Source organism: Quatrionicoccus australiensis, from assembly GCF_020510425.1.
GTDB classification, from domain to species: Bacteria; Pseudomonadota; Gammaproteobacteria; order Burkholderiales; family Rhodocyclaceae; genus Azonexus; species Azonexus australiensis_A.
The window spans coordinates 672800-898519 of record NZ_JAHBAH010000001.1 but is presented as its reverse complement, the minus strand read 5'-3'; the positions used below and the strand labels follow the sequence as shown (position 1 = coordinate 898519).

At 62.1% G+C, this 225720-nt stretch carries 210 protein-coding genes and 8 tRNA genes (2 of these 218 only partly in view); 132 read left to right on the top strand and 86 right to left on the bottom strand.

The genetic code is table 11. The annotated features are described in order from the left end of the window. The 11 genes from KIG99_RS04445 to KIG99_RS04395 all read right to left on the bottom strand — a co-directional run. Positions 1–704, bottom strand: the 5' portion of a protein-coding gene (locus KIG99_RS04445; RefSeq protein WP_226459042.1) for a diguanylate cyclase domain-containing protein. It extends 394 nt beyond the left edge of the window; 704 of the gene's 1098 nt are visible here — the first part of the coding sequence; it begins with the start codon at positions 702–704; its stop codon lies off the left edge, out of view. A 157-nt stretch (positions 705–861) separates the two neighbouring features. Beyond that, on the bottom strand, positions 862–2721 hold the full coding sequence (locus KIG99_RS04440) for a potassium transporter Kup (RefSeq protein WP_226459041.1): 1860 nt from the start codon (positions 2719–2721) through the stop codon (positions 862–864). 131 nt (positions 2722–2852) lie between these two features. Beyond that, a complete protein-coding gene (locus KIG99_RS04435) occupies positions 2853–3305 on the bottom strand; it encodes a MaoC family dehydratase (RefSeq protein ID WP_226459040.1) in 453 nt (150 codons plus the stop codon). 35 nt (positions 3306–3340) lie between these two features. Further along, complete coding sequence (locus KIG99_RS04430; RefSeq protein ID WP_226459039.1) at positions 3341–5617, bottom strand: PAS domain-containing sensor histidine kinase; 2277 nt, start codon at positions 5615–5617, stop codon at positions 3341–3343. Continuing rightward, a complete protein-coding gene (locus tag KIG99_RS04425; RefSeq protein WP_226459038.1) occupies positions 5614–6657 on the bottom strand; it encodes a substrate-binding domain-containing protein in 1044 nt (347 codons plus the stop codon). Before KIG99_RS04425 ends, KIG99_RS04430 begins: the two co-directional genes overlap by 4 nt. Before the next feature lie 673 nt (positions 6658–7330). Then, complete coding sequence (locus tag KIG99_RS04420) at positions 7331–8299, bottom strand: CapA family protein (protein ID WP_226459037.1); 969 nt, start codon at positions 8297–8299, stop codon at positions 7331–7333. After that, a complete protein-coding gene (locus KIG99_RS04415) occupies positions 8296–8709 on the bottom strand; it encodes a hypothetical protein (RefSeq protein WP_226459036.1) in 414 nt (137 codons plus the stop codon). The genes KIG99_RS04420 and KIG99_RS04415 overlap by 4 nt, the downstream gene beginning before the upstream one ends. Continuing rightward, the gene (locus KIG99_RS04410; protein WP_226459035.1) at positions 8693–9370 is read right to left on the bottom strand and encodes a YbaY family lipoprotein; all 678 of its coding nucleotides are present in this window, start codon (positions 9368–9370) and stop codon (positions 8693–8695) included. Before KIG99_RS04410 ends, KIG99_RS04415 begins: the two co-directional genes overlap by 17 nt. Continuing rightward, on the bottom strand, positions 9367–10113 hold the full coding sequence (locus KIG99_RS04405) for an arginyltransferase (RefSeq protein ID WP_226459034.1): 747 nt from the start codon (positions 10111–10113) through the stop codon (positions 9367–9369). The genes KIG99_RS04410 and KIG99_RS04405 overlap by 4 nt, the downstream gene beginning before the upstream one ends. 3 nt (positions 10114–10116) lie before the next feature. After that, positions 10117–10821, bottom strand: a complete 705-nt coding sequence (gene aat / locus KIG99_RS04400; protein ID WP_226459033.1) for a leucyl/phenylalanyl-tRNA--protein transferase — start codon at positions 10819–10821, stop codon at positions 10117–10119. A 13-nt stretch (positions 10822–10834) separates the two neighbouring features. Beyond that, the gene (locus KIG99_RS04395) at positions 10835–11989 is read right to left on the bottom strand and encodes an ABC transporter ATP-binding protein (protein WP_226459032.1); all 1155 of its coding nucleotides are present in this window, start codon (positions 11987–11989) and stop codon (positions 10835–10837) included. Positions 11990–12019: 30 nt separating this feature from the next. Here KIG99_RS04395 and KIG99_RS04390 point away from each other — a divergent pair, with 30 nt between their 5' ends. After that, positions 12020–13678 carry an ABC transporter permease gene (locus KIG99_RS04390; protein ID WP_226459031.1) on the top strand — a complete coding sequence of 553 codons (1659 nt, stop codon included), beginning with the start codon at positions 12020–12022 and terminating at the stop codon, positions 13676–13678. On the opposite strand, the gene KIG99_RS04385 is transcribed toward KIG99_RS04390, so the two are convergent. From KIG99_RS04385 to KIG99_RS04375, 3 genes are all read right to left on the bottom strand, one after another. After that, entirely contained in the window at positions 13671–14522 is an 852-nt protein-coding gene (locus KIG99_RS04385) for an ankyrin repeat domain-containing protein (protein WP_226459030.1), read from the bottom strand. The genes KIG99_RS04390 and KIG99_RS04385 overlap by 8 nt on opposite strands. An 87-nt stretch (positions 14523–14609) precedes the next feature. Continuing rightward, entirely contained in the window at positions 14610–15614 is a 1005-nt protein-coding gene (locus tag KIG99_RS04380; RefSeq protein WP_226459029.1) for a Fe(3+) ABC transporter substrate-binding protein, read from the bottom strand. A 128-nt stretch (positions 15615–15742) separates the two neighbouring features. Beyond that, positions 15743–16246, bottom strand: a complete 504-nt coding sequence (locus KIG99_RS04375) for a C40 family peptidase (protein ID WP_226459028.1) — start codon at positions 16244–16246, stop codon at positions 15743–15745. Between the two features lie 120 nt (positions 16247–16366). Here KIG99_RS04375 and KIG99_RS04370 point away from each other — a divergent pair, with 120 nt between their 5' ends. The 8 genes from KIG99_RS04370 to KIG99_RS04335 all read left to right on the top strand — a co-directional run bounded on the left by KIG99_RS04370 (position 16367) and on the right by KIG99_RS04335 (position 25455). Next, complete coding sequence (locus KIG99_RS04370) at positions 16367–17362, top strand: oxidoreductase (protein WP_226459027.1); 996 nt, start codon at positions 16367–16369, stop codon at positions 17360–17362. Between the two features lies 1 nt (position 17363). Then, positions 17364–18476: a GGDEF domain-containing response regulator gene (locus KIG99_RS04365; protein WP_226459026.1), complete on the top strand. Its 1113-nt coding sequence runs from the start codon at positions 17364–17366 to the stop codon at positions 18474–18476. 23 nt (positions 18477–18499) lie between these two features. After that, entirely contained in the window at positions 18500–20422 is a 1923-nt protein-coding gene (locus KIG99_RS04360; protein WP_226459025.1) for a propionate--CoA ligase, read from the top strand. 132 nt (positions 20423–20554) lie between these two features. Beyond that, positions 20555–22057 carry an exopolyphosphatase gene (gene ppx, locus KIG99_RS04355; protein WP_226459024.1) on the top strand — a complete coding sequence of 501 codons (1503 nt, stop codon included), beginning with the start codon at positions 20555–20557 and terminating at the stop codon, positions 22055–22057. Then, positions 22054–23160 carry an ABC transporter permease gene (locus tag KIG99_RS04350; protein WP_226459023.1) on the top strand — a complete coding sequence of 369 codons (1107 nt, stop codon included), beginning with the start codon at positions 22054–22056 and terminating at the stop codon, positions 23158–23160. The genes ppx and KIG99_RS04350 overlap by 4 nt, the downstream gene beginning before the upstream one ends. Then, positions 23157–23912 carry an ABC transporter ATP-binding protein gene (locus KIG99_RS04345; protein ID WP_226459022.1) on the top strand — a complete coding sequence of 252 codons (756 nt, stop codon included), beginning with the start codon at positions 23157–23159 and terminating at the stop codon, positions 23910–23912. The genes KIG99_RS04350 and KIG99_RS04345 overlap by 4 nt, the downstream gene beginning before the upstream one ends. A 9-nt stretch (positions 23913–23921) precedes the next feature. Next, positions 23922–24848 (top strand): MlaD family protein, encoded by a 927-nt coding sequence (locus KIG99_RS04340; protein ID WP_226459021.1) that lies wholly within the window; start codon positions 23922–23924, stop codon positions 24846–24848. Position 24849: 1 nt separating this feature from the next. After that, entirely contained in the window at positions 24850–25455 is a 606-nt protein-coding gene (locus tag KIG99_RS04335; protein WP_226459020.1) for an ABC-type transport auxiliary lipoprotein family protein, read from the top strand. On the opposite strand, the gene KIG99_RS04330 is transcribed toward KIG99_RS04335, so the two are convergent. Further along, complete coding sequence (locus KIG99_RS04330) at positions 25452–26063, bottom strand: TetR/AcrR family transcriptional regulator (protein WP_226459019.1); 612 nt, start codon at positions 26061–26063, stop codon at positions 25452–25454. The genes KIG99_RS04335 and KIG99_RS04330 overlap by 4 nt on opposite strands. Positions 26064–26189: 126 nt before the next feature. On the opposite strand from KIG99_RS04330, the gene KIG99_RS04325 reads away from it, so the two are divergent. From KIG99_RS04325 to dnaB, 10 genes are all read left to right on the top strand, one after another. After that, positions 26190–26942: an electron transfer flavoprotein subunit beta/FixA family protein gene (locus KIG99_RS04325; protein ID WP_226459018.1), complete on the top strand. Its 753-nt coding sequence runs from the start codon at positions 26190–26192 to the stop codon at positions 26940–26942. A 2-nt stretch (positions 26943–26944) separates the two neighbouring features. Further along, positions 26945–27877 (top strand): electron transfer flavoprotein subunit alpha/FixB family protein, encoded by a 933-nt coding sequence (locus KIG99_RS04320; protein ID WP_226459017.1) that lies wholly within the window; start codon positions 26945–26947, stop codon positions 27875–27877. Between the two features lie 36 nt (positions 27878–27913). Beyond that, positions 27914–28579, top strand: coding sequence for an energy-coupling factor ABC transporter permease (locus tag KIG99_RS04315; protein ID WP_226459016.1), 666 nt, complete (start codon positions 27914–27916; stop codon positions 28577–28579). Between the two features lie 43 nt (positions 28580–28622). Continuing rightward, positions 28623–30416, top strand: a complete 1794-nt coding sequence (locus KIG99_RS04310; protein ID WP_226459015.1) for a type IV pilus assembly protein FimV — start codon at positions 28623–28625, stop codon at positions 30414–30416. Beyond that, positions 30413–32194, top strand: coding sequence for an acyl-CoA dehydrogenase (locus KIG99_RS04305; protein WP_226459014.1), 1782 nt, complete (start codon positions 30413–30415; stop codon positions 32192–32194). Before KIG99_RS04310 ends, KIG99_RS04305 begins: the two co-directional genes overlap by 4 nt. 110 nt (positions 32195–32304) lie before the next feature. Next, a complete protein-coding gene (gene rpsF / locus KIG99_RS04300; protein ID WP_226440754.1) occupies positions 32305–32691 on the top strand; it encodes a 30S ribosomal protein S6 in 387 nt (128 codons plus the stop codon). A 3-nt stretch (positions 32692–32694) separates the two neighbouring features. After that, positions 32695–33045, top strand: coding sequence for a primosomal replication protein N (gene priB, locus KIG99_RS04295; RefSeq protein ID WP_319002419.1), 351 nt, complete (start codon positions 32695–32697; stop codon positions 33043–33045). Next, complete coding sequence (gene rpsR / locus KIG99_RS04290; RefSeq protein WP_226440753.1) at positions 33017–33292, top strand: 30S ribosomal protein S18; 276 nt, start codon at positions 33017–33019, stop codon at positions 33290–33292. Before priB ends, rpsR begins: the two co-directional genes overlap by 29 nt. Before the next feature lie 18 nt (positions 33293–33310). Further along, complete coding sequence (rplI, locus tag KIG99_RS04285; RefSeq protein WP_226459013.1) at positions 33311–33757, top strand: 50S ribosomal protein L9; 447 nt, start codon at positions 33311–33313, stop codon at positions 33755–33757. Positions 33758–33823: 66 nt separating this feature from the next. Next, positions 33824–35233 carry a replicative DNA helicase gene (gene dnaB / locus KIG99_RS04280; RefSeq protein ID WP_226440751.1) on the top strand — a complete coding sequence of 470 codons (1410 nt, stop codon included), beginning with the start codon at positions 33824–33826 and terminating at the stop codon, positions 35231–35233. A 15-nt stretch (positions 35234–35248) separates the two neighbouring features. Here the strand turns inward: dnaB and KIG99_RS04275 are convergent, their stop codons facing one another. The 3 genes from KIG99_RS04275 to KIG99_RS04265 form a co-directional block, all read right to left on the bottom strand. After that, a complete protein-coding gene (locus KIG99_RS04275) occupies positions 35249–36520 on the bottom strand; it encodes a transglutaminase-like domain-containing protein (RefSeq protein WP_226459012.1) in 1272 nt (423 codons plus the stop codon). An 83-nt stretch (positions 36521–36603) separates the two neighbouring features. Then, a complete protein-coding gene (locus tag KIG99_RS04270) occupies positions 36604–38028 on the bottom strand; it encodes a PhoH family protein (protein WP_226459011.1) in 1425 nt (474 codons plus the stop codon). A gap of 30 nt (positions 38029–38058) precedes the next feature. Further along, positions 38059–38514: a peroxiredoxin gene (locus tag KIG99_RS04265; RefSeq protein WP_226459010.1), complete on the bottom strand. Its 456-nt coding sequence runs from the start codon at positions 38512–38514 to the stop codon at positions 38059–38061. Positions 38515–38599: 85 nt separating this feature from the next. Here KIG99_RS04265 and KIG99_RS04260 point away from each other — a divergent pair, with 85 nt between their 5' ends. Together KIG99_RS04260 and KIG99_RS04255 are read left to right on the top strand one after the other, a co-directional pair. Continuing rightward, a complete protein-coding gene (locus KIG99_RS04260; RefSeq protein ID WP_226459009.1) occupies positions 38600–40744 on the top strand; it encodes an ABC transporter substrate-binding protein in 2145 nt (714 codons plus the stop codon). Next, positions 40741–41916, top strand: coding sequence for a methyltransferase (locus KIG99_RS04255; RefSeq protein WP_226459008.1), 1176 nt, complete (start codon positions 40741–40743; stop codon positions 41914–41916). Before KIG99_RS04260 ends, KIG99_RS04255 begins: the two co-directional genes overlap by 4 nt. Here KIG99_RS04255 and KIG99_RS04250 read toward each other — a convergent pair. The 4 genes from KIG99_RS04250 to KIG99_RS04235 all read right to left on the bottom strand — a co-directional run bounded on the left by KIG99_RS04250 (position 41891) and on the right by KIG99_RS04235 (position 45376). Beyond that, on the bottom strand, positions 41891–42559 hold the full coding sequence (locus KIG99_RS04250; protein ID WP_226459007.1) for an HAD family hydrolase: 669 nt from the start codon (positions 42557–42559) through the stop codon (positions 41891–41893). The genes KIG99_RS04255 and KIG99_RS04250 overlap by 26 nt on opposite strands. Then, entirely contained in the window at positions 42552–43250 is a 699-nt protein-coding gene (ubiG, locus tag KIG99_RS04245) for a bifunctional 2-polyprenyl-6-hydroxyphenol methylase/3-demethylubiquinol 3-O-methyltransferase UbiG (protein ID WP_226459006.1), read from the bottom strand. Before ubiG ends, KIG99_RS04250 begins: the two co-directional genes overlap by 8 nt. Before the next feature lie 70 nt (positions 43251–43320). After that, complete coding sequence (locus KIG99_RS04240) at positions 43321–43983, bottom strand: OmpA family protein (protein ID WP_226459005.1); 663 nt, start codon at positions 43981–43983, stop codon at positions 43321–43323. Between the two features lie 67 nt (positions 43984–44050). Then, the gene (locus KIG99_RS04235; RefSeq protein ID WP_226459004.1) at positions 44051–45376 is read right to left on the bottom strand and encodes a TRZ/ATZ family hydrolase; all 1326 of its coding nucleotides are present in this window, start codon (positions 45374–45376) and stop codon (positions 44051–44053) included. A 98-nt stretch (positions 45377–45474) separates the two neighbouring features. On the opposite strand from KIG99_RS04235, the gene gyrA reads away from it, so the two are divergent. From gyrA to KIG99_RS04125, 22 genes are all read left to right on the top strand, one after another. Further along, entirely contained in the window at positions 45475–48132 is a 2658-nt protein-coding gene (gyrA, locus tag KIG99_RS04230; protein WP_226459003.1) for a DNA gyrase subunit A, read from the top strand. Next, positions 48132–49217 carry a 3-phosphoserine/phosphohydroxythreonine transaminase gene (gene serC / locus KIG99_RS04225; protein WP_226459002.1) on the top strand — a complete coding sequence of 362 codons (1086 nt, stop codon included), beginning with the start codon at positions 48132–48134 and terminating at the stop codon, positions 49215–49217. Before gyrA ends, serC begins: the two co-directional genes overlap by 1 nt. A gap of 6 nt (positions 49218–49223) precedes the next feature. Then, entirely contained in the window at positions 49224–50315 is a 1092-nt protein-coding gene (pheA, locus tag KIG99_RS04220) for a prephenate dehydratase (protein ID WP_226459001.1), read from the top strand. 10 nt (positions 50316–50325) lie between these two features. After that, positions 50326–51414, top strand: coding sequence for a histidinol-phosphate transaminase (hisC, locus tag KIG99_RS04215; protein ID WP_226459000.1), 1089 nt, complete (start codon positions 50326–50328; stop codon positions 51412–51414). Positions 51415–51426: 12 nt separating this feature from the next. Then, positions 51427–52296 (top strand): prephenate dehydrogenase, encoded by an 870-nt coding sequence (locus KIG99_RS04210; protein ID WP_226461783.1) that lies wholly within the window; start codon positions 51427–51429, stop codon positions 52294–52296. Beyond that, positions 52296–53129: a DNA ligase gene (locus KIG99_RS04205; RefSeq protein ID WP_226458999.1), complete on the top strand. Its 834-nt coding sequence runs from the start codon at positions 52296–52298 to the stop codon at positions 53127–53129. Before KIG99_RS04210 ends, KIG99_RS04205 begins: the two co-directional genes overlap by 1 nt. Positions 53130–53178: 49 nt before the next feature. After that, positions 53179–54243: a dTDP-glucose 4,6-dehydratase gene (gene rfbB / locus KIG99_RS04200; RefSeq protein ID WP_226458998.1), complete on the top strand. Its 1065-nt coding sequence runs from the start codon at positions 53179–53181 to the stop codon at positions 54241–54243. Continuing rightward, positions 54240–55124 (top strand): glucose-1-phosphate thymidylyltransferase RfbA, encoded by an 885-nt coding sequence (rfbA, locus tag KIG99_RS04195; RefSeq protein ID WP_226458997.1) that lies wholly within the window; start codon positions 54240–54242, stop codon positions 55122–55124. The genes rfbB and rfbA overlap by 4 nt, the downstream gene beginning before the upstream one ends. Beyond that, positions 55124–55672 (top strand): dTDP-4-dehydrorhamnose 3,5-epimerase, encoded by a 549-nt coding sequence (gene rfbC, locus KIG99_RS04190; protein WP_226458996.1) that lies wholly within the window; start codon positions 55124–55126, stop codon positions 55670–55672. The genes rfbA and rfbC overlap by 1 nt, the downstream gene beginning before the upstream one ends. An 80-nt stretch (positions 55673–55752) precedes the next feature. Beyond that, positions 55753–57687, top strand: coding sequence for a bifunctional 3-phosphoshikimate 1-carboxyvinyltransferase/cytidylate kinase (locus KIG99_RS04185; RefSeq protein ID WP_226458995.1), 1935 nt, complete (start codon positions 55753–55755; stop codon positions 57685–57687). 93 nt (positions 57688–57780) lie between these two features. Then, a complete protein-coding gene (gene rpsA / locus KIG99_RS04180) occupies positions 57781–59460 on the top strand; it encodes a 30S ribosomal protein S1 (protein WP_226458994.1) in 1680 nt (559 codons plus the stop codon). A 12-nt stretch (positions 59461–59472) separates the two neighbouring features. Beyond that, a complete protein-coding gene (locus tag KIG99_RS04175; protein ID WP_226440713.1) occupies positions 59473–59757 on the top strand; it encodes an integration host factor subunit beta in 285 nt (94 codons plus the stop codon). Between the two features lie 69 nt (positions 59758–59826). Further along, the gene (locus KIG99_RS04170) at positions 59827–60111 is read left to right on the top strand and encodes a LapA family protein (RefSeq protein ID WP_226458993.1); all 285 of its coding nucleotides are present in this window, start codon (positions 59827–59829) and stop codon (positions 60109–60111) included. After that, a complete protein-coding gene (gene lapB / locus KIG99_RS04165; protein WP_226458992.1) occupies positions 60108–61280 on the top strand; it encodes a lipopolysaccharide assembly protein LapB in 1173 nt (390 codons plus the stop codon). The genes KIG99_RS04170 and lapB overlap by 4 nt, the downstream gene beginning before the upstream one ends. 9 nt (positions 61281–61289) lie before the next feature. Then, the gene (locus KIG99_RS04160) at positions 61290–62609 is read left to right on the top strand and encodes a UDP-glucose dehydrogenase family protein (RefSeq protein WP_226458991.1); all 1320 of its coding nucleotides are present in this window, start codon (positions 61290–61292) and stop codon (positions 62607–62609) included. Between the two features lie 4 nt (positions 62610–62613). Beyond that, a complete protein-coding gene (gene rfaE1, locus KIG99_RS04155; RefSeq protein ID WP_226458990.1) occupies positions 62614–63540 on the top strand; it encodes a D-glycero-beta-D-manno-heptose-7-phosphate kinase in 927 nt (308 codons plus the stop codon). Positions 63541–63549: 9 nt separating this feature from the next. Beyond that, positions 63550–64548, top strand: coding sequence for an ADP-glyceromanno-heptose 6-epimerase (rfaD, locus tag KIG99_RS04150; protein ID WP_226458989.1), 999 nt, complete (start codon positions 63550–63552; stop codon positions 64546–64548). After that, entirely contained in the window at positions 64541–65440 is a 900-nt protein-coding gene (gene cysM, locus KIG99_RS04145; protein WP_226458988.1) for a cysteine synthase CysM, read from the top strand. Before rfaD ends, cysM begins: the two co-directional genes overlap by 8 nt. Beyond that, the gene (locus tag KIG99_RS04140) at positions 65437–66222 is read left to right on the top strand and encodes a 3'-5' exonuclease (protein ID WP_226458987.1); all 786 of its coding nucleotides are present in this window, start codon (positions 65437–65439) and stop codon (positions 66220–66222) included. The genes cysM and KIG99_RS04140 overlap by 4 nt, the downstream gene beginning before the upstream one ends. A 59-nt stretch (positions 66223–66281) precedes the next feature. After that, a complete protein-coding gene (ppa, locus tag KIG99_RS04135) occupies positions 66282–66830 on the top strand; it encodes an inorganic diphosphatase (protein ID WP_226458986.1) in 549 nt (182 codons plus the stop codon). Between the two features lies 1 nt (position 66831). Further along, complete coding sequence (locus KIG99_RS04130; RefSeq protein WP_226458985.1) at positions 66832–68448, top strand: NAD+ synthase; 1617 nt, start codon at positions 66832–66834, stop codon at positions 68446–68448. Positions 68449–68473: 25 nt separating this feature from the next. Next, entirely contained in the window at positions 68474–68812 is a 339-nt protein-coding gene (locus tag KIG99_RS04125) for a P-II family nitrogen regulator (RefSeq protein WP_226440703.1), read from the top strand. A gap of 47 nt (positions 68813–68859) precedes the next feature. Here KIG99_RS04125 and KIG99_RS04120 read toward each other — a convergent pair whose 3' ends face one another. Both KIG99_RS04120 and trxB read right to left on the bottom strand, forming a co-directional pair. Next, positions 68860–69765 (bottom strand): Smr/MutS family protein, encoded by a 906-nt coding sequence (locus tag KIG99_RS04120; RefSeq protein WP_226458984.1) that lies wholly within the window; start codon positions 69763–69765, stop codon positions 68860–68862. Beyond that, on the bottom strand, positions 69749–70714 hold the full coding sequence (trxB, locus tag KIG99_RS04115) for a thioredoxin-disulfide reductase (protein WP_226458983.1): 966 nt from the start codon (positions 70712–70714) through the stop codon (positions 69749–69751). The genes KIG99_RS04120 and trxB overlap by 17 nt, the downstream gene beginning before the upstream one ends. Before the next feature lie 225 nt (positions 70715–70939). Between trxB and KIG99_RS04110 the strand changes: the two genes are divergently transcribed. Both KIG99_RS04110 and lolA read left to right on the top strand, forming a co-directional pair. Further along, positions 70940–73246 (top strand): DNA translocase FtsK, encoded by a 2307-nt coding sequence (locus tag KIG99_RS04110; protein WP_226458982.1) that lies wholly within the window; start codon positions 70940–70942, stop codon positions 73244–73246. Beyond that, a complete protein-coding gene (gene lolA, locus KIG99_RS04105) occupies positions 73243–73863 on the top strand; it encodes an outer membrane lipoprotein chaperone LolA (protein ID WP_226458981.1) in 621 nt (206 codons plus the stop codon). The genes KIG99_RS04110 and lolA overlap by 4 nt, the downstream gene beginning before the upstream one ends. A 43-nt stretch (positions 73864–73906) precedes the next feature. Here the strand turns inward: lolA and KIG99_RS04100 are convergent, their stop codons facing one another. The 3 genes from KIG99_RS04100 to KIG99_RS04090 all read right to left on the bottom strand — a co-directional run bounded on the left by KIG99_RS04100 (position 73907) and on the right by KIG99_RS04090 (position 77296). Next, complete coding sequence (locus tag KIG99_RS04100) at positions 73907–76633, bottom strand: M16 family metallopeptidase (protein ID WP_226458980.1); 2727 nt, start codon at positions 76631–76633, stop codon at positions 73907–73909. 115 nt (positions 76634–76748) lie between these two features. Further along, positions 76749–76919, bottom strand: a complete 171-nt coding sequence (locus KIG99_RS04095; RefSeq protein ID WP_226458979.1) for a hypothetical protein — start codon at positions 76917–76919, stop codon at positions 76749–76751. A gap of 89 nt (positions 76920–77008) precedes the next feature. Continuing rightward, positions 77009–77296 (bottom strand): hypothetical protein, encoded by a 288-nt coding sequence (locus KIG99_RS04090; protein WP_226458978.1) that lies wholly within the window; start codon positions 77294–77296, stop codon positions 77009–77011. A 218-nt stretch (positions 77297–77514) separates the two neighbouring features. On the opposite strand from KIG99_RS04090, the gene KIG99_RS04085 reads away from it, so the two are divergent. Genes KIG99_RS04085 through KIG99_RS04075 form a run of 3 tightly spaced genes read left to right on the top strand, consistent with a single transcriptional unit; the run spans position 77515 to position 78240 of the window. Further along, the gene (locus KIG99_RS04085) at positions 77515–77883 is read left to right on the top strand and encodes a hypothetical protein (protein ID WP_226461864.1); all 369 of its coding nucleotides are present in this window, start codon (positions 77515–77517) and stop codon (positions 77881–77883) included. Then, entirely contained in the window at positions 77789–78067 is a 279-nt protein-coding gene (locus KIG99_RS20850; RefSeq protein ID WP_226458977.1) for a transposase, read from the top strand. Before KIG99_RS04085 ends, KIG99_RS20850 begins: the two co-directional genes overlap by 95 nt. Then, positions 78004–78240 carry a hypothetical protein gene (locus KIG99_RS04075; protein WP_226461863.1) on the top strand — a complete coding sequence of 79 codons (237 nt, stop codon included), beginning with the start codon at positions 78004–78006 and terminating at the stop codon, positions 78238–78240. The genes KIG99_RS20850 and KIG99_RS04075 overlap by 64 nt, the downstream gene beginning before the upstream one ends. 676 nt (positions 78241–78916) lie before the next feature. On the opposite strand, the gene KIG99_RS04070 is transcribed toward KIG99_RS04075, so the two are convergent. The 4 genes from KIG99_RS04070 to KIG99_RS04055 all read right to left on the bottom strand — a co-directional run bounded on the left by KIG99_RS04070 (position 78917) and on the right by KIG99_RS04055 (position 80710). Further along, positions 78917–79438: a hypothetical protein gene (locus KIG99_RS04070; RefSeq protein ID WP_226458976.1), complete on the bottom strand. Its 522-nt coding sequence runs from the start codon at positions 79436–79438 to the stop codon at positions 78917–78919. Between the two features lie 94 nt (positions 79439–79532). Then, positions 79533–79760 carry a hypothetical protein gene (locus KIG99_RS04065; RefSeq protein WP_226458975.1) on the bottom strand — a complete coding sequence of 76 codons (228 nt, stop codon included), beginning with the start codon at positions 79758–79760 and terminating at the stop codon, positions 79533–79535. Between the two features lie 43 nt (positions 79761–79803). Then, a complete protein-coding gene (locus tag KIG99_RS04060; RefSeq protein WP_226458974.1) occupies positions 79804–80034 on the bottom strand; it encodes a hypothetical protein in 231 nt (76 codons plus the stop codon). 91 nt (positions 80035–80125) lie between these two features. Then, entirely contained in the window at positions 80126–80710 is a 585-nt protein-coding gene (locus KIG99_RS04055; RefSeq protein WP_226458973.1) for a DUF4240 domain-containing protein, read from the bottom strand. A 117-nt stretch (positions 80711–80827) separates the two neighbouring features. On the opposite strand from KIG99_RS04055, the gene KIG99_RS04050 reads away from it, so the two are divergent. After that, the gene (locus KIG99_RS04050) at positions 80828–81853 is read left to right on the top strand and encodes an IS110 family RNA-guided transposase (protein WP_226458972.1); all 1026 of its coding nucleotides are present in this window, start codon (positions 80828–80830) and stop codon (positions 81851–81853) included. A 366-nt stretch (positions 81854–82219) separates the two neighbouring features. Here the strand turns inward: KIG99_RS04050 and KIG99_RS04045 are convergent, their stop codons facing one another. Then, complete coding sequence (locus KIG99_RS04045) at positions 82220–82834, bottom strand: hypothetical protein (protein WP_226458971.1); 615 nt, start codon at positions 82832–82834, stop codon at positions 82220–82222. Positions 82835–82963: 129 nt separating this feature from the next. Here KIG99_RS04045 and KIG99_RS04040 point away from each other — a divergent pair, with 129 nt between their 5' ends. Further along, positions 82964–83989: an IS110 family RNA-guided transposase gene (locus KIG99_RS04040; protein ID WP_226458970.1), complete on the top strand. Its 1026-nt coding sequence runs from the start codon at positions 82964–82966 to the stop codon at positions 83987–83989. Positions 83990–84412: 423 nt separating this feature from the next. Here KIG99_RS04040 and KIG99_RS04035 read toward each other — a convergent pair whose 3' ends face one another. Together KIG99_RS04035 and KIG99_RS20845 are read right to left on the bottom strand one after the other, a co-directional pair. Then, positions 84413–84682 (bottom strand): hypothetical protein, encoded by a 270-nt coding sequence (locus KIG99_RS04035; RefSeq protein ID WP_226458969.1) that lies wholly within the window; start codon positions 84680–84682, stop codon positions 84413–84415. A gap of 67 nt (positions 84683–84749) precedes the next feature. Then, positions 84750–85289: an RDD family protein gene (locus tag KIG99_RS20845; RefSeq protein WP_226458968.1), complete on the bottom strand. Its 540-nt coding sequence runs from the start codon at positions 85287–85289 to the stop codon at positions 84750–84752. A gap of 1029 nt (positions 85290–86318) precedes the next feature. On the opposite strand from KIG99_RS20845, the gene KIG99_RS04025 reads away from it, so the two are divergent. From KIG99_RS04025 to KIG99_RS04010, 4 genes are read left to right on the top strand one after another with little or no spacing between them, the layout of a single operon-like run. Further along, positions 86319–87293, top strand: coding sequence for an integron integrase (locus KIG99_RS04025; RefSeq protein WP_226458967.1), 975 nt, complete (start codon positions 86319–86321; stop codon positions 87291–87293). 49 nt (positions 87294–87342) lie between these two features. Continuing rightward, the gene (locus KIG99_RS04020) at positions 87343–87594 is read left to right on the top strand and encodes a type II toxin-antitoxin system CcdA family antitoxin (RefSeq protein ID WP_226458966.1); all 252 of its coding nucleotides are present in this window, start codon (positions 87343–87345) and stop codon (positions 87592–87594) included. Continuing rightward, entirely contained in the window at positions 87591–87920 is a 330-nt protein-coding gene (locus KIG99_RS04015; RefSeq protein ID WP_226458965.1) for a CcdB family protein, read from the top strand. The genes KIG99_RS04020 and KIG99_RS04015 overlap by 4 nt, the downstream gene beginning before the upstream one ends. Before the next feature lie 4 nt (positions 87921–87924). After that, the gene (locus KIG99_RS04010; RefSeq protein WP_226458964.1) at positions 87925–89298 is read left to right on the top strand and encodes a replication-associated recombination protein A; all 1374 of its coding nucleotides are present in this window, start codon (positions 87925–87927) and stop codon (positions 89296–89298) included. A 4-nt stretch (positions 89299–89302) separates the two neighbouring features. On the opposite strand, the gene KIG99_RS04005 is transcribed toward KIG99_RS04010, so the two are convergent. Continuing rightward, positions 89303–90358, bottom strand: coding sequence for a M14 family murein peptide amidase A (locus KIG99_RS04005; protein ID WP_226458963.1), 1056 nt, complete (start codon positions 90356–90358; stop codon positions 89303–89305). A gap of 136 nt (positions 90359–90494) precedes the next feature. Here KIG99_RS04005 and serS point away from each other — a divergent pair, with 136 nt between their 5' ends. Continuing rightward, positions 90495–91781: a serine--tRNA ligase gene (gene serS / locus KIG99_RS04000; protein WP_226458962.1), complete on the top strand. Its 1287-nt coding sequence runs from the start codon at positions 90495–90497 to the stop codon at positions 91779–91781. Between the two features lie 48 nt (positions 91782–91829). Here serS and mltF read toward each other — a convergent pair whose 3' ends face one another. Then, entirely contained in the window at positions 91830–93176 is a 1347-nt protein-coding gene (gene mltF, locus KIG99_RS03995; protein ID WP_226458961.1) for a membrane-bound lytic murein transglycosylase MltF, read from the bottom strand. Between the two features lie 106 nt (positions 93177–93282). Here mltF and KIG99_RS03990 point away from each other — a divergent pair. The 4 genes from KIG99_RS03990 (at position 93283) to KIG99_RS03975 (ending at position 97984) form a co-directional block, all read left to right on the top strand. Next, positions 93283–93370: transfer RNA gene (locus KIG99_RS03990), tRNA-Ser, on the top strand. Between the two features lie 263 nt (positions 93371–93633). Beyond that, on the top strand, positions 93634–94611 hold the full coding sequence (locus KIG99_RS03985) for an ABC transporter permease (RefSeq protein WP_226458960.1): 978 nt from the start codon (positions 93634–93636) through the stop codon (positions 94609–94611). Beyond that, on the top strand, positions 94611–96011 hold the full coding sequence (locus KIG99_RS03980) for an ABC transporter permease (protein WP_226461782.1): 1401 nt from the start codon (positions 94611–94613) through the stop codon (positions 96009–96011). The genes KIG99_RS03985 and KIG99_RS03980 overlap by 1 nt, the downstream gene beginning before the upstream one ends. Beyond that, positions 96008–97984 (top strand): ABC transporter ATP-binding protein, encoded by a 1977-nt coding sequence (locus tag KIG99_RS03975; protein ID WP_226458959.1) that lies wholly within the window; start codon positions 96008–96010, stop codon positions 97982–97984. The genes KIG99_RS03980 and KIG99_RS03975 overlap by 4 nt, the downstream gene beginning before the upstream one ends. Positions 97985–98066: 82 nt before the next feature. Here KIG99_RS03975 and KIG99_RS03970 read toward each other — a convergent pair whose 3' ends face one another. Then, positions 98067–99593 carry a transglycosylase SLT domain-containing protein gene (locus tag KIG99_RS03970; protein WP_226458958.1) on the bottom strand — a complete coding sequence of 509 codons (1527 nt, stop codon included), beginning with the start codon at positions 99591–99593 and terminating at the stop codon, positions 98067–98069. 253 nt (positions 99594–99846) lie between these two features. Here KIG99_RS03970 and KIG99_RS03965 point away from each other — a divergent pair, with 253 nt between their 5' ends. Next, positions 99847–101055, top strand: coding sequence for an MFS transporter (locus KIG99_RS03965; RefSeq protein WP_226458957.1), 1209 nt, complete (start codon positions 99847–99849; stop codon positions 101053–101055). Between the two features lie 8 nt (positions 101056–101063). On the opposite strand, the gene KIG99_RS03960 is transcribed toward KIG99_RS03965, so the two are convergent. Further along, complete coding sequence (locus tag KIG99_RS03960) at positions 101064–101984, bottom strand: LysR family transcriptional regulator (RefSeq protein WP_226458956.1); 921 nt, start codon at positions 101982–101984, stop codon at positions 101064–101066. A 100-nt stretch (positions 101985–102084) separates the two neighbouring features. On the opposite strand from KIG99_RS03960, the gene KIG99_RS03955 reads away from it, so the two are divergent. Beyond that, positions 102085–102861: a ferredoxin--NADP reductase gene (locus KIG99_RS03955; protein WP_226458955.1), complete on the top strand. Its 777-nt coding sequence runs from the start codon at positions 102085–102087 to the stop codon at positions 102859–102861. 86 nt (positions 102862–102947) lie between these two features. Here the strand turns inward: KIG99_RS03955 and KIG99_RS03950 are convergent. From KIG99_RS03950 to gltX, 7 genes are all read right to left on the bottom strand, one after another. Beyond that, positions 102948–103024, bottom strand: a tRNA-Asp gene (locus tag KIG99_RS03950). A 30-nt stretch (positions 103025–103054) separates the two neighbouring features. Further along, positions 103055–103130: transfer RNA gene (locus KIG99_RS03945), tRNA-Glu, on the bottom strand. A gap of 35 nt (positions 103131–103165) precedes the next feature. Then, positions 103166–103241 (bottom strand) — tRNA-Ala (locus KIG99_RS03940). A 100-nt stretch (positions 103242–103341) separates the two neighbouring features. Further along, positions 103342–103418: transfer RNA gene (locus tag KIG99_RS03935), tRNA-Asp, on the bottom strand. A 31-nt stretch (positions 103419–103449) separates the two neighbouring features. Continuing rightward, positions 103450–103525 (bottom strand) — tRNA-Glu (locus KIG99_RS03930). Positions 103526–103549: 24 nt separating this feature from the next. Next, positions 103550–103625, bottom strand: a tRNA-Ala gene (locus KIG99_RS03925). A gap of 64 nt (positions 103626–103689) precedes the next feature. After that, a complete protein-coding gene (gene gltX / locus KIG99_RS03920) occupies positions 103690–105084 on the bottom strand; it encodes a glutamate--tRNA ligase (RefSeq protein WP_226458954.1) in 1395 nt (464 codons plus the stop codon). A 95-nt stretch (positions 105085–105179) separates the two neighbouring features. On the opposite strand from gltX, the gene KIG99_RS03915 reads away from it, so the two are divergent. Further along, positions 105180–105254, top strand: a tRNA-Val gene (locus KIG99_RS03915). A gap of 199 nt (positions 105255–105453) precedes the next feature. Here the strand turns inward: KIG99_RS03915 and KIG99_RS03910 are convergent. Both KIG99_RS03910 and KIG99_RS03905 read right to left on the bottom strand, forming a co-directional pair. Beyond that, entirely contained in the window at positions 105454–106290 is an 837-nt protein-coding gene (locus KIG99_RS03910) for an EAL domain-containing protein (RefSeq protein ID WP_226458953.1), read from the bottom strand. Between the two features lie 178 nt (positions 106291–106468). Beyond that, positions 106469–107029: a phasin family protein gene (locus KIG99_RS03905; protein WP_226458952.1), complete on the bottom strand. Its 561-nt coding sequence runs from the start codon at positions 107027–107029 to the stop codon at positions 106469–106471. A gap of 310 nt (positions 107030–107339) precedes the next feature. Between KIG99_RS03905 and KIG99_RS03900 the strand changes: the two genes are divergently transcribed. The 9 genes from KIG99_RS03900 (at position 107340) to KIG99_RS03860 (ending at position 116150) form a co-directional block, all read left to right on the top strand. Next, positions 107340–108344, top strand: a complete 1005-nt coding sequence (locus KIG99_RS03900) for a sulfate ABC transporter substrate-binding protein (protein ID WP_226458951.1) — start codon at positions 107340–107342, stop codon at positions 108342–108344. A 301-nt stretch (positions 108345–108645) separates the two neighbouring features. Further along, positions 108646–109473 carry a sulfate ABC transporter permease subunit CysT gene (gene cysT / locus KIG99_RS03895; protein ID WP_226458950.1) on the top strand — a complete coding sequence of 276 codons (828 nt, stop codon included), beginning with the start codon at positions 108646–108648 and terminating at the stop codon, positions 109471–109473. A 1-nt stretch (position 109474) separates the two neighbouring features. Continuing rightward, positions 109475–110374: a sulfate ABC transporter permease subunit CysW gene (gene cysW / locus KIG99_RS03890; RefSeq protein WP_226458949.1), complete on the top strand. Its 900-nt coding sequence runs from the start codon at positions 109475–109477 to the stop codon at positions 110372–110374. 448 nt (positions 110375–110822) lie between these two features. Beyond that, positions 110823–111830 carry an SMP-30/gluconolactonase/LRE family protein gene (locus KIG99_RS03885; RefSeq protein WP_226458948.1) on the top strand — a complete coding sequence of 336 codons (1008 nt, stop codon included), beginning with the start codon at positions 110823–110825 and terminating at the stop codon, positions 111828–111830. A gap of 27 nt (positions 111831–111857) precedes the next feature. Continuing rightward, entirely contained in the window at positions 111858–112748 is an 891-nt protein-coding gene (locus KIG99_RS03880; protein WP_226458947.1) for a dienelactone hydrolase family protein, read from the top strand. 12 nt (positions 112749–112760) lie between these two features. Further along, positions 112761–113465, top strand: coding sequence for a cytochrome b/b6 domain-containing protein (locus KIG99_RS03875; protein WP_226458946.1), 705 nt, complete (start codon positions 112761–112763; stop codon positions 113463–113465). Between the two features lie 59 nt (positions 113466–113524). After that, positions 113525–113992, top strand: coding sequence for a c-type cytochrome (locus KIG99_RS03870; protein WP_226458945.1), 468 nt, complete (start codon positions 113525–113527; stop codon positions 113990–113992). A gap of 112 nt (positions 113993–114104) precedes the next feature. Continuing rightward, a complete protein-coding gene (locus tag KIG99_RS03865) occupies positions 114105–115727 on the top strand; it encodes a PepSY-associated TM helix domain-containing protein (protein ID WP_226458944.1) in 1623 nt (540 codons plus the stop codon). Between the two features lie 78 nt (positions 115728–115805). Then, complete coding sequence (locus tag KIG99_RS03860) at positions 115806–116150, top strand: hypothetical protein (RefSeq protein WP_226458943.1); 345 nt, start codon at positions 115806–115808, stop codon at positions 116148–116150. 38 nt (positions 116151–116188) lie between these two features. On the opposite strand, the gene KIG99_RS03855 is transcribed toward KIG99_RS03860, so the two are convergent. The 3 genes from KIG99_RS03855 to KIG99_RS03845 all read right to left on the bottom strand — a co-directional run bounded on the left by KIG99_RS03855 (position 116189) and on the right by KIG99_RS03845 (position 123657). Further along, positions 116189–118327: a tetratricopeptide repeat protein gene (locus KIG99_RS03855; protein WP_226458942.1), complete on the bottom strand. Its 2139-nt coding sequence runs from the start codon at positions 118325–118327 to the stop codon at positions 116189–116191. Positions 118328–118332: 5 nt separating this feature from the next. After that, on the bottom strand, positions 118333–120663 hold the full coding sequence (locus KIG99_RS03850; RefSeq protein ID WP_226458941.1) for an arylsulfatase: 2331 nt from the start codon (positions 120661–120663) through the stop codon (positions 118333–118335). Positions 120664–120771: 108 nt separating this feature from the next. Then, positions 120772–123657: a TonB-dependent receptor gene (locus tag KIG99_RS03845; protein WP_226458940.1), complete on the bottom strand. Its 2886-nt coding sequence runs from the start codon at positions 123655–123657 to the stop codon at positions 120772–120774. A 603-nt stretch (positions 123658–124260) separates the two neighbouring features. Here KIG99_RS03845 and KIG99_RS03840 point away from each other — a divergent pair. From KIG99_RS03840 to KIG99_RS03810, 7 genes are all read left to right on the top strand, one after another. Then, positions 124261–126591 (top strand): DUF1549 and DUF1553 domain-containing protein, encoded by a 2331-nt coding sequence (locus KIG99_RS03840; protein WP_226458939.1) that lies wholly within the window; start codon positions 124261–124263, stop codon positions 126589–126591. A gap of 35 nt (positions 126592–126626) precedes the next feature. Next, positions 126627–128078, top strand: coding sequence for a DUF1501 domain-containing protein (locus KIG99_RS03835; protein WP_226458938.1), 1452 nt, complete (start codon positions 126627–126629; stop codon positions 128076–128078). Positions 128079–128105: 27 nt separating this feature from the next. Then, the gene (locus KIG99_RS03830; protein ID WP_226458937.1) at positions 128106–128579 is read left to right on the top strand and encodes a hypothetical protein; all 474 of its coding nucleotides are present in this window, start codon (positions 128106–128108) and stop codon (positions 128577–128579) included. Next, a complete protein-coding gene (locus KIG99_RS03825) occupies positions 128579–129280 on the top strand; it encodes a c-type cytochrome (RefSeq protein WP_226458936.1) in 702 nt (233 codons plus the stop codon). The genes KIG99_RS03830 and KIG99_RS03825 overlap by 1 nt, the downstream gene beginning before the upstream one ends. Before the next feature lie 28 nt (positions 129281–129308). Beyond that, on the top strand, positions 129309–129887 hold the full coding sequence (locus tag KIG99_RS03820) for a peroxiredoxin (RefSeq protein ID WP_226458935.1): 579 nt from the start codon (positions 129309–129311) through the stop codon (positions 129885–129887). A 94-nt stretch (positions 129888–129981) separates the two neighbouring features. After that, positions 129982–130467: a c-type cytochrome gene (locus KIG99_RS03815; protein WP_226458934.1), complete on the top strand. Its 486-nt coding sequence runs from the start codon at positions 129982–129984 to the stop codon at positions 130465–130467. A 141-nt stretch (positions 130468–130608) separates the two neighbouring features. After that, positions 130609–131094, top strand: a complete 486-nt coding sequence (locus KIG99_RS03810) for a nuclear transport factor 2 family protein (protein ID WP_226458933.1) — start codon at positions 130609–130611, stop codon at positions 131092–131094. Positions 131095–131184: 90 nt separating this feature from the next. Here the strand turns inward: KIG99_RS03810 and KIG99_RS03805 are convergent, their stop codons facing one another. From KIG99_RS03805 to KIG99_RS03770, 8 genes are all read right to left on the bottom strand, one after another. After that, positions 131185–132633 carry an MBL fold metallo-hydrolase gene (locus KIG99_RS03805; protein WP_226458932.1) on the bottom strand — a complete coding sequence of 483 codons (1449 nt, stop codon included), beginning with the start codon at positions 132631–132633 and terminating at the stop codon, positions 131185–131187. 246 nt (positions 132634–132879) lie between these two features. After that, entirely contained in the window at positions 132880–135006 is a 2127-nt protein-coding gene (locus KIG99_RS03800; protein ID WP_226458931.1) for a carboxy terminal-processing peptidase, read from the bottom strand. A 37-nt stretch (positions 135007–135043) separates the two neighbouring features. Further along, complete coding sequence (locus KIG99_RS03795) at positions 135044–136474, bottom strand: glycosyltransferase family 2 protein (protein WP_226458930.1); 1431 nt, start codon at positions 136472–136474, stop codon at positions 135044–135046. A gap of 98 nt (positions 136475–136572) precedes the next feature. Further along, on the bottom strand, positions 136573–137016 hold the full coding sequence (locus KIG99_RS03790; protein ID WP_226458929.1) for a rhodanese-like domain-containing protein: 444 nt from the start codon (positions 137014–137016) through the stop codon (positions 136573–136575). A gap of 224 nt (positions 137017–137240) precedes the next feature. Further along, positions 137241–137915 carry a nucleotidyltransferase family protein gene (locus KIG99_RS03785; RefSeq protein WP_226458928.1) on the bottom strand — a complete coding sequence of 225 codons (675 nt, stop codon included), beginning with the start codon at positions 137913–137915 and terminating at the stop codon, positions 137241–137243. A gap of 3 nt (positions 137916–137918) precedes the next feature. After that, complete coding sequence (locus KIG99_RS03780; protein WP_226458927.1) at positions 137919–138923, bottom strand: XdhC family protein; 1005 nt, start codon at positions 138921–138923, stop codon at positions 137919–137921. 4 nt (positions 138924–138927) lie between these two features. Beyond that, positions 138928–141144, bottom strand: a complete 2217-nt coding sequence (locus tag KIG99_RS03775) for a xanthine dehydrogenase family protein molybdopterin-binding subunit (RefSeq protein WP_226458926.1) — start codon at positions 141142–141144, stop codon at positions 138928–138930. Continuing rightward, positions 141141–141617, bottom strand: a complete 477-nt coding sequence (locus tag KIG99_RS03770; protein ID WP_226458925.1) for a (2Fe-2S)-binding protein — start codon at positions 141615–141617, stop codon at positions 141141–141143. Before KIG99_RS03770 ends, KIG99_RS03775 begins: the two co-directional genes overlap by 4 nt. Before the next feature lie 341 nt (positions 141618–141958). Here KIG99_RS03770 and KIG99_RS03765 point away from each other — a divergent pair, with 341 nt between their 5' ends. Together KIG99_RS03765 and KIG99_RS03760 are read left to right on the top strand one after the other, a co-directional pair. Beyond that, positions 141959–142636 carry a lectin gene (locus KIG99_RS03765; protein ID WP_226458924.1) on the top strand — a complete coding sequence of 226 codons (678 nt, stop codon included), beginning with the start codon at positions 141959–141961 and terminating at the stop codon, positions 142634–142636. An 87-nt stretch (positions 142637–142723) separates the two neighbouring features. Next, positions 142724–143092, top strand: coding sequence for a DUF6491 family protein (locus KIG99_RS03760; protein WP_226458923.1), 369 nt, complete (start codon positions 142724–142726; stop codon positions 143090–143092). A gap of 23 nt (positions 143093–143115) precedes the next feature. On the opposite strand, the gene KIG99_RS03755 is transcribed toward KIG99_RS03760, so the two are convergent. The 9 genes from KIG99_RS03755 to KIG99_RS03715 form a co-directional block, all read right to left on the bottom strand. Then, a complete protein-coding gene (locus KIG99_RS03755) occupies positions 143116–143520 on the bottom strand; it encodes a hypothetical protein (RefSeq protein WP_226458922.1) in 405 nt (134 codons plus the stop codon). 1 nt (position 143521) lies between these two features. Continuing rightward, positions 143522–144931: an efflux transporter outer membrane subunit gene (locus KIG99_RS03750; protein WP_226458921.1), complete on the bottom strand. Its 1410-nt coding sequence runs from the start codon at positions 144929–144931 to the stop codon at positions 143522–143524. A 17-nt stretch (positions 144932–144948) separates the two neighbouring features. Next, positions 144949–148062: a multidrug efflux RND transporter permease subunit gene (locus tag KIG99_RS03745; RefSeq protein WP_226458920.1), complete on the bottom strand. Its 3114-nt coding sequence runs from the start codon at positions 148060–148062 to the stop codon at positions 144949–144951. Between the two features lie 7 nt (positions 148063–148069). Next, complete coding sequence (locus KIG99_RS03740; protein ID WP_226458919.1) at positions 148070–151165, bottom strand: MdtB/MuxB family multidrug efflux RND transporter permease subunit; 3096 nt, start codon at positions 151163–151165, stop codon at positions 148070–148072. Then, positions 151162–152613, bottom strand: coding sequence for an MdtA/MuxA family multidrug efflux RND transporter periplasmic adaptor subunit (locus tag KIG99_RS03735; RefSeq protein ID WP_226458918.1), 1452 nt, complete (start codon positions 152611–152613; stop codon positions 151162–151164). The genes KIG99_RS03740 and KIG99_RS03735 overlap by 4 nt, the downstream gene beginning before the upstream one ends. Before the next feature lie 165 nt (positions 152614–152778). Next, positions 152779–153207 carry an ExbD/TolR family protein gene (locus KIG99_RS03730; protein ID WP_226458917.1) on the bottom strand — a complete coding sequence of 143 codons (429 nt, stop codon included), beginning with the start codon at positions 153205–153207 and terminating at the stop codon, positions 152779–152781. Between the two features lie 22 nt (positions 153208–153229). After that, on the bottom strand, positions 153230–153652 hold the full coding sequence (locus tag KIG99_RS03725) for an ExbD/TolR family protein (protein ID WP_226458916.1): 423 nt from the start codon (positions 153650–153652) through the stop codon (positions 153230–153232). A gap of 6 nt (positions 153653–153658) precedes the next feature. Continuing rightward, positions 153659–154516: a MotA/TolQ/ExbB proton channel family protein gene (locus KIG99_RS03720; protein ID WP_226458915.1), complete on the bottom strand. Its 858-nt coding sequence runs from the start codon at positions 154514–154516 to the stop codon at positions 153659–153661. Between the two features lie 59 nt (positions 154517–154575). After that, a complete protein-coding gene (locus KIG99_RS03715; protein ID WP_226458914.1) occupies positions 154576–155214 on the bottom strand; it encodes an energy transducer TonB in 639 nt (212 codons plus the stop codon). A gap of 466 nt (positions 155215–155680) precedes the next feature. Here KIG99_RS03715 and KIG99_RS03710 point away from each other — a divergent pair, with 466 nt between their 5' ends. The 3 genes from KIG99_RS03710 (at position 155681) to KIG99_RS03700 (ending at position 157883) form a co-directional block, all read left to right on the top strand. Next, entirely contained in the window at positions 155681–155896 is a 216-nt protein-coding gene (locus KIG99_RS03710; protein ID WP_226458913.1) for a TOBE domain-containing protein, read from the top strand. A gap of 169 nt (positions 155897–156065) precedes the next feature. Then, the gene (locus KIG99_RS03705) at positions 156066–157205 is read left to right on the top strand and encodes a sigma-54 interaction domain-containing protein (RefSeq protein ID WP_226458912.1); all 1140 of its coding nucleotides are present in this window, start codon (positions 156066–156068) and stop codon (positions 157203–157205) included. Between the two features lie 396 nt (positions 157206–157601). Then, positions 157602–157883, top strand: a complete 282-nt coding sequence (locus KIG99_RS03700) for a DUF2325 domain-containing protein (protein ID WP_226458911.1) — start codon at positions 157602–157604, stop codon at positions 157881–157883. 65 nt (positions 157884–157948) lie between these two features. On the opposite strand, the gene KIG99_RS03695 is transcribed toward KIG99_RS03700, so the two are convergent. Then, on the bottom strand, positions 157949–158128 hold the full coding sequence (locus tag KIG99_RS03695; RefSeq protein ID WP_226458910.1) for a hypothetical protein: 180 nt from the start codon (positions 158126–158128) through the stop codon (positions 157949–157951). A 399-nt stretch (positions 158129–158527) separates the two neighbouring features. On the opposite strand from KIG99_RS03695, the gene KIG99_RS03690 reads away from it, so the two are divergent. The 6 genes from KIG99_RS03690 (at position 158528) to KIG99_RS03665 (ending at position 164122) form a co-directional block, all read left to right on the top strand. Next, positions 158528–159046: a rhodanese-like domain-containing protein gene (locus tag KIG99_RS03690; protein ID WP_226458909.1), complete on the top strand. Its 519-nt coding sequence runs from the start codon at positions 158528–158530 to the stop codon at positions 159044–159046. A gap of 24 nt (positions 159047–159070) precedes the next feature. After that, positions 159071–160045 (top strand): cysteine synthase A, encoded by a 975-nt coding sequence (gene cysK, locus KIG99_RS03685; protein ID WP_226458908.1) that lies wholly within the window; start codon positions 159071–159073, stop codon positions 160043–160045. Next, positions 160042–161007 carry a serine O-acetyltransferase EpsC gene (epsC, locus tag KIG99_RS03680; protein ID WP_226458907.1) on the top strand — a complete coding sequence of 322 codons (966 nt, stop codon included), beginning with the start codon at positions 160042–160044 and terminating at the stop codon, positions 161005–161007. The genes cysK and epsC overlap by 4 nt, the downstream gene beginning before the upstream one ends. Further along, positions 161004–161231: a helix-turn-helix domain-containing protein gene (locus KIG99_RS03675; protein WP_226458906.1), complete on the top strand. Its 228-nt coding sequence runs from the start codon at positions 161004–161006 to the stop codon at positions 161229–161231. The genes epsC and KIG99_RS03675 overlap by 4 nt, the downstream gene beginning before the upstream one ends. A 106-nt stretch (positions 161232–161337) precedes the next feature. Next, complete coding sequence (locus KIG99_RS03670) at positions 161338–162264, top strand: family 2A encapsulin nanocompartment shell protein (protein ID WP_226458905.1); 927 nt, start codon at positions 161338–161340, stop codon at positions 162262–162264. Continuing rightward, entirely contained in the window at positions 162239–164122 is a 1884-nt protein-coding gene (locus tag KIG99_RS03665; protein ID WP_226458904.1) for a family 2A encapsulin nanocompartment cargo protein cysteine desulfurase, read from the top strand. Before KIG99_RS03670 ends, KIG99_RS03665 begins: the two co-directional genes overlap by 26 nt. Before the next feature lie 82 nt (positions 164123–164204). Here KIG99_RS03665 and KIG99_RS03660 read toward each other — a convergent pair whose 3' ends face one another. Further along, positions 164205–164837, bottom strand: coding sequence for a trimeric intracellular cation channel family protein (locus tag KIG99_RS03660; RefSeq protein ID WP_226458903.1), 633 nt, complete (start codon positions 164835–164837; stop codon positions 164205–164207). 193 nt (positions 164838–165030) lie between these two features. On the opposite strand from KIG99_RS03660, the gene KIG99_RS03655 reads away from it, so the two are divergent. The 6 genes from KIG99_RS03655 (at position 165031) to KIG99_RS03630 (ending at position 172809) form a co-directional block, all read left to right on the top strand. After that, entirely contained in the window at positions 165031–166320 is a 1290-nt protein-coding gene (locus KIG99_RS03655; RefSeq protein ID WP_226458902.1) for an O-acetylhomoserine aminocarboxypropyltransferase, read from the top strand. Between the two features lie 2 nt (positions 166321–166322). After that, complete coding sequence (locus KIG99_RS03650) at positions 166323–167132, top strand: alpha/beta fold hydrolase (protein ID WP_226458901.1); 810 nt, start codon at positions 166323–166325, stop codon at positions 167130–167132. 12 nt (positions 167133–167144) lie between these two features. Then, the gene (locus KIG99_RS03645) at positions 167145–167642 is read left to right on the top strand and encodes a GNAT family N-acetyltransferase (protein WP_226458900.1); all 498 of its coding nucleotides are present in this window, start codon (positions 167145–167147) and stop codon (positions 167640–167642) included. A gap of 174 nt (positions 167643–167816) precedes the next feature. Continuing rightward, complete coding sequence (locus tag KIG99_RS03640) at positions 167817–168653, top strand: phosphate/phosphite/phosphonate ABC transporter substrate-binding protein (RefSeq protein ID WP_226458899.1); 837 nt, start codon at positions 167817–167819, stop codon at positions 168651–168653. 172 nt (positions 168654–168825) lie between these two features. Continuing rightward, complete coding sequence (locus tag KIG99_RS03635; protein WP_226458898.1) at positions 168826–170805, top strand: ATP-binding protein; 1980 nt, start codon at positions 168826–168828, stop codon at positions 170803–170805. Positions 170806–170808: 3 nt separating this feature from the next. Continuing rightward, a complete protein-coding gene (locus tag KIG99_RS03630) occupies positions 170809–172809 on the top strand; it encodes an ATP-binding protein (protein WP_226458897.1) in 2001 nt (666 codons plus the stop codon). Positions 172810–172847: 38 nt separating this feature from the next. Here the strand turns inward: KIG99_RS03630 and KIG99_RS03625 are convergent, their stop codons facing one another. After that, positions 172848–173027, bottom strand: coding sequence for a hypothetical protein (locus tag KIG99_RS03625; RefSeq protein ID WP_226461862.1), 180 nt, complete (start codon positions 173025–173027; stop codon positions 172848–172850). Here KIG99_RS03625 and KIG99_RS03620 point away from each other — a divergent pair, their 5' ends adjacent. Next, positions 173028–173231, top strand: coding sequence for a response regulator (locus KIG99_RS03620; protein ID WP_264180388.1), 204 nt, complete (start codon positions 173028–173030; stop codon positions 173229–173231). A gap of 117 nt (positions 173232–173348) precedes the next feature. Here the strand turns inward: KIG99_RS03620 and KIG99_RS03615 are convergent, their stop codons facing one another. The 3 genes from KIG99_RS03615 to KIG99_RS03605 form a co-directional block, all read right to left on the bottom strand. Beyond that, positions 173349–174695, bottom strand: coding sequence for a phenylacetate--CoA ligase family protein (locus KIG99_RS03615; protein WP_226458895.1), 1347 nt, complete (start codon positions 174693–174695; stop codon positions 173349–173351). Positions 174696–174912: 217 nt separating this feature from the next. Then, positions 174913–175236, bottom strand: coding sequence for an ArsR/SmtB family transcription factor (locus KIG99_RS03610; protein ID WP_226458894.1), 324 nt, complete (start codon positions 175234–175236; stop codon positions 174913–174915). Between the two features lie 194 nt (positions 175237–175430). Next, entirely contained in the window at positions 175431–175946 is a 516-nt protein-coding gene (locus tag KIG99_RS03605) for an RBBP9/YdeN family alpha/beta hydrolase (protein WP_226458893.1), read from the bottom strand. Positions 175947–176158: 212 nt separating this feature from the next. Between KIG99_RS03605 and KIG99_RS03600 the strand changes: the two genes are divergently transcribed. The 3 genes from KIG99_RS03600 (at position 176159) to KIG99_RS03590 (ending at position 178864) form a co-directional block, all read left to right on the top strand. Beyond that, the gene (locus KIG99_RS03600; protein ID WP_226458892.1) at positions 176159–177052 is read left to right on the top strand and encodes a MetQ/NlpA family ABC transporter substrate-binding protein; all 894 of its coding nucleotides are present in this window, start codon (positions 176159–176161) and stop codon (positions 177050–177052) included. Between the two features lie 73 nt (positions 177053–177125). Beyond that, entirely contained in the window at positions 177126–178160 is a 1035-nt protein-coding gene (locus KIG99_RS03595) for a methionine ABC transporter ATP-binding protein (RefSeq protein ID WP_226458891.1), read from the top strand. Next, positions 178157–178864, top strand: coding sequence for a methionine ABC transporter permease (locus KIG99_RS03590; protein ID WP_226458890.1), 708 nt, complete (start codon positions 178157–178159; stop codon positions 178862–178864). The genes KIG99_RS03595 and KIG99_RS03590 overlap by 4 nt, the downstream gene beginning before the upstream one ends. Before the next feature lie 243 nt (positions 178865–179107). On the opposite strand, the gene KIG99_RS03585 is transcribed toward KIG99_RS03590, so the two are convergent. The 10 genes from KIG99_RS03585 to KIG99_RS03540 all read right to left on the bottom strand — a co-directional run bounded on the left by KIG99_RS03585 (position 179108) and on the right by KIG99_RS03540 (position 188709). Beyond that, the gene (locus KIG99_RS03585) at positions 179108–180391 is read right to left on the bottom strand and encodes a hypothetical protein (protein ID WP_226458889.1); all 1284 of its coding nucleotides are present in this window, start codon (positions 180389–180391) and stop codon (positions 179108–179110) included. 155 nt (positions 180392–180546) lie between these two features. Then, complete coding sequence (locus KIG99_RS03580; protein WP_226458888.1) at positions 180547–181668, bottom strand: acyl-CoA dehydrogenase family protein; 1122 nt, start codon at positions 181666–181668, stop codon at positions 180547–180549. Between the two features lie 22 nt (positions 181669–181690). After that, entirely contained in the window at positions 181691–182425 is a 735-nt protein-coding gene (locus KIG99_RS03575; RefSeq protein WP_226458887.1) for an ABC transporter permease, read from the bottom strand. Positions 182426–182632: 207 nt separating this feature from the next. Beyond that, positions 182633–183835, bottom strand: coding sequence for an ABC transporter substrate-binding protein (locus KIG99_RS03570; RefSeq protein ID WP_226458886.1), 1203 nt, complete (start codon positions 183833–183835; stop codon positions 182633–182635). Between the two features lie 8 nt (positions 183836–183843). Then, positions 183844–184662 carry an ABC transporter ATP-binding protein gene (locus KIG99_RS03565; RefSeq protein WP_226458885.1) on the bottom strand — a complete coding sequence of 273 codons (819 nt, stop codon included), beginning with the start codon at positions 184660–184662 and terminating at the stop codon, positions 183844–183846. Between the two features lie 2 nt (positions 184663–184664). Beyond that, positions 184665–185219 carry a carboxymuconolactone decarboxylase family protein gene (locus KIG99_RS03560; RefSeq protein ID WP_226458884.1) on the bottom strand — a complete coding sequence of 185 codons (555 nt, stop codon included), beginning with the start codon at positions 185217–185219 and terminating at the stop codon, positions 184665–184667. 108 nt (positions 185220–185327) lie between these two features. Beyond that, positions 185328–186257, bottom strand: coding sequence for an AraC family transcriptional regulator (locus KIG99_RS03555; protein WP_226458883.1), 930 nt, complete (start codon positions 186255–186257; stop codon positions 185328–185330). Positions 186258–186457: 200 nt separating this feature from the next. Continuing rightward, positions 186458–187018, bottom strand: coding sequence for a hypothetical protein (locus KIG99_RS03550; RefSeq protein WP_226458882.1), 561 nt, complete (start codon positions 187016–187018; stop codon positions 186458–186460). Positions 187019–187092: 74 nt separating this feature from the next. Continuing rightward, a complete protein-coding gene (locus KIG99_RS03545) occupies positions 187093–188391 on the bottom strand; it encodes an NAD(P)/FAD-dependent oxidoreductase (RefSeq protein ID WP_226458881.1) in 1299 nt (432 codons plus the stop codon). Positions 188392–188406: 15 nt separating this feature from the next. Further along, positions 188407–188709, bottom strand: a complete 303-nt coding sequence (locus tag KIG99_RS03540; RefSeq protein ID WP_226458880.1) for a c-type cytochrome — start codon at positions 188707–188709, stop codon at positions 188407–188409. Between the two features lie 236 nt (positions 188710–188945). On the opposite strand from KIG99_RS03540, the gene KIG99_RS03535 reads away from it, so the two are divergent. The 5 genes from KIG99_RS03535 (at position 188946) to KIG99_RS03515 (ending at position 192562) form a co-directional block, all read left to right on the top strand. Then, positions 188946–189314 carry a hypothetical protein gene (locus KIG99_RS03535; RefSeq protein ID WP_226458879.1) on the top strand — a complete coding sequence of 123 codons (369 nt, stop codon included), beginning with the start codon at positions 188946–188948 and terminating at the stop codon, positions 189312–189314. A 142-nt stretch (positions 189315–189456) separates the two neighbouring features. Next, entirely contained in the window at positions 189457–190524 is a 1068-nt protein-coding gene (locus KIG99_RS03530) for a sulfate/molybdate ABC transporter ATP-binding protein (RefSeq protein ID WP_226458878.1), read from the top strand. A gap of 23 nt (positions 190525–190547) precedes the next feature. Beyond that, positions 190548–191483 (top strand): CysB family HTH-type transcriptional regulator, encoded by a 936-nt coding sequence (locus tag KIG99_RS03525; RefSeq protein ID WP_226458877.1) that lies wholly within the window; start codon positions 190548–190550, stop codon positions 191481–191483. A gap of 167 nt (positions 191484–191650) precedes the next feature. Next, positions 191651–191833, top strand: a complete 183-nt coding sequence (locus KIG99_RS03520; protein ID WP_226458876.1) for a hypothetical protein — start codon at positions 191651–191653, stop codon at positions 191831–191833. A gap of 93 nt (positions 191834–191926) precedes the next feature. Beyond that, complete coding sequence (locus tag KIG99_RS03515; protein ID WP_226458875.1) at positions 191927–192562, top strand: SOS response-associated peptidase family protein; 636 nt, start codon at positions 191927–191929, stop codon at positions 192560–192562. 81 nt (positions 192563–192643) lie between these two features. Here KIG99_RS03515 and hpaR read toward each other — a convergent pair whose 3' ends face one another. After that, positions 192644–193129 carry a homoprotocatechuate degradation operon regulator HpaR gene (gene hpaR, locus KIG99_RS03510; protein WP_226440662.1) on the bottom strand — a complete coding sequence of 162 codons (486 nt, stop codon included), beginning with the start codon at positions 193127–193129 and terminating at the stop codon, positions 192644–192646. Between the two features lie 152 nt (positions 193130–193281). Between hpaR and hpaA the strand changes: the two genes are divergently transcribed. The 7 genes from hpaA (at position 193282) to KIG99_RS03475 (ending at position 199025) form a co-directional block, all read left to right on the top strand. Further along, positions 193282–194196 (top strand): 4-hydroxyphenylacetate catabolism regulatory protein HpaA, encoded by a 915-nt coding sequence (gene hpaA / locus KIG99_RS03505; RefSeq protein ID WP_226458874.1) that lies wholly within the window; start codon positions 193282–193284, stop codon positions 194194–194196. Between the two features lie 130 nt (positions 194197–194326). After that, positions 194327–194593 carry a phenol hydroxylase subunit gene (locus KIG99_RS03500; RefSeq protein ID WP_226458873.1) on the top strand — a complete coding sequence of 89 codons (267 nt, stop codon included), beginning with the start codon at positions 194327–194329 and terminating at the stop codon, positions 194591–194593. Positions 194594–194653: 60 nt separating this feature from the next. Then, entirely contained in the window at positions 194654–195646 is a 993-nt protein-coding gene (locus KIG99_RS03495) for a ferritin family protein (RefSeq protein ID WP_226458872.1), read from the top strand. Positions 195647–195656: 10 nt separating this feature from the next. Beyond that, positions 195657–195926, top strand: a complete 270-nt coding sequence (locus tag KIG99_RS03490; protein ID WP_226440658.1) for an MmoB/DmpM family protein — start codon at positions 195657–195659, stop codon at positions 195924–195926. Between the two features lie 25 nt (positions 195927–195951). After that, positions 195952–197496: a YHS domain-containing protein gene (locus KIG99_RS03485; protein WP_203468263.1), complete on the top strand. Its 1545-nt coding sequence runs from the start codon at positions 195952–195954 to the stop codon at positions 197494–197496. Positions 197497–197517: 21 nt separating this feature from the next. After that, the gene (locus tag KIG99_RS03480) at positions 197518–197880 is read left to right on the top strand and encodes a phenol hydroxylase subunit P4 (RefSeq protein ID WP_226458871.1); all 363 of its coding nucleotides are present in this window, start codon (positions 197518–197520) and stop codon (positions 197878–197880) included. Positions 197881–197969: 89 nt separating this feature from the next. Continuing rightward, complete coding sequence (locus KIG99_RS03475) at positions 197970–199025, top strand: NADH:ubiquinone reductase (Na(+)-transporting) subunit F (RefSeq protein ID WP_226458870.1); 1056 nt, start codon at positions 197970–197972, stop codon at positions 199023–199025. 129 nt (positions 199026–199154) lie between these two features. On the opposite strand, the gene KIG99_RS03470 is transcribed toward KIG99_RS03475, so the two are convergent. Both KIG99_RS03470 and KIG99_RS03465 read right to left on the bottom strand, forming a co-directional pair. Next, complete coding sequence (locus KIG99_RS03470; protein WP_226458869.1) at positions 199155–199940, bottom strand: SDR family NAD(P)-dependent oxidoreductase; 786 nt, start codon at positions 199938–199940, stop codon at positions 199155–199157. A 5-nt stretch (positions 199941–199945) separates the two neighbouring features. Continuing rightward, on the bottom strand, positions 199946–201424 hold the full coding sequence (locus tag KIG99_RS03465; protein ID WP_226458868.1) for an efflux transporter outer membrane subunit: 1479 nt from the start codon (positions 201422–201424) through the stop codon (positions 199946–199948). 92 nt (positions 201425–201516) lie between these two features. Here KIG99_RS03465 and KIG99_RS03460 point away from each other — a divergent pair, with 92 nt between their 5' ends. From KIG99_RS03460 to KIG99_RS03360, 21 genes are all read left to right on the top strand, one after another. Continuing rightward, on the top strand, positions 201517–202134 hold the full coding sequence (locus tag KIG99_RS03460; RefSeq protein ID WP_226458867.1) for a TetR/AcrR family transcriptional regulator: 618 nt from the start codon (positions 201517–201519) through the stop codon (positions 202132–202134). A gap of 83 nt (positions 202135–202217) precedes the next feature. Further along, the gene (locus KIG99_RS03455) at positions 202218–203354 is read left to right on the top strand and encodes an efflux RND transporter periplasmic adaptor subunit (RefSeq protein WP_226458866.1); all 1137 of its coding nucleotides are present in this window, start codon (positions 202218–202220) and stop codon (positions 203352–203354) included. Then, positions 203351–206404: an efflux RND transporter permease subunit gene (locus tag KIG99_RS03450; RefSeq protein ID WP_226458865.1), complete on the top strand. Its 3054-nt coding sequence runs from the start codon at positions 203351–203353 to the stop codon at positions 206402–206404. The genes KIG99_RS03455 and KIG99_RS03450 overlap by 4 nt, the downstream gene beginning before the upstream one ends. A gap of 530 nt (positions 206405–206934) precedes the next feature. Continuing rightward, positions 206935–207933 carry a helix-turn-helix domain-containing protein gene (locus KIG99_RS03445; RefSeq protein ID WP_226458864.1) on the top strand — a complete coding sequence of 333 codons (999 nt, stop codon included), beginning with the start codon at positions 206935–206937 and terminating at the stop codon, positions 207931–207933. A gap of 94 nt (positions 207934–208027) precedes the next feature. Beyond that, complete coding sequence (locus KIG99_RS03440; protein WP_226458863.1) at positions 208028–209197, top strand: amine dehydrogenase large subunit; 1170 nt, start codon at positions 208028–208030, stop codon at positions 209195–209197. Position 209198: 1 nt separating this feature from the next. After that, positions 209199–209744, top strand: coding sequence for a MauE/DoxX family redox-associated membrane protein (locus tag KIG99_RS03435; RefSeq protein ID WP_226458862.1), 546 nt, complete (start codon positions 209199–209201; stop codon positions 209742–209744). Next, on the top strand, positions 209741–210358 hold the full coding sequence (gene mauD / locus KIG99_RS03430) for a methylamine dehydrogenase accessory protein MauD (RefSeq protein WP_226458861.1): 618 nt from the start codon (positions 209741–209743) through the stop codon (positions 210356–210358). The genes KIG99_RS03435 and mauD overlap by 4 nt, the downstream gene beginning before the upstream one ends. A 3-nt stretch (positions 210359–210361) precedes the next feature. Continuing rightward, positions 210362–210904, top strand: coding sequence for a methylamine dehydrogenase light chain (locus KIG99_RS03425; protein WP_226440648.1), 543 nt, complete (start codon positions 210362–210364; stop codon positions 210902–210904). Next, the gene (locus tag KIG99_RS03420; RefSeq protein ID WP_226458860.1) at positions 210901–211350 is read left to right on the top strand and encodes a c-type cytochrome; all 450 of its coding nucleotides are present in this window, start codon (positions 210901–210903) and stop codon (positions 211348–211350) included. The genes KIG99_RS03425 and KIG99_RS03420 overlap by 4 nt, the downstream gene beginning before the upstream one ends. A 10-nt stretch (positions 211351–211360) precedes the next feature. Continuing rightward, positions 211361–211801 (top strand): c-type cytochrome, encoded by a 441-nt coding sequence (locus KIG99_RS03415; RefSeq protein WP_226458859.1) that lies wholly within the window; start codon positions 211361–211363, stop codon positions 211799–211801. Positions 211802–211928: 127 nt separating this feature from the next. Continuing rightward, positions 211929–213008 (top strand): hypothetical protein, encoded by a 1080-nt coding sequence (locus tag KIG99_RS03410; protein ID WP_226458858.1) that lies wholly within the window; start codon positions 211929–211931, stop codon positions 213006–213008. 191 nt (positions 213009–213199) lie between these two features. Continuing rightward, the gene (locus tag KIG99_RS03405; RefSeq protein WP_226458857.1) at positions 213200–214819 is read left to right on the top strand and encodes a methyl-accepting chemotaxis protein; all 1620 of its coding nucleotides are present in this window, start codon (positions 213200–213202) and stop codon (positions 214817–214819) included. Between the two features lie 172 nt (positions 214820–214991). Next, entirely contained in the window at positions 214992–216371 is a 1380-nt protein-coding gene (locus KIG99_RS03400; protein WP_226458856.1) for a DUF1329 domain-containing protein, read from the top strand. Between the two features lie 32 nt (positions 216372–216403). Further along, positions 216404–218032, top strand: coding sequence for a DUF1302 domain-containing protein (locus KIG99_RS03395; RefSeq protein ID WP_226458855.1), 1629 nt, complete (start codon positions 216404–216406; stop codon positions 218030–218032). 80 nt (positions 218033–218112) lie between these two features. Continuing rightward, positions 218113–220506, top strand: a complete 2394-nt coding sequence (locus KIG99_RS03390; RefSeq protein ID WP_226458854.1) for an efflux RND transporter permease subunit — start codon at positions 218113–218115, stop codon at positions 220504–220506. A 12-nt stretch (positions 220507–220518) separates the two neighbouring features. Then, entirely contained in the window at positions 220519–221511 is a 993-nt protein-coding gene (locus tag KIG99_RS03385; RefSeq protein WP_226458853.1) for a WD40/YVTN/BNR-like repeat-containing protein, read from the top strand. A 76-nt stretch (positions 221512–221587) separates the two neighbouring features. Continuing rightward, positions 221588–223018, top strand: coding sequence for an aldehyde dehydrogenase family protein (locus tag KIG99_RS03380; protein ID WP_226458852.1), 1431 nt, complete (start codon positions 221588–221590; stop codon positions 223016–223018). 96 nt (positions 223019–223114) lie between these two features. Continuing rightward, positions 223115–223651 carry a GNAT family N-acetyltransferase gene (locus KIG99_RS03375; protein WP_226458851.1) on the top strand — a complete coding sequence of 179 codons (537 nt, stop codon included), beginning with the start codon at positions 223115–223117 and terminating at the stop codon, positions 223649–223651. A 126-nt stretch (positions 223652–223777) separates the two neighbouring features. Beyond that, entirely contained in the window at positions 223778–224797 is a 1020-nt protein-coding gene (locus tag KIG99_RS03370; RefSeq protein WP_226458850.1) for a TRAP transporter substrate-binding protein, read from the top strand. A 28-nt stretch (positions 224798–224825) separates the two neighbouring features. Further along, complete coding sequence (locus KIG99_RS03365) at positions 224826–225368, top strand: TRAP transporter small permease (RefSeq protein ID WP_226458849.1); 543 nt, start codon at positions 224826–224828, stop codon at positions 225366–225368. Then, on the top strand, positions 225365–225720 hold the beginning of the coding sequence (locus tag KIG99_RS03360) for a TRAP transporter large permease (RefSeq protein WP_226458848.1). Its footprint extends 973 nt past the window's final position; the window shows 356 of its 1329 coding nt (coding positions 1–356); its start codon is at positions 225365–225367; the stop codon falls past the right edge of the window. Before KIG99_RS03365 ends, KIG99_RS03360 begins: the two co-directional genes overlap by 4 nt.

The following is a 225720-nucleotide window of genomic DNA, read 5'->3' as shown; positions in this document are numbered from 1 at the left end:
GGCTGATCCGAGGTCGAACGCTCCTCCAGGGCGGCTTCCAGTTCGTGGTACAGGCCACTCCGGTTAAGGAGGCCGGTGAGCGCATCGGTTCTCGATGCGGTTTCGGCCAGCAAGCGGGCGCGATGCATTCCCCTGAGGATAAATATGAAATTGGCCAGGGAAAGAATGAAAGCCACGCTCTGAGCGAGGCGCAAGCGCGATACTGCGGCGATCGACTCATGTTCAAGCTCATTGGTGAGCTGGTTCATGACGTCGAGAATTTCTCCATTGCGTTCGCCCATGTAGCGGGAAAAATTTTCCATATCCACGGGCTCGCTTGGTACCTTTGGCCAATCGGCGAGCCAACCGGATGCTTCACCGACCAGCAGCGCGGCCTTGCCCTGGACTCTTTCAAGCTGGACCGGCCGACCATCGCCTCCGCTTGTTTCACCTCCCTCGGCAAAGGCCGACAAGGTACGACGAAAAGTGAGGTAGGCCTGGGCAAGCTCGCTGGCGGACTCCGCTCGCTGCATTTCGCTGCGGCTCGGGTTGCTCGCAAGCAGTGCTGCCTTGGTGATGCGCTGCGACAGCATCCGTTGCCGTCCCGCCAGGTTGATTGCTACGGCATCCTTTTCGACTTGCCGGGCAATGCTGTAGCTGAAGGCAAGTGTGCCGAAATCAAGTACGACAAAGGTCGCGACTGCCAGGGCAAGATGATTTTTCATTGAAGCCTCGCCAGGACTATTTACTGCCAGTGTAATGCAAAGAGCTCCTGTGCATGTTCGGCGTGGCATGCACCGGTGTGGTCCGCGCGATCGTAGCGGTCGACCATGAAAAAAGCCGGGAATTCCCCGGCTTTTTGATTTGCAGCGAACTCCTCGTTCAGATCACCAGCTGCGTCCCCAGTTCCACCACCCGATTGCTCGGAATATGGAAGAAGTCGCTGGCGCTGGTGGCGTTTTTCGACATCACGGCAAACAGGCGGCCGCGCAGTGGGCTGAATTTGCGGGCGAGCGAGGGGACGATGGTTTCGCGCGACAGGTAGAAGGTCGTTTCCATCAGGTCGAAACGTTCGCCGAAGCGCTTGCACTGCTCCAGCGCACCCGGCACGTCCGGGCTTTCCATGAAGCCGTAGCGGATGATCAGGCGCTTGAAGCCCTTGTGCATCTCGTGCAGGTAGATGCGGTCCATGTCGTTGACGTGCGGCGTGGCCATGGTTTGCACGGTGACCAGCACGACGCGTTCATGCAGGACCTGGTTGTGCTTGAGATTGTGCAGCAGGGCGGGCGGCACGCCGTCCTTGGCACTGGTCATGAACACGGCCGTACCCTGGATGCGATGCACGTCGTCGATGGAGTGCAGGAAGTCTTCCATCGGGATGCTCTGCTTGGCCATTTCTTCCGACACCAGCTTGCGGCCGCGCCGCCAGGTGGTCAGCACGGTGAAGGAGACGAGGCCCATGGCGAGCGGGAACCAGCCGCCTTCGGGGATCTTGATCGCGTTGGCGGCGAAGAAGGCGATATCGACGGCAAGCAGCGAGCCGGCGACGAGAACGATCACTATCTTGTTCCATTTCCACATCAGCAGCATCACGAAGGCGACCAGGATGGTGTCGATCAGCATCGTGCCGGTAACGGCAATGCCGTAGGCCGCAGCCAGATTGGAGGAATTCTTGAAACCGATGACCAGCGCGACCACGGCCAGATACAGCGACCAGTTGGTGAAGGGCACATAGATTTGGCCTTCTTCCATGCCCGAGGTATGGATGATCTGCATGCGCGGCAGCAGCCCCATCTGGATCGACTGGCGAGCCACCGAGAAGGCGCCCGAGATGACCGCCTGCGAAGCGATCACGGTGGCCATGGTGGCGAGGAAGACCATCGGCACGATGGCCCAGTCCGGTGCCAGATGGAAGAACGGACTTTCGATCGCTTCCGGCTCGACCAGCAGCAGTGCGCCCTGGCCGAAGTAATTGAGGACCAGCGCCGGCATCACGAAACCGAACCAGGCTAGGCGGATAGGAAAGCGGCCGAAGTGCCCCATGTCGGTATAGAGCGCCTCACCGCCGGTCACCGCGAGCACGACCGAACCGAGGGCGAGGAAGGCAAGGCCGGTATGAGTGACGATGAAATAGATCGCGAAAATCGGGTTGAGGGCTTCGAGAACGTGCGGGTTCTGCGCGATCTGCATGATGCCGAGCGCGCCGAGAATGCCGAACCAGGCGACCATGACCGGGCCGAAGAACATGCCGACGGTGCCGGTGCCGCGCTTCTGGATGGCGAACAGGCCGGTCAGGATGGCGAGGGTGATCGGGATGACGTAGGGCTTCAGGGTCGGCGTGATGATTTCCATGCCTTCGACTGCGGAAAGCACCGAAATGGCCGGCGTGATCATGCTGTCGCCGTAGAACAGCGCCGCCGCGAAAATGCCAAGCAGGGTGACGATCCACGACAGGCGGGGATTCTTGGCGCGTTCGGTGACCAGTGCGAGCAAGGCGAGCGAGCCGCCTTCGCCGCGGTTGTCGGCACGCATGATGATCGCCACGTACTTGATGGTGACGAGCACGATGATCGACCAGAAAACCATCGACAGCACCCCGAGAATGTTTTCCGGGGTGACCGGAATCGGGTGATGGCCGTTGAAAATTTCCTTGAGGGCGTAGAGCGGGCTGGTACCGATGTCGCCGAAGACGACCCCGATGGCGGCGACGGTCAGAGCCGGCAGCGCTTGGCGTTGATGCATGATTTCCCCTGAGGCGCCTATGGCGCTTGAATATTATGGTATCGGCCGTCGCTGCGGCATTTGCGGGCGGAGCCGAAGCCGTCAATCTAGCACTTTGCCGCGGGCTTGGGCGCAGCTCCGGGGCGGTTTGCCTAGGCGATGGTGCGCCGCCGCAACAGGTGGTTCACGATGAAGCTCAAAACCACCTCCGGATGCTGGTTGACCGCCGTGTAACGCAGGCGGGCAATGCCGCGCTCCGGTTTCGAGCTGGATGGCCGCACCTCCAATACCTCGACCTCGCAATGCAGCGTATCGCCCGGCCGCACCGGCGCCAGCCAGCGCAATTCGTCGATGCCCGGCGAACCGAGGCTGGATTCGGCCAGGATGCCGCTCTGGATGAACAACCGGAAGCAGATGGCGAGGCTCTGGAAACCGCTGGCGATCAGTCCGCCATAGGGCGAATTGGCCGCCGCGTTGGCATCGAGATGAAAGGCCTGCGGATCGTAGCGCCAGGCAAAGTCGATGATTTCGGCTTCAGTCAGCGTCACGCCCGGCGTGGTGAATTGCTCGCCGGGGGCAAGGTCGTCGAGGTAGCGGGTATCCATGTTGTTTTCTCCTGGGCGACTGGGCGCGGCGCTCTCTATGGTTCATGCCGGCTCAGCCACTTTGCCGTGATCTCGTAGAGTTTTTCGGGGTTGAAGGGCTTGGCCAGGTAATCGTTCATGCCGGCCTCGAAACAGCGTTGCCGATCTTCGGCAAAGGCGTTGGCGGTCATCGCGATGATCGGCAGATGCCGGGTTGCCGGCAACTGGCGGAGTTGCCTTGTTGCTTCCAGACCGTCCAGGTGGGGCATCTGCATGTCCATCAGGACCAGCGCGTAAGGGGTTTTCTGTACCCTAGCGATGGCTTCGATGCCATCTGCGGCTGTTTCCACCGTCAATCCGACATCTTCCAGAAGCATCTGGGCAACTTCCTGATTGATCGGTTCGTCATCGACGATCAGTATTCTGGCGCTGGCGTGGCGTTCGCGCAGCAGGGTTTCGGCATTGCCGGGCAGCATGCCCTCTGGTGCCGCATCCGTCCCGCCTTTCTTCAGCCGGGCGGTAAGCCAGAAGGTGCTGCCGACGCCGGGGGTACTTTCGACCCCGGCTTCGCCGCCCATTATCTGCGCCAGGCGCTTGGTGATTGCCAGGCCCAGTCCGCTGCCGCCGTAATTGCGCGAGATCGTGTTGTCCGCCTGCTCGAATGACGTGAACAGGCGGGGCAGGGTTTCCGGCGCAATGCCGATACCGGTATCCTCGACCTCGAAGCGGAGCAGGACGCTATCGGCCGCATCTTCGACAACCCGTGTGCGTAGTGTGACGCTTCCCTTGTCGGTGAATTTCACCGCGTTGGTTGCGTAATTGAGCAGTGCTTGCTGCAGGCGGGCGCTGTCGCCCCGCAGTCCGGTCGGCAGCGCTTCGTTGTCGATGATCAGGGACAGCCCCTTTTCGCTGGCCCGCTCGTTGAGTATCGAGGCAACGTTGGCGCTGACAGAGCTGATGCTGACGTTGCTTTCCTCGATTGAGAACTTGCCGGCCTCGATCTTGGAGAGGTCGAGGATGGCGTTGATCAGTTCGAGCAGATGATGGCTGGCGGTGTCGATCTTTTCCAGGCGCTTGCCCTGTTCCGGCGCGACGCCCGCTCGCCGCATCAGATTGACCATGCCGATGATTGCGTTGAGCGGCGTACGGATTTCGTGGCTCATGTTGGCGAGGAAGCTGCTCTTCGCAATATTGGCCGCCTCGGCAGCCGCCTTGGTCTTTTCCAGTTGCCCGGTGCGCGTCGCAACGATTTCCTCGAGATGGTCGCGGTGTCTTTCAAGCTCGGCCTGGGTCTGTTTGAACGAAGAGACATCGGTTATCAGCACGTAAAACCCGTCGACCGTCTCGCCATGGCGGTCCGGAATGTAATTGATCAATGCATCGAAGCTGCGTCCGCTGTCCGGTATCGTGATCGAGTGCTCGAAGGTTTGCGGTTCGCCACGCAGCGCCGCCTCACAGCGGGGCCGGTTGAGTTGATAAAACGCCTCTCCGGTCACCTCGCTGATATGTTTGCCCGCCATTTGCGCCGACTCGACGCCGAAGCGTTTGGCGTAGATGGAATTGGCAAAGCGGTTGTGCAGGCTCTTGTCCCAATAGCCGATCATTGCCGGCATATTGTTCAGGATCGACTCCAGGTCGCGCTCGCCCCGTTTGCGATCGCTGACGAAGCGGTTGATCGCGTCAACCAGGATGTCGATTTCATCTGGCGCTTTGCCTGTGGCCTTGCGGTCGATGACCAGCCTGGGAACATCCTTGCTATTTCCCTGGCGGGTCAGCACCTCCGCGAGTTGATGCAGATGCCGGGTGATCATCCGGTAAACGATGGTGAAGAGCAGCAGACTGACCCCGATGATCTTGAGGATGTCCATGAGCACCAGGGTTTTCAGCGTATCGACAAGTTGGGCGTTAACCTGTGCGTAGGATTCCGAAATGTGCAGGAAGCCGATGGTTTGGTCGCTGCTCGGGGCCAGGATCGGCAGGCTCCATTCCTTGTCGGACGGGGCGGTGAAATCCGCCTGGCTGATCTCGACGACCGTTTTTTCGAGATCCCGCACCTCGGCCCGGGCCAGCGAGCCGGAGCGGACCATGCCGGAAAGCTGCGCGTTCAGGCCGGCAATGTCGTATTGCCAGAGCGCGATGGAAATTGCCGGGAGGCTTTGCGCCGCCGCCGTGTGGGCATTGGCGTGGGCGGTCTCCAAGGCCTTGCCGCGCTCATGTACCACGCTGAACAAGGTGGCGACGGAGAACACGGCAAAACTGGTCAACATCACCCGCAGCAGGATCTTGATGGCGAGAACCGAGCCGCGCAGGGAGCCTTTGCCGCGGATTTTCATTTTTTATCCCAAATGCCGCTGTAGGCGGCCTCGACCGCCTGTGTGGCTTCAAACTTGCCGTAAGTCGTTTGCAGCAATTCGGTGGTGACCAGGATCGGCTTGGACTGGAAGCCGCTCGGCGGAAATCCGGCAAAGGCCCGATTCAGTTCGTCGGCCAACTGATAACCGTGCAGTTTCAGCGGTTCGGCCACCGTCGCCGCCTGCTGGCCGATGCCCGAGGCGATCCGGCCGAGTGCCTTGAGGGAGCCGTCGCCGGCCGAGACATTGACGATGTCGGTGCGGCGTGACGCGATCAGCGGATAGTTGATTTCGTCGAAATAGGTATCGTTGATCGCCAGGCTATAGGTCCATGCCGCGCCATGCTTGCCGGCCAGTCGGGCAACAACGGCGGGGATTGCTGCAGCTGCGGCCGAGATGGCGACGTTTTCGACCGCGAGGACCTGGCAGGCGCTGTAGCCCGGGCAATTCTCGAGGGCCTTTTTCATTGCCGCCGTCTTGGCATTGGCCACCGCATACTGCGGATCGTTGAAGATGACCACGCCGACCGGGCGCTGTCTGGCCCTGGCGTCACGAATCACGTAATCGGCGGCGATTTGCGCCACATCGAGCGGCTGGGTCGAAATATTGGTGAATAGATCGGGGGTCGGGCCGGGCTCTTTCGCCGCATGCCAGCCGACCAGAACGATCCGGCCTTGTTTGGCGCTGGCGACTTCGGCGCGAAACTCGCCCGGGTCGAAGCCACCAATGACGATCCCGTCCGGACGCGCCGCAATTGCTTGCCGCAGCAGGCTGGCCTGGGTGCTCTTGCTGTCGTTGCCATTTTTGAGCTGAACCTGCCAGCCAAGTTTTTTGGCGGCTTCCTCAAATCCCCGGTAGGTCCCCATCACACCGCCATTCCGGTAATCGGAAGCAATGAATACGAGCTTTTTCCCGACCTGGGCGGCCGGGCCGGGCGGGGGCTGTTGCCGCGATTCCTGGGCAGTCGCGGCAGCGCAACTTAAAGCCAACCAGAGGAGGAAAACGCAAGATGCTTTTTTCACGGCAAATCCATGTCAAGCCATTTCCCGAATGTACGCTACAGCAAGGTCTGCTTTCAAGGCAGATGGCGTGCTTTTCGACAATCCGGCTGGTTTGCTGCGAACAAAATATGTGCCACGCAAAAGGATCTTGGCGATTTGGGAACAAATGCGGGCGCCGGGGCGCAGTCTGACGTCACCACGAGCAGACTATAACGGTGCAGGATGCGCCAGGCCAGTTGCCGTTTGTCCCGTGCTCGGCAAGTGCCTCATGCCGACTAAGCAGGCGTTGCGCAAGTGTTTGGGCATGGTGGGAAAATCGTGCTTTGGAGGAGGTTGACCGCTGCCCTCGATTTATTGCCGCGCATGCAACCCCTGATGAAACAACTAAGCAACCGACTAAGCCGCCAAACTACGGCGGCTAAGTCTCTGCTTATCCCCGGCCCTCCCCTTGTCCCCCAAGGGGACTTCCTGCGGGCGTCAGGGGAGGGAGATGGACGGCGCGATTGGGGGCTCCTCCCCTGAAAAGGGGAGGTTGGGAGGGGTTTGGGGCCAGGTGAAGCGATGCTGATGCCCGAACATATGACCATTCAAAGAGCGTGAACAGCCTCTAAGTCGTTTCATCAGGGGTTTTACAGACGTATCAAGTAAAGCCGCAGCCTGATTTCGTGATTTTCGGAAGAGCGTGCACAGCCGCTTACGGATTCTGGCATTCCTGGATGGTGTCGTCGTGGCCGCGGCCGCAGGGGGTGAAGGCGCCGGTCAGCGGGTGCGGCGTGCCGACGTCGTCCATTTGCGCGGCCAGGGTTTCCCAGAAAATGACGCCGGAGCGGTCGAGTTTGACGCGCAGCAGCCAGCCGCGCTGCGCCTCCGGGTAGTCGAAGCCGTCGAAGACGAAATTGCCCAGGCTGTAGATGATCGGCCGGCCCTGGTAGCTTTCGGCGCCTTGCGTGACGTGTGGGTGGCCGCCGACGACGAGTGCGGCGCCGGCGTCGATCATCTTGCGCGCCAGTTGGCGTTGGCGTTCGACCGGCTTGCCTTCGCGTTCCCAGCCCCAGTGCATGAAGGGGATGACGAGGTCGGCACCGGCCGCCTGCGCGGCGCGGATGTCGGCGATCACCTGGTCGTCCTCGCTCCAGGCGACGCCGGGCCAGTCGGGGCCGGCTTCGAAGCTGCGCGGCTTGAATTCGTTGTAGGCGAGGACGGCGATTTTCAGGTCGTTCTTGTTGATCCACAGCGGCTGGTGCGCTTCGGTCAGATTGAGGCCGCCGCCGAAGCGGGCGATGCCGGCCTGGTCGAGGTGGTTCAGGGTTTCGCGGAAGGCGTCGCGGCCGTAGTCGCCGGAGTGGTTGTTGGCGAGCGCCACGGCGTCGAAGCGCCCGGCCAGCACGCGCAGCGCCTCCGGTTTGGCGCGGAAGCTGTAGATCTTGTTGGCGTAGGGCTCGCCGCTTTCGCCGACCGGGCATTCGAGATTGGCTATGCGGTAGTCGGCGGTCTTGAGGATGTCGGCAAAGGGGGCGAGCGGGTCGCCGCCGGCGGCGATCAGGCGGCCGGGGCCGTCGTCGAGCATGATGTCGCCGGCGAAGATCAGGGTGAGCGGTTCGGCATGCAGGCTGGCGGCGCAAAACAGGGCGGCCGCAGCGGTCAACCGTTGAAAAAGCCTCATTTTGCTGCTCCCGGCTGGAACTCGCACCAGTATTGCAGCTCGCCGTCGCGCAGCGGTTCGTAGACGTAGTTCAGGCCGCTGAAGCCGTAGGCCGGCAGGTTGACCGGCGGGTAGGCGTGGCTGGCCTGGTGGATCAGGCTCGGGCCGCTGTCGAGGTCGGCGTAGGTGTAGAGCTTGATGCCGGCGAGTTCGACCGGTTCGTCGCGGACGACGATGCGAAAGCGGAAGAATGAGCCGATCTGCGTTGCCGGCTCGGCGTAGGGTGCGGCGCTTGGCTGCGCGCTGAGGGTCTGCGTCGTGCCGCCGTAGGTGACATGGCAGAGCACGCTCGCCGCCGAGGCCGGCAGGGCGAGCAGCAGGCCGGCGAAAAGTGCGGCGCGGCGCACCGCGAACTCAGCGCGGCCGGGCATGGGTGACGGGCTGCAACTGGATGTCGAGCGGCTGTTCGGTGAGCGGTGCCGGATGCGGGCGGGCATTGGCGAAGAGCAGGCGGCCGGCCTGTTCGATGCGGGCAATGACGCTGACGCGTGATTTCTTGCCGAGCAGGTCGCGGTCGATGCTGGTCTGGAAGCCGATCGGCACCTGCTGGCCGGCGAGGTCGATGCGCTGTTCGGCGAGTATGCGCTTCCCGTCCTGGACGCGGATGATGAGCACCGCGTTGGGCGGCAGGGCGCTGCGCTGGCGGTAAGTGACCTGGCCGGCGATGTCGATGAAGCTGCTCACGGCAGCCGGGGCGCTGCTTGCTGCCGGCCGGGCCGGGGCGAGGTCGCCGCGGCTGCAGCGGCGGCGGTTGCCCTTGCTGTCTTCGACGACGGCCGTGTCGTCGCGCAGGTGCAGCAGGATGATCTCGTTGCGGTAGAGCGCGCCGGAAGCAGCCGGCACCTGCGGCAGGGTGATCGCCTCGTCGGCAAAATGCAGCACGGCGAGCGGTCGACCGTCGGCGGCGGTCGAAAATGCGATTTCGATGCGGCTGTCGTTGTCGCAGGTATAGGCAGTGCGTTCGCCGCTCTGGGCGAGGGCGGCAAAGGGCAGGCAGAGCAGGGCAAGCAGGGGGGCGAAGCGCAGGTTCATGGGGCAGTCTGGTCGGGGGTGAAGGTTTGCCACTGGCCGTCGATCAGGCCTTCAATGGGCGAGAAGCCGGATTTGTAGGCCATTTTGCGACTTTCGGCAATCCAGTAGCCGAGATAGAGGTAGGGTAGGCCGAGGGTGATGCATTGCGCCGCCTGCCACAGAATGTTGTAGGTGCCGAAACTGGCGCCTGGCAAATCCGGGTCAAAAAAGGTGTAGACCGAAGAGAGGCCGTCGTCGAGCACGTCGATCAGGCTGACCATGCGGACGACGCCGTTTTCGGTGAATTCGATCAGGCGCGTGTCGACGCGGCTTTGCAGCAGGAACTGGGCGTACTGGTCGTGGCTGTCGTCGTCCATGCCGCCGCCGGCATGGCGGGTCTGCTGGTAGCGCTGGTAGAGCGCGTAATGCTCGTCGATAGCGATCAGCGGCAATTCGCGCGCGACCAGGCCGGCGTGCTTCTTGAGGGCGCGGCGCTGGCTGCGGTTGGGTTGCAGCTCGGCCACCGGCAGGCGGACCGGAATGCACGCCTTGCAGCCGTCGCAATGCGGCCGGTAGGTGAAGATGCCGCTGCGCCGGAAACCCTTGCGGACCAGCGTGCTGTAGATCTCGCTGTCGATCAGGTGGGCCGGCGTCGCGACCTGCGAACGCGCCTCGCGGTCCTCGAGATAGCTGCACGGGTAGGGCGAGGTGGCGTAGAACTGGAGCAGCGAGAAGGGCAGTTCGGCGTCGTCGGGCTGGGCCATGGTTTACCAGTCAAAAACGGCGTCGACCGCCGACCAGCTCTGGCGCGGCGTGGCAACAGCAGTCAGGGTGCTGACCCCGGCCAGGAAGTCGGCGCGCGGAATCTCGCGCCCGCCGAGCGAGGCGAGGTGCTCGGTGCGCATCTGGCAGTCGATCATGCCGAATTCTCCCCTTCGCAATTGGCGGATCAGGTGGGCGAAGGCGACCTTGGAAGCATCGGTGCGGTGCGCGAACATCGACTCGCCGTAGAACATGCGGCCGATCGCCAGACCGTAGAGACCGCCGACCAGTTCGCCTTCTGCCCAAGTTTCGACCGAATGCGCCCAGCCGAGTTCATGCAGCCTGATGTAGGCCTCCATCATTTCTTCGGTGATCCAGGTGCCGTCCTGACCGGGGCGCGGCGTACTGGCGCAGCCCGCCATGACGCCGGCGAAATCATGGTCGAAGCGGACCTCGAACTTGCCGCTGCGCAGCGTTTTCTGCAGCGAGCGGTGCAGGCGGAACTCGGCGGGAAACAGCACCATGCGCGGGTCCGGGCTGTACCAGATCGGTTCGCCTTCGACCGTGCCCCACGGAAAGATGCCGCGGCGATAGGCGTCGAGCAGACGATCCGGGCGCAGATCGGCACCGACCGCGAGCAGGCCGCCCATGTCTTCGCGGGCCTGGGCGACCGGGGGAAAAGGGTCGTGCGGGCCGAGGAAGGGGATCATCGCGAGCGGGCGTTCAAGCGGCGTTGCGCGGCGCCGGGTCCTGCCGGGTGAGCGGGCGTACCTGTTGTTCGAGACGGATCTCGCAGGCCGGATCGCTACATTCCTCGTGCTTCTTGAAGGCGATCACGTGGTCGGCGTCGAGCCGGATGCCGATCTTTTCGCCGAGCGCGTGGTTATGGTGCGAGGGAACCAGCGACAGCACCTCGCTGCCGCTCGCCAGGCGCAGCGTGTAGAGAATGTCGGCGCCGCGAAAGGCCTTGTGCAGGACTTCGGCCTGTACCGGGCTGGCATCGTCGTGAACGATGTCGTCCGGGCGTAGCAGGATATCGACGCGGCAGCCGCGATCGCAGGCCGAACAGGATTCGTTGCATTCGACCGGCGTGTCGGACACCAGGCTGCCCAGTTCCATGTGCACGCTGTTGTTATCGCCGACCGTGCCGGCGAGCAGGACACCCTGGCCGATGAAATCGGCGACGAAGCGGTTGGCCGGCCGGTGGTAGAGGTTGTAGGGCACGTCCCATTGCTGGATGCGGCCTTCCGACATGATGCCGATCTCGTCGGCGATGGCGAAGGCCTCGTGCTGGTCGTGGGTCACCATCACGGCGGTCGACCCCTCGCGTTTGAGGATTTCGCGGACTTCGACCGAAAGCCGCTCGCGCAGGCCGACGTCGAGGTTGGAGAAGGGCTCGTCGAGCAGGATCAGTTCGGGCCGCGGCGCCAGGGCGCGGGCCAGGGCGACGCGCTGCTGCTGGCCGCCGGAGAGTTCGTGCGGGTACTTGTCGCCCTGGCCGGACAGGCCGACCGTGGCGAGCAACTGGCGAACGCGCAGTTGCACGTCTTCGGAGGGCTTGCGCCCGAGCCCGAAGGCGACGTTCTGGGCGATGCTGAGGTGGGGAAACAGCGCGTAATCCTGGAAGACCATGCCGATCCTGCGCTTTTCCGGCGCCAGGCGCTGGCCGGCCCGGCTGACCACCTCGCCATGCAGGCGGATCTCGCCGCCGGCGATTTCCTCGAAACCGGCGATGCAGCGCAGCAAGGTGGTCTTGCCGCAGCCGGAAGGTCCTAGCAGGCAGGCGATCTGGCCGGCCTCGAGGCGAAAGTCCACACCATCGACGACGGTCTGCCGACCGTAGCGTTGCACGACGCCATTTAGTTCAAGTTGAGCCATAGCGGCCGATTATAATTGCCATTCACAGCCATGCGTACAGCCCATTCCTCCCCCCTGCTCCTGATCGGTCTCGTCGTTGCCTTGCTCGCCGGCTTGCCGGTGGCCAGCGTCGGCCTCAATCTTTTGCTCGGCGGTACGTCGGAGACCTGGCTGCATCTGGTGCATACGGTGCTGCCGGATTACATCCTCAATTCGCTGTGGCTGTGCCTCGGCGTTGGTTGTGGTGTCGGTCTGGTCGGCGTCGCGACGGCCTGGCTGACCGCGATGCACGATTTTCCCGGGCGGCGCTTCTTCGAATGGGCGATGGTCCTGCCGCTGGCCATGCCGGCGTATGTCATGGCCTATGTCTATACCGATTTCCTGCAGTTCGTCGGGCCGGTGCAGACCGCCTTGCGCGAGAGTTTCGGCTGGGCGCACGGCGACTACTGGTTCCCGGATATCCGGACGCTGCCGGGGGCGGTGCTGATGTTCGTCTGTGTGCTTTATCCCTACGTCTATCTGCTCGCCCGCACCGCCTTCATCGAACGCGCCAGCGGCATGCTGGAAGCCGCCCGCACACTGGGCATGGGGCCGTGGCGCGCCTTCTTTGCGGTGTCGCTGCCGCTCGCGCGGCCCGCCATCGTCGCCGGCATCGCGCTCGCGTTGATGGAAACCCTGGCCGATTACGGCACGGTGGCCTATTTTGCGGTCAACACCTTTACAACCGGCATTTACCGCGCCTGGTTCTCGCTCGGCGACCGCGTCGCCGCCGCCCAGTTGGCCGCGATGCTGCTCGGTTTCGTCCTCTTCCTGCTGATGGCCGAGCGCACCTCGCGCGGCCGTGCCCGCTATCACAACACCACCGGCCGCAACCGGCCGCTCGCCGGTGCCCGGCTCGGCGGCTGGCCGGCCCTGTTCGCCATTCTTGCCTGCAGCCTGCCGCTGCTGCTCGGCTTCGTGCTGCCGGCGGTTTTGCTGCTCAAAATGGCGTTGACCGAGGGCGATGCCCAGTTCGGCGAACGCTTTCTGATCCTGGCGCGCAACAGCTTCGTGCTGGCCGGCGCGACCGCCCTGATCGGCGTGCTGATCGCGCTGCTGCTCGCCTATGGTGCCCGCTTGTCGAAATCGGCATTGGCCGCCGGCCTCAATCGCCTGGTTGGCCTCGGCTATGCGGTGCCCGGCGCGGTCATCGCGGTCGGCGTGCTGATCCCGGTGACGCGCCTCGACAACTGGCTGGCCGGGCAGTGGACGAGCTGGTTCGGTTATAACCCCGGCCTGTTGCTGACCGGCGGCATCGCCGCCCTGATCTACGCCTACCTGGTGCGCTTTCTCGCGGTGGCGCTGCATACCGTCGAATCGAGCCTAGCCAAGATCACGCCAAGCATGGACGACGCGGCGCGCAGCCTCGGTCTCGGCCAGGGCGAGACGCTACGCCGCGTGCATGCGCCGCTGCTGCGCGGCAGCCTGTTTACGGCCGGCCTGCTGGTCTTTGTCGATGTGATGAAGGAGTTGCCGGCGACGCTGGTGATGCGCCCGTTCAATTTCGATACGCTGGCGACGCAGGCCTACACGCTGGCTTCCGACGAGCGCCTGGCAGAAGCCTCGACGGCGTCACTGGCCATCGTTGCGGTCGGTTTGCTGCCGCTGATCGCCTTGTCGCGCCAGATTTCCGCTTCGCGCCGGGGCGCTTCGGGCAGCGCTGCTACCTGATATTGCGGCCGCTTTTCCAGAAGCTGCTCTTGCCGGCTTCCGGTTGGGCGGCAGGGGCCGCAGCTGCCGCGGCAGCCTGTTCCTGCTCTTCGTTGTAACGCAGCATATCCATGGTCAGCAGATTGGTGTCGGTACCATAGCTGCGTCCGATGTCGATGTTTTCGATGATGTCGAAGTCGGCCGGGTCGATCGGTGCCGGGGTTCTTGCCGGGGGGCTCATCTCCAGCGGCGGCAGTTCCGGATTTTCCAGTTGCAGATCGGGGGCGGCCAGTTCGGGCTCTGCCGGTGCGGAGATGCTGGCCGGGGATGAAGTCGCGGAACTGGTCAGCTCGAGGGGCGGCAACTCGTAGGTCGTGGGTGCTGCTTCCGCGATGGCTGGCGGTTCCGGCTTCTCCATCGGCGTCATTTCGAGCGGCGGCAAATCGGGTTTGGGCGGGGCGGGCGGCTTGGCGGCCTGCACTGCCGGTTTTTCCGCAACCGGCATTTCCAGTGCTGGCAATTCCTGTGTTTTGCCGCTGGCAAGAAATTCGTGGCTGATCTCCAGGCCGTCCGGGATGCGTGCACCGTGCTCGAGCAGCAATGTGATGATCGCCCGCTGCCGGGTGCGCACGGCCAGTCGCAGGGGCTGGCTGGGACCGTCGCCGCCGCGGGCATTGATATCGGCGCCGCGTCGGATCAGTTCGGCGACAATTTCCGGCTTGCCGGCAAAGCAGGCGGTGCGCAAGGGCAGCCCGGAGTGGCCGTGAATGTCGCTTTCCTCGATATTGGCGCCGGCATCCAGTGCATTGATGACGGCACTCAGGCTGCCGCTGCGGATGGCGGCAACCAGTTCACTCGTAGTCAAAGTTTTGCCTGACATTTCCCGTTACCGTTGTTGCTCAGAGGGGAAAGTCTATGCGATTGCGCTGTCTTTGGCGAGTTGTGGGCGCGCTCAGCGGAAGCCGGCCCGATCGTAGATGATCTGTGCCTTGGCCTGGTACATCGCCAGATTCTTGATCGGCAACTTGTCAGCCTTGAACTTGCCGAGCGAGTCGAGGGCGGAATTGGCGATTTTTACGTTGTTGACCGCTGGCCACTCGTTATTGCCATCGGCGAAATAGGCCTGCGCCTCATCGGAGGCCAGATATTCGAGAAAGCGTACGGCTGCCGCCTTGTTGGGGGCGGTCTTCAGCATGCCGCCACCGGAAACGTTGATGTGGGTGCCGCTGGTTTTCTGGTTCGGCCAGACGATGCCGATCTTTTCCATGGTCTTGACGTCTTCCGGCTTGGTTGAGCGCAACAGGCGGGCGACGTAGTAGGTGTTGGAGACGGCCACGCCGCATTCGCCGGCCGAAACCGCCTTGATCTGGTCGGTATCGCCGCCCTTGGGGGCGCGGGCAAAGTTTGCCACCATGCCTTTGGCCCATTCCTCGGCCTTGGCTTCGCCCTGGTTGGCAATCACCGAAGCCATCAGCGACAGGTTGTAGGGGTGGGAGCCGGAGCGCGAGCAGAACTTGCCCTTCAGCTTCGGATCGGCAAGGTCGTCGTAATTCTGGATATCTTCAGCCTTGACCGTGGCCTTGTTGTACACGATGACGCGCGCCCGGGTCGAGAAGGAGAACCAGTCTTCGGTACGCAGGTGGGCCGGAATGCGCGACTCCAGTATTTTCGAGCTGACCGGCGCAAACAGGCCGAGTTCGTGCGCCTTGGCCAGGCGGGCGGCATCGACGGTGAGGAAGATGTCGGCCGGGCTGTTGCTGCCTTCGTTGCGGATGCGTTCCAGCAACTCGTCTTCCTTGCCTTCGATGCGGTTGATCTTGATGCCGGTCTGCTTGGTGAAGTTGCTGTAGAGCGCTTCGTCGGTCTGGTAATGGCGGGCCGAGTACAGGTTCAGTTCGGCGGCCTGGGTGGTGCTGGCAAGCAAGGCCAGGGCGGCGAAGGATAGGGGCAACTTCATGCGGCAATCTCCTGTGATGGCAAAACGATCCGGTAAGACTCGCAGTCTATGCGAATGAGAATGGTTCTTGCAAGCAGGCGTAAAAAAAGCGGCTTGGCCGCTCATGTTTTCTTGGTTGTCGCTACGACTCAGTTGTCGATGATGCGACGCGCACCGTTGTAGCGCTGCATCCAGTAGCTGTTTTCCATGTTCTCGACGCGGACTTCGGCGCCGGTGCGCGGTGCGTGCAGGAAATGGTTGTCGCCGAGGTAAATGCCGACATGCGAGAAAGTGCGGCGCATGGTGTTGAAGAACACCAGATCGCCCGGCTTGAGCTGGCTGGAGTCGATGCGCTGACCGACTTCGCTCATCTCCTTGGCGGTACGCGGCAGGGAAGCGCCAACGCTGTCCTTGAATACAAGGCGGACAAAGCCGCTGCAATCCAGGCCGCTATCCTCGTCGTTGCCACCCCAGCGGTAGCGTACGCCAACCAGTTTGAGTCCCTGCAGGATGACATCCTGAGCGACGTTGGTGTAACGTTCGAAGAAGGACTGCTGCTCTTCCTTGCGAATCTGCTCGGCCGCGCAGGCCGAGGTGATTCCGCCGGTGAACAGTGCGGAAGCAAGGAAAAGGGTAGCTAAAACTTTTTGCATAGCGGCGAAATGTATTTGAAAAACAGTCTGCTGTAAAGATGCGGTAAAAACGACGGCTGCAACTATGTTCATAATCCGTAATTATGAATACAATTTATTTCCCGAAAACCGAGGAGCACCATGGATTCCTTCAAGGCACTGCTGATTGAAGAACGCGACGGCAAAGTCACTAGCGATTTTGTCCGGATGGACGAGAGTCGGCTTGACGCCGGCGAAGTCACCATCCGGGTTGCCTACTCCAGCGTCAACTTCAAGGATGCGCTGGCGGCGACGGGATCCGGCAAGATCATCCGGCGCTTTCCCTGCGTCGGCGGCATTGATCTTTCGGGAACGGTGATCAGCAGCAGCGACGCACGTTTCAAGCCGGGTGACCCGGTCATTGCGACCAGTTTCGATATCGGCGTCGCGCATCATGGCGGTTACGCCGAGATTGCCCGCGTGCCCGCGGCCTGGGTTGTGCCGCTGCCGGCCGGTCTGTCGCTGTTCGAGGCGATGGCGCTGGGTACGGCCGGCTTTACTGCGGCGCTCGGTATCGTGCGCATGGAAGAAAACGGCCTGCGCCCCGAGAAAGGTCCGGTCATCGTCACCGGAGCAACCGGCGGTGTCGGCAGTCTGGCGGTCGATATGCTGGCCAAGATCGGTTATCACGTTGTCGCGCTGACCGGCAAGGAAAGCGAAGCCGATTACCTGCGTAGTCTCGGCGCGGCCGAGGTGATGCTGCGCCAGAGTCTAGACCTGACCAAGATTCGCCCGCTCGACCGCGGCCGCTGGGCCGGTGCGGTCGACAATCTGGGCGGTGATGTTCTGGCCTGGATCGCCAGCACCATGGAGCAGGGCGGCACGATTGCCAGCATTGGTCTGGCCGCCAGCATGTCGCTCAATACGACGGTGGCGCCGTTCATTCTGCGCGGCGTTTCGCTGCTCGGCATCGATTCGGGCTATATCCGCGAGCCTTATCGCAGCGGCGTCTGGCAGCGCCTGGCAAGCGACCTGCGGCCGCCGCACCTGGCCTCGATGGCGCGGCGCATTGCCTTCGCAGAGCTGCCGGCCACTTTCGTTGAATTCATGGCCGGCCAGGCCAAGGGTCGCGTCGTCGTCGAACTGGCCGGTAGCTGAGATGGCAGGTTTGCCGCACATCCTGATCGTTGACGATTCGCGCGTTGTGCGTGCGACCCTGATGCAGCACCTGAAGGGCTCCTACGAGATGCGCGAGGAGGCTGATGGCGACGCAGCCTGGCAGACGCTGGTGCTGGATCACTCGATCCAGGCGGTGATCTCCGATCTGCACATGCCGAAGCTGAACGGTCTGGAATTGGTCGAGCGTATCCGCGCGTCGAAGTTGCGGCGCTTGCAGGAATTGCCCTTCATTCTGGTTTCCGGCGAGGAAACCGAAGAGGATCGTCAGCGGGCAACGGATGCCGGAGTTTCCGATTTTGTGACCAAGGGCGTGGGCAGTGCGGAGATCCTGCTGCGCCTGAAACATCTGCTGGCCTTGTCGGAGGCGCGCGAGGATCTCGACGCCGGCCGCGAGCGCATGGTGCAGGATCCGTTGAGTGGCCTGTTTACCCGCAAGTTTCTCGAGCTGCAGACGGCGCAGGCGCTGTCGCATTCGGCGCGGCACGGTGGCGACAGCAGCTTGCTGGTCTTTGGTTTCGATGGCTATCAGGGCATGTGCGAGCGCTTGGGGAATGACACGGCGGCCGAGGTCGGCCACCGTTTTGCCCGCATGCTGGCCGGCAAGATTCGCCAGGAAGACAGTCTTGGCCATTTCGGTGCCGGTCAGTACGCCATCGTTTCGCCGGGTACCGCGCTGGCGTATTGCGCGACCTTTGCCGAGCGGGTACGGCAGGCGGTTGAGGTATCGCGCCTTTCCGTGCAGGGGCAGCCGCTCTCGGTCACGGTCAGTATCGGTCTGGCCGGTGTGCCGGCCGATCATGTCACTTCGGCGGGTGCCTTGCTTGATCTGGCCGGGCATCGCATGCAGGAGGCGATGCAAGGCGGCGGTAACCGCATTGTTTCCGGTGGCGTCGCCCCGGCAACGCGGACGATATCGATTCACCACGCGCTGGAGTTGCTGGCCAGCAACCGGGCCGATGCTGTCAAGCCGCATCTGGTGGCCCTGGCGAAGCAGCTTGGCCCCTTGCTGCAGTTGCTGGACAAGGAATTGGGTTTGGCTCTGCCGCTGGCAGAGATCGAACGCCGTTTGAACGAGCGGACAGGGCAAAAATAAATAGTCCGCCCGATTATTTTGTAGTGCAGGAAAACCTAGCTAGAGGGAGTTTTATGGCGACGTACAAGGAGTTTCACCAGTATTCCATCGAAAAGCCGAACGAGTTCTGGACCGAGCAGGCCCAGCTTGTCGACTGGAAGGAACCATTCACCCAGGTTTGCGATTTTTCGCGCCCGCCCTTTGCCAAGTGGTTTGTCGGCGGCAAGACAAATCTTTGTTACAACGCGGTTGACCGCCACGCTGCCAAGCGTCCGGATGCCAATGCGCTGATTTTCGTGTCGACCGAAACCGACGAAGAGAAGGTTTATTCCTTTGCCGAACTGCAGCGCGAAATCGAGCGCATGGCAGCGATCTACCAGAGCCTCGGCGTCAAGAAGGGCGACCGCGTCCTGATCTACATGCCGATGATTGCCCAGGCAACCTTCGCCATTCTTGCTGCAACCCGTATTGGCGCCATTCACTCGGTGGTGTTCGGTGGCTTCGCTTCCGGTTCGCTGGCAACCCGTATCGACGATGCCAAGCCGGTGCTGATCGTTTCCGCCGATGCCGGCATGCGCGGTGGCAAGGCCGTGCCCTACAAGCATCTGCTCGATGAAGCGATCGAACTGGCTGAACACAAGCCGGCCAAGGTGCTGATGGTCGACCGTGGTCTGGACAAGGAATTCAACAAGGTTGCCGGTCGCGATGTCGACTACGCCACTGAGCGTGCCAAGTTCATGGATGCCCAGGTGCCTTGCGAATGGCTGGAATCCTCCGAGCCGTCCTACATCCTCTACACCTCGGGCACGACCGGCAAGCCGAAGGGCGTGCAGCGCGACACCGGCGGTTACGCCGTGGCGCTGGCTTCGTCGATGAAGCACATCTACTGCGGTGGCGAGGGCGAAACCTTCTTCTCCACCTCCGACATCGGCTGGGTGGTTGGTCACTCCTACATCATCTACGGCCCGCTGATCGCCGGCATGGCCACCGTGATGTACGAAGGCACGCCGCTGCGTCCGGACGCCGGCATCTGGTGGCAGATCGTCGAGAAGTACAAGGTCAGCGTGATGTTCTCGGCACCGACCGCCGCCCGCGTGCTGAAGAAGCAGGACCCGGCCTTCATGCACAAGTACGACCTGTCGTCCCTGAAGCACGTTTTCATGGCCGGCGAGCCGCTTGATCAGCCGACCCACGAATGGTTCATGACCGAGCTGCAAAAGCCGGTCATCGACAACTACTGGCAGACCGAAACCGGCTGGCCGATGCTGGCCGCTTTGCCGGGCGTCGAAAACACGCCGATCAAGTACGGTTCGCCATCCTTCCCGGTCTACGGCTACAACCTGCAGATTTTCCGCGAAGACGGTTCGGTCTGCGATGCCAACGAAAAGGGTATCGCCGCGGTCATCCCGCCGCTGCCGCCGGGCTGTTTGTCCACCGTCTGGGGTCAGGACGACCGTTTTGTGTCGACCTACTTCACGCTGTTCAAGGAGCCGCTGGTTTACTCGTCGTATGACTGGGCGATCAAGGACGACGATGGTTACTTCACCATCCTTGGCCGTACCGATGACGTGATCAACGTTGCCGGCCACCGTCTGGGCACCCGCGAAATCGAGGAAGCCATCCAGAATCACCCGGCGATTGCCGAAGTGGCTGTGGTTGGCGTCGAAGACAAGCTCAAGGGCCAGGTGCCGATGGCGTTTGCCGTCGTCAAGGACGCTTCCAAGGTGGCAACGCCCGAGCTGGTCAAGGCGCTGGAGAAGGAAGTGTTCGCTACGGTTGACGGCATTCTCGGTGCCATCGGTCGCCCGGCTCGCGTGCACTTCGTGACCGGTCTGCCGAAAACCCGTTCCGGCAAGATGCTGCGCCGCTCGCTGCAGGCACTCGCCGAAGGCCGCGATCCGGGCGATCTGACCACGATCGACGATCCGTCGACGCTGGAGCAGATCAAGAACGCCCTGGCCAGCTAAACGCCTGCGCCTTCGCGCAAAAACCCGTCGGTGCAAGCCGGCGGGTTTTTTTACGCCGGTCTTGTAAGAATCCGGCGCGGGGGTGGGTGTTAGAATCGCCGTCTATCCTACCTTTCGGGTTGTTTCACGCTGATGATTTACGAAACCGTTGCCGCTGTCGATCTGGGTTCCAACAGCTTTCGCCTGCAGGTCGGGCGGGTCGTGGATAACCAGATCTATACGCTGGACTCGATGAAGGAGCCGGTGCGCCTGGCTTCCGGACTGACCCCCGAGAAAAATCTTGATCTGAGTTCGCAGATGCGCGCGCTGGACGGTCTGCGCCGCTTCGGTGAGCGCCTGCGCGGTCTTGATCAGGGCGCGGTGCGGGCAGTGGCGACCAACACCCTGCGCGTTGCCAAGAATGCGATGGATTTCCTGCCGCTGGCGGAAGAGGCGCTCGGCTTTCCGATCGAAATCATCGCCGGCCGTGAAGAAGCCCGCCTGATCTACATCGGCGCTTCGCACTCGCTGCCTTCTGTGGCGCACAAGCGGCTGGTTGTCGATATCGGTGGTGGTTCGACCGAGTTCATCATCGGCAAGCGGCATGAGCCGCAACTGATGGAGTCGCTGTACATGGGCTGCGTCAGCTATACGCTGCGCTTTTTTCCCGATGGCAAGATCGACAAGAAGCGCCTGCGCGATGCGCAGGTGGCGGCGGCCAAGGAAATCGAGCTGATTGCCGCCGATTACCAGCGTCTGGGCTGGAAGGAGGCGGTTGGCTCGTCGGGTACGGCGCGCGCAATTGCCGACATTCTCGAACTCAATGGTCTGAACCCGAACGGCGAGAGCGGCATTACCCGCGAAGGCCTAGACAAGCTCTGTCTGCTGCTGGTCAAGGCGGGCTCGGCCGATGCGCTTGATCTGCCCGGCGTCAAGGGCGACCGTCTGCCGGTGTTGCCGGGTGGCATCGCCATCATGTCGGCGATTTTCGAGGAGCTGGAGATCGAGCGCATGACCTATGCCGATGGTGCCTTGCGCCTCGGCGTGCTCTACGATCTGCTCGGGCGTTTCCATCATCACGACATGCGCGATTCGACGGTGGCGCAGTTCCGCCGGCGTTATCAGGTCGAGGCCGATCAGGCGGAGCGCGTCACGGCGACGGCGCTTTCGGCGCTGACCCAGTTGGCGGAAGGCTCGCCGGAAGAGGCCGACATCCAGTTCCTGAGTTGGGCGACGCGCCTGCATGAAATCGGCATTTCGGTGGCGCACAATGCCTATCACAAGCACGGCGCCTACATTCTGACCTACGCCGACATGCCCGGTTTCTCGAAGAAGGATCAGGCGCGCCTGGCCATGCTGGTGCTTGGCCATCGTGGCAAGCTGGAAAAGCTCAGTGCCATCCCGGCGGTCGACAGTGCCTGGCTGCTTGTTTTCTGTCTGCGCCTGGCGGTTCTGCTGCACCGCACGCGTGACGACCGGGCTTTGCCGGCGTGGTCGGTTCGGCTCAATGGCAATGGCTTCCTGCTTGAGCTACCGGCTGAATGGCTTGCCGAAAATCCCTGGACGGCTGCCGCACTCGGCGAGGAAGCCGCAATCTGGAAACAGGTTGGGCGCGATTACCAGGTGAAGTCGCGGACGGTGAGGAAGCTCGCGTGAACGACATCCCCCGCTTGCAGGTCGAGCCGGGGAAAATCGTGCTGTCCGGACAATGGACGCTGGCTGCCATGCTGCCGCATCTGGCCGAGTTGCAGGCTGATCTGGCGACCTTGAAGCAGACCAGCCGGCACTGGGATCTGTCGGCGCTGAGCCGCCTGGATAGCGCCGCGGCCGTTCTGCTCTGGCGTGTCTGGCAGCAGGCCTGGCCACCAGGCCTGGATGTTCAGCCCCTGCACCGCCAGGTGATCGAGCGGGTCGCCGTGTTGCCCGATGAAATCGAGGTGCCGGCGCCGCCGTCCTTCCGCCTGATTGAAGTGCTCGGCCGTCTGTTGTTGAAGGCTGTCGTCAATCTGCGCGGCATGCTGACCTTGTTCGGACAACTGCTCTTCGACCTGGCTTATTTGTTCCGCCATCCGGTCGACGTGCCGTGGCGCGAGTTTACTGCCAACATTTACAAGGCGGGCGCACAGGCGCTGCCGGTGACGGCGCTGGTCGGCTTCCTGATCGGCGTGACGATCAGCTATCTGTCGGCGCTGCAGCTCAAGGGTTTTGGTGCCGATCTTTTCATCGTCAATATTCTCGGGATTTCAATCATCCGCGAACTCGGGCCGGTGCTGGTCGCCGTGCTGGTCGCCGGGCGTTCCGGCTCGGCGATGACGGCACAGATCGGCGTCATGCGGGTCACCGAGGAAATCGATGCCTTGTCCACGATGGGCATTTCGCGCACGCTGCGCATCGTTTTGCCCAAAATTCTCGGGTTGACCGCTGCGATGCCCTTGTTGGTGTTGTGGACCTCGTTTGTCGCGCTGTTCGGCGGCATGCTGGCGGCGCTGCTGCAACTCGACTTGTCGCTCTATTATTTCTTTGAAAACCTGCCGCGCGCCGTGCCGATGGCCAACCTGCTGATCGGTCTGGGCAAGGGTGTGCTGTTCGGCTTCGTTATTGCGCTGGTCGCCTGCCATTTCGGTTTGCGCGTCAAACCGAATACCGAAAGCCTGTCGGCCAACACGACCAGCGCGGTGGTCACGGCGATCACCGCGGTCATCCTGGTCGATGCCGTGTTCGCCGTCCTGACCCGCCAGATCGGCATGCCGCAACTATGAATACGCCAGCGGTCGTCGAACTGTGCGGCATCGATACGGTGTTTTCCGGCCAGTACGTGCATCGCCAGCTCGACCTGCGGGTCGAGGCCGGCCAGATTCTTGGTCTGCTCGGCGGTTCGGGCAGTGGCAAGACAACCTTGTTGCGCGAAATGCTCGGCCTGTTGCGTCCGAATGCCGGTAGTGTTCGCCTGTTCGGCTTCGATCTCGATGATCCGGACATCATTGCCCAGCGCGCCATCCGGCGTCGTCTCGGCATGTTGTTCCAGCATGGCGCGCTGTTTTCCGCACTTTCGGTGTTCGACAACATCGCCTTCCCGCTGCGCGAACTGAAATGCCTCGACGAAGACTGGATTCGTCGCTTGGTGCATCTCAAGCTGGCCATGGTCGAAATGGAAGCGGCGCATGGCCGGCTGATGCCGGCTGAGCTGTCTGGCGGCATGGTCAAGCGTGTTGCACTCGCCCGGGCGCTGGCGCTCGAGCCCGAGCTGTTGCTGCTCGACGAGCCGACGGCCGGCCTCGACCCGGACCGCAGCCAGAATTTTGTCGACCTGCTCGGTTCGCTGCAGCAGGCCCTCGGCCTGACCATCATCATGGTGACGCACGACCTCAATACGCTGGCCGGACTGGCGACACATGTCGCGGTGCTCGCCGATCAGCGCATCGTCGCCTGCGGTCCGAAGGCGGAAGTGATGACCGTCGATCACCCCTTTGTCACCGGCTTTTTTGGCGCAGACCGCCGGAAGCTGCTTTAATTGACGCTCATGGAAAACAAATCACACGCCTTCGTCGCCGGACTCTTTGCCCTTCTGCTCGGTCTGGCGGCCTTGCTGGCGCTCTACTGGCTGGGCGGGGCGCGCGAGGAGACGCACGATTACGTGGTGGTCACCAAGCAGAACATTGGCGGCCTCAATCCGCAGGCCCAGGTGCGCTACCGCGGCATCCGCGTCGGCAAGGTCAGCGACATCCGGCTTGATCCGGATGATTACGCCAATATCCTGGTCACCATTTCGGTCAATGAGGATGTGCCGCTGACGCATGGAACGGTTGCCAAGCTGAATTACCAGGGGGTCACCGGACTGGCTCACATCCTGTTGCTGGAAACCGGCAAGAACGGCGAGCCGCTGGCGCCGGACGACGAGAAACCGCCCCGGATCACGATGATTCCTTCGCTGTTTGACGAGTTGGGCGAAACCGGTGCCGCGACCCTGCGCCAGGCCAAACAGTTGATGGTCAGCGCCAACGCCATGCTCAGCGAAGAGAATGCCCGGCACCTGACGGCGACGCTGGCCAATCTCGAGGCCGCATCGGTCAATATTAAGCCGACCCTGGAAAACCTCAACGGCACGCTGCAGCAGATGCGCAAATTGCTCGATGACCGCAATCTGAAAAATCTCGCGCAGGCGACCGGCGAGGTCGGTCCTCTGCTGGCCGATACACGTGCATTGGTCGGCAAGATGCAGGCGGCTACCGACAAGTTCGATATTGCCATCGGCGACGCGTCGACCGGTGGCGCTTCCGGCCTGATGCCACGCCTGAACGAACTGGCGAGTGATTTTTCGCAGACGTCGCGCCAGTTGAGCCGGGTCTTGCGCATCCTCGAAGACACGCCGCAGGGCCTGGTCTTCGGTGCGCCGGCGCTGCAGCCCGGGCCGGGCGAGGCGGGATTTGCTGCGGATGGAGGCAAATAGCATGCGTCTGCTTTCTGCGTTCCTGCTGGTGCTGGTGCTGATGCTGGCTGGTTGCTTCACTGCCGGCAAGCGCGGCGACTCGGCGCTGGCTATCTACGATCTGGGCCCTGCTGTGGAAAGTGCCGCGGCGCCTTCTGTCCTGTCGCTCGCGCTCGAAGTGCGGGCCCCCTTGTGGTTTGATTCGCTCGGTATCAATTACCGGCTGCTCTATGCCGAACCGGCACGTTTGCGCGAATACGCCCGCGCCCGCTGGGCCGGGGCGCCGGCCAGTCTGATCCAGCAGCGGTTGACGCGCGAATTGGGGCTGATTTCAAGTGGCCAGGGGCGGGCCGCCTGTCTGCTCCGCATCGATATTGCCGAGTTTGCTCAGGTGTTTGATGCTCCGGTCGTCAGTCGTGGTGTGCTGAGCGGGCGTGCGCAATGGCTGGATCGCAGTCGCGGCCAACTCGCCGAGCGGGAGATCAGGATAGCGATCGCGGCCGGAGAGAGTAATTCCCGGGCGGGAGTGGCGGCATTGACGGCTACGGTTGGACAACTGACGGCGATGCTGCGTCGCTGGGAAGGCGAACTGCTGGCCGGCGGCCAGCTTGCCGTCTGCCGTCGCTAATCGGCGATGATGCGTTCGGCAATGCGCTGCTTGAGATCGCCCGGATTGTCGTCGAACGGACTGTAATGCATCAGGGAGAGACCGAATACGCAGGCATAGAGCAGCAGGCTGCGGCTTTTTGCCTCGGCGTCCGACATGCCGGCCGCAACAAACAGTTTGCGCGTGCATTCCAGTCGATACAGGTCGACCGATTCGACGACGGCAGCAGCTGGCGCATCGTGACGCGCCCAGTCGCGTACCGCCAGTTCGATAGCCATGCCCTTGCGATTGCGGCTGGCGCCGTATACTTCAATGGCGTAATGCAACTGGTCGCGCTCTTGTCCCGGCGCGACCGAGGTGGTTTTCTCGATGTCGCGGATGCGGCCTTCCTTCCAGCGTTCAAGAACGGCGTCGAGCAGGGCGCGCCGGTCCTTGAAGTGCCAGTAGAAGCTGCCCTTGGTGACGCCGCACAGCTTGGCCAGGACTTCGACGCGCAGGCCGGCCACACCCTCGCGGGCGAGGACGTCAGTCGCCGTCTCGATCCATTGTTCCGGATCAAGCTGCGTGCGCGGCACGACCGACTTCTTGCGCGCCGGTTTGGGAGAGGACTTGACAGAGGTGTTTTCCATACGCTACCGTATGCATTCCATACGACACAGTATGGTCATTGTGCGTAATGACTCAGGCTATGTCAAACAGGCGTCAGGATGTAGTACAAAGACGCTGCCGATATTCATGACCGAAAAGGAGAGACTATGAAAATTCTCGTCCCCGTAAAGCGGGTGGTTGATTACAACGTGAAGGTCCGCGTCAAGGCGGATGGTTCGGGCGTCGACCTGGCCAACGTCAAGATGAGCATGAACCCGTTTGACGAAATCGCGGTTGAAGAAGCGGTGCGTCTGAAGGAAGCCGGCATTGCGACGGAAGTGATCGCGGTGTCGTGTGGTGTGGCTGCCTGCCAGGAAACCCTGCGCACGGCGATGGCGATCGGTGCCGATCGCGGCATCCTGGTTGATTGCGGTGATGTCGACCTGCAGCCGCTGGCCGTGGCCAAGCTGTTGAAGGCACTGTGCGACAAGGAAGCGCCGGGCCTGGTCATCTGCGGCAAGCAGGCGATCGACGACGACGCCAACCAGACTGGCCAGATGCTCGCCGCACTCGCCGGCTGGCCGCAAGCCACCTTCGCCTCCAAGGTTGTCATTGCCGACGGCAAAGCCACGGTTACCCGTGAAATCGACGGCGGCCTGGAAACCCTGGCCATTTCCTTGCCTGCGGTGGTGTCGACCGATCTGCGCCTGAACGAGCCGCGCTACGCGACCCTGCCCAACATCATGAAAGCCAAGAAGAAGCCGCTCGACACCGTTAAGCCGGCCGACCTCGGTGTCGATGTCGCACCGCGCCTGACGACGCTGAAAGTCGCCGAGCCGGCCAAGCGCAGCGCCGGCGTGATGGTCGCCGATGTCGCCGAACTGGTGAACAAACTCAAGAACGAAGCCAAGGTGATCTGATCATGACTATCCTCGTTATCGCTGAACACGATCACGCCAGCCTCAAGGCGGCGACCCTGAACACCGTCGCTGCTGCCGCCAAGATCGGTGGCGACATCCATGTGCTGGTCGCCGGCAGCAACTGTGCCGCCGCCGCACAGCAAGCCACCAGCCTGCAAGGCGTCGCCAAGGTCAAGGTCGCCGATGCTGCGCAATACGCCAGCCAGACGGCCGAGAACCTGACCGCGCTGGTCATCGCCAACGCCGCCGGTTACAGCCACATCCTGGCGCCGGCCACGACCTTCGGCAAGAACCTGCTGCCGCGCGTCGCCGCCTTGCTCGACGTTGCCCAGATCTCGGAAATCACCGGCGTTGAAGCCGCTGACACCTTCGTGCGCCCGATCTACGCCGGTAATGCGCTGGCCACGGTGAAGAGCGCCGATGCAGTCAAGGTGATCACCGTGCGGACGACCGCCTTCGATGCGGTCAACGCCGGAAACAATGCCGAAATCGAAGCCATCGCTGCTGCCGCCGACACCAACCAGACGCAACTGACTAACCGCGAACTGACCAAGTCGGAACGCCCGGAACTCGGTGCCGCCAAGATCATCGTCTCCGGCGGGCGTGGCCTGGGTAGCGGTGAAAACTATCATCAACTGCTCGAGCCGCTTGCCGACAAGCTCGGTGCCGCCCTGGGCGCCAGCCGCGCCGCGGTCGATGCCGGCTTCGTGCCGAACGACTACCAGGTCGGCCAGACCGGAAAGATCGTCGCGCCGCAGCTCTACATCGCGGTCGGCATCTCGGGAGCGATCCAGCACCTGGCCGGCATGAAGGATTCGAGGGTGATCGTCGCGATCAACAAGGATCCGGATGCCCCGATCTTCCAGGTCGCCGATTACGGCCTGGTCGGTGACCTGTTCGAAGTGGTTCCCCAGCTGGGCGCTGCACTCGGCTGATAGCAAAAAAGCAAGAGCCAGTACTAGAATAGCCGGGTGAATCTACCGGACAATCTGCTGGGCGAAACGTGGTACTGGATGGCTTGGGTCATCTGGCTTCCACTTTTCGCCCGCAGTCTTTTCCGGGCGCCGTGGGGGCGGCTGAAGTCCCCTGATTTGCTGAATGTTTGGCTGGGCATGGTGGTCTTGCTGACCCTGATCTGGAGCCTGAAAGCCGGGGTCAAACCCGGGCTCGGCTTTCATTTGCTTGGTGCCACGGTCTTTGCCCTGAGTTTTGGGCCACATCTGGCCTTTGTCGGTCTTTGCTTGGTGCTTGCCGGCATTACCCTGAATGGCGCAGCCGGCCAATTTGCTTACGCGGCCAACGCGTTATTGCTGGCCGGTGGTGGTGTCGTGTTTGCGCAGCTTTGTCACCGCGCGATTGTTCGACTCCTGCCGCCACATTTTTTCGTCTTTATTTTCGTCAATGCTTTTCTTGGGGCGGCCCTGACAATTATTGCCGTTGGTTTTTCCATTACTGTTTTTCTGTTTTTTTCCGGTGTTTACACTTGGGAGTACTTAATTGCTGAGTATTTCCCATATTTCATGCTTTTGGGATTCTCTGAGGCGTGGCTTTCGGGGATGTTAATGACGCTATTTGTCGTTTATCGGCCAGATTGGGTTATTACTTTTGATGATTCCCGTTATCTTGCGGATAAATAACGATTACAATTAAGGAGAATTCTTGTTTCCAAGGAGTCCCTCGTTGAATCGTTTGGCTTTTCGGTATTCGTTGCCCGTTTTGCTTTTTGCCTTGTCGGGCGCAGCTTATGCGCTCGGCTTGGGAGAGTTGCGCGGTCAACCTAGCCTGGGAGAGCGTTTTCGGCTGGAGGTTGAGATCCTTGGTGATGGCAAGGCGGCACTGGATCCTTCCTGCTTTCGTCTGATACCACCTGCAAGTGGCGGCGATCTGCCCTGGCTGAAAAAAGCTTCGCTCAGTATTCGCAAGGGTTCTCCTTCCATTCTCGAGATCAGTTCCGAGACGCCTCTGCGCGATCCGGTGACTGTGCTTGCGTTGCAAGTGGCCTGCGGGCATGAAGTTGGGCGTGAGTATGTAATATTCGCTTCGCCGCCCAAGGCTGCCCAGCCGGATTTGCCGGCGCGCCAGGAGGTTGTTCCCTCGGCAAACCTCGGGACATCTGCCAAAAAACCGGCGCCGCTTGTCCGGCCAAGAAGTCTGGCGCCGCGTCAGTCCGATGTGCCGGAGCGGTTGAAGCCGCACGTTGCAGAAAGGCGGCTGGCGCCCAATCCGGTGCCGGATCGCCTGTTGTTGTCCAATGGTGAAGATGTCGGGGAGCCGTCGCTGCGTCTGGCGACCGATCTTTTTTCGCTGACTCCCGGGGCGAAGACGGCGGAGGCGACAGAGGCTCAGCGTGAAATTCTGCGCCTTGAGTTCCGCATGTTGCTGTCGATGAATGAGCAGGCGACGAGTCAGCTGGCAACGGCTGAAAAGTTGCGCAACATGGAAAGCACGCTGGGGGATTTGCAGCAGCGCGCTGCCGAGTTTTCCCAGCGGGTCGAAAAAGGGGCGCCGGCGGAAGTTCCGGCAGCGAAATCCGATGCGGCGCCGGTTGCTGTGCCGCCAGTGGCGGTCGGGGGGGCGGAGGATGATTCCTCCGGCATTTCCGACTGGAGCTTCTACGGTGTCATTCTTGGCGTCGTGCTGGGTCTTGGCGGCTGGTTTGGCTGGCGGAAATACCAGGAGCGACGGCTGGATGAGACTGATCCCGGTTACCGGGTTGCTGCTCCTGATCTGAGGGTCGATCCAAGGCGCGAAGATGAGCGTGAAGAGTCCGGCGTGGTTGACCTTGCGGTCGAGCCGAATGTTTCCGCTGCGCCGATGGCTGTCGATCTTGAGCTGGACGGGGGCGAGGCGCCTGCAGTTTCTCCCGTGGCGGCTGCATCGTCAGCTTCCGAGTCGATGGACTCGGTGCTTTCCATTTCGGCAACGACGCTGGATGAGCATTTTGAGGCCAATCCGGTAATGGAACTGGCCGACATCATGCTGTCCTTCGGACGGGTCAAGGGCGCAGCCCAGGCCCTCCAGGAGTATATCGACAATAATCCGCAGGAAGCCTTGCAACCCTGGATTCGCCTGATGGATGTCTATCGCATGGCGGGTATGCGTAACGAGTTCGAGGCGGTCTCGCGCAACCTGAACCAGAATTTCAATGTCGAAGTTCAGCAGTGGAGTGGAGTCAACGCAGCGGCCGGTTCGCATACGCTGGATCTGGTGCTCGATGATGTCGCCGAGCCGGCGGCCGCCGCGGCACCGTTGGCGCCAAAGCCGGAGTGTCTGGAGGACATGCCGCGCTTGATGGGGATGGTTTCCGATCTGTGGAGTGCGGGCGACGTGGTCGGTTACCTCTATCAACTCCTGCGTGACAACCGGGGTGGTCAACGTGTCGGCTTTGCGCTTCCTGTTGTTGAGGAAATTCTTTTCCTCATTGAACTGAAGGAAACGGCTCATCGTATGGAAAAGGAAACTGTTGCGTCATGAGTGAATACATCGCACCGCTCAAGGATATTCGTTTTGTCATGCAGGATCTCGCCGGCTTGGCGCAGGTCGTCGCCTTGCCTGGATATGAAGAGGCTACGCCGGATGTGGTGGATGCCATTCTCGAAGAGGCTGCCCGCTTCTCCGGAGAAGTCTTGTCGCCACTGAATCGCGTGGGTGACCGCGACGGGGCCAAGTGGAAAGATACGGTGGTCACGACCTCTCCCGGGTTCAAGGAGGCTTATCGGCAATTCGTCGATAACGGCTGGAATGGCCTGGGGTGTGATCCGGAGTTCGGTGGCCAGGGTTTGCCCAAGCTGCTGTCCACTGCGGTCAGTGAAATGTGGAAAGCCGCCAACCATGCCTTCTCGCTGTGTCCAATGCTGACGCAAGGTGCCATCGAGGCGCTGATGATTGCCGGCACCGATGCGCAGAAGGCGGCTTACCTGCCGAATCTGGTTTCCGGCGAATGGACCGGTACCATGAACCTGACTGAGCCTTCCGCCGGGTCGGACCTTGCTGCGGTGCGCAGTCGCGCCGAGCCGGTGGGTGATGGCAGTTACAGGATTTTCGGGCAGAAGATATTCATCACCTATGGTGAGCACGACATGACGGATAACATCGTCCATCTCGTGTTGGCCCGCACCCCGGGGGCGCCTGAAGGCGTCAAGGGGATTTCCCTGTTTGTGGTGCCCAAGTTTCTGCTCAAGGCGGATGGAACGCCGGGTGAGCGCAATGATGTCTATTGTGTCTCGATTGAACACAAGCTGGGTATTCACGGCAGTCCGACGGCGGTGCTGGCATTCGGTGATCACGGTGGTGCGATCGGTACGCTGGTTGGCGAGGAGAATCGCGGCCTTGAGTACATGTTCATCATGATGAATGCCGCCCGCTTCAATGTCGGCCTCGAAGGTCTGGGCGATGCCGAGCGTGCCTATCAGCGCGCCGTTGTCTATGCGAAAGAACGGGTGCAGGGAACCGAGGTTGGTGTGCGTGGTGGTCCGAAGGTGCCGATCATCAAGCATCCGGACGTGCGGCGCATGTTGATGTCGATGCGGGCGCGCATTGAAGCGATGCGGGTGCTGGCTTACGTTACTGCTGCCGCGCAGGACAATGCCCACAATCATCCCGATGAAGCCGGGCGCAAGGCCGGGCAGGCATTTGCCGATCTGATGATTCCGGTCGTCAAGGGCTGGAGTACCGAAAGCGCAATCGATATTGCCTCGCTGGGCGTGCAGGTGCATGGCGGCATGGGCTATATCGAGGAAACCGGTGCTGCCCAGCATCTGCGTGATGCGCGCATCACCGCGATTTACGAAGGTACAACGGCGATTCAGGCGAATGACCTGATCGGCCGCAAGATTGCGCGTGAAAAGGGTGTCACGATCGCGGCTGTGATTGCCGAGATGCGTGCTGCGTTGCGGTCCCTGGATGGCGATTTACAGGCTATCGGAGCGCGTCAGTCCGTAGCGGTCGACGCCTTGGAAAAGGCGGTTTCCTGGATTGTTGCCAATTTTGCCGGTGACCCCAAGGCAGCTCATGCCGGCGCGGTTCCTTTCCTGTATCTGCTGGGGATTGTGGCCGGTGGCTGGCAGATGGGGCGAGCGGCCGTCATCGCGCGTGCCCGGATCGCTGCCGGAGAGAATGACCCCTTCTGGGCCGCCAAGCTGGCAACGGCCCGCTTCTATGCCGATCATTTCCTGACCCAGGCGGCTGGTCTGGCTGAGTCCGTGATCTCCGGCGCGGCCGGTGCACTTGAGATAGCTGACGACAGCTTCTGATTCCCTCTTTGTTTTGCCCGCAAGCCCGCGATTTCTGTTATAGTCGCGGGCTTTTCCACCTTGCCCCACCGCGAACGCATGACGGGGGGTATTTGCCAAAAGGAGTTTGCATGCGCCATTACGAAATCGTCTTTATCGTCCACCCGGACCAAAGCGAACAAGTGCCCGGCATGGTTGAACGTTACCGTGCCATCGTCACCGCCAAGAACGGTACGATTCACCGTCTGGAAGACTGGGGTCGCCGTCAACTGGCTTACCCGATCCAGAAGATCCACAAGGCCCACTACGTCATGATGAATATCGAGTGCGACGGCGAAACGCTGAACGAACTCGAACATTCCTTCAAGTTCAATGACGCCGTGCTGCGCCACCTCACCGTCAAGATGAAGGCTGCCGTGACGACTCCTTCCCCGATGATGAAGGAAGAAAAGTCCAAGTCCCTGCTTGGTGGTGAAGTTGCTGCTGCTCCGGCTGCTGCCGAAGCCCCGGCTGCCTAACGGATATTTGTACGGGAATTACGGCTGAACTGCATCGAACTCTCCGGCAATCTGGTCGAGCGCAAAGCACTGCGCTACACGCCAGCCGGGATTCCAGTAAGCGAAGGGTGGCTGCAACACAGCGCCCCGCAAACTGAAAACGGTGCGGAACGACAGGTAGAACTGGAAATTGCTGTGCTGGCCCTGGGCGAAGCTGCCCGCTGGCTGCAGGCAGCCCCCCTGGGGGGAGCGGTAAAAATTACCGGATTTCTGGCTGCAAAAAGTCGTACCAGCAAGCTGCCCGTACTGCATGTGAATTCAATAGAATTTTTGGAAGGAAACGAAAATGGCTCGATTCTTCAAGAAGAAGGATGACGACAAGAAAAAGAAACGCGGTGGTGGTCTCTTCAAGCGCCGCAAGTTCTGCCGCTTCACGGCAGAAAAGGTCGAACAGATCGACTACAAGGATGTTGACGTCCTGAAGGAATACATCCAGGAAAACGCCAAGATCATGCCGGCTCGTCTGACCGGTACCAAGGCCGGCTATCAGCGCCAGCTGGGCACCGCCATCAAGCGCGCCCGCTTCCTGGCCCTGCTGCCTTTTACCGATAACCATCAATAATTTTCGGGGAGACGAAACATGCAAATCATTCTGCTCGAAAAGGTTGTTAACCTCGGTAACCTCGGTGAAGTCGTCAAGGTCAAGGATGGTTACGCCCGTAACTTCCTGATCCCGAAGCGCATGGCCAAGCGTGCTACGCCGGCTGCCATGGCTGAGTTCGAAGCCCGTCGCGCCGAACTGGAAAAGCTGGCTGCTGAAAAGCTCGCCGCTGCCCAGGGCGTTGCCGAAAAGATGGCTGGTCTGTCCGTTTCCGTCGCCCGCAAGGCCGGTATGGATGGTCGCCTGTTCGGTTCCGTCGGCAACGCCGATATCGCCGAAGCCCTCAAGGCTGCCGGTTTTGTTGTCGACAAGTCGTCCGTCCGCATGCCGGAAGGTCCGCTCAAGGCAATTGGCGAGTTCCCGCTTGACGTTGCCCTGCACACCGATGTGCTGGCCAACATCACCGTGGTTGTGGTTGCCGCTTAATACCGGTTGCTGCCCACTCAAAAAGGCTCCGCGAAGGCGGGGCCTTTTTAATTTAAACTGTCCGCCATGAATCAACGCCCGCAAAAACCCAAAGCTATCGATCCTTCGCTCGCCCATCTGCGCGTGCCGCCGCATTCCATTGAAGCCGAACAATCGGTGCTGGGTGGTCTGTTGCTGGATAACCAGGCCTGGGACCGGATCGGCGATTTGTTGACCGACAGTGACTTTTATCGCGATGAACATAGGCGGATTTTTCGCCAGATCCGCAACCTGCTGGAGCGTGCCAAACCGGCCGACGTCGTTACCGTCGCCGAAGCGCTCGATGCGGCAGGGGAAGGCGAACAGACCGGCGGCCTCGCCTATCTCGGCGAACTGGCAGCAAATACCCCTTCGGCGGCCAATATCAAGCGCTATGCCGAAATCGTGCGCGAGCGTGCTGTGCTGCGCCAGCTGGTTGCTACGGCGGATGAAATTGCTGCGGACGCGCTCAATCCACTTGGTCGTGATGCCGAGACCCTGCTCGATGAAGCAGAGTCGAAAATTTTCAAGATTGCCGAAGCCGGGGCCGGTCACAACGAAGGTTTCGTGCACATCAATCCGCTGCTGACGCAGGTCGTCGAGCGTATCCAGGAGTTGCATGATCGCGACAATCCGTCCGACATCACCGGTGTGCCGACCGGCTTCATCGACCTCGATCAGAAGACTTCGGGTTTCCAGCCAGGGGATCTGATCATTGTTGCCGGTCGTCCTTCGATGGGCAAGACGGCATTCGCGCTGAACATTGCCGAAAATGTGGCCGTTGAAAGTGGTTTACCGGTCGGCGTGTTCTCGATGGAAATGGGCGGCGCCCAACTGGCGATGCGGATGCTCGCCTCGATTGGCCGCCTGAATTCGCAGAGCCTGCGTACCGGGCGCATGAACGACGAAGAGTGGTCCAAGCTGTCCTTTGCGCTTGGCAAGCTGCACGAGGCACCACTCTATATCGATGAGACCGGCGGTCTGAGTCCGGCCAACCTGCGCGCCCGCGCCCGACGCCTGGCGCGTCAATATGGCGGCAAGCTTGGTCTGCTGGTTATCGACTACATCCAGCTGATGAGCGGCAACAAGCAGGGCGAGAACCGGGCGACCGAAGTTTCCGAAATTTCCCGCTCGATCAAGTCGCTGGCCAAGGAGTTGCAGGTGCCCATCGTGGCGCTGTCTCAGCTCTCGCGTAAGGTCGAAGAGCGTACCGACAAGCGCCCGATGATGTCCGACTTGCGCGAATCCGGCGCTATCGAGCAGGATGCCGACGTGATCCTGATGATGTACCGCGACGAGTACTACAACAAGGAAAGCCAGGATAACAAGGGCTTGGCCGAAGTGATTATCGGCAAGCAGCGTAATGGTCCGACCGGTACGGTCCGCCTGAATTTCGTCGGCGAATTCACCCGCTTCCAGAATCTGGCGAGCGGCGGTTTCGTCGATTCACAGAACTGACGAAACCGGCCTGCTTCAGAGTTCGACCCGGCGTGCGCTGATGGTGTACGGGAAGGCTTGTGGGGCCCCCTGGTCGCGGTAGAGGCTTTCACGCGACTCCATCTGCGGTTGCAGCAGGAAAGGCTGGTTGTAGTTCTTGCCGGGTAGTGTGATATCGCTGCCGACGTTGTAGGCGATCCAGTTCATTTCCCAGACGCCGAACAGGATCTTTTTCAGCGAAGACAGCTTGCTGTCGCGATCCGAAAGGACTTCCATGGAGATGGCGCGGCGCACATCGCTGGGGTCTACCGGAATCCAGCCGTAACCCGGAATGTAGAATTCGGCACGGACATGCTGGCCACGCGTTGCATCGTCGCTGGTCAATCCGAGGCTGCGGAACAGTCGTGACGGACCGACCCGCAAGCCATAGACGCAGCGTGCCGGGATGCCGATGGCGCGGCAAATGCCGACGAACAGCCCATTGATGTCGGCCGAGCGACCGCCATACTGACCTCGTACCAGTTGCTGCCGGACATCGCCGGTGCCGCAGCCGGGCAGGGAGGGGTCATAGATCGAGTTGTCCACCACCCAGTCGTAGATTGCCTTGGCCTGGGCAACCGGGTCCTTGATACGACCGAGGATGCGTTCGCCGAGTTGATAGGCCAGACCATCGTTGGGAATCAGGCGCGAGGCCTGCAGGTTGCGGCGCAGGATGTCTTCGCGTTCCGGTGCAACCGTGCGGCGGGTGACGTCGAAGTGGCGGTCAGCGGTGGTGACCAGGGTTTTCAGCTGCAACTTGCCTTCGCTGCTGTCCCGCCATTCGCAATGGAAGACCTCGAGGTCGCCATCGGGCAGGCGGCGCATGCCGGCATTGTTCTCATTGCCTTCCCAGGAGTGGCCCAGTGTGCGCTGGAACAGGGTGTCCTGGTTGAGCGGCAGGGGGAGCCATATTTTGCTGCTGCCGCTCCCTTTGAGATTGACCGTCGTCGTGATCTCGTAGGTGCGCCATTCGCTGGGCGGCTCGGCCGCTTTGACCGGCGGCAGTCGGCTGGCTGTCGTGCCGGGCGGTGGGCTCTCGATGACCGGGTCGTCGGCCGTATGCGCAACCGGCGCCGAAATCGGTGCATAGCGCTGCGCTGATCGACTCGACGGTTTGCGACTGGGCTTGGCGCTGCGTCCGGATTTGGCTTTCGCGGTTCCGGGTTTGGCGGTCGACGCCTTGGCCGGGCTTGATTTCTTGGCAGCCCAGGCATCGGAAATGATGGCGGAGAGGGCGGCGGCTGATGCGAGAAAAGTGCGACGTTTCAAAAATTTCCTCCGGCAAAGACAGCCCGTGGCTGAAACGAAAGGGCCGTGTCACTGACACGGCCCCTTTGTTTGATTGCGGACGATTATAGCACTTCAGCAGCGTGGTCAGCCAAGCGGGAACGCTCGCCACGTTGTAACGTGATGTGACCGGAATGCGCCCAGCCCTTGAAGCGGTCGACCACGTAAGTTAGGCCGGAACTGCCTTCGGTCAGGTAGGGCGTGTCGATCTGCGCGATGTTGCCGAGGCAGACCACCTTGGTGCCTGGGCCGGCGCGCGTGACCAGCGTCTTCATCTGTTTTGGCGTCAGGTTCTGCGCCTCGTCGATGATCAGGTACTTTTTGAGGAAGGTGCGGCCGCGCATGAAGTTCATCGACTTGACCTTGATCCGCGAGCGGATGATGTCATTGGTCGCCGCCTTGCCCCAGTCGCCGCCGTAGGCGCCGCTGCTCGCTTCGTCGGTATGGGTGAGGACGTCAAGGTTGTCTTCGAGTGCCCCCATCCACGGCGCCATTTTCTCTTCCTCGGTGCCGGGCAGGAAGCCGATATCCTCGCCGACCGGCACGGTGGCGCGGGTCATGATGATTTCAGCGAACTGCTTGCTTTCCAGGACCTGGGTCAGGCCGGCGGCCAGCGTCAGCAGGGTCTTGCCGGTGCCGGCCTGGCCGAGCAGGGTAACGAAGTCGATATCCGGGTTCATCAGCAGGTTCATCGCAAAATTCTGTTCGCGATTGCGCGCCGTGATGCCCCACACGGCATTTTTCGGGTGCGTGTAATCGACCAGGGTTTCCAGCACCGCGCTCTTGCCGGCGGTTTCCTTGACGATGGCCGAGAAGCCGTCCTTTTCCAGCCAGACGAACTCGTTGACCAGCATCTGCGGACAGAGCGGGCCATTCACCTTGTAATAGGTCTTGGCCTCCTTCTTCCACGACTCCATGCCCTTGCCGTGTTTGTCCCAGAAGTTCTCGGGCAGGGCGCGGGTGCCGGTGTACAGGATGTCGGTGTCTTCGAGAACCTTGTCGTTGAAGTAATCCTCGGCGAGCAGGTTCAGCGCGCGCGACTTGATGCGCATGTTGATGTCTTTCGACACCAGGATGACCGGGCGCTTGGGGAATTTCTTCTGCAGGTGGATGACCACCGAGAGGATCTGGTTGTCGACCTTGGAGGTCGGCAGGCCTTGCGGCAGTTCGCTGCTGATCGCCTCGGTCTGCAGGAAGAGGCGGCCGCTGGCCAGCTTGTTCGACGGCGGGTAGAGATCGATGCCTTCATCGATGTCGTCGCCGGCGGCCAGCAACTCGTCGAGCATGCGCGAGGTCTGGCGGGCGTTGCGGGCAATTTCGGACATGCCCTTCTTGTTGTTGTCGAGTTCTTCCAGCGTCATGATGGGCAGGAAGACATCATGTTCCTCGAAGCGGAAAAGGCTGCTTGGGTCGTGCATCAGCACGTTGGTGTCGAGGACGAAAAGTTTGGTAACGGCGGGCTTCTTGACGGCTGCGGGTTTGCGCGGCATGAAATGGGCCTTTGGTTGGGGTTGGGAGGTTTAAAGGGTTTTGACGAAATCCAGTACTTCCTGAACGTGACCGGGCACCTTGAGACCGCGCCATTCACGGCGCAAAACGCCACTGCGGTCGATGACGAAGGTGCTGCGTTCGACGCCACGTACCTGTTTGCCGTACATGTTTTTCATTTTCATGACAGCGAACAGGTTGCAGACGGCTTCATCGGCATCCGAGCCGAGTTCGAAGGGGAATTCCTGCTTGGCCTTGAAGTTTTCGTGCGACTTCAGGCTGTCGCGGGAAATGCCGAGAATGACGGCGTCGACCGCCGAGAACTCGGCGTAGAGGTCGCGGAAGTTCTGGCCCTCGGTGGTGCAACCCGGCGTGCTGTCCTTGGGGTAGAAATAGATCACCACGATCTTGCCGGCCTGGGCCGACAGCGTGAAGGTCTGGCCGCTGGTGGCGGGCAGTGAGAAGTCGGGGATTTTCGTATCGAGCATGTGCCTGCCTTTTATCGTTTGAGTTGCTTCATTGTCGGCAAATCCCGGCAGAACGGTCAACCGGTCATTTGCTAAACTCCTGCCCATGCGAAAAATTTGCGCCAGTCTCGTTCTCCTTGCTTGCCTGTCCGCTTGTGGCCAGTCCTGGAATGATCCCTATCCGGCGGCCGATGCCGGGAAAAGCATTCTCTACACGGCGTTTACCGAGCGGCCCAAGCATCTTGATCCGGCCCAGTCCTACAGCGAGGACGAGCTGGTCTTCACTGGCCAGATCTACGAGCCGCCGCTGCAGTATCACTACCTGAAGCGCCCCTATGCGCTGGAGCCAGCGACTGTCGAGCAGGTTCCCATGCCGCGCTACTACGATGCGGCGGGCCGCCCGCTGGCGGCCGATGCGCCGGCCGAGCGCATCGCCGAAAGCGTCTATGAACTGAAGTTGCAGGCCGGTGTGCGCTTCCAGCCGCATCCGGCATTTGCGCTGGCGCCAGACGGTCGACCGCTGTATTTGGGCAAAAATGCCGCCGAGGGGCGCCAGACCCTGGCCGATTTTCCGCAAATGGCCAGCCGCGAAGTGACGGCTGACGACTACATTTACCAGATCAAGCGCCTGGCACATCCGCGCCTGCATTCGCCGATTTTCGGCATGATGGCCGACAAGATCGTGGGTCTGAAGGAGCTTGGTGCCAGCCTGGGGCAGGCGGCCAAAAAGGTGCCGGCCGGCGAGTGGCTGGATCTCGACCAATATCCGCTGGCCGGCGTCGAGAAGGTCGATCAGCGCACCTGGCGCATCCGCATCAAGGGCAAGTATCCGCAATTTCTGTATTGGCTGGCGATGCCCTTCTTTGCGCCGGTGCCGCGCGAAGCCGACCGTTTCTATGCCCAGCCCGGCATGGCCGAAAAGAACCTGACGCTCGACTGGTGGCCGGTCGGCAGCGGCCCGTACATGTTGAGCGAGAACGATCCGAACCGGCGCATGGTGCTCAGCCGCAATCCGAATTTCCACGCCCAGCATTATCCCTGCGACGGTGAGGCCGCTGACCGCGCCGCCGGCCTGCTCGCGGATTGTGGCAAGGCGTTGCCGTTCATCGAGCAGGCGGTGTTTACCCGCGAGAAGGAAGCGATTCCCTACTGGAACAAATTCCTGCAAGGCTACTACGACGCCTCGGGGATTTCCTCCGACAGCTTCGATCAGGCGGTGCGTGTCAATGTTGGTGGCGACGCGGCGCTCAGCGATGCGATGCAGGCGCGCGGCATCCGTCTGCTGACCACGGTCAAGGCATCGATCTTCTACATGGGCTTCAACATGCTCGACCCGGTGGTGGGCGGCTTGTCCGAGCGGTCGACCCGGATTCGGCAGGCAATTTCAATCGCCATCGATCAGGAAGAATACATTTCGATTTTCGCCAATGGCCGCGGTATTGCTGCGCAAGGTGCGCTACCGCCCGGCATCTTCGGCTACGAAAACGGCGAGGCGGGGATCAATCGCGTCGTGTACGACTGGATCGATGGCAAACCAAAACGCAAGCCGCTCGAAGCGGCAAAGAAGCTGCTTGCGGAGGCCGGTTACCCGAATGGGCGCGACGCCCGTACTGGCGAGCCGCTGGTCGTCTATCTCGACAGCACGGGCGGCAGCGGTGGCGACAAGTCTTACCTTGACTGGCTGACCCGGCAACTGGCTGGCATCGACATCCAGCTCGTCGTGCGTGCGACCGATTACAACCGTTTCCAGGACAAGCTGCGCAAGGGCAATGTCCAGCTCTATTCCCTGGGCTGGAATGCCGATTACCCCGATCCCGAGAATTTCTTCTTCCTGCTCGATGGCAACGAAGGCAAGGTGGCGCACGGTGGCGAGAATGCCTCGAACTATGCCAATCCCGAGTTTGACCGTCTCTTCCTGCGCATGAAGAACATGGACAACACGCCGGAGCGGCTGGCCATCGTCCGCCAGATGAATGGCATCCTGCAGCACGACGCGCCCTGGGTCTTCGGGCTGCATCCGAAGAGCTATACGCTGACCCATCGCTGGCTGAAGAATCGCAAGCCGAGCGAGGTCGGCAACAACATCCTCAAATATCAGCGCATTGATGCGGTCGACCGCATGGCGGCCCGGAGTGCCTGGAATGCGCCGGTGGTCTGGCCCTTCGTTGCCGGTCTGGTGCTGCTTCTTTCAGCCTTGCTGCCCGCCCTGATCGCTTATCGCCGGCGTGAGCGGCGGGCGGGCCTGAAGTGAGGTCGGGCGAACGGCAGCGGCAGCTCGAAGATCTCCTGCGGCACTATCGCGATTGCTGGCATCCGCAACCCTTTCGCGAATTGCAGCCGGACTGGTGTCTCGCCTATCCCGCCTTGAGTGCGGATTTGCTGGCGCTCGACCAGGCGCAGTTCGATGCCCTGAGTGCCGACAACGATGCTGCGCTCGTCTGGCTGGCATCGTACCTGCCGGAGATCGATGCGTTGCGCTCGCTGATTCGCGTTGCGCCGGCCGCTGCCGTGCCGCCGTCGCCGGTGGGTGAGCGCTGGGCCTGGGAAATTCCCGGACGCAAGCGGGCGCAGATCGAGGCTTTTGCAGGCAGTGCCCGCTGCAGCGGACAGCCGGTCATCGACTGGTGCGGTGGCAAGGGGCATCTCGGACGCCTGCTCGCCGGGCAGTGGGAGCAACCCGTGCATACGCTGGAAATCGATGCCGTACTCTGCGCCGAAGGCGAGCGTCTGTCTTTGCGCCAAAGAGCCGAACAGCACTTCATCGTCGCCGATGCCCTGGCGACGATGGACTGGCCTCAGCGCGGGCAGCATGCAGTGGCCTTGCATGCCTGTGGCGAATTGCATCGGCGCCTGCTGCGGCAGGGGGCGGCGCAGGGCGTGCGGCGTTTCGACGTCGCGCCGTGCTGCTATCACCGTGGTGTTGGCGATTTTTATCAACCCTTGTCGAGCGGCTCCGCTCTGGCACTGACGCGCGATGACGTGCGTCTGGCCGTGACCGAAACGGTGACCGCCTCGCCACGCCTGGCCCGGCGTCGTGATCGGGAAATGGCTTGGAAGCTGGGCTTCGATGCCTATCGTCGGGCTTCGTCCGATGCGGGTTACCGGACCTTCAGGTCGGTGCCGGCGGCCTGGTTTGCTGATGACTTTTCGGGATTCCTGCAGCAGATGGCGGTGCGCGAAGGCTTGCCGGCTCCGCTGGCGGCAAATTGCGCGCAATGGGAGGTGGCCGGCTGGCGACGCCAGCACGAGGTGATGCGCCTTTCATTGCCGCGCCAGGCCTTCCGGCGGGCGCTGGAAATCTGGCTGGTGCTTGACCTGGCGGTCTATCTCGAGGAACTGGGCTATGCGGTCAACTTGCAGAGCTTTTGCGCGCAGCGGTTGACGCCGCGCAATCTGCTTATTTCGGCCGAACGCGCTGACTGAGGTAGGCGGCCAGCTCGGCTGGCTGCTCGATAATCAGGTCGGCATTCCACGCTGCCGGCGGCTCGCCGGTGCCGAGGTAGCCGTAGGTGGCTGCCACGGTCATGCAGCCGGCGGCACGGCCGGCGATGATGTCGCGCTGGTCGTCGCCGACGTAGATTGCTTTCTCCGGGGCGCAGCCGAGCAGGGCGCAGGCATGCAGGATGGGCAGCGGCGAGGGCTTGGCTTCAGCCGTCGTGTCGCCGCTGACGACGCAACGGGTGCGTGGTGAAAGCTGCAGCAGTTCGACCAGCGGATCGGTGAAGCGCATGCGCTTGTTGGTAACGATGCCCCAGTCCAGATTCAGGTTTTCAATCTGGTCGAGCAGTTCGGGAATGCCGGCAAACAGCCGGCTTTCATCGCACAGGCGGGCGGCGTAGATCTCGAGAAAGGCAGCGGCCAGGCGTTCGTAATCCGGGTGCGTGTTGTCGATGCCGAAACCGGCGCGCAGCATGCCGCGTACTCCTTGCGAAGTGTGCGGGCGCAGGGCTGCGAGCGGCTGTTCCGGTCGACCTTCCTGAAGCAGCAAAATGTTGGCCGCACCGCCGAGGTCGGGAGCGGTGTCGGCCAGGGTTCCGTCAAGGTCGAAAAGAACCGCCTCAAACATTCCGGATCGTACGCAGCAGATAATTGACGCTGCTGTCGCGGCCGAGCGAATACTGCTGCGTCAGCGGGTTGTAGCTCATGCCGATCAGTTCTTCCGGTTCCAGGCCGGCCAGCTTGGCCCAGCGCGACAGCTCGGACGGCTTGATGAACTTGGCGTAGTCATGCGTGCCCTTGGGCAGCATGTTGAGGATGTACTCGGCACCGATCACCGCGAACAAGTAGGACTTCGGGTTGCGGTTCAGGGTCGAGAAGAAGACCTGGCCACCGGGTTTGACCAGGCGGGAGCAGGCGCTGACGATGCTCGACGGGTTCGGTACGTGCTCGAGCATTTCGAGGCAGGTCACCGCGTCAAAGGCGCCGGGCATCTCTTCGGCCAACTGTTCGACGGCGATCTTGCGATAGTCGACCTTCTGCCCGGTTTCGAGCAGGTGCAACTTGGCGACGCCGAGCGGCTTTTCGGAAAGGTCGATGCCGGTCACTTCGGCGCCACGTGCTGCCATGCCCTCGGAAAGCAGGCCGCCACCGCAGCCGACGTCGAGGATGCGTTTGCCGGCCAGGCCGATGTTCTGGTCGATCCAGTCGAGACGCAGCGGATTGATCTCGTGCAGCGGTTTGAATTCGCTGTTCGGGTCCCACCAGCGGTGGGCGAGTTCACCAAATTTGTCCAGTTCGGCAGGGTCGGCGTTGAGCATGGGATTCACAAAAAAATGGTTGAAAAGAAAAAGCCCCGCACTGCGGGGCTTTTGTTGAAGCGTCGGCAGCTTACTTGGTGCCGATGACTTCGATGTCAACGCGACGATCCGGCTGCAGGCAGTCGATCAGAGCCTTGGTCTTGGCATTGCCCTTGCACTTGTCGCCGGTGACCGGTTGCTTTTCGCCCTTGCCTTCGGTGTAAACACGGTTGGCTTCGATACCCTTGGCAACCAGGTATTCCTTGACGGCAGCAGCGCGCTTTTCCGACAGCTTCTGGTTGTAGGCGTCACCACCGATACGGTCGGTGTGGCCAACGGCCAGGATCACTTCGAGCTTGATGGCCTTGGACTTGGCAACGACGTCGTCGAGCTTGGCCTTGCCTTCGGGGCGCAGGACAGCCTTGTTGAAGTCGAACAGGGCGTCGGCGGCGACGGTGATCTTTTCACCGGACGGCTTCACGCCGGCAACGGCCGGAGCGGCAGCGGCGCCCTTGGCGGCCGGGGCGGCACAGGCTTCAGCCGGCAGCAGGTCCTTGTCGCATTCGCAACCGGCCTTGTCCTTGGCGGCAGCAGCCGGGGTCCAGTAGCCATCACGCCAGCACAGGCCGAAACCGCTCTTGACGACGGTGTCGCGTTGGTCGATGGCGTAAACACGTTCCTGGGCAACAGCAGAGAAGCCGATGCCGGCCAGCAGTGCGACAACCAGTGATTTCTTGGCGATGTTCTTGATCATTGTTTTCCCTCGTTGAAGAAAATTTGAAAATCTCTTTGACCCGCGAATTGACCTGAAAACAGGGCGCCTAGCGGACTTCCAACCTATTTTGCCATAGGGCAATCGCTGATTCCAAGTCATTTTGGCCGTTCGCGAGTAAAGTTTTGTGCTCTACGCAACACTTTCCGGCCACCCAGGCATGCGTGACGCATTCTCGCCCTGCAACATGTACGAGATGTGACACCGGGTCGAAGCAGGGTTGGGTTTCAAGGGCGCCAAGGCTGATCGCGCAAAGATCGGCGGCCTTGCCTGGGGTAATGGAGCCGATTTCATGGCCGAGTCCCAGTGCGATGGCGCCGTTCAGGGTGGCCATGCGCAATGCGGCATGGGCTGGCAGGGCGCTGGCGTCGCCGGTGCTGCCCTTGGCGAGCAGGGCGGCGAGGCGCATTTCACCGAACAGGTCGAGGCGGTTGTTGCTCGCCGCGCCGTCCGTGCCGAGTCCGATATTGATGTCCAGTTGTCTCATTCTTGCCACAGGGGCAATGCCGCTCGCCAGTTTCAGGTTGGAAGTCGGGCAGTGCGCGATGCTGCAACCGGTTTTGGCGAGCAGTTGCAGTTCGTCCTCGGTGAGATGTACGGCATGTACACCAATGAAGCCGGGGCCGAGCAGGCCGAGTTTGTGCAGGCGGGCGAGCGGGCCTTGCTGGTGCTGGCGATGGCTTTCCTCGACTTCGTGCCGGGTTTCGTGAATGTGGCAGTGGATGGGCAGATTCATTTGCGCCGAGAGCGTCTGGAGGCGCTCGAAGGTCGCATCCGACACTGTGTACGGTGCGTGCGGTGCCAGGCAGAAACTGATCTGCGGGTTGTCCAGCCATTTTTCGCGGACTGCCAGTCCCTTGTTGATGTAATCGTCGGCATCGCTGGCGTATGGCGTCGGGAATTCGAGCGTCGTGATGCCGAGGGCGGCGCGCATGCCGAATTCGCTGGCGGCTGTCGCGGCGGCATCGGGGAAGAAATACATGTCGTTGAAGCAGGTGATGCCGCCCTTGAGCATTTCCGCGCAGGCCAGACGCGTGCCGTCGAGTACGAACTGCGGTGACATGTGGGCGGCTTCGGTCGGCCAGATATGCTTCTGCAACCAGTCCATCAGCGGCAGATCGTCGGCGATGCCGCGCATCAGCGACATCGCGGCGTGGGTGTGCAGGTTGATCAGGCCGGGAATCAGGATGTGGTCGTCGAGCTGGACGCGTTGTTTTGCCTGGTAGCGCAGGCGAGCTTCACCGCTTGGCAGGATGGCCAGAATGCGGCCGTTATGCACGGCGACGGCATGGTTTTTGAGCACAACATCAGGGTCGACCGCTGCGACCCAGCGGGATTCGATCAGGAGGTCGATGGATTCAGGTGTTGTTGTCATGGAAAACGGCGTCTGCTCATTGGTTGGGGCGTGGTAAAATAGCAAATTACGCTCAATTCAACCAATAAGGCATCGCGCAAGCGGTGCGATTGTGAGACATGGACCAATTCGCCAAAGAAACTCTGCCGATCAGCCTCGAAGACGAGATGCGGCGTTCCTATCTCGATTACGCGATGAGCGTGATCGTCGGCCGGGCGCTGCCAGATGCGCGCGACGGCCTGAAACCGGTGCATCGCCGCGTACTGTTCGCGATGCACGAGCTGAACAACGACTGGAACAAGGCCTACAAGAAATCGGCGCGTATCGTCGGTGACGTGATCGGTAAGTATCACCCGCACGGCGACTCCGCAGTCTATGAAACCATTGTTCGCATGGCGCAGGATTTTTCGCTGCGTTACATGCTGGTCGATGGTCAGGGCAACTTCGGTTCGGTCGACGGCGACAGCGCGGCGGCAATGCGTTACACCGAAGTGCGCATGGCCAAGATCGGGCATCAGTTGCTGGAAGACCTCGACAAGGAAACCGTCGATTTCGGACCGAACTACGACGGTTCGGAAAACGAGCCGCTGGTCATGCCGGCGCGTATCCCCAACCTGCTGATCAACGGTTCGTCCGGGATTGCCGTGGGTATGGCGACCAACATCCCGCCGCACAACCTCAACGAAGTCATTGCTGGTTGCCTGGCGCTGCTCGAGAATCCGGCGATTTCGATCGACGACCTGATCGAGTACATCCCTGCGCCGGACTTCCCGACTGCTGCGCTGATCTATGGCGTGATGGGGGTGCGCGAAGGTTACAAGACCGGGCGTGGTCGCGTCATCATGCGTGCCCGCACCCACTTCGAAGACATGGACAAGGGCAACGGCCGGCAGGCGCTGATTGTCGACGAGATTCCCTACCAGGTTAACAAGAAGTCGCTGATCGAGAAGATCGCCGAACTGGTCAACGAGAAGAAGATCGAAGGCATCTCGGATATTCGCGACGAGTCGGACAAGTCCGGCATGCGCGTCGTCATCGAACTGAAGCGTGGCGAAGTCGGCGAGGTCATCCTCAACAACCTGTACAAGCAGACGCAGTTGCAGGACACCTTCGGCATGAACATGGTGGCGCTGGTCGATGGCCAGCCGCGCCTGCTCAATCTCAAGCAACTGCTCGAGTGCTTCCTGTCGCACCGCCGCGAAGTCGTCACCCGGCGTACCGTGTTCGAATTGCGCAAGGCGCGCGAACGCGGTCACATCCTCGAAGGTCTGGCGGTCGCGCTGTCCAATGTCGATGAAATCATCGCCCTGATCAAGGCCGCGCCGACGCCGCCGGACGCCAAGCGCGGCCTGATGGAGCGCCAGTGGCGCAGCCCGGTGGTCGAGGAAATGCTGGTGCGGGCTTCGTCGGACGCCTCGCGTCCGGACGGTCTGGCGCCCGAGTTCGGTTTGTCGGAGCAGGGCTATCGCCTGTCCGATGCTCAGGCCCAGGCCATTCTCGAACTGCGTCTGCAACGCCTGACCGGTCTCGAGCAGGACAAGATCGTCAGCGAGTACAAGGACGTCATGGCCAAGATCCTTGATCTGCTCGACATCCTGGCCAAGCCGCAACGCATCACCGAAATCATCGTGACCGAACTGACCGCGATCCGCGAGCAGTTCGGCGACGAGCGTCGCTCCGAAATCGTGCTGCACACGCAGGAACTCGGCATCGAAGACTTCATCACGCCGATGGACATGGTGGTTACCCTGTCGCACGGTGGCTACATCAAGGCCCAGCCGCTCGCCGATTACCGCGCCCAGAAGCGCGGCGGACGCGGCAAGCAGGCGGCAGCGATCAAGGATGAGGATTTCGTCGATCACCTGTTCGTCGCCAATACGCACGACTACATCCTGTGCTTCTCGAATCGCGGCCGCTGCTACTGGCTCAAGGTCTACGAAGCGCCGCAGGGCAGCCGGACCAGTCGCGGCAAGCCGATCGTCAATCTCTTCCCGCTCGAGGAAGGCGAACGCATCAATGCCGTGCTGCCGGTCAAGGAATTCTCCGACGACCAGTACATCTTCATGGCGACCGTGATGGGTACGGTCAAGAAGACGCCACTGTCCGACTTCTCCAATCCGCGCAAGGCCGGCATCATCGCCGTGGCACTGGACGAGGGCGACATCCTGGTCGGCGTCGAGCTGACCACCGGCCAGAGCGACATCGTGCTGGTGTCGGATGCCGGCAAGGCGGTCTGGTTCGACGAAGAAGATGTCCGTCCGATGGGCCGTGGCGCCCGTGGTGTGCGCGGCATGAAGCTGCAGGAAGGCCAGTCGGTCATCTCGCTGCTGGTTGCCGAGAGCGACCAGGCGACCGTGCTGGTGGCGACCGAGAACGGCTACGGTAAACGTACCGTTTTGGCCGATTTCCGCCACTCTGGCCGCGGTACCCAGGGCGTGCGCGCCATTGCCGACAGCGAGCGCAACGGTAACGTGGTTGGTGCCAAGCTGGTGGGTGATGACGACGAAATCATGCTGATCACCACCGGTGGTGTGCTGATTCGCACCCGCGTCGCGGAAATCCGCGGCATGGGTCGGGCCACGCAGGGCGTGACGCTGATCTCGCTTGATGAAGGCGAAAAGCTGGCCGGCCTCGAAAAGGTTGCCGAATCGGTTGCCGAGGTTGATGCCGAAGCCGAAGCTGAAGTTGTTGCCGAGGCAGCTGCTGAAACGCCGGCCCCTGCTGGTGATGAAGCGGCAGCAAGCGAAGGTGAGAGCAACGAAGGTGGAGAGGTCTGATGACTCGAATCTGGAATTTCAGCGCCGGCCCGGCTGCGCTTCCTGAAGAAGTTCTCAAGCAGGCGCAGGAAGAGCTGCTCAACTGGCATGGCGCCGGTTGCAGCGTCATGGAAATGAGCCATCGCGGCAAGGAGTTCACGTCCATTCTCGAGCAGGCCGAAGCCGATCTGCGCGAGTTGATGGGCATCCCTGCCAATTACAAGGTGCTGTTCCTGCAGGGCGGTGCGACGCAGCAGTTCGCGCAGATCCCGATGAACCTGCTGGCCGGACGTTCGGCCGACTACATCGTGACCGGCTCATGGTCGAAGAAGGCCTACAAGGAAGCGCAGCGCATCGGTACGGTACGTTGTGCCGCGACGACCGAGGAGAGCGGTTTCACCCGTCTGCCGACGGCTGAGGAAATCAAGCTCGACCCGTTTGCCGCCTATCTGCACGTCTGTACCAACGAGACCATCCACGGTGTCGAGATTCCCGCGCAGCGTATTGCCGATACTGGTGTGCCGCTGGTGGTCGACATGTCGTCGCACATCCTGTCGCGCCCGGTCAATGTCGAGAAATTCGGCCTGATCTATGCCGGCGCGCAGAAGAACATCGGCCCGTCCGGCCTGACCCTGGTCATCATCCGTGAAGACCTGCTCGGCATGGCGCCGCTGAATATTCCGACGGTCATGGACTATGCGGTGATGGCCGAGAACGGCTCGATGCTCAACACGCCACCGACCTACGGCATCTACATCGCCGGCCTGGTTTTTCAGTGGCTGAAGAAGCAGGGCGGTCTGGCCGGCATCGATGCGGTCAACGCCGAAAAAGCACGCATTTTGTACGACGCCATCGACCAGTCGGGCGGCTTCTACAGCAACCCGGTCGATCCCGATTGCCGTTCGCGCATGAATGTGCCTTTCGTGCTCGCCAATTCCGAGCTCGATGCTGCCTTCCTGGCCGAGTCGAAAGCGGCCGGCCTGGCTTCGCTGAAGGGCCACAAGTCGGTTGGCGGCATGCGCGCCTCGATCTACAACGCCGTGTCGCTGGAAGCCGTGCAGGCGCTGGTGGCCTTCATGAACGATTTCGCCCAACGCAAGGCTTGACCCCGCATGAGTGACGCTCTTACCCAGGCCCTGGCCGGCGTCCGCGCCGAAATCGACGGCATCGATGCCGAGTTGCTGCGCCTGCTGAATGCCCGTGCCCGCTGCGCCCAGAAGGTCGGCGAAATCAAGGCCGAGCATGGCGCAGCCGGCCACATCTACCGGCCGGAGCGCGAAGCCCAGGTGCTGCGTCGCTTGCAGGACGCCAACCCCGGCCCGCTGCCGGGCGAGAACATCACCTTCTTCTTCCGTGAAGTGATGTCGGCCTGCCTGTCGCTCGAAGAGCCGCTCGGTATCTCCTTCCTCGGGCCGCTCGGTTCCTTTACCGGCAGCGCCGCGACCAAGCATTTCGGGCACGCCGCCCGCCTGCTGCCGCAGGCCTCGATCGACGACGTCTTCCGTGAAGTTGAATCCGGGCATGCGCATTACGCCGTGGTGCCGGTCGAGAATTCGACCGAAGGCGCGGTCGGTCGCACCATGGATCTGCTGCTCGGCACGCAACTCAAGATTTGCGGCGAAGTGGTGCTGCGCATCCACCAGAACCTGCTCTCGAACGAGACGGATCTCGGCAAAATCACCAAGATTTATTCGCACGCCCAGTCGCTGGCGCAGTGTCACGAATGGCTGAATCACCATCTGCCGGGCGTGCCGCGTATTTCAGTGGCGAGCAACTCGCTGGCAGCGCAGATGGCGGCCGAAGAGTCTGGTGTTGCCGCGATTGCCGGTGAAGCGGCGGCGGAGCGTTTCAAGCTGCCCAAGCTGGTCGAGAACATCGAGGACGAGCCGAACAACACGACGCGCTTCCTTGTGCTCGGCAAGCACGATGCCGGTCCGTCCGGGCGCGACAAGACCTCGCTGATCATGTCGGCACCGAACCGTACCGGCTCCCTGCATGAACTGCTGCTGCCCTTTTCGACCAGCGGCGTCTCGATGTCGCGCCTCGAGTCGCGGCCGGCGCGCAATGCGCTTTGGGAATACGTTTTCTACGTCGATGTCGAAGGGCATCGCGACGAGCCGGCCGTTAAGGCGGCGCTCGACGGGCTGGCCAAGAATGCCGCCTATCTGAAAATTCTCGGGTCCTACCCGCTCGCCGTTTACTGAGGAATACCGCATGAGTCTTGTCGAACAGGCGCTGCCCTACGTGCGCGCCATTTCCGCCTACCAGCCGGGCAAGCCGATCACCGAACTGGCCCGCGAAATGGGCATTCCGGTTGAAAGCATCGTCAAGCTGGCTTCCAACGAGAATCCGCTCGGCATGAGCCCGAAGGCCAAGCTGGCCGTGGCTGCCGCGATTGACGGCATCGAGCGCTATCCCGATCAGTTCGACCTGATCAAGGCGGTGGCGACCCGGGCTGGCGTGGCGCAAAGCCAGGTCGTGCTCGGCAACGGTTCGAACGACGTGCTCGACCTGATCGCCCGCGTCTTCCTGGCGCCTGGTCGCTCGGCGATCTTTGCCCAACACGCTTTCGCGGTTTACCCGCTGGCGACGCTGTCGACCGGTGCGGAACTGATCGCCGTACCGGCCAAGGATTACGGTCACGACCTCGCCGCGATGCGTGCCGCGATCCGCCCCGATACGCGCCTGATCTGGATTGCCAATCCGAACAACCCGACCGGCAACTTCCTGCCCTATCCGGAAGTGCGTGCCTTCCTCGAAAGCGTGCCCAGGGATGTCGTCGTCGTGCTCGACGAGGCCTACAACGAATACCTGCCACCGGCTGACCGCGTCGATGTCGCCGGCTGGATCAAGGATTTTCCCAATCTCGTGGTTTGCCGCACGCTGTCCAAGATCTACGGCCTGGCCGGTCTGCGCATCGGTTACGGGCTGGCTTCGCCGGAGGTGGCGGACCTGATGAATCGCGTCCGTCAGCCGTTCAACGTCAATAACCTGGCGCTGGCCGGGGCGATTGCGGCGCTTGGCGACGACGAATTCCTGCGGGCGAGTTACGAGCTGAACCGCAGCGGCATGGCGCAGATCGTTGCCGGTCTGGAAAAGCTCGGTCTCGAGTACATCAAGCCGCACGGCAATTTCGTCACCTTCAAGGCGGGCGACGCGGCGGCGGTCAACCAGAAGCTGCTGCAGCAGGGCGTCATCGTCCGGCCGATTGCCGGTTACGGCCTGCCCGAATGGCTGCGCGTGACGATCGGTACGGCGGCCGAGAACTCCAGGTTCCTGGAGGCCCTGGAAAAGGCCCTCTGAATGTCGGCCGGCATGCCCGAGTTCGGCAAGGTCATCATCTTCGGGACCGGCCTGATCGGCGGTTCCTTCGCGCTGGCCTTGAAAGAAGCCGGGGCGGTCGAGGAGGTGGTCGGTTTCGGCCGCACGCCGGCGACCTTGCGGGCGGCGCAGCAGCTGGGTGTGATCGACCGCGCCGGGATCAACCCGACGCATGAAATCGAGGAAGCCGACATCGTGCTGGTCGCGACGCCGGTCGCCCAGATGCCGGAAATCTTCGCCAAGATCGCGCCCTATCTCGGGCCGAACACCATCGTCACCGACGGCGGTTCGACCAAGGGCGACGTGGTCGCCGCAGCGCGCGCCGGGCTCGGCGACAAGATCAGCCAGTTCGTGCCGGCACACCCGATTGCCGGTGCCGAAAACAGCGGTCCGGCGGCGGCGCGCTGGGATCTCTATCAGGGCAGGAAGGTCGTTGTCACGCCCCTGCCGGAAAACAGCGATGACACGCTAGACCGCATCAAGCGCGCCTGGTCGCTGTGCGGCGCCGACATCTACGAACTGACGCCGGAAGCGCACGACCGCGTCTTCGCCGCGGTCAGCCACCTGCCGCATCTGCTCTCCTTCGCGCTGGTGCATGATCTCGCGGTGCGCGAGGATGCCGACATCTTCTTCACCTTCGCCGCCTCCGGTTTTCGCGATTTCACGCGCATTGCCGCCAGTCACCCGGAAATGTGGCGTGACATCTGTCTCGCCAATCGTGCGGCATTGCTCGGCGAACTCGATTCCTACCGGGCGCAGCTCGATGAATTGCGCACGGCCCTGGCGCGCAACGACGGGGCGCGTCTCGAAGAAATCTTCGGCATCGCCCGCCAGGCGCGCCGCGACTGGGCCGGCGAGGACTGATGCGCAGCCTGCTGAGCGCCTTGCTGCTCGGCGTGACGCTGCTGCCGGCGTTCGCGGCAGGCGAGGTGCCGGTCATCCTGCTCGCCGAAATCTATCGCGGCCAGGTCGATGTTTCCCGCTATCTGGTCAGCGAAAAACTCGATGGCGTGCGTGCGATCTGGGATGGCGAAGTCCTGCGTTTTCGCAGCGGCAATGTGGTGCCGGCACCGGCCTGGTTCATCGCCGCCTTGCCGAAAACGCCGCTCGACGGCGAGTTGTGGCTGGGGCGCGGCCAGTTCGAGCGCCTGTCCGGCATGGTCCGGCGCGAACAGCCGGACGACGCCGAATGGCGGGCAGTGCGCTACATGATCTTCGAACTGCCCGGTGCGCCCGGCAGTTTCAGCGAACGGGCCGTGGCGATCCGGCAACTGGTGGCGCAGGCCAGCGTGCCCTGGCTGGCTGAAATCGGGCAGTTTCCGGTGGTCGACCGGTCGGAACTCGAAAAACGTTTCAAGACCGTCGTTGCGGCCGGCGGCGAAGGCTTGATGCTGCATCTGGCGGACGCACCCTATGTCACCGGGCGCAGTGACGTGCTGCTCAAGATGAAGCCCTGGGCCGATGCCGAGGCAGCGGTCATCGCGCATCTGCCGGGCAAGGGCAAGTATCTCGGTCAGCTCGGCGCCTTGCGCGTGCGCACGCCGGACGGGCGCGAGTTTGCGCTGGGCAGCGGCTTGAGCGATGCGCAGCGGCGCGACCCGCCGCCGCTCGGCGTGACGGTGACTTATCGCTACCGTGATCTGACTGCCAAGGGGCTGCCGCGTTTTGCCAGCTTCCTGCGGATACGTCAGGAATGAGGGCGGGGCGCGTTAAAATTCGGGATTACTTCAGGGTGGACTGTTTCTCATGATCCTCGTGACTGGCGGTGCCGGCTTCATCGGCAGCAATTTCGTCCTCGACTGGCTGGCCGGCAGTGCCGAGCCGGTCGTCAATCTCGACGCGCTGACCTATGCCGGCAATCTCGAGAACCTGGCCAGTCTCAAGGATGATCCGCGTCACATCTTCGTCCATGGCAGCATCGGCGACACCGCGCTGCTCGGCCGCCTGCTCGCCGAACACCAGCCGCGCGCCATCGTCAATTTTGCCGCCGAATCGCATGTCGACCGCAGCATCCACGGCCCGGAAGATTTCATCCAGACCAATATCGTCGGCAGCTTTCACCTGCTCGAAGCCGTGCGTGCCTACTGGAACGGGCTGGCAGCGGTCGACCAGGCGAATTTCCGCTTTTTGCATGTGTCGACCGATGAGGTTTACGGTTCGCTCGGCAAGGACGATCCGGCCTTTGCCGAAAGCAACCGCTACGAGCCGAACAGCCCGTATTCGGCGAGCAAGGCGGCGAGCGACCACCTGGTGCGCGCCTACCATCACACCTACGGCCTGCCGGTGCTGACCACCAATTGCTCGAACAACTACGGTCCCTATCATTTTCCGGAAAAGCTGATTCCGCTGGTCATCCTCAACGCGCTCGCCGGCAAGGCCCTGCCCATCTACGGCGACGGCCAGCAGGTCCGCGACTGGCTGTACGTCAAGGATCACTGCAGCGCCATCCGCCGCGTGCTCGAAGCCGGCCGGGTCGGCGAGACCTACAATGTCGGCGGCTGGAACGAGAAGCCCAATCTCGACGTCGTGCATACGCTGTGTGCCATTCTCGACGAACTGCAGCCGCGCGCCGACGGCCAGCCCTACAAAACGCAGATTACCTACGTTACCGACCGCCCCGGGCACGACCGCCGTTACGCGATCGATGCTTCCAAGCTTGAGCGCGAGCTGGGCTGGAAACCGGCTGAAACCTTCGAAACCGGCATCCGCAAGACGGTGCAGTGGTATCTCGCCAACCAGGCCTGGGTGAATAACGTCACCAGCGGCAGCTATCGCCAGTGGCTGGATAAAAATTACGGAGCACGCGCATGAGCAAACGCAAGGGCATCATCCTCGCCGGCGGTTCCGGCACCCGGCTCTATCCGGCGACGCTGGCGGTCTCCAAGCAGCTGCTGCCGATTTACGACAAGCCGATGATCTACTACCCGCTGACCGCGCTGATGCTGGCCGGTATGCGTGACATCCTGATCATCTCGACGCCGCAGGACACGCCGCGCTTCGCGCAACTGCTCGGCGACGGCAGCCAGTGGGGCATCAACCTGAGCTACGCCGTGCAACCCAGTCCGGACGGCCTGGCGCAGGCCTTCATCATCGGCGAGGACTTCATCGCCGGCGACAATGCCGCGCTGGTGCTGGGCGACAACATTTTCTACGGCCACGAGTTCTACAAGCTGCTCGCCAATGCCAGCGAGCAGGAGCAGGGCGCGACGGTTTTTGCCTACCACGTCACCGATCCCGAGCGTTATGGCGTGGTTGCCTTCGATGCCGCCGGGCGCGCCACCAGCCTGGAAGAAAAGCCGCTGCAGCCGAAGTCGAATTACGCGGTCACCGGTCTGTATTTTTACGACAGCCAGGTGGTCGACGTTGCCAAGAGCATCCGGCCTTCGGCGCGTGGTGAACTCGAGATTACCGATGTAAACCGGATCTACCTCGAGCAAGGCAAGCTCAATGTCGAGATCATGGGGCGCGGCTACGCCTGGCTTGATACCGGTACGCACGAGTCGATGCTTGAAGCCAGCCAGTTCATCGCCACCATCGAAAAACGCCAGGGTCTGAAAGTGGCCTGTCCGGAAGAAGTGGCTTTCCGGATGAAGTGGATCGATGCCGGACATCTGGAAAAACTGGCGGCGCCGCTGGCCAAGAATGGCTACGGGCAGTATCTGCTCGCCCTGTTGCAGGATCGGCCGTTCTGATGCGAGTCAGTCCGACGGCCCTTGACGGTGTGCTGCTGATCGAGCCGAAAGTCTTCGGCGACGAGCGCGGCTTTTTCTTCGAAAGCTTCAATGCGCGCGAGTTTGCGCAGGCCACCGGTATCGACTGCCAGTTCGTCCAGGACAACCACTCGAAATCGGCGCAGAACGTGCTGCGCGGTCTGCATTACCAGGTCGGCAAGCCGCAAGGTAAGCTGGTTCGGGTCGTACAAGGTGAGGTTTTCGACGTAGCGGTCGACCTCCGGAAAAGCTCGAAAACCTTCGGGCAATGGGCCGGGGTCAGGCTCAGCGCGGAAAACAAGAAGCAGCTGTGGATTCCTGAAGGCTTCGCGCACGGCTTCCTGGTACTCAGCGAAACGGCGGAGTTTCTCTACAAGACCACCGACTATTACGATCCGGCCAGCGAGCGCTGTCTGCGCTGGGACGATCCGGCAGTCGGTGTCGCCTGGCCACTGCCGGCCGGTGGCCCGCTGCTCTCGGCGAAGGACCGGCAGGGGCTCGATCTCGCGGCCTGCGAAAAATTTTCCTGAAACGGCCGGCCTTGCGGCCCGGCCGGTAACGAATCAGGCGGGCGCCCGGTGCGGCGTCGCCATTGCAAACGGAGTTGTCCTTGAGTACTGAATTTCTCGATCTTCCCCAGTTGATCTCGGCCGGCGGCACGGTGCGCCTGCCCGGTTCGAAGAGCATTTCCAATCGCGTGCTGCTGCTCGCGGCGCTTGCCGAGGGGACAACCGAGGTGCGCGACCTGCTTGCCTCCGACGATACCGAGCGCATGCTCGATGCCCTGCAGACGCTCGGCGTCGGCGTTGCCTCGCTGGGTGGTGAAAGCTGGACGATCACCGGCTGCGGCGGGCATTTCCCGGTGCGCCAGGCTGAGCTTTTCCTGGGTAATGCCGGCACGGCCTTCCGGCCGCTGACCGCGGCGCTGGCGCTGGCCGGCGGCGATTACGTCTTGAAGGGCGTCGCCCGCATGCACGAGCGGCCGATCGGCGATCTGGTCGACGGTCTGCGTCAGCTCGGCGCCGACATCAGCTATCTCGGCAACGAAGGCTTCCCGCCGCTGCAGCTCAAGCCGGCCGCGATCCAGCCGGGCGGCGTGGTCAAGGTGCGCGGCGATGTCTCCAGCCAGTTCCTGACCGGCCTGCTGATGGCCTTGCCGCTGACCGGCGAAACGGTAGCGGTCGACGTCGTCGGCGAGCTGATTTCCAAGCCCTACATCGAGATCACGCTGGCGATCATGGCGCGCTTCGGCGTCGTCGTCGAGCGCGACGGCTGGCAGCGTTTCACCGTCAAGGCCGGCAGTCGCTACGTCTCGCCGGGTACCATTTACGTCGAGGGCGATGCTTCCTCGGCTTCCTACTTCCTGGCGCTCGGCGCCATCGGCGGCGGGCCGGTGCGCGTCGAAGGCGTCGGCAGCGAATCGATCCAGGGCGACGTCAAATTTGCCGAAGCGCTGGCACAGATGGGCGCGGTCATCACGACCGGCCCGAACTGGATGGAAGCGCGCGCGCCGCAAGGCGGCCTCGTCGCGGTCGATCTCGATTGCAACCACATTCCCGACGCGGCAATGACGCTGGCCACCGCCGCGCTGTTCGCCAGGGGGGCGACGACGCTGCGCAACATCGCCAGCTGGCGCGTCAAGGAAACCGACCGCATCGCCGCGATGGCGACCGAACTGCGCAAACTCGGTGCCGACGTCGAGGAGGGCGCCGACTACATCCGCGTCACCCCGGCCAGCCTGCAGCCGGCCGCGATCGACACCTACGACGATCACCGCATGGCGATGTGCTTCTCGCTGGCGGCCTTCGGCACACCCTTGCGCATCAACGATCCGAAATGCGTCGGCAAGACCTTCCCCGATTATTTCGCCTGCTTCGCCGGGGTGAGCAAGGCGGCGCCGGTGATCGCCATCGACGGCCCGTCGGCTTCCGGCAAGGGCACGGTAGCGGCGCGCGTCGCGGCAGCCTTGGGCTATGACTATCTGGATTCCGGGGCGCTTTACCGGTTGACCGCGCTGGCGGCCCAAAAATCCGGCGTCGACTGGGCGGACGAAAGCGGTGTCGCCGCCATCGCGACGCGGCTTGATGTCGAATTCACGGCCGGCGATATCCGTCTCAACGGCGAGCTGGTCGGCGATTCGATCCGGACCGAGGAAATCTCGGCCGGCGCCTCGAAAGTCGCTGCCCTGCCGGCGGTGCGCGACGCCCTGCTGTTCCGTCAGCGCACCTTCAATCGCGCACCGGGCCTGATCGGCGACGGGCGCGACATGGGCTCGGTGGTTTTCCCGCAAGCGCCGCTCAAGGTCTTCCTCACGGCCAGTGCCGAGGCGCGCGCCGAACGCCGTTATAAGCAGTTGATCGAAAAAGGATTCTCTGCTAATCTCGCGGACCTTCTGTTAGACCTGCAGCAACGTGACGAACGGGATTCCCAACGTAGCGTGGCGCCGCTCAGGCAGGAGGCAGATGCCAAGTTGCTTGATACGACAGGCCTCACCATCGAACAGGCGGTGAACCAGGTGCTGGCGTGGAGCAAGGAAGCGATGTAGCAAGGTGTTGCCGGCCGACGGGCCGGCGATATGTTTTTCAACTCTAACCCGCTGTGGATTTAGCGATTCGCGGCATGAAAGCTCTCTCCGTCAATGGAATCTTTTGCTCAACTATTTGAAGAATCCCTGGCTCGCCAGGAAATGCGTCAAGGCGAAGTCATCACTGCAGAAGTGGTGCTCATCGATCACAACTTCGTTGTGGTCAATGCCGGCCTGAAATCGGAATCCTATGTTCCGCTCGAAGAATTCCTGAATGATCAGGGCGAACTGGAAGTTGCCGTTGGCGATTTCGTCCAGGTCGCTATCGAAATGCTGGAAGACGGCTACGGCGCAACGCGCCTGTCGCGTGATCGCGCCAAGCGCATCGCCGCCTGGAACTTCCTGGAAGAAGCCCTGAACAACAACTCGCTGGTCACCGGTACGATTACCGGCAAGGTCAAGGGCGGTCTCACCGTCATGTCCAACGGCGTCCGTGCCTTCCTGCCGGGCTCGCTGGTCGACATGCGTCCGGTCAAGGACACCACCCCGTACGAAGGCAAGACCCTTGAATTCAAGGTGATCAAGCTCGATCGCAAGCGCAACAACGTCGTGATGTCCCGCCGTGCCGTGCTCGAAGCCACCGCTGACAAAGATCGCGAAAAGCTTCTAGAGAACCTCAAGGAAGGTACCGTCGTCAAGGGTATCGTCAAGAACATCACCGACTACGGCGCATTCGTCGACCTCGGCGGTATCGATGGCCTGCTGCACATCACCGACCTGGCCTGGCGCCGCGTCCGTCACCCGAGCGAAGTGCTCAACGTTGGTGACGAAGTTACCGCCAAGATCCTCAAGTTCGACGCCGAGAAGAACCGCGTCTCCCTGGGTATGAAGCAACTGGGCGACGATCCGTGGGTTGGTATTGCCCGCCGTTACCCGGCCGGTACCCGCCTGTTCGGCAAGGTCACCAACCTGACCGACTACGGTTCATTCGTTGAAATCGAACAAGGCATCGAAGGCCTGGTTCACGTTTCCGAAATGGACTGGACCAACAAGAACGTTCATCCGTCCAAGGTTGTTTCCCTGGGTGATGAAGTTGAAGTCATGATCCTGGAAATCGACGAAGAGCGTCGCCGCATTTCGCTCGGCATGAAGCAATGTGCCCCGAATCCTTGGGATGACTTCGCGATGAACCAGAAGAAGGGTGACAAGGTCAAGGGCGCCATCAAGTCGATCACCGACTTCGGCATCTTCATCGGTCTGCCTGGCGGTATCGATGGTCTGGTTCACCTGTCCGACCTGTCCTGGTCGGCCACCGGCGAAGAAGCTATCCGCAACTTCAAGAAGGGTGACGAAGTTGAAGCCGTCGTCCTCGGCATTGATGTTGAAAAGGAACGTATTTCCCTGGGCATCAAGCAGCTCGAAGGCGATCCGTACACCAACTTCATCGCTACCCACGAAAAGAACAGCATCGTTAACTGCACCGTCAAGACTGTTGACGCCAAGGGTGCCGTGCTGACGCTGGACGGTGAAAACGAAGGCTACCTGCGTGCTTCCGAGTTCTCGCGTGATCGTATCGACGACCTGTCGCAACACCTCAAGGTGGGCGATACCGTTGAAGCCATGATCATCAACGTGGATCGCAAGACCCGTGGTATCAACCTGTCCATCAAGGCCAAGGATCAAGCCGAACAGCACGAAGCCCTGCAGAAGTTCTCTGCCGAGTCGAACTCCGCTGCTTCCGGTACGACCAATCTGGGTGCCCTGCTCAAGGCCAAGCTCAACCAGCAAGGCTGATAGGCAAAAAGCATGACCAAATCCGAGCTCATCGCCCGGCTGGCGGAGCGATTTCCGCAGTTGGTGGCGAAGGATGCTGATTTCGCGGTCAAGATGATGCTCGATGCGATGTCCGACGCCTTGGTGCGTGGGGATCGTATCGAGATCCGCGGCTTCGGCAGCTTTGCGCTCAACTACCGGCCGCCGCGCACCGGTCGTAACCCCAAATCGGGGGACAAGGTCAGCGTACCTGCCAAGTGGGTTCCCCACTTCAAGGCAGGCAAGGAACTGCGTGAGCGGGTCGATCAGTCGATCTGACGTCGCGCAGGCGCAATGTGGTAGATTCGGGGCAGTGAGTCATTTCACTGCCCCTTTTTATTTGAATCCATGACTGCAATCACCTGGGCCGTACGGCTCATCATCTTTTCGTTTCTGCTGCTCTTTGCCCTGCAGAATACCGATCCGGTCAATCTGAATTTCGTTCTCGGCCAGATCTGGCAGGCGCCGCTGGTCATTGTTCTGCTCGCTTTTTTTGCCGGTGGTGCACTCCTCGGTGTTCTTTCGCTGCTCGGGGTGATTTATCGCCAGCGCCGCGAAATATCGCGCCTCAAGCGTGTGGCGAGTGAAACCAAGGCTGCCGCCGTCGTTGTTCCTGAGCCACCTGCCGTATGAACGATCTGTTCGAATACTGGCAACTGCTGCTGATCCCGGTTTTTTTTGCGCTGGGTTGGGCGGCGGCACGGGTGGATATGCGCCAGGTGGTGCATGAGTCGCGCGCCTTGCCGCGCTCCTATTTTCAGGGCTTGAATTTCCTGCTCAACGAAGAGCCGGACAAGGCCATCGATTCTTTTCTCGAGGTTGCCAAGGTCGATTCGCAGACCGTCGAGCTGCATTTTGCGCTCGGCAACCTGTTTCGCCGCCGCGGTGAAACCGAGCGGGCGATCCGCATGCACCAGAACCTGATCGATCGGGAAGATCTCGATGAGAAGGTTCGCCTGCATGCCCTCTCAGAACTGGCTCAGGATTACCTCAAGGCCGGCTTGCTCGACCGTGCCGAGGAGATGTTCAACAAACTGCTCGGCACCTCGTTCGATGCCGAAGCCAAGCGCAACCTGCTCGAGATCTACCAGGTCGAGAAGGAGTGGCTGAAGGCGGTCGAGATTGCCCGCGAGCTGCCGGAAATCGCTTCGCAGCGCGATGTCGCCGAGTATTACTGCGAACTGGCTGCCAACGAAATCATGCGTTCGCGCCCCGAGTCGGCGCGCGAATACCTTGAGCAGGCGATGCAGCAAAACCGCAAGTGCGTGCGTGCCAGCCTGCTGCAGGGCGACTTGCTGCTGCAGGAGGGCAAGCTCCTCGAAGCCATCGAGGCCTGGCAGCGCATCGAGCAGCAGGATCCGGCCTACCTGGCCTTGGTGGCCCAGCGCCTGCTCGAAACCTATCGCAAGCTGGAGCGGCGCGACGAAGGGGCTGCGCTGCTGCGTGCCTATCTCGAACGCTATCCCTCGCTCGATCTGCTCGACGTCGTCTATCAGTTGATTCTCGAAGGCGAGGGTACCGAGTCGGCTTACCGTCTGGTGCGCGACGAGTTGCAGCGCAATCCGACCCTGCTTGGCCTGGAAAAGCTGATGAGCGCGCGTCTGCCTCTGGTTTCGCCCGAAGTCCGGGTCGATGTCGAGTTGGCCAAGACCATCATCCAGGGCTACACCAAGCGCCTGTCGCGTTATCGGTGCGATAATTGCGGCTTCAAGGCCCGCCAGTTCTACTGGCGCTGTCCCGCCTGCGGTGGCTGGGAAACCTATCCGCCCCGGCGTAGTGAAGAATTCGATCAAACATTGTAGGAAACATCCATGAAAATTACCGTTGTCGGCACCGGCTATGTCGGTCTGGTCAGTGGCACCTGTCTTGCTGAAGTGGGTAACGACGTTCTCTGTCTGGACGTCGATCCGGAAAAGATCCGCATCCTCGAAGAGGGCGGTATTCCCATTTACGAACCGGGTCTGCAGGAAATGGTCCGGCGCAACGTTGCCGCCGGTCGACTGCATTTCACGACCGATATTGAAAAAGCCGTGCAGCACGGCACCATCCAGTTCATCGCGGTCGGTACGCCGCCGGATGAAGACGGCTCGGCCGACCTGCAGTACGTGCTCGGCGCGGCGCGCAACATCGGCCGCCTGATGACCGACTACAAGGTCGTTGTCGACAAGAGCACGGTGCCGGTCGGAACCGGCGCCAAGGTCAAGGCAGCGATTGCCGACGAACTGGCCAAGCGTGCGGTCGACATCCCCTACAGCGTCGTTTCCAACCCGGAATTCCTCAAGGAAGGTGCGGCTGTTGAAGACTTCATGCGGCCGGATCGCATCGTCGTCGGCGCCGAGGAAGAACAGGCCATCCACCTGATGCGTGCGCTCTACGCACCCTTCCAGCGCAATCACGAACGCCTGATCATCACCGATGTGAAGAGCGCCGAGCTGACCAAGTACGCCGCCAACGCCATGCTGGCGACGCGCATCAGCTTCATGAACGAACTCGCCAACCTGGCCGAAGTACTCGGTGCCGACATCGAAATGGTCCGCCAGGGCATCGGTTCCGATCCGCGTATCGGTTACCACTTCCTGTATCCCGGTTGCGGCTACGGCGGTTCCTGTTTCCCGAAGGACGTCAAGGCACTGATCGCCACCGCCCAGGACGATGCCGGTATCACCCTCAAGGTGTTGACCGCCGTCGAGGAAGCCAACGACGAACAAAAACACATCCTGACCAGGAAGCTCAAGGCGCGCTTCGGCGACCTCAAGGGCATGCATTTCGCACTCTGGGGTCTGTCCTTCAAGCCGAATACCGACGACATGCGCGAAGCGCCGAGCCGCGAGCTGATCGCCGACCTGTTTGCTGCCGGTGCCACGGTCTCCGCCTACGATCCGGTCGCCATGCACGAAACGCAGCGCATCTTCGGCGACGACAGCCGTCTGCACTATGCCGAGAATCCGATGGGCGCGCTCGACAAGGCCGATGCCCTGCTTATCGTCACCGAGTGGAAGGAATTCCGCAGCCCGGATTTCGATGCCATCAAAGAGGCTCTGAAGCACCCGGTTATTTTTGACGGTCGCAATCTTTACGATCCGAAGTTCGTGCGCGAGCAGGGGATCGAATACTTCGCGATCGGACGGTAACTGCATGCTGGACAAAGTCTTGCAGGTGCGCCTGTTGGTCGTTGGCGATGTCATGCTCGACCGCTACTGGTTCGGCGAGGTCAATCGCATTTCGCCGGAAGCGCCGGTGCCGGTGGTCAAGGTCGAGCGCAGTGAGGAGCGCCTGGGCGGCGCCGCCAACGTCGCGCGCAACGCGGCGGCGGTCGGCGCCCGGACTGCCTTGCTCTCGGTGGTCGGTGACGACGATGCCGGGCGCACTCTGGCACGCCTGCTTGCCGAGGGGCAAATCGATGCCGGTTTGCACGTCGACCGGGCGATCGATACCACGGTCAAGTTGCGCGTCATCGGCCGGCAGCAGCAACTGCTGCGCATCGATTTCGAAACGACGCCGTCGCATGAAATTCTCGACGCCAAGCTTGCCGAGTTCGAGCGCCGGGTCGCCGAGTGCGACGCGGTGATTCTCTCCGATTACGGCAAGGGCGGTCTGACGCACATTGCCGAAATGATCCGTCTGGCGCGTGCCGCCGGCAAACCGGTGCTGGTCGACCCGAAGGGCGACGATTACGCCAAGTACACCGGCGCCACGGTGATCACGCCGAATCGCTCGGAATTGCGCGAAGTCGTCGGGCGCTGGGCCTCGGACGAAGAACTATTCGCCAAGTCGCAGAAGCTGCGCACCGAACTGGGCCTCGAAGCCTTGCTTGTGACGCGCAGTGAAGAAGGCATGACGCTGTTTGCCGCCGACGAGATCCACCACCAGCCGGCGCAGGCGCGTGAGGTGTTCGATGTCTCCGGTGCCGGCGATACCGTGATTGCCACGCTCGCCGTCATGCTCGCCGCCGGTGCCGACTGGGCGGAAGCCATCCGCGCCGCCAATGTCGCCGCCGGCATCGTTGTCGGCAAGTTGGGGACGGCCGTCGTCACCCGTGAAGAACTCGCCGCTGCCCTGTAAGGAATAGCCATGTACATAGTCGTTACCGGCGCTGCCGGTTTTATCGGTTCCAACATCGTCAAGGCGCTCAACGAGCGCGGCGTGACCAAGATCATCGCGGTCGACAACCTGGCCAAGGCCGAAAAGTTCAAGAACCTGATCGATTGCGAGATCAGTGACTACATCGACAAGAACGATTTCATTGCGCGCATCCAGGCCGGCCACTACGACGGCGAGATCGACGCGATCTTCCATGAAGGCGCCTGTTCCGACACCATGGAAACCGACGGTCGCTACATGATGGAGAACAACTACCGTTACTCCTGCATCCTGCTTGACTGGTGCCTGGACCAGGATGTCCAGTTCCTCTACGCGTCGAGTGCAGCGACCTACGGTGCGTCCAGCGTCTTCAAGGAAGAGCGCGAGTTCGAAGGGCCGCTCAACGTTTACGGTTACTCGAAGTTCCTGTTCGACCAGATCGTGCGCCAGCGCCTCGCTGAAAATCCGTCGTCGCAGATCGTCGGCTTCCGCTACTTCAATGTTTATGGCCCGCGCGAACTGCACAAGGGGCGCATGGCCTCGGTGGCGTTTCACAACTTCAACCAGTTCCGCGCCGACGGCAAGGTCAAGCTGTTCGAAGGCTCGCACGGTTATGAAAACGGCGGCCAGATGCGCGATTTCGTCTATGTCGGCGACGTCGCCAAGGTCAATCTGTTCTTCCTCGATCATCCGGAAAAATCCGGCATCTTCAATCTCGGTTCCGGCCGCGCCCAGAGCTTCAACGATGTGGCTGTCGCAGCGGTCAACGGCTGCCGCAAGGCAAAAAGCGAGGCACCGCTCGATCTCGCCCAGTTGCGGGCACAAGGCTTGCTCGAATACACCGCCTTCCCCGAGGCGCTGAAGGGCAAGTACCAGGCGTACACGCAGGCCGATCTGGCCAAGTTGCGCGCTGCTGGCTACGTTGCTCCGATGGCCACGGTTGAGGAAGGCGTCTCCCAATACATCGAGTGGCTGAACAAGCATGTATAAAACCCTGCAGGATTTTGTCGGAAACACGCCGCTGGTACGTTTGCAGCGCATCCCCGGCGCCGACAACGACAGGCGTGGCAACGTCATTCTCGCCAAGCTTGAAGGCAACAACCCGGCGGGTTCGGTCAAGGATCGGCCGGCGCTGTCGATGATCGTGCATGCCGAAGCGCGTGGCGAGATCAAGGCGGGCGATACGCTGATCGAAGCGACTTCCGGCAATACCGGTATTGCTCTGGCCATGGCGGCGGCGATCAAGGGTTACAGGATGATCCTGGTCATGCCCGAAAACCAGAGCATCGAGCGCCGCCAGAGCATGCGTGCATACGGCGCCGAGCTGGTGCTGACGCCCAAGGATGGCGGCATGGAACTGTGTCGCGACATCGCTGAAAAGATGCGCAACGAAGGCAAGGGCATCATCCTTGACCAGTTCGGCAATCCCGACAATCCGCTGGCGCATTTCGAAGGCACCGGCCCGGAAATTTGGCGCGACACCGACGGCCGGATCACGCATTTCGTTTCAAGCATGGGCACCACCGGTACCATCATGGGCACCTCCGCCTTCCTCAAGTCGGTCAAGCCGGCGATCCAGATCGTCGGTTGCCAGCCGGAAGACGGCAGCCAGATCCCGGGTATCCGCAAATGGCCGGAAGCCTACCTGCCGAAGATTTACGATAAAACCAACGTCGACCGTATCGAATATGTCAGCCAGGGCGATGCCGAAGCGATGACGCGCCGCCTGGCAACCGAGGAAGGCATCTTTGCCGGCATTTCCTCGGGCGGTGCGCTGGCCGTGGCGCTGCGCCTGGCGCAGACGCTGGAAAATGCGACGATCGTTTCCATCGTCTGCGATCGCGGTGACCGTTACCTGTCGACCGGCGTCTTCCCGGCATGAAGCCGGTTCTCGTTTTTGACATCGAGACGATTCCCGATGTCGCCGGCCTGCGCCGTCTGAATGATCTGCCGGCCGGCCTTTCCGACGACGAAGTCGCCGAGCTTGCCTTTCAGCAACGGCGGGCGCGGACCGGCAACGATTTCCTGCAACTCCATCTGCAGCGCGTCGTCACCATCTCCTGCGTACTGCGCACCGGTGAAGGTCTCAAGGTCTGGTCGCTGTCCGAACCTGACCTGGACGAAGGCGCGATCATCCAGCGCTTCTTCGACGGCATCGAGAAATTCACGCCGCAGATCGTCTCGTGGAACGGCAGCGGTTTCGACCTGCCGGTCCTGCATTACCGCGGCATGCTGCACGGCGTTGCCGCGCCGCGTTACTGGGACATGGGCGAGGGCGATTACGCCGATTCGCGCGAATTCAAGTGGAACAACTACATCAGCCGCTACCACACGCGGCATCTCGACCTGATGGACCTGCTGGCGCTCTACAACGCCCGTGCCAACGCTCCGCTCGACGATCTGGCCAAGCTTTACGGCTTTCCCGGCAAGCTCGGCATGGACGGCAGCAAGGTCTGGGAGGCCTGGCAGGCCGGCAAGGGCGGCGAGATTCGCGATTACTGCGAAACCGACGTCATCAATACCTACCTGGTGTACAACCGCTTCCGCCGCTTGCGCGGTGAACTCAGTGCCGCCGAAGAAAAGGCCGAATGCGATTTCGTCAAGGCGCAACTCGGCAAGATCGGTGCGCCGCACTGGCAGCAGTTTCTCGCCGCCTGGGGCTGAAGAAGCGTAGTGCAGCGGTATAATGTCCGGATTTCAACCCAAAGCGCAGAGAGATAAAAATGGCTCTTAACAACGTTCCTTCCGGCAAGTCCCTTCCCGATGATTTCAATGTCATCATCGAAATCACTGCCCATTCCGATCCCGTCAAGTACGAAGTCGACAAGGAAAGTGGCGCCATTTTCGTTGATCGCTTCATGTCTACCGCGATGCACTATCCGTGCAACTACGGCTACATTCCGCACACTATCGCCGGTGACGGTGACCCGGTCGACGTGCTGGTGATCAGCCCCTTCCCGCTGCCGCCGGGTGTGGTCGTGCGCTGCCGTCCGCTTGGTCAGCTGTCGATGACCGATGAAGGCGGTGAGGATGCCAAGCTGCTGGCCGTGCCGGTCGACAAGCTGACCCCGCTCTACAAGGACGTCAAGACCTTCGAAGACACGCCGGAACTGCTGCGCAAGCAGATTTCGCACTTCTTCGAGCACTACAAGGATCTCGAGCCGGGCAAGTGGGTCAAGGTCAATGGCTGGGAAGGCATTGAAGCCGCCCGCAGCGAAGTGATGACCGGCGTCCAGCGTTTCAACGACGCGAAAGACAAGCCGAACTACTAAGATGCTGCGTATCGCCGTTGCCCAGTTCAACGCCACCGTCGGTGACCTGACGGGCAACGTCGAACGTATCGTTGCCTGTGCTGCCGAGGCGAAAGCCCGCGGCGCGCAGGTGCTGCTGACGCCGGAACTGGCGCTCTGCGGCTACCCGCCGGAAGACCTGCTGCTGCGCCCGGATTTCTACCGCGCCTGCAGCCGGGCACTGGCCGATCTGGCGACCCGCGTCGACGGCATTGCTATCGTCGTCGGCCATCCGGAAGAACACGAAGGTCGTTGCTACAACGCGGCGACGGTCATTGAAAATGGCCAGCAAAAGGCGGTCTACCGCAAGATTCGCCTGCCCAATTACGAAGTTTTCGACGAAGTCCGCTATTTCGAGTCCGGCAGCGAGCCGCTGGTCGTCGACATTGCCGGTGTGCGTTGCGGCATCAACATCTGTGCCGACATCTGGGAAGCCGGTGCCGCCGAACTGGCGCATGGCGCCGGTGCCGAACTGCTGCTCGTGCTCAATGCCTCACCCTGCCACCTGGAAAAGCACGCGGAGCGCGTCGAGGTTCTCGGCGAACGCGTCGCCGCGACCGGCATGGCCGCGATCTACTGCAACCTGGTTGGCGGTCAGGACGAACTGGTCTTCGATGGCGCCTCCTTCGCGCTCGATGCCAAAGGCGTCTGTCGCATGCGCCTGCCGGCTTTCGAGGAAGCACTCGGTATCGTCGATTACGAGCATGGTCACTTGCGGTCGGCAGACATGGCCGAGGAATTGTCGATCGAAGCCGAAGCCTACAAGGCGCTGGTCCTTGGCGTGCGCGACTACATCGGCAAGAGCGGTTTCAAGGGCGCGCTGATCGGCCTCTCCGGTGGCATCGATTCGGCTCTGACGCTGTGCGTCGCGGTCGATGCGCTGGGTGCCGACAAGGTGCACGCGGTGATGATGCCGTCGCCCTATACGGCGCAGATGAGTCTCGACGACTCGCGCGAAATGATCCGCCAACTCGGCTGCTCGTATGACGAAATCGCCATCGCCCCGGCCATGGTCACCTACGAGACCATGCTGGCGCCGCTCTTTGCCGGCATGCCGGCCGATACCACCGAAGAGAACATCCAGGCGCGCATCCGCGGCAACATCCTGATGGCGCTCTCCAACAAGACCGGCAAGCTGGTTCTGACCACCGGCAACAAGTCGGAAATGGCGGTCGGCTACTGCACGCTGTACGGCGACATGGCCGGTGGTTTTGCCGTGATCAAGGATGTCTACAAGACCCTGGTCTATCGCCTGTCGCGCTACCGCAATACGCTGTGCAGCGGCGCGCCGGTGATCCCGGAGAACATCATCGTACGGCCGCCCTCGGCCGAGTTGAAGCCGGACCAGAAGGACCAGGATTCGCTGCCCGAATACGAAGTGCTGGACGCCATCGTGCGTGCCTACATGGAAGAAGACCGCAGCCCGCGCGAGATCATTGCCGCCGGCCTGCCCGAGGCCGATGTGCGCCGTGTCGTCCGCCTGTTGCGCATCGCCGAGTACAAGCGGCGCCAGTCGCCGGTCGGCATCCGCATCACGCCGCGTGGTTTTGGCAAGGATTGGCGGTATCCTATTACCAACCGTTATCAAGACGAATTTTAAGAAACTGAATAGAGAGGAACAGACGATGAAGAAAATTGAAGCCGTCATCAAACCCTTCAAGCTCGACGAAGTACGCGAAGCCCTGTCGGAAATCGGCATCGCCGGTCTGACCGTCACCGAGGTCAAGGGTTTTGGTCGCCAGAAGGGCCATACCGAGCTTTATCGTGGTGCCGAGTACGTGGTCGATTTCCTGCCCAAGATCAAGATCGAGATCGTTGTCGCTTCCGACAATGTCGAGCCGGCGATTGACGCGATCATCAAGGCAGCCCGTACTGGCAAGATCGGTGACGGCAAGATCTTCGTCACCTCGGTCGAACAAATTGTGCGCATCCGCACCGGCGAAACCAACGAAGCCGCGATTTAAGCGCTTTTTACCGGTCGACCGCTACGGCGGTGGCAAAAAGGGACAGCTCAGGCTGTCCCTTGTTTTTTGGCCGAACGCAACAGGACGAGCAGGGCGCCTTCGCCGCCGTCCTGCGGCTTGGCCTGGCAGTAAGCGAGCACTTCCTGGCGCTGGGCCAGCCAGCCGCGCACCAGTTGGCGCAGGATGGAGAGTTTCTGTGGTGAGCCGTGTCCCTTGCCGTGAATGACGCGTACGCAGCGCCGGCCGTGCTGCAGGCAGTCGGCCAGGAAGCCGGCGAGCAGATGACGCGCTTCGTCGCGGTTCAGACCATGCAGATCGACTTCATCCTGGGTCACCCAGCGGCCACGCCGCAGGTCGCGCAAAACCGTATTGGCCAGGCCGTCACGCAGGTAATTCGGCTCGTCGCCGCCTTCCAGGCGGTCCTGCAGGCCAATCGGGCCGTGCAGGCTCTCGTGCAGTGCAGCCCGTTCATCGGCGACGAATTGTTGCGGCCGGGGCGGCGGCAGTGGTTTGCCGAGTACGACGCGATTGACCTCGGGCAGGGGCGCAACACCAGCCATCGCCTGCACGAAGGCGGCGGCATCCGGATCGCTCGGCAATTGCCGGCGCGGGACGGTGCCTTCACTGTGCCAGGAGGCGGGCAGTTCGCTCTCGTCGCGGCGTTGGCTGGTGGCGCTTGCTTGCTCGGTATTGCGGAGCGGACGTGGCGGTATGCGTCGTACCGGTGCTTTCACCAGTTGTACGCGATTGTCGGCCGGTAAGGGTGCCACGCCGGCAACGGCCGCCAGGAAAGCGGCACTGTCGTCGGCGGGGGCGGGCGAGGCCGGAGTGGCCGTGCTTGTCGGCGCCTCCTTGCGTGGCGCTGCCGGTGCGGCCTGGACAGCATTGCGGGCAGTCTTCCAGACTGCCCGCAAACCGTCCTTGAGCGGGTTGTGCTTAGCCCTGGTGGCCAAGATTGTCGAGGTAGCGCTCGGCGTCGAGTGCCGCCATGCAACCGCTGGCTGCCGAGGTGCAGGCCTGCTTGTAGATCTGGTCCTGCACGTCGCCGGCTGCAAAGACGCCTGCGATGCTGGTTTGCGTGGCATTGCCGTTGCGCCCGGCCTGGGTGATCAGGTAACCGTGATCCATCTCGAGCTGGCCGGCAAAGATGTCGGTATTCGGCTTGTGGCCGATGGCGATGAACACGCCATGCACATCGACGTTCTGCGTGCTGCCATCCTTGGTGCTCTTGACGCGCAGGCCGGTGACGCCGGAGTCGTCGCCGAGTACTTCGTCGAGGGTGCTGTTCCACAGGATGGTGACCTTGCCGGCCTTTTTCTTCTCGAACAGCTTGTCCTGCATGATCTTCTCGGCCTTGAACTTCTCGCGGCGGTGAATAACCGTTACATGGCTGGCAATGTTGGCAAGGTAAAGTGCTTCCTCGACCGCGGTATTGCCGCCGCCGACCACGGCGACCGGCTTGTTGCGGTAGAAGAAGCCGTCGCAGGTGGCGCAGGCCGAGACGCCCTTGCCGGCGAAGGCTTCTTCGGAAGGCAGGCCGAGGTACATGGCGGAAGCGCCGGTGGCGATGATCAGCGCGTCGCAGGTGTAGGTGCCGGCATCGCCGGTCAGCGTGAACGGGCGTTCGGTGAGCTTGGTGGTGTGGATGTGGTCGAACAGGATTTCGGTTTCGAAGCGGCGGGCATGCGCCTCGAAGCGGGCCATCAGTTCCGGACCCTGCACGCCGTCGGTGTCAGCCGGCCAGTTATCGACTTCGGTCGTCGTCATCAGTTGACCGCCCTGGGCCATGCCGGTGATCAGCAGGGGCTTGAGGTTGGCACGGGCAGCATAGACAGCGGCGGTGTAACCGGCCGGGCCGGAGCCGAGAATGATGAGGGGGCTGTGACGGGTGGTTTGGGACATGACGATCCTCTTTAAGTGGCTGATCGGAAAATTATAGCCTTCTCAGAGGCGGGCTTTTCCGCCAAGTTCCCATGTTGTTTGGGAAAGCAGTTTATAATCATCGCGTAACTGTATGACTGGAAAGTGATTTGTGTCTTCAGGATTTTTTGGCTGCAGCCTGTTTTCCGGGCGCGCCGCTTCTATTGTTGGCAAGGATGATCGGCCGATCATCGCCGGAGTTTGAACATGGCTAGACGCAATATCGAGCGCAACACGGCAAGTCCCTTGCCGGAAAAAATCGGCACTCTGCTGCAGGAGTCGCGCTGGCTCGCCGTCGGCGCCGTCGCCCTGTTCCTGTCGATGGCCCTGTGGGGCTTCAGCCGCGAAGATCCGGGCTGGTCGCACGCCATCGTCGGGCAGGGCATGCATAACCCGGCCGGGCGCGCCGGCGCCTGGATTTCCGACCTGATGCTCTACATGTTCGGTTTTTCCGCCTGGTGGTGGATCGTGCTGCTCGGCATGTTCGTCTGGTGGGGCTTTCACAAGCTCAATACGCAGGATGCCGCACAAAGCCGGCCGCTCTACTTGGCGCTGATCGGTTTTGTCTTCCTGCTGGTCGCCAGTTCGACGCTGGAAGCCCTGCGCTTCTACTCCCTGAAGCTCGAATTGCCGCTCAGTCCGGGCGGCATGCTCGGTATCGAGGTCAGCCGCGTCCTCGCCCATCAGATCGGCTATACCGGCTCGACGCTGCTCCTGCTCGCCGTGATGGCGGCCGGCTGGAGCGTGTTCTCCGGCATGTCCTGGCTGTGGGCCTTCGAGAAGCTCGGTGCCGGGCTGGAGAATTTCGTTGGCTTCTTCTACGGCCGTGTCGATGCCTGGCGCGATCGCCAGATCGGCAAGGAAGTCGCGCAGCAGCGCGAAGTCGTCGTCGAAGAAGAGAAACGTCGCGTCGAATTGCACGAACCTATCATCATCGAAACGCCGGCCCCGGTCGAAGTGCCGGTCTCGAAAAAGGCCGAGGCCCGCGTCGAGCGCGAAAAGCAGGCGGTGCTCTTCCCCGAGGCCGTGTTTGGCGGCCAGTTGCCGCCGCTGCACCTGCTCGACCCGGCGCCGCCGGTCACCGAGACGGTCAGTGCCGAAACGCTGGAATACACGTCGCGTCTGATCGAGCGCAAGCTCGCCGACTTCGGCGTCCAGGTCAAGGTGCTGGCGGCCTTGCCCGGCCCGGTCATCACCCGTTATGAAATCGAGCCGGCAGTCGGCGTCAAGGGCGCCCAGATCGTCAATCTGGCGCGCGACCTGGCGCGCGCGCTGGCCATGGTCTCGATCCGCGTTGTCGAAACGGTGCCCGGCAAGTCGTGCATGGCGCTCGAACTGCCCAACCCGAAGCGGCAGATGGTCAAGCTCTCCGAGATCATCTCGAGCCGGCCCTACAACGACATGAGCAGCCCGCTCACCGTCTGCCTCGGCAAGGACATCGGCGGTCTGCCGGTGGTTGCCGACCTGGCCAAGACGCCGCACCTGCTGGTTGCCGGTACGACCGGTTCCGGCAAGTCGGTCGGCGTCAATGCGATGATTTTGTCCATGCTCTACAAGGCCGAGCCGGACCAGGTGCGCCTGATCATGGTCGACCCGAAGATGCTCGAACTGTCCATCTACGAAGGCATTCCGCACCTGCTGGCGCCGGTCGTCACCGACATGAAGCAGGCGGCCAACGCGCTGCACTGGTGCGTCACCGAGATGGAAAAGCGCTACAAGCTGATGGCGGCGATGGGCGTGCGCAACATCGCCGGCCTCAACACCAAGATCCGCGATGCCGAGAAGCGCGGCGAGCACATCCCGAACCCGCTCAGCCTGACGCCGGAAACGCCCGAGCCGCTGAAAACCATGCCCTTCATCGTCGTCATCATCGACGAGCTGGCCGACCTGATGATGGTGGTCGGCAAGAAGGTCGAAGAGCAGATCGCCCGCCTGGCGCAGAAGGCGCGTGCCTCGGGCATCCACCTCGTGCTGGCGACGCAGCGTCCGTCGGTGGACGTGATCACCGGCCTGATCAAGGCCAACATCCCGACCCGCCTGTCCTTCCAGGTCTCAAGCAAGATCGACTCGCGCACCATCCTCGACCAGATGGGCGCCGAAGCGCTGCTTGGCCAGGGCGACATGCTTTATCTGGCGCCCGGCACTGGCTACCCGACCCGCGTGCATGGCGCTTTCGTCTCCGATGACGAAGTGCACCGCGTCGTCGAACACCTCAAGGCAACCGGCGCGCCGGAATACATCGAGGACATCCTCAATGGTGGTGGCGGCGATGATGAAGAGGGCGGTGGCGAAGGCGGCGAAAGCGGCGATGCCGAGGCCGATCCGCTTTACGACCAGGCGGTCGACATCGTTTTGAAGAACAAAAGGGCCTCGATCTCGCTGGTCCAGCGCCATCTGCGTATCGGTTACAACCGCTCGGCGCGTCTCATCGAAGCCATGGAAAAGGCCGGCCTGGTTTCTTCCATGGACGGCCGTGGCGGCCGCGAAGTTCTCGCCCGCAAGGAAGCTGAATGAAATTTGCCCGTAAAACCCTGTTGACCGTTGCGACGGCTATCTTCCCGCTGCTCGCCGAAGCCGGCGCGATCGACCAGTTGCACCAGTTCCTGCAGAGCACGCGCACGCTCAAGGCCGATTTTGCGCAACTGGTGGTCGCCAAGGGCGGCCGCAAGCCGCAGCAATCGTCCGGCGTCGTCGCCATTTCGCGGCCCGGCAAGCTGCGCTGGGAAATCCGCAAGCCCTCGCCGCAACTGATCGTCGGCGACGGCGAGAAGATCTGGATCTACGACACCGAACTGCAGCAGGTTACGGTGCGTCCGGTCGGCAAGGCGATCGGCGGCTCGCCGGCGGCGCTGCTCGCCGGCAAGAACGACCTGGAAAAGAATTTCACGCTGGCCGAAGCCGGCAGCGCCGAAGGCCTGAACTGGGTCGAGGCGACGCCGAAGGGCGGCGACAGCGGTTTCGAGAAAGTGCGTCTCGGCTTTGCCGCAGCCGATTTGAAGGCCATGGAGTTGTATGACAGCTTCGGCCAGACGACGCTGATCACCTTCTCGGCGCTGGAGCGCAACCCGGCCCTGCCGGCGAATGCCTTCAAATTCACGCCGCCGGTCGGCGTTGATGTGATCGGCGAGTAATTTTGCCTTTTCCGGGCGGTCGACCGCCCGGAAATGCCGATTTTCAGTTGCCGCGTCCGATCGCCCAGACGATGGGCGCATCCTGCAGGTATTTACGCAGCGCGGCGTTCACTTCGGCTGTACTGAGTTGGGCGATCTTTGCGTCGTACTGCGCCACCCAGGCGTAATCGTGGCCGGTGTACAAGCCCTGCGCCAGCGTGCCGGCGAAGGACTTTTCGGCGCGCAGCATGTTCTTGCGCTCCTCCGCCCAGGCCTTCTTGGCGCGGCTCACTTCCTGCTCCGAGAAGCCGTCCTTGAGCGCCCGTACCAGTTCTTCCTGCAGGGCGGCGAGGGCGGCTTCCGACTTGTCGCTGGCGGCACTTGCCTGCAGCGTCACCCGGCTGCGCGGCTCGAAGGAGCTGCCAGCCAGGGAAACGCCGGCGCCGTAGGCGAGGCCGTCGGTTTCGCGCAGGCGCTTCCAGACGCGGCTGTCGGCGTCGCCACCAAGAATCTTGATGGCAATGCGCAGGGCCGGGAAGTCGGGCGACTCGTCGGTCATCGCCAGCAGGGCAGCGCCGCTGATGCTGGCATTCGGTTTCTCCGGCATGGAAATGCGGATCGGCGTGGTGTCGACCGCTGCCGGAACGGCCACATCCCTGACCCGGGCGTAGGGAATCCGGGCAGCAGGCAGCTTGGCGATCTTGCTCCAGGTGGCGCTGACGTCCTGCGGCGTGAAGGCGCCAACCATGGCCAGGCGAACATGGCCGATGCCGGCAAAGTCATTGACGCAGGCGGTGGCGTCGGCCAGCGTCACGGCGCGGCTTTCGGCCAGCTGCTGTTCGAGCGGGCGTGGTTGCAAGGGGTGGCCGGCCGGGTAGTTGTCAAAGCGCAGGCCGCTTTGCGTGGCGGCAACGTTGCCGGGGTTTTTCAGGGCCGCTTCGAGGCTGGCAATGCTCGCCGATTTGATGCGTTCAAACTCGTTGACCGGTAGCGCCGGTGCGGCCCAGGCGGCGAGCAGGATGTCGAGTGCGGCGTCGATGTTCTGGCGCGGCGCTTCGAGCACGATGCCGCCCAGACCGAGCGACCATTCGGCCTGCAGGGCTTCGAGTTTTGCGCTGAGCTGGTCGCGGCTGAGGCCGGCGCCACCGTAGGCGAGCAGGTTGTTGCCCATCGCGCAGGCAGCGCGGCGGCCGCTCAGCGTCGCTTCGTTGCCGTAATCATTGGCCAGAACTACCCATGCCAGATTGCCCTGGGTGCGGCGCGAGATCAGCGCGGCGCGGGCCTTGTCGCCATCAAGGGCGATTTTCTGCGTGGCGCGTGCCAGTTCGCCGACCGACGTCGGGATCGGATCGGCGCTCTTGGCGACCGGCGCCCAGGTCTTGCCCCGGACCAGCCCGGCGGCCGGCGTTGCCTTGCCGATTTCCGGCGCACTGACGCCGTCGGCGTGGCGCAGCAGTACGTCGCTGCGATTGACTGCCACCAGCCATTTCTTCAGTGCCGCATTGGCCTCGTCCAGCGTCACCACCTTGACCATGTCGCGCTGCCAGAAGAACAGGCGCCAGTCGCCGCCCAGCTCGGCCTGCGAGAGCAGCGGCGCCAGGGTTTCGTGGTCGCTTTCCAGGCGCTCCCAGGCGGTCAACTCGTTTTGCCGGGCTCTTTCCAGTTGTTCGGCGCTGATCCCGTTCGCTGCGGCTTTTTCCAGATGGCTGCGCAGGGCGGCGGAAAGCGCTTCGGCATCGGCGTCCTTGCCGGCCGCGGCGGAGGCGATCAGCAGGCTGTAGTCGCTCTGGATCTGCGTGCCGCAATAGGCCGAGACGGCCAGCTTGCGTTCGAGCACCAGCTCCTTGCGCAGGCTGCCCCAGTCCTCGGCGCAGATCGCGCTGCTTGCGAGGTCGAGGGCGTAGGTTTCGCGCTCGGTCATGCCGGGCAGCTTCCAGGCGCTGGCGGCGATGGTCTTGCCGGCAGGCAGGGTCAGTTCGCTGCGGTTGGTCGTGGCGCGGGCTTCTTCGCGCGTCCAGCTGGCGATCTTCGGGTTGGCCGGGTTGCGCGCTTCGGCAAACAGCTTGCCGGCCAGCGCCAGCACGCGTGCCGCGTCGAAATTGCCGGAAACGATCAGGGCGGCGTTGTCCGGGCGGTAGTGTTTCTTGTGAAAGGCCTGCAGCGCGCTGAACGGCGCATCCTCGATATCGCTGCGCGCGCCGATCGTCGGGCGCGAATAGCCGTGCCAGAAATAGCTCTGCCGTTGCAGGGCGCGCATGACCAGGCTGCCGGCGTCGCTGTCGTTGCGCTCCAGCTCGTTGCGCACCACGGTCATTTCGCTGGCCAGATGCTCCTTGGTGAAACTGGCGCGGATGAAACGGTCGGCCTCAAGGCGGATCGCCGCATCCACCTTGTCTGGCTCGGCCGCCACCGTCTCGAAATAGTTGGTGCGCTCGGCGTTGGTCGTGCCGTTCCAGTTGGCGCCCAGCGCCGTCAGGTCGCTCTTGATGTCCTTGCGCGGGCCGGCGCTCTTGAACAGCATGTGCTCAAGCAGATGCGCCATGCCCGTTTCGCCATAACCTTCCAGCTTCGAGCCGGTCTTGACCAGCAGCTCGACCCGCACATTGGCCGCCGCCGGGAAGGGCGCCAGGATGATCCGGAAACCGTTCGGCAACACGTAGGACGAAAAGCCGCCCGCCTGCGCCTCCAGCGTGGCGGGCGCCGCAGCCTTGCCGGGCGCAGCGAGCAGCGGTCCGCTGCCGAGTAGGAAGAGGGCGGAAATGGCGAGGACGGAACGCTTGAGATGCATCATGACGAGAGGGCCTTGCGGGAGTGGATACGACGGGGGCCTATCTTAAAGGCTGCCCCGAAAAAAAGCTGTACGGTATAGCCAGCGGTCGACCGGCAAAAAACAGTAAAAATGCCGCTCAGGCCTGGCGCTTGCGCAGGAAAGACAGCACCAGGATGGTCGCGCCCATCGTCATGAAGGCAATGCCGAAATAGGGTAGACGGCGGATCAGGCGGGGGGAGGATTGGTCATGATCAAGCGCCTCCAGTGAAACCTTGCCGGCCGGTTGGTTGGTGCGCCTGCTGCTCACTGCGCTTGCCCAAGGCGGTCTACGTGTCTTGCTGTGCAGGTCTGGCTGACTGCGGGGCTTGTCTTCATGCGCTGCCGTGACTTCGCCGATTACGCCTTCATGCGCACGACGAGGATGCAGACAATTGGAAATATGAAGGCTGCGGCAGTTAGCCAGACGGCAACTCTTCGGGCTTGTCCGGAGACTTTTCCAACTCTCCATAGGGCTACGGCTCCTGCCACGATGGATGTTGGTACTGAATAGATTACAAAGGCGACCATGTTCCAGCCGCGACCCCAACCTTCGCCGCTCGGGCGGAGCAGCAGCAGGACGAAGTAAAGGACTGCAGTTGCAAGCAGCGCCACAGTGAGCCAGCGGTCTTTGACGACTTCGGTCACCGGAGGATTTTCGTGCGTCTCGCCAGTGGGTGGGTATTCCGGATGTGATGACATGAGATCGAATTTGCGACGCCTACGCGGAAGCTTTGCGGTTGAGCATGACAGAAACGCTCTGACCTCTAACGACGCTGTAGAAAAATAGTATTCATGCCCGCATCCTGCCGCAAACCATATGGAATAACAAGGTTCCAGCCTGAAGACGAGTTCAGGAGACGGCGATGGCCCGCTACAAAGCAATCGATACCAGCCCGAGGTTTCTGGCGGTGGATATGGAGAAGCAACTGCTGCCAGGCAGTTTCGAGCATGCCGTGCATCACCTGATTGAGCACGAATTCGACCTTTCCCTCTTCGATACCCGTTACCGTAACGACCAGAGCGGCGCCTGCGCCTACCCGCCATGGATGCTGCTCAAGGTCATTTTCTGCGCCTGTACCCAGGGTGTGGTGAGCAGCCGGGGCATCGAGCGGCTGTGCCGCGAACACGTCATCAGAGATGAGCCAAGTCCGGCAGGTCGCCCTCTTCCGCGGCAAGGCCGATACAACGGAAGAAAGCCACACCGACCGGATGAAGCGGGCCATCGACAGTGAAGAAGGCAAAGCCCGTTACGGAAGGAGATTTGCCACGGTCGAACCGGTGTTTGGCAACCTGAGGCACAACAAGCGCTTGGATCGGTTTACGCTACGTGGGCAGCAGATGGTTGATACGCAGTGGAAACTGTATTGCCTGGTGCACAACATCGAGAAGCTGGCACATCACGGGTTCGGGCAGTAGGCAAAGAAGGGGGAATTTCCCCGCCAGATGGTCGCCGCCATCAACGACAGCAGGACGCAGCGGTTGACCAGTTCAGATGCATGAATGAAAAAGCAAAATGGCGCAGAGAAAACCTGCGCCATTTTTTGCTGAAAATCGGGCTGGAAAAGGGTTTTTCTACAGCGTCAACGTGAAGGTAACCGGCCTGCACGGCTTTTCGCGTAGGTCCGGTTGTCCACCATGTTAGGGCGCATTTGATTCGTCATCGCTAATCTGCGCAAACTCGCTCACGTTCTGCGTTCTTCCAGACCTTTTCGCCGACGGAGCGCACTCTCACTTCGTTGTCACACCTCATCCTCATATACCGTAGGGCTCTTGAATCCAAACCGACTTGATATTCCTTGCCATCTTGGGGTGTGAACGTAACTCCGTCTTGGCAATTTTCAATAGGCCCCTTCCCTATTACGGGCTCCGGTCGGAGGCGAAAGTAGCTGAGCTTGATTGTGACTGGTACCCCTACACGAAGCTTCAGTTCCTTTGTTTCGCCTGCCGCAACCGGTCCTATGTGCTGTAAATTTTCGCAAGAAGACGGATCCGCGATATTTACGGCGATGTTGTTTCGTCCGCCCGGCACTTGACCACCATTGCCGATTAGAAAAACGGAAGCGCTTCTCACGCCATCAGGTGGCGGCTCATATCGAGTTGCGCATGACGCCACCGAAAGTGAGAGAACGATTGCGATTGCGGGAATTTGGGTGTTCATCGTCGGCGAGTGAAGGAAAGAAGTAGGTTGATGCCCAACGTTGTAAATCACTGGACGCAGGCAAGCGCAGCTTGCCGGAGGTCCGGTGGATTGTGATGTTGGGCGTTTCAGTCAATCCAGCGCTCCCACAGGATTTTTGCAATACGACCGCTGGAAAAGCAGAAGCCCACCGAACTCTGAGAAATTTCGTTGAAGTATTGAATGCAGTTGCCGGCTTCGGTTGTTGGGAGGCCAAGTACATCGACAACCCTGTTTTGAAGCTGACCAACTTGGAGTCCGTGGTCGACGGGCCACTTGGAACTGGATATCTCGACTTTCCCCACTAGGTAGCGATGTCGGTTCATTACTGGAATGGTTAGCGCAATTTCGAGACCGTCAAAGGTGATGATTCGAGTAAGCCTCTTTTCGTCGTTGCTTTCTCCTGGGAGATTCTCGTTACCAAGGAGCTTGGCGTCACCGCAGCGAGGTTTAGGAAGGGCGCACTTCCTTAGCGTTGGTTCCGCCCCCTTCACAATGAAATTTTGTGCCGCGGTCGTAAGACTGCGTTCCTCTCTTGCGAAGGCAGCGAAGGAGACCACTGACAGAGCGAAAGTGGCAAAGAGAGCCTGAGCGACGAAGATAGTGCGCATACTCAAGACGCCCAACGTTGAAAATCACCGGACGGAGGCAAGCGCAGCTTGCCGGAGGTCCGGTGGATTGTGATGTTAGAAAGCAACGCGTTATTCATGTGCGTTTTTTTGGGGATGAGGCTGCGTTGGACTTTGTGCGGCGGCTCAACCGAGCGAACACCCCAAGGGCGAAAGCACCAAGCACACCACCTAAGAGGAAGTTGCCGAACGCCATGACAACAGCCGCCCCGGATAACAAGCCGAAACCAACAGCGCCATCAAGGAGATTTAAGCCCCCTTCTATGACCTTGCCAGTGCGAGATTTTGAAAAAAACCAACTCATGATTGGCTTTGGTTAGATGCGGGCCTGAAAGCCACGGTAAAGTTTATGACTTCCATTGAACAACCCAGCCCGATTCTGCAAAGAACTGCTCAAGCGCGGAAATGCTTTCCACCCAACTATCAAAGGCTCCGCTTGGGTTGGGGCCATCAGAACCCGCCCATGATTCAAAGATGAGGAATCCGCCCGTATTGCCGGTGTCGTCTTGCACCACGACAACATGCGAATGGTGTTCGCTGTTTGATATGCGGCCTTCGATTCCGATGGGAATTGCCATTGCGTTCTAACGTCGAAATTCACCGGACTTGCGCGGCTTTACGCGCAAGGTCCGGTGATATGTGGGGTTGGCCGTCATTTCGGCGGGCCACCTACAGGTACTTCGCTGCCAACTTTGGAAATAGCTTAGGAAGATCATCTTCCCTCCACTCTACCCCCGTTGGACTTGCAATCTCTAAGCTGAAATCACGCTCCAGTTCCCCGGCGCCAGCTTGCGCAAAGGCATGCAGCGCAGAGTATCCATAAAGCTCAAGCTCAAAGAAATCTCTCTTTGCGAAAGAAGCCAATGAGTCCGGATCTGCAATGGCGCTCTCGTAAACATCCTGCCCTTCTGAGATCAGCCAGTCTCGGAAGTATTTAAATCCATCGTCTGAGCAGCCGCCATTCATGAGATACGCAGCACCCCAAAGACTCCAACGGTTTGCATTCAGCAAGAAACTCTCATAGGTACGCTGGAATGCCTGAATGTGCGACGTTGGGAGGGCGCTCAGTTTTTGTTCCAATACTCTTGGGCGAGACTCAAGATCACTTCCCGCTGATTTTTTTACTGCGCCAACTATTTCCCAGAACTTCTTCGGCTCCATTGATTCTCCTTTCGCGCTTGCAGAAGAGGCGACACCGGCAAGCAACACGCTGAAACTGAGCATTTTCAGAAAGTGGCGGCGATAGACTCTCATGACGGCCAACGAATGAAAGGGACTTCCCCGTCCCGAACTAGCGGCGGAAGCCGCCGGCAGCAGTTGCTGCCATGATTAAGTTTCCAGACCAAATCATTCGTTCGAAAGGGGAAGTCCATGAATATTGTCACCGTAGGCATCGATCTCGCCAAGAATGTATTCGCTTTGCATGGTATTGACCAGAGCGGCAAGGCGGTTTTCATCAAGCCCAAGGTGGTTCGCGGCCAATTGCTCGAAATGGTCGCCCTGTTGCCGCCGTGCCTGATCGGCATGGAAGCCTGCTCCGGCGCACACTACTGGGCAAGAGAGTTCAGCCGCTTCGGCCACACCGTCAAGCTGATGGCACCGAAGTTCGTGGCGCCGTACCGGATGAGCGGCAAGCGTGGCAAGAACGACGCCGCCGATGCCGCCGCCATCTGCGAAGCCGTCACCCGGCCGAACATGCGCTTCGTCCCGGTCAAGGATGTCGATCAACAAGCCATCCTCTGCCTGCACCGCACCCGGCAAGGCTTCATTGAAGAACGCACGGCGCTCTATAACCGCCTGCGTGGCCTAATCAGCGAGTTCGGCATTGTTCTACCGCAGAAAGTCGAACGCCTGCGCCGGGAAATCGGTGCCCACCTTGAAGCACTCCCCGGCTGGGCCAACCGCTGCGTCGGCGATCTGCTCGTACACGCCGACCGCCTTAATGAACGCATCGACGAGTACGACAAAGCCATTGCCCAAGCTGCCAAACAAGACCAGCGCAGCCGGCGCCTGATGCAACTCCCTGGCATCGGCCCGACCACAGCCAGCGCCCTGGTTGCCAGCCTGGGTGGTGGTCATGATTTCAAGAACGGTCGGCAACTCGCCGCTTGGGCCGGACTCGTTCCCGGCCAATACAGCAGTGGCGGCAAAGCCCGGCTGGGGCGGATCACTAAGGCCGGTGATGCCTACCTGCGCAGCCTGCTCGTCATGGGTGCCCGCGCCGTTCTCGCCGGCCTCGGAGAGAAGCAGGACCGGTTCAGTCGCTGGGCGAGAAGTCTGGTCGAACGACGGGGTTACTGGAAAGCGGCGGTCGCCATCGCCGCCAAGAACCTGCGACTGGCCTGGGCGGTCATGCACTACGGAGATGATTTCCGACTCATCGACGAGACCGCGTGAACAGCAAAAAGCGTCTATAGGAAAAAAGAAAGGAATCACCGGCTGGTCGCTGGCGGCCCAAGCCCAGCGAAGCACTGCAGCGTTGATGTGAAGCGGGTTGGACCCGCGCGGGGAGAGCCTGATTACCTCCAGGGGAGGCAAGTGACTCCCGGCTAACGAATGAGGCCCCCGCGCGCGTCTTTCATCAGGGTCCGGGCAAAAGCCCAAGATGACCGGTTGTAGTACCGCAGTCCTTCACCTTCTCGCACCGGCACGACAGTGAATCGATGAACAGCAGGAAAACGGGATCAGGAATGAAACGATAAAACTTCAGAACGCTTGCAAAGAATGGGGAAGCCCTTGTAGTTGAAAGTAACAGGCGCGGCTTTATAGCGCAGCGTCCGGTTGACTGTTGGGTTGGGCACTCGGCTGCCTGGATATGCAGAGGTTCGGTTTCTCTTTTTTCATTTTTGAGAACAGATCCGGTCCTATCTGTGACTCAATGTACGTTAGCTGTTTCGTTAGCTCGTTGTAGGGTAGTTCGCCCTCTGCGTATTGGCTCCGAGCACGGTCAATGTAGTACCACGCCAAGCCGGCTCTTTGAAGATGAAGGTAAGCATCTGCCAGCATGATGGCAGCTTTTGTCGACGACGCGCGTGCATTGAAATAGCCCGATGGACCCACCACCAATTCGTTCCCTCGCTCCCAAAGCGATTTGCTCTCAAAACAGGCAGCCTTACTAAGCCACTCAATTGCCTCCAGCGCGTCTTTTGACGACCGGTTGGGGCAACTCTTGTCGATAAGCAGGGCTCCCATACGGAATTGAGCCCAAGGCTCACCTCTGAGTGCGGCCGGTTCCGCAAGCTTCCTGGCACTCAGGCAATCGCCGCTTGCGAATGCAAGGTCGGTTGTTCTCATTCCGACATTCGGATTGGGGTTCACCGCCGCGCAACCAGCGACTAACAGAATAGAGGCGATAGACATTAAGTACGAATGGCGCATTTTCTCTCCTGATGTGCCTAACGAATGAAAGGGACTTCCCCGTCCCGAACTAGCGGCGGAAGCCGCCGGCAGCAGTTGCTGCCATGATTAAGTTTCCAGACCAAATCATTCGTTCGAAAGGGGAAGTCCATGAATATTGTCACCGTAGGCATCGATCTCGCCAAGAATGTATTCGCTTTGCATGGTATTGACCAGAGCGGCAAGGCGGTTTTCATCAAGCCCAAGGTGGTTCGCGGCCAATTGCTCGAAATGGTCGCCCAGTTGCCACCCTGCCTGATCGGCATGGAAGCCTGCTCCGGCGCACACTACTGGGCAAGAGAGTTCAGCCGCTTCGGCCACACCGTCAAGCTGATGGCACCGAAGTTCGTGGCGCCGTACCGGATGAGCGGCAAGCGCGGCAAGAACGACGCCGCCGATGCCGCCGCCATCTGCGAAGCCGTCACCCGGCCGAACATGCGCTTCGTCCCGGTCAAGGATGTCGATCAACAAGCCATCCTCTGCCTGCACCGCACCCGGCAAGGCTTCATTGAAGAACGCACGGCGCTCTATAACCGCCTGCGTGGCCTAATCAGCGAGTTCGGCATTGTTCTACCGCAGAAAGTCGAACGCCTGCGCCGGGAAATCGGTGCCCACCTTGAAGCACTCCCCGGCTGGGCCAACCGCTGCGTCGGCGATCTGCTCGTACACGCCGACCGCCTTAATGAACGCATCGACGAGTACGACAAGGCCATCGCCCAAGCTGCCAAACAAGACCAACGCAGCCGGCAGCTCATGCAACTCCCCGGCATCGGCCCGACCACAGCCAGCGCCCTGGTTGCCAGCCTGGGCGGCGGTCATGATTTCAAGAACGGTCGGCAACTCGCCGCCTGGGCTGGCCTTGTTCCCGGCCAATACAGCAGTGGCGGCAAAGCGCGGTTGGGCCGAATCACCAAGGCCGGTGATGCCTACCTGCGCAGCCTGCTCGTCATGGGTGCCCGCGCCGTTCTCGCCGGCCTCGGAGAGAAGCAGGACCGGTTCAGTCGCTGGGCGAGAAGTCTGGTCGAACGACGGGGTTACTGGAAAGCGGCGGTCGCCATCGCCGCCAAGAACCTGCGACTGGCCTGGGCGGTCATGCACTACGGAGATGATTTCCGACTCATCGACGAGACCGCCTGAACAGCAAAAGCGTCTATAGGAAAAAGAAAGGAATCACTGGCTGATCGCTGGCGGCCCAAGCCCAGCGAAGCACTGCAGCGTTGATGTGAAGCGGGTTGGACCCGCGCGGGGAGAGCCTGATTAGCTCCAGGGGAGGCAAGTGACTCCCGGCTAACGAATGAGGCCCCCGCGCGCGTCTTTCATCAGGGTCCGGGCAAAAGCCCAAGATGACCGGTTGTAGTACCGCAGTCCTTTACCTTCTCGCACCGGCACGACAGTGAATCGATGAACAGCAGGAAAACGGGATCAGGAATGAAACGATAAAACTTCAGAACGCTTGCAAAGAATGGGGAAGCCCTTGTAGTTGAGCTAACGGGCGCTGCGCGGCCTTATCGCGCAGCGTCCAGCGACCGAAGGGAGCGGCGTTGAGCGCAATGTTAGGGGTCATTGCTTTAGCCAAAGCATGGCGAGGAAGAAAAGCGCGACAACAACAGCGAGCCAACGAGCCCGGCGTGGGTTGGTCGGGGAAATCCCATACAAATTGTTGAGGCGTAGCTTTTCAGCGAACGACATTTTTGTAGGAAATGGCCCGACTAAATCTTCGAGGGCTTTAACTTGCTGATGCGGGTTATTGCCGAGCACATCGTTCGCGCGAAGGAGTGAAAAAACGATGGCAATCAAAGCGCCAACAAGGAGCAGATCGAATAGCGACATGTGACCTCTAACGTTTGAATTCACCGGACCTGCGCGGCTTTTCGCGCAGGTCCGGTGGAATGATGGGTTAGCCGCGCCATTTTGGTGGATTTCCGAATTCGGCGTCGGTGCGGCTGAACATTGGACCCGCAGGGGCACGATGAGGCTGAACCTCAGGAGCTCTCACTACTAATGTACCGGCCAACACATCGGCAATGGACTGGCGCCATGGGTTTAAAACGATTAGCGCCACTTCGAGTGTGCAAGGCATAGCAATGATCCAGGGCTGGTGACTGAGAAATGCTCCTGCGAAGCCCAGGGCCACGAGAATTGCCCGAGCGACTGAACGGACAAACGCTTGAGTATGCGTCAGTGCATCCCCCCGAATTGATACGACGGAGACCCCTGCAACCACGCGACCAAAGGCAAAGCGTTGATTTAGCAGTGCGCCAACGTGGTAGCCAAAGTAGAGGATAGGGAGTGCCCCTATCAGTAGCATTGGCCCTTGCCCCAACGCATCGAGCACACCGTAAATGACCAATGCGGCGAGAAGCAGAAGTGCCGAGTCCAACGCAAACGCCAGTAGTCGCTTTTCGACCGGTGCGAGGAAGGGGCGAGCGGCTGCCATTAGTGGCTAACGTTGAAAATCACCGGACGAAGGCAAGCGCAGCTTGCCGAAGGTCCGGTGGATTGTGATGTTGGGCATCATTGTTGCCAAAGCAGAAACCCGGTGAATGCAAACGCGCCTGCCATGGCAAGCCAAGTAAGGCGACGAATAACTCGGTCTCGCTTCGCGCACCTAGGACAAACGCAGGCCTTGGTCGATGCCAAAGGGCCACCTGCAACAGGGACTTCGCTCGACTGCATTGGCGCCAATTGAGTGCCGCACCTAAAACACTGAAATGCACCCTGAATGGACTGTGTCTTTTTGAAGCGCAACCGGTCAGCCACGTAGAACGGCAGCAGGGCTAAGAATATGAGCAACAAAGGGAACCATGGATCGTTCATTGAGATGCCCAACGTTTTAGGTAAGGGGCGGCCCGCTTGCGGGACGTCCCAGCGGCCAAAGGCCGCGCCTTGACCGGGATGTTAGAGGGCTGGGACATACTCGACCCACACACTTTCATTGGGGTGGTGCTCTTTAACGGTATAGGCAGCGTCTGAAACCTCTTGAGTGTCTGACGGCGAAATGGAGTAAATGAAATCAGTGAGCGCGATGCCGGAAGACCGAAGAGAACTAAGTTCGGTTTTGGTGAGGACGTCCTTATTGACCCATAGCGGTGATGGCACGCATTGAAACTGCCCAATGAGTTCCTCGTAGCCATTGCGTGTGAGTACCAGATAGACCATGAGCCCTCTAACGTGAAGTGGACGGCGTCACCGCCGTATATTCCAGGGGGCTGCCGCCTATTCTGGAAAGGTCAGTGTTGGCTGTGGCCTGATTTGGTCTGGTTTTGCGCTGAATGGCATGCTGTCCGGGCAGCGTATACGGCGTTAAAACGCGGCGTTTGGCCAGAATGGGCGGCAAAAATGCCGTATATGCTGGCGCCTTGCCGTTCATTCGGAGCGGAATGCTTGCGCAAGAGGCTGCTTGCCAGATGGTTTGCGGTGATCTACTGTATTTATTCACAGTTGTTTTGCGTGGGGTAAATACGTCATGGAATCCAGCCAGCCCTTGACCCTCATCGGGCGTGTCCGCGAGGTCATTCGTTACAAGCACTACAGCATACGGACGGAGTGTTCTTATGTCGAGTGGGTCAGGCGTTTTGTCGCATTCCATGGGCGAAAACACCCGCGCGAGATGGGCGCGGCTGAGGTCAGGGCTTTTCTTTCCCATCTGGCGGCGGACTTGAATGTGGCTGCTTCAACGCACCAGCAGGCGTTGTCGGCGCTGCTCTTTCTCTATCGCGAAGTGTTGGGGCTTGAGTTGCCCTGGCTGAATGATCTTGACCGGCCGAAAAAGCCGAAAAGGGTGCCGGTGGTCTTGTCTCGAGCCGAGGTTGAGCGCTTGCTGGCGGTACTGCAGGGTACGCATGCCTTGATGGCCCGGCTGCTGTATGGCACTGGAATGCGCTTGATGGAGTGTGTGCGCTTGCGGGTCAAGGATGTCGATTTCGAGCGGCACGAATTGACGGTGCGCGATGGCAAAGGGGGGAAGGACAGGCGGACGATGTTGCCACTGTCGCTGGTGGTCGAATTGCAGGCCCATCTGGGGCGGGTGCGTGCTTTGTGGGAGGCCGATCGGGTGGCCGGGCGGGCCGGCGTGCAGATGCCGGAAGCGCTGGCGCGCAAATATCCCGCTGCTCCGGCTTCCTGGGGATGGTTCTGGGCTTTCCCGGCGCGCAGTCTTTCGGTCGATCCGCGTAGCGGCATTGAGCGTCGTCACCACACGCATGAGCAGGCCCTGCAACGGGCGATCAAGCAGGGGCTGCCGGGGGCGGGTATCGCCAAGCCGGCGTCGACGCACACCCTGCGCCATTCTTTCGCCACGCATCTGCTGGAATCGGGCTACGACATTCGCACTGTGCAGGAACTGCTCGGCCATTCCGATGTGTCGACGACGATGATCTACACCCATGTGCTCAATCGCGGCGGGCGCGGCGTGGTTTCGCCGCTCGATGCGGTGCGCTGACTGGCTTTTTCAAGTGGCTGCGCATACCATGCGCACAGGAGGCCTTGCCATGAAACCCGTTTCCCCATCCTTGCCGGCCAAGCGCCCGGTGAATTTGTTGCTCAATGAAAGCACGGTACAGCAGGCGCGGGTTTTTACCCGTAATTTGTCGTCGACCGTCGATGGCCTGCTCGCCGAGTTCGTGGCGCGCGAGCAGCAATTGCGCCAGGATCAGCAGCAGCGCTATGCCGACGTTTCCGGGGCCTGGAATCGTTTTGAAGAGGCTCATGGTTCCTTTGCCGACGAGCATTCGACGCTATGAGTCAGTTCGACGTGCATCGCAATATCGGGCGGCAGGCGGCGCAGGTGCCCTATGTCGTGGTCGTGCAGTCGGCGGCGTTCGACGCGCGGCGCCGGCGTGTGGTCGTGCCGCTGGTGGCCGGCGATCTGCTGGCCGGTGCGGTCGATTTGCCGGCTTCGCCGGTCAATCCGGCATTCGTGGTCGAGGGGCGGCGGGTTGTGCTCAATCCGCTCGATATCGTTTCGCTGTCGCTCGATGCGCTCGGGCCGCTGGTGGCCTCGCTGGCAGAAGAGGGCGATAGCGTGGTGGCAGCGCTCGACGAAGTGTTCTCGCGGGCTTGGGGGTGATGCAATGAGTGATTTGTTCTCGCAAAACGCGGTCGACCGTACGCCGCAGGACGCTGCCGCGGCGGCCAATGCGCCGCTCGCCGAGCAATTGCGCCCGCAAACGCCGGACGAGGTGATCGGCCAGCAGCATCTGCTTGGCCCGGGCAAGCCGCTGCGCCTGGCGTTTGCATCGGGCCAGCCGCATTCGATGATCCTGTGGGGGCCGCCCGGTGTCGGCAAGACGACGCTGGCGCGGATGATGGCGACGCAGTTCCAGTGCGAGTTCATCGCGTTGTCGGCGGTTTTTTCCGGCATTAAGGAAGTGCGCGAGGCGGTGGTGCAGGCCGAGATGTGGCGGGCGCAGGGCAAGCGCACCATCCTGTTCGTCGATGAAATCCACCGTTTCAACAAAGCGCAGCAGGACGGCTTTTTGCCGTTTGTCGAATCCGGCTTGTTCACCTTCATCGGTGCGACCACCGAAAACCCGTCGTTCGAGGTCAATTCGGCGCTGTTGTCGCGGGCCTCGGTCTATGTGCTGAAGTCGCTCGACGAGGCCGAGATGGGCTCCTTGTTCGACCGCGCCCGCGAGCGTTCGCTGGCCGATCTCGAGTTCGACGCGACGGCGCGCGAACGTCTGGTCGGGTTGGCCGACGGCGATGCGCGGCGTTTGCTCAATCTGCTCGAACAGGTGCGCACGGCGGCGCGAACCGCCCAGCGCCAGACGGTCGACGGCGAATTTATCGAAGAAACGCTGGCGCAGAGCCTGCGCCGTTTCGACAAGGGCGGCGATGCCTTCTATGACCAGATTTCGGCGCTGCACAAGTCGGTGCGCGGCTCCAGCCCGGACGGCGCACTGTACTGGCTGACCCGCATGCTCGACGGCGGTGCCGACCCGCGCTACCTGGCCCGGCGCATCATCCGCATGGCCTGGGAAGACATCGGCCTGGCCGATCCGCGCGCCATGCAGATCGCCAACGACGCGGCCGCCACCTACGAGCGTCTCGGTTCGCCGGAAGGCGAGCTGGCGCTGGGGCAGGCGGTGATCTATCTGGCCGTCGCCGCCAAGTCGAACGCCGGCTACATGGCCTACAACCAGGCACGCGCATTCGTCAGCAAGGCGGGTTCGGCGCCGGTGCCGGTGCATCTGCGCAATGCGCCTACCAAGCTGATGAAGGAACTCGGCTACGGCCACGCCTATCGCTACGCACACGACGAGCCGGAAGCCTACGCGGCCGGCGAAAGCTATCTGCCGGACGGCATGCCGGAGCCGGGCTGGTACCAGCCGACGCCGCGCGGCCTGGAAGGCAAGATCGGCGAAAAACTCGGGCATTTGCGCGCCCTCGACCAGCAGGCGCGCCGCCGTACGCGCCAGAACGGCAACGAAGGCGGCGAGCAGTAAGGCGTCAGGAGGTCGTCTTGCCGGCGATGTTGCGGCGCAGCCAGGTCAGCATGTCTTCCCAGATTTCGCGCTGCTCCTTGGCCGGTGGCATGCTGGTCGCGTTGGGCAATTCGATGGTGATGACCGGCATGTTCTTGTGCACGCCGCCGTAGTTGCCGAGCGAGCCGGGGTAGATACCGAGGCGGTTCAGGTCGAGATGGCCGAAGCGGCGCGGCTGGTGCGCCGGGCCGTCGTAGTCGAGGATGCCGTAGGGGGCATGCACGCTGACCACGACATCGGGCTGGAATTTCTCGATTTCATCGTGCAGCCAGCGCGTTTCCGGCTCCGACATCGGTTTCTGGCCGGGGAAGCGGCGCGGGTCGCGGCCGGTTTTCTTGGCCCAGTAGGCCTGCGCATCGCTTTCCCAGTCCGGCGTCGGGAAATTGCGGTTGAGGTCCACGCCGTGGCTGTTGACGCGCTGCGGCGGGTTGGCGAGCAGGCCGTCCGGGTTGGCGACCGGGATGACGCGCCAGTGGTACTGGCGGGCCTCGCTGTCGGCTTCGTCGAGCCATTGCAGCCAGCGGAAGACGATCGAGGCGGAGGTCAGTTCATCGCCGTGAATGCCGCCGATCAGCAGGATCCGCCGGGCGCGGACGGAGGGCTTGCCGGCCTGGGCGATCTTGCGGGTGGGCGGAGCGATGTCGCGCGACATCAGCGCGTGGCCATTTCCGGAAACAACTGCCGCCGCTTCCAGCCCGAGTTTGTTGCAGAGCGGCGGTGGCACGCTGCCCAGGCGCTTGCCGATGGCGGCGCACCAGTCTTCGCTTGTCGGTATCTGCGCAGGGACGCTTGCAGGTGGTTTGGGGGCGGCCGCTGTCACGGTGCTCGGTGTGGCCGCTGCCGGACGTGCGGTGTGGCCGGGGGCGGCTTTTTTTGCTGCCCTGGCTTTGCCCGTGCCGTGTGCCGGTTTTGCCTTGGCTGCCGCGGTTTTGGCTGCTCTGGCGGGTTCCTTGGCCGGGGTGGCGCAAGAGAAGGTCGGCAACAGCAGGCTGACCAGGAGTACGTAGGCAAAGCGGGACATGGAGCAATCTGGCGGAAATAACTATGTCCTAATGATAATCGGCGCCGGGGCATTTGTCCGCAGCGCAGGCGGTTTGGTGCCTCGCGTATAATGGCCGCTTTCCGGAGCTGCGGCTCCGCCCGTTACAGGTCAAATCATGCTCGACATCCAACAACTCCGCTCCAATCTCGACGCCGTGGCCGAAGGCCTCGCCAAGCGCGGCAAGCCGATCGACTTTGCCGAATTCAAGACGCTCGAAGCCGAACGCAAGACGCTGCAGTCCCGCACCCAGGACCTGCAGGCCATGCGCAACAGCCTCTCCAAGCAGATCGGCATGATCAAGGGCCAGGGCGGCGATGCTTCCGGCGTGATGGCCCAGGTTGGCGCGATTGGCGATGAACTGAAGGCCTCCGAGGCGCGTCTCGGCGAGTTGCTCGAGCGCTTCAACGGCATCCTGGCAACGCTGCCCAATATTCCCGACGAGTCGGTGCCGGTTGGTTCCGATGAAACCGGCAATGTCGAGATCAAGCGCTGGGGCACGCCGCGCGTTTTCGATTTTCCGGTCAAGGATCACACCGATATCGGTGAACAGCTCGGCCAGCTCGATTTCACCACCGCCGCCAAGATCGCCGGCGCCCGCTTCTCGCTGTTGAAGGGCGGCCTGGCCCGCCTGCATCGCGCGCTTGCCCAGTTCATGCTCGACACGCACGGCGAGCAGCATGGCTATACCGAACTGTACGCGCCTTACCTGGTCAATGCCGCCAGCCTGAACGGCACCGGTCAACTGCCGAAATTCGAGGAAGACCTGTTCAAGGTGCTGCGTGGCGACCAGGATCCGCTTTACCTGATCCCGACCGCCGAAGTGCCGGTGACCAACATCGTGCGCGATGAAATCCTCGCCGCCGAAAGCCTGCCGCTCAAGTTCGTCTGCCACACGCCGTGCTTCCGTTCCGAAGCCGGTTCTGGCGGGCGTGATGTGCGCGGCATGATCCGCCAGCACCAGTTCGACAAGGTCGAGTTGGTCCAGATCGTGCATCCGGAGCAATCGGCCGAGGCGCACGAAGCGCTGACCCGTCATGCCGAAACCATCCTCGAAAAGCTTGAACTGCCGTATCGCCGCATGGCGCTGTGCACCGGCGACATGGGTTTCTCCGCCGCCAAGACCTACGACCTCGAAGTCTGGCTGCCGGCCCAGAATACCTACCGCGAAATCTCGTCCTGCTCCAACTTCGGCGCCTTCCAGGCCCGCCGCATGCAGGCCCGCTTCCGCAACGACAAGAACAAGACCGAACTCTGCCACACGCTGAACGGTTCCGGTCTGGCAGTTGGTCGTACGCTGGTGGCGATTCTCGAGAATAACCAGAATGCCGACGGCAGCGTCACGGTGCCGGCAGTGCTGCGGCCTTACTTGGGCGGGCTGGAAAAGATCGAGGCGCTCGCCTGAGCCACTCGGTTTGCCTGACGAAAAAATCCCCGCTGCGGCGGGGATTTTTCATGGGTGCTTCAGTTTCAGGCCGGGGCTGCTGCCCAGTCGGCCGGCCATGCCTTCGATCTTGTCGGCCAGCGACAGGTAGGGGCGCTCGTTGCGCTGCAGGATGTCGTAATAGCTGCGGATGTTCTCGACCAGAATGACCGCTTCGCCGCCGCGCGCCCGGCTCGACTTGATGCGCTGGTAGTACTTGGACTGGGCAAGCAGGGGCAAGATGCGCTTCATCTCGAACCAGTTGTTGTCTTCGCTGCCGAGCACCTTGGCCAGGCGGCGCGCCGCATTGAAGTGGCCGGGGCCGATGTTGTAGGCAGCGAGCGCCAGCCAGGTGCGGTCCGGTTCCTGGATGTTTTCGCCAACCTGTTCCCGCAGGATGTTCAGGTAACGCGCCCCGGCCAGGATGCTTTCCTGCGGGTCGAGCCGGTTGCTGACGCCCATGCGGTCAGCCGTTTCCTCGGTCAGCATCATGATGCCGCGCACATTGGTGTAGCTGGTCGCGTTCGGGTCCCAGTGCGACTCGTGGTAGGCGATCGAGGCAATCAGCCGCCAGTCGATGCCGGTGACCGCTTCCGCAGCCTGGAAATGCTTGCGCAGGCGGGGCAGGGTGGCTTCGATCTCGCCCATGAACTTGACGATGTCGGCTTGCTCAAGGCGGCGGACATGGCCGAAATAGCGGTCTTCGAGGCGGGCCAGCGTGCCGTCGAGCTGGATGCGCTCGATGAAAGCCTTGGCGCGGGCTGCCAGTTCGGCATTGGGGCGGCTGCCGAGCAGCCAGACGATGGGCTTTTCCTCGCTCAGTTCGAGCGTGGTGTTCAGGGTTGGCACGAACTGGGTGGCGAGGTCTTCCAGGTTGGCATCCATCACCACGTAGTCCACCTTGCCGTTGCCAAGCGCCTCAAGCAGATCGAGGATGTCGCCCTCGCTGACTTCAACCACCTTGAGGTCGGTGATTTCTCCGGTCAGACGATGCAGCGTCGCCGCCTGGCGCGAACCGGCCATGGCGTGCACGGTCTTGCCGGCGAGTTGCGCCTTATCGGTCAACGGCAGCGAAGCATCGTTTTGTGCCAGCACGTCAGCACTCAGCCAGATCGGCGGAGTGGCCTGGAGTTGCGGATTGTCATCCGGCGACAGCCAAGCGGTTGCCAGGTGATAGCGGCCACGGCCCAGTTCTGCATTGAACTCATCCGGGCCGGCGACGACATAATCGACACCGACACCGAGGTCCTGCGCAAAGGCCTCGATCAGGTCGTGCTCCAGGCCGAGGGTATTGCCGTTGTCGTCATTTGAATAAGTCAGCGGGCCGGGACGGGTCAGGACGATCAGGTCGTGCTGCGCCGGCGTCGGAAACGGCAAGGGGCCGCCGAGCCACTCACAGGCGCCCAGGCAAAAAATCAGTGTTACGACAGCAAGAGTTTTAATCCAGTGCATCAATTCTTTGTGCTATTATGCCGGCCGCTGCGGAGAGGTGGCAGAGTGGTCGAATGTACCTGACTCGAAATCAGGCGTACTGCAAGGTACCGTGGGTTCGAATCCCACCCTCTCCGCCAGCACCAAACAAGCCCTGTTTTTCCTTGTCTATCAATGACTTGCGAACAACAGGGTTTCTTTTTTCAGGCTTGCCTGCGGGCTTGGGAATTCTCCCCCGCCTTTGGCGAGGCGGAATATCTCACAGCTTGCAAGTCGCGGGTAGCGGGAATTTGTAAGGCCATTTACAAATCTGCCATCGCGCCCGGTGTGCGATTCGCCGCGCATTTCGTCGTTTTTTCCGCACCGCTGTCCATCCCGCGCCGGGTCTTGGCATAATCCGCCTGTGCTTGCCTACATCTTCCGCCGCCTGCTGTACGCCGTCCCGATTCTGGTCGGCGTCAATCTCATCACTTTCGCGCTGTTTTTCGTCGTCAATACGCCGGATGACATGGCGCGCATGCAACTGGGCGTCAAGCGGGTCACGCCCGAGGCGATCCAGAAATGGAAGGCGGAGCGTGGTTACGACAAGCCGCTGCTGTTCAATTCGGCCGTTTCCGGGCGGTCGACCGTTACGGAAACGATCTTTTTCGAGAAGTCGGCGCGCATGTTCGTCGGCGACTTCGGGCGTGCCGAGGATGGCCGCGACATTGCGCGCGAAATCGGCAACCGCATGCTGCCGTCGCTGGCTATTGCGCTGCCCACCTTCATTCTCGGGCTGTTCGTCACGGTCAGCTTTGCGCTGACACTGGCCTTCTTTCGTGCCACTGCCTTCGATTTCTGGGGCGTCGTGCTCTGCGTCGCGGCGATGTCGGTGTCCGGGTTGTTCTACATCATCGGCGGGCAGTACCTGATCAGCAAGGTCTGGCGCCTGGTGCCGATCTCGGGTTTCGGCGACGGTCTGGATGCCTGGCGTTTCCTCGTGCTGCCGGTGCTGATCGGCATCGTGTCCGGCATCGGCTCATCCACGCGCTGGTATCGCACCATCTTTCTTGAGGAAGTCAGCAAGGATTACGTGCGCACCGCCCGCGCCAAGGGCCTGCCGGAAACGCTGGTCTTCTTCCGCCACATCCTGCGCAATGCGCTGATCCCGATCCTGACCGGTGTCGTCGTGGTCATTCCGCTGTTGTTCATGGGCTCGCTGCTGACCGAATCCTTCTTCGGCATTCCCGGCCTGGGCAGCTACACGATCGATGCGATCAATGCGCAGGACTTTGCCGTGGTGCGCTCGATGGTCTTCATCGGTTCGCTGCTCTACATCGTCGGCCTGATCCTGACCGACATTTCCTACACCCTGGTCGACCCGCGGATACGCTTCGAATGATGGGCTTCCAGGTCGTCGTGCTCTGGTCGGATGTGCTGGTCTGGCTGCTGGTCGCAGCCGGGATCGGGTTCGGCGTGCTGATTGCGCGCAGTCCGCCCCTGCTCGCCGCCTGGCGACGGGTTGGCGCCAACCGGGTCGGCATGGCGGCGGCGACGGTGCTGCTGGTTTTCATCGGCATCGGTCTGCTCGATTCCCTGCATTACCGCGTTCAACTCGATGGCAAGCCCGGCGAGCCGGTGCGCTACGGCATCGAGGTGCGCTCGCTGCTCGATGCGCTGGCGACGCCGCTGCGCACGCGCAATGAAAAGACCTACTCGGCGCCGTTTGCAACCCGGCTCTACGCCAAGGAAAGCGTCGATGTGCCGGGGCAGGGCAGCGTGCGCGATTATCCGCGCCTGAAGTTTGGCGGTGCACACCTCGGCGCGAACGAAAACGACGTGGCGGCCGATGCCGGTTTCACCGCCCTGCGCGCCGGCGTGCTGGCGCTGCTGCTCTGGCTGGTGCTGGCCGGTGGCGTCGCGGCCAGGGTCGGTGATGGCGCAGCGGTCGACGCCTCCGGCTGGCGCAAAATCTGGCGCGGCGAAACGGCGCTGGCCTGGGATGCGGTGCTGGCGACGTTCGGCCTGATCCTGCTCGCGGCGCTGCCGCTATTCTGGCTGGCCGGCCAGTACCACGTCTTCGGCACCGACAAGGTCGGTCAGGACGTGCTCTATCAAATCCTCAAGAGCGTGCGCACCGGCCTGATCATCGGCCTGGTCACGACGCTGGTCATGCTGCCGATGGCGGTGCTGCTCGGCATCGTCGCCGGTTATTTCCGCGGCTGGATCGATGACCTGATCCAGTACGTCTATACCGTGCTCAACTCGATTCCCGGCGTGCTGCTGATCGCCGCTTCGGTGCTGATGATGCAGGTGGTCATCGACACGCATCCGCAATGGTTTTCGACCGCCGCCGAGCGCGCCGACCTGCGCCTGCTGGCGCTTTGCTTCATTCTCGGCATCACCAGCTGGACCGGCCTGTGCCGGTTGCTGCGCGGCGAGACGCTGAAGCTGCGCGAGCTGGAATACATCCAGGCGGCGCAGGCCTTCGGCGTGTCGAACTGGCGCATCATCGTCCGCCACATCCTGCCCAACCTGATGCATATCGTGATCATCTCGCTGGTCATGGACTTCTCCGGCCTGGTCCTGGCCGAGGCCGTGCTGTCCTACGTCGGCATCGGCGTCGATCCGAGCATGACCAGCTTCGGCACGATGATCAACAACGCCCGCCTCGAACTCGGCCGCGAGCCGGTCGTCTGGTGGTCGCTGGCGGCCGCCTTCACGGCGATGTTCATCCTTGTGCTCGCCGCCAACCTGTTCGCCGACGCCGTGCGCGACGCATTTGATCCGAGGGCGGCATGAGTTTGTTGCAGGTAGAAAATCTCCGCCTCGGCTTCACCGCCGGCAAGACCACGCTGCCAGCGGTCGACGGCATTTCCTTTGCCATTTCCCGCGGCGAGACTTTTGCGCTGCTCGGCGAGTCGGGCTGCGGCAAGTCGGCCACCGCGCAGGGCATCATGCGCCTGCTGCCGGCGGCCGGACGCCTGCTTGGCGGCGCGATCCGGCTCGATGACGAAGAATTGCTCGCGCTGCCCGAGGCCGAAATGCGCCGCCTGCGCGGACGCAAGATGGCGATGATCTTCCAGGAACCGGCGACCAGCCTGAATCCGGTGCTCACCGTCGGCCGCCAGATCGGCGAAGTGCTCGAACGCCACCTTGACCTGCGCGGCGCACCCGCCACGGCGCGCATGCTCGAACTGCTGCGCCAGGTCGGCATTGCCGATCCCGAGCGGCGTCTCGGCGAATATCCCTTCCAGCTCTCGGGCGGCATGAAGCAGCGTGTGATGATCGCCATCGCGCTGGCCGGCGAGCCGGAACTGCTGATCGCCGACGAGCCGACCACGGCGCTCGACGTCACCGTGCAGGCGCAGATTCTCGATCTGCTGGCGAAAATCCAGGCCGAGCGCGGCATGGGCATGCTGCTGATCACGCACGACCTCGGCGTCGTCGCGCGCATGGCGCAGCGCATCGGCGTGATGTACGCCGGCGAGTTGGTCGAGGTGGCGACGCGCGAGGATTTCTTCAGCCGGCCGCAGCACCCCTACACGCAGGCGCTGTTCGCCGCCTTGCCCGAAGTGGCGCGGCGCGGCACGCAACTGACCACGATTCCCGGCCAGGTTCCGGCGCTGGCCGCGATGCCGGCCGGCTGCCGCTTTGCGGCGCGCTGCGCCGAGGCGATGCCGGTCTGTCGCGAAGTCTCGCCGCCCTGGCGCGAAGCGACGCCCGGGCATGCCGTGCGCTGTCACTGGTCGGGCGAACGGGCGGCGACGCAAACTGTTGTTAGCCGGCCAGCGGTCGACGCGCAAAATGCCGCATTTTTGCAGGTCGACCGTCTGCAGGTGCATTTCCCGATCCGGCGCGGCTTCCTGCAGCGTACGGTCGGTCACGTCCGGGCGGTCGACGGCGTTTCATTGGCCATTTCGCCGGGCCGTACGCTGGCTCTGGTCGGCGAGTCGGGCTGCGGCAAGACGACGGTCGGCAAGGCGCTGCTGCAATTGATCAAACCGACCGCCGGCAGCGTCCGCGTCGGCGGGGCGGAACTGGTCGGCCTGGCCGGCCAGCGTCTGCGCGCGGCACGCCGGCATCTGCAGATGGTCTTCCAGGATCCTTTCGCCTCGCTGAATCCGCGTCTGCGGGTCGGTGAAATCATTGCCGAAGGCATGGCGGCGCTTGGCCTGGCGGCGGATGCGGCGGCGCGTGACGCAGCGGTGGCCGCCTTGCTCGCTCAGGTCGGTTTGCCGGCCGAGGCGGCCGGGCGTTATCCGCACGAATTTTCCGGCGGCCAGCGCCAGCGCATCGCGATTGCCCGCGCCCTGGCCGTACAGCCGGAGCTGCTGGTCTGTGACGAGCCGACTTCGGCGCTCGACGTCTCGGTGCAGGCGCAGATTCTCAACCTGCTGAAGCAGTTGCAGGAAGAGTTGGGCGTAGCCTACCTGTTCATCACGCACAATTTTGCCGTGGTCGAATATCTGGCGCACGACGTCGCGGTGATGTATCTCGGGCGCATCGTCGAGCGCGGGCGGGCTGAAGAGGTGCTGCGCACGCCGCGCCATCCCTACACGCAGGCCCTGCTGTCGGCGGTGCCGGTGCCGCGCCTCGAAGCGCGTCCGGAAATCATCCGCCTGCCCGGCGAAACGCCGTCGCCGGCCAATCCGCCGGCCGGTTGCCATTTCCATCCGCGCTGTCCGCGCGCTGCCGACATCTGCCGCGAGCGTTATCCGGAAAGCAGTGCGCAATCAGTGAGCCATACGGTCAACTGTCATTTTCCGGGATAAATCGGGACTCTTTGCCCGGAGGAATCCGGGGCTGCGTTCAGGTGGTCAAGAGCGAGTGCCGGACCGAAGCGTCCCGTGTCAATCAGCCGCGCTTGCCGTTGCCCGATTTGGCGACCTTGGGAGCTTTGCCGCTGCCTTTGCTGGCCGACTTGCTGTCGCTGCCGCTCTTGGCGCTCTTGCTGGCGGATTTGCTGTCGCCGCCAGCCTTGGCTGTCTTGCCTGCGGGCTTGCTGCTCGCCTGCTTGCTGTCGCGCTTGCCGGCAGCCTGGCGGCTGTCGGTCTTGCCACCCTTGCTTGCCTGCTTGCCCTCGGCCTTGTTCTTGCCGCCCTTGGCTGATTTTCCGCCCTTGCTGCTTGAACGGCTCTCCGGTTCCGGCTCGAAAATCTGCGGCAGCGATGGTGTTGCGGCGAGGCGGCCGATGTCGTCGGCGCCACGTCCGGCCGGGACGAGCAGGGTTGTGCCGGCGCCGAGCCGGGCGCGGGTGGGCAGGCCGTTGATGCGCAGCAGTTCCGGCGTGGCGATGCCGAAGCGCGAGCCGACCTGGTTCAGCTTTTCGCCATGCTTGAGTGTGTAGGCCTGCCATTCGGTGAGCGGTGCCGAGTGGCGTTCGAGATTGCTGCGGAAGGTTTCCAGCTTGTCGGTCGGGATCACCAGCGGCGTGTCGGCCTTGATCACCGGGCGGTTGTGCGACGGGTTGAGGGCGATGAATTCCTCGAGCGGCATGTTGGCGAGGCGGGCCGCCGTCTTGACGTCCATGGTGCGGCCGGTGTCGATGGTCGCGAAGTAGGGACGGTTGAGGATTTCCGGCAGGCGCAACTGCACCATCAATACCGGGTTGCCGAAAATGTTCTTGAGCGCCTGCAGCTTGGGGACGTAATGCCGCGTTTCGTTCGGCATGTTGAGGTTGGCGTAGTCGGTCGGCAGGCCGCGCGCGTTGTTTTTCTCGATCGCCCGTTTGACGGCGCCTTCGCCCCAGTTGTACGAGGCCAGCGCGAGATGCCAGTCGCCGTGCATTTCGTAGATGGTCTGCAGGTAGTCGAGCGCGGCGCCGGTCGAGGCGACGATGTCGCGGCGCTGGTCCTGCCACCAGTTCTGTTCCAGGTTGAAGCGCTTGCCGGTGGCCGGGATGAACTGCCACAGGCCGGACGCGTTCGAGCGCGAATAGGCCATCGGGTTGAACGAACTCTCGACCATGGGCAGCAGCGCCAGCTCGGTCGGCATGCCGCGCGCCTCGAGTTCCTGCACGATGTAGTGCATGTAGGGACGGCTGCGCTCGACCATGCGGCGCAATGCGTCCGGGCGGTTCTGGTACCACTGCTGGTAATAGAGGGTCAGATCGTCATTGAGATCGATCATCGAGAAACCGTTGCGGATGCGGTCCCAGAGGTTGTCCGGATTGGCGGTCAGATCAATGGTGCCGGGCAGTTGCGGGGCGCTGCGCAACTCGTAGGTGGCCAGCGCGTTGTCTTCGATGCGCAGCGACGGTTCGGGCGGCGTATCGGACAACAGCGAGGGCATGAGCAGGGAAATCAGCCGGAAACTGCCGCCCGCATCGCTTGCCTTTTCGCTCGCCTTTTCTGTTGCCGTTTCCGCGTGTGCCGGTGCCATGGCGGCAAGCGCGGCGGCACAAAGACTTGTGCCTAAAATGCGGCGAACAAGCGACAGAACGTTGCGATGTTGCATAGAATGAGGCTCCGGGCGCGAACGGGGTCGACTGAAACGAGGATTATACCCGAGCTCGTCCGGGGGCGCTTCCCGTTCGGCCGTTTTTGGGGATTCGGGCGGGCTGCAAAATGGCCGGTTTTTACCGGTTGACCGCTGCTGGCGGGCGTTTTTGCCCGGCCTTTTATCTGGAGTCTTGATGAATTCATCCGTCTCGAACGCGGGGCGTCTGCCGGCCGGTATCTGGGTGCTTGGCGGCGTCAGTCTGCTGATGGACGTCTCGTCGGAGATGATCCACAGCCTGTTGCCGCTGTTCATGGTCACCACGCTCGGCGCGAGTGCGCTGATGGTCGGCCTGATCGAAGGCCTGGCCGAGTCGACGGCGCTGATCGTCAAGGTGTTCTCCGGTGCGCTCAGCGACTATCTCGGCCGGCGCAAGGGGCTGGCGCTGTTCGGCTATGCGCTGGGAGCGCTGACCAAGCCGCTGTTCGCATTGGCACCGACGGCCGGGGTCGTGCTCGGCGCGCGCCTGCTTGACCGCGTCGGCAAGGGCATCCGCGGCGCGCCACGCGATGCGCTGGTCGCCGACATCGCGCCGGCGCATCTGCGTGGGGCAGCCTTTGGTCTGCGCCAGTCGCTCGATACGGTCGGCGCCTTTCTCGGGCCGCTGCTCGCCGTGGCCCTGATGCTGTTGTGGGCCAACGATTTCCGGGCGGTGTTCTGGGTGGCGGTGATTCCCGGTCTGCTCGCCGTGGCGCTGCTTTTCTTCGGTATTCATGAGCCGGTGGCAACGGCCGGGGAAAAGCGCCACAACCCGATCCGCCGGGAAAACCTGCGTCGCCTTGGCCCGGCCTACTGGTGGGTGGTGGCGGTTGGCGCGGTGTTCACGCTGGCTCGCTTCAGCGAGGCCTTTCTTGTGCTGCGCGCCGAACAGGGCGGCATTCCGCTCGCCCTGGTGCCGCTGGTCATGGTGGCAATGAACGTGATCTACGCCGCTTCCGCCTACCCCTTCGGCAAGCTGTCGGACCGCATGAGCCATGTCCGCCTGCTGGTCTATGGCCTGCTCGTGCTGGTTGGCGCTGATCTCGTGCTGGCGGCGAGCAGCGACTGGCTGGTGGTTCTGTGCGGCGTGGCGCTCTGGGGCGTGCACATGGGCATGACGCAGGGCCTGCTCGCGACCATGGTCGCGGCGACGGCACCGGCCGACATGCGCGGCACGGCCTTCGGTTTCTTCAATCTGCTGAGTGGTCTGGCCATGCTGCTCGCCAGTGTGCTGGCCGGCCTGCTCTGGGATACCGGTGGCGCTTCGACGACCTTCCTGGTGGGGGCCGTCTTCTGTCTGCTTGCCTTGCTGTTGTTGGCGACGCGCCGGATGTTCTCGGGAAAAACGGCCTCCGTGGGCGGTTGACCGCTGGCTCAGCCGATAAACGGCAGCGTTAGTGCATCGGTGTCGTGCGCCGTGCCGCTGGTTTCGCGGCACAGTGCAATGAAGCTTTGCGTCGCCGGGCTGAGGTGGCGTTGGCGATGCCGGGCGAAATAGAAATGGCGACGCAGGTCGAAGGGCGTCTTGATCTCGACCAGGCTGCCGCGCCGGAAGGCTTCGCGCAGCGACAGGCGTGACAGGCAGCCAATGCCAAGACCGGATTCGACGGCGCGCTTGATCGCTTCGGTGTGTTCCAGTTCAAGCTGGATGCGCAGGTCGGGCAGGGCCTTGCCGATCACCCGGTCGAACAGGGCGCGTGTGCCGGAGCCGTGCTCGCGCACCACCCATTGCTGCGCGGCAAGCTCGGCTGGCGTCGCCATGCCGTGACTGGCCAGGGCATGTTGCGGCGCGCAGAAGACGACCAGGCTGTCCTCCAGCCAGGCTTCGAGCAGCAGATCGGGGTGGCTGGCTTCGCCTTCGATCAGGCCGATGTCGAGTTCGAAATGCAGCAACTGTTCGATGATGGCGCTGGTGTTGGCAACGCGCAGCTGAACTTTCGAGGCGGGATGCCGGCGCAGATGTTCGGCGACGATCAGCGTCGCCAGGTAGTTGCCTATGGTCAGGGTGGCGCCAACGGCGAGCGGGCCGAGCGTGCCGCCGGCCAGGTAGCTCTCGATGTCGGCGCCGCGCGCCAGGATTTCGCGTGCTTGTGGCAGCAGGCCGCGGCCGGTCGCATTAAGGCGCAGCGACTTGCCGATCCGGTCGAAGAGCGGGCAGTCGAATTGCCGCTCCAGTTCGACCAGGGCGCTGCTTGCCGCCGATTGCGACATGGCGAGCTGCCCGGCGGCGCGCGACACGTTTTCGCTGGCGGCAATGGCGGTGAATATTTCGAGCTGGCGCAGCGTGATACGCATAGTTGTTTAACCGATAACAGATATCGAAATTATCCGCTTAAGTAACTAAGCGGGGAAGTCTATGATGGCTTGCATTAACCTTGCATCAGGAATATCCGCCATGAGCTCACTCGCCACCGAGACGATACTTTCCGTTCATCACTGGAACGACACGCTGTTTTCCTTTCGCACCACGCGCGATCCCGGTTTGCGCTTCATCAACGGCCAGTTCGTGATGATCGGCCTTGAAGTTAACGGTCGGCCGCTGACCCGTGCCTACAGCATCGCCAGTGCCAATCACGAAGAGCATCTCGAGTTCTTCAGCATCAAGGTGGCGAACGGGCCGCTGACCTCGCGCCTGCAACATCTGCAGCCGGGCGATCCGCTGATCGTCAGTCGCAAGCCGACCGGCACGCTGGTGCTGCGCGATCTCAAACCGGGCAAGCGCCTGTTCATGTTCGCCACCGGCACCGGCCTGGCGCCGTTCATGAGCCTGATCCACGATCCGGAAACCTACGAGAATTTCGACAAGATCATCCTCATCCACGGCGTGCGCTGGACCAATGAACTGGCCTATCACGACTACATCACCGAAGAGTTGGTCAAGCACGAGTTCTTCGGCGACTGGGCGAGCGACAAGCTGATCTATTACCCGACCGTGACGCGCGAATCCTTCCGCAATGAAGGTCGACTCACGGATCTGATCGAAAGCGGCAAGCTGTTTGCTGATATCGGTCAGCCGCCGCTCGACCCGGAATTCGATCGCGCCATGATCTGTGGCAGCCCGGCCATGCTGAACGATACGGCGGCCATGCTCGATGCGCGCGGCTTCAAGATCTCGCCGCACATCGGCGTTGCCGGCGATTACGTGATCGAGCGCGCTTTCGTCGAGAAGTAAGGCGGGAGAGGGCCGGCGGGGTTTTTCCGGCGGCCCAACGAAAAAAAGCCGTTGAAACAGGGTTTCAACGGCTTTTCTCATGATGTTGGCGGAGTGGACGGGACTCGAACCCGCGACCCCCGGCGTGACAGGCCGGTATTCTAACCAACTGAACTACCACTCCAGTACTACTAAAACTTTACTGCCAAATTCTTGGCGTCCCCATGGGGATTCGAACCCCAGTTACCGCCGTGAAAGGGCGGTGTCCTAGGCCTCTAGACGATGGGGACCCGGACGGTACATCTACTGCGGCTGGTTCGGTATCTGGTGGAGGTACGCGGGATCGAACCGCGGACCTCTTGCATGCCATGCAAGCGCTCTCCCAGCTGAGCTATACCCCCATTCGGAGAGACAGCCGAACCATTCGGTCTTGCGACCCGGACTTCAACCCGAAGGTCTCAACCCGTAAAACAAAACCGGATGAATCCGATTTCTGAAAGTTGGCGGAGTGGACGGGACTCGAACCCGCGACCCCCGGCGTGACAGGCCGGTATTCTAACCAACTGAACTACCACTCCAGTGCTGCTTAACTCTTTACTGCCAAATTCTTGGCGTCCCCATGGGGATTCGAACCCCAGTTACCGCCGTGAAAGGGCGGTGTCCTAGGCCTCTAGACGATGGGGACCCGGACTATCTTCTTTCGCGCTTTTGGTGGAGGTACGCGGGATCGAACCGCGGACCTCTTGCATGCCATGCAAGCGCTCTCCCAGCTGAGCTATACCCCCGCCGCGAAAGAAGGCCGCATTATAGGGATCGACTTTCCCCTTGTAAAGGGCCTTTCGCGATTTTTCAGAGATATTTTTGCAGGTTGGCCAAAGCGCGTTCGCGACCGACCAGTTCGACCACGGCATCGACCGAAGGCGTCTGCGTCTGACCCACCAGCAGGGCACGCAAGGGCATTGCCAGCTTCGGCATCTTGAGGCCGTGCTTGGCGATTGTTTCCTTGATCAGCGCCGAAATGGCCGGAATTTCCCAGGCCACGCCGGCGATCCCGGTTGCGAAATCGGCCAGGGCCGGCTTGATCTCGTCGGTCAGGTGCTGGGCGAGCAGTTCCGGGCTGGGCGTGACCGGCTTGTAGAACACTTCGACGGCATCGGCCAGCACGTTCAGCGTATTGCAGCGGTCGACATACAAAACCACGGCTTTTTCCAGATCGGGGCCGGCGCTCGTATCAACACCACGCGCAGCGAGGCGGCTCTGGACCTTGGCAGCCAGTTCGGCGGCCGGCAACAGCTTCATGTAGTGCTGGTTCAGCCAGAGCAGCTTTTCGGTATTGAACTGGGCGGCCGAGGCAGTGATGTGGTCGAGGTCGAACCACTCGACGAACTGTTCGCGCGAGAACACTTCATCGTCACCGTGCGACCAGCCGAGGCGGGCCAGGTAATTGATCACGGCTTCGGTCAGGAAGCCGTCTTCGTCGTACTGCATGACCGAGACCGCGCCATGACGCTTCGACAGCTTGGCGCCATCGTCGCCGAGGATCATCGAAAGGTGGGCGTATTGCGGCACTTCGGCGCCCAGCGCAGCGAGGATGTTGATCTGGCGCGGCGTGTTATTGACGTGGTCGTCGCCGCGGATGACGTGGGTGATGCCCATGTCCCAGTCGTCGACGCAGACGCAGAAGTTATAGGTCGGCGTGCCGTCGGCGCGGGCGATGATCAGGTCGTCGAGCTCGCCATTGGCGATCTCGATGCGGCCCTTGACCTGGTCGTCCCAGGCGACGACGCCGTCCTTCGGGTTCTTGAAGCGGATAACCGGCGGCACATCGGCCGGCGGTTGCGGCAGGGTCTTGCCGGCTTCCGGACGCCAGCGCCCGTCGTAGCGCGGCTTTTCCTTCTTCGCTTCCTGCTCGGCACGCAGCGCGTCGAGTTCTTCGCGCGTCGTATAGCAATAATAGGCGGTGCCATTGGCCAGCATCTGCTGGATGACTTCCTTGTAACGCTCCATGCGCTGCATCTGGTAGAACGGACCTTCGTCGTGTTCCAGTCCCAGCCAGTTCATGCCATCGATGATCGCCTGCACGGCTTCCGGGGTCGAGCGGGCGACGTCGGTATCCTCGATGCGCAGCACGAAAGTGCCGCCGTGGCGACGGGCAAAGGCCCAGGAGAAGAGAGCGGTGCGGGCGCCGCCAATGTGCAGGTAGCCGGTGGGGCTGGGGGCAAAACGGGTGCGGACAGGCTTCATGGGATACGGAATCTATACGGAAACAAAGGCGGTATTCTATCCGACCCGCGTTTGACCCGTCCCGTGACTTGTGGTTAAATGCGCGCCTCTCAAGTGGGCGGTTAGCTCAGCGGTAGAGCACTGCCTTCACACGGCAGGGGTCACTGGTTCGATCCCAGTACCGCCCACCACTTTCGAGAAAACAGAAACCCGCTCAGCGCAAGGCTCGGCGGGTTTTTTGTTGGCCTGAAATCAACCAGCGTAGTTGTAATCGTCTGGCGCTGCTATTGGGGTTTTGACAGGTTCGGGGTGACTGGCGGGTAACAGTCTTCGGCCGGTTGCCTGTCTTGGCCTTGAGCGGTTGGCAGGTGAGCCGCTGCCCAAAACGACTCAGGCGGCATCGCGAATGCTTTTTGCGCTGGTTTCAGGTTGCCGCTGTAAAAGCTTGAGGGTGGGCGCATTGGCCTGCAGCAGGTCGATTTCCGTAGCCAGGTCAGGCAGGCTGAGTTGAGCGATGTCCTTGCCTTCGATTAATACGCGGCAAGGAAGCTGGCGCAGGCTTTCGATGATGCGTAGCACTTGCGGTGATTCGGTGAGCAGGCTGGCATCGAGGCGGACGATGTCGGGCTGTAGTTCGCGCAGCAAGGTGTAGTCGAGCCGGGTGCGGCCGAGATTGCTGATCGCAATGCCATAGCCACGCGAGCGGTAGCTGGTGACGGCGCGGATCAGGTGTGCCGTGTCACTGATTGCATCGGCGTTGATTTCCAGCGTGACCTGTTCGGGGAACAGGCCGCAGGGGCGCAGGATTTCCTCGAAGGCGAGGCCATGATGGGCTGGTACGCTGAGCACATGCCGGGTATGCACCTTGAGCAGCAGATTGCCGCGCGTTGGCCGGGTCAGGTAGTTCAGCGCGTGCAGTGTGCGCAGCAGGCGATCGAGATAAACGAACTCTTCGTCATCGGTCGGCAGCGCAAAGAGCGCTTCCGGCAGCAGCGGGATCCGGTTCTTCAGGCCGATGGCCTGAAATGAGGCGACATGCCCATGCTGTTTGCCACTCGCTGTCTCGATTACGGGCAGAAAAACCGAATCGATGCGAATGTTGGCGTAGTGCAGGAAGACCCGGCCATCGACTGCGACGAATGGCTGATCCAGGCCGGAGCGCGAGTAATGCCGGGGAAAGACCCCGCTGGGGGCGTTGAGTGTTCTGACGAGGTCGCTGAGTGGCATGGTGTCCCTTTTTTGGTCGGATTCCGGGCGGCTTGCCGACAGGGGTGCCAGCGTATTGGGGCGGGATTTTATGGGGCAGGGACGGTGTGGTGAACGATTCGCTTCTTCCTTGCTTACCATTGCTGCGGCATATGCATAGAAGGTGGCGGCGGGTCGGCCGCGCCGCCACCGCTCGGCTTTAGGCCGCCTTCTTGCGGGTCTGGCTGGTGGTGCCGGTACTACGCACCGCGCTCGTGGTGGCGGCGCTGAGGTTGCTGTCGGCCAGGTTGGCGACTTGGCGCACTGCCCGGCTGGTATTTTCAAATGCCGAATTGGCAGCCGAGATGGCCGACTTCACCGCGGCCAGCGCGATCTCGGAATTGCCGCTGGTTTTGCCGTAATGCTCGAGCGCCGAGGTCAGTGACTGGTTCAGTTCGCCATGCCGGCTTTCCAGCAACTGAAGTAGTTCGCTCCGGGCGTCGCCGGCGATTTCCTGGCTGCCGCGCACGAAGGCGATGAAATGCTCGAACTGCGGCTGGAGCAAGGCGCCGGGCAAGGCAAACAGCTCGGGCAGCGTGCGTGCAGCGAGCAGTTTCTTGCCGGCATCAACTTGTTCGGCGAGGATGTTGCGCGCGAAGGCAAGGGATAGCGCATTGAACTGGTCGACGCTGTCGAGCGCATTTTTCAACAGCGCGTGGCTGATGTCGAGCGTGGACTGGTTGGCCGAACTGATATGTTCAACAAGGGATGGCGTGCTCATGGGGATCTCCTGGGGTTGGGTGACTGATCGCGGCGCCCGGCTTGCAGCGCGGCAATGCGATGTCATTATCTTTGCCGGAGAAAAAATGCCAATGACTTGTTTTTTATATCGATGGAAGCCTGCCGGCTTGGGTCGATATCAGCGATTTGTCGGATATTCCAGCCTGTTCGGCTGGTCTGGCCGAGCGGCACTGCGGGCCGGCCGATGGCGATTTGCCCGCCAATGCATAACCAAATAAAAATAACGTCGTTCCCGCGTTGGCCCGCCTTTCGTAAATTGAGGTCTCCATAACTCAACGGGACTTTCGCAAATGCGCTTCAACACTACCCGCCGCGGCCTGATTGCTCTGGCCCTTGGTCTGGCTTTCGGCAGCAATGCCTTCGCCGACGTCAATCTGCTCAACGTTTCCTACGATCCGACGCGCGAACTCTATCAGGAATATAACGCCGCCTTTGCCAAGCACTGGAAAGCCAAGACCGGTGAAACGGTCAATATCAAGGCTTCGCACGGCGGCTCCGGCAAGCAGGCGCGTGCTGTCATCGATGGTCTGGATGCTGACGTCGTGACTCTGGCGCTCGCCTACGATATCGACGAAGTCGCCGAAGCCGGCCTGCTCGCCAAGGATTGGCAAAAGAAGCTGCCGCTGAATGCCTCGCCGTACACTTCCACCATCGTGCTGCTGGTCCGCAAGGGCAACCCGAAGGGCATCAAGGACTGGGCTGACCTGGCCAAGCCGGGTGTCGAAGTCATTACCCCGAATCCGAAGACCTCCGGCGGTGCCCGCTGGAACTACCTGGCTGCCTGGGCTTACGCCAAGAACCTGAAGGGTGGCAGCGATGCGACCGCCAAGGAATTCGTCAAGAAGATCTACGGCAACGTCAAGGTCCTCGACTCCGGCGCCCGTGGTTCGACGACCACCTTCGTCGAGCGCGGTATCGGCGACGTACTGATCGCCTGGGAAAACGAAGCCTACCTGTCGCTCAAGGAACTCGGTCCGGACAAGTTCGAAATCGTGACGCCGTCTGTTTCCATCCTGGCTGAGCCGCCGGTTGCCGTGGTCGACAAGATCGTCGACAAGAAGGGCACCCGCAAGGTTGCCACCGAGTACCTGAACTACCTGTATTCGCCGGAAGGTCAGGAAATTGCAGGCAAGAACTACTATCGTCCGACTGACAAGAAGGTTGCTGCCAAGTTTGCCAAACAGTTTGCCAACGTCAAGTTGTTCTCCATCGACAAGGAGTTCGGTGGCTGGACCAATGCCCAGAAGACTCATTTTGGCGATGGTGGCGTGTTCGACCAGATCTACGTCAAGTAAGAAAACACGCTGGATAGCCGGGCGCCTTGCTGCGCCCGGCGCAAGCCCCGAGCGGTCGTTCCTGGCCAGTCGGGGCTTTTCTTTGCGGCAAATTGCCGGCTTTTTTAGCGGTCGACCGCTGGCTGGGGCCATTTTTGCCATCGGCGCGGGCGCCGGCTTTCTTATTGCAGCAATCGGAATAAGCAAAGACGAATAAATTGGTTATTGATTGCCGGGCCGCTCTCTAAGCTCCTGCCTCACCAACAGTGTTTTCGGAGCATTACATGCAAACAGGATTTGTCGCGCCCGGCGAGGTTTACCGATGAGTAATCGCAATGCCTTGCCCGGTTTCAATCTTTCCCTCGGCTACACGCTGACCTGGCTGTCGCTGATCGTCCTGATTCCGCTGTCGGCGGTATTCATCAAGGCGGCCGAACTGAGCCTCGAGCAGTTCTGGGTGGTCGTTACCTCACCGCGCGTCGTCGCTTCCTACAAGCTGACCTTCGGCGCTTCGTTGGCGGCTGCCGCGATCAATGCCGTGTTCGGCCTGCTGCTCGCCTGGAGCCTGGTGCGCTACACCTTTCCCGGCAAGAAGATCGTCGATTCCCTGGTTGACCTGCCGTTCGCATTGCCTACCGCCGTCGCCGGCATCGCGCTGACCGCGCTGTGGGCCGGCAACGGCTGGATCGGTAGTATCGTCGAGCCGCTCGGCATCAAGGTCGCTTTCACGCCGCTCGGCGTATTGCTGGCCCTGGTCTTCATCGGCCTGCCGTTCGTTGTACGCACGGTGCAGCCGGTGCTCGAGGATCTCGAGGTCGAGATCGAGGAGGCGGCGAGCAGCCTCGGCGCCAATCGCTGGCAGACCATCCGTCAGGTGATTTTTCCGACGCTGTTCCCGGCGCTGCTGACCGGCTTCGCGCTGTCCTTCGCGCGTGCTGTTGGCGAATACGGTTCGGTGATCTTCATTGCCGGCAATATCCCGATGGTTTCGGAAATCACGCCGCTGATGATCATCTCCAAGCTGGAGCAATACGACTACCGCGGCGCCACGGCAATCGCCACGGTCATGCTGGTCGTTTCCTTCGTTCTCCTGATTGCCATCAACAGCCTCCAGGCATGGACGGCCAAACGTACCGGAAAGTCGAAATAACATGGCTGGCGCAATTTCCCTCCACCTGACGCAGGCGCATGCCGAGCGTTACGAAAACAACCCGGCGACGCGCGAAAGCGCCTGGGTCAAATGGACCATCATCGGCATCTCGCTGACCTTCTTCACGCTTTTCCTGCTCCTGCCGCTGATCGTGGTCTTCTACGAGGGGCTGCGCAAAGGCTGGGATGCCTATGTCGCCGCGCTCGTCGAGCCGGATGCGCTGAGTGCAGTCAGGCTGACGCTGACCGCGGCACTGATCGCGGTGCCGCTCAATCTCGTCTTCGGTGTGGCTGCGGCCTGGGCAATCGCCAAGTTCGATTTTCCCGGCAAGTCCTTTCTGATCACGCTGATCGACCTGCCGTTCTCGGTGTCGCCGGTCGTCGCCGGTTTGATCTACGTCCTGATCTTCGGGCGGACCAGCTGGCTGGGGCCGTGGTTCATCGATCACGACATGAAAGTTGTTTTTGCCGTGCCCGGTATCGTTCTGGCCACCATCTTCGTGACCTTCCCCTTCGTCGCCCGTGAGCTGATCCCGCTCATGGAAGCGCAAGGAAAGGACGAGGAGGAAGCGTCGACCGTTCTGGGTGCTTCGGGCTGGCAGACTTTCTGGCATGTCACAATTCCCAACGTCAAATGGGGGCTGCTCTACGGCGTGATCCTGTGCAACGCGCGGGCCATGGGCGAGTTCGGCGCAGTATCGGTCGTCTCCGGGCATATCCGCGGCGAAACCAACACCATGCCGTTGCACATCGAGATTATCTACAGCGAGTACAAGTTTGCGGCGGCCTTCGCCGTGGCCTCTCTGCTCGCCATCCTCGCCTTGCTGACCCTGGTCATCAAGTCCTTCATCGAATGGCGGGCCGGGCTGGCTGCCAAGGAGGAGGTTGAAGGCAGCGCTTGAGCCGGGCGCGGCTTTTCTAAGGATACGCAGCGCCCGCGATTTGCTTAGACGAAAAGCTTGGTTCGGTCCAGGGCATATCCCCGGTAAATTAAGCCTCGTGATTGCTTTGCGGCTTTCATCAATCTCATCTCCAAGCCTCGTTCAGGCCCGCCAGCAAACCCTGGCGGGCCTTTTTTTCTTGGCGCAACAAAGCCCGGGTGTTGCCCGGCGAGCAGTCTTTCCTTTCGCCTGTTGCCAGCGCAGCAGGGTGGGGTGACCGGGGCGTCAGGCCGGGGTGGGCGGCCGGGATTCGGGTGGTAGTCAATTCCCTATTCAAATCATGGGATTGTCGCGTGTCTACCGCCTGGCACCGCTTGCCGCGCCGGGATTGGCACGCTTGCTGCTGAACAGCCCCCAGTCAGGCATCCCGGTTCGGGGTGTCGCCCGTTCAGCCTTTGGAGAATGACCGATGTCCTTGCATGTTCCTGTCCAAACCTCTCGTTTTGCCCTGAGCAAATCCGCACGCAGCATTCTTGCCGCACTCGGCGGCAGCCTGCTGATTGCTTCGGCGATGGCTCAGGAAACAGTAAGCCAGGCGATTCCCGGCGTGGTTGCGGCAGGGACCAGGATTGAACTGATCAAGGACGGTTTCAAGGGCACCGAGGGCCCGGTGGCGCTGCCCGACGGCACTTTTGCCTTTACCGAAACCCAGGCTAACCGGATCACGCGTATTGCCGCTGACGGCTCGACCTCGCCTTTCCTCGAGAACAGCAATGGCTCGAATGGCTTGGGCTTCAACGGCAAGGGCGAGCTGATCTCGGTGCAGGTCGCCGATACCCGCGTTGGCGTGGTTTATCCGCAGGGCAAGGAGCGCACGCTGGCCGACAATTTCGAAGGCCTGCCTTTCGGCCGCCCGAACGATCTGGTGGTCGACAAGCGCGGCGGCGTCTATTTCACCGACTCCGGTGTCAATGTCGCGCCGGGCCAGCCGGCACCGACCAAGGTATTTGCCAAGCCGGCCGTCTATTACATCACGCCGGACGGCATCCTGAAGCGTCTGGCAGCCGATATCGAGCGCCCCAACGGCATCCAGCTCAGTCCCGACGAAAAGACCCTCTACGTCGCCAATACGCTGGGCGAGCATGTGCTGGCCTATGACGTGGCGGCCGACGGTTCGGTCGGTGCCCGCCGCAATTTCGCCAGGCTGGCCGGCTGGAGCAAGGCCGACAACGGCACCTGGTCGAGCGGCGCCGATGGCCTGGCGGTCGATGAAAAGGGACGCCTCTATGTCGCCTCCAATGTCGGCATCGAAGTATTCGCCGCCGACGGCACGGCGCTGGGCAGCATCGCCCTGCCGAAAAAGCCGCAGAACCTTGCCTTTGCCGGCGCCGGCAAGAAGACGCTATATGTCGTCGGGCGCGGTTCAGCCTACCGCATCGCCACGCAGACGGCGGGTTACGCCGGACGCGCCAAGTAAGCAGATCGATAAAAAAGGAGTTTCCCCATGAGCCGACTGACCGCCAAGGATTTTCATCCGGAAGTCCTGAAACTGTTCGACAAATACGTGCATGGCCTGATTCCGCGCCGCGACTTCCTCAAGTCGGCCGGCAAGTTTGCGCTCGGTGCAGCTACGGCCGAAGGCTTGTTGCAGGCGCTCAGCCCGCGTTTCGCCGAGGCGCAGCAGGTGCGCGACAACGACCCGCGGATCACGGCGCGCTTCGTCGAGTTCGCTTCGCCGCAGGGTTATGGCACAGCGCGCGGCTACCTGGTGAAACCGGCCAATGCCAAGGGCAAGCTGCCGACGGTACTGGTAATTCATGAAAATCGCGGCCTCAATCCGCACATCGAGGATATCGCCCGCCGCCTGGCGCTCGACGGCTTTATCGCCTTTGCCCCGGATGCGCTGTTCCCGCTCGGCGGCTACCCCGGCGACGAGGACAAGGCGCGTGAGCTGTTTCCCAAGCTCGACCAGAGCAAGACGCGCGAGGATTTCGTCGCTGCCGCCGGTCTGCTCAAGCAGTTGCCGGAAGGCAATGGCAAGGTCGGTGCGGTCGGTTTTTGCTACGGCGGCGGCATCGTCAATTACTTGGCCATCCGTCTGCCCGACCTGGCTGCCGGCGTGCCTTTCTATGGCAGCCAGCCGCCGGCCGAGGACGTGGCGAAGATCAAGGCGCCACTGCTCATCCAGTACGCCGAGAACGACGAGCGCATCAACGCCGGTTGGCCAAAATTCGAAGCGGCGCTGAAGGCGGCCGGAACGCGCTACGAGGCGCATATCTATCCCGGCGTCCAGCATGGCTTCAACAACGACACCACGCCGCGCTTCGACCAGTCCGCCGCCAAGCTGGCCTGGCAGCGCACCGTCGCCTTCTTCAACCAGCACCTGCGCACCTGAGGAGAACGCAAGATGAGTCGTCAACGTGTCTGGGATCTGCCGACCCGCCTGTTCCACTGGTTGCTGGCCGCCGCCATCGTGACGGCCGTGGTGACCGGTCAGATCGGTGGCGAGCTGATCGAATGGCATGGCCGCAGTGGTCTGTTCATTCTCGGTCTGGTCATTTTTCGTGTCGTCTGGGGCTTCGTCGGTGCGCCCACCGCCCGTTTTGCCAACTTCGTGCGCGGCTCGGCCGCGATCAGGGCCTATCTGCGTGGTGAATGGCGCGGAGTCGGACACAACCCGCTCGGTGCGCTGGCGGTGCTTGCCCTGCTGGCACTGACTACGGCGCAAGTATTCACTGGCCTGTTCGCCAACGACGACATCACCTTCCAGGGGCCGCTTGCCGTGCTACTCAGCAAGGAAGCCTCGGATCAGTCGCGTGGTCTGCATTCCCTGGTTTTCTATGGGCTGCTGGCGATCGTCGGCCTGCATCTGGCGGCGATTGCCTTCTACACCCGGGTCAAGAAGGAAAACCTGCTCAAACCGATGTTGACCGGCTGGAAGGACGATGTGTCTGTGCCGCCGGTTGAGCATCCGCATAGCCCGTTGCGCAGCGCTGTTGCTTTTGCCGTTGCCGCACTGATTGCCAGCAGCACTGTTTATGCCGCCAGCGGCGGGCTGCTGCCCGCCGAACCGCCACCTCCGCCGGCTGCCGTTGCGGCGCCCGCCTGGTAACCGAATCCCCCATCCGTGGCAGCGCATGTTGCGCTGCCCTTTTCAATACAGGAGCAACAATGAAGCAATCCATCAAACCCCTGGTCGCAGCCCTGGCCGTCGTCGTTTCCGCCAGCGCCCTGGCGCAGCAGGCACCGAAACCGGAAACCCTGATCAAGTGGCGCCAGTCGGTGTATCAGGTCGTTGCCTGGAACAGCGCCCGCATCAAGGCCAATGTCGAAGGTACCTACAACAAGGAAGAAGTGATCCGTGCCGCCAACAGCACGGCTGCCATTGCCAATTCCGGCCTCGGTGCCCTGTACGCCCCGGGTACCGAGCAGGGCAAGGGCTGGCATGACACCACGGTCAAGCCGGAACTGTTTACCGAAGGCAAGCGCGTCGGCGAACTGGCTGGCAACTTCGCCAAGGAAGCCAATGAACTGGCCAAGATCGCCGCCACTGGCGACCAGGCTGCCGTCAAGGCCCAGTTTGGCAAGCTGCAAGGCACTTGCAAGGCTTGCCACGACGATTTCAAGAAGAAGGACTGAGTCAGGCGCGGCTTCCTGCCGCCCGCTCGAAGCTGCCGTCCATGCCCAGCATGCCGGCAGCTTTTTTTGAGCCCTGGTGTAATGCAGGGCGAATATCTTGTGAGGCATACCGATGAAACGCCTGCTATTTCTGGTGCATCGCTGGACAGGGGTCGCCCTGGCCCTGTTCATGACCCTGTGGTTTTTCTCCGGGCTGGTCATCCTGTATTCCGTGCAGATGAACCAGACCCGGCCGCAGCAACTGGCCCACGCCGAAGTGCTAAACCCGGAAGCCGGCTGGCTGAGCCTGGGGGAGGCCTGGGAACGCAGCGCGGCTGAACGCAAGCAGGCCGGTAGCGCCGGCAAACCTGCGGGTTCCGGCCAGGAGGCAGGCAAGGGGCAGGGCAAGCCGGTGGCGAACACCGTCACCGAGGCTCGCCTGTTGCGCCACGCCGGACAACCGCAATGGCTGGTCGAGGATACTTCCGGCAAGCGTTTTGCCATTTCCGCCATCGATGGACATCTGCTTGAAACCTCGGCCGAAACGGCGGGCAGGATCGCCGAACAGTGGGTTAACGGCAACGAGGCTAGCGGCCTGGCGACGCCGGTCCATTTCCTGGAAACCGTCGACAAGCCGATGATCATCCGCAACCAGGATGCGTTGCGCCCCTTCCATCATTTCGCCATCGATGACGGCTCGGGCAGTGAGCTCTACATCTCGGCGAAGAGCGGCGATGTCGTGCATGCCTCGACGCGTGTCGAGCGCGGCCTTTACTGGGCCGGCAACTGGCTGCATTTCTTCCGTTTCCTCGATCTCACGAGCTGGAGCGAATCGCGCGCCGAAATCCTGATGTGGTCGGTGATTGCCGCTTTCGTCGCGTGCCTGACCGGCCTCATCGTCGGCTGGTTGCGCTGGCGGCCAGGCTTGTTCGGCAAGGCAACCTATGCCGAGGGCCGCGTGCATCCCTACCGCGCCTTCTGGTTCCGCTGGCATTTCTGGGCCGGGCTGATCGGCGGCAGCTTTGCCTTCCTCTGGGCGCTCAGCGGCTTCTTCAACGGCAATACCTGGAAGCTGTTCACGCCGGCCACACCGAGCCGCGAGGAACTGGTGCGCTACTACGGCAGCGGCCTGCCGGCAGCTGCACGCGACTGGAAACCGGTCGCCCTGGCTGGCGCATCTGGCGATGCTGTCGAACTGAGCTGGCGGCGCCTGGGTGATCAGGCCGTGCTCCTGGCCTATGACCGCAACGGCCAACGCCAGCCGGTGGCCGCTTCAGTCGAGAGTTTTGGCAGCATCGCACTGACCGATGCCGTGAAGCGTTTGGCCGGTGACCAGGTCAATGCGACCCAGTCGCTGATTACCGAGTACGACAGCTACTACTACCTGCGCCACGGTCGCGGCAGCTACGATCGTCCTTTGCCGGTAGTGCGCGTCGACCTCGATGACGCGGTCGGCACCCGTTTCTATCTTGACCCGCAGGACGGCCGCCTGCTTCTACGCCAGGACAACAGCCGCCGCGCCTACCGCTGGCTGTTCAACGCGCTGCATTACTGGGACATCGGCTTTCTCTACGTGCGCCCGGTCTGGGATGCGTGGATGCTGCTGTGGATCGGCTTCGGCCTGGTGCTCGGCGTCAGCTCGTTGTTCATCGGCTGGAAGCGCCTGAAATTCACGGTCAAGCCGAAAAACAAGCCGCGCACTGCCCGGACGTCACGTCCGGAGCCCGTACTGGTCACCGATAACCCGGTGGCTTGACACTCGTTTGAAGAGGCCGGCCATGCCTGCGGGTAGGGCCGGCCTTTGAATTTTCCCTTTTATTTCCGAGCAATCCTGATGATCAAACCTGTATTTTTTCTTTCCATGATTTTCCTGGCCGCCGCTGGTGCCCAGGCCGGCAACCTCGCCAATGGTGCCTGGAGCAGCGCGCGCTGCGGCGCCAAGCCGGCTGCCGTCACGGTCGACCAGCGCAATCCCGATGCCTACAACAAGAGTCTGGACAAGGTGACCGCCTACCAGAAGGACACCAACACTTACCTCGATTGCCTGGTGGCTGAAGGCAATCTCGATATCCAGCTGATCTCGAAGGCGATCACCGACGAACAACTGGCCGCCCGTGCTGCGCGCGACAAGATCCTGGCCGATGTCAAGGCAGCCAATCAGAAGTTCGACGGCAAATAAGCAGCGCTTTCTTTGCGGCGGGCGTCGGGCCCGCCGTTTCAGTTTCTTGTATGGTCTTCCGTCAATTGGTGTCTTGCCACGCGCAGGCTCTGCGCCTGCGGGTGCAGCCGGAGCGCATCGTCCAGCACCGCCCTGGCCCCTTCGCGATTGCCGCTTTCGGCTAGTGCAAGGGCATGTGTGAGGGCAAAGCCGGGATTCTCCGGGGCGCCGGCAGCCGCCTGCGCCAGCCAGGGCAGGGCATCGCCCAGGCGAGCTTGCCGGATCAGCAGCAGGCCCAGCGCATTGGCCACTTCCGGACGGTCAACTGCCTGGCGGAGCAGTTTTTCCCCTTCCTGGTCACGTCCTTGCATCCGGTACAGGTCGGTGAGGCCGAGCCGGGCCGGCGAGAAGTCGGGGGCCAGGCGCAGTGCGCTGCGATAGGCCTGTTCAGCGGCACTGGCCTTGCCTTGCCGGGCGTGCAATTGCGCCAGGTTGAAATGCGACTCCGGGCGTTCGCCGGCGGCCAGCTCGGCGGTTTCGAGTTCGCCAAGGGCCGCCTGCAGGCGAGCCGCCGTTTCGGGGGGTAGAAAGTGGCCCGGTATCCCGGCCAGGGAGCGCGCCGCCTCGATGCGTACCGCCCGGCGCGGGTCGGCCAGCAGGCGACCAGCCAGTGTTGCCGCCGCGCGCCCGGGCAGGGTAGGCAGGGCGCGGGCCGCGCCGAGACGGACCAGGTCGTCGGCATCGTTGGCTGCCGTGGCAATGATCTCTGCACTTTCACGCGTTGCCGCGCCGCGCAGCAGGTTGAGGGCGCTGGCGCGGACGATGCCGGACCAATTGATGCCGAGCGCCGCAGAGAGCGCCGGCAAGCTGTCTGAGCCCGAACCCAGGGCGCTGGCAAAATGGGGCGGTTTTGTCGTTTTTCCCGCGGTCCACCGCTGCAGTTGCTCGCTGGCCCAGGCGCGGTCGCGCTCGGCGTGGCACTGGCCGCAGGTGTTCGGTAGCTTGCCCCCGGCCAGCGTCGGGTCGGGGATGCGAAAGCCGTGATCGTGCCGTACATCAACGCCCATATAGGTCTTCTGTGGCATGTGGCAGCTGGTGCACAGGGCGCCGGCCGAGCCTTCCGCGTGATGGTGGTGGTTGCTGCGGTCGTAATGCTCGCTGCGGTGGCATTGCGCGCACAGCGCGTTGCCTTCCGCCCTGAGCTTGAGGCTGTGCGTCTGGTGGCAGTTGCTGCAGGTGACGCCGGCCGCCTGCATCCGGCTCTGCATGAAGGAGCCGTATTCGAAGACCTCGCCGTCGATCTGGCCATCGGCGTGGTACAGCGTCGGTTCGAGCAGGCGCGGCAGGTAATTGTCGAGAAAGCGGGCGCCGGGCTCGGCCTTGGCCAGCAATTCCTGGCGGCGCGAATGGCAACCGTAGCAGGCTTCGCTTGCCTCCTTCGCTGCGGCAACGTCGCCCTGCGGCCTGGCGATTTTCTGGCCCGGTTCGGTGAAGCGCCAGGCAAGGGAATTCATTGCGGCGAGAGCGATCAGGCCGTTATCGCCGCTCCGCTTACCGCGCGCCCAGTCCCGGTGACGCGCACCGGGGCCGTGGCAGCTTTCGCAGCCGACGCTGATTTCCGCCCAGCGCGTCGCATAACTGTTCTTGCCGAGATCGAAATTCTTGTCCAGTCCGGTTGAATGGCAACTGGCGCACATGAAGTTCCAGTTCTGGTCGCGTCCGCTCCAGTGCGTCGGATCGCCGGGCGCTGGCGGGTTGTCCGGATAGAGCGCGTACCAGCGCTGGCCGCCAGCCTGGTGCGGTCGACTGTCCCAGGCGAGCGAAAATGCCTGCAGGCGACCGCCGGGCAGGGCGATCAGGTATTGCTGCAGCGGCTCGATACCGAAGGTGTAGCGAATTTCGAAATCCTGCACCCGGCCGTCCGGCCCTTGCGTATTGACCCAGAACTTGCCGCCCCGGCGAAAGAAGCGGCTGCGCTGCCCGTGCTGCTCGAAACTCGCATCGGCGAAGTCGCCGAGCACGCTTTGCGGGGTGGCCGGCTGCATCGAATGGGCGTGATGCGAACCTTGCCAGGCGCGCGCCGCCTCGGCATGACAGGCAGCGCAGGCCGGGTTGCCGATGTAGCCCGGCCCGGCCGGAGCGGCGCTGGCGCCGCCCAGCCAGAGCGCGGCCACTAGGCGCAGGATGAAGCCGAGCAACTGTTTCAGCGCAGTTCCACCTCGACCTTGTTCAGCTTGCCGCTGAACGCGTAAGGCACCTTGTAGTCGTTGCTGACCGGCGTACCGAGATCGCTGCCGACATCCTGCGAGTCGTAATTGCTCAACGTGATCTTGCTGATACGGCCTTCACCGACAGGCTGGTCGTTGACGTACAGGCGGCCGGTGCCCGCTACGGCGGCGTTGGGCTGCCCGGCCGGCGCCGCGGCATCCGGCTCGAAGCTGAAAGCGACCTTGAGCTTGCCCTTGGGCAGTACAGCGCTGGAAACGATGCGCGCGCTGCGCTGACCGTGCGCATTGGCTTCGTAAACCAGGCGGCCGTCCTTGACGAACAGGCTGTAGCCGCCGAAGCGCCCGCCGTTGGCGATGATCACGCCGTTGTCGCCGCTGCCGATTTCAAGCTCGGCGGTGATCCGGTGGGCGCGGCGGATGACGTCCGGCGCATTACGCGACGGAATGCGATTGACGCCGGCCCGGTAGGTAAACAGCGTGCGTCCGGCGGTGGCCGGCGCCGGGCGGCCGACGCCGGCAATCGGGCTGAGCGGATAGACGTCGTTGCGCCAGGCTTCCTGGTCGAAGAGGGCGGCCAGTTCGGCGACCTTCTGCGGATTTTTGCCGGCCAGGTTGTTGGCCTGGCTGAAATCCTCATTCAGGTTATAGAGCTCCCAGTCGCGTTGACCGTAAGGCGCGCTGGTCCACACCGAATTCGGGTTGTTTGCCACGTTGCGCGAGCCGGCCCACCAGCCGTCCTTGTAGATGCCGCGATTGCCACCGATTTCGAAATACTGCAGGGTGCGACGGCTCAATGCGTTCGGCTGCGTGAAGCTCACTGCCAGACTTTGCCCGGACAGCGGCGTCTGGCGCACGCCTTCGACCTGCTCCGGGAACTTGACGCCGGTGATCTCGTAGATGGTCGGTGCCAGGTCGATGGCATGGCCGAACTGGCTGCGCACCGCGCCCTTGTCAGTGATGCCCTTCGGCCAGGAGACGACGAGCGGATTGCGCGTGCCGCCGAGATAGGCGGGAATCCCCTTGCCGTACTGGAAAGGCGTGTTGTCGGCCCAGCCCCAGGCGGCGCCGAACAGGTTGTCGAACTTCGGCCCGCCGAGTTCGGCGAGGTTCTTCAGACGCTCGGCGACGCTCAGGGGTTTGCCTGTCGCATCGAGCGCGTCGTTGCCGAGCAGGTTGGCATTCAGGGCACTGCCGTTGTCGCCGACGATGTAGAAGACGACGGTGTTGTCGGCCTGGCCAGCGGCGCGGATGTTATCCAGGACGCGCCCGACCTGGGCATCGACGAAGGCGAGGAAGGCCGCCGAAATCTCGGCCTGGCGGGCGAGCAGCTTCTTCTCGTCGGGCGACAGACTATCCCAGGCCGGCAGTTCCGGCGGGCGTGGCGTGAGTACGGCGTTGGCCGGGATGACGCCGGCCTTCTTCTGGCGGGCAAAGTTTTCCTCGCGCAGCTTGTCCCAGCCCTGGTCGAACTTGCCCTGGTATTTGGCGATCCAGTCCTTGGGCACGTGTTGCGGCCAGTGCGTGCCGCCCGGCGCGAACCACAGGAAGAAGGGCTTGTCTGGGTAGATCGCGTCGTGGGTGTTGAGCCAGCGGGTTGCCTGGTCGGCCATGTCGGCAACCAGGTGGTAACCCTGTTCGGGCGTTGCCGGCGGCTCGACCGGTGTCGTGTTGCGGTACAGGCGCGGTTCGTACTGGCTGTCGAAACCGCCCATGAAGCCGTAGAACTGCTCGAAGCCGAGACTGGTCGGCCAGTGGTCGTAGGGGCCGGCCGGCGTGATCTCCCAGCCCGGCGTGTTGTGCCATTTGCCGAAGGCAGCCGTGCTGTAGCCGTTCTGGCGCAGCACTTCGGCGACCGAGACGGTGTCTTTCGACCAGATCGAGTTGTAGCCGGGATAGCCGGAAGAGTTGTCGGCCACCGTGCCGAAGCCGACCTCGTGATGGTTGCGCCCGGTGAGCAGGGCGGCGCGGGTCGGCGAACATAGCGCCGTGACGTGGAACTGGTTGTAGCTGATGCCGTTGTTGGCGAGTTGCTGCAGGGTCGGCGTCTGGGCCACGCCGCCGAAGGTCGATGCGGCAGAGAATCCGACGTCGTCGAGCAGCACGACGACAACGTTGGGCGCGCCCTTGGGCGCCTTGGCGAGTTCCGGCCAGGCCGGCTGGGCCTTGTCCCGCGCCGGGTCGAGCTTGCCGGCAAAAGGCAGGGTGGGACGCGGCAGGACTTCCTGGGCATGCGCAACGGTCGACGCGGCAAAAAGGCCGAAAATCAGCCCGCCCAGCGGGGCGGGCAAAAAGGGTGTGCGTTTCATGTCTTCTCCGGAAAAGGCGCGCCGGGCGCGCATCGCAGGCGGCAAAACGGAAACGCCTGCCCGGCATGACCGGGCAGGCGTGATGGGAGGGATCAGGCGGTCGGCAAATTACAACTTGCCGGTGAACACGACGCCATACCAGCGCGGGATGGCCGGGGTATAGCTGTTCCAGGACTTGGTCAGCGGCGTGTCGTCGTCAAACGCATTCTTGACCAGCAGGCTGACGTCGTAGGACTTGTCCGAGCGGCCCAGGCCGATCGAGATGTCGGTGATGTACTTGGCCGAAATCCACGAGTAGTCGGACAGGGAGTTGTCCGAGTTGTACTTGCTGGTATAGGCCGTGTTGAAACCGAAATGGAACTCCTGGTTGTTGAATACCGGCTGGCGATATTCGGCTCCGATGTTGAACGACACCTTCGAGGCGCCTGGCAGGATTTGGCCGGTCACGTCGCGGTAGGCCGGGGCGCCGGTATAGCCGTACTCATTCGGTTGGGCGGCGTTCTTGAAGTCCTTGTAGCGCGCGATGTTGTAAGCGCCGGAAAAGCGGATCGTGGTACGCGGAATGCCGGCGTAGACACCGTCGATTTCCAGACCCTTGGCCTGCACCTTGGGCACGTTGCCGGTCGCCGAGGTATAGACCGTCTTGCCGTCCGGGTCGATCGAGGTACTGTATTGATCGACGACACGCACCGACTGCTGGTAGTTCTTGATGTTGGTCAGGAACAGGTCGGCATTGAGGATCAGCGTCTTGTTGAACAGTGCGGATTTGAGGCCGACTTCGAACGACGTCGATTTTTCGGCCTCAACCGGGCTGGAAATGCCATTGACGAACTGCGAAATCCCGGCCTTTTCGCCATATTGCAGCGAGAAGTAGGTGGTCAGGTTGTCGTTGATCTTGTACGACGGACTGACCACGAAAGCCGGCTGCACGGCCTGGAAGGCCTTGGCGCGGGTGGAGTTGAAGACGACGCCGATTTCTTTCTTGCGGATCGCTTGGGCATAGGCTAGTTGCTGTTGCTGGGGTGCTGTCAGCCCGGCCCAGGTGGCGACGCCGAAATACTTCAGCGCAGCGGCATTGGCCTGGGTCAAAGCGGCTGCAGCACCGGCCGCACTGGTGGTCAGCGCGACCGAGCCGGCCGTCACCAGATAGGCACCGGGCGTGCCCGCTGCGACGACATTGCCGTTAAGTACCCACTTGTCGGTTGCCGCCGAGTTGTAATAGGAGTCGAAGCCGCCCAGCGTTACGCCGTTGACCACGGAGGGATTGAGGATTGCGCCATCGCCGTTGCTGGTAATCACCGAGCTAGCCGTGTTGTTGCGGTTCTCCTGGGTAAAGCGCAGGCCGGTGGTCAGCGTCAGCGCATCGGTGAAGTGCCAGTTGGCCTGGCCGAAGATGGCCGAACTCTGGTTGGTGATCGATTGCGTGCCGGCCGGCGAGTTGTAGTACATCTTCAGGTTGGCCAGCGAGTCGCGCAGCAGGACCTTGCCTTCGGCTGTCGCGTTGAGGGCGTTGTACTGGGTCGTCGAAGCAAACCATGCGCCGGCGTCGGCCCCCCAGATTTTCTGGTAGTTCGACTCGTTCTTGACGTCGATGAAATAGAGGCCGGTCTGGTAGTCGACGAAACCGCCTGTCCGTGAGCTCAAACGCAATTCCTGACTGGTCTGCTGGTAATCGTTCCAGAAACCGCCCGAGTTGCGGTTGATGTCAAAAGGCGTGCCCTCGTCATTCACTGCGTTGAAATGGTAGTCCTGATAGGCCGTGATCGAGGTCAGGGTGTGGTCGCCGATGTTCCAGTTCAGCTCGGCTGAAGCCCCTTTGCTGCCGGTGACCAGCGGGCGGGCGGCATCGTTATTGACGTTCTTGTTGTTCCCTCCGTACAGGTAATCCCTTTCGTAGCTGTAGCCGGACTGGGTGAACCAGCTTCTGCCGAGACGGGTCTTGGCATCGGTGCTCAGGTTGTTCACCGAACCATTGGCGTAGGTCGTCGGCGTCGGCGTGTAGATGGTCCGGCCATTGGTGAATTCGCCGGCCCGCGGCGTCAGGTTGACCGAGACGCGGGCATTGAAGTCTTCGCTTGGGGTCAGCAGGAACTGGACGCGACCGGAAACGCGATCGATGTTGGCATAGGACAGATCCTTGTTGTACTCGTTGGTGATGTCGCCGGCGCCGCGATTGACGACAAAGCTGCCGCGCCACGCGAGCAGGTTGTCGACGACGGGGCCGCCAGCTGACAAGGTTCCCTTGAAGCGGTCGCGCTGGCCGTAGGTCAGCGAGTAGTCGGCGCTCGGCGTGAACGAAGGGCGGCGGGTCTGGATATTGATGACACCGAGGCTGGTGTTCTTGCCGAGCAGCGTGCCCTGCGGGCCGCGCGTGACTTCGACGGCATCGACGTCGGTAAAGTCATAGCTTGAGGATAGTGCGTTGTAGGCGTAATTCACGCCATCGACGATGAGGCCGACGCTGGGGTCCTGGGCTTCAGTCTGACCTTGCTTGCCAATCCCGCGAATCGACAGGCTGCTGGTGCGTTGGTTGCCCTGGTTCCAGGAAACGTTGGCGGCACGCTTGGTGATCGCATCAATATCGTGGGCGCCGAGGCGGTCGAGTTCCTTGCCGGTTACGACGGAAACCGATAACGGCACATCCTGCAGGCGTTCGATGCGGTTGCGGCTGCGCACGACGACGGTGTCGAGGGCCTGCGGTTCGTCAGGTTGTTGCTTTACCGCGGGGGCTGCTGCTTCGAAGCTGGTGGTGGTTTCCGGCTGGGCACCAGTCTTGGCGATCAATTCCTGCTGATTCTTTTCCAGTGCCTGCTTAAGGCGGGAGATTTCTGCCTGCAGTTCGGCGACAGTCTTTTCGTCGGCTGCGTAGGCAGGCGTACCCGAGAAAAATGCCATACCGGCGATGACCGCAGCCAGGGGTGAAAGGCGGAACGGGATGGATGACTGACGCAATCGGCTCTGGCGTAAGTGCGCGGACGCTGGGATGCTGCTCATGGCAAAACTCTCCATTGGAAATGAACAAAAGTGATTCATTTCAGCAATGCGCGTGCCAGATATCGACTTGTAAATTTTTATCGAAAATTATGTAAGAAAATGTGTCAGTAACTACATGTTAAAAAGGCATAGTTTTAAAAATTGTAAGTTTATTAACTTAAGTTTTATATGCAAAACAAATAAACAAAGGGTGTTGCTGCAGGTGCACTTCTGGTGGTGTTCTGCTGCATCTGGCCCATATTCAAATTTTCTCCCGGCTATGGGTTGTTCGGTGTTTTGTCGATTATTTGGCTTTAATTGCATTCAGGCTTTTTGTTTTCCTGTCTCCTGCGCAGCAGGTGAGTGTTTTATCTGCTGCCGGAGAGACACTGTTCCGAGTGTGGTTCTGAGCCGCTCATGCACGATGACTGGTTTTTGTTTTTTTATTTAAATAAATAAAATCAATGTGTTGAATTGTTTTTTTCTGGATATTTTTGCTTCGTTCAAGATGGATTTCCCCTTGGCACGATGGCTGCTAATGCTTGTCGAGTGTTGTTGCCCGGGCGGTTTTTCAGGTGCGGGTTTTATAGGGTGATTCTGAATTTTTCTTGTTTGGAGTGGTTCATGAAAAAAATTGCTTATCTTGCCGTGCTGTCGTGCTTCACGACGGTGGTGGCGATTGCAGCCGAAGAAAATAAGGTCGGCATTGATGTGGCGAAGGCGTCGTCGGCCAAGTGGTCGCCTTATGTTGCCGTCGCAGTGCCGCCGGTGCCGGCGGTTGCCCAGAAGGCATGGGTGCGCAAGCCGATCGATGCATTCATTCTTGCCCAGCTCGAAGCCAAGGGTCTGAAGCCGTCGCCGGATGCGGACCGCGCCACCTTCATCCGGCGCGCGACGCTGGATACCTGGGGCTTGCTGCCGACGCCGGAAGAGGTCAAGGCCTTTGTCAATGACAAGTCGCCGGATGCCTACGAAAAACTGGTTGACCGCCTGCTTGCCTCGCATCACTTCGGTGAGCGCCAGGCGCGCCGCTGGCTGGATCTGGCGCGTTATGCCGATTCCTCCGGTTTCCAGAATGACAATACCCGTCCGAACAACTGGCGTTACCGCGATTACGTGATCAGCGCCTTCAATCAGGACAAGCCGTTTGACCGCTTCATCAAGGAGCAGGTTGCCGGCGACGAACTCTATCCGGACAGCCAGGAGGCGAAAATCGCCACCGGCTTCCTGGCCGGTTATCCGGACAACGCCAATTCACGCGACCTCGTGCAGCGCAAGTATCAGATCGCCACCGACATCACCGATACCATCGGCGAGACCTTCCTGGCCTCGACCACTGGTTGCGCCCGTTGCCACAATCACAAGACCGACAAGCTGAGCCAGAAGGATTACTTCCAGCTGCAGGCCTTCTTCGCCAATACCTCGTTCGATCAGTCGTCGCCGCTCGCCAAGGGCACCGAATCGGCCTGGGACAAGAGGTTTGCCGAGCAGCAGGCGAAATATCGTGCGGCAACCAAGGAGATTCGTGACAAGCAGCGCGTCATTGACGACAAGTATCGTGATGCGTCGGTCAAGTATCAGAAAGAGCGTTATCTGACGGATAGCCGCGAAGCGATTTTCAAGCCGGAAAAGGAATGGAATGCGCTGGATCGTTGGGTGAATTTCCGCCACAAGACTGTTGCCGGTGCTGATGGTGGTGTTGCCGGCTATCTGCGCGAAGCCAGCAAGGAAGGGCATCCGCAATATAGCGCGGATAAGCCGGAGGCTTGGAAGGAATACCAGAAGCTGCAGGCTGAGTTGCGCAAGTTTGACGATCTGCGTCCGGTCAGCGGTTCGGTCAACATCACCACGGCGACCGAATTGGGCCACTCCGATTCGCCGCCGACCTTCGTGCGCTTTGGCGGTATTCACGAACGGCCGCTCGAGGAAGTTCAGCCAGTCATCCCGGCACTGTGGGGCGGCGACAAGATCGAGATCAAGCCGACGGCTACGTCTTCCGGTCGTCGCACGGCACTCGCCAATTGGTTGTCCAGTGCCAACAATCCGCTGACTGCCCGTGTTTACGTGAATCGCGTCTGGGCGCAGTTGTTCGACAAGGGCATCGTACCGACCCCGGCCGATTTTGGCCGTGCCGGCGAGAAGCCCACCAATCCGGAACTGCTCGATTACCTGGCCGACAATTTCGTCAAGAACGGCTGGAGCGTCAAGAAGCTGCAACGCGATATCCTGTTGTCCAGCGTCTATCGCCAGTCTTCTGCCGAACGTCCGGATGTTGCCAAGGCCGATCCGCAGAACAAGTTGCTTGCCGTCTATCCGCGCAAGCGTCTTGAAGCCGAGGAAATCCGCGATGCACTGCTCTATGCCTCCGGTGAGCTGAACGACAAGGTGGGTGGTCCGGGCGTTTTCCCGCCGATCAACCAAGCCCTGGTTTCCGGTGCGGCCGATTTCAACGGCGACCGCGCTTGGGTAGTGTCGAAGGACAAGGATGACTGGAATCGTCGCAGCATCTATATCTTCAGCCGCCGTAGCCTGCCGTATCCGCTGCTTTCCAATTTCGACCCGGCCAATCCGTCGCAGGCACACCACAAGCGTGACGTGACGACGACGCCGTTGCAGGCCCTGACCCTGTTCAACAGCGACATCACGGTCAATTGGTCGCAGGCCTTGGCTGGTCGCGTCATCAACGAAGCCGGCAAGGACGAAAACGCCCAGATCAGCCGCCTGTATCAGATCCTCTTCTCGCGTGAGCCGAGCAAGGCCGAATCCGCCGCGCTCAAAGCCTTCCTGGTCAAGGAAGAGGCTGCCGTGCAACAGAAGGTGGCTGACGGCAAGTTCGAAGCAGCCGTGCCGCTCGGCGTCAAGGACACCCGTCTGGTCAATCCGGTGCGCGGTGCTGCCTTCGTCGACCTGGTTCATACCGTCGCCAACTCCAACGACTTCGCCTATCGCTTCTAAGCGCCGCGACATTCAATTTTCAAGGAACAAAACATATGAGCATCAATCGTCGTGATTTTCTGATCAAGTCCGGTCTTGGTCTGGGCGGTGCCGCTGCCAGCGGTTTCATCCCGGGTATCGGTTTCATCAATGCCGCTTCGGCGGCCGACCTGGCCAATCCCTTGGCCCCCAAGTCGCCGCATTTTCCGGCCAAGGTCAAGTCCGTGATCTGGTTGCACCAGAACGGCGCGCCTTCGACGCTGGACCTTTATGACTACAAGCCCGAATTGATCAAGCTGGCTGGCAAGGAAACCCCGGCTTCTTTCATGAAGGGCATCAAGACCAGTACCCAGGGTGGGGTCGGCAAGCTGTTCGCTTCCGACAAGCGGACCTGGAAGCAGTACGGTGACAGCGGTGCATGGTTCTCCAATCTGCTGCCCAACCTGGCCGAACATGCCGACAAGATTGCCTTCATCAAGTCGAGCGTGACGGTTGGCGCGACGCACGATATTTCCATCCTCAAGCTCAACACCGGTGACGTCAATCCGGGCCGGCCGTCGCTCGGCGCGTGGGTGAACTACGCGCTGGGTTCGCTGAATCCGGACCTGCCGTCCTACGTCGTGCTCTACAACGGTGACCGTGAGCCGAGCGCCGGTTCGGTAAACTGGAGCTCCGGCTTCCTGCCTGCCGTCTATCAGGGCACGCCGTTCCGTCCAGGCGATTCCCCGATTCTTTATCTCGAACGCCCGGAGCTGCGTTCGGTCGCGCAGCAGCGCGGTTCGCTCGATCTGCTCAAGACGCTCAACCGGATCGGTGCCGATCGTCGCCCGGAAGACAGCGAACTGCGCGCCCGTCTCGAGTCCTACGAACTGGCCGACCGCATGCAGCGCGCTGCCCCGGAAGCCGTCGATCTCGACAAGGAAAGCGATGCCACCAAGAAGCTCTACGGTCTCGACGACAAGACCAGCGAGAGCTACGGCAAGGTGCTGCTACGCGCCCGTCGCCTGGTCGAGCGCGGCGTGCGTTTCGTGCATGTCGTCTCCGGCCACCCGGAAAACGTTTCGGACAACGAGCGCCGCAGCTGGGATGCCCACAGCGACCTGGAAGGCAATCACGGCACCCAGGCCCGCATGGTGGACAAGCCGATCGCCGGTCTTCTTGCCGACCTGAAGTCACGCGGTCTGCTCGAATCGACGCTGGTTGTCTGGACCTCCGAATTCGGCCGCACCTCTTGGGGCGAAAGCGGTACTGGCCGCGACCACAATCCGTGGGGTTACACCCAGTGGATGGCGGGCGCTGGCGTCAAGGCGGGCTACACCCATGGCGCAACCGACGAGATCGGTCTGCAAGTGGCCGACAAGGACACAGCAGTCGATACCTATGACCTGCACGCCACCGTGCTGCATTTGCTCGGCCTCGATCACCTCAAGACGACCTTCCTGAACAACGGTCGTTCCGAGCGTCCGACCGTGGTTTACGGCAAGGTCATCAAGGAACTCCTGGCCTAGTCCTGGTCGTACATCCGTTCCAGATACATGAACAACAGCCCGCAAGGCCTCCGGCTTTTCGGGCTGTTGTGTCGTGTTGACCGGTCGGAGCAAAAAAATATGAATCACTCCCCAATCATCATGAAAAAAACAGCTTCACTTTTCCTCGCCGCCTTGTTGTTAAGCATCGGGATTGTCTCTGCCGAAACCGCCATCGACGATGATTTCATGCGCTCGGTCGAAGATACCCACAAAAGTCTGACCGGCAACGTCGGTGTCGGCAACGCACCTGGCAGCATTGCCGATGCAAAGGAGTTGGCCGGCATGTTTGCGCAGATCGAGGCCTATTACGTGCAAAAAGGCGATGCGCCTGATGCGGTGACCATTTCGAAACAGAGCAAGGATCTCAGTAACGATATCCAGAAACTCGCCAGCGCCAAGGATTTCGAGACGGCCAACCTGAAGGCAACCGAGCTCTCTCGGGCTTGCAAGGCGTGCCACAATTTTTACAAGAAATCCTGATGCGTATCTCTGCGTCATTTTTTCTCGGCGGCCTGCTCCTCCTCGCCGCCGGTCCGCTCCTCGCCCAGTCCGCCAGGCCCGCGGCGAAAGCCGCGCCTGCGGTCAAGGTGGCTGCACCGGTGATTCACCAGGGCAATGCTGCAGCCGGCCGGCTCAAGGCCGAAGACGAGCGCTGCGTCGAATGCCACGGTCACGATGGCAACGCCAATGACATCGAGGACGGGGTCGGCAATATCGGCAAGTTCCCTCGCCTGGCCGGCCAGAATGTTGGCTACATCATCAAGCAGTTTGGCGAGTTCCGTTCCGGCAAGCGTGAGAACGAAACCATGGCGGTGATGGCGAAAACGGTGTCGGCAGTTGATCTCGCCGACATCGCAGCCTATTTCTCCAGTCAGAAGGCGATGCAGGGCGATGGCAAGGGCGACAACCCGGTCGGTAGAAAACTGTTCCACGAGGGCGACCCGGCGCGTGGCATTCTCGCGTGCGTCGGTTGTCACAACGAGCGCAGTGCCGGCGGTGTGCCGAGTGCGGCCGAAACACCGCTGATCGTCGGGCAGCATCGTCGCTATCTGCAGAAGCAGTTGATGGAATGGCGCGCCGGCGTTCGCCATAACAGCCCGGGCGGCATCATGAACACGATGGCGAAAACCCTCAGCGATGCCGAAATCGACGCGCTGGCCGATTACATCTCCGGGCGCTAGGGTGCCCATTAACCTACAGAGAAAATCCATGAAAAAACTACTGACTGCCGGCCTGTTCGCCGCACTCTTTTCCTTGCCTGCCCTGGCTGCGCTCGATGCCGGCGATGTCGCACCGGAGTTCCGCACGCAGGCCTCACTCGCTGGCAAGGCCTTTGACTTCTCGCTCAAGGATGCGCTGAAGAAAGGCCCGGTTGTCGTCTATTTCTATCCCTCGGCCTATACCAACGGCTGCAATATCCAGGCGCATACCTTTGCCGAGAACATCGACAAGTTCGCTGCGGCCGGAGCCAGCATCGTCGGCGTATCGCTCGACAGCATTGCCCGTCTCAACAAGTTTTCGGCCGATCCCGATTACTGCGCCGGCAAGCTGGTCGTTGCCTCCGATGCCAGCGGCAAAATCGCCAAATCCTATGCGTTGACCGTCCGGGATGCCGTTGCCGGCCGCAAGGACAGCAAGGGTGAGGATCTCGATCATGGTTTTGCCGAACGTACTACCTTCATCGTCACACCGGACGGCAAGATTGCCGCGACCATCGGCGGCGTGACACCGACCGCCAATGTCGAGCAGGCCTTGGCAGTCGTCCAGGGCCTGGCAACAAAAAAATAGGCCGCCCACATGGGCCTGTTCCTTGAAGCCGGATGTGGGCTGCTTGCCTTCACCCGGCTTTTTTCGTTTCAACCAAACTGATAGAGGAAGTCCAATGCGCAAGTCTCACCAAGTTCTTCTGGCGTCCGTCATCGGCGGCAGCCTTCTCGCTGCTTCCGCCGGCGTCTATGCCCAACAGGCGGCAGCCAAGCCGGAAACCCTGATCAAATGGCGGCAATCGGTGTTCCAGGTAATCGGCTGGACCTGCGGCCGTGTCAAGCTGGCGCTCGAAGCCGCCGTCTACGACAAGGACGAGGTGATCAAGGCCGCCACCGCGCTGGCCGCCGTCTCCAACTCCGGCATCGGCAGCCTGTTTGCAGCGGGCACCGAGCAGGGCAAGGGCTGGCACGACACGGCCACCAAGCCCGAATTCTTCGCTGCCGGCAGCAAGGCCGGTGAAATAGCCGGCAATCTGGCACGCGAAACCAATGAACTGGTCAAGGTCGCCAACACCTCCGATGTGGCAGCCGTGAAGGCTCAGTTCGGCAAGGTTACCGCCACCTGCAAGGCTTGCCACGACGATTACCGCATCAAGCTCTGAGGTTATTGCCGGGAGCAGACCATCGTTCGGTGGGCTGCTCTTTTTACGTCTGAGCTATCGGTGGGCGTGCTGAAGCATTGTCGGCGCCCGCCTTTCGGCAAGCCCTCTGAGTCGGAGAGCAGGCCTTTTATCAAAGCGAACATGAAACTTTCCCTTTTTTGTGCCCCTCTTTTTGCCTGCACCTTGATCACCTCAGCGGCGGCTCAGGTGCCGGTAGCTGCGAATCCACATCATGAACAGCTTCTGGCCAGCCCGGATGCCCGTTTGGCAGCCAACAAGAAACTGGTTTACGACTTCTGGCGCGAGGTGTTTGAGGGCGGGCATATGGAGTTGGCGGATAAATATCTCGCCGAGTCCTATATTCAGCACAATCCGAATGTGCCGACCGGGCGTGCTGCCTTTGTTGAATTCTTTGCCAAGGTAGCGACAGCCAAGCCCATTGAAGCACGGGTCAAGGCGCCACTGGTGGCCATCCTGGCCGACGGTGATTGGGTGACCCTGAGTTTTGTCCGGGAATACGACGACCCAAAGAATCCCGGGGTGAAATACACCACTACCTGGTTCGACCAGTTCCGTATCGAGAATGGCCGGATTGCCGAGCACTGGGATCCGGCGACCAGACGCTAAAAGGAAGCAGATATCCTTTGCTTCGGTTCTGGCTGCGCTGCAGAGCTTGTAAAAGGGGCCGGCATTCCGCCGACCCCGTGAGTGGATGTCTTATTTCTGTCCGATGGCCGCTTTCAGGTCGGCCAGTTTCACCAGGCGGCCATGCAGCGGGGCGATCTGGTCAACATCCAGTTTCAGGCGCTGGATGTTGTCGTAGAGATTGACGCTGTACGGATTCGGTGAAGCAGGCAGGGGGGCGCCAACGGCACCTGGCGTGAAGGCGTCGGCTTCGATCAGGATCTTCTCGGCCGGCAGATAGATCAGCGCAAAACCGTCGTTATGGCCGCTGCTGGCGATATTGTGCAGTTCGATCTTGCGCGTACCATCAGAAATCACGTACTTGTCGCCGAATGTCTCGAATTTCGCTGCCTTGCCCGACTTGGCGAGACGGTCCGGATTGATGCTGCGCGGTGCAGCCCATGCCTTCTTGTAGTAAGGCTCGTTCAGCTTGTGGGTGACGATGGTGGCACCGGCATCGACGAAGGTGCGTAGGCCGCCCGAATGGTCAAAGTGGAAGTGCGAATTGACCAGGGTCTTGATCGGCTTGCCCGGGATGATTTCCTTGATCTTCTCGATCAATGCAAGCGAGCGCGCCTCGTTGAGCGGCGCCTCGACCAGCACGACATGGTCCTTCTGCTCAATGGCGACGCTGTGGTGGGTGCCACCTGTCAGGTAGAAGACGCCTTCGGCCAGCTTGTCGGACTTGACACTGATCGCTGCAGGCGCGGCCTTGCTGACGCTGTCCGGGGGCGTGATCGCGACCTCGCTATTGGCCTTGACCGTTTCGATGCCAAGGGCAAGGACCGGGTGGCCGCCCTGTTCACGAATGATACGGGCCGGGAAGCGGACACCCTTGAAGTCCTGGTAGTCGGAGAATTTCGTTTCGACCAGGGTGTCGCCGAGGACTGGCGTATCGATCCAGGTTTGCACCTGCTCGACATCGTTCTTCGCATTGATGCGGCCGACCACGCGATATTTGCCATCGACGGTAAACGTGACTTCGACGCCGCCCTTATCCGGCTTGCTCACGGCATTGTTGGCCAGAGCCGCCTTGACGAAGCCTTGTGGTGTCGACCAGATTTCAGCACGGCGTTCCTCGACCGCAGCCGGCTGCGCCGACGGGGTTTGCGGCGCGCTCTCGACCGGCAGGTTCCAGGCATATTTGCCGCTGACGTATTGGTTTACCCACTGCGTGGTCGGGGCCGGACGGCGGCGTTTCGGGTCGTCGGCCTGGATGCGGGTGATATGGACGCCGGCGCTGGCTGTTTCGTAATTGATCTCGGCCTTGTAGCTGCTGACGTCGAACTGCGGCCAGGGGAGCACGGCACTGGGGGCCTGGCCGAACTGATACCAGTGGCCGGCACCGGAGAACTCGATGCTTTTGGTTTTCGCTGCGCCGAGCAGGTCGGCTGCTTCCTGCAGCGAAGCAGCCTGGGCCGGGAACGCGGCAACCATCATTGCGGCCATCAGACCAAGGGCGGGGAACATCTTGCGGGGCATGGAACCTCCATATTGGTGAAAACAAACTGGGAAGAACTTTGGAGTTATTCAAGGCGCAATATCCATACCAAAGGCCAGACTGGGTCATCGGGTCCGGAAGGTGCTTCTAGTGCATTGTTTTTAGTTGTTTATTTTTAAATTTCCGGAAGGCTTCCGCTAGCCCGGTATTTCCGGAGTGCTGCGCTGGGGACATTTGCTGTCCGGCATGCAGCAGGTCATGTTGCCTGCTGCATGCTTTGCCGTTTGCTAGCGTGCCAGCTGGGCTCTTGCCCCTGTTTTCGCCGCCAGGCGGGCGCCCGGTTTTAGCAGTCCGACTTCATCGCCAAGAATGTGAGCTGCTTCATTCAGCAACGGGTCTGGCGCATTCTTGTGCTCGGCGGCTTCGGCCAGTTCGCTGTGCAGCGGACGCTCCTCGGATTGCAGGCCATCGTCGCGGAAGCCTGGTCGCTTGTCCCTGCCATTCGCCTTTCCAGCCGCATCGCGCATCTCGCGACGTGTTGTCAGCGCTTCTTGTTCATCACGCAATTTTCGCCGCTCGGCTTCGTTCAGCGAAATCACGTTTTCCTTGCGCAGTCGCGTGATTTCCGCGATGTCTTCCTGCAAGGCGACGAACTCCTTGTCCTGTTTGATGCGTGCCGCATGTCGGGCGCGCAGGGTGCTCAGCTTGTCCTTGTGGTCACCAAGGGGGACATAGCTGGCGGTGCTGATTTTGGTCCAGGGCAGGGCGTTGTCGAAGGCAGACTCGCCCCGGTTGTCTTCGTCCGTAGCCAGCGGGAAAGCGATATCCGGCGTCACGCCTTTCAATTGGGTGGTACCGCCATCGATGCGGAAAAACTGGGCGACCGTCATTTTCAGTTCGCCGTAAAGCGGGCGCTCATGCCGCGTAATCCGGTCAATGTCGATCATCGTCTGCACGGTGCCCTTGCCATAGCTGGGTTCGCCAATGATCAGGCCGCGTCCGTAATCCTGGATTGCCGCCGCGAAGATTTCCGAGGCGGAAGCCGATTCGCGATTGATCAGGACGCCGAGCGGACCGTCCCAGGCGACGCCGGCCTTGCTGTCGCTTTCCACGGTGATCTGGCCGCTGGCGTTGCGTTGCTGCACGACCGGTCCCTTGTCGATGAACAAGCCGGTCAGTTCGATCGCCTCGACCAGCGAGCCACCACCGTTGCCACGCAGGTCGATCAGCACACTATCGACCTTTTCCTTCTTCAGTTCATTGAGGATGCGTTCGACATCGCGCGTGGCGCTCTTGAAATCGCGTTCGCCTTGTTGCCTGGCTGTGAAGTCCTGATAGAAAGAGGGCAGAGCAATGACGCCGATGCGCCGGGTGATGCCAGCCTCGCTGACCGGAATGATCGATTTCTTTGCCGCCTGCTCTTCCAGGCTGATCTTCTTGCGTACCAGCGGTACCAGCTTGTGCTTTTCGGCGGCACCGGCATCGGCCGGCAGGATGTCGAGCACGACGACGCTGTCGGCTTCGCCGCGAATCAGGCGCACGGTATCGTCGAGGCGCCAGCCGGTTACGTCGATGATCGGCGTGCCTTCGCCCTGGGCGACGCCGACGATGCGGTCGCCAACCTTGAGCTGGCCTGAGTTGGCGGCCGGGCTGCCGGCCATCAGCTCGCGGATGGTGGTGTATTCCTCGCGCTCCTGCAGCACGGCACCGATGCCGACCAGCGATAGCCGCATCGAAATATCGAAGTTCTCGGTCGCACTCGGGCCGAGGTAGTTGGTGTGCGGCTCGATTGCCGTGGTGTAGGCATTCATGAAGATCTGGAAGGCGTCCTCGCTCTTGAGACGGCCGATCCGGCGGATCGAGGCGTCGTAGCGCTTGTCCAGGGTTTCGACGATGCCCTTGTCGTCCTTGCCGGCCAGTTTCAGGCGCAACCAGTCATTCTTGACGCGCTTGCGCCAGAGGTCGTTGAGCTCGGCCTCGGAGGCGGGCCAGGCCGCCTTTTCGCGCGAGACCAGCAGGCTTTCCTGCTGACTGAAATCAAAGCCGTCCTTGAGCAGGTTGCGGGCATAGGTATAGCGCTCGACGACGCGCTGGGCATAGAGGTTGAAGATGCCGAAGGCGGGGGCCAGGTTCTCGTTCAGGATGGCATCGTCGAGCCGCGTACGCAGTGGTGCCAGACGGTCGACATCGGTCTGGTCGAAGAAATGCTTTTCACCATCGAGTGCTTTCAGGTAACGCTCGAAAATCTGTGCGGAAAGTGCGTCGTCGAGCCGGGTGGTCTTGTAGTGATAGCGCGAGAGCAGTTCCGAGGCGATCAGAGCGGCGCGTGGCTGCTGTGGCAGCGGCGTCAGTTCAAGGGCGAAAGCCGAGGACGAGAGGGCTGCAAGCAGCAAGCAGCAGAATTTTTTTTTCATCGGGATGTTCCGCAATGGGTTGGGCATGACGGGGCTTTCAGGCGAGGGCATGGCGTGCCTGCCTGCCCCAGTGCTGGCGACCGCTCAGGAAGCGATACCAGCCGAGTACGGCAGCGAACTGACGCAGGAGCTGAAAGGAGAAGGGCTCAAGTAGGATGGCAAGAATCGCCAGTGGCAGGCTGATCTGGGCTCGCCCGCCGGTCAACCGCCGGTAGAGGTGAATAATCCAGACCTGACAGACGATATCGATGACGATCTTGCCGGAAATGATGCCCAACAATAAACCGAGCAAGGACAGCTCGCTGTGGAGGACAAGACCGAGCAGGGTCAGCGCCGCAGTCAGGCCGAAGAATGGCTGGATTGTGTCCACGCTCTTGACCGGCAGCATCAGCGTGCCGAGCTTGCCAAAGCGGCGATTGCCGATCATGTCGCGGTTCCAGTGCTGGGTCTGCAGGAAACCGGCGAACCAGCGCTGGCGCTGGCGCAGGAAATCGCGCAGCGAAGACGGTGCTGAGGTTCTGGCGCAGGCACTGCCGACCACGCTGACCTGCCAGTCGTGTCCGTGTTCGATGGCGTGTCGGTGCAGGCGATGAATCACTTCATAGTCCTCGACCAGGCATTGCGCATCGAAGCCGCCGACCGTGAGCAGCGCTTCTCGGCGAAATCCGGCAAAGGCGCCGGAGATCAACAGCAGGCTGTTGGCGCGCATCCAGGCATAGCGCGACATGAAGTTGCGGATGTATTCGCAGGTCTGGAACCATTGCAGCAGGCGCCCACCTGGACTGTCGTCGCAGCATGGCGTAAGAACGCCCGTTGCCGCCACCAGTGAGCGATTACGGCCAAAGGCCTGCTGCATCTCGTCCAGCGCGTCGTTGGCAAGCCGGGTGTCGGCATCGACCGTGACCACCAGTTCGCTGCGCAGCAGCGGCAAGGCATTGTTCAGCGCCCGCGCCTTGCCGCCGTGCGGCAGGCGCAGCCAGCGCAGGCCCGGCGTGCTCTGGCTGATCCAGGCAGAATCGCCGCCGGGGGCTGGGGCAACAAAGGAAAAACGTCGGATCAGTAGCGCGGCCGTGCCATCTGTCGAGCCGTCATCGGCAATCAGGATCTCGTCGGGTACGACGGTCTGGGTGAGCAATGACTGCAGGGTGCGTTCGATTACCGCGACCTCGTTGTGGGCGGCAATGATCACGCCCAGGCTGGGTCTGGCGGCAACGGGAGGCTCGGCTGGCGTGGCGGCGCGCCAGAGCGGGAGGGTTTTCCACAGCACGAAGAGCAGCAATGCGGCATCGTAGGCAAGTAGCGTGATGCCGCTCGACCAGCGCATGAGGTCGTGCAGGAAAAAGGCGGTCGACACCGCCAGAACGGCAAAAATCAGGACGCCAAGGCGGATGCCATGGCTGAGGAGCGATATCTCTCTCGGTGACAGGCGGGGCGAAGCCCGGGTAAAGGCTTGTTCAAGGGCGGGCATGCGATCACCTTCTCGACCGGCGGTGTCGGCCGGCTTCTCTTGGGGAGGGGCTTGGCCCCAAAGTCGGTCGTGCGGACTCGCTCCGGGGCCTTGTTTAGTTACTGCGGATTGCGGGGCGGCGGCGGGGTGATGCGCAGCACCGTGCCGCCTTCGTCTTCATAATCGAGCGAACCGGCGGCACCGGCCACCTTGAAGCCCTTGGCGGTCAGCAGGTCACCGGCAGCACCGGCACGATGGGCGCGGTTCGAGACGGTGACGATGGCGCGATCCTTGGGAATGTAGGCCAGATACTTTTCGACATCCTTGATCTGGATGCTGAGGAAGACCGGGAACTGGCCACGCGCGATCAGCTCGTCCGGGCGGCGCACGTCGATGACCACGACCTGCTCTGGCTTGGCGAGCAGCGCATCGATTTCGGCGCGTTTCAGTTGCTTGGTCTTGTATTCCCAAGGCGGCGCCACGTAAGGCTTTTGTTGCTGGGCAAAGGCGACGGTCGCAACCAGGCCGATGGCCACGGCGAAAAGCAGTTTGAGTTTTTTCACGGGTAGTTCTTTCGGGTTTGAGTAATGCGAATGAAAAAGGATGCGGGCGCCCTGCTGCTCGGCCTGGTCAGGGCCGGCCGGCGAGCTGCCTCGGGGTAAGGATGGCAACTATCGTGCCAAAGACGATTGGGCAGCCTGGCAGCGGTCGACGCCTGAATCCGGGCGGAAAGCGCGGGATTTCATCCGGTAAACGCTGCTTTTTGCCCTTTTTCCTCGCCTTTGCCTCACTTGGCGCCGGCGTCGTTGCTGAGTTTCGGGCATCGCTTTCTGCAAAGTGCTGCTGCAGCAACAGCCGGCATCCGGTCGGCGTTGGGTGCCATTGATCCGGAAGCAAGGCCTTGCGGGGTATCGATATCGACCAGAATGCCGGGATCGTTGCAGGGTACATGCAGCATCAGGTCGGCATGGCCGGAGAGTAGTTCGCGCGCGCCGGCGTCGCCCTGCAAACTGCTGAGTCGCGCAAACCACGGCCGGGCAAAACCGACCGGATGGCCGCGTCGACCGTTGTAAAAAGGCGCGGCCAGGCTGGCGCCGCCGCGCAGGGCGTAGGTGAGCAGCGAAATGGTGGTTGGTGTGATGAAAGGCATGTCGGCGAGGGCGACTAGCCAGCCGCTGGCCGCCGGTGTGGCACGAACAGCGGCGGCCAGGCTGTGGCCCATGCCCTGTTCGGCCGTGTGGTCGTAGTGAATGCCGAATCCTTCGCCTTGCAGCAATTGGCTTAGCGCTTGCTGCTCCGGGCGCAGTACCGAAATGCAGTGCAGGCCCGACTGTTTCAGATTGCGGGCGGCCGCCACGGCGATCGGCGTGCCGTCGGGCAGCGGATGCAGCAGCTTGTCGCTGCCGAAACGGCGGCTCAGGCCGCCGGCCAGCAGGATGCCGACGAGTCCGCGGCTGGTCATGTGTCAGGCCCGGGCGCAGGCGTTGGCCGTGCTGGTCGGTGCGCCGGCGGCTTTATCGGCGTGCCGGACGGCGACCAGTTCGGCGGCGATGGCGACGGCGATTTCCGGTGGCGTCCTGCTGCCGATGCTCAGGCCGACCGGGCCATGCAGACGCTGGACTTCCTCTTCAGTGAGCTCGAAATGCTGGCGCAGGCGTTCGCGTCGGCGGGCATTGTTGGTTTGGGAGCCCAGAGCTCCGATGTAGAAGGCCGGCGATTTGAGCGCTTCAAGCAGGGCCATGTCATCCAGTTTCGGGTCGTGGGTCAAGGCGACGATGGCGGTGTGCGGATCAGGCTGCATGTCGAGCACGACATCGTCAGGCATGCCAGGCACCCACGGTGCATCGGGAATGTCCCATTCGCTGCTGTATTCGAGGCGCGGGTCGCAAATGCTGACCTGGTAATCGAGGGCCAGGGCGATCGGTGCCAGGAAGCGGGAAACCTGGCCGGCGCCGATGATCAGCAGGCGCCAGCGCGGGCCGTGCTGGGTGATCAGGGTCTGGCCGTCCCAGCTCACGCCGGCATGACCTTGGCCGCTGTCGATGCGCACCTGGCCGGAGGCCAGGTCGATGCGACGCTGTGCCAGCTGGCCGGCTTTCAGACGTTCGGCGAGGTCACTGAGCAGACTGAGCTCGGGGGCCGGCTCGATGACCAGTTCCAGGCTGCCGCCGCAGGGCAGACCGTAGCGCAGGGCATCTGCACGGTCGACGCCGTAAATCAGGGAAAAAGGCTTCTCGTCGGCACGTTCACCGCCCAGACGGCCGGTGCGCATGCGGTCGATCAGGTCATCCTCGATGCAGCCGCCGGAAACCGAACCCTGGACCAGTCCATCCTCGCGCAGGGCGAGCCGTGCCCCGGGCGGGCGTGGCGACGAGCCCCAGGTCCTGGCGACGGTGACCAGTGCGAAGCGATAGCCTTCGCCGGCCCAGCGTCGGGCGGCCGACAATACCTGCTGATCGAGGCTGTCCATGCTCTTAACTCCAGCGCAGGTCGCTGCGCGCCAGCGGGAACTGCCGGACGCGCTTGCCGGTGGCGGCGAAGATGGCGTTGCAGACGGCCGGCGCGAGTGGTGGCAGGGCCGGTTCGCCGAGGCCGGTGACCGGGTAATTGGTCTTCAGGAAATGCACGTCAATTTTGGTTGGCGCGTCCGGGATGCGGATCATCGGGTATTCGTTGAAGTTGCTTTGCACAATGCGGCCGCGCTCGATGTCGAGCTCCTGGAACATCAATGTGCCCAGCCCGTCGACGACCGAGCCCTGAACCTGGTTTTCGGCGCCGCTCAGGTTGACGATCTGGGCGCCGATGTCGGAGACGACGGTGACACGGTCGACCTTCAATTCGCCCGTTTTCTTGACCGTGACCTCGGCCACTTCGGCGATATAGCCGCGATGGCTGAAATGGAAGGCGATGCCCTGGCCGCGGCCGCGCGGCAGCTTCTTGCCCCAGCCGGATTTATCGGCCACCGCCCTGAGCACGTTGCGCATGCGCGAGACGTTGTAGGCCTGGCCGCCGTTGCTGCCCGGTACTTCGTCGCGATTGCCGAGCAGTTCGAGGCGAAATTCAAGTGGATCGCGGCCGGCGGCGTGCGCCAGTTCGTCTATGAAACTGTGGAAGACCCAGGCGAAGACGCAACTGCCCGGCGCCCGCCACGGCCCCATCGGCACGCCGCAGTCGATGGCGGTCTGTTCGAGCCGGCAGTTTTCCACCCAGCGACCGGGAAACTCGTCACCGGAGAGGCTACCGCCGCTGCCAGTCTTGCCGTTGTTGGCAAAGGTAACAAAATGATTGTGCCAGGCGACCAGCTTGCCGGCGGCATCGACGCCGCCGCGCAGAAAATGGAAGCCGCCGGGGCGGAAGTGGTCGTGGCGCAGGTCATCTTCACGCGACCAGGTCAGCTTGACCGGGGCACCAACCTTCTGGGCGATGGCCACCGCTTCGACGACATAATCCGACGACAGCCGGCGACCGAAGCCGCCGCCACTGCGCGTGATGTGGATGACGATCTTGTCCTTGGCCAGGCCGAAGTCGCGCACCACCGCATCCTGGGCGCTGTTCGGGTTCTGGGTTGGCGCCCAGATCTCGACGCCGCCATCCTTGAAATGCGCCGTGCAGTTTTGCGGCTCGATGCTGGTGTGCGAAATGAACGGGTAGCTGTAGGCGGCTTCGACGGTTTTTGCCGCGCCGGCCAGGGCCTTGGCCACGTCGCCGTCCTGGCGCTGGACGCTGGCACCCGGCTGGCGGGCGAGTTCGTTGGCGCGGGCGACGAAGCCGGCCCAGTTTTCACTGGCGACCTTGCCTTCGTCCCATTCGACACGCAACTGCTTGCGGGCGCTGAAGGCGGCCCAGGTCGATTCGGCGACGATGGCGACGCCGGGCAGCAGGCCGTTGAGGTTGGCTGTGCCCTCGATCACGAAGGCGTCGCGCACGCCGGGCAGGGCCTTGATCGCGTCGAGATTGGCGCGGATCACCTTGCCGCCGAAGACCGGGCTTTTCTCATAGACGGCGTAAAGCAGGCCGGGCAACTGTACATCGATGCCGAACAGCGGCTTGCCGGTCAGTACGGCCGGGTTGTCCACGCCGCTGATGCGTTTGCCGAGCAGCTTGAAATCCTTGGGATCCTTGAGCACGACGGCGCTGGCCGGCGGTACGGGCAGCGTGGCGGCCCGGGCGGCAAGATGGCCATAGCCCAGCTTGCGCTTGCTCGACCGGTGATGGACCGCGCTGTCGGCGGCGTAGCATTCGCTGCTCGGCACGCCCCAGGTTGCGGCCGCCGCTTCGACCAGCATGGTCCGCGCCGTGGCGCCAAGGCGATGGAATTCCTCGTAATTGGTCGGCGTCGAGGTCGAGCCACCGGCGCTTTGCCGGCCGTAGGCGGGATTGAGGTCGCCCTGGACGATGCGTACATCCTGCCAGCGGACTTCGAGCTCCTCGGCAATCACCGCGGGCAGCGAGGTCTTGATGCCCTGGCCGATCTCGGGCTGCTTGGAAATCAGCGTCACCGTGCCGTCCGGCGCGATGCGGATGAAAGCATTGGGAACGAAGTCGGTCCCCGGCGTGCTGGCCGGTTTGGCGACCTGGCCGAGGGCGCTGGCGGTCGACTGCAAATAAAAGCCCAAAACCAGGCCGCTGCCGATCGCCGAATTACGCAGGAACTTGCGTCGGCCAGGATTGTTCAGGACGGGCGCGTTCATTTCTTCCCTTTCTTGCCGGCCAGTGCGGCAGCCTGGTGGATGCCCTCGCGGATGCGCAGGTAGGTGCCACAGCGACAGAGGTTGCCGGCTAGCGCGTTGTCAATGTCCTCGTCGCTGGGATTCGGGTTTTCCTTGAGCAGGGCAGCGGCCGTCATGATCTGGCCGGCCTGGCAGTAGCCGCACTGTGGCACGTCGAGTTCTTGCCAAGCTTGCTGCAGCGGGTGCTGGCCCTTCGGGTCGAGCCCCTCGATGGTGGTGATCCGCTTGCGGCCGACCGTCGACACCGGCGTCATGCAGGCCCGTGCCGGCACGTCGTTGAGATGCACGGTACAGGCGCCGCAATGGCCTGCACCGCAGCCGAATTTGGTGCCGACCAGACCGAGCGTGTCGCGCAAGACCCAGAGCAGCGGAGTATCCGGGGCGACATCGACGCTGCGTGTTTCGCCATTGATGGTCAGGGTGTATTTGCTCATTGGTTTCGCGGAGATAAATCAGGCATCAGCAGCAGCGAACATGCCACCCCGCAGCGCACTGCCTGCGGGTGTCACAATCCGATGATTGTTAAGGCTTTTTTCTCAGGTGCAAAACCCGCCTGCGGGCGACTTTGCGTGCTGATCTGCTGCGTTTGCAGCAGTTGCCGGCCAAACTGTTTCTCCGGCAACAGCGCGGTCCGGTCAGGCTGCGCCTATCCATTTGTTTCCGTTGAGTTTTGTCCTGGTGACGGCGTGGTACGAAAGCTGCTGATCCCTTGCGCCCCGATTTCCCGCTCTGCCGCGGATTCGGGCTTCAGATCAATAAACAGGGAAAAATCCAGATGAAGAAAAGTTCGTTCGTCCTCGCCGGCTGTCTGCTCGCCAGCAGCCTTGCCTTCGCGCAGCAACAGGCGGCCGCGCCGGCCCAGCCCTTGAGCTTTTTCGTGACCAGCAGCGGACTGGGCAAGGGGGCCGATCTCGGCGGTCTGGCCGGTGCCGATGCGCACTGTGCCGAGCTCGCCAAAGCGGCCGGTTCGCCGAAGCAGGTCTGGCGCGCCTACCTGAGTACCCCGGCGGCAGACGGCAAACCGGCCGTCAATGCGCGCGACCGGATTGGCAACGGCCCCTGGTACAACGTGCGCGGTGCCGCCGTCGCCAAGGATGTCGCGCATCTGCATGGCGATACCGTTGAAGGCGCCCGTCTTGGCAACAATCTGAGCCGGACCACCGCCTTGACCGAGAAGAATCAGCCGGTCAAGGGTGCAGGCGACACGCCCAACGAACACGACATCCTGACCGGTTCGCAGCCGGACGGCCGCGCCTTTGCCGATGCTGCCGACCACACCTGCAAGAACTACACGAGCAGCGCTGAAGACGGTTCGGTGCAGGTCGGTCACTTTGACCGTACCGGCGGTGGCAATACCTCCTGGAATTCGGCGCACGCCAGCCGCGGCTGCAGCCAGGAAAAGCTCAAGAGCAGCGGCGGTGCAGGCCTGTTCTACTGCTTCGCGGCGGACTGAAGCCAATCGATGCAAGGGGGAGAAGCCTTCCCCCTTGCCGATTTTTACCCCATTTTAGTCGTTGACCGTATTGCGTCCGAGAAACCCATGACGCGACATTTGCGCTCTGTTCTGCTTGCTCTTGGCATCGTTGCCCTGGCTACTTCAACTGTTTTTGCCGACTCGCCTGCCGAGCCCAAGGCTGCGCAGGCATCGATTCCCTTCGTCAATCGCGGCGGTATTCGCGACTGGGTGGTTGAGGATGATGCCAATCTTCTGCTCCAGGACCGCCAAGGGCAGTGGTATCGCGCCAGGCTGGTCGGTCCTGCCTACTACCTGGCCCACTCGAAGGGCCTGCTTTTTGCCACCGGCCCGTCCGGCACCCTCGAAACATTCGACAGCGTTGTGGTGTACGGCCAGAAATATCCGATCATTTCGCTGACCCGGATCGATCCGCCGAAGCTGAAAAGAAAGTAGCCCGCATCGCGTGCGGGCGATGCTCATTGCTTCACGAGGATGTCCGGCACAACCCGGAAATCGTGGAAGCGAACCGGGATTTCCGGATGCTTGAGCTGAAAATGCCTGGCGATCCGATGTACACCGTCGAGTATCCAGCGCCTGTTGTCGAGGAGAAGAACATCGACCGGATACATCAGATCGACTTCCTCCAGTCGTCTGGTCTGATAGGGCGACAGGGCCCGATCGCGAATGACATCGCCGGGGCAGGTGTCGAACAACATGCCCTGGCCGGCACAAGAGGACCATAGCGGCAGTTCCAGCAGATAGGCGAATTCGCTGCACTTGATCCGGTGCGTTGCGGCTTCCAGCATCCAGACCCGGCGGACGTCCCAGTCGAAAGGGAGAATGTGGGGTTTCAGGACCTCGGGCAGGTGCTTGCCGGGCATTTCACTGTCGCCAGTCGTTGCCACCCAGCGCCTTGATCAGCGCGACGCTCGCCGTGAGCTGGCGGTTGAGCAGGTCGAGGCTGCTGCGCTCGGCGTTCAGGGCCGCCGCCTGCGCGGTCGCGACATTGAGGTAGCTCACCGTGCCGGCCAGGTACTGGTTGTTGGTCAGGGTCTGGAACTGGTTGGCAGCGACGGTGGCCGCCCGCTGGACATCCTTTTCCCGGTCGAGAATGCGCAGGGCGGTAAGGTTGTCTTCGACTTCGCCGAATGCGGTCAGCACCGTCTGGCGGTAACTGGCGACGCTCTTGTCATAGCCGGCGACAGCCTGTTCCTTGACTGCCGAGCGGGCGCCGGCATCGAACAGGCTGAGCGCGAGGGCCGGGCCGAGCGACCAGAAACGGTGGGGCGTGCTGATGATGTCGGCAAAATTGTCATTGACGTAACCACCGCTCGCCGACAGCGTCAGGGTCGGGAAAAAGGCCGCCTGGGCGACGCCGATCTGGGCATTGGCGGCGGCCACCCGGCGTTCTGCCGCGGCAACGTCGGGGCGGCGTTCGAGCAGGGCCGAGGGCAGGCTTGCCGGGATCGCCGGCAGGCTGGGCACGGCATCAACCGGGGCAATTTGCACCGTTGCAGGCGGTTGACCGATCAGCACGGCAATTGCGTGTTCAAGCTGGGCGCGCTGGATGCCGAGATCGATCGCCTGCGCCTCGGTCGTCTTCAACTGCGTTTCGGCCTGGGCGACATCGGCCTGGCTGGCGACGCCGGCCTCGTAGCGGTTGCGGGTGATTTCGTGCGAACGGCGGTAGGCGCTCAGGGTCTTGGCGAGCAGGCGCTGCTGCGCGTCGTTGATGCGCAGTTGCAGGTAGCTCTGGGCCAGCGTCGCCTGGGCGCTGAGCCGTGCGGCGGCAAGATCGGCAGCGCTGGCCTGGGCCGAGCGTTCGCTGCTCTCGACCTGGCGGCTGATCCGGCCCCACAGGTCGAGTTCCCAGCTGGAGCTCAGTGACAGGCGGTCGGTGTTTTTGGCCGGACTGGTGTTGTTGACCGTGCTCCCGGTGGTGCTGCCCTGGCTGCGTGTCGCTGTCACGCTGCTGCCCAGGTTGGGAAACCAGGCGGCGCGCGAGCCGGAGAGCAGGCCTTGCGCCTGGCGGTACTGGGCTTCGGCGGCGGCGACGTTCTGGTTGGCGCTGGCAACCTGGGCAACCAGGTCGTTGAGAACGGGGTCGCCATAAATTTCCCACCAGGCCGCGGGCGCCGCCTGATCCTGTGGTTCGGCTGCCTTCCAGCCCCGGGCGGCGCGGAACTCGGCGGGAACGCTGATTTCCGGACGCTGGAAGTCCGGGCCAAGGGCGCAGCCGCCGAGCAGGGAAAGGGCTGCCAGGCAGGCCAGGGAAAGGGGACGCAGTTGCATGTTTTTGATCATTTGTTTCAGGCCGCTTCCGCGGCTGGGTGGCGACGGGTTTTCCAGGCCTTGACGGCGAGGCGCAGGCGGTCGAGGTAAAGATAGACGACCGGGGTCGTATACAGGGTGAGCAGCTGGCTGACGATCAGGCCGCCGACGATGGAGATGCCGAGCGGCTGGCGCAGTTCGGCGCCGTCGCCGCTGCCCAGCGCGAGCGGAATGGCGCCGAAGATGGCAGCCAGCGTCGTCATCATGATCGGTCGGAAACGCAGTAAGCAGGCCTGGAAGATGGCCTCGCGCGGCGTCAGGTCACCGTCCCGTTCGGCCTGCAGTGCGAAGTCGATCATCATGATGGCGTTTTTCTTGACGATGCCGACCAGCAGGATGACGCCGATCATCGCGATCACCGTGAACTCGCTCTTGAAAGCGAGCAGACCAAGCAGGGCACCGACGCCGGCCGAGGGCAGCGTGGACAGGATGGTCAGCGGATGAACCAGGCTTTCGTAAAGAATTCCGAGTACGAGATAGACAGCGATGATGGCGCCGAGGATGAGTAGCGGTTGACTGCCCATCGAGGCCTGAAATGCCTTGGCCGAGCCTTCGAAACTGCCATACAGCGAAGTCGGCACGCCGAGCCGCGCCATCGCGTCGTTGATCGCCAGCGTCGCGTCGCCGAGCGAAACGCCGGGCGGCAGCGAGAAACTGATCGTTGAGGCGACGAACTGGCTCTGGTGGCTGACCGAGAGCGGCGCGAAGGTCGGTCCCCAGCTGGCGATCGCCGACAGCGGGATTTCCTTGCCGCCGGGTGCGGTCAACACGATTTCGGAGAGCGATTCCGGGCTCTGCCAGTAACGCGGTGCGGCTTCCATGACGACCCGGTACTGGTTGAGCGGGTTGTAGATGGTCGATACCAGGCGCTGTCCGAAATAGTCGTTGAGCGCGGTGTCGATGGCGCGCTGGGTCAGGCCGAGCCGGGCCGCAGCGTCGCGGTCGACGACCAGCGAGGTCTGCACGCCCTTGTCTTCGTTGTCGGTATCGATATCGACAAGCTCGGGCAGGGCTGACAAGGCCTTGCGGATTTTCGGCTCCCAGGCGCGCAATTCGGCCAGATTGTCGGTAAGCAGCGTGTATTGGTAGCTGGCGCTGCTCGAACGGGCGCCGATGCGGATTTCCTGCGCCGAGATCAGGAACAGGCGGGCACCGGCAACATGCGAGGTCTGCCGGCGCAGGCGCTCGATGATTTGCTCGGCGCTGGCGTCGCGCTCGGCGAGCGGCTTCAGGGTCACGAACATCTGTGCCGAATTACGTCCGCCGCCACCGGGACCGCCGCTGCCGCCGCCGGTCGAGCCGGCGACATTGGCAATGGCCGGGTCGCGCCGCACGATATCGACGAAATCGGCGAGCTTTTCCTGCATCGACTGGAAGGAGCTGCTCTGGTCGGCGCGGATGAAGCCGACCAGACGGCCGGTATCCTGCTGCGGGAAAAAGCCTTTGGGCACGATACCGTAGAGATAGACATTGAGACCGATCACGGCCAACAGTACGCAGAGCGTGATGCGGCCATGATCGAGCGTCCAGCCCAGGCTGCGCCGGTAGCCGGCGAGGAGCAGCCCGACGCCGCGCTCGGCGAGTTGCGCCAGGCGTCCGCTGCGGTAGCTGTCAGCCGGGCGCAGCAGGCGTGAGCACATCACCGGCGTGGTCAGCAGCGAGACGAACAGCGAAAGCACGATGGCCGCGGCCAGCGTCACCGCGAATTCGCGGAACAGGCGACCGACGATGCCACCCATGAAGAGGATGGGAATGAAGGCCGCGATCAGCGATACCGTCATCGAGACGATGGTCGAGCTGACTTCGCGAAAGCCGTGGATCGCCGCCTGCATCGGCGTCATGCCGCGCTCGATGTGGCGGCTGACGTTTTCCAGCACGACCACCGCATCATCGACGACAAAGCCGGTCGCTACGGTCAACGCCATCAGCGAGAGATTATTCAGGCTGAAGCCGGCCAGGTGCATCACGGCCAGCGTGCCGATCAGCGAGACCGGAACGGCCACGGCCGGAATCAGCGCGGCGCGGCGGTCGCGCAGGAAAAGCATGACGACCATGACGACCAGGCAGACCGAGGTGAACAGGCTGAAACCGACATCGCGCAACGAGGCGCGGATGGTCACGCTGCGATCCTGCACGATCTCGAGCTTGATCTCGGCCGGAATCGCTGCCTGCAGTTCGGGCAGGCGGGCGCGTACCTTGTCCACGGTGGCGATGATGTTGGCGCCGGGCTGGCGCTGGATCTGCAGGATGACCGAGGGTTTGCCGTTGGTCAGCGCGGCGTTGCGCAAGTCCTGGGCGCCGTCCTGAACCTCGGCGACGTCGGCGAGGCGCAGTGCGGCGCCGCTCTTCCAGGCAACGATCAGCGGCCCGTAGTCCTCGGCCTTTTTTGCCTGGTCGTTGGCGGTGATCTGCCAGCTTTGCTCGCCGTCCTCGATCACGCCCTTGGGCCGGTTGACGTTGGTGGCGACGACCGCCGTCCGCACGTCTTCCGGGCTGATGCCGCTGCGCGACAGGGCCTGCGGGTTGAGTTCGATGCGCACGGCGGGCAGGGCGCTGCCGCCGACGTTGATCTGGCCGACGCCTTCGATCTGCGACAGCTTCTGGCCGAGGATGGTGACCGCGGCGTCGTACATTTGGGCGCGCGACAGGGTGTTCGAGGTCAGCGACAGGATCACCACCGGCCCGTCGCTGGAGTTGGCCTTGCGCACCGACGGGTTGCCGGTCATGCCGCTCGGCAGCTGGGCGCGGGCGGCGTTGATTGCCGCCTGGACATCGCGCGCCGCGTCGTTGATGTTGCGGTTGAGATCGAACTGCAGGTTGATGTCGGTGCTGCCCAGCGAGTTGTTCGAGGTGATCTCGTTGATTCCGGCGATGCTGCCGAGGGCGCGTTCGAGCGGTGTCGCGACGCTGGACGCCATGGTTTCCGGGCTGGCGCCGGGCAGGCTGGCACGCACCGAGATGACCGGGTACTCGACTTGCGGCAGCGCAGCGGCCGGCAGCTGGAAGTAGGCTGCAATGCCGAGCAGGGTGATGCCCAGCGTGAGCAGCGTGGTGGCGACCGGGCGCTTGATGAAGGTGGCGGCAAAACTCATCGCGGCGTCACCTCAGGCCACCTGCCGGCGGGCGCACGGCGGCGATACGGCGCGCCAGGCGGTCGAAGGCGAGGTAGATGACCGGGGTCGTAAACAGCGTCAGCACCTGCGAAACGATCAGCCCGCCAACCATGGTGATGCCGAGCGGCTGGCGCAGCTCGGAGCCGACGCCGGTGCCGAGCATCAGCGGCAGCGCGCCGAGTAGGGCGGCCAGCGTCGTCATCAGGATGGGCCGGAAACGCAGCAGGCAGGCTTCGTAAATCGCTTCGTCCGGCGTCTTGCCCTGTTCGCGCTCCGCTTCGAGCGCGAAGTCAATCATCATGATGGCGTTTTTCTTGACGATGCCGATCAGCAGGATGATCCCGATGATGCCGACGATGCCGAGGTCGCTGCGGCACAGGATGAGGGCGAGCAGCGCACCGACCCCGGCCGAGGGAAGCGTGGACAGGATGGTCACCGGGTGGATGTAGCTCTCGTAGAGCACACCGAGCACGATGTACATGGTGACGATGGCGGCGATGATCAGCCAGACCGTGCTGTCGAGCGAGGCCTGGAAGGCCTGCGCCGCGCCCTGGAAGCGAATGCCGAGGCTGGCCGGTAGTGCGGCTTCGTCCTGCGCGGCGCGGATCGCCTTGACGGCATCGCCGAGCGCGACGCCGGGCGCCAGGTTGAAGGAGAAGGTCGCGGCCGGGAACTGGCCGATGTGGTTCACGGCAAGCAGGGTCGGCCGTTCGCTGATGCGCGCCACTGCGGAGAGCGGAATCTGCGCGCCGTTGGCGGCGACGACGTAGAGATTGCCGATCGCATCGAGGCCACGCTGGAACTCCGGCTTGACCTCGAGCACGACGCGATACAGGTTGGCCTGGGTAAAAATGGTCGAAACCAGGCGTTGACCGAAGGCGTTGTAGAGCACGTTGTCGATCGCCGCCGTGGTCACGCCGAGCCGGCCGGCGTTGTCACGGTCGATCTCGACATAGGCCTGGCGGCCTTGGTCCTGCCAGTCGTTGGCGACATCGGCCAGTTGCGGCAGTTGCGCCAGGCGTTCCTGCAGGCGATGCACCCAGACACCGAGCTGCTCGGAATCGGCGCCTTCCAGGCTGAACTGATACTGCGTCCGGCTCAGGCGGCTCTCGATGGTCAGGTCCTGTACCGGCTGCATGAACAGCGTGATGCCTTCGAGGCCGGTCGTCCGCGCCTGCAGGCGGCGGATGATGGCGGAGGCGCTCTCGGCCCGTTGTTCATGCGGTTTCAGGTTGATCAGCAGGCGGCCGCTGTTCAGCGTCGCGTTGATGCCGTCGACGCCGATGATCGAGGAAATGCTGTCTACCGCGGGATCTTCGGCGAGTGCCTCGACCACAGCCTGCTGGCGTTCGCGCATGGCAGCGAAGGAGATGTTCTGGGTGGCCTCGGTGACGCCCTGGATCAGGCCGGTGTCCTGCACCGGGAAAAAGCCTTTCGGGATCAGGATGTAGAGCACGACGGTCAGCACCAGCGTGCCGACAGCAACGATCAGGGTCAGGCCCTGGCGCTGCAATACCCAGCGCAGCGCGACGGCGTAGCGCGCGATGATGCGGTCAATGGCGGCGCCGGCGGCATGGTAGAACCAGCCCTGCTTTTCGTCGGGCACGTGATGCAGCAGGCGGGCGCACATCATCGGCGTCAGGGTCAGCGAAACAACGGCCGAGATCAGGATGGAAACGGCCAGCGTGATGGCGAATTCGCGAAACAGGCGGCCGACCACATCACCCATGAAGAGTAGTGGAATCAGCACGGCGATCAGCGAGAAGGTCAGCGAGATGATGGTGAAGCCGATCTGCGCCGAGCCCTTGAGGGCAGCTTCCATGGGCGTATCGCCTTCCTCGACGTAGCGGGCGACGTTCTCGATCATCACGATCGCGTCGTCGACGACGAAGCCGGTGGCGATGGTCAGCGCCATCAGGGTCAGGTTGTTGATCGAAAAGCCGGCCAGGTACATGACGCCGAAGGTGCCGACCAGCGAGAGCGGTACAGCGACGCTGGGGATGATGGTCGCCGGGACATTGCGCAGGAACAGGAAGATGACCAGCACGACGAGGCCGATCGACAGCAAAAGTTCGATCCTGACGTCGTGTACCGAGGCGCGGATGGTTACCGTGCGGTCGGTCAGCAATTGCAGGCTGACGTTGGCCGGCAGCGACTCCTGCAACTGGGGCAGCAATTGCTTGATGCGGTCTACGGTTTCGATGACATTGGCGCCGGGCTGGCGCTGGATGTTCAGGATGATCGCCGGGTCCTTGCCGGCCCAGGCGGCGAGGCGGTTGTTCTCGGCGCCATCGACCAGTTCGGCGACATCGCCGAGACGGATCGGCGCGCCGTTCTTCCAGGCGATGACCAGGTCGCGGTATTCGGCGGCCGAGCGCAACTGGTCGTTGGCATCCAGCGTCGAGGCGCGCAGCGGGCCGTCGAAGCTGCCCTTGGCCATGTTCACGTTGGCGTTGCCGATGATGCTGCGCAATTCCTCAAGATTGATGCCGTTCGCGGTCAGTGCCTGCGGATTGGCCTGGATGCGCACGGCCGGGCGCTGGCCGCCGCCGATGCTGACCAGGCCGACGCCGGCGACGCGGGAGATGCGCTGGGCGAGGCGGGTGTCGACCAGGTCTTCGACCTTGGGCAGGGGCAGGGCGGTCGACGTGATGGCGAGGGTGATAATCGGCGCGTCGGCCGGGTTGACCTTGCTGAACACCGGCGGCATCGGCAGGTCGTTGGGCAGGAAGGCGCTCGCCGAATTGATCGCGGACTGTACTTCCTGCTGCGCGACGTCGAGATCGAGACCGAGCGAGAACTGCAGGGTGACGACCGAGGCGCCGCCGGAGCTGGTGGACGACATCTGGTTGAGGCCGGCGATCTGGCCGAGCTGGCGCTCGAGCGGCGCCGTCACCGACGAGGTCATGACCTCCGGGCTGGCGCCGGGATAAAGCGTCGTCACCTGGATGGTCGGGTATTCCACCTCGGGCAGGGCCGAGACTGGCAGCATCCGGTAGCCGATCAGGCCGGCGAGCAGGATGGCCACCATCAGCAGCGAGGTGGCGACCGGCCGGAGGATGTAGAGACGCGACGGATTCATGGACGCAGATCCACCTTGCCGGTGGATGCGCCAAAGGCCTGGCCGATGCGCAGCGAAATGCGGTTGCCGAGTTCGAGCGAGGCCAGGTGGGTAGTGCCGGCAACCGAGCTTTGCTGGCGTTTTTCACCGTTGCCACGGCGCCCTTCGCCATCACCGCGCTTGCCTTCGCCCTCGCTGCGGCGCGGTCGCTTGCCTTCGCCGGTGGCCGGCGTTTCGCCGTTCTGCGCCTTGCCATCGACGCTCAGCACTTCGACCTTGCTGTCGGCCTGCAGGCGGTCGGCGCCATCGAGCACAACACGCTCGCCGGCGGCGAGACCTTCCTCGATCGCTACCTGGTTGCCATTGCTCGGGCCAAGACGGACCGGGCGCGATTCGACCTGTTGTTCCTTGTTGATCACATAGACGTAGGTGCCCTGCGGATTGCGCTGCACAGCAGCCGACTGGAGCAGGATTGCGTCGTGCCGGGTTTCCACCTTGAGGCGGGCATTGACGAACTGGTTGGGGAACAGGCTGTCGTCCTGGTTGGCAAATTCGGCCTTGAGCTTGACGGTGCCGGTACTGACGTCGATCTGGTTGTCGATGCTGCGCAATTTTCCGGTGCCGAGCAGGGTCCGGTTGTCGCGGTCCCAGGCCTCGACGACCAGGTTGTCGCCCTTGTGCAGGCGGCTGACGATATTGCCGATGCGTTCGGCTGGAATGGCAAAAACGACATTGATCGGCTGCGTCTGGGTGATCACGGCGATGCCGGTGCTGTCGGAGGAGCGCACGATATTGCCGACATCGACCTGGCGCAGGCCGAGACGCCCGGCGGCGGGCGCCGTGATGCGGGTGAAACCGAGGTTGAGGCGGGCATTGGCCTCCTGTGCCTTGTCTGTCTCGACGCTGCCCTTGTACTGGCGAACCAGCGCTTCCTGGGTGTCGACCTGCTGCTTGGCGATCGAATCCTTGCCGAGCAGGCCGCGATAGCGTTCCAGGTCAACCTGGGCGGCGGCGAGCAAGGCTTCGTCCTTCTGCACCTGGCCGCGGATCTGGTCGAGCTGGATCTGGAAGGGGCGTGGATCGATTTCGGCGAGCACGTCGCCGGCCTTGACCTGCTGGCCTTCCCGGAAGTTGATGCGGACGATGGGGCCATCCACCCGTGCCTTGACCAGGGCGGTGTTGGAGGCTGTCGCCGTGCCCAGCGCGGCAACGACCACATCGAGTTCGCCGGCTTTGGCTTCGGTGGCCTTGACCGGCTGGCTACGCGCCGGTCCGCCCGGACGACCCTGGCGATCACCGCGCCGGCCGCCGGCCGGCCCCCCGGGATTGGTCGCTTCATCGGCTTTCTGATCGGTCGACGGTGCAAAAACGAGATATCCGGCCCCGGCCGCGAGCAGGAGCGTGGCCGAAACGGCCAGGATTTTTGTCCGGCGACTGAAGCCGCCCCGAAGTTTTTCTTTGATTCCCATGAAACAGGTTCCGTATCGGATGAGGTGTTGCTGGTCGCCAGCAGGCTGACGTGTCGTTGATTGGTGTGTGCCGTGCATGCGGACGCCAGGGCTGGCACCGTTGCGGATGCGGTGCCAGCCCTGGCGTCTGCGCGGAAAAATGGATCGATGTGCTGTCGCTTGCGCCTAGAGGAATTGCTCGGCGCCGACCAGACCGACCTTGGTCAGTCCCTTGCGCTGCACCGAGGCCATGACCCCTGCCACATAGCGGTAGGGGGCGCGTTTATCCGGGCGGACATGCAGTTCGGGCTGGACGGCCTGTGCCGCCGCAACGACCAGGTGTCCTTCGAGTGCTCCGGCATCGGCCAGTTGCTCGCCGTTCCACGAAACCGCACCGCTCGAAGCGATGTCGATCTTGACGATGTCGGGCTTGCTGGTCGCCGGCGGCGGATTGCCGACCGGCATGTTCATGTTCACCGAGTGCAGCTGGATCGGGATGGTGATGATCAACATGATCAGCAGCACCAGCAGCACATCGATCAGCGGCGTGGTATTGATATCGACGAGGATGTCGGGATCTCCCGAACTGCTCCCCGAGCCAACGTTCATGGCCATGCGTGTTCTCCTAAATGAACGGTCAGTGCAGCGGCGGCGGGTCGGTGATGAAACCGAGCTTGAGAATCCCGGCGCGCTGACATGCCAGAACCACCTTGCCGACGAACTCGTAAGGCGCGCCGCCGTCGCCGCGGATCTGGACTTCCGGCTGCGGCTCGACGCTGGCGATGCCCTTCAGTTGCTTGAGCAACTCGTCATTGCCGGCGACGCGTTTTTCGTTCCAATACACGCCACCATCGCGCGCCACCGAAATGTTGATGTTCTCCGGCTTGGTGACGCGCGGCTGGTTGCGCTCCTTGGGCAGTTCAACCGGCACGGTGTGGGTGACGACGGGAATGGTGATCAGGAAGATGATCAGCAAAACCAGCATCACGTCGACCAGTGGGGTCGTGTTGATGGCGGAGAGGACTTCGTCCTCTTCCGTGGCGCCAACGGTCATTGCCATGGCTGATTACACCGAGATCGCGCGGATGGTGTGCACCACCTTCGGCGAGCTGTCGCTGATGCGGCTGGCGGCGGCGCCAAGCAGCACGGCATGCAGTTCGTTGCCGAAGGTGCGGACATCCTCGAGCGCGGCCTTGTTGCGGCGCACCAGCCAGTTGTAGCCGAGCACGGCGGGGACGGCCACGGCGAGGCCGATCGCGGTCATGATCAGCGACTCGCCAACCGGGCCGGCGACTTTGTCGATCGATGCCTGGCCGGCGATGCCGATTGCGGTCAGGGCGTGATAGATCCCCCACACCGTACCGAACAGACCAACGAACGGTGCTGTCGAACCGACCGTACCGAGGAAAGCGAGACCATCCTGCAGACGGCTCTGGACGTTTTCGATCGAGCGATGGATGGAAAGCTGGATCCAGTCGTTCAGGTCGATATAACCGAGCAGGCCGCGGTGATGCGCGGTGGCTTCGGCGCCGGACTTGGCGATGTAATGGAAGGCGCTGCTCGTGTCGAGCGATTCAATGGCCTGTTCGACACCACCGGCCGCCCAGAAGGTTTCGTTGGCTTTCTTGCTCTGGCGGGCCAGTTTGCTCTGTTCGTAAAGCTTGGTGAAGATGATGAACCAGCTGCCGGCCGACATGATGACCAGGATGGCCAGCGTGCCCTTGGCGACGGCGTCGCCGCCCTTCCACAAGGCGTCGAGACCGTAGGGGTTGTCGACGGTTTCCTTGGTGGTCCCTTCTGCCGGGGCTGCAGCCTTTTCGGCAACCGGCTGGGTTTGCTGGGCCATGGCGATGGGCGAAGCGACGGCGCTGATGGCGATGACCAGGGCGGTAGCCAGGGCTCGGATTCTGATGAGGCGGGACATTTATATTTCTCCTGTGAAAACGAATTTGAAAATGCGGTATTGAAGGTTTGCCGGTCGACTCAGTTGTCTACGCGGAAAGAAATCATCTGTTTGACGCGGACATCGCGTCCCTGGCCAACACAGCGGTACTGGGAAACGGCCTTGGCAGCGGCCGGGTTGAATACCGAGTTGCTCGAACGGGCGATCGCCACATCCTTGATGTTGCCGTCGGCGGCGACCGTGAACTCGACCACGACGTCACCCGACAGGCCCATGCGTTCGGCCTGGGCCGGCATCTGTGGTGTCACGCTGCGGAAATTCGGGCAAGCCACCGCCACATTGACGGCCGGCGGGGCGACCGGGACCGCCGGGGCGGGCGGCGGTGCCGGTGGTGTCGGCGTGCTGCTGGTCGTGATCACCGGGGCCGGTGCGCTCGGCGCCGGGGTGTCCGGTGGCGGCGCGTAGGCCGGTGGTGGCGGGGCGCTGCTCTTGGGTGGTGCGGCCACGACCTTGGGCGGCGGAGGCGGCGGTGGCGGTGCCTTGATCTCTTCGATGATGGCGACGTCGAGCGGCGACTTGATGACCTCGATCACCTTGCGGCCAAGGCCGTTGGCCAGCGCGTAGACGAGGACCACGTGAAAGACGATGACGGTGGATATCCCGATCAGGTGCTTGCGCGGGTCGCGTTGCTGTTCTGCGTAGCTTGATGCGTGCTTCATGGGCAATGAGTCTCTGGATGAATGGGGTGTCGGTGTATCGCCAGTGAATGCTGAGGCGATGCGCCGGTTTGCTGTTGCTGTGGTGCAGCATGAGCCATGCCCGAAACCGGTTTGCTAAGAAGCATTTTTGCTAAGGCACGGAAAATTCAGCAACTTTTCTGATAACGAGAGCGCGGCTCCGGTGTGTGTCCCGGCGTCTTTTTGTGTTCGGCTGCTGCGCTGGCAACAGTATTTCAAGATGAGCTGCTGCGCTGGCAACAGTGCCTGGACGATCTCTTGTCGGTGTCATTGCCGCTCGAAAATGCTTATATGAAAACTGTCTTTGTTGCCCGGGCCGATCGCTCTTAACCTGTGCTCACGCCATGCCGCTCCAACCGCCGCAATGCCGGCTTGAATGCCCGTTTCGCGCAAGGTAAGGGGGCGGCAGCGATTCATCGAATCCCAACAGTCATTAAGGAAGAAGAGCATGACCATCCAGCTGATCAATGCACGTAACCAGTTCAAGGGCGTCGTCAAGGACATCGTCCTTGGTCCCGTCGTTTCCGAAGTCGAAGTCGATACGCCGTTCGGCATCGTCACTTCGGTAATCACCACCCGCTCGGTCAAGGATCTCGATCTGCAGATCGGCACCGATGTGCTCGCCCTGGTCAAATCGACGGAGGTTTCGATCGCCAAGCTCTGATCCCCGCTTCGCCGAGTTCGCGCCGCAGACAACCACGCGGCGGACCGGACAGCAGCAGGGGAAAAAAGTGCAGGGACGGATTTTCGGTGGCAAGCCGGAAACTGTCGGGAATGTCCTTTCACAGAAAGGGGTGGGCGCGTTTATCGGGCGTCGCCCAAGGGGAATCGAAATGAACAAAGTATTGACCTTTCCGGATTCGCAGGCGCATCCGTTGTCCATCCGTGCCAAGGCACTGGTTTTCAACGACCCGGTGTCGCTCGATATCCTGAACACGACGGAACTGATCGCGCCGAGCGAAGCGACCGTGCTGATCATCGGCGACACCGGGACCGGCAAGGAACTGATCGCCCGCCACGTGCATAACCAGAGCGGCCGAAGTGGCCCGTTCGTCGCGGTCAACTGCGGTGCTTTCAGCGAAACCCTGATCGAGGCCGAACTGTTCGGCCACGAAGCCGGTGCGTTTACCGGTGCCCAGGGCCAGCGCGCCGGCTGGTTCGAGGCGGCACAGCACGGCACGCTTTTCCTCGACGAAATCGGCGACCTGCCGCTCGCCATGCAGGTCAAGCTGCTGCGTGTGCTGCAGGAACGCCAGGTGGTGCGCCTCGGTTCGCGCAAGCCGATCGACATCGACGTCCGCCTGGTCGCCGCGACCAACGTCGACCTGGTCAGTGCCGTCGAGGCCGGACATTTCCGGGCCGATCTCTATTACCGGCTGAATATTGCAACGATCAACCTGCCGCCGCTACGCGACCGGCCGGGCGACATCATCCCGCTGGCCCGCCACTTCGTGGACAGCTACCGGGCCAAGCTCCACCTCGGTCCCATCGAGTTTTCCTCGAATGCGCGCCAGGCACTGCTTTCCTATATCTGGCCGGGCAACATCCGCGAGCTGGAGAACGTCATTCATTACGCGCTGATCGTCTGCCGCGAAAACGTCATCCGCTCTGCCGATCTGCGCCTCAACGAGCGGGTACCGGTGCTGGCCGGCGTGCGGCCAGCTTCTGCTGCGGATGATGACAACGAATGCCGGCTCTCCAGAGCCTTCCAGGAAATGTTCGAGGAAAACCGCGAGGCACTTTTCGAGCAGGTCGAAGAAACCCTGGTTCGCCTGGCCTTTGAGCATTGCGACAACAATCAGGTGCGCACGGCGCGCCTGCTCGGCATCTCGCGCAACATCCTGCGCGCCCAGCTCAAGCGTTTCGGGCTGCTCGCGCCGGGCAAAGGCGAGGATGGTGCCGGTGATGACGCCATCGGTTCGGTGGTTCGTATCGGCGAAGGACGCAATGCCCAGGTAGAGCAGCTCGGCTAAGTTGTCCTGTCTGGTTTTTCGTATTTTTTGACGGTCGACCGTTCTAATGTTGCCGGTTTGGTGCGGGTCATGCAAATCCCGTGAGCAGGCGCTTCGTAGTGCATTCGATATGAATGGCCGCCGCATATCCTTATCGCAAACAAGTCGTTCCGGATCGGCCGGCCCGCCGGTAAATTGGCAGACATGAACTCCCTGCGTTCATTGTCATCTCTCTCCAAACGCCTAGCGTTTTTTGCCCGTCACCCTGCGTGACGGGCTTTTTATTTTCCGTTTCCGCATTGGCAGCTTGGCGGAAAAGCTTATCAGCCCTTGCCTTATGTCCTTCGACAAACAAGCTCGTTCCATCCCCGTTCTGCGGGCGCTAGATTGAGGCTGTCGAAATCGCAGGGGTACATCATGGCCGCATTGATTGTTGGTGGTGATCGGGTAGGCAACTACAAGGACTTCCTTGCCGGGCAGGGCTATTTGCCGGTGCGGCACTGGAGCGGGCGCAACCAGAGTGAGTGCCATCGCCGGATTCCGCTCGATACGCGCGTCATCGTGGTCATGGTCGACCAGATCAATCATGGCCTGGCGCGCAAGATCCGCCGGGCGGCCGACGAAATGTCGGTGCCGGTGGTGTTCAGCAAGCGCAGTGTCGTGCAGTTGAGTTCGGTGCTGGCCGGCGTTGCCGCCTGAACCCGGACGAAAAAAAGGCCCTCCGGATATCGGAGGGCCTTTTGCTTTGTGGCAGCTTGATGGGCTCAGGAAAGATCGGCTGGCACCAGCGGTGCGCCACGGCGCAAGGCCAGGCGGAGCAGGGCGCGCGCTTCTTCCGGTTGCGTTTCGTCCAGCCAGCCGGGCAGGGCGCCGAAGCGGCTTTCGTAGGTGGCAAACAGATCGATGCGGGCCGGGCGGATCGGCAATTCGAGGGTCAGAACCATTTTCAACTCCTTGCTCCCCTGTGAGTCCGGCGCTGCCGGCTCCCGGGGAGTACTGGAGCGAGCGACGCTTTAGCCAGTACTTGTCGGCCGCCCTGGCAAGTTATCGATTAAATCCGGCGGCTGGTTGGCATTGTGGAGCGGAGCCAGACGGTCGACAAAGACTTTTTGGCTATTTCCATATGTCGACCGCCACGAATCCTGCCGGGTGGTTTCAGGTGGCTATAGCCAACACCCTTATTACGTTGTTTGTTATATCGATCTGAATTTTTATTCGTTCTTGTCATGAAGAGCGCGGCATAAATTGGCGGCTACAGACGTCACCGCAGGCTTTCCGGCGACGCCGATCCCAACCTGGGCCAGCCGATCTGTGCTGGTCGCCAAGATGCGAAAGGAATTTCCATGTCCGATGTCGTGATTGATCTCCAGCAGCCTTCCGGGGCGCCCGCGGTCTTCGCCGAAGATGGTTTCGCCGGCGCCTGTTCGCCGATTCTGGAAAAGGCCCGCCAGCGCGCTCAGGAAGAAGCGTTGCCCTATGCCGGCAGCGTCTCGCCGCAGGACGCCTGGACGCTCTTCACCAGTGGCGAAGCCGTGCTGGTCGATGTGCGCACCGCCGAGGAGCGCAAGTTCGTCGGCCATGTGCCGGAATCGAAGCATGTCGCCTGGGCGACCGGCCTGTCGCTGTCGCGCAATCCGCGTTTTGCCAAGGAACTCGAAGCCAAGGGCGGCAAGGATGAAGTCTTCCTGCTCCTCTGCCGCAGCGGCAAGCGCTCGGCGGCGGCAGCCGAAGCGGCGCAAAAGGCCGGTTTCAAGAACGTCTTCAACATCACCGAAGGTTTCGAGGGCGATCTCGACGAGCAGCAGCGTCGCGGCGCCTTCAACGGCTGGCGTCATGCCGGTTTGCCCTGGGTCCAGGATTAATCAACTTTTTAGGGAGATACAGCAATGTCCAAGATTTTTGCAGATAACTCGCAGTCCATCGGCAATACGCCGCTGATCCGCCTCAACCGCATCATCGATGGTGCCAGGGCAACTGTGCTGGCCAAGATCGAAGGTCGCAACCCGGCCTATTCGGTCAAGTGCCGGATTGGCGCCGCCCTGATCAATGATGCCGAAAAGCGCGGCCTGCTCGGGCCGGGCAAGGAACTGGTCGAACCGACTTCCGGTAACACCGGCATCGCGCTCGCCTTCGTTGCCGCCGCCAAGGGCATTCCGCTGACCCTGACCATGCCGGAAACGATGAGTATCGAACGCCGCAAGCTGCTCACCGCCTTCGGTGCCAAGCTGGTCCTGACCGAAGGCGCCAAGGGCATGTCCGGCGCCATCGCCAAGGCCGAGGAAATTGCGGCTTCCGACGCCAAGTACGTGCTGCTGCAGCAGTTCAAGAATCCGGCCAATCCGGCCATCCACGAAGCGACGACCGGTCCGGAAATCTGGAATGACACCGACGGCGCGATTGACATCTTCGTTTCTGGCGTCGGTACCGGTGGCACGATTACCGGCGTTTCGCGATTCATCAAGCAGCAGAAGGGCAAGGCGATCCAGTCGGTTGCCGTCGAACCGACCGCCAGTCCGGTGCTGACCCAGGCCAAGGCAGGCGAGCCGATCAAGCCGGGGCCGCACAAAATTCAGGGCATTGGTGCCGGTTTCGTGCCGGGCGTGCTCGACCTGGCGCTGGTCGATGCCGTCGAACAGGTATCCAACGAGGATGCCGTGCTCTACGCCCGCCGCCTGGCCAAGGAAGAAGGCATCATTTCCGGTATTTCGAGCGGCGCCGCCGTCGCCGCTGCTGCCCGCCTGGCGCAGAAGCCGGAAAACGCCGGCAAGACCATCGTCGTCGTGCTGCCCGACTCCGGCGAACGTTACCTCAGCTCCATCCTGTTCGAAGGCCTGTTCAACGAAGCCGGGCTGGCCGCATGAGACATCCAGTCGCCAACTCGTCCCTCGCCTATGAGCAGGTTGGCGGCTGGGGCGTCAAGGAAATCGTCGCCGAACTGCACGCCGCCCGCGATCGTTGGCGCGAGCAGCAACAGCGCAGCCGGGAGTTCGCTGTGCGCGAATTCCCGTCGCGCGAGGCATTGAAGGACATTGCCGAGTCGTTGTGTGGTGTGTTGTTCCCGATGCGCCTCGGTCCTTCCGACCTGCACCAGGAAGGCGAGGACTTCTACGTCGGCCATACGCTGGACAGCGCGCTCAATGCGCTGTTCGGCCAGGTCGAACTGGAACTGGGCTACAACCGGCGCCTGCAGTGCGAAGAGCGGAACGATGTCGAGTCGCTTGCGGCCGAGATCGTCAAGGCCTTCGCGCAGCAGCTGCCGGCCCTGCGCAACCTGCTCGACTCCGATGTCGAGGCGGCCTATTCGGGCGACCCGGCGGCGCGCAGCGTAGACGAAGTGCTGCTTTGCTATCCGGGCATACTCGCGGTGATCTATTACCGCCTGGCACACGCCCTGTATACGCTGGGCGCGCCGCTGGTCGCCCGCATCCTGTCCGAGATTGCCCATTCGACAACCGGCATCGACATTCATCCCGGTGCCAAGATCGGCCCCGGCTTCTTCATCGACCACGGCACGGGTGTCGTGATTGGCGAAACCACCGTCATCGGACAGCGCGTGCGTCTTTATCAGGCGGTGACGCTGGGCGCCAAGCGTTTCACGCAGGATGAAACCGGTGCGCTCGAAAAAGGGGCGCCACGGCATCCGATTCTCGAGGATGAAGTCGTTGTCTATGCCGGTGCGACCATCCTGGGCCGCATCACCATCGGCCAGGGCTCGAGCATCGGCGGCAATGTCTGGCTGACGCGCAGCGTCCCGCCCGGCAGCCATGTTTCGCAGGCCAGCCTGCAGCATGAGCCGGGTGGTGCCGGCAAGGTGACGCAATGACCGCCCTGATCCAGGATTTTGGTCTCGCCGTGCGGCACTTTCGCGAACACCACGGCTGGTCGCAGGAACTGCTCGCCGAGAAGGCCGACCTCAACCGTTCTTATCTCGGCGAAGTCGAGCGGGGACGGGCGATTCCCTCGCTGGCGACCGCCGCCAAGCTGGCCGCGGCCCTCGGTATTCCTCTCTCCGGTCTGCTTGCCCATTGCGAACAACAGGCGGCCTGAACTCCTGCTTGATGGCTATAGCATGTTGAAGGCGGGAGCCCTCCTTTCGACAATGCTTAGCTGAATTTCTTATAAATATTTTCATTCCTGATCTAAGGAGAGTTACATGGCTCAACATCCCGAAGCCACCGCCCTGGGCGATACCGCCGCACGGCAGTTGGCGAATGCCACCAAGACCACCGCCCAACTGTCGACCATCAGCCCGCGCTGGCTGGTGCACCTGCTGCAGTGGCTGCCGGTCGAAGCTGGTATCTACCGCCTGAACACGGTCAAGAATCCGGCTGATGTGCGCGTTGCCTGCTCGCAGCGCGACGAGTCCGAGCTGCCGAACACCTTCGTCGATTACGACGAGCAGCCGCGCGAATACTTCCTCAATGCCGTCAATACCATCCTCGACGTGCATACCCGCGTTTCCGACCTGTACAGCAGCCCGCATGACCAGATCAAGGAACAACTGCGCCTGACCATCGAGACGATCAAGGAACGTCAGGAATCGGAACTCATCAACAACCCGGATTATGGCCTGCTCGCCAACATCGCCGACGAACAGCGCATCTCGACGCTGACCGGTGCGCCGACCCCGGACGACCTCGACGACCTGCTGACCAAGGTCTGGAAAGAACCCGCCTTCTTCCTCGCGCATCCGCTGGCGATCGCTGCCTTTGGCCGCGAATGCACCCGGCGTGGCGTGCCGCCGCCGACCGTTTCGCTGTTCGGTGCCCAGTTCCTGACCTGGCGCGGCATTCCGCTGATCCCGTCGGACAAGATCCCGGTTGATGGCGGCAAGACCAGCATCATCCTGCTGCGCGTAGGCGAAAAGCGCCAGGGCGTGGTTGGTCTGTTCCAGCCCGGTCTGGCCGGCGAACAGAGTCCGGGTCTGTCGGTCCGCTTCATGGGTATCAATCGCAACGCCATCGCGTCCTACCTGATTTCGCTGTATTGCTCGCTGGCCGTGCTGGTGCCGGATGCGATTGCAGTCCTCGAAGATGTGGAGATCGGCAAGTACCATGAATATCCCGACACCTACAAGTAATGGCCTCAGTGGCGTCACCTCGGGGCTGAGCGCCGGCGCGGCGCCCGGACTTCCCGACGAGGTCACGCTTGGACGGATGGCATCGGCCTTTTTCCAGGCCCTGCCGGGAGCCGCTTTGCCTTCGTTCGACAACTTTGCGAGCTCACTGGGCGCGGGTAGCGATGTTGGCAAAAGCGCGGCACCGGAACTGAGCCTGGCTCAGTCCGGCCCGAGCATCCTGCCGCAACCCGCTTCTGCTCCTGTTGCGCCGGATGTTGTCGATCCGCTGGGTTCCGGTGGCGCCGAGTTTGGCGTGCCGGAGGCCTATGCGGCTTCGCTGCCCAGTGTCACCCCGCCACAGCCGCCGAGCGCTTTCACCGACTCGCTCCCTGTATCGCCACCGGGTTCGCCGTACTACTTCATTGGCGAAGCCAGTCCGTACGCGCAGTCCGGCGTGCCGGCCAAGCCGGAGAACCGTGTTGTCGCGCAGAGCTTCGGCCTGCCGGGACAGGGCGAATTGCTGGCCTTGCTGGCGGATATCGGCCACGAACGCAAATCGGCTGATATTTCCGGTCAACCGCAAAATTCGGGCAATTTCTATTTCCTGGATGCAGCGCGTGAGCCGGAGATTGCCCCGTCTGCGCGTCCTCCGTTCGACGTCAATGCCGTGCGCCGCGACTTCCCGATTCTCCAGGAGCGCGTCAACGGCAAGCCGCTGGTCTGGTTCGACAACGCCGCGACCACGCAGAAGCCGCAATCGGTGATCGACCGTCTCGCCTATTTCTACGCCCACGAGAATTCCAATATTCACCGTGCGGCGCATGAACTGGCGGCGCGAGCGACCGATGCCTACGAGGCGGCGCGGCAGAAGGTGCAGCGTTTCCTGGGCGCCGGCTCGGCCAACGAGATCATCTTCGTGCGCGGTGCAACGGAAGCCATCAACCTGGTCGCCAAGACCTGGGGCGTCCAGAACATCGGCGAAGGCGACGAGATCGTGGTCTCGCTGCTTGAACACCACGCCAACATCGTGCCCTGGCAACAACTGGCGGCACAGGTCGGTGCGAAGATTCGCGTCATCCCGGTCGACGACAGCGGGCAGCTCAAACTGGACGAACTCCAGAAACTGCTCAATGCCAAAACCAAGCTCGTTTCGGTGACGCAAGTCTCGAACGCGCTGGGGACGGTGACGCCGATCAAGCAGGTGATCGACATGGCCCACGCGGCCGGCGCCAAGGTGCTGGTCGATGGCGCGCAATCGGTTTCCCACCTGCGCGTCAATGTGCAGGCGCTTGATGCCGACTTCTTCGTGTTCTCGGGCCACAAGATCTTCGGTCCGACCGGCATCGGCGTGGTCTACGGCAAGGCAGCATTGCTTGAGCAGATGCCTCCCTGGCAGGGCGGCGGCAACATGATTGCCGACGTTACCTTCGAGAAGACGCTGTTCCAGCCGGCCCCGAACAAGTTCGAAGCCGGTACCGGCAACATCGCCGACGCGGTCGGTCTGGGTGCGGCGCTCGATTACGTCGAACGTATCGGCATAGAGAACATCGCCCGCTACGAGCATGACCTGCTGGTCTATGCGACGCGCGGCCTGTCCTCGATTCCCGGCGTGCGCCTGATCGGCACGGCGGCGGACAAGGCGAGCGTGGCTTCCTTCGTGCTGGCCGGCTACTCGACCGAAGAGGTGGGCAGGGCGTTGAACGAGGAAGGCATCGCGGTGCGCTCCGGCCACCACTGCGCGCAACCGATCCTGCGCCGTTTCGGCGTCGAAGCGACCGTGCGTCCTTCGCTGGCGTTCTACAACACCTGCGAGGAAATCGACCGCATGCTGGCTGTCGTGCGCCGTCTGGCACGTGGCAAAGGCAAGGTCGCGGCGTAAGCCGGGTTGGTTCAGGCTCCAAAAAGCCGGCGGCAACGCCGGCTTTTTTCATTTCCAGCCTGTGTAATTGCCGCCCGGCGGTTCAGCGCTTTTCCGGCGGCCAGGGCGGAATGTGCCAGTGCTGCGCCAGGGCGAGCAGGCGCAGGCCGGTGATGCTGACGATGCCGAGGATGGTCGACAACTGCGGTGCCAGTTGCAGCTCGCGCAGGCCGAGGAAGATGCCGCAGCCGATGAAGGTGCACATCGTGTAGGGCCGATGGTCGTGAAAGACCTTGGGAATCTCGTTGCACAGTACGTCGCGCGACACGCCGCCGAAAACCGCGGTCAGCGAGCCCATCAGGATGGCGATCACCGGCGGCATGCCGGCGCTAAGGGCGATCGAGGCACCGGAAATGGTGAACAGCCCGAGGCCGAGGGCATCGGCAAATTCCATCAGCTTGTCGCCGATCTCGTGACGTGCGGCGCGCAGCAGCAGCGGCGCGACCAGGGTCATGGCAAGGACCAGCCAGACATATTCCTGGTGCTGCACCCAGAACAGCGGCCGGCGGTCGAGCAGCACATCGCGCAGCGTACCGCCGCCAAAGGCGCTGACGAAGGTGACCGAGAGCACGCCGATGATGTCCATCCGCTTGCGGGTGGCTTCGATCAGCCCGGAAAGAGCGAAGGCGATGGTCGCCGCAACTTCGATCAGGGAAAGGAGCAAATCAATGTGCATTACGTAAGGCGCGGGAGAAAAAGGGGCGCAATTCTGGCACGCTTGGCCTGCCTTGCCACGCAAAATTGCAGTTTTTGGCGTGTTCACCGCTGCGGCTTCGCCAATAAATGCATAAGCAACAAAGAAATGCTGATTTGAAACATGGCAGCTGGCGCGTAGCATCGGCAGCCTGCAAACCATCCATGATCCCGCCATGAGCTATCGTTTCGACACCCTTTCCCTGCATGCCGGCCAGGTGCCCGACAGCCAGTACGGCGCGCGCGCCCAGCCGATCTACCTGAGTTCATCCTTCGTCTTCAAGGATGCCGATCAGGCCGCATCGCTGTTCAACATGGAGCGCGGCGGCCATGTCTATTCGCGCATTTCCAACCCGACCAATGCCGTCCTCGAAGAGCGCATGGCTGCCCTCGAAGGCGGCGTCGGCGGCATCGCCGTGGCTTCCGGCCAGGCTGCCATGCACCTCGCGATCACCACGCTGATGGGCGCCGGCGGCCATATCGTCGCCAGCCGCTCGCTCTATGGTGGCTCGCACAATCTGCTCGAATACACGCTGCCGCGCTTCGGCATCAACACCACCTTCGTCGATCCGCGCGACATCGATGCCTGGAAGAACGCGATCCGCCCGGAAACCCGGCTCTTCTTCGGCGAGACGCTGGGTAATCCCGGTCTCGACGTCCTCGACATCCCGCGCGTCTCGGCGCTGGCGCATGAACACGGCCTGCCGCTGCTGGTCGATTCGACCTTCACGACGCCTTATCTGTTGAAGCCTTTCGCTCACGGCGCCGACCTCGTCTTCCATTCCGCGACCAAGTTCCTCTCCGGCCACGGTACGGTGATTGGCGGCGTGGTTGTCGATTCCGGCGCCTTCGATTGGGCAAAGAGTGGCAAATTCCCGACCCTGGCCGAGCCGTACGAAGGCTTCCACGACATGGTGTTTACCGAGGAATCGACGGTCGCCGCCTTCCTGTTGCGCGCCCGGCGCGAGGGCGTGCGCGACTTCGGCGCCTGCCTCAGCCCGTTCAACGCCTTCCAGATCCTGCAGGGGCTGGAAACCCTGCCGTTGCGCATGGCCCGCCACATCGACAATACCCGCGCGGTGATTGCGCATCTGGCGAAGCAGGTCGGCTCAACGGTCGACGCCGTCAATCACCCCGATTTGCCGGAGCACCCGGACCACGCGCTGGCGCAAAAGCTGCTGCCCAAGGGCGCCAGCTCGGTATTCACCTTCAACCTCAGCGGCGGCCGCGCCGCCGGGCGCAAGTTCATCGAGGCGCTCAAGGTCTTTTCGCACCTCGCCAATGTCGGCGATGCCAAGTCGCTGGTCATCCACCCGGCCTCGACCACGCACTTCCGCATGTCGGACGAGGCGCTGGTCGCCGCCGGCATCCATCCCGGCACCATCCGCCTGTCGATCGGCCTCGAAGATCCGAGCGATTTGATCGAAGACATCAACCGCGGCCTTGCTGCCGCAGCGAGGGCCTGAGCATGAACATCACAGTCAACGGCCTATCCACCTACATTTACACGGGCGGCAAAAAACTGCTTCCTGAAGCGGTCGACCGCCAGCCAGTCGTCGTTTTCATCCACGGCGCGCAGCAGGACCATTCCTGCTGGACGCTGCAGAGCCGCTGGTTTGCACATCACGGGTTTTCGGTGCTCGCGCCCGATCTGCCCGGCCACGGCCAGAGTGCCGGCGAACCGCTCGCCTCCGTCGAAGCCATCGCCGACTGGATCGCCGCCTTGCTCGACGTGCTCGGTGTTGCCCAGGCAAACCTCGTCGGCCACAGCATGGGCTCGCTGGTCACGCTCGAATTCGCCGTGCGCCATGTCGCCCGCACCCGGCAGGCGGCCTTGATCGGCACCTCGCTGCCGATGCCGGTCGCGCCGGTGCTGCTCGATGCCGCGCGCGACAATGAACCGAAGGCGGCGGCGATGATCAACGACTGGTCGTATTCGGCCAGCGCCCAGATCGGCGGCAACACCGTGCCCGGCCTCTGGCTGCTTGGCGTCAACGAACGCCTGATGGCGCGCCAGAAGCCCGGCGTCTTCCATACCGACCTGGCTGCCTGCAACGCCTACACGCGCAGCGCGGAAAGCCTTTCAGCAATCGCGGCACCGGTGCTGATCGTCTCCGGCAGCCAGGACAAGATGACCTCGCCGAAAGCCGCCAAGGCGCTCCTCGCCAACATCCCCGGCGCCCGCCTGAGCACGGTCGACGGCAGCGGCCACGCGCTGATGGCGGAACGCCCGGATGCCGTGCTCGACGCGCTGATCGGCTTCATCGGCAAAGCCTGAGTGTTGCCGGAGATGCCCGATCTGCGCCTGCGCCAGGTTGAAGAGGGCGATCTCGAGCACTGCTACGCCATCGAGATCGCCGCCTACGAAGGCGACGAAGCGGCTACCCGGGAAAAGATCGCGACCCGCATCCGCGACTACCCGCAGGGCTTCGTCGTGCTCGAAAAGGCCGGGCAGGTGATCGGCTTCATCAACAGCGGCTGCGCCTACGAGGTGGTGATGTCCGACGAAGCCTTCAAGGAACTCGTCGGCCATCATCCGGACGCCCCCAACGTGGTCATCATGTCCGTCGTCGTCGCGCCGGAGCACCAGGGGCAGGGCCATTCAACGCGTTTGATGCGCCACTTCGTCGAACAGGCCTGGCGAAGCGGCAAGCAGACCATCCACCTGATGTGCAAGGACCGGCACATCGCGCTCTACCGGAAATTCGGCTACCGCTATGTCAGGCCGTCACCCTCGGAACACGGCGGGATGGCCTGGCATGAGATGGTGATGGCGCTGGGAGAATAGATTTCCAGCGGGGGTGTTGGCGGGTCCCGGCCACAAGCGGAAATTCACCCCATCCCGGTACTGGTCATTGAAACGGCCGCTGCACTCCGAGACCAGCAGTACGGGCAATTCACAGAGCTCGATATAATTCGGGAATATCGTGTCCAGTCATGGGCCGCTTTGAGCGAGAGCACTATGAAAACCTGTCGGTTCCGCCATTTTCTGGCTTGTGTTGCGTTGGCTTTTGCTATTCCTGCGGTTTCGTTGGCCGAAACCGTCTACAAATTCGGCGTGGTTCCCCAGTTCGAACCCCGGAAGCTCTCGGCGGTATGGTCGCCAATCCTGACCGAGCTGGAGAAACGGACGGGGTTCAGGTTCCTGATGGTGGGTTCGCCCCGCATCCCCGAATTCGAGGCGGAGTTTCAGGCCGGTCGATATGATTTCGCTTACATGAATCCTTTCCATGCGGTCGTGGCCCACAGTACGCAAAAATACGAGCCGATTGTGCGTGATGGGGCAGAGCTACTCTTCGGGATTCTGGTTGCCAGCAAGGAGGGAACGGTACATGAGGTGCGCGACCTCAATGGCAAGACCGTTGCCTTTCCCGCCCCGAATGCCTTCGGTGCTTCGCTGATGACCCGCGCCGAGTTGGATCGCCAGAAGGTCAAATTCCAGCCGTTATGGGCACAGACCCATACGTCGGCCTATCTCAATGTGGCACTGGGCAAGGCCGACGCGGCCGGCGGGATCATGGCTACCTTGAAGCAGCAACCTCAGGCAGTGCAGGACAAGCTTCAGATTATTTTCGAGACACGGCGCGCCGAACCGCATCCGGTCATGGCACATCCCAGCGTGCCGACAGCAGACATCGAAGCGGTACGCAAGGCGTTTCTCGACATGGCGGCAACGCCCGAAGGGGCGGCTATGCTGGCACAGGTGCCGATGCGGCAGGCGGTTGCGGCGTCATTTGATGACTACAAGGCCATCCGCCAGATGGGGCTGGAAAAATATTACGTCAAGGGTGGTGACTGAGCGTACGGTGCACTGGTACTGATCGATGTCCAATCTATCTCTACGTTTCAAGGTTATCCTGATCCTGGTTTTTTCGAGCCTGGTCGGCGATCTCGCGGTGCTTGGTTTTTGGCAACCGCGTTATCTCGCCAGCGAGATTCAGCGCGAACGCAATGCCAATTTCGACCATCTGGTGACGCTCGGTGACGCTATCACCCCCTTCCTGTTGCAAAACCAGCTTGCTGCTGTCTACGAGACGTTGGATGCAACGATGGCGCGGCAGCCGGAGTGGCTGTCACTGACACTCCGCGACAAGGGCGGGCAACTGCTTTATCCGCTCGAGCAGGGAGCGTCGAAAGAGGCCGAGCACGCCCATGAGCGCATAGAGCATGCCGTCGTATTGCGCAATGCAAGCATTGGTGTGCTCCAGCTGGTACTCGACACGGATGGCTTGCATGCCTCGATTCGCCGTCAGACCCTGATCATTCTTGCATTGCTCACTGCCGGCTTTCTCCTGTCGGCGCTGCTGATTGCTCTGTCTCTCGATCTGTTTGTCGGACGTCGTACCCGTCTGCTGGTTAATGCAGCGCGGGAATTCGGCAAAGGGAATCTGGCCTTTGCCGTTCCTGGCCAAAGCCGGGATGAACTGGGGCAACTGGCCGACGCGCTCAACCAGATGCGTCAGGAAATCCTGGCCAAGGAGCACTTGCTGATTGCGGCGCGCGAGGCAGCCGAGTCTGCCAACCAGGCGAAATCCCTGTTTCTTGCCACCATGTCGCACGAAATCCGCACACCGATGAACGGAATTCTGGGCATGGCCCAGTTGCTCCTGTCGCCAGGCCTGAAAGCACACGAGCGGGAAGATTTCGCGCGCATCATCCTCAATTCCGGGCAGACGCTGCTCGCTTTGCTTAACGACATTCTCGATCTTTCCAAGGTTGAGGCGGGTAAGTTGAAACTGGAAAGCATTACCTTCGATCCGCAACAATTGCTTCACGAAGTGGTGGCCCTGTTCTCCGAAGCAGCAGAGCAAAAAGGGCTGAGCATTGCGCAAGAATGGCACGGGCAGGGCGGCAGTCGATACCAGGCCGACCCGTTTCGGATACGGCAGATGCTGGGCAATCTGCTCAGCAACGCGATCAAGTTTACCGAAACCGGCTGGGTGCGCATTGAGGGACGTGTCGTGCAGTGCGATGCTGCTGCAGCGGTGCTGGAATTTGCGGTTGCCGATACCGGTATCGGGATTCCCGAAGATCGACGCCAAAGGCTGTTTCAGCCCTTTTCCCAGGTTGATAGCTCGACGACGCGACAGTTTGGTGGCACCGGTCTGGGCCTATCGATCATCCGCAGCCTTGCGACGGCGATGGGCGGCGAAGTCGGCCTCGAAAGCGAACCGGGAAGTGGCTCAAGGTTCTGGTTCCGGGTTCAGGCGCGTCTTCTCGATGCCGGTGCCGACACCCGTCGAACACCGCGTCAGGCAAGTCCGGCCAAGGCCTCGGACGACGGTGTGCCCGCACTGCATGGCAGCGTTCTGGTCGTCGATGACAATAAAACCAATCGTTACGTCATCGCGCAGATGCTCGAAAAGCTCGGCTTGTCCGTCAGTTTTGCCGAGAACGGCCAGCAGGCTGTCGATTTGGTCTTTGCCGGGGCGCGTCCAGACCTGGTGCTGATGGATATTCAGATGCCGATCATGGACGGGTTTGACGCGACCCGCATGATCCGTCAGCGCGAAGCTGCAGAAGGACGGTTACGCCTGCCGATAATTGCCTTGACCGCCGATGCGTTCGAAGATGACCGTCAGCATTCTCTGGATGCCGGCATGGACGATTTCCTGACAAAACCGGTCGTACTCAAGTCGCTGCGCAGCGTCCTGATGCAGCGTTTGCTGCCGCATCACGAAGGGATTGCCGGCATCTCTGTTGCATCGTCCGGTGAGGCGTGCCAGATCGACGCTGCCGGTCTCGATGCGCTGATCAGCGAAATCGATGGATTGCTGAGAGAGAATAAGTTTGAGGCGATCGGACGTTTCCGCGAGTTGCAGATCATGTTGAAAGGACATCCAGTGGCACCTGAAATTCAGGAGCTTTCCGGCCTGGTCAATGCATTCAGGTTTGACTCGGCCTTGGCTGGCTTGCACAAGATGGCCATCGCGAACGGATGGGAAAAATAAGGGATGAGAGAAACCAAGCCGGTCATTCTGGCAATAGACGACACCCCGGCCAACCTGATGACGCTGGGCTCGGCCCTAGTCGGCGAATTCGATCTGCGTATCAGCACGTCCGGGATGCATGGACTGGAATTGGCTGCGACGATTCGGCCCGATCTGATCCTGCTAGATGTCATGATGCCGGAGATGGATGGCTTTGAAGTATGCCGGCGTCTGAAGGCGGATGAACAACTGAAGCTGATCCCGGTTATTTTCATTACCGCGCTGTCGGATACCGAATCCGAATCGCGAGGTCTGGCATTGGGTGCCGCTGATTTTCTGGCTAAGCCACTTAACATCGGCATCGCCCGTCAGCGCATCAGGAATCTGATCGATCGGGAAACCCTGCGTCAGCAAGTAGCAATGCAACGGGATCAGCTGGCCAGCCAGCTCGAAACCTTGCGCAATCTGTCCACGGCGGTCGAGCAAAGCCCTGCCTCGGTGGTGATCACCGACCTTGAAGCCTGCATCCAGTATGTCAATCCGCGCTTCACTGAAGTGACCGGTTACAGTTCTGCGGAGGCTATGGGTCAGAATCCCCGAATCCTGCAGTCAGGCAAGACGGACAAGGCAACCTACGAGAAAGTCTGGAACGCCCTGAGCGCAGGCGAACCCTGGAAGGGGGACTTGTTCAACAAGCGCAAGAATGGTGAGTTCTATTGGGAAGAGGCACAGATTGCGCCGGTCAAGAATCCGGCGGGTGACATCACGCATTATGTTGCGGTCAAGACCGATATCACCCTGCGCAAGCAGCTTGAGCTGGCCAAGGACGAGTTGCTCGACCGCCTCCGGAAGATTGCCAGCCGGGTTCCCGGTGTAGTCTATCAATACCGCTTGCGGCCTGACGGCACGTTCTGCTTTCCCTTTGCCAGCGAGGCGATCCGGCAAATTTACCGGGTAAGTCCGGAAAGCGTGCTCGATGATGCATCAGCTGTCCATGCCATCCTGCATCCCGATGACTACGCGGCTATCGTTGCCTCCATCCAGCGCTCGGCTGAAACACTGACGCCTTGGCGCCACGAGTATCGGGTTCGTTTCGAGGATGCTACTGTGCGTTGGCTGTTTGGTGATGCCTTGCCGGAACGGGAGGCCGATGGTGGCACGCTTTGGCATGGATTCATCACCGATGTGACCGAGCGCAAGCAGATCGAGGCGGAACTGGCCGATCATCGAGCCCACCTCGAAGCGATGGTCCAGGTGCGAACGCTGGATCTTTCGATCGCCAAGGAGGCGGCCGAAGCGGCCAGCCGGGCGAAGTCGACTTTCCTCGCCACGATGAGTCATGAACTGCGCACGCCGCTCAATGGCATCATCGGCTTGACCGGGTTGGCTGCGCGCCGTACCACCGACGAACGGGTCAAGGATATGCTCGGCAAGGTCGACCGCTCATCACATCAACTGCTGGCGATCATCAATGACATCCTCGATATCTCAAAAATCGAGGCGGAACGGCTGACGCTGGCGATGGTCGATTTCCGGCTGGGTGAGGTGCTGGACAACGTACAGCGCCTGATTGCTCCGAAGGCAACTGAAAAGGGGCTTTTTTTCGATGTAGACCGCAGCATGGGCATTGCCGACTTGCCAGTACGGGGGGATCCGTTGCGGCTGGGGCAGGTGCTTCTGAATCTGCTTGGCAATGCTGTCAAATTTACCGCCGAAGGCCGTGTCACGACTTCGGTCGAATTGGTTGAGGCGTTTCCGGATGCTGTTTCGATTCGCTTTCGGGTCACAGATACCGGTGTCGGCATTGCCCCGGAAGATCAAAAACGTCTGTTCTCCGCTTTTGAACAGGCCGACGGGTCGATGACCCGCAGGTATGGTGGCACTGGCCTGGGTCTCGCCATTACCAAGCGCTTGGTGCAACTGATGGGGGGCGAGATCTGTGTAGAAAGTGAAGTTGGCCAGGGCAGCACGTTCTGGCTCACAGTGCGGCTCGGCAAGGCCATGGATGCATCCCGCCAGCGCTGACTATTAACGAAAAGACTGCGGCTGAACGCCGGCTTGGCCTATACGCCGGCACCCGCATCCTGGTCGCCGAAGCCGAGCCGATAAATCAGGAGGTTTCGCGTGTCCTGCTTGAAGACGCCGGCCTTCTGGTTGATCTGGCGGAGGATGGGCCACAAGCCATTGAATTGACGAAATAAAATACCTGCGCCCTGATCTTGATGGACATGCAGTTGCCTCATTTGAACGGCGTCGAATCAACCTTGGCGATCCGGGCGCTCCCCGCTTACGCGCAAACACCAATTCTGGCGATAACCGCCAATGCCTTTGAGGAAAATCGCCAGGTCTGTCTTGATGCCGGCATGAACGATCACATCGCCAAGCCGGTCGATCCGGACAAGCTGTACGAGACTTTGCTGGCGTGGTTGGAGAAGCGTGGTAACTGAACGGCGGCTCGTCCTTGGTTACCTGCCGTCGAACATCTGACTGATCGACCGTCCTCTGTGGGCACCTAGCCGCCCGACATTCAACAAAAAGCCCGGCCAAGCCGGGCTTTTCCTTTCTCAGCTCCAGACGTGCTGGCGTCTGTCTTCGACCCGTTTTGCCTTGTGCGTGGCACGCGGCAAGGTGTCGGGCGGCAGGATGACGATGCGGGCGCTGACGCCGGTGATCGACTTGAGGTGGCCGGCGAAGCGGCTGGCCAATTCGGCGTCTTTTGATGGGTCTACCGCTGCGCGTTCGATTTCGACGGTCAGGATGTCGAGATGGTTGTCGCGTTCGACGATCAGCTTGTATTCGCCGCTCAGGTCGTGGTCCTTGCGGGCGATGGCTTCGATGTCGCTGGGGAAGATGTTCACGCCCTTGATGATCAGCATGTCGTCGAGGCGACCGTGCGTGCCGAGCATGCGCTGCGAGGTGCGGCCGCAGGTGCAGGCTTCGTTGGTGAAGGAGACGATGTCGCCGGTGCGGAAGCGGATCATCGGTCGCGCCGATTTCTTCAGCGTGGTCAGCACCAGTTCGCCGCGTTCGCCTTCGGCGACCGGCTCCTGGGTTTCCGGATCGAGCACTTCGACCAGAATGTGGTCCTCGGCCCAGTGCAGGCCGTGCTGCTCTTCGCACATGCCGGCGCAGGAGCCGAAGATGTCGGACAGGCCGTAATAGTCATAGACCTTGGCGCCCCACAGCGCTTCGATGCGCTGGCGGGTTTCCGGGATCGAACCGCCGGGTTCGCCGGCAACGAAGATGCGCTTGATCGCCAGGTCCTTCTTTGGATCGATGCCTTCCTTGATCGCCGTCTCGCCGAGATACCAGGCGTAGGAGGGCGTCGTCCAGATGGCGGTGGCCTGGAACTGTTTGGCAATCGCGAGCAGGCGTTCCGACGGCACGGTGCCGGCGTGGATGGACAGCGCGCCGAGCTTCTGGGCGCCAAGCACGCACGGTCCACCGACAAAAAGGGAGAAATTCAGCGAATGGCAGTAGCGGTCGTCCGGGCGCAGGCCGGATGACCAGAACTGGCGGGCTTCGTAGTCCATCCAGTCTTCGAAGTCCTGGGCCGTGAACGGCGAGGCGGTCGGCACGCCGGTCGAGCCGCTGGAGGCCGAAATATAGACGATATCGCGTTCGGGCACGGCGACCAGATCGCCGAAGGGCGGCAGGGCTTCCTGGCGTTCGCGCAGTACCTTCTTCTCGATGAACGGGAAGCGCCGGATGTCGGTCAGCGACTTGACGTCGTCCGGATGCACGCCGGCTGCGTCGAAGCTGGCCTTGTAATACGGCGAGTTGGCGTAGGCGTGCTGCAGGTGCTTTTGCAGCAGGTCGAGCTTGAGGGCATCCCAGTCGGCGCGCGATTGGGTTTCCAGTTTTTCGTCCCAGTAGGGGCGGTCGATGGCGGTGTTGGCTGGTTTGGTCATGGGGCTGTTCCCGTTATGTTTGCCCGCATTTTCCTGCGCCGCTCCCGCCCGGGGAACGACGCGATTCTTATGTGCTTATAGCAAACCGCAGGGGTTGTCCTGGGGCGGACGGAAACGGGAATTCATCCCCAATTTCTGTGGATAAGTCTGGGGGAAGACACTTGGCAGCCTGGCCAAGCGCTTGTCGCAGCAGGGTTTTGCCTGCTCCGCCCAAAAATCAGGCGTTGTCTTCCGGGCAGTAGATCTGCTGCAGCATGCCGATGATTTCGCTCAGGCGCTGGTCGGCGATGGCGTAGTACACGCGATTGCCTTCCTTGCGCGACCGGAGCAGATCCTGGTTGTGGAGCAGGTTGAGGTGCTGCGAAATATTGGGCTGGGTGGTGCCCAGCTCCTGGCAGATCTCGGTCACGGTGCGCTCACCCGGCCCGAGCAGGCAGACGATGGCGAGGCGCAGCGGATGAGCGATCGCCTTGAAGCGGCTGGCAACCGGTTCGATCTGGTCGCTGCGGATCAGCCTGGTAATGGGTTTTGACTCAGCCATGTCTGACCTTGGCGGCAAAAACGGGCCCAAATACCACGTCGACCGCCTGACTGATGGCACCAGGTGCTGTAGCGGTCGACCAGTAAAAAAGGCGCAATTTGCAGCTCGCGAATAATGAATGCCTGCCAGTGTAGGCAGGCTTTTCATATTCAAAAAGAATGATTCGTTAGATGTTTATCGTACAAAAGCATAAGTCAGGCGGCAGCGCGCAATTGGGCGAAGAACTCCAGCCCCTGCGGCCACGGCCCATGCCCGGAATCGACATTGATATGGCCGGCGGCGCCGATGTTGCGGTAATCGCTGCCCCACTGGCCGGCCCAGTATTGCGCGACATCGCCCTTGACCCATGGATCGTTGCTGCTTGCCACGACCAGGCTGGGAAAGGCGAGTTTCTCTTCGAGCAGCGCCACCGGTTCGCCAAAGCGGTTCGGGTCGGCCGGCGCGACGAGCAGGGCGCCGAGAATCTGGCCGGCGCGCTCGAAACCGGCCGTCACCGAGGCGAGGCAGCCAAAGCTGTGGGCGACGATCCAGACCGGCTCGCCGATCGCGTCGATATCCTGGCGCACGCGGTTCGCCCAGTCGGAAAGACAGGTACGCTCCCAGTCGGCCTGCTCGACGCGATGGGTGTCCGGCAGTTGCTCCTCGAACCAGCTTTGCCAGTGCGCCGGCCCGCTGTTGCGCAGACCGGGCACGATCAGGATCTTGGCCATGGTTTTTCCATCCGTGAATGATTTATTCGCCGATTCTCCGGGCGCCGCCGGCTCGCGGGAAAGACTATTTTTGCATGTGCTTATAGCCCGCCTTGGGGGTAGGGCAGTCAATGCGACCTGCGCGCTTCCCGTATAAGCAAAGACGTTTTTCTTCGTTTTTTTCCCTTTGCCGCTTCCGTAGCATGGGCCTCGTTTTCTCATTCGGAGGTTTTATGCGTACCCCTTTCCAGTCCTTCATCCGCAAGTCCCTGCGTACCACCTTGTTCCTCGCCGCCACCGCCGTTGCCGGCAGCGCCCTGGCCCAGATCACGCCCAAGACCATCGTTTTCGGCGTCGCGCCGGGCCCCTACGGTGATCTGCTCAAGGTCGCCGTCCAGCCCGGCCTGGAAAAGAAGGGCTACAAGATCGTCTACAAGGAATTCAGCGACTACGTGCAGCCCAACCTGGCACTGGCCAACGGCAGCATCGACGCCAACCTGTTCCAGCACCGCCTCTACCTCGACAAGTTCTCGGCCGACAAGGGCCTCAAGCTGTCGCCCGTGATCAACGTGCCGACCGCCGGCCTCGGCCTGTACTCGAGCAAGATCAAGTCGGTCGACCAGCTGAAGAAGGGCGATATCGTCACGCTGGCCAACGACCCGACCAACCTGGCGCGCGCCCTGCGTTTCCTCGGCAAGCTCGGCATCATCACCTTCAAGAAGGACATCGATCCGCTGACCGCCTCCGAGAAGGACATCGAGCAGAACCCGCTCGGCCTCGTCTTCAAGCCGCTCGAAGCCGCTCAGCTGCCGCGCACGCTGGATAGCGCGACGGCCGCCGTGGTCAATGGCAACTTCGCCATCGCCGCCGGTCTCAGCCTGTCGTCTGCCCTGAAGCTCGAAGAGCTCGACGAGAACATCAAGAACCTGGTGGCCGTGAAGACCGACGACCTGAACAAGCCTTTCGTTCAGGACATCAAGCAGGTCATCGAGTCGCCCGAGTTCCTCGCCGCCATCGACGATCCGAAGCACATCTTCAAGGAATTCCAGAAGCCGGAATGGCTCAAGGAAAAAGCCCGCGCCCAGGCCGCAGCCGCTGCCTCGGCCAAGGGCAAGACCCGCAAGTAATCAGACGCTGCCTGCGCCCGGAAAAGGCCGGCCCGCCCGGCCTTTTTTCATTCATGCCCGAGGTTTTTGCACCATGATCCAGTTACAGAACATCCAGGTCGATTTCGCCGTGCGCGGCCAGCGCGTCCAGGCGGTCGACGACGTTTCGCTGAGCATTTCGCCCGGCGAAGTCTTCGGCATCGTCGGCGCCAGTGGCGCCGGCAAGAGCACGCTGCTACGCGTCATCAACCTGCTCGAACGCCCGCGCGCCGGCCGCGTCGTCATCAACGGCCGCGACATCACCGATCTGCGCGGCGGTGCGCTGCGCAAGGAGCGCCACAAGATCGGCATGATCTTCCAGCACTTCAACCTGATGCACACCCGCACCGTGTACGACAACGCCGCCTACGCGCTGCGCGTTGCCGGCAAGAGCCAGGCCGAGATCGACCAGCGCGTGCCCGAGATCCTGCGGCTGGTCGGCCTCGAGGACAAGGCGCAGGCCTATCCGGCGCAGCTCTCCGGCGGCCAGAAGCAGCGCGTCGGCATCGCCCGCGCCGTCGCCAACCACCCGGAAGTATTGCTCTGCGACGAGCCGACCTCGGCCCTCGACCTCGAAACCTCGGCCGCGATCCTTGAACTGCTGCGCGAGATCAACCAACGCCTGGGCATCACCATCGTGCTCATCTCGCACGAAATGGCGGTGATCAAGAAGATCTGCACGCGCGTTGCCGTCATGGAAGGCGGCAAGGTCATCGAGCAGGGCGAGGCCTACGACATCTTTGCGACGCCGCAGCAGCCGTTCACGCGCCAGCTGGTCGAACACACCTTCAACCTCGACCTGCCGGCGCATCTCACCGACGAGCAGGACGGAACGCTGCTAAAGCTGCTCTTCCTCGGCGACCAGGCCGAAGACGGCGTGCTCTCGGCCGCCGCCATCGAATACGGCGTTGCGGTGAACCTGCTGCACGGCAAGATCGAATACATCGGCCACCGCGCCGTCGGCATCCTCATCGTCCGCCTCAACGACACGCCGCAGGCGGCCGGCCGCGCCGAACCCTTCGCCACACGCCTGGCCGACGCCATCGCCTTCATTTCCAACCACGCATCGCAAGTCGAGGTGCTGTCATGATCGAACAATGGATTACCGGCCACTTCTCGCCGGAACTGGCCAAACAGATACTTGAGCTTTCCGCCGACCTGGCGCACGCCTTCGGCGAAACCTTCATCATGGTCAGCATCTCCAGCCTGTTTGCCGTCCTCGGCGGCCTGCCGCTCGGCTTCCTGCTCCACGTCACCAGCCGCAAGCTGTTCTGGCGCAACCGCCTGGCCAACGTCACCGGCAACTTCCTGGTCAATGTGCTGCGCTCGATTCCCTTCGTCATCCTGCTCGTGCTGCTCCTGCCGCTGACACAATGGGTGCTCGGTACAACGATCGGCCCGACTGCTGCCGCCGTGCCGCTCTCGGTCGCCGCCATCGCCTTCTACGCCCGCCTCGTCGAAGCCTCGCTGTGCGAGGTTGATTCCGGCATCATCGAAGCCGCCGAAGCCTTCGGCACCAGCCCGCTGCGCATCATCGCCACCGTCCTCTTCCCCGAAGCGCTACCCGGCTTCCTGCGCGGCCTGACCGTCACTCTGATCAGCCTGGTCGGCTACTCCGCGATGGCCGGCATCGTCGGCGGCGGCGGGGTCGGCGACCTCGCCATCCGCTTTGGTTACTACCGCTACCAGACCGACGTGATGGTCGTCACCGTCATCGCCCTGGTCATCCTGGTCCAGGTGATGCAGGTGCTCGGCGACTGGCTGGCGGTGCGTTCGGACAAGAAGGACATCTGAACGGTCGACGGCTGAATATAGGCAAAAATGAAAGCCCCGGTTGGCGCCATCTTGGGGGATGGGCTGGCCGGGGATGGGCGATAGAGGGACTAAGAAATTGCGTATTTGTTGAATTCCGCGAAAACACACTTGCCGATATTTATTTTGTGGTGGTAATTGAAATTTAATTTCATTAAAAACCGATTGGTAAATTAAAATTTTTGCGCTTGTTGTGCTTAATTAAACGTACTCACTGCGCAGGAGTTATTCCTTCTCTATTTCAGCAAGTCGCTGCTTTAAAAGGTTAATTGATTCGCGAGCCATATTAACTGATGAATTTATTAGTGGGGATAAGTCATTTAATGTGCTATCTACTACTTTTGCAATATATGGATCCTTGAATGGTTGGTTCTTGCAACTTGCTAACCAATTGTGTAGTGGGAGCCAATTTGTATTTAATTTGGTAATGGTCTCGTCGATTTTGTTTATGCAGTTGCTTATGCGTCCGGCTCGCTCGAATTTTAGTGATGGGTCTAATTCCATTATTTGTTTTATTATGTTTTTTACATCTTTGCAGTTTTCTATTACCAACGTGTTTGCCGAGCGTACTTGCTCGACTTGTCGCTTCGCCCAGTCTCCCAACTCGCATCCGATTAAATCGTCCTCAAGCCGATTTTTAATCTCTTCGGAAGAGAGATCATGCATCAAAATGTCCCGTTCCAATATTTCAAGAACGCTCAGTCGTTCTTGTCTATGGATGCCCGAAAGAATAACCTCTAAACAGGGTGGGATTAACGCAATTGAGCCACTTAGAAGCAAAACCGGCTCGAAAATTGTCGCAGGTATATAACGTAGGCCTGTTAAAAAATAGTAAATCGTCATGCAAATGAACGTTGCACATATAAATAACTGAATGGAAAAAACCGAATTGCCAGCTGGAATTAATACAAAAGGTGGCCAAAATCCATTTTTCTTAACATATTTATCGATATATATTACTGCTCCAGATGTTGTTGTTCCGACAAACAACAAAAATATAGATACGGAACTTAAAAATCGATAATTTAAATCAGATAATTCTGGTATGTTCAACCATGCCTGAAAAGATAAAAATGCTGCAGGAAAGAAAGATACAAAAATAATTAGAAGCGATAATTTTTTCCCCGCTCTTGCTGTAGCATTTGTTTGTCGGAAGCTATAAGGTGAAACATGTCGGCTAATACCAAGGCTTTGGTAAAGAAAAAACACAAAAAATGAGAGCGTTGTTAAGTAAGAGCAATTAAGCCATAAGTATGTCCAGCTCGGTTCTGCGGCTTCTTTTAATTTTGCAAACATTGGCACAGACTGCCATGCGATGTACGCGACCCCACCCAAAAGGGCCCATCTGGTAATGCCAGTGCGTTGTTCTCGCTCCGAAATTCGTTCGTGTAGTTTTTGGATGTACTCAAGATATTGACTGACTTGTCTATCCTCTCTTTGATCCATATCTACTAGTTGCTCCTTTGATTTAATTAAGGAATTTTCGTTATTTAAGTCAGCGAACAACATTTGGGTAGGTCTCTGTTTTTATGGTGAATGCACTATTCTAAACGCATCTTCTCCTTGTGGTTTGAGTCGATTAGGCTCGAAGTTTTCCTTACAAAATTAACGTCAAAAAATGCCGGGTCACCCCGGCTTTTTCGCAACTATTTCCGGTATCCCCGTTACAACTTCCCCTCCCGCCGCGCAATCTCCCGCCGCAGATGCTTCAGCGATGGCGTCACGATGGCGACGAAGTAGGCCTCGCGCAGGCGCCGTTGTGGCGCGGCCGTGCGCAGGTAGCCGCGCGCGCCTTGATGCAGCATGGCGGCGTTGGCGGCGCGCAGCGAGAGTTCGCCGCCGGCCAGGCGCAGGCGCAGCACTTCGGTGAGCAGGCCGGGCAGGGTTTCCGGGGCCGGGCCGGCGTCGAGTTGGGCGGCGAGGCGGAAGGTTTCGGCTTCGGCGCCGCTCAGGGCGGCTTGTAGTTCCTCAACCTGGTCGTCCTCGAAGCAGTTGATGTGCTGGTGGGTGCGGCCGGCGCGCTCGATCAGCGCGATGCAGTCGCGGATCAGGCCGAGGCCCATGCCGAGCTGCGCGAGGATCATGCCGGGCTGGATGCGTTGCAGATAGGTCGCGGCGTGCTCGGGATGGGCGAGGACGCGGCTGTCGTCGATGCGTACGTTGCGGAACTGGCAGGCCAGGGTACGCGTGCCTTCGAGGGCGGTGAAGTGCGCGCCGTCGACGAGCTTGAAGCCTGCCTGGTTGCATTTGACGATGAAGAAAAGCAGGCGTCCGTCGCCGTCGACCGGGCAGCCGGTGACGAAGACATGGTCGTCGCCGAGGTTGGAAACCCAGGGCAGCGTGCCGTTGATTTCGTAGCCGCCCTCAACGCGACGGGCGGTGAGCAGGAAGCGCTCGATCTCGCAGCACGACTTGAAGGTGTTGGAGAGGCCGGTGCCGCCCAGTTGCCGGCCGGCGGCGAGCGCGGGCAGGAATTCTGCCTTGGCCACGGCGTTGTCGGACAGCTGGATGTAGCGCGCGCAGGCGGTCTGGCACCAGTGCGTGAAGGCGGTCGACAGGCAGGTTTCGCCGATTTTCGCCATCTGCGCGATGGTGTCGCCCAGGCCCTTGCCGCTGCCGCCGTATTCGGTGCCGACGACGCCGGCGAAGGCGCCGATCTGGCCGGCGGCGCGCAGGAAGGCTTCCGGGTATTCACCTTCGAGATCGATGGCGGTGACGCGCGGTGCCAGGTCGCGGGCAATCAGCGTTTCGAGGTCGAGCGTGACGGGTTCGGCTACGGTGGACATGTCTTTTTCCTTGAAAATGGGTTCAGGCGCCGCTCCAGCGGCGGTGGGCGAGGCGGGCCAGCCAGTCGAGGGCGAAGCCAAGCAAGCCGATGAAGAGCACGCAGGCCATCAGTTCGCCGTAGGCCATGCGGTCGCGGGTGTCGAGAATGAAGTAACCGAGGCCGGCATTGACGCCGAGCATTTCGGCCGGCACCAGCACCACCCAGATCAGGCCGATGGCGAGCCGGATGCCGGTCAGCAGATGCGTGGCGATGGCCGGCACGGTGATCCGCCACAGGCGTTCGCGCCGGTTGGCGCCGAGGCTGTCGGCCAGGGTCAGCCACATCGGGTCGATCGCCTGGATGCCGGCGGCCACGTTGAGCACGATCGGCCAGACGGCGGCGAAGGCGATCAGGAAGACGACCGGCGCCTCGCCGATGCCGAGCGCCATGACGGCGAGCGGCATCCACGACAGCGGCGAAATCATGCGCAGAAACTGGAAGGTGGTCGAGGTCAGGCGATTGAAGGTCGGCCAGCTGCCGACCAGCAGGCCGAGCGGTACGCCGAGCAGCAGGGCGCCGGCCAGCCCGTAGCCAACGCGGCGCAGGCTGGCCAGTGCGTGCTGCCAGATGTCCGGCCCGGCCGCCAGTTCGAGCATGGCCTGCCAGGTCTTTTCCGGGGCGAAACGTGCCGCCATCAGCGAATCGCGCCCCAGGCCATGCACCGCCAGCCACCACAGGCCGAGCGCCAGGAGCAGGCCGAGGCCGGGGCAGAACACGCTGTTGTAGAAGGCGAAGCGAATTCCCAGCGGTCGACTGGAAAAAACGGGTGAATTTGTGCCGGCAGCAAAAGATGCAACCCCTCCCGGCCTCCCCTTGTCAGGGGAGGAGTGCGGGGTGAGCCGACCACGCTGCTCCCCCCTGACAAGGGGGGCTGGGGGGGTTAGAGGCAGTGGCTCGTTCATGGGCGGGTCTTTGGCGTCAGGTCAGGCAACAATGGTTTCCGAGCGTGTGTATTTCTCCGGCAGGCCGAAGGCTTTCAGCCCGCCGAGCGCGGCGATGGATTTCTTGACGAAACGGTCGTCGACCAGATCCTTGGCAACAAACGCCGGGTCGAGGTTGGCGAGGAACTTGTTGTCGCCCTCGACCTGCGTCGCCTTGAGCAGCTTGACCAGTTGCTCGGTGTAGGACGGGAAGGGGTAGGGCTGGTATTCGATGCGCTCGTCCTTCCACTCCGGGTGGCGGATCGCGCCTTCCTTGACGTATTGCTGCTGGCGCTCGGCGTTCGGCACCAGTACGCGCTCGAGCACGGCTTGCGGGAAGGGCGTGTATTTGCCGGCGCCGTCCTTGGACAGGATCTGCGCACCTTCCTTGCGGTTGTCCTTGAGCCAGTGCTGGGCATTGACGATGGCGTTGACCACCTTCTGCGACCACTCCGGGCGGTCCTTCAGATCGCGTTCGTGCATGGTGACGACGCAGCACGCGTGCTCGCGCCAGACGTCGCCGGTGAAGCGTGCGATGCGGCCGATACCGTTGGTTTCGGCGGCGGCGTTGAAGGGTTCGGCGACGATGAAGCCGGCAATGGCGCCGTTGGCGAGGGCCGGGCCCATGTCGGCGGGGGCCATGATGGAGAGCGCCACTTCGTTGGGTTTCAGGCTGTCTGTCGGCTTGGTGACGACGGTCAGGCCGTTTTCGCGCAGCAGGTGCTGCAGCACGACGTTATGCACCGAGTACCAGAAGGGCACGGCGACCTTCTTGCCGCCGAGATCCTTGACGTTCTGGATGTTGGGCGCGACGGTCAGCGCCGAGCCGGACATGTGGTTCCAGGCGACGACCTTGGCCGGGAAGTTGCTGCCGTAGCGCGCCCAGACGGTCATCGGCGAAAGCAGATGCACGACGTTCACCTGGCCGGCCATGAAGGCTTCGACGATCTGCGCCCAGGAGCGGAACAGCTTGGGCGCTTCGACTTCCAGGCCCTGCGCCTCGAACAGCTTTTTGCTGTGCGCGACGAGCAGCGGCGAGGCGTCGGTGATCGGCAGATAGCCGATGCGCACCGGGTCGTTCGGATTGGCGGCGCGCGCCAGTTGCGGCAGCGCGAGGCTACCGGTCAACAGCGCGGAAAGGCGCAAAAAGTCGCGGCGCGAGAGCGGCAGGTCGTCGCTCAGGTTGGCAAGCAGATCGTCGTTCATGGCAACTCCTAAAGGTCGGGAAACCAGGCTGTGCCCGGGTTGGAAAGTGCATCGAGAATTTCTTCGCGCATTGCGTTGAGGGCCGGCGAGCGGTGCTGGCGCGGCGCCTTGCCGCCCGGTCGCCATTCGCCGACGATGCGGGCCGGCGTGCCGTCCTGGCAGCCGGCCAGGAGCAGGACGCGGTCGCCGATGCGCAGCGCCTCGTCGATGTCGTGCGTGACGAGCAGGGCGGCGCTCTGCTGCTGGTGCGCCAGGGCGAGCAGCAGGTCCTGCATCGCTTCGCGGGTGATCGCATCGAGCGCCGAAAACGGCTCGTCGAGGTAGATGATTTCCGGGTTGCGCGCCAGGGCGCGGGCCAGCGAAACGCGTTGCGCCATGCCGCCGGACAGCGCCTGCGGCTTCTTTCTGGCGTGTTCGGTGAGGCCGACCTGGGCCAGCACACGTTCGATGTGCTGCTGCCGCTCGCCGCGGCTGCTCACCGGTCGACATGCGAAATCGAGGCCAAATGCCACGTTGTCGGCGACCGTCAGCCAGGGCAGCAGGGCCGGCGACTGGAAGACGACGCTGGCCTTGGCTGCCCTTTTGGCACCATTTTTGCCGTCGACCCTAGGGCCAGCCTTTGTATTCATGGTCGCTACGTCGCCGGCACTCGGCTCGGCCAGCCCGGCGAGCAGGCGCAGCAGGGTGGATTTGCCGCAGCCGGAGGCGCCGATCAGGCAAACGATCTCGCGCTGGCCGATGGTCAGGTCGACGCCGGCAAAAACCGGGGCGCCGCCATAGGAAAACGCCAGTTGGCGGGCGGCCAGCAGGACGTTTTCAGTCGTCACGCTCAGGCCTTTTGCCAGCGGTAGGCGGCCAGCTCGGGATTGAGCTCGGTGTCGGCCAGCACATTGCTGAAATTGCACAGGGTGGCCAGGGCAACGCCGAGAATGACTTCGACGACCTGCTGTTCGCCGTAGCCGGCGGCCTTGAAGGCGGCCAGTTCGGCATCGCTGACGGCACCCTTGCTGCGGATGATGGCGCGCGTGAAGGCGGCCAGCGCTTCCAGTTTTGCATCGGGCAGCAGCGTCTGCTGGCGCAGGCCTTCGACGAGGTCGGTCGGCAGATTGCCCTGCTTGTAGGCGATGGCGGTGTGGCCGGCGACGCAGAAGGTGCAGCCGTGGTTGGTGGCGGCGGTGATCTGCACCACTTCACGCTCGGCCAGCGTGAAGCTGCTGCGGCTGTTGATTTCGGTCACCGTCAGATAGGTTTCGACGGCGGTCGGCGCATTGGCCAGCACGCCGAGCAGGTTGGGCACAAAGCCGTTTTTGGCCTTGGCCTTTTCCAGGTAGGGACGGCTGGCTTCCGGTGCGGATTCGATGCTCTGGACGGTAATGCGGGACATGATGAACTCCGTGTTTTTGACTTGGGCACATTGTCCCGGCCGGCCCTTGGGCCCTCAATGCGCGAAAGTCGCGTTTTCTTGCTCGTTCGTCTCGAAATGCAATCCGCCTCAGGCGGCCAGCGCCTGCGGTGCATTGGCTGCGCGGCGACGGGCGCCGGGCAGGGTGCCGGTGATCTTCTTGAAGGCGCGCGAGAAGGCCGCATCCGACTGGTAGCCGACCTGTTCGGCGGCGCGGGTCAGCGACATGCCTTCGGCGAGCAGTTGCGTCGCCAGCTGCATGCGGACCTGCGCCAGGAAATGGCTGGGCGAGGTGCCGGCGATCTGGGTGAAGCGCTTGAAAAAAGTGGCGCGCGACATGTGGCTGAGATCGGCCATCGCCTCGACGCTCCAGTCGCGGCCGGGCTGGGCGACGATGGCCTCAAGCAGCGGCGTGAATTCGGGCCGGGCGAGCACCGCCCACAGGCCGGCCGAGACGGCATGCTGGCGGCACAGGTGGCGGATGACATAGAAGAAGAGCAGATCGACCAGGCGGGCGATCAGCGGCGACGGCTCCGCACCGCCGGCATGCGCTTCGGCGAGGATCAGCTCGAAAATCGGGCGCGCCTCGCGCAGCGTCTCGCCGTCGCGCGAAATGACCACGAAATCAGGAAATGAGCCGAGAAAGACCGGGTTGAGCTGCGTCCGGAAATCGAAGAAGCCGCAGGCCAGGGCGGTGCTGGCCGGTACTTGCAGTTCGATGTCCTGCATCGGGCAGCGCGGCGCCTGTTCGGCGGCCGCAAGCTCGGCGTGCGGGCTCAGGATGTGCGGCACGTCGCGCAGGAAGAACACCGCATCGCCGGCCTGCAGTGCGTGCTGTGCTCCGGCTTCCGGCAGATGCAGCCAGCAGTCGCCGTTGAGGATGACGTGAAAGCCGGCACGCGCCAGTCCGGCGGTCGACGCTTTCCACGAGCCACAATACTGGCCGAGGTGGAAGAGCGTGGTCTGCAGGTCCAGGCTGCCGAGCAGCCAGTGAATCAAACGATCCTGACGGGATGACATGGAAGCCTCTGGTGGGAAGTGCGATGCACGGATGACTGATACTAAGAAATGCTTCCCGGCATCCCAACGAAGAAGTTTCGATATCGATATATGTGGCGGCAACAGCGGGTGCCAGGCCGGACGAAGTAGATCATGTCGCCCGGCATGGGCACAGATGCAGTCGGGTAGCTATTTGATACGTACAGATGCCGCCGGCCGGCTTATGCCGATTCGTCCGGGCGGTAGCTCCAGCGCGGGATGACGAGCAGGGCGAGAATGGAAAGGATGGCGCTGGCGACCAGCAGCCAGGGCACGAATGGCTTGTCGGCGAGGCGTTCCGGGTAGAGCTGCAGGACGACGCCAATACCGATCGCGTTGGCGCCGGTGGCGAGCACGGCGGCAGCAATGTCGTGGAAGCGGCGCACCTTGTTCACGCCATGCGCCCAGCGCGGGTCGGTGTTGTAGCTGGGCAATCTGGTGTGGGCTTCGTCGAGCTTTTCCAGCGCCGAAAGAAAGGAGCGCAGGTTGGTGATCGCCCGTTCCGCCTTGTAGTTCAGGAAGGCCAGGCACAGGCTGGTGACCGGAAAGCCGAAGACCAGCCACTCGACCGGCAACTGGTGGCCGGCGTTGCCGGGATGCAGCGCGAGCAGGCCGGCGAGCAGCGTCGCGGTGAGCGTCACGAACAGGGCGAGCGATTGCTGCCGTTGCACGATGCGGGCATTGACCTCCTGGTAGGCGGCGATGAAGCGGTAGTTCGCATCGACGAAAGTCTTGCCGGACATGCTTTTCTCCTGAAAAAAAGCCGTGGGAACCGGTCGACCGGTCGCCACGGCTGGATTGCGTTACTTGCTGCCGCTCAGGTCAGGATGTCGGCCCAGATGTTGTTGGCCCAGGCCCGCGTGAACAGGCCTTCCTCGACCGAGGGCGCGGCCGAGACGCCGCCCGAGCCGGCAACGACCAGCGGCACCTTTTTCTCGGCGTCGTAGCGGTGTACCGAATCGACGTGGATGGCACGCCGGTTGTCGACCAGCGAGTAGCAGGTATTGGCCATCAAGGTCGGCTGCGCGACGCGCCCGGACAGGATTTCGACAATCGCAGCCGCCGCGGCCTTGCCGTGCTGGTTGGCCATGTGGCCGGATTTCGGCATCAGTGGCGCCGACAGCGTGGCATCGCCGAGAACGTGGATGTTCTTGACGGCGGTCGATTCGAGCGTGATCCAGTCGATATTGACCCAGCGGTTGTTGGCATTGACCAGGCCGGCGTCGTGCGCGATCTTGCCGGCCTGTTGCGGCGGCACCAGGTTGATGACATCGCCGCGTTCCTTGTCGCCGATCTCGTTGGTGACGATTTTCGTTGCCGCATCGATCTCGGTGACATTCCAGTTCGGCCGGTATTCGATGAGGCCGGCGTAGTCGTCGTCCCAGACGCCCTTGAACAGCTTGCCCTTGGAAATGATCTGTTCGTTGGCATCGAGCACGATGATCTTGGACTTCGGCTTCTGTGTCTTGAAGTAGTGGGCGATCTGGCTGACCCGTTCGTAGGGGCCGGGCGGGCAGCGATAGGGCGCCTTGGGAATGGTCTGCACATAGACGCCGCCGTCCGGCAGGTCGACCAGTTGCTGGCGCAGCGCAACGGTTTGCGCGCCGGCCTTCCAGGCATGCAGGATCTTCTTCTGCGCCGCTTCGTCGTAGCCGGCGATGGCGCCGAACTGGAAATCAACACCCGGCGAAACGACCAGCCGGTCATAGGCAAACTCGCCGGCGCCATCGGTCTTGACGCGACGTTTTTCCGGGTCGATGGCGGTCACGCTGGCATGCACGACCTTGATGCCCCAGTTCTTCTTGAGGCCTGCGTAGGAATGGACGATGGAGGCGAATTCGCGATTGCCGGAAAGCACCTCGTTCGAGGTCGGGCAGGAGATGAACTCCTTGTTGCGCTCGATCAGCACCACCTCGATGCCGCCATTGCTCCATTTGCGCAGGTACTTGGCGGCCGTGGCTCCGCCAAAGCCGCCGCCGATGACGACGACACGTCCAAGTTTGCGGCCCTTGCCGGCGGCCCAGGCGGCTCCCGGCAGCAGGGTCGTACCGGTCAACGCCGCAGAAACGCCGATTCCTTGTAACAGGCGGCGACGATGGTTGTTGGGTTGATTCATGCTGAGGGCTCCTGTCTATTTTTGCCGCGAGAAGTAATCGGCCAGCACCGCGATTTCCTCGTCGGTATAGCCCTTGGCCAGCTGATGCATGATCGTGGCCTGCTTGCTGCCTGCCTTGAACGACTTCAGGGTTTCTTCAAGGTAAGCCTTGTCGCGCCCGGCAATGGCCGGAATGGCGGAGCTGACCTTGCCCTCGGTTCCATGGCAGTTGAAGCAGTTGGCGACGAAGTAAGGCGTGGGGCTGGGGGCGGCTTTTTCTGCCGCCAGCGCGGGCAGGGCGGCAAGCAGCAGCCCTGCGAGTGGAAGCGCTCTGTTCATGGACTCTCCTGATCATTGCAAATGAATTTTCAGGGGCGGAATTTGCGACATTCACGCAGGGAATCCAACGAATTTAATCGCATAAGCTAAGAAGTCGATTGGATATTGCCGCTGCAGATTCATTCGCTTGCAGATGAATATCGATATGCGAATTTTGTCGTTCGTCGACTTGGGTATGCTCACTAAGCTTGCGGTCATCAATTGATCCTAGCCGCATATTCTTGAGTCCAACCGCCATGGCTGACGACATGTGTCCCCAGGTACCGGCGCCTTCTTCGGCGGCGGCCGCCAATCAACTACCGACCCTGCAGCGTAATGCCCTGCGCAAGATCTTCGATCGGCACGAGTTTTTGCCGGAGGAGGTCGCCCAACTGGGTTACCGCCGCCTGCAACAAGCCGAAGGGATAGGCAACAAGGGGCTGACGGCAATCACGGCCTGGCTGCAGTTGTATGGCTTTGAATTGAAGCCGCCGGAGCAGCCGGCGCCGAGCAAGGGGCCGGTCGCGAAAAAAACGCGGCGCAGTATCGAGCAGGCGGTCCGCCTGTTGCGGACCCACGGCTACGACGTTGTCGAGCAAGCCGGTACGCCCAGCACGCGAAGCTGAGCACACTTCACCCTCGTTATTCAAAATATGAATTAGCTTTTATTAATTAAGTATTTTTGATTATAAAAAGCCTTCAATACACTGCGTCATCGATGCTGCATTGCAGCACACCAAGACACTGAAAGTTTCCGGAGATCGCACCATGAGTATCGCCATCCGCAACATCGACAAGCACTTTGGTGCCTTTCACGCGCTGAACGACGTTTCCATCGACATCCCGTCCGGTGAGCTGGTCGCCCTGCTGGGTCCGTCCGGCTGTGGCAAGACGACGCTGCTGCGCATCATTGCCGGTCTCGAGTTCGCCGACCAGGGGCAGATCCTCCTTGAAGGGGACGATGCTTCCGGACGCCATGTGCGCGACCGTGAAGTCGGTTTCGTCTTCCAGCACTACGCCCTGTTCCGCCACATGACGGTATTCGATAACGTGGCCTTCGGCCTGCGCGTCAAGCCGCGCAAGTTCCGCCCGAATGAAGCCGAGATCAAGAAGCGGGTCACCCGCCTGCTCGACCTGGTGCAACTTGGCTGGCTGGCCGATCGCTATCCGTCGCAACTTTCCGGTGGCCAGCGCCAGCGTATTGCCCTGGCCCGTGCCCTGGCGGTCGAACCCAAGGTGCTGCTGCTCGACGAGCCGTTCGGTGCGCTCGATGCCAAGGTGCGCAAGGAACTGCGCCGCTGGTTGCGCCAGTTGCACGACGAAATTCATGTGACCAGCGTTTTTGTGACCCACGACCAGGAAGAGGCGCTCGAGGTCTCCGATCGCGTCGTCCTGATGAACAAGGGCAGGGTGGAGCAGATCGGCACGCCGAGCGAGGTTTATGACCATCCGGCCAATCCTTTCGTGGCCAGCTTCCTCGGTTCGGTGAACCTTTTCCACGGCCGGGTTGAAGGCGGCAACCTGCACCTCGACGATCACGTCATCGAGGTCGGTGGTCACCATGCCGAAACGGAACAGGCGGTCGGCTTTGTGCGGCCGCACGAGTTCGACCTGCTGCCGGCCGACTCGACGGCGGGTGGGCTGCCGGCAAAGATCGTCCGGGTCATCGCCATCGGCCCGATGGCCCAGGTTGAACTGCAGCGCCAGAACGGCGAACTGCTTGAGGTTTCGGTGCTGCGCGACATCCTGTTCGGGCTCGGCCTGAAGGAAGGCGATCACGTATCGCTGTTGCCCAGAACCATCCGCGTATTCGAAAAAGAACGAGCCGCGGCCTGAGGGCCGCCGCAGGAGAGAGAAAAATGAATTTCCAGCAACTCAGAATCGTCAGGGAAACCATCCGCCAGGACTTCAACCTGACGGAAGTGGCCAATGCCCTCTATACCTCGCAACCGGGCGTCAGCAAGCACATCAAGGATCTTGAGGACGAACTCGGCATCGAGATCTTCATCCGCCGCGGCAAGCGCCTGCTCGGCCTGACCGAACCTGGCAAGGAACTCTCCGAGGTCGTCGAGCGCATCCTGCTCGACACCCAGAACCTGCGTCGCATCGCCGACCAGTTTGCCAGCCGTGAAACCGGCCACTTCGTCGTCGCCACGACCCACACCCAGGCCCGCTACGCGCTGCCCCAGATCATCCGCTGGTTCAAGGGCGACTATCCGAAAGTGCACCTGACCCTGCTCCAGGGCAGCCCAAAGGAAATTGCCGAACTGGTGACGACCGGCCAGGCCGACGTCGGCATTGCCACGGAAGCCCTCGACAAGGTTCCGGAGCTGGCTTCCTTCCCGTTCTATTCCTGGCATCACGCGGTGATCGTGCCGGAAGGGCATCCGCTGATCAGCGTGCCGGAAATTACGCTGGAAACGCTGGCCGAGTACCCGATCATTACCTATCACGAAGGCTTCACCGGCCGCGCCCATGTCGACAAGGGCTTCGCCGATGCGGGGATCGTTCCCGACATCGTGCTCTCGGCCATCGACGCCGACGTGATCAAGACCTATGTCGGCCTCGGACTGGGCGTCGGCATCGTTGCCTCGGTCGCCTACGATGCCGAACAGGACAGGAACCTCGTCCTGTTGCCGGTGCCGGAACTCTTTCCCGCCAATACAACCCGACTGGCCGTGCGGCGCGGCACCTACCTGCGTACCTACGCGCATGCGTTCATCGAAAAGGTCTGCCCCGATCTCGGCGACGATGTTCTGAAGGCTGCCCTGAAGTCGCAGAACGGGGGCGAGTAATTCGCCGCGGAGGCTGGCTGGCGCCGGCCTCCCCGATCCCGCCAGGCATCGCGGGGCAGGCATCTGCCTGATTCTCAGCCAGCACGCCTGCCGCGGCGTCGGGAATCGGCTAAGCTAAGGCCTTCTTTTTCTTCCGCCGCTGCATCCCGATGGGTGACGAAATTGCCATGCCTTCTGACAGCCGGCCACGTTGCAATGCCTGCGAGCATTTCCACATCACTTTCGACCCGAATTTTCGCTATGGCTGCCGGGCGCTGGCTTTCAAGAGCCGGCGTCTGCCGGAGCGCGATGTGATCGAGTCGTCCGGGCAGCTTTGCCAGTTCTTTGCGCCCAAGCAGAAGCGGCCCTAGATCGAGGCGCGGGATGGGCTGCGCTGGCAGTGCCGCTTGTTAACCGGGTTTGAGTGCTGTATATTCATACAGTAATTCATCCAGGGTTGAGCCATGTGCAGTCAATTTGAACTCAAGGTAAAAGCTCGGGGGCTGGGCAAGTGTCTGCCGAAGCTCCACGTCAGCCCGCAGCAGATCGCGCGGGCACCGGAGATGAACCCGCGCGATTCGGTGCTGATGCTGCATGCCGAGGCTGACGCGTATGTCGCGGCGAACGCCCGCTGGGGCCTGATGGGGAGTTTTTTGTCGCTCGATCCGCAGGTGCCGGTGCTCAGTCTGCGCGGCGAGGGGCTGGCCGAGATGCCGTTCTACGGCAAAATCTTGCGCAGCAAGCGTTGCCTGGTGCCGGCAACGGCCTTTTTTACCTGGCAGACGCAAGGCCGTGGCGAGCGCCAGAAGCTGCGGCTCAGCCATCCGGCCGGCGAGGTGCTGCTCTTTGCCGCCGTTTTCGACGAGCATCCGCAGGTCGGGACGAGTTGTGCGCTGGTGACGCGCGATGTCGGCGGGCGGCGCCTGCCGGTCATCCTGAATCGCCTTGCGGCCAGCTTCTGGCTGGCGGATTTTGCGGATTTCCCGGAGTTTCCGGCGGCTGCGTTCGCGGAGATCCTGTCCATCGAGACGCCGGCACTGCTCAGCGAGATCGTGCCCGAGCCGGAAATCTCGCCGCAACTGGCTTTTCGCTTCGCCTGAGCGGTTGACCGGCAAAAATGGGTGTTTTTACCGGTCGACCGTTGAGACAGGCCGATTTTCGCGCCGCGACTTACGACGGAGTTACGACTCGATGGTGCTCCAGTCGCGCTTTTCCGGCAGGCTGATGCGCGGAATCGGGTCGCGTTCGGCGGCGATCACCTTGTCCATGACTTCGTAAAGCTGGGCGATCAGTTCCGGGCCGAAGGCCTGTTCGATGATCTTGTACTGGGCGACGATGAGCGGGCCGAGTTCGGAAACCAGGCGTTCGCTCTTCGGCGTCAGGCGCACGATGACGCGGCGCTGGTCTTCCGGCACGCGGCTGCGCGTGACCAGGCCCATTTCTTCCATGCGCGACAGCACGCCGGTCATGCTCGGGCTGAGAATGTGGCAGTGCTCGCAGATTTCACGCGGTTCCAGTTGCTCCATTTCAGCCAGGGCGCGCAGGATGCGCCATTGCTGTTCGGTCAGGCCGAAATGGCTGATGATCGGGCGAAAATGGCAGAGCAGCTCCTCGCGGGCTTTCAGGAAGAGCTGGGGAAGATTGCGGTAGGCAAGCTTGCTGGACATGGAATCTGCTTCTTTTGGCAAAAGGGGCTGGCGCGGTAATTATGGCTTGGATATGTCGGATGATACCAGTTGACTGCTTAATATGTTAGTGATTGAATCAATTCCCGGCCCGCGGTCGGCAAGCGTTCCGTAATTTGACCCAGGTGGTGACCATGACCGTAGCTCCCGTGCAGGCAATTCCCGATATCCATATCGGCCGGGTGTACGACCAGCGCGATCCCGAGTGCGAGATCCATTACGAGACCTTCGGCCGCCTCGCCCAGTTTTTCGGACGCAACACGCCGCCGCACCGGCATTACTGCTTCTACCAGGTACATATCCTGGTCAAGGGCAGCATCCGCCTCAATCTCGACGGCCAGGTCTATGGCGGCGCGGCGCCGCTGCTGATCTTCACGCCGCCGACCATTCCACATTCCTTCTACTCCGAGGAAGATACCGACGGCCATGTGCTGACCGTGCGTCAGGAAGTCGTGCGCAGCTGGTATCGCGGCATGCCCGGTCAGTGGCCGGATGCCTTGCTGCGCGAGGCGGCCTTCATCGAGCTGGCCAGTCTGCCGGCGGCGAGTGGCGAGGATTTTGCGGCGCTGGTGCAGACCGTCGAACTGCTGCAACGCGAGGCGGATCGCGACGCGAAGGGGCATTCCGCATTGCTGCGGGCGCTTGGCGAAAGCGCCTTCATCCATTTGAGCCGCCTGCTGCTGGCGCATGAACCGGCCGCGGCGCAGCGCCCGGAACGCAGCGAGGACCTGCGCCTGTTCCTCAGTTTCTGCGACCTGGTCGAGGCGCATTTCCGCGACCACCTGACCCTGACCGACTACGCCGGCCGCCTGCTGATTACCGAGGCGCGCCTCAACGATATCTGCCGGCGCATGGCCGAGCGGCCGTCCAAGGAAGTCGTGCACGAGCGCCTGCTGCAGGAGGCGCGCCGGCTGCTGCTGTTCTCGGCGGTGCCGGTCAGCGAGATCAGCTACCAGCTCGGTTTTGCCGACCCGGCCTATTTCTCGCGCTTCTTCACCAAGCGCACCGGCACGCCGCCCAGCCAGTTCCGCCTTGCCGGGCAGGGCTGATCCATTCCCGGTTACGAAAAGTACAAGTCATTTCCCCAAACGTCCATTCATTAATATCTTAGTAAAAGATTTAATACGTCTCATCAGATAGCTGCTCTCAGGGCAGTAAAAAAATGAGGAGTGAGACGACATGGCGACAGGCAGTTTCGACATCACGCGCAAGTTCGTGCGCGTCATGCGCACCCGGGCCAACGGCTTGATCGAATTCGAGTTCGCCGTCGGCGATCCCGATGTTGCGGTCGAGCTGGTCATGCCCAAGGCGGCTTTCGACGAGTTCTGCGCGAACAACCAGGTCGAGCTTTTGAGCGCAGCGCCCGCCGTCGCTTTCGACGCCGAGGCGGCCGACGCCGACTTCCACTGGAACCTGCACCAGGCAACGCATCAGCGTTTCCGCTAAGGGTTTTTGCCTTTCCGGAGCGGTCGACCGTTCCATTTTCAGTATTTTCAGGAGACAAACATGGCAATTGATTTGAGGACGGTCAGCATCACACCGCTGCGCCAGACCTTTGGCCACCTGGCCCGCCGCATGGGCGCCGACAAGCCGGCTTCGCGCTACATGGAAGCCACCATGGACCTGCAACCGGTCGAGAACTATCACTACCGCCCGACCTGGGAGCCGCAGTACGAAATCTTCGACGAGACCCGCACCAAGGTCACGATGAAGGACTGGTACGCGCTCAAGGATCCGCGTCAGTACTACTACGGCGCCTGGACGCTGGCACGCGGCAAGATGCAGGAAATCGCCGAAGGCGACTTCGATCTGGTTGATGAACTCGGTCTCGCCGCCGCCTATCCGGCTGCCGGCAAGGAAGAAGCCCTCAAGGTCTTCCTGCCGCTGCGCCATGTCGCCTGGGCCTCGAACCTGAACAAGGCTTACGTTTCCTCCTACGGCTACGGCATCGCCATTTCGCAGGCCACCTGCTACGCCTCGATGGACCAGCTCGGCGTCGCCCAATACACCAGCCGTCTCGGCCTTGCCTTCAACGATCTGGATGCGCTGACCGCCGCCAAGACCGCCTGGCTGGAAGGTGCCGAATGGCAGGAAATGCGCCGCTACGTCGAAGATCTGATGGTCGAAAAGGACTGGTTCGAAGTCCTCGTCGCCCAGGACTTCGCCCTCGAAGGCCTGCTCTATCCGCTGATCTTCGAGCGCTACAACGAAAAGCTCAACGCCGCCTACAGCCCGGTCTTCTCGATGCTGACCCGCTTCCAGCGCGAATGGTTCGGCGAAACCACCAAGTGGCTGGATTCCATCCTCAAGGTGACCGCCGCCGAGAACGCCGGCAACAAGGCGCAACTGGCCGAGTGGATCAAGCACTGGCGCGAACGTGCCCTGAAGGCGATCAAGCCGGTTGCCGTGCTCGCCTTCGGCGGCGAAGCCGATGCCATCCTGGACGAACTGGTCCAGAACCTGAATGCCCGCGCCGCCAAGGCCGGCATCACCCTGTAAAGGAAGTCGCATGTCCAACGCATTTATCGCATTCCAGAAGAACGACGACTCCCGCTGCATCGTCGAGGCCATCCTTGAAGACAATCCGGGCGCCATGGTCGTCGACCAGCCGTCGATGGTGAAGATCGACGTGCCGAACCGCCTCGTCATCAAGCGCGAGACGGTCGAGGAAAAGATGGGCCGCGAGTTCGACCTGCAGGAACTGCAACTGCACCTGATCACCATTTCCGGTCACCTCGACGAGACCGACGACGAATTCACCCTGAGCTGGAATTCCTGATTCCGGCCCCCAAGGAGAGAACACCATGGATATGAAAGTTGCCAAGAAGCTCGGCCTCAAAGAGCGCTACAGCCTGATGACCCGCGATCTCGCGTGGGACACGACCTACCAGCCGATGGACAAGGTCTTCCCGCAGACGACCTACGAGGGCATCAAGATTCACGACTGGGACAAGTGGGAAGATCCGTTCCGCCTGACCATGGACGCCTACTGGAAGTACCAGGCCGAGAAGGAGCGCAAGCTGTACGCCATCCTCGACGGCTTCAACCAGAACAACGGCCACCTGTCGGTCACCGATGCCCGTTACATCAACGTGCTCAAGCTCTTCCTCGGCTCGACACCGCCGCTCGAACTGATGGCTGCCCGTGGCTTCTCGATGATGGGCCGGCAGATGAACGGCGCCGGTCCGCGCGTCGCCTGCCAGATGCAGGCGGTCGACGAGTACCGTCACTTCCAGACGCAGATCCACTCGATCTCGAACTACAACAAGTACTACAACGGGATGGACGAATTCGCCCATCAACAATCCCGCATGTGGTACCTGTCGGACGGCAAGTCCTTCTTCGACGACGCGATCACCGCCGGCCCGTTCGAATTCATGGTCGCCATCGGCTTCGCCTTCGAATACGTGCTGACCAACATCCTGTTCGTGCCCTTTATTTCCGGTGCCGCCTACAACGGCGACATGGCGGCGATGACCGTCGGCTTCTCTGCGCAGTCCGATGAAGCGCGTCACATGACGCTCGGCCTTGAGTGCATCAAGTTCATGCTCGAACAGGATCCGGACAACCTGCCCATCGTCCAGCGCTGGATCGACAAATGGACCTGGCGCGGCACGCGCAAGCTCGCTTCTGTCGGCATGATGATGGATTACATGCTGCCCAAGCGCATCATGAGCTTCAAGGAAGCCTGGGAAATGTACGTTGAGGAAAACGGCGGCGCGCTGTTCAAGGACCTCGCCCGTTACGGCATCACCATTCCGAAGTGCTTCGGCCAGACCATCGAGGAAAAAGAACACGTCACCCACCAGTCGTGGATCGGTTTCTACATGAAGCCGCAGGCGACGCCCTTCCACACCTGGATTCCGACGCCGGACGAAATGGACTGGCTGTCCGAGAAGTACCCGAACACCTTCGACAAGTACTACCGTCCGGTGCTCGAGCATCTCGACGCGCAGGAAAAGGCCGGCAACCGCTTCGACAACAAGACGGCGCCGATGAACTGCCAGGTCTGCGTCAGCACCATGAAGTTCAACGAGCCGGGCGATCCCATGGAAATGTGTTTCCGCGAATCGATCTACCAGGGCGAGAAGTTCCACACCTGTTCCGATCACTGCAAGGAAATCTTCGACAACGAGCCGGAGAAGTACATCCAGACCTTCATTTCCTCGCACCAGGTGCTGCAGGGTAACTGCGAGCCGGAAGGCACCGACGTCAATGCCGCCGACTTCAAGCCGGGCCAGAACATGCTCGACTACTGGAAGCTCGACAAGCGCGCGCTCGGCGACTTCAACGGTTCCGAGGACCAGAAGAACTTTGCCGCCTGGCGCGAGCAGGCCACCAAGAACTAAGGACAAAGGAAGGAAATCGCCATGACCATGTTGAAAACCCTCGCGCCCTACGAAGTGAAGTCGCGCGATGCCGTCGAGAACTACAAGGGCCGCCAGTTGCTGTACGTGAACTGGGAACGTCACCGCATGTTCTCGCGTCCCTTCGTGCTCGCACTGCCGCCGGAAACGCTGTTCTCGGTGATCATCGACCAGTACATGACCGACTGCTTCAGCTACCACCCGGACTGGAAGCAGATCGACTGGAACACGGTCGTCTGGCAGAACGGCAACACGCCCTTCACGCCGGATCGCAACAAGAGCCTCAAGGAAAACGGCATCGGCCACAAGGATCTGATCCGCTTCCGCACACCGGGCCTGGATGGCATTGCCGGTACCGGCTATTGATGAGCTATTAGCTATCAGGATCGAGGATCGAGTGGCCCCGACAGTGCCTTTGCTCGATCCCCGATCCTAACAACTGGATCCTGAAAAAAATGAGCTACGAACTGAGTATCGAGCCGCTCGGCCGGACCATCGAGGTCGAGGACGGCCAGACCATCCTCGACGCCGCGCTGCGCGCCGGCATCTACCTGCCGCACGCCTGCGGCCAGGGCTACTGCGCCACCTGCAAGGTGTGCATTACCGACGGCGAAGTCGACCACCAGAATTCATCGAGCTTCGCGCTGATGGACTACGAGCGCGAAGAGGGCAAGGCCCTGGCCTGCTGCGCCACGCTCGAAGCCGACACCGCCATCGAAGTCGAGATGGAAGTCGATGAGGACGCGCGCGACATTCCGGTCAAGGACTTCCCCGGCGTGGTCAGCCGCATCGAGAACCTGACGCCGACCATCAAGGGCATCTGGCTCAAGCTCGACGAAGCGCTCGATTTCCAGGCCGGCCAGTACGTCAATTTCAACCTGCCGAACGATCTGGGCCACCGCGCCTTTTCGCTCGCCAATTCGCCGTCGACCGGTGACGAGATCGAACTCAACATCCGCATCGTGCCCGGCGGCGTCGGCACCACCTGGATCCACAACGAACTCAAGGTTGGCGACAAGATCACCGTTTCCGGCCCCTACGGGCGCTTCTTCGTGCACAAGTCGGCCAACGTGCCGTCCCTGTTCATGGCCGGCGGCTCCGGCCTGTCCAGCCCGCGTTCGATGATCCTCGATCTGCTGGAAGAGGGCAGCGACCTGCCGATCACGCTGGTCTACGGCGCGCGCAACCAGGGCGAGCTTTACTACCACCAGGAATTCCTCGACCTGGCCGCCAAATACCCGAACTTCAGCTACGTTCCGGCCTTGAACGACGAGCCGGCCGACAGCGGCTGGACCGGCTTCCGCGGTTTCGTCCACGACGCCGCCAAGGCGCATTTCGACAACGACTTCCGCGACCGCAAAGCCTACCTGTGCGGCCCGCCGGTCATGATCGAAGCCTGCATCACCACCCTGATGCAGGGCCGCCTGTTCGAACGCGACATCTACACCGAAAAGTTCTTCTCGGCCGCCGATGCGCAACAGGTGCGGAGTCCGCTGTTCAAGCGGGTTTGACGGGGTTTGGGTTCAGTGAAAAAGGCATCCTGCGGGATGCCTTTTTTGTTGTCGGGGGCGTCGGGCCTTTCCCTGACTTTGGTGACTACGGAATTGCATTAGCCTGACTGGCTCGAATGTGCCCCGAGCTCATCCGTTCATCGCGTGCGACATCAAGGCCTGGTGCAACCAGCGTGGCGTCGCCCAGGTCAGGATCACCAGGGCCTTGTTCGCCCAGCCCGCCACGACGCTGATGCGTCCGGCCTGCAAGGCGCGAATACCGGTGCGCACGACGGGCGCGGGCTGCATCATCAACAGCTTCAATGCGGGCGTCAGCTTCTGCTGCGCGGCGGTGGCGAAGCCGGTGTCCGACATGCCGGGACATAGCGTCGTCACGGTGACGCCATCGCGCTTGAGTTCGCGATGCAGCGCTTCACCCAGACGCAGCACGTAGGCCTTGGCGGCGGCGTAGACCGCGAAGTTCTGCACGCCCTGGTAGGCCAGCAGGCTGGCGACCAGCAGGATCTTCCCGCGCTTTTGCGTCCGCATGTCCTGAGCGAAGACATGGGTGAGCGCAGTCAGGCTGGCCACATCGAGCTGCACCATGGCCAGGGTTGCGTCCAAGGGGCTGTCCATGAACGGGCCTTGCAGTCCGTGGCCGGCGTTGTTGATCAGGATTTCAATGGCAATGCCGCGCTCGCGGAGGCGCCGATGCAGTTGGGTGATCGCTTCCGTATCGGAGAGATCGACCTGCTCGACCACAATTTCGACGCGGTATTGCCGGCGCAGCGTCTCGGCAAGTGCTTGCAGCCGGTCCAGCCGGCGCGCCACGAGGACCAGCGAGTGGCCTTGCTCGGCATATTGGCGGGCGAATTCCTCGCCGAAGCCGCTCGATGCGCCCGTGATGAGCACCCATGAATTATTGGTTGAGGTCATTTTGCTTACCTTTTTTCGTTGGTAGAGAGCTTGGTGGTGTTTGTCGATGGGGTATCCCAGCCGCCGCCCAAGGCCCGGAAGGAGGCAATGGCGGCACGCGCCGCCTCGGTTTGTGCCTGCGCCTTGGCGTCGCGCGCCTGCAGCAGGTTGCCGTCGGCATCGAGCACCTCGATCAGGCTGACGACGCCGCCCTGGTAAGCGGTAAACGAGTTGTCGCGCGCCCTGGCAAACGACGACTCGCCCCGGGTCAGGATGCCGACCTGCGCCTCTCGGTTGACCAGGGTGGAGAAGGTGTTCTCGACATCTTCCGCCGCCCGCAACACGGCCAGCCGGTAGGCCGCCAGGGCTTCCGCCTCCTGGCCGCGCGCCGCGGCAATCTGCGCGTCGACGCGGTCGAAATCGAACAGCCGCCAGCGCAGCCCGAGCACGCCCTGGGCCTGGCTGGCGCCCCCGGTGAACAGGTTGCCGCTGGCAATCGAGGTGGCGCTACCGAGCAGGGCGCCGAGCGAGAACTTGGGGTAGTACTCCGCGACCGCCACGCCAATGCGCGCATTGGCCGCAGCCAGGCGCCGTTCGGCGGCAATGAGGTCCGGCCGGCGCCGTATCATGTCGGCCAGGGTGCCGGTTGCAGCCAAACCCGGCGCGGCCGGGATCGGCTTCACCGGCGCCAGTTCGGCGCGGTGGGTTCCCGGCTGCGCGCCGAGCAGTACGTCGAGCGCGTTCATCGCCGAATCGAGGCCGGCTTGCAGGATGGGAATCTGCGCCTCGGCCTGGGTCAGCGAACCCTCGGCCTGGTTTTTCTGGAGTTCGGCGGCGATTCCCTTCTCGTATTGGAGCTGGATCATGGCGAGCAAGCGGCGTCGGGTCTCGACCTGCTGTTGGGCAATCGCGAGGCGCGCCTGCAGGCCGCGGATCTTGACGTACACGTCTGCGGTCTGCGCGGCGATGGCCAGCCGTGTCGCCGCAACGCCAGCTTCGGATGCCGCGTATTCGGCGCGCGCAGTCTCCCGCCCTCGCCGCAGACCGCCGAACAGATCAATCTCCCAACTCGCCCCGAGATTGGCCTCGTAAGCGCCGCCCCAGCGGTCGAAGCCGGGCGTGCTATTGAGCACCTGCCCGAGCGGGGTCTCCACCGACAGGTAGCCTCGCCCGGCGCTCGCACTCACATTGCCCGCGGGCAGCAAGGCTGCATCGGCATAGCGCAATGCGGCACGCGATTGGTCGACACGCGCCGTCGCCTGGGCAATGTCCAGGTTCTGCTCAAGGGCCAGGGCAACGTAGTGCGCAAGCAAGGCATCGTCGAAGGCGGCCCACCAGCGTTGGAGCTCGACCTTGCCTTGCACCTGACGTTGCTCGACGCCCTTCTGCCCGAGAAAGGTGGAGGTCAGTTCGAGCAAGGGCGGCTGGTAGTCGGGGCCAACAGCGCAGCCCGACAAGATGCCGGCACTCAGAAACAGGGCGAGAGAGCGGGGATGGGTGAGCATGGGAGTCCTTCGGGGTTTGGTTTGTTGTGGTGACTATAACCCAATGTGGTCACTGGTTGTCAACCGGAGCCAAACGCGCTATTGTTTTTCCCATGAGCGAAATCGAATCTTCCATCCCCCAGGCCCGCGGCCCCGTCGACCACAGCGTTCGCGATCAGATCGTCGAGGCGGCCGAGGCGCACTTCAGCCATTACGGCTACGACAAGACCACGGTCTCCGACCTGGCCAAGGCAATCGGCTTTTCCAAGGCCTATATTTACAAGTTCTTCGATTCCAAGCAGGCGATCGGCGAAGCCATCTGCAGCCAGACCTTGAGTACCATCGTCACGGCAGTCGAAGAAGCGGTGGCTGGTGCCAGTACGCCGACGGAGAAATTCCGTCGATTATTCAAGGCTATGGTGGCGACGAGCGTGGAGCTCTTCTTCAACGACCGCAAGCTGTACGACATTGCCGCGCATTCCGCCGGCGAGGGTTGGCCGTCTGCCGTTGCCTACGGACAGCGCATGCGGCAGACCCTGGCAGAGATCGTCCGCGAAGGGCGGGAAGTGGGCGAGTTCGAGCGCAAGACGCCGCTCGACGAGACGGTGCATGCGATCTATCTCGTCATGCTGCCCTTTGCCAATCCGTTGCTGCTCCAGTACAACCTCGACCTCGTCGAGGACGCACCCAGCCAGCTGTCGAACCTGGTGTTGCGTAGCCTGGCCCCCTAGAACGTTCGCTGGTTGAAAGGTGACTATTGACAATATTGGTCACCGGATAGAAGATGGAGGCCTTCGTGTTATTGGAGGTCGTCATGTTTCAGCGCCGCAATATTCCTTTCCTCGCTGTCGTCGGTCTGTTGCCTGTCGCCTTGGCAGCCTGCGGCGACGCCACTTCTCCAATCGATCCGCGCACCCAGATTCCACTGGTACGGGTCGCGCCGGTAGCAAGTGGCGCCCAGGCCGAGCCTTCGTTCAGCGGCGTCGTCGCAGCGCGGGTGCAGAGCGACCTGGGCTTTCGCGTTCCCGGCAAGATCCTGGAGCGCCTGGTCGATGCCGGGCAGGCCGTCAAGCGTGGCCAGGCGCTGATGCGCATCGACCCCACTGATTTGCGGCTCGCCACGCATGCCCGCGATGAGGCCGTTGCTGCCGCCACGGCGCGAGCGCACCAGACCGCTGAGGATGAGGCGCGCTATCGCGATCTCGTTGCGGCCGGGGCAGTGTCGGCCTCGAACTACGACAAGATCAAGGCCGCTGCCGATTCGGCGCGAGCCGAGCTCAAGGTGGCCCAGGCTCAGGCCGACGTTGCCCGCAACGAAACGGGCTACGCCGTCCTGCTCGCCGATGCGGACGGTGTCGTCGTCGAGACCCTGGCCGAAGCGGGCCAGGTCGTCGGCGCCGGCCAGGTCGTCGTCCGTGTGGCCCGTGCCGGGCGCCGCGAAGCGCTCATTGCGCTGCCCGAAAACCTGCGTCCGGCGATCGGCTCCGCAGGGCGCGCGACCTTGTATGGCAGCGGACTGACTGGCGCCGCGAAACTGCGCCAGTTGTCGGATGCCGCCAACCCCCAGACCCGCACCTTCGAGGCGCGCTACGTCCTGGAAGGCCGGCTGGCTGACGCGCCGCTCGGCTCGACCGTTTCCATCGAGATTCAAAGCGGGCGTGCCGCCCCGACGCTCCAGATTCCTGTCAGCGCGCTCTTCGATAAGGGCAAGGGGGCTGGCGTCTGGCTGGTCAAAGCTCAGGATGACCAGGGGCAGGGACTTCAGGCAAGCTGGCGCGCCGTACAGGTTACCGGCCTCAGCGGTGAATCCGCTGCGATCAGCGGTGGGCTGGCGGCGGGTGATCGTGTCGTCGTGCTCGGTGCCCATCTGTTGCACGAAGGCGAGGCGGTTCGGCTGGCTGACAGCAGTGCCGTACCTGGCGCAGCAGCGAACGGTGGGGCGCAGAAATGAGTGCTTTCAACCTCTCCGCCCTCGCCGTCCGCGAGCGCTCGGTCACCTTGTTCCTGATGCTGGCGATCTTCGTCGCCGGCGTCATCGCCTTCCTGACCCTGGGCCGGGCCGAGGACCCCGCCTTCACCATCAAGCAGATGACCGTGATCACTGCCTGGCCGGGGGCGACCGCCAAGGAGATGGAAGAGCTGGTCGCCGAGCCGCTGGAAAAGCGCATGCAGGAACTGCGCTGGTACGACCGCACCGAGACCTTTACGCGGCAGGGGCTGGCTTTCACTACGGTGTTCCTGCTCGACAGTACGCCGCCGGCCGACGTCCCTGACCAGTTCTACCAGGCGCGCAAGAAACTCGGCGACGAGGCGCTCAAACTACCGCGTGGCGTCATCGGCCCGATGGTCAATGACGAATATGCCGACGTGACCTTTGCGCTCTACGCCTTGAAAGCCAAGGGAGAACCGCACCGGCACCTGGTGCGCGACGCGGAAACCATGCGTCAGCGTCTGCTGCACGTACCCGGCGTCAAGAAGGTGAACATCATCGGCGAGCAGGCCGAACGGATTTTCGTCGAGTTCTCGCATGACCGTCTCGCCACGCTGGGCGTCTCCCCGCGCGACCTCTTCGCCGCGCTCAACAGCCGCAATGTCATGACGCCGGCCGGCTCGATCGAAGCCAAGGGGCCGCAGGTCTTCATCCGGCTGGACGGCGCCATCGACGATCTCGAGGCGATCCGCGATACACCGGTCGCAGCGCGCGGCCGGACGCTGAAACTCGGCGACATCGCCGAGGTCAAGCGGGGCTACGAAGACCCGGCCACCTTCCTGATCCGCAACAACGGCGAACCGACCCTGCTGCTCGGCGTCGTCATGCGCGAGGGCTGGAACGGCCTCAATCTGGGCAAGGCGCTGGAGGCGGAAGCGGCGACGATCAACGCCGAAATGCCGCTCGGCATGAGTCTCTCGAAGGTGACGGACCAGGCGGTCAATATCCAGTCGGCCGTTGGCGAGTTCATGGTCAAGTTCATGGTCGCCCTCGGCGTGGTGATCCTGGTCGGCTTTCTCAGCATGGGCTGGCGTGCTGGCGTCGTGGTTGCGGCTGCAGTGCCGCTGACCCTCGCCGCCGTCTTCATCATCATGGCGGCGACCGGCAAGAATTTCGACCGCATCACACTCGGCTCATTGATCCTGGCGCTTGGGCTGCTGGTCGACGACGCGATCATCGCTATCGAGATGATGGTCGTGAAGATGGAGGAAGGTTACGAGCGGGTACATGCAGCAGCCTACGCGTGGAGCCACACTGCCGCACCGATGCTGGCCGGAACGTTGGTCACGGCGATCGGCTTCATGCCCAACGGCTTTGCCAAGTCGACTGCCGGCGAATACACCAGCAACATGTTCTGGATCGTCGGCACGGCCTTGATCGCCTCGTGGATCGTTGCCGTCGTGTTTACGCCCTACCTCGGGGTCAAGCTGCTGCCAAACTACGAGAAGCATGCGGGCGGGCATGGAGCCATCTACGGCACGCCGAACTACGAGCGCTTCCGCCGGCTGCTGGGCTGGGTGATCCGGCGCAAATGGCTGGTCGCGGCAAGCGTGATCGGTGCCTTCGTGGTCGCGATTCTCGGCATGGGCGTCGTCAATAAGCAGTTTTTCCCGACCTCCGACCGGCCGGAAGTGCTGGTTGAGGTGCAGATGCCGTATGGCACCTCGATAACCCAAACGAGTGCCGCGACGGAGAAGGTCGAAGCCTGGCTGGCGCAGCAGGAGGAGGCCAGGGTCGTCACGGCCTACATCGGCCAGGGCGCGCCGCGCTTCTTCCTGGCGATGTCCCCCGAATTGCCCGACCCGTCGTTCGCCAAGATCGTGGTCCTGACGGGTGATGACAAGGAGCGCGAAGCCCTCAAGTTCAGGCTGCGACAGGCGGCAGCCGACGGCTTGGCGCCTGAGGCGCGGGTGCGCGTGACCCAGATCGTCTTCGGCCCCCCGTCGCCGTTTCCCGTGGCCTTCCGCGTCATGGGGCCGGACCCGGACAAGCTGCGCGACATTGCAGCAGAGGTGCGCGGTGTCATGCAGGCCTCCGCACGGATGCGAACGGTCAATACCGACTGGGGTGAGCGCGTGCCGGCGCTGCATTTCTCGCTCGACCAGGATCGCCTGCAGAACATCGGCCTGACGTCTAGCGATGTGGCCCAGCAGTTGCAGTTCCTGCTCAGTGGCATTCCGATTACGGAGGTGCGCGAGGACATCCGTTCGGTGCAGGTCACGGCCCGTTCGGGCGGCAACACGCGGCTTGATCCTGGCAGGATTGGCGACTTCACCCTGGTTGGCGCGGCCGGTCAAAAGATTCCGCTGTCGCAGGTCGGCAAGGTCGATGTGCGCATGGAAGACCCGATCCTGCGCCGCCGCGACCGCACCCCAACCATCACCGTGCGCGGCGATATCGCCGAGGGCTTGCAGCCGCCGGATGTCTCCAGCGCCGTGTGGCAGGAACTGCAGCCGATCATCGCCAAACTGCCGGCCGGTTACCGGATCGAAATGGCCGGAGCCATCGAGGAGTCGGGCAAGGCCAATCGTGCGTTGGCGCCGGTCTTCCCGATCATGATTGCGCTGACCCTGATCACCATCATCTTCCAGGTTCGCTCGATCGCCGCGATGATGATGGTATTCGCCACCGCACCGCTCGGCCTGATCGGTGTCGTGCCGACGCTGTTGTTGTTCGGGCAGCCGTTCGGCATCAATGCGTTGGTCGGCCTGATTGCCCTGTCCGGCATCCTGATGCGCAACACGCTGATCCTGATCGGTCAGATTCGCGATAACGCAGAGGATGGCTTGCCACCTTTCGATGCCGTGGTCGAGGCCACCGTGCAGCGCGCCCGTCCGGTCATCCTGACCGCACTCGCCGCGATGCTGGCGTTCATTCCGCTGACTCATTCGGTGTTCTGGGGCACGCTGGCCTATACGCTTATTGGCGGCACTTTCGCCGGGACGATTCTGACCCTGGTTTTCCTGCCAGCCTTGTACGCGATCTGGTTCAAGATCAGGCCAACGGCGTGAGGCAAGCAAGCGGTTCCTGCTGTGCGGCAGGAACCGGTCGAGGCCTAGCACAAAAAATCGGCGCGCCGGCTCCGCTGCGGATGGCCGGCTGCTGCCAGCCCTGTTCGTACCTGTGGCGGTAATCTGCACCTTCCGCTGATTTAATCCCGGCGGGCAACCCGGCCGGGATTTTGCGCTCCACGCCTTTGGTGCGTCCCTTGTGCGCTTCCCCCCATTTTGGTGCTTTTCCCCGCCCGTCGCCGTAGCGCCGTAATGCCCAGCGAATTTTTCCCGTAATTCGCTCGCTACCGGTCAACCCCATATTTTTCGCGGATTTCGCGGCGAATCCGATGATTCCATTCGGGTTTTTTGCTGTTCCCGTAAATCCCGGGCCGGGTTTTTGCTAGAAGGGATCATCCGGATTTTTCTGAGCAGGCACGCAGCACGCGTTGCATGCCGGCGCAGAATTTACGTGAACATATTAGTGAATTTGTTGTACATTAATGAACGAGTTTGATATTGGTGAATTCGATGGGCGTGGAGAAATGCAAATGAACTTGGGTATGGAATCAGTCGCTGCTCGTGGCGCCGTTCGTTGCCGCGCCACTCAGAATTTCGATGTCGACATGCAGGCGTCCGCGTTTGGCTACTCCGGCTGGGGGCAGCGTTACGACCAGTTGTCGTCCGGGCTTTTCCAGGGTTCCATCCACGAAATCAAGCTGCCGGCCTTTACGCTGATGCGTGAAACCAGTAATCGCGTGCTGCTGCAAAAGGGCTGCACGCCGAGCGGCATCTTCGCGATCGGTACCGTCATGGGCCTGGCCGAGCATGGCTACCACTGCGGCGAAATCATGCGCCCGCGCTCGGCTGCCCTGCTTGAACCGAATACCGAATTCGAGATCCGCACGCCGGAGCGTTTCGATCTGGTGGCGGCGGTTTTTTCGCCGGAAGACCTGTGCGCCAATCTCGACGATCCCAGCGTCAATTTCCGCGAACTCGAGAATGAATTGCTGCATAGCGCGAAGACCATCGATCCTCGTCATTCCGAGGCGCTGGCCGATTTTCTGCTGCGTGCTTTCGAAACCAGCCAGGAGTCGCCGGAGCGCCTGCTGATTGCTTCCAACCAGAAGCAACTGGCCGAAGAGTTTTATGCCTTGTTGACCGAGACGCTCAGTGCCGGTGGCGATACGCAAACACGCGGCCTGTGCCCGAACCGCGAGCGCATCGTGCGCCGGGTGCGCAGTTTCCTCGATGCCAATCCCGAGTCGGCGCTGAGCATTACCGACATCTGCGACGAGGTCGGCGTAACGCGCCGCACGCTGCAGAACGCCATCCAGGAAGTATTCAGCATTTCGCCGCAGCACTACCTCAAGGCGATCCGCCTGAACGGTTTCCGACGCGCCCTCAAGGCCTGCGACCCGGGCCGCGAGTCCATCGGCGATGTCGCGGCGCGCTGGGGCTTCTGGCACCTGTCGCAACTGGCCCAGGACTATCGCCGCCTGTTCGGCGAACTGCCGTCGCAGACGCGGGAGCGCTGTCTCAACGCCTGAACGGCGTGCTTTTTGCCAATTCTTGATACAGCCTCTCCCGGGGGCTGCCGGATACTGACCTCACACTCCCTAACGAGTCGATCGAGGTCAGAAAATGAAAAAACTCAGGAAGCGGCTTTGGCTGCTGATGTTGCCAGTCTGTCTGGCAGCGCCCCTCGCCGGTGCCCAGGATGGCCGGCCGGCCCCCCTGCCGGAAGAGGAAATGCGCGTCGAAAAGGCGTCTGCGCCCGACGGCAACCGCCTCTATGTCAGCGACTTTGCTTTCCATCACATGGTCGACGGGCGACTGCACATTGTCGACGGCAAGGCCGGGCGCTATCTCGGCATGGTCAATACCAGCTTTGGCGGGCTGACCACGGTGGCGCCGGACGGCAAGGCGATCTACGTCGCCACCACCTACTACACGCGCCTCTATCGCGGTCAACGCGCCGACGTGGTCGAAATCCACGATCCGCAGACCTTTGCGCTGCTCGCCGAAATCGACATCCCGGCGCGCCGCGCCCAGTCGGCGACTTATCGCAGCCTGCTCGCGCCGAGCGCTGACGGGCGTTTCCTCTACGTGCAGAACGCGACGCCGGCGACCTCGGTCACCGTCGTCGATCTGCAGCAGCGCAAGTTTGTGTCCGAAATCCAGACGCCGGGTTGCTGGTCGATCCAGACCTGGGCGCAGGGGCATCGTTTCTCGGCAATCTGCGGCGATGGCCGCCTGCTCACCGTGACGCTGGACGACAACGGCCAGCCGGTGTCGCGCGAACGCAGCGAAGCCTTCTTCGATCCGGACAAGGACCCGATCTACATCCACCCGGAAGTGGTCGGCGACGAGCGTTACTTCGTCTCCTACAACGCCAATCTGTACAGGGTCCGCCTGGCCGGCGACAAGCCGACTTTCACGCCGCCGGTCTCGCTGCTCACGGCGCGCGACCGCAAGGAAGCCTGGGTGCCGGGCGGCATGCAGGTCATGGCGCTGCATCGCAACAGCAACACCCTGTTCGTGAATATGCACGACAAGGGCGAGGAGGGCAGCCACAAGTTCCCGTCCAAGGAAATCTGGGCCTTCGACCTCGGCACGCTGAAGCGCACGGCGCGCATTCCGTCCAACCAGGCTTCGTCCATCGTCGCCAGCCAGGGGGCGGAGCCTTTGCTCTACTCGCTCAATGTCGAGCGCGGCGAGATCGACGTGCGCGCCATCGGCAAGAAGGGCTATCCCAAGCTGCGCACCATTCCGCGCGTCGGCGACACCGCCGTGTTCATGGAGGTGAACTGAGATGAATGAAGGTCTCTTCCTGTTCGATCCGGTCGTCGTGCATGCCGCGGCAGCGGCCGTCGGCATCGTGCTGATCGCCGGTGCCGGCGAAAAACTGCGCGATCTCGAGCTGTTCCGCTACGCCGTCGAAAACTACCGCCTGCTCGGCAGCCGCGGCGCCGCGCTGTTTGCGCCGCTCTTTGCCGCTGCCGAACTGCTCGCCGGCATCGGTCTCGTCTTCGAGACGACGCGGCCCTTCGCGATGTGGCTGGCGCTGGCCGTGATGCTCGCCGCCACCGGCGGTGTCGCGGTCAACCTGCTGCGCGGCCTCGATCGCATCGAGTGCGGCTGCGGCACCGGCGGCCAGCGCATCTCGTGGGGTCTGGTCGGGCGCAATGTCTGCCTGATCGGCCTGATCGTGCTTGCTGCCGCCGACGAGCAGTCGCGCCAGCTCGGCGTTCTCGATTACTTCAGCGTCGCCGGGACCATCCTCGCCCTGCTGGCGATCTACGCCAGCGCCAACCAGTTGCTTGCCAATCAACCGCTCTTGAAGGAGTTGCAATCATGATGGACCCCATCGTCCTTTCCCTGGCCATCCTGTGGGCCGTCGTCATCGCGCTGGGCGTCTGCGTCCTCGCACTCTCCCGCCAGATTGGCATCCTCTACGAACGCGTCGCACCGATGGGCGCGCTGATGATGGACACCGGCCCCAAGGTCGGCGAACTCGCACCGCCGGTCGAAGTCACCACCTGGGAGGGCCGCAGCCTGACCATCGGCCGTAGCGCCGAGAAGAGCAAGCTGGTCTTCTTCCTGTCGCCGACCTGCCCGGTGTGCAAGAAGCTGCTGCCGATCATCCGTTCGGTGCAGGCGCGTGAAAACCGCTGGCTCGAAGTGGTGCTCGCTTCCGACGGCGACCGCACCGAGCACGTCGATTTCTACGCCAAGCATCAGCTCGCCGACTTCCCGTACGTGCTGTCGCAGCCGCTCGGCATGGCCTACAAGATTTCCAAGCTGCCGTACTGCGTGCTGCTCGACGCCAAGGGCTTCGTCCGCGCCAAGGGCCTGGTCAATTCCCGCGAGCAGGTCGAAAGCCTGATGACCGCCTACGAAAGTGGCGTCGCCTCGGTGCAGGAACATATCGATCGTCAGTTGCTCGGCGATGTGACCCCGGAGAAGGTGTAAATCATGGATTTCCTCAAACTGCTGGACCGTTTCGCCGAGCGCGGTACGCGCCAGGTGGCATCGAAAACCGGCCGCCGCAGCTTTCTGACCGGCGTCGGCAAGATCCTGGTCGCCAGCGCCTTCACGCTGCCGGTGCTGCCCTTCGACCGGACCACCTCGGCGCTCGCCGCCGACGACTCTCGCAAGAAGAAGGCTGAACCGACCGATACCGATTGCGATTACTGGCGTTATTGCAGCGTCGACGGCTTCCTCTGCACCTGCTGCGGCGGCACCAAGACGAGCTGCCCGCCGGGCACCACGCCGTCCGCCGTGTCCTGGGTCGGCACCTGCCGCAATCCGGCCGACGGCCGCGACTATCTGGTCAGCTACAACGACTGCTGCGGCAAGACGACCTGCGGCCGCTGCGAGTGCAACACCAACATCCGCGAACGGCCGGGCTATCGCCTGGGCGTGCATAACGACATCAACTGGTGCATGGCCAACCAGAGCAGTCTCTATCACTGCACGGTATCGGTCATCGTCGGTCTGGAAGAGGGGCAGTCATGAAGCTGCGCCGCATTTTTGCCCTTTTTCTCGCGTTGACCGCTGGCGGCGCTTTTGCCGCCGACGGCAAGGCGATCTACGACGCCAACTGCGCTTCCTGCCACCAGCCGGACGGCGCCGGTGCGGTCGGCCTGGCGCCGCCGCTCGCCGGCACGCTTGGCAAGCGCATCACGATGCCGGCCGGGCGCCAGTACGTGCCCGGCGTGCTGATCTCCGGGCTGGCCGGCAAGCTGGTGTCGAAGGGCGTCACCTACACCGGCATCATGCCGTCCTGGCAGCAGTTCTCCGACGAGGAGCTAGCCGGGGTCGTCAATTACGTGCTGACCACCTACAACGCGGCCGAGCTGCAGCCCGGGCATCAGCCCTACGTGGCTGTCGAGTTTGCGCAGATGCGTGAAAAGAAGCCGTCCGGCAAGGAACTCAAGGCCTGGCGGGCCGAGTCGGAATAAGGAAAAAAACATGCGTGCCTCCACTCTGCTTGCCCGTTGCCTGGCGATTGCCGGGTTGGCTGTAATTGTTTCCGGTACGGCTCTGGCCGATCCGGCCCAGAAGAACTACCGCCTGCATTGCATGGGCTGCCACCAGGCCGACGGCACCGGTTCGCCGGCCAATGGCATTCCCAGCATGCGCGGTGAGGTCGGCAATTTCCTCAAGGTGCCGGGCGGTCGCGCCTACCTGTCGCAAGTACCGGGGACGCTGCATACGCCGCTCAGCGACGGCGATACCGCCGAACTGCTCAACTGGGTCATGAAGAACATCGGCGGGCGCAGCGTGCCGGCCGATTTCAAGCCGTATACCGAGGCCGACGTGAAAGGCTATCGCGCCAGCGTACCGGAAGACATTCCGGGCCTGCGCGTCAAGCTGGTCGGCCTGATCGAGGCAGGACGCAAGGGCGATTGAACGCGCCTTTGCACGGCGGCAGCGTCGGCCGGCGCTGCCGCCATTTTTTTATTCAAATTACAAACATATTAGCGAATTGGCTGGCGCAACAGGTTTGCGATCCAGACCATTCCCGGAGACCTGTTTCATGTCGAATCCCAATCCCGTTTCCGTGCGCACCGGCGCGCTGGCAACTGTTGCTGTCATCACGTTTTCCTTGCTGCTCTGCGCCGCGCTGTCGCCCGAGTTCCTGACCGGCTGGGCGACGCTCGTTCTGGTCGCGATGGTGCCGGCCCAGATCGTGATCAGCCTGGTCTGGCAGGGCAATTACCCGATCAAACTGGCGTCCTTGCCGCAGCCCTGGCGCGGGCTGGCCTTCGTGGCGCTCAATGTCGCCGTCGGCAGCGTTGTTGCCGCTATTGCCTGGGCCACGGTGGGTGGTGCGATGTCGCCGCCGGTACCTTTCGTGAACATGTACCTGATCTTTTCCGTGCCGGTCATGCTCTTCCTCGTCATCGTGCTGCAGGGCTGGCCGTTCAACGTGCTTTCCGGGCATCCGGGCCTGATTGGTCTGTTTTTGCTGCTGGCCGACTATGCGCTGACCACCTTGCTCTACCGCGTTCTGTTCAATTTCGGTTTCATGGCCGGGGCGCCGTTCTATACGGTCGACCTCGATCCGCAGGGCATTTTCATGGCCTGGCAACCGCTGGTGGCGAGCATTGCAGCGGTGGTGCCGATGCTGGCGCTGGTCCTCTTCGATTTCTGGCCGATCAGCCTGATCGCCCGGCGCTGTCCGCGCCTCGCCGGTCAGCCGGCCAGCGGCCTGCTGGCAGCGCTGTTCGTCGGCATCGTGGCGCTCGTGCTCTGGCTGTTCTGTGTCGAGCATGCCGGCATGGATCTCGTGCTCTTCATGGTCCGCGTCTGTGTCAGCCTGAGTTTCGGCTTCTTCATCATTCTGGTCATGTTCGAGGGCATGCCGGCGGTCAGTCTGGTGCAACCCTGGCGCGGCGTGGTCCTTTGCCTGCTCGGCATTGCCCTGGCCATGGTCATGTTGTTCATCTATCAACTGGTCGCGGTTGCCGGTCTGGCTCTGCCATCCGGTGCGCCGGCCTACCGGCTCGAGCTCTGGCTGGGTTCGGCGATGCTGGCGGTGACCTTTCCGGCGATGGTGGTGGCGGCCGCGTATTTCCGCTTCTGGCCTTTCCGGACCGGGGGCAGGGCGAGCTGAGTCGGGCAACTGGCAGGACGTTCGCTGTGGCAACAAAAGTTGCCAATTTTCGATAAAGGCTGCGGCCTGCGGCTGGCGATAATTTTTGCCAGCCGGGGCAGCCAGCCCGGCAAGAAGCAGCCGCGGTCGGGCGCAGTTGATGCGCCGGATGCGACGGCCGCCAATTTCCCTCCCCACAGGAAGTCGACCGCATGACCATCAAGCTCCGCCTCTGGGCGATCACGCTGCTCTCCTTGCTTTCCCTGCTCATTGTCGGCGGCGCCGGTTATCGCGCCGCCAGTGGCCTGGGCGAGAATCTCGGCGCCATCATCAATCTCGCCGTACCCAGCATCAAACTCCTGACCGACAGCGAGCGCGAACTGGCTGGCATCCGCATCGCCTTGCTGCAGCATCTTGCCGAATCCGACGCGGCGGCGATGGGCGAGCTGGAACAAGGTGCGGCGCAGGGCCGGGCGAGTATCGCTAACGCCCTGAAGCAGTACGAGAACTATCTCGATCCGGCTTCCGATGTCGATCGCCAGCATCTGGCGGCTGACCGGCAGGCGGTCGATGAGCTTTATGCGCTGGCGCAGGAGATCTTTGCCCTGTCGCATCGCGACAAGGCGCAGGCGCGGGCCCGCTTCGCCAGCCAGGGGGCAGCGCGCAGTGCGGCGGCGAGCCTGGCGATCAGCCGTCACCTCGAACTGAACTACCGGCTCTCGGCCGAGTACGGCAAGGAGTCGCTCGATGCCGCCGCGCATGGCATCAATACAGCGGGTGTCATCACCCTGGCCGGCATCGTGGTCCTGCTGCTTGCCGCCGTGCCGCTGATTGGCAAGATCAACGCCAGCCTGGCGAATTTTCACCGCGCGACGACGCGGATCACCAGTGAGCTGGATTTCACGACCCGCATCGCGTTGACCGGTCAGGACGAGTTGGGCCTGCTGGCGCGCGACCTCAATGCGCTGACCGGCAAGACGCAAGACAACCTGCAGGCGATTGCCGCCCGCGCTACTGAAGTCGTCGAGGCCGCCGACGATCTGGCCGCCCATGCCGGGCAGGTCGCTCGTGCCTCGGCGACACAGACCGATGCTGCCTCCAACATGGCGGTCAATGTGCAGCAGATGGCAGCCAGCATCGGCCAGGTCGGCAGCCAGGTCGATAGCGCCGACCGCCTCGCCCTGGAGTCGGCCGCCATCGCCCGCGACGGGCAGGCGGCGATGCAGGAAACGGTCAAGGACATCAGCGACATCGCCTGCACGGTGCGCGACGCGGCCGGCATGATCGACCAGCTCGAACGGCAGAGTCAGGAAATCGCGCTGGTCGTCGGGGTGATCAAGGAGGTCGCCGAACAGACCAATCTGCTCGCGTTGAATGCCGCCATCGAGGCGGCGCGCGCCGGCGAGCAGGGGCGCGGCTTCGCGGTGGTCGCCGACGAGGTCAGAAAGCTGGCCGAGCGTACCGCCGCATCGACGCAGAAGATCAACGCCACCATCGAAGTCATGCATCTCAACACGCAGCAGACCGCTGGCGCCATGCAGCAGGCGGTGCGCCAGGTCGAAGCCGGCGTCGCCCGGGCCGGCAACGCGAGCAGCGCGATTGAGCGGATCGGCAGCAGCAGCGCCCTGATCACCGGCATGGTCGCCGGCATCAATGCCGCGCTGCAGGAACAAAGCCGGGCGAGCGGCGAAATCGCCGGACGCATCGAGCAGATCGCCCACATGTCGCAGGACAACGACCGCGCCGCAGCGGCGACCTCCGATGCCGCCGTGCAGCTCGAAGGGCTGGCCCGCCAGGTGCAGGAGATCGTTGCCAGCTATCGGCTGGCGTAGGTGGCACGGCGCTTGTGCTTGTACCCAATCGTCAGGCGCCGTTCTGATCCAGATCAAGAAAAGTTGCCGATTTTTGATAACGGGCAAGTGCCCGCAATTTCTACACTCAAGTCATCAATAAGCAGTCCGGGCTCGGCGGGGGTCGCGCCTACTACCTAACCAGGAGGTTCAAATGTTTGAAATGCGAAAAGTAGGCGCAATCCTGACCGCGCTGTTTGCGATCAGTAGCAGTGCGTATGCCGCCAGCGAGGCCGAAGCGGCCAAGCTGGGCAAGGAATTGACCGCCGTCGGTGCGGAAAAGGGCGCCAACAAGGACGGTTCCATCCCTGCCTTCCAGGGCGAGGCGATGACCGCCGGCTGGTCTTACGGCAAGAGCCGCGCCGAGTTCTGGAAGTACAGCAACGACAAGCCGCTGTACAGCATCGATGCGAGCAACGTCGACAAATACGCCGCCCAGTTGTCGCCGGGCCAGGTCCAGATGATCAAGCAGAACAAGGGTTACAAGATGGATGTTTATCCGTCGCGCCGGACCTGCAGCAATCCTGACTTCGTCGTGGAAAACACGAAAAAGAATGCCACCACGGCCAAGATCGGCGCCGATGGCTGGAGCCTCAAGGAAGCCACCGTGCCGGGCATTCCCTTCCCGCTGCCGAAGACCGGTACGGAAGTGATGTGGAACGCCAAGATGAAGTACATGGGCGTCGGTTACGAGTTGCCCAATGTCTATACCGCGCTGTCGCCGCGTGCCGGTTCCAGCGAGTGGATTGCCGCGACTTCGACGCAGACCTACTTCTTCCCGTGGGGCAAGAAGGGCTCGAACGCCTTGTCGAGCTTCCCGCAAGTCGAATACTTCACCTACTTCACCTACAAGTCGCCAACCGCGCTGGCCGGTCAGGCCCTGGCGGTGACCAACTTCCTCGACAAGACCAACGACGTCTTCTACTACTTCCCGGGCCAGCGTCGCGTGCGTCGCATGCCGACCTATGCCTACGATGCGCCGCAACTCGGTTTCGAGAACCAGTACACGATGGACGAGCCGCGCCTGTTCAACGGCACCATCGAGCGCTTCGACTGGAAGCTGGTCGGCAAGAAGGAACTGATCGTCGGCTACAACGCCTTCGGCATGTATGACCCGAAGGTCAAGTTCAACGAGGTCGCCAAGGACAACGGTGTCGATCCGGCGCATCGTCGTTACGAAACGCACCGCGTCTGGGTGGTTGAGGCCACGGTCAAGGCCGGCGTGCGTCACGTCGCACCGAAGCGCACCTTCTACATCGATGAAGACAGCTGGTCGCTGGTTGTTGCCGAGGACTACGACGCTCAGGGCAAGCTCTGGAAGCTGCGCGAAGGCTTCGTCATTCCGGTGCATGAAACCGGTGCCTGCGATAACCCGGCCTTCGTCCAGTACAACCTGATCGACAACCGTTACCTGGTCGACCAGAGCTCGCTGGCGAGCGGCAAGGACATGAAGTGGTTCGTCGAAGCCAACGATCCGAAGCTGAAGGAAGGCTATTACACGGCGGACAACCTGCGCGCGATCAGCGATCGCTGATCCGGTCGACACCTTAAAACGGGGGATTTTCCATGCACGGACTTTTCAAGAAAACCGTCGTCGCGGCGCTGGTCGGCTACATCGGCAGCGCTTCGGCCTTCACCTTCGAAACCGAGAGTGTTTCCGGTAGTTTCGATTCGACGATCAGCATGGGCATGGGCATTCGTGCCCAGAGCCCGGCTTGTAATCTGGTGGTCAGCGGCGCCACCGGCAGCGGCGCGCCGTCGGGGTGCACGACGGCTGCCGGCGTCGGCGACCAGGGCAATATCAACTACGCAAAGGGTGATGCCTTCACGACCTATCTGAAGGGCACGCACGAACTGCTGGTCAAGCTGCCCGACGACTGGAAATTCATGGGCCGGGTCAGCTGGCTGAAGGATTTCTCGGCTTCCAACACGACCGGCTACGTCAGTGCGGCGACCGGACCAAATGGCTATACCACGTCGCTTTCCGACGAGGCACGCGACGACCTGAAATTCAAGGCGCGCGTGCTCGACCTGTGGGTCAGCAAGGAGTTTTCGATCGGCGAGCAGCGCGCCCGCGTCCGCGTCGGTAACCAGGTGATCAGCTGGGGCGAAAGCCTCTTCCTGCCGGGCGGTATCAACCAGACCAACGCCATGGACATCATGCGTCTGTCGCAACCCGGCACGCAGTTGAAGGAAGTCTTCCTGCCGGCACCTATCGTCAGTTTCGCGACCGGTCTGGGCAATGGCGTCAATATCGAAGCCTATGTGCAGGGCAAGTGGAACGACAACTACTTCCCGCCGACCGGCAGCTACTGGTCGCAGCTCAATGGTTTGGGCAAGGGCGATGCGGCTTACGGCATTCCCAAGCGCAGCGCCAAGAATTCCGGTCAGTACGGCGCCGCCGTGCGCTGGCAACCGGCTGACACGCAGCTGAATCTCGGTCTCTATGCCATGGCTTACCATGACAAGGCGCCGCAATTGAGCCTGACCAACGGGCCGGAGTGGGTTTTTGCCGAAGACCGCCAGATGTTCGGTGTCTCGGCCAATGCGCCGGTCGGCGACTGGTCGATCGGTACCGAGTTGTCCTACCGCCCGAAGGATGCCGTCTCGCTCAACCCGAATGTCGATGGCTGCGCCAATACCGGCGGCCGTTGCTGGGTGGACGAGAAGAAGTTCCAGTGGCACCTGACCGGCATGCTGAGCATGACGCCGGGTGATTACGGCGGCATTCTCAAGGCGCTCGGCGGTGCTTCGACCGCCACCCTGATGATCGAAGGCGTCGCTTCCTACTATCCGAAGCTCAAGAAGTCCTACAACGGCGAACTGGTTGCTGCCGGTGTCTGGGCATGGGGCCAGGAATACAACCTGGGCGGCACGCTCGAACCGGTTGGCGACAAGCTGTCGGCCGGTTACAACCTCGACTTCAGCTGGGTGTATGACGGCAACCTGATTCCGGGCTGGCAGGTCATTCCGGAAATCTACTTCTTCCACGCGGTCAGCGGTCGTACGCCGAACTCCTCGGCACTGTTCATGGAAGGGGCCAAGTCGGCCAACTTCATGGTCAATTTCGTGCAGAACCCGGCCAACTGGCAGATCGGCGTCAATTACGCCAAGTTCTGGGCCGGCAAGCGCGTCTTCGACCAGCCGTACGCCGACCGCGACTTCTTCGGTATCACCGTTTCACGCAATCTCTGATGCAGGACGGGGCCGGCCGCGGGTCGGCCCCATTTTTTGACCCAAACCAATAACAAGCACTCCGCAGGGAACAGCTCGCCATGATCAATTTTTTCAGCGTAAATGATGTCGACCGGCATCTGACCCGGCTGCTCAAGGGCCTGGAAGATTTCTGCTTCCGCTTCAGGACGCCTTTCCTGATCTGGCTCGCCGTGTTTACCGCCGGCATGGGCTACTTCGCCTTCCAGCTGCGCATGGAAGCCGGCTTCGAAAAGCAGATGCCGACCGGCCACGAATACATCGAGACCTTCCAGAAATATCGTAACGACGTGCTTGGTGCCAATCGCCTCAACGTCGTGGTCAAGGCGAAACAGGGCACGATCTGGACGCAGGAAGGTTTGCAGCGCCTTTACGACGTGACCCAGGCGGTGATCTACCTGCCGGGCGTCGATCGCCTTGGCGTGCAGTCCTTGTGGACGCCGAACAGCTTCGTCAATGAAATCACCGAGGAAGGCTTTCGCGCCGACCCGCTGATTCCCGGCACCGTGATGCCGGATCAACTGACCCCGGAACTGATCGCCGGCATCCAGCGTTCGGCCGGGCAGGGCGGTTTCGTCGGTACCCTGGTCTCGCGTGACCAGACGAGTGCGATGATCGTCGCCGAGCTGGCCGAGCTCGACAAGGACGGCAACAAGATCGATTACGTCGCCTACAACGCGCTGCTCGAAGAATTGCGCGGCAAATACGAGGATGCCGGCTTCGAGGTCCAGATCATTGGCTTCGCCAAACAGATCGGCGACATCGCCAACGGCGCCTCGGCGGTGCTCGAATTTTGTGCCGTGGCGCTGCTGCTGACCGCTGCCGCGGTGTACTGGTACTGCCATTCGATCCGCTTCACGCTGCTGCCGGTGGTCTGTTCGCTGACCTCGCTGGTCTGGCAGTTCGGCGCGCTGCGCCTGCTCGGTTTCGGTCTCGATCCGCTGGCCGTGCTGGTGCCTTTCCTGGTCTTCGCGATCGGTGTGTCGCACGGTGTGCAGCAGATCAACTTCATCGTACGCGAGCTGTCGCACGGCAAGACGACTGAAGAAGCGGCGCGCGCCAGCTTCTCCGGCCTGCTCATCCCGGGCGTGCTGGCCCTGGTCACCGCCTTCGTCTCCTTCATCACCCTGGTCATGATCCCGATCCCGATGGTGCGCGAACTGGCGATCACCGCCTCGCTCGGCGTCTTCTTCAAGATCACGACCAACCTGGCGATGCTGCCGATTGCCGCGTCCTATTTCAAATTCACCAAGGAATATGCGCAGACGGCGATGTTGAAACGCGACAAGCGGGCGCGCTGGCTGCGTTCGCTGGCCCGCGTTGCCGAGCCGCGCAATGCCGCGATCGTCATCGCGATCACCACGGCGATCTTCGGCATTGCCGTCTGGCAGAGCAGCGACCGCGTCATCGGCACGCTGCAGCCGGGCGCGCCGGAACTGCGCCCGGAAGCCCGCTTCAACCGCGATGCCGTATCCATCTCGACCTCCTACGACACCGGCCTCGATTGGTTGACGGTGATTTTCGAGGCAGCGCCCGAGTCCTGCGAGAACGTCGCGATCGGCATCTACCAGGACCAGTTCGTCTGGGAAATGCAGCACGTCGAAGGCGTTCTTTCGGCCAGCTCCTACGCCGGCCAGCTGCGCACCTTCAACGAGGGCTACAACGAAGGCAATCCGAAGATGGGGGCGATCCCGATCGATCCGGGCAATTACGCGGCGCTGAGCACCGAGATCGGCCGCATGCGCGGTTACATGAAGAAGGACTGCAGCATGACCGCGGTGCATCTCTTCCTGACCGACCACAAGGCGACCACGATCAACCGCGTCATCGAGCAGGTCAAGGCTTTCCGCGACAGCAACAAGCTCGAGGGCGTCAGCGTCCGTCTCGCCTCCGGCAATGCCGGCGTGCTCGCCGCGGTCAATGACGAGGTCGAGAAGAGCGAGATGCCGATGATGCTCTATGTCTACGCCGCGATCATCATCCTGGTCGCCATGGTCTATCGCGACTTCCGCGCCGTGCTCGCCTGCTGCCTGCCGCTCACGGTCGGCACCTTCATCGGCTACTGGTTCATGAAGGAACTGGAAATCGGCCTGACCGTCGCGACCCTGCCGGTGATGGTGCTGGCGGTCGGGATCGGCGTCGATTACGCCTTCTACATCTACAACCGCCTGCAGATGCACATGGCGGGCGGGCAGAGCATCGTCAAGGCGCTCGAGTTCTCGATTCTCGAAGTCGGCACGGCGACCATCTTCACCGCCATCACGCTGGCCGTCGGTGTCGCCACCTGGGCCTTCTCGGATCTCAAGTTCCAGGCCGACATGGGCAAGCTGCTCGCCTTCATGTTCATGGTCAACATGGTCATGGCGATGACGGCACTGCCGGCCTTCGCGGTCTGGCTGGAAAAACTCTTCCCGCGCAAGACACCGGTCCGCGCGCCGGGCATCTTCAGTCACTGAGCGGAGTTCATCATGCAAAACAAATCCTTCAACTTCCGTCGCCCGCTCGTCGCCCTGTTGTTCGCCGCCGCCTGTCTGCCCGCCCTGGCCCAGGTGCCGGCCGCGCCTGTCCCGCTGCAGGCGCAGCCGGCCCGCCAGTCGGCCAGCGCCACCCTAGCCCCGATGCTGGGCGCGACGACGGCCGGCAAGCGCATCGTCGCAGTCGGCGACTACGGCATCGCGCTGCTCTCCGATGACGATGGCAAGCATTTTCGCCAGGCCGGCAAAATGCCCCTTTCCTCGACGTTGACCGCTGTAAGTTTCGCCGACGAGAAAAATGGCTGGGCCGTCGGCCACTGGGGTGCCATCGTGCATACCACCGACGGTGGCGAGACCTGGAGCATCCAGCGCCTCGACACGCAGGAAGACCGGCCGCTGTTTGCCGTGCATTTCTTCAACGCCGAAGAGGGCGTCGCCGTCGGCCTGTGGTCGCTGGTGCTGCGCACCCGTGACGGCGGCAAGACCTGGGAAACAATCACCTTGCCGGCGCCGCCGGAAGGCGGCCGGGCCGACCGCAACCTGTTCGCGACCTTCGCTTCGCCCAAGGGCAGCCTGTTCGTTGCCGCCGAGCGCGGCGCCGTGCTGCGCAGCGACGACAAGGGTCAGACCTGGCAATACCTGAATACCGGCTACAAGGGCTCGTTCTGGACTGGCCTCGCGCTGCACGACGGCACGCTGCTGGTTGCCGGCCTGCGCGGCTCGCTGTACCGCAGCGGCGATGACGGCAAGACTTGGCATGCGGTTGACAGCGGCAGCAAGAGCTCGCTGACCAATCTGCTCGAAGTCGGCGCGCGGGTCGTCGGTGTCGGTCTGGATGGCGTGGAAATCGAGAGCCGTGATGCGGGTGCCAGTTTCACCGGCCTGCAACGCGACGATCGCGTGTCGATGACGGCCCTGGTGGCCGGCAGCGGCAACGGCCTGGTCCGCTTCTCGCGGCGCGGCGTACTGGCCGAAGGCAAGCATTGAACGGGTAACAGGTGGTAGGTGGCGCAGTGCTTCACGCTGCGCCACGGTAACAACAAATAATAATCAGGAGACAAACATGAAAAACATCACGATGCTGATCGATGGTCAGCTGGTGGTCGCTACGGCGACCTTTCCCGTCATCAACCCGGCCACCGGTGAAGCTTTCGCCCAGGCGGCAGCCGGCAACGCGGCGCATGTGGACGCAGCGGTCGACGCCGCAAAACGGGCATTTTCCGGCTGGAGCAAGACGCCGGATGCCGAGCGCCAGCGCCTGCTGCATGCGCTGGGGGCGGCGCTCGAAGCGCACATGCCGGAACTGATGGAACTGGTCACGCTGGAAACCGGCAAGCCGCTCGCCGGCCTGAACGGCGTCGGCGCCGGCATGGAAGTTGGCGGTTCGATTGCCTGGACGCATGTCACGGCCGACCTGACGCTGCCGGTCGAGGTGCTGCAGGACAACGCCGAAGCGCGTGTCGAGATTCACCGCAAGCCGCTCGGCGTGGTCGGTTCGATCACGCCGTGGAACTGGCCGCTGATGATCGCCATCTGGCACGTCATTCCGGCCTTGCGCGCAGGCAATACGGTGGTCATCAAGCCGTCCGAACTGAGCCCGGTGGCGACGGCGCGCTTCGTCGAACTGGCCAATGCCATCCTGCCGCCGGGCGTGCTCAACCTGGTGACCGGTGCCGCCGGCTCCGACGTCGGCCCGGCCATGGCCAGCCATCCCGGCATTGCCAAGATCGTCTTTACCGGCTCGACGGCGACCGGGCGCAAGATCATGGCGGCCGGCGCCGGCAACCTGAAACGCCTGACCCTGGAACTGGGCGGCAACGATGCCGGCATCGTGCTGCCCGACGTCGATGTCAAGGCCGTGGCACCCAAGCTGTTCGGCGTCACCTTCCACAACAATGGCCAGACCTGCGCCTGCCTGAAACGCCTCTACGTGCATGCCAGCATCTACGAAGAAATGTGCGCGGAATTGGCCCGTATTGCGGCGTCGACCGTGGTCGGCGACGGCTTGCTGCCGGAAACCCAGCTTGGTCCGATCCAGAATGCCATGCAACTGGCCAAGGTCGAGGAACTGGCCGCCGACGCGCGTGCCAGTGGCGGCCGCTTCCTGTGCGGCGGCAAGCGTCGCGCCGGGCCGGGCTATTTCTACGAGCCGACCATCGTCGCCGACCTCAGCGACGGTTCGCGCCTGGTCGATGAAGAGCCGTTTGGCCCCTTGCTGCCGGTCATCAAGTACAGCGATGTCGATGAAGTCATTGCCCGTGCCAACCGGAGCCTGAACGGTCTGGGCGGCTCGATCTGGTCCACCGACCTGGTGCGCGCGGCCGAGCTGGCGCAGCGTCTCGAGTGCGGCACGGCCTGGGTGAACGAGCACGGCGCCGTGCAGCCGGACGCGCCGTTTGGTGGCGTCAAGCAGTCCGGCATCGGCGTCGAGTTCGGCAGCCACGGCCTCGCCGAATACACCTCGATCCAGACCCTCAAGATCATGAAGTCCTGAGCCGGCGCCCGTCGTGGGCCGGCCTGCTTTGCGTTTTCTCTCTCCTCTGCGAGTTTTCCGGCCGCCCTGTGCGGCCGGCTTTTTTTAATTCCCATCATGACCTCCTTCCTGATTCCCGAGCGTGCCGAGTCGGCGCGCCTGATCCTGCGCATGTTCCGTGAAGACGACTGGCAGGCGATGCACGCGCATTACGCCGATCCCGAAAGCACCCGCTACACGCTTGGCCGCAGCCTGAGCGAAGGCGAAAGCTGGCGCCTGACTGCGACCCTGGCCGGGCACTGGCTGCTGCGTGGTTACGGTCCCTATGCGCTGGAAGCCAAGGCCGACGGGCGGGTGCTCGGTACGGTCGGCCTCTGGCATCCGGTCGACTTTCCCGAGCGCGAAATCAAGTGGGCGCTGCATCCCGCGGTGCGCGGCCTGGGCTATGCCAGCGAGGCGGCGCGGGTCGTGCAGCGCCTTGCCGCTGCGGCCTTTCCCGGCTTGCCGCCGATCAGCTTCATTGATCGCGATAATGCCGCGTCGATCCGCGTTGCCACCTCGGTCGGGGCCTGTCTGGAAAGCGAAACCGACTTTCGCGGCCGGCGTTTCCAGGTCTTCCGCCATCCGCCGATGGATGCTGCGGTGCACCAGTAAAAAGTCGTAAAAAAAGACCAAAAATTATTCCCTCAAGTATTGACTCACTAATATCGTAGTGATTTAATCGCTAACATATTAACGAAGATGGGCTGCGGCCCGGTGTCCAATAAAGAGGAGATGAACATGAACTATCGCAACTTCGCAGTTCTCGGTGCGCTGGCTGTTTCGCTGCCGGCCATGGCCCAGGAAGTCACCTTCAAGATCGCCCACTTCCTGCCGTCGGCCGCGCCGACCCAGCAGAAGGTGCTGCAGCCGTGGTGCGACGACATGAAGAAACAGTCGAACGGCCGCATCGCCTGCCAGTTCTACCCGGCCATGCAGCTCGGCGGCACGCCGGCCCAGCTCGCCGACCAGGTCAAGAACGGCGTCGCCGATATCGTGTGGACCGGCCCGGGTTACTCGGCCGGCCGCTTCCCGGCCATCGAAGCCTTCGAACTGCCGTTCATGGTCAAGGATGCGACCAGCTCCTCCAAGGCGCTGTGGAAGTACTATCAGCAGAATGCGCAGCAGGAATTTGCCGCCTACAAGGTGCTCGCTTTCCATACTGATGGCGGCCAGGCCGTGCATACGGCAGCCAAGCCGGTGGTCGGTCTGACCGGCTTCTCGGGCCTCAAGCTGCGCACCTCGACCCGTGTCGGTGCCAAGACCCTGGCCGCGCTCGGCGGTTCGCCGGTCGCCATGCCGCCGGCCCAGGTCACCGAAGCCATTTCCAAGGGCGTCGTCGACGGTTCGTTCGGTGCCTGGGAGCTGGTCTATCCGACCAAGCTTTCCGAAGTCACCAAGTTCCACGCCCAGCCGGCTGCCGGTGTGGCGCACCCGACCGCGACCGTACTCACCGTGCTGATGAACAAGGCCAAGTATGACGGCCTGCCGGCTGACCTGAAGGCCATTGTCGACAAGACCACCGGCGAAGTCATGGTCGGCAAGTTCGGCGCCATGTTCGACGAGGTGGCTGCCGATACCCGCAAGCGCATCGCCGCCCAGGGCAACAAGATCTCCACCTTCAGCGCGATTGAAGTCGCTGCCATGAAGCAGGCTACGGCCGGCGTCGAAGAAGAGTGGGCGAAGCAGGTCGGTGAAAAGGGTCTGGACGGCAAGAAGCTGATTGCTTCTGCCCGAGAACTGACCGGCACCGCCAAGTAATAAAGACGAAACAGGGAAGAGGTGAATCATGCATGATCCGATGGGTATCCCCCACGATCTGGTGGAACACGACAGGGCAGAGCACTGGCTGATCCTGGCGGGCAAGGCGATGGCGATTTCGGGCGGCATGCTGTTCGTCGCCCTGATCGCGATGTCGCTGGTTTCGATCATTGGCCGCAAGCTCGGGTTTGGCTCGGTCAATGGCGATATCGAACTGATGCAGGCCGGTACGGCTGTCGCAGCCACGGCATTCCTGCCGTACTGCACGCTGCTCGGCGAGCACATCAAGGTCGATTTCTTTACCGAGAACATGCGTGATTCGCTGAAGCGCCCGATCGATGGCGTCGCCGAAGTCCTCTTCGCCATCGTCTCCGGCATTCTCGTCTGGCGCACCGTCCTGTCGGCGATTGCCACCTACGAATCGGAAGAAGTGACGACCCTGGTCTCGCTGCCGCTGTGGATTCCGACCGCGCTGCTCGTGCCCGGCCTGTTCCTGATGATGGTCTGTGCCATCTATCGCGCCTACGCCCACTTCCATCCGACCAAGAACATCCCGGGAGCCCACAAATGAGCGGTACCGCAATCGGCCTGATCGGCTTCGCCTGCCTGCTCGGCATGCTCGCCATCCGGATCCACATCACGATGGCAATGTTCATCACCGGCTCGGCGATTTACCTGGTGATGAACCACGGTGAGACTTCCGGCCTGCTGTACACCCTGAACAACCTGGTCTATGCCCGGGTTTCCAACTACGACCTGGCGGTGATTCCGCTGTTCATCATGATGGGCCAGTTCGCCACGCATGGCGGCCTGTCCAAGGCGCTGTTCAAGGCGGCCGGCACCCTGATCGGTCACTGGCGCGGCGGTCTGGCGATGGCTTCGACGGCTGCCTGCGCGGCGTTCGGCGCCATCTGCGGCTCCTC

What these genes read in the sequence shown, in the direction of transcription:
- KIG99_RS04440 (WP_226459041.1), bottom strand. Translation starts at nt 2,721, where the DNA reads ATGCATCAACGCCAAGCGCTGCCGGCTCTGACCGTCGCCGCCATCGGG.
- KIG99_RS04435 (WP_226459040.1), bottom strand. Translation starts at nt 3,305, where the DNA reads ATGGATACCCGCTACCTCGACGACCTTGCCCCCGGCGAGCAATTCACC.
- KIG99_RS04430 (WP_226459039.1), bottom strand. Translation starts at nt 5,617, where the DNA reads ATGAAAATCCGCGGCAAAGGCTCCCTGCGCGGCTCGGTTCTCGCCATC.
- KIG99_RS04420 (WP_226459037.1), bottom strand. Translation starts at nt 8,299, where the DNA reads ATGAGGCTTTTTCAACGGTTGACCGCTGCGGCCGCCCTGTTTTGCGCC.
- KIG99_RS04415 (WP_226459036.1), bottom strand. Translation starts at nt 8,709, where the DNA reads ATGCCCGGCCGCGCTGAGTTCGCGGTGCGCCGCGCCGCACTTTTCGCC.
- KIG99_RS04410 (WP_226459035.1), bottom strand. Translation starts at nt 9,370, where the DNA reads ATGAACCTGCGCTTCGCCCCCCTGCTTGCCCTGCTCTGCCTGCCCTTT.
- KIG99_RS04405 (WP_226459034.1), bottom strand. Translation starts at nt 10,113, where the DNA reads ATGGCCCAGCCCGACGACGCCGAACTGCCCTTCTCGCTGCTCCAGTTC.
- aat (WP_226459033.1), bottom strand. Translation starts at nt 10,821, where the DNA reads ATGATCCCCTTCCTCGGCCCGCACGACCCTTTTCCCCCGGTCGCCCAG.
- KIG99_RS04395 (WP_226459032.1), bottom strand. Translation starts at nt 11,989, where the DNA reads ATGGCTCAACTTGAACTAAATGGCGTCGTGCAACGCTACGGTCGGCAG.
- KIG99_RS04390 (WP_226459031.1), top strand. Translation starts at nt 12,020, where the DNA reads ATGCGTACAGCCCATTCCTCCCCCCTGCTCCTGATCGGTCTCGTCGTT.
- KIG99_RS04380 (WP_226459029.1), bottom strand. Translation starts at nt 15,614, where the DNA reads ATGAAGTTGCCCCTATCCTTCGCCGCCCTGGCCTTGCTTGCCAGCACC.
- KIG99_RS04375 (WP_226459028.1), bottom strand. Translation starts at nt 16,246, where the DNA reads ATGCAAAAAGTTTTAGCTACCCTTTTCCTTGCTTCCGCACTGTTCACC.
- KIG99_RS04370 (WP_226459027.1), top strand. Translation starts at nt 16,367, where the DNA reads ATGGATTCCTTCAAGGCACTGCTGATTGAAGAACGCGACGGCAAAGTC.
- KIG99_RS04365 (WP_226459026.1), top strand. Translation starts at nt 17,364, where the DNA reads ATGGCAGGTTTGCCGCACATCCTGATCGTTGACGATTCGCGCGTTGTG.
- ppx (WP_226459024.1), top strand. Translation starts at nt 20,555, where the DNA reads ATGATTTACGAAACCGTTGCCGCTGTCGATCTGGGTTCCAACAGCTTT.
- KIG99_RS04345 (WP_226459022.1), top strand. Translation starts at nt 23,157, where the DNA reads ATGAATACGCCAGCGGTCGTCGAACTGTGCGGCATCGATACGGTGTTT.
- KIG99_RS04340 (WP_226459021.1), top strand. Translation starts at nt 23,922, where the DNA reads ATGGAAAACAAATCACACGCCTTCGTCGCCGGACTCTTTGCCCTTCTG.
- KIG99_RS04335 (WP_226459020.1), top strand. Translation starts at nt 24,850, where the DNA reads ATGCGTCTGCTTTCTGCGTTCCTGCTGGTGCTGGTGCTGATGCTGGCT.
- KIG99_RS04330 (WP_226459019.1), bottom strand. Translation starts at nt 26,063, where the DNA reads ATGGAAAACACCTCTGTCAAGTCCTCTCCCAAACCGGCGCGCAAGAAG.
- KIG99_RS04325 (WP_226459018.1), top strand. Translation starts at nt 26,190, where the DNA reads ATGAAAATTCTCGTCCCCGTAAAGCGGGTGGTTGATTACAACGTGAAG.
- KIG99_RS04320 (WP_226459017.1), top strand. Translation starts at nt 26,945, where the DNA reads ATGACTATCCTCGTTATCGCTGAACACGATCACGCCAGCCTCAAGGCG.
- KIG99_RS04305 (WP_226459014.1), top strand. Translation starts at nt 30,413, where the DNA reads ATGAGTGAATACATCGCACCGCTCAAGGATATTCGTTTTGTCATGCAG.
- rpsF (WP_226440754.1), top strand. Translation starts at nt 32,305, where the DNA reads ATGCGCCATTACGAAATCGTCTTTATCGTCCACCCGGACCAAAGCGAA.
- rpsR (WP_226440753.1), top strand. Translation starts at nt 33,017, where the DNA reads ATGGCTCGATTCTTCAAGAAGAAGGATGACGACAAGAAAAAGAAACGC.
- rplI (WP_226459013.1), top strand. Translation starts at nt 33,311, where the DNA reads ATGCAAATCATTCTGCTCGAAAAGGTTGTTAACCTCGGTAACCTCGGT.
- dnaB (WP_226440751.1), top strand. Translation starts at nt 33,824, where the DNA reads ATGAATCAACGCCCGCAAAAACCCAAAGCTATCGATCCTTCGCTCGCC.
- KIG99_RS04270 (WP_226459011.1), bottom strand. Translation starts at nt 38,028, where the DNA reads ATGCCGCGCAAACCCGCAGCCGTCAAGAAGCCCGCCGTTACCAAACTT.
- KIG99_RS04265 (WP_226459010.1), bottom strand. Translation starts at nt 38,514, where the DNA reads ATGCTCGATACGAAAATCCCCGACTTCTCACTGCCCGCCACCAGCGGC.
- KIG99_RS04260 (WP_226459009.1), top strand. Translation starts at nt 38,600, where the DNA reads ATGCGAAAAATTTGCGCCAGTCTCGTTCTCCTTGCTTGCCTGTCCGCT.
- KIG99_RS04250 (WP_226459007.1), bottom strand. Translation starts at nt 42,559, where the DNA reads ATGTTTGAGGCGGTTCTTTTCGACCTTGACGGAACCCTGGCCGACACC.
- ubiG (WP_226459006.1), bottom strand. Translation starts at nt 43,250, where the DNA reads ATGCTCAACGCCGACCCTGCCGAACTGGACAAATTTGGTGAACTCGCC.
- KIG99_RS04240 (WP_226459005.1), bottom strand. Translation starts at nt 43,983, where the DNA reads ATGATCAAGAACATCGCCAAGAAATCACTGGTTGTCGCACTGCTGGCC.
- KIG99_RS04235 (WP_226459004.1), bottom strand. Translation starts at nt 45,376, where the DNA reads ATGACAACAACACCTGAATCCATCGACCTCCTGATCGAATCCCGCTGG.
- gyrA (WP_226459003.1), top strand. Translation starts at nt 45,475, where the DNA reads ATGGACCAATTCGCCAAAGAAACTCTGCCGATCAGCCTCGAAGACGAG.
- serC (WP_226459002.1), top strand. Translation starts at nt 48,132, where the DNA reads ATGACTCGAATCTGGAATTTCAGCGCCGGCCCGGCTGCGCTTCCTGAA.
- pheA (WP_226459001.1), top strand. Translation starts at nt 49,224, where the DNA reads ATGAGTGACGCTCTTACCCAGGCCCTGGCCGGCGTCCGCGCCGAAATC.
- hisC (WP_226459000.1), top strand. Translation starts at nt 50,326, where the DNA reads ATGAGTCTTGTCGAACAGGCGCTGCCCTACGTGCGCGCCATTTCCGCC.
- KIG99_RS04210 (WP_226461783.1), top strand. Translation starts at nt 51,427, where the DNA reads ATGCCCGAGTTCGGCAAGGTCATCATCTTCGGGACCGGCCTGATCGGC.
- KIG99_RS04205 (WP_226458999.1), top strand. Translation starts at nt 52,296, where the DNA reads ATGCGCAGCCTGCTGAGCGCCTTGCTGCTCGGCGTGACGCTGCTGCCG.
- rfbB (WP_226458998.1), top strand. Translation starts at nt 53,179, where the DNA reads ATGATCCTCGTGACTGGCGGTGCCGGCTTCATCGGCAGCAATTTCGTC.
- rfbA (WP_226458997.1), top strand. Translation starts at nt 54,240, where the DNA reads ATGAGCAAACGCAAGGGCATCATCCTCGCCGGCGGTTCCGGCACCCGG.
- rfbC (WP_226458996.1), top strand. Translation starts at nt 55,124, where the DNA reads ATGCGAGTCAGTCCGACGGCCCTTGACGGTGTGCTGCTGATCGAGCCG.
- rpsA (WP_226458994.1), top strand. Translation starts at nt 57,781, where the DNA reads ATGGAATCTTTTGCTCAACTATTTGAAGAATCCCTGGCTCGCCAGGAA.
- KIG99_RS04175 (WP_226440713.1), top strand. Translation starts at nt 59,473, where the DNA reads ATGACCAAATCCGAGCTCATCGCCCGGCTGGCGGAGCGATTTCCGCAG.
- KIG99_RS04170 (WP_226458993.1), top strand. Translation starts at nt 59,827, where the DNA reads ATGACTGCAATCACCTGGGCCGTACGGCTCATCATCTTTTCGTTTCTG.
- lapB (WP_226458992.1), top strand. Translation starts at nt 60,108, where the DNA reads ATGAACGATCTGTTCGAATACTGGCAACTGCTGCTGATCCCGGTTTTT.
- KIG99_RS04160 (WP_226458991.1), top strand. Translation starts at nt 61,290, where the DNA reads ATGAAAATTACCGTTGTCGGCACCGGCTATGTCGGTCTGGTCAGTGGC.
- rfaE1 (WP_226458990.1), top strand. Translation starts at nt 62,614, where the DNA reads ATGCTGGACAAAGTCTTGCAGGTGCGCCTGTTGGTCGTTGGCGATGTC.
- rfaD (WP_226458989.1), top strand. Translation starts at nt 63,550, where the DNA reads ATGTACATAGTCGTTACCGGCGCTGCCGGTTTTATCGGTTCCAACATC.
- cysM (WP_226458988.1), top strand. Translation starts at nt 64,541, where the DNA reads ATGTATAAAACCCTGCAGGATTTTGTCGGAAACACGCCGCTGGTACGT.
- KIG99_RS04140 (WP_226458987.1), top strand. Translation starts at nt 65,437, where the DNA reads ATGAAGCCGGTTCTCGTTTTTGACATCGAGACGATTCCCGATGTCGCC.
- ppa (WP_226458986.1), top strand. Translation starts at nt 66,282, where the DNA reads ATGGCTCTTAACAACGTTCCTTCCGGCAAGTCCCTTCCCGATGATTTC.
- KIG99_RS04130 (WP_226458985.1), top strand. Translation starts at nt 66,832, where the DNA reads ATGCTGCGTATCGCCGTTGCCCAGTTCAACGCCACCGTCGGTGACCTG.
- KIG99_RS04125 (WP_226440703.1), top strand. Translation starts at nt 68,474, where the DNA reads ATGAAGAAAATTGAAGCCGTCATCAAACCCTTCAAGCTCGACGAAGTA.
- trxB (WP_226458983.1), bottom strand. Translation starts at nt 70,714, where the DNA reads ATGTCCCAAACCACCCGTCACAGCCCCCTCATCATTCTCGGCTCCGGC.
- KIG99_RS04110 (WP_226458982.1), top strand. Translation starts at nt 70,940, where the DNA reads ATGGCTAGACGCAATATCGAGCGCAACACGGCAAGTCCCTTGCCGGAA.
- lolA (WP_226458981.1), top strand. Translation starts at nt 73,243, where the DNA reads ATGAAATTTGCCCGTAAAACCCTGTTGACCGTTGCGACGGCTATCTTC.
- KIG99_RS04100 (WP_226458980.1), bottom strand. Translation starts at nt 76,633, where the DNA reads ATGATGCATCTCAAGCGTTCCGTCCTCGCCATTTCCGCCCTCTTCCTA.
- KIG99_RS04085 (WP_226461864.1), top strand. Translation starts at nt 77,515, where the DNA reads ATGGCCCGCTACAAAGCAATCGATACCAGCCCGAGGTTTCTGGCGGTG.
- KIG99_RS20850 (WP_226458977.1), top strand. Translation starts at nt 77,789, where the DNA reads ATGAGCCAAGTCCGGCAGGTCGCCCTCTTCCGCGGCAAGGCCGATACA.
- KIG99_RS04070 (WP_226458976.1), bottom strand. Translation starts at nt 79,438, where the DNA reads ATGCGCACTATCTTCGTCGCTCAGGCTCTCTTTGCCACTTTCGCTCTG.
- KIG99_RS04065 (WP_226458975.1), bottom strand. Translation starts at nt 79,760, where the DNA reads ATGAGTTGGTTTTTTTCAAAATCTCGCACTGGCAAGGTCATAGAAGGG.
- KIG99_RS04060 (WP_226458974.1), bottom strand. Translation starts at nt 80,034, where the DNA reads ATGGCAATTCCCATCGGAATCGAAGGCCGCATATCAAACAGCGAACAC.
- KIG99_RS04055 (WP_226458973.1), bottom strand. Translation starts at nt 80,710, where the DNA reads ATGAGAGTCTATCGCCGCCACTTTCTGAAAATGCTCAGTTTCAGCGTG.
- KIG99_RS04050 (WP_226458972.1), top strand. Translation starts at nt 80,828, where the DNA reads ATGAATATTGTCACCGTAGGCATCGATCTCGCCAAGAATGTATTCGCT.
- KIG99_RS04045 (WP_226458971.1), bottom strand. Translation starts at nt 82,834, where the DNA reads ATGCGCCATTCGTACTTAATGTCTATCGCCTCTATTCTGTTAGTCGCT.
- KIG99_RS04040 (WP_226458970.1), top strand. Translation starts at nt 82,964, where the DNA reads ATGAATATTGTCACCGTAGGCATCGATCTCGCCAAGAATGTATTCGCT.
- KIG99_RS04035 (WP_226458969.1), bottom strand. Translation starts at nt 84,682, where the DNA reads ATGTCGCTATTCGATCTGCTCCTTGTTGGCGCTTTGATTGCCATCGTT.
- KIG99_RS20845 (WP_226458968.1), bottom strand. Translation starts at nt 85,289, where the DNA reads ATGGCAGCCGCTCGCCCCTTCCTCGCACCGGTCGAAAAGCGACTACTG.
- KIG99_RS04025 (WP_226458967.1), top strand. Translation starts at nt 86,319, where the DNA reads ATGGAATCCAGCCAGCCCTTGACCCTCATCGGGCGTGTCCGCGAGGTC.
- KIG99_RS04020 (WP_226458966.1), top strand. Translation starts at nt 87,343, where the DNA reads ATGAAACCCGTTTCCCCATCCTTGCCGGCCAAGCGCCCGGTGAATTTG.
- KIG99_RS04015 (WP_226458965.1), top strand. Translation starts at nt 87,591, where the DNA reads ATGAGTCAGTTCGACGTGCATCGCAATATCGGGCGGCAGGCGGCGCAG.
- KIG99_RS04010 (WP_226458964.1), top strand. Translation starts at nt 87,925, where the DNA reads ATGAGTGATTTGTTCTCGCAAAACGCGGTCGACCGTACGCCGCAGGAC.
- KIG99_RS04005 (WP_226458963.1), bottom strand. Translation starts at nt 90,358, where the DNA reads ATGTCCCGCTTTGCCTACGTACTCCTGGTCAGCCTGCTGTTGCCGACC.
- serS (WP_226458962.1), top strand. Translation starts at nt 90,495, where the DNA reads ATGCTCGACATCCAACAACTCCGCTCCAATCTCGACGCCGTGGCCGAA.
- KIG99_RS03980 (WP_226461782.1), top strand. Translation starts at nt 94,611, where the DNA reads ATGGGCTTCCAGGTCGTCGTGCTCTGGTCGGATGTGCTGGTCTGGCTG.
- KIG99_RS03975 (WP_226458959.1), top strand. Translation starts at nt 96,008, where the DNA reads ATGAGTTTGTTGCAGGTAGAAAATCTCCGCCTCGGCTTCACCGCCGGC.
- KIG99_RS03970 (WP_226458958.1), bottom strand. Translation starts at nt 99,593, where the DNA reads ATGGCACCGGCACACGCGGAAACGGCAACAGAAAAGGCGAGCGAAAAG.
- KIG99_RS03965 (WP_226458957.1), top strand. Translation starts at nt 99,847, where the DNA reads ATGAATTCATCCGTCTCGAACGCGGGGCGTCTGCCGGCCGGTATCTGG.
- KIG99_RS03960 (WP_226458956.1), bottom strand. Translation starts at nt 101,984, where the DNA reads ATGCGTATCACGCTGCGCCAGCTCGAAATATTCACCGCCATTGCCGCC.
- KIG99_RS03955 (WP_226458955.1), top strand. Translation starts at nt 102,085, where the DNA reads ATGAGCTCACTCGCCACCGAGACGATACTTTCCGTTCATCACTGGAAC.
- gltX (WP_226458954.1), bottom strand. Translation starts at nt 105,084, where the DNA reads ATGAAGCCTGTCCGCACCCGTTTTGCCCCCAGCCCCACCGGCTACCTG.
- KIG99_RS03910 (WP_226458953.1), bottom strand. Translation starts at nt 106,290, where the DNA reads ATGCCACTCAGCGACCTCGTCAGAACACTCAACGCCCCCAGCGGGGTC.
- KIG99_RS03905 (WP_226458952.1), bottom strand. Translation starts at nt 107,029, where the DNA reads ATGAGCACGCCATCCCTTGTTGAACATATCAGTTCGGCCAACCAGTCC.
- KIG99_RS03900 (WP_226458951.1), top strand. Translation starts at nt 107,340, where the DNA reads ATGCGCTTCAACACTACCCGCCGCGGCCTGATTGCTCTGGCCCTTGGT.
- cysT (WP_226458950.1), top strand. Translation starts at nt 108,646, where the DNA reads ATGAGTAATCGCAATGCCTTGCCCGGTTTCAATCTTTCCCTCGGCTAC.
- cysW (WP_226458949.1), top strand. Translation starts at nt 109,475, where the DNA reads ATGGCTGGCGCAATTTCCCTCCACCTGACGCAGGCGCATGCCGAGCGT.
- KIG99_RS03885 (WP_226458948.1), top strand. Translation starts at nt 110,823, where the DNA reads ATGTCCTTGCATGTTCCTGTCCAAACCTCTCGTTTTGCCCTGAGCAAA.
- KIG99_RS03880 (WP_226458947.1), top strand. Translation starts at nt 111,858, where the DNA reads ATGAGCCGACTGACCGCCAAGGATTTTCATCCGGAAGTCCTGAAACTG.
- KIG99_RS03875 (WP_226458946.1), top strand. Translation starts at nt 112,761, where the DNA reads ATGAGTCGTCAACGTGTCTGGGATCTGCCGACCCGCCTGTTCCACTGG.
- KIG99_RS03870 (WP_226458945.1), top strand. Translation starts at nt 113,525, where the DNA reads ATGAAGCAATCCATCAAACCCCTGGTCGCAGCCCTGGCCGTCGTCGTT.
- KIG99_RS03865 (WP_226458944.1), top strand. Translation starts at nt 114,105, where the DNA reads ATGAAACGCCTGCTATTTCTGGTGCATCGCTGGACAGGGGTCGCCCTG.
- KIG99_RS03860 (WP_226458943.1), top strand. Translation starts at nt 115,806, where the DNA reads ATGATCAAACCTGTATTTTTTCTTTCCATGATTTTCCTGGCCGCCGCT.
- KIG99_RS03850 (WP_226458941.1), bottom strand. Translation starts at nt 120,663, where the DNA reads ATGAAACGCACACCCTTTTTGCCCGCCCCGCTGGGCGGGCTGATTTTC.
- KIG99_RS03845 (WP_226458940.1), bottom strand. Translation starts at nt 123,657, where the DNA reads ATGAGCAGCATCCCAGCGTCCGCGCACTTACGCCAGAGCCGATTGCGT.
- KIG99_RS03840 (WP_226458939.1), top strand. Translation starts at nt 124,261, where the DNA reads ATGAAAAAAATTGCTTATCTTGCCGTGCTGTCGTGCTTCACGACGGTG.
- KIG99_RS03835 (WP_226458938.1), top strand. Translation starts at nt 126,627, where the DNA reads ATGAGCATCAATCGTCGTGATTTTCTGATCAAGTCCGGTCTTGGTCTG.
- KIG99_RS03830 (WP_226458937.1), top strand. Translation starts at nt 128,106, where the DNA reads ATGAACAACAGCCCGCAAGGCCTCCGGCTTTTCGGGCTGTTGTGTCGT.
- KIG99_RS03825 (WP_226458936.1), top strand. Translation starts at nt 128,579, where the DNA reads ATGCGTATCTCTGCGTCATTTTTTCTCGGCGGCCTGCTCCTCCTCGCC.
- KIG99_RS03820 (WP_226458935.1), top strand. Translation starts at nt 129,309, where the DNA reads ATGAAAAAACTACTGACTGCCGGCCTGTTCGCCGCACTCTTTTCCTTG.
- KIG99_RS03815 (WP_226458934.1), top strand. Translation starts at nt 129,982, where the DNA reads ATGCGCAAGTCTCACCAAGTTCTTCTGGCGTCCGTCATCGGCGGCAGC.
- KIG99_RS03810 (WP_226458933.1), top strand. Translation starts at nt 130,609, where the DNA reads ATGAAACTTTCCCTTTTTTGTGCCCCTCTTTTTGCCTGCACCTTGATC.
- KIG99_RS03805 (WP_226458932.1), bottom strand. Translation starts at nt 132,633, where the DNA reads ATGCCCCGCAAGATGTTCCCCGCCCTTGGTCTGATGGCCGCAATGATG.
- KIG99_RS03800 (WP_226458931.1), bottom strand. Translation starts at nt 135,006, where the DNA reads ATGAAAAAAAAATTCTGCTGCTTGCTGCTTGCAGCCCTCTCGTCCTCG.
- KIG99_RS03795 (WP_226458930.1), bottom strand. Translation starts at nt 136,474, where the DNA reads ATGCCCGCCCTTGAACAAGCCTTTACCCGGGCTTCGCCCCGCCTGTCA.
- KIG99_RS03785 (WP_226458928.1), bottom strand. Translation starts at nt 137,915, where the DNA reads ATGACCAGCCGCGGACTCGTCGGCATCCTGCTGGCCGGCGGCCTGAGC.
- KIG99_RS03780 (WP_226458927.1), bottom strand. Translation starts at nt 138,923, where the DNA reads ATGGACAGCCTCGATCAGCAGGTATTGTCGGCCGCCCGACGCTGGGCC.
- KIG99_RS03775 (WP_226458926.1), bottom strand. Translation starts at nt 141,144, where the DNA reads ATGAACGCGCCCGTCCTGAACAATCCTGGCCGACGCAAGTTCCTGCGT.
- KIG99_RS03770 (WP_226458925.1), bottom strand. Translation starts at nt 141,617, where the DNA reads ATGAGCAAATACACCCTGACCATCAATGGCGAAACACGCAGCGTCGAT.
- KIG99_RS03765 (WP_226458924.1), top strand. Translation starts at nt 141,959, where the DNA reads ATGAAGAAAAGTTCGTTCGTCCTCGCCGGCTGTCTGCTCGCCAGCAGC.
- KIG99_RS03760 (WP_226458923.1), top strand. Translation starts at nt 142,724, where the DNA reads ATGACGCGACATTTGCGCTCTGTTCTGCTTGCTCTTGGCATCGTTGCC.
- KIG99_RS03755 (WP_226458922.1), bottom strand. Translation starts at nt 143,520, where the DNA reads ATGCCCGGCAAGCACCTGCCCGAGGTCCTGAAACCCCACATTCTCCCT.
- KIG99_RS03750 (WP_226458921.1), bottom strand. Translation starts at nt 144,931, where the DNA reads ATGCAACTGCGTCCCCTTTCCCTGGCCTGCCTGGCAGCCCTTTCCCTG.
- KIG99_RS03745 (WP_226458920.1), bottom strand. Translation starts at nt 148,062, where the DNA reads ATGAGTTTTGCCGCCACCTTCATCAAGCGCCCGGTCGCCACCACGCTG.
- KIG99_RS03740 (WP_226458919.1), bottom strand. Translation starts at nt 151,165, where the DNA reads ATGAATCCGTCGCGTCTCTACATCCTCCGGCCGGTCGCCACCTCGCTG.
- KIG99_RS03735 (WP_226458918.1), bottom strand. Translation starts at nt 152,613, where the DNA reads ATGGGAATCAAAGAAAAACTTCGGGGCGGCTTCAGTCGCCGGACAAAA.
- KIG99_RS03730 (WP_226458917.1), bottom strand. Translation starts at nt 153,207, where the DNA reads ATGGCCATGAACGTTGGCTCGGGGAGCAGTTCGGGAGATCCCGACATC.
- KIG99_RS03725 (WP_226458916.1), bottom strand. Translation starts at nt 153,652, where the DNA reads ATGGCAATGACCGTTGGCGCCACGGAAGAGGACGAAGTCCTCTCCGCC.
- KIG99_RS03720 (WP_226458915.1), bottom strand. Translation starts at nt 154,516, where the DNA reads ATGTCCCGCCTCATCAGAATCCGAGCCCTGGCTACCGCCCTGGTCATC.
- KIG99_RS03715 (WP_226458914.1), bottom strand. Translation starts at nt 155,214, where the DNA reads ATGAAGCACGCATCAAGCTACGCAGAACAGCAACGCGACCCGCGCAAG.
- KIG99_RS03710 (WP_226458913.1), top strand. Translation starts at nt 155,681, where the DNA reads ATGACCATCCAGCTGATCAATGCACGTAACCAGTTCAAGGGCGTCGTC.
- KIG99_RS03705 (WP_226458912.1), top strand. Translation starts at nt 156,066, where the DNA reads ATGAACAAAGTATTGACCTTTCCGGATTCGCAGGCGCATCCGTTGTCC.
- KIG99_RS03700 (WP_226458911.1), top strand. Translation starts at nt 157,602, where the DNA reads ATGGCCGCATTGATTGTTGGTGGTGATCGGGTAGGCAACTACAAGGAC.
- KIG99_RS03695 (WP_226458910.1), bottom strand. Translation starts at nt 158,128, where the DNA reads ATGGTTCTGACCCTCGAATTGCCGATCCGCCCGGCCCGCATCGATCTG.
- KIG99_RS03690 (WP_226458909.1), top strand. Translation starts at nt 158,528, where the DNA reads ATGTCCGATGTCGTGATTGATCTCCAGCAGCCTTCCGGGGCGCCCGCG.
- cysK (WP_226458908.1), top strand. Translation starts at nt 159,071, where the DNA reads ATGTCCAAGATTTTTGCAGATAACTCGCAGTCCATCGGCAATACGCCG.
- epsC (WP_226458907.1), top strand. Translation starts at nt 160,042, where the DNA reads ATGAGACATCCAGTCGCCAACTCGTCCCTCGCCTATGAGCAGGTTGGC.
- KIG99_RS03675 (WP_226458906.1), top strand. Translation starts at nt 161,004, where the DNA reads ATGACCGCCCTGATCCAGGATTTTGGTCTCGCCGTGCGGCACTTTCGC.
- KIG99_RS03670 (WP_226458905.1), top strand. Translation starts at nt 161,338, where the DNA reads ATGGCTCAACATCCCGAAGCCACCGCCCTGGGCGATACCGCCGCACGG.
- KIG99_RS03665 (WP_226458904.1), top strand. Translation starts at nt 162,239, where the DNA reads ATGAATATCCCGACACCTACAAGTAATGGCCTCAGTGGCGTCACCTCG.
- KIG99_RS03660 (WP_226458903.1), bottom strand. Translation starts at nt 164,837, where the DNA reads ATGCACATTGATTTGCTCCTTTCCCTGATCGAAGTTGCGGCGACCATC.
- KIG99_RS03655 (WP_226458902.1), top strand. Translation starts at nt 165,031, where the DNA reads ATGAGCTATCGTTTCGACACCCTTTCCCTGCATGCCGGCCAGGTGCCC.
- KIG99_RS03650 (WP_226458901.1), top strand. Translation starts at nt 166,323, where the DNA reads ATGAACATCACAGTCAACGGCCTATCCACCTACATTTACACGGGCGGC.
- KIG99_RS03645 (WP_226458900.1), top strand. Translation starts at nt 167,145, where the DNA reads ATGCCCGATCTGCGCCTGCGCCAGGTTGAAGAGGGCGATCTCGAGCAC.
- KIG99_RS03640 (WP_226458899.1), top strand. Translation starts at nt 167,817, where the DNA reads ATGAAAACCTGTCGGTTCCGCCATTTTCTGGCTTGTGTTGCGTTGGCT.
- KIG99_RS03630 (WP_226458897.1), top strand. Translation starts at nt 170,809, where the DNA reads ATGAGAGAAACCAAGCCGGTCATTCTGGCAATAGACGACACCCCGGCC.
- KIG99_RS03625 (WP_226461862.1), bottom strand. Translation starts at nt 173,027, where the DNA reads ATGAGGCAACTGCATGTCCATCAAGATCAGGGCGCAGGTATTTTATTT.
- KIG99_RS03615 (WP_226458895.1), bottom strand. Translation starts at nt 174,695, where the DNA reads ATGACCAAACCAGCCAACACCGCCATCGACCGCCCCTACTGGGACGAA.
- KIG99_RS03610 (WP_226458894.1), bottom strand. Translation starts at nt 175,236, where the DNA reads ATGGCTGAGTCAAAACCCATTACCAGGCTGATCCGCAGCGACCAGATC.
- KIG99_RS03605 (WP_226458893.1), bottom strand. Translation starts at nt 175,946, where the DNA reads ATGGCCAAGATCCTGATCGTGCCCGGTCTGCGCAACAGCGGGCCGGCG.
- KIG99_RS03600 (WP_226458892.1), top strand. Translation starts at nt 176,159, where the DNA reads ATGCGTACCCCTTTCCAGTCCTTCATCCGCAAGTCCCTGCGTACCACC.
- KIG99_RS03595 (WP_226458891.1), top strand. Translation starts at nt 177,126, where the DNA reads ATGATCCAGTTACAGAACATCCAGGTCGATTTCGCCGTGCGCGGCCAG.
- KIG99_RS03590 (WP_226458890.1), top strand. Translation starts at nt 178,157, where the DNA reads ATGATCGAACAATGGATTACCGGCCACTTCTCGCCGGAACTGGCCAAA.
- KIG99_RS03585 (WP_226458889.1), bottom strand. Translation starts at nt 180,391, where the DNA reads ATGTTGTTCGCTGACTTAAATAACGAAAATTCCTTAATTAAATCAAAG.
- KIG99_RS03580 (WP_226458888.1), bottom strand. Translation starts at nt 181,668, where the DNA reads ATGTCCACCGTAGCCGAACCCGTCACGCTCGACCTCGAAACGCTGATT.
- KIG99_RS03570 (WP_226458886.1), bottom strand. Translation starts at nt 183,835, where the DNA reads ATGAACGACGATCTGCTTGCCAACCTGAGCGACGACCTGCCGCTCTCG.
- KIG99_RS03560 (WP_226458884.1), bottom strand. Translation starts at nt 185,219, where the DNA reads ATGTCCCGCATTACCGTCCAGAGCATCGAATCCGCACCGGAAGCCAGC.
- KIG99_RS03555 (WP_226458883.1), bottom strand. Translation starts at nt 186,257, where the DNA reads ATGTCATCCCGTCAGGATCGTTTGATTCACTGGCTGCTCGGCAGCCTG.
- KIG99_RS03550 (WP_226458882.1), bottom strand. Translation starts at nt 187,018, where the DNA reads ATGTCCGGCAAGACTTTCGTCGATGCGAACTACCGCTTCATCGCCGCC.
- KIG99_RS03545 (WP_226458881.1), bottom strand. Translation starts at nt 188,391, where the DNA reads ATGAATCAACCCAACAACCATCGTCGCCGCCTGTTACAAGGAATCGGC.
- KIG99_RS03540 (WP_226458880.1), bottom strand. Translation starts at nt 188,709, where the DNA reads ATGAACAGAGCGCTTCCACTCGCAGGGCTGCTGCTTGCCGCCCTGCCC.
- KIG99_RS03535 (WP_226458879.1), top strand. Translation starts at nt 188,946, where the DNA reads ATGGCTGACGACATGTGTCCCCAGGTACCGGCGCCTTCTTCGGCGGCG.
- KIG99_RS03530 (WP_226458878.1), top strand. Translation starts at nt 189,457, where the DNA reads ATGAGTATCGCCATCCGCAACATCGACAAGCACTTTGGTGCCTTTCAC.
- KIG99_RS03525 (WP_226458877.1), top strand. Translation starts at nt 190,548, where the DNA reads ATGAATTTCCAGCAACTCAGAATCGTCAGGGAAACCATCCGCCAGGAC.
- KIG99_RS03520 (WP_226458876.1), top strand. Translation starts at nt 191,651, where the DNA reads ATGCCTTCTGACAGCCGGCCACGTTGCAATGCCTGCGAGCATTTCCAC.
- KIG99_RS03515 (WP_226458875.1), top strand. Translation starts at nt 191,927, where the DNA reads ATGTGCAGTCAATTTGAACTCAAGGTAAAAGCTCGGGGGCTGGGCAAG.
- hpaR (WP_226440662.1), bottom strand. Translation starts at nt 193,129, where the DNA reads ATGTCCAGCAAGCTTGCCTACCGCAATCTTCCCCAGCTCTTCCTGAAA.
- hpaA (WP_226458874.1), top strand. Translation starts at nt 193,282, where the DNA reads ATGACCGTAGCTCCCGTGCAGGCAATTCCCGATATCCATATCGGCCGG.
- KIG99_RS03500 (WP_226458873.1), top strand. Translation starts at nt 194,327, where the DNA reads ATGGCGACAGGCAGTTTCGACATCACGCGCAAGTTCGTGCGCGTCATG.
- KIG99_RS03495 (WP_226458872.1), top strand. Translation starts at nt 194,654, where the DNA reads ATGGCAATTGATTTGAGGACGGTCAGCATCACACCGCTGCGCCAGACC.
- KIG99_RS03490 (WP_226440658.1), top strand. Translation starts at nt 195,657, where the DNA reads ATGTCCAACGCATTTATCGCATTCCAGAAGAACGACGACTCCCGCTGC.
- KIG99_RS03485 (WP_203468263.1), top strand. Translation starts at nt 195,952, where the DNA reads ATGGATATGAAAGTTGCCAAGAAGCTCGGCCTCAAAGAGCGCTACAGC.
- KIG99_RS03480 (WP_226458871.1), top strand. Translation starts at nt 197,518, where the DNA reads ATGACCATGTTGAAAACCCTCGCGCCCTACGAAGTGAAGTCGCGCGAT.
- KIG99_RS03475 (WP_226458870.1), top strand. Translation starts at nt 197,970, where the DNA reads ATGAGCTACGAACTGAGTATCGAGCCGCTCGGCCGGACCATCGAGGTC.
- KIG99_RS03470 (WP_226458869.1), bottom strand. Translation starts at nt 199,940, where the DNA reads ATGACCTCAACCAATAATTCATGGGTGCTCATCACGGGCGCATCGAGC.
- KIG99_RS03465 (WP_226458868.1), bottom strand. Translation starts at nt 201,424, where the DNA reads ATGCTCACCCATCCCCGCTCTCTCGCCCTGTTTCTGAGTGCCGGCATC.
- KIG99_RS03460 (WP_226458867.1), top strand. Translation starts at nt 201,517, where the DNA reads ATGAGCGAAATCGAATCTTCCATCCCCCAGGCCCGCGGCCCCGTCGAC.
- KIG99_RS03455 (WP_226458866.1), top strand. Translation starts at nt 202,218, where the DNA reads ATGTTTCAGCGCCGCAATATTCCTTTCCTCGCTGTCGTCGGTCTGTTG.
- KIG99_RS03450 (WP_226458865.1), top strand. Translation starts at nt 203,351, where the DNA reads ATGAGTGCTTTCAACCTCTCCGCCCTCGCCGTCCGCGAGCGCTCGGTC.
- KIG99_RS03445 (WP_226458864.1), top strand. Translation starts at nt 206,935, where the DNA reads ATGAACTTGGGTATGGAATCAGTCGCTGCTCGTGGCGCCGTTCGTTGC.
- KIG99_RS03440 (WP_226458863.1), top strand. Translation starts at nt 208,028, where the DNA reads ATGAAAAAACTCAGGAAGCGGCTTTGGCTGCTGATGTTGCCAGTCTGT.
- KIG99_RS03435 (WP_226458862.1), top strand. Translation starts at nt 209,199, where the DNA reads ATGAATGAAGGTCTCTTCCTGTTCGATCCGGTCGTCGTGCATGCCGCG.
- mauD (WP_226458861.1), top strand. Translation starts at nt 209,741, where the DNA reads ATGATGGACCCCATCGTCCTTTCCCTGGCCATCCTGTGGGCCGTCGTC.
- KIG99_RS03425 (WP_226440648.1), top strand. Translation starts at nt 210,362, where the DNA reads ATGGATTTCCTCAAACTGCTGGACCGTTTCGCCGAGCGCGGTACGCGC.
- KIG99_RS03420 (WP_226458860.1), top strand. Translation starts at nt 210,901, where the DNA reads ATGAAGCTGCGCCGCATTTTTGCCCTTTTTCTCGCGTTGACCGCTGGC.
- KIG99_RS03415 (WP_226458859.1), top strand. Translation starts at nt 211,361, where the DNA reads ATGCGTGCCTCCACTCTGCTTGCCCGTTGCCTGGCGATTGCCGGGTTG.
- KIG99_RS03410 (WP_226458858.1), top strand. Translation starts at nt 211,929, where the DNA reads ATGTCGAATCCCAATCCCGTTTCCGTGCGCACCGGCGCGCTGGCAACT.
- KIG99_RS03405 (WP_226458857.1), top strand. Translation starts at nt 213,200, where the DNA reads ATGACCATCAAGCTCCGCCTCTGGGCGATCACGCTGCTCTCCTTGCTT.
- KIG99_RS03400 (WP_226458856.1), top strand. Translation starts at nt 214,992, where the DNA reads ATGTTTGAAATGCGAAAAGTAGGCGCAATCCTGACCGCGCTGTTTGCG.
- KIG99_RS03395 (WP_226458855.1), top strand. Translation starts at nt 216,404, where the DNA reads ATGCACGGACTTTTCAAGAAAACCGTCGTCGCGGCGCTGGTCGGCTAC.
- KIG99_RS03390 (WP_226458854.1), top strand. Translation starts at nt 218,113, where the DNA reads ATGATCAATTTTTTCAGCGTAAATGATGTCGACCGGCATCTGACCCGG.
- KIG99_RS03385 (WP_226458853.1), top strand. Translation starts at nt 220,519, where the DNA reads ATGCAAAACAAATCCTTCAACTTCCGTCGCCCGCTCGTCGCCCTGTTG.
- KIG99_RS03380 (WP_226458852.1), top strand. Translation starts at nt 221,588, where the DNA reads ATGAAAAACATCACGATGCTGATCGATGGTCAGCTGGTGGTCGCTACG.
- KIG99_RS03375 (WP_226458851.1), top strand. Translation starts at nt 223,115, where the DNA reads ATGACCTCCTTCCTGATTCCCGAGCGTGCCGAGTCGGCGCGCCTGATC.
- KIG99_RS03370 (WP_226458850.1), top strand. Translation starts at nt 223,778, where the DNA reads ATGAACTATCGCAACTTCGCAGTTCTCGGTGCGCTGGCTGTTTCGCTG.
- KIG99_RS03365 (WP_226458849.1), top strand. Translation starts at nt 224,826, where the DNA reads ATGCATGATCCGATGGGTATCCCCCACGATCTGGTGGAACACGACAGG.